This is a genomic window from Streptomyces sp. NPDC093598, assembly GCF_044764825.1.
Taxonomy (GTDB): Bacteria; Actinomycetota; Actinomycetes; order Streptomycetales; family Streptomycetaceae; genus Streptomyces.
The window spans coordinates 1,131,616-1,314,980 of the sequence record NZ_JBIWIV010000001.1; the positions used below are offsets into that span (position 1 = coordinate 1,131,616).

Here is a 183,365-nt window from a genome sequence, read left to right on the forward strand (position 1 = left end):
CCGCTCGTGATCAGTTGTGGCTGCACTGAGGGGGCCGCCCTCAGGTTCACCATGAGTGAGATCGCGTTCGATCACGGTCGAGAAGCCTCCGAATCAGCAAGAACGCGCCCACGGCGATCAGGGCCATCCCCATGATGATCACGGTAGCCCCGACGGCGATCAGAAGCGTCCCAATGAAGATCAGGAGCGTCCCTATGATGAATAGAAAGATCGCGAGGACGGTCACAGTTGTCTCCTGTCCTCCCTCCCGCTCTAACCCCTTCCCCGCTCCCGCGCCAATACTCTGCTGCACGCTACCGACGGCTTGCCACGGCAGGAGGAGCGGGTGCTCGGACGGCGTTACAGCCGACGGCAGTGACGGCAACGACAGCGGACGGCAGCGGCACTCAGCGGCCAGGCACGGCGGCGGCGCAGGACGGTCCGACCGGCATACCAGGCCCTGCCCGCATCTTCTAAGCGCTTGGCCGCAGGTTCGAGTCCTGCCGGGGGCGCAAGTCTCCGCCCTCCCGTTTGGGAGGGTTTTTTGCTGGTCAGGGCACATGTTAGACGGCATGGTGAAACCCCGGACGCCCTCTTGATGATCGAGGGCGGGCTCCGGGGCTGTCCGGCTGTTACCGGTCTCCGAACACCTGAGCTTCCCAAGCTGAGGGTCCAGGCAGACGCAATGCTCGGAGAGTAGGGATACGAATCTCCCGCGGCGCGCGTCCTCTCTATGCGTTGCCTCTGCGCTCGGTATGCCCCTGACTGTTTGGCACAGGTGCAACCGGACGAACCGCGGTGAAGTCTTGGAACTCGTCGCGGGTGGCGGAGAGCAACAGCAGCCACTCGTCGCAGCCCTGCCACGGATAGAGGTCGCCGGCCCCTCCGCGCACCACCTGCGGTCCGTCCCCGGTGCGGGGGCGCGCGTCCACCGGCGCGTCCGTGAAATGCGGGATCCACACGTCAGCGCAGATTTCATTTGCCGACCCCATCGCCGCCAGCCCGAAGGCATTCTCAGCCGCGGCAGTGCGCTCCTCGTCGGCGAAGTCGTCCAGCACCTGGTCCTCGTCCGGTCTCGCGTCCCCGCGGAAGGTCAGAGTGGTCGTGCCCGCCCGGGCCGCATATTCCCACTCCGCCTCGCTGGGCAGCCGGAAGGGCAACGTCTCCAGCAGGTCATCCAAGTCGTCCTCGAACCGGGCCGTGCTCGAGGCCGAGTCGGCAAAGCTGTCCTCGTACTCAGGCAGCCAGTGCCGTACTTGCGCCACCGTAAGGGGATGCCGGGCAATCAGGAATGGCTCGACCCGCACTTCTCGCACCGGCCGGGCCCGGACAGCACCAGCGAAGAACGATTCGAGATCGTCATCGGCGTCGTCGGCCCGCTCGATGGCACGAACGGCCTCCAGTTCTTCGTCGGACAAGCCCATCCGGAACGTCCCACCGGGGATGGCCCGGAAGACCACTCCGGAGGGCGTGTGCCGCCAAGCCGGTCGGCCGGCCACGATCTCTTGAGCCCACATGGTGCCGGACGCTAGCAGCCAGGCACTCCGGATGAAGGACGGGCTCCGATCCCATCGCACGGCCATAGAGCTACGGGCCAGAAGACTTCTCCCACGGCTGACATCAACGACGCCGGACGAGGGCGTACACCAGCACTTCCGTCTGGCCGCCGCAGCAGTCGACGACGGTACCCGGAGCGGACTCGGACCGACAGAAACCAGCAAGTGAGCCACATTGCTCGGCGGCAGAGCTTGGAGCAGTCTTCGACGTCAGCGAGAAGTTGCCCTCGATCGGCAGCTGCTCTGAACCCTGGCGGTCACCCGCGTGGGGCCCATACGGACTCCGATGTGGACTTCCGCCACGTGAGCGCTCTTCGAACCGGCCGCAGCGGCTCGGTGATGCCCACCGGGTGACGGCTCAGGCGCCGGGCGCCCGGTAGTCCACCTCCTGACGGACCGCCTCGTCGATCTCCTCGGCCGTCAGCAACGCAACCGTGTTCGTGCGCACGCCACCGGCCGCCGACGTGACCAGCCCCAGGGCCGCGGCGGAGGTATTGCCTGGCAGATCCGCCGTGAGGTAGAAGTCCTCCTCGCCGAGTGCCCAGTACGCCGATTCGAGCCGGCCACCCATGCTCTGGACCAACCGCTCGACGACCTCACGGCGCGCGGTGCCGCCCTCTTCAAGCAGGCCCTTCAGTCCGTCCACGGTCAACTTGACCTTGAAGAGGTACTTCGGCATGGGTTCCGCCTTTCACGTCTCGCGCGGCTCTCGCGTCTGTCACATATGCCTCGTCATCACCCTCACTCCGCATTCTCCCTACTCCTCCGCGTCCGCGTCGCGAAGTCCGCCGCCATACGGCTTACGTCCCGACCAAGGCGCGGTCAGCCCACCGAGGCACACGGCCACCAGAACAAAATCGTCGGGGGGATGCGTAAGTGACTATGTCCGGCCGTCGCAGCAGTCGACGGCCACAGTCGGAGCGGGCGCGGATCGAACTCCTGAAGCGGTGGTCACCAGGCCCAGCCCCATTGCGAGCGGGCCAAGGGCACGCCAGAAGGCGCAAGCGCGCAGCCGGCACGGCCGTCGCCACCACCAGGTGGCCGACGCCGTCGCGGTTGGCGGCCGTGGTCACCACCGAAGCCACGAGGAAGCCAACCGGCACCGGAGTGGTCGGGTGACCGGGACGGCCTTCCGGCGCCGCCGCCCGAGCGCGATCATGACCCCTGGAACCCAACCGTGGGCGGACCACGGGCCATGAGAGGGGCATGACGTGCGGCTGCGCTGTGCTGTGCTGAACGACTTCCAGAACGTGGCGACCGAGGTCGCCGACTGGTCACCGATCGCGGACGACGTCGAGGTCGTTCCCTTCGACACCCACATCGCCGGCGAGGACGCCCTGGCCACCGCACTCGCCGACTTCGACCTCGTGGTGACCCTGCGGGAGCGCGTGCCCTTTCCCGGGTCGCTGATCGCCCGCCTGCCCCGGCTGAAACTGATCGTCGCCTCCGGCATGCGCAACTCGGTCATCGACTACGCGGCCGCCGAGGAGCACGGCGTCATCGTGTGCGGCACCACCAGTTCCTCCACCCCGCCCGTGGAACTGACCTGGGCTCTGCTGCTCGGGCTCGCCCGCGGCCTCGTCGAGGAGAGCAACGCCCTGCGCTCCGGCGGCCCCTGGCAGTCCACCGTAGGCGCCGACCTGCACGGCCGCCGTCTCGGACTCCTCGGTCTCGGCAAGATCGGCAGCCGTGTGGCCAGGGTCGGCCTCGCCTTCGGCATGCATGTCAGCGCGTGGAGTCAGAACCTCACCTCGGAGCGCACCGACGAGGTCGGCGTCGAACTCGCCATCTCCCTGGAGGAGCTCCTCACCGGCAGCGACTTCGTCTCGGTCCACCTCGCGCTGAGCGACCGCACCCGCGGACTGCTCGGAGCCGCCGAACTCGCCCTCCTCAGGCCGACGACGTACCTGATCAACACCTCGCGCGCGGCCATCGTCGACCAGGACGCCCTGCTCGCCGCCCTGCACGAGGGCCGGATCGCCGGCGCCGGGGTCGACGTCTTCGACATCGAGCCGCTGCCCGCCGACCACCCGATGCGCACCGCCCCCCGCCTCCTCGCCACCCCGCACCTCGGCTACGTCTCGCAGGCCAACTACGCGACGTACTACGGGCAGGCGGTCGAGAACATCCGCGCGTTCCTCGCGGGCGCGCCCGTGCGACGGCTGCCTTGACGATCTGTCATGGGTGTACTGACTCCCGTCCGGCGCCGCGCTCCGGCCCAACGACAGCAGCCCGTGGGACCGGTGAAACACGAGGATGGCCGGGACCCGGTACCGGGTCCCGGCCATCCTCCGCTGCGCAGAGCGACTGACGCGACGGTGCCGACGTGAACAAGAGCCGTTCGGCCGCCTGTGGCAAACGTCAGGACTTCTGGCCAGGGACGACAACGCTGCTGACGCAGGTGACCTGGCTGTTCGAAGCCGGACAGGTCTGCGTCGACTCGTTGACGATCTTGACGTTCCCGTGCTTGTCGCTGGTGACCTGATACTCGCTCACCTGCACACAGCGAACGTGGCCCTTGCCGTCGTCGACGCACCGGCCCGGGCCGGCCTCGGCGAAGGCCTGGACGGTACCGACACCGACCAGAGCAAAGCTACCCAGGACTCCCGCTGCCGCTGCGATCTTTCTTGAACTGAACATCTACCTTTTCCTTTACGGTCGGCCCCCGTTGCTGGACGGCGGAGCCGTTCCGACGCTTGGTTCGGCGAACAAGCCAGTCAGCAGGCCCGGAACTCGGCACCAGGTGCGAGCCCCGGGCCTGCCTGGATCACCTGATCAGTGATCAACGACCGCCGAGGGCGAAGTTCTGCGTGCAAGTCACGGACTTGCGCTCGCTCTGGTCGTTGGTCTGGAGGCCGAGGATGTTGATGGCGAGGTTCAGGTCATCGATGGCGATGAGCCCAGCCGTCTTCGAGTCGTTCGACTCGCACGACTGGCTCTGCTTGTTGTCGAGCTTGAACTTCTCGTCGCCGTCCGCAGCCTGGCCGACGCCGGCGCCCAGGAAACTCACACTGCCGAGCATGGCCGCGACGACTACGGTCCTCTGGTACTTGCGCATTACTTCTCCGATCTGTCGACACAGCCCGTGATGGGCTGGTCACTGACAGTTGCAAACACTAGGCGATGAACGCGGTTCTCGACAGACGAAACGCCCAATCACGCAACTGCTATAAAAAAAGCCCCGTTGCCACCCTTGTGCGCAGACACCGGACAACCGCCCCGGGCGGTCAGCCTCGGCAGATTGCCGCCCCGGTAGCCGCCTGGTGCGACAGACGGCCCTGTGCCGCAGACACGCGACACGCGACACGCGACCGTCACCGTCACCGGGGGCGGCCGAACGTCGACGAGGAGACGGCGACGGCACTACCGCGCCGGCTCATCGCCACATGCAACCGACCTGGACTCTGCGACACCGAAGAGCCAGACGGCACGCCTCGGGGCTCGGACACCAGGTCCGAGCCCCGAGAGATCTGCCTACATCACCGTGTCAACGGTCACTTGCCGCCGAAGGCGAAGGCCTGGGTGCAGGTCTGCGACTTGCGCTCGCTCTGGTCGTTGGACTGCACGCCGAGGACGTTGATCCCGACCAGGACGTCGTCAGCAGCGATGAGGCCACCCGTGGTGGTCTCGTTCTGCGTGCAGGACTGGTCCTGCTCGTTCTCGACCTTGACCTTGTGCCCGTCCGAAGCGTGGCCGACGCCGGCGCCCAGGAAGCTGACGCTGCCGAGCATGGCCACGACGACCGCGGCCTTCTGGTACTTGCGCATTACTTCTCCGATTCTCGAGTCGACGCGGACCGTTATGGCCCGGTCACTTACAGTCGCTACGATAAGCGTCGTTTGCGGCTTTTGTCACGCGAAACGCCCTGCAGCGTGGCTTTCTTGTGAACGTGCACTTCATGGCGTTGCCGTGCATGCGTCGATGGGTCCATGCCGGGCCGCCGCGCCGAACCGGCTGCTGTCCCGCCCGTGCGCCTGGCAGAAGGCCGGGAACGAGCAGAGGACGGCCATCAACACCCATTCGGCGGAGTCCCCGTTCAAGACGGGTGATCCGGAGAAGATTTCTCGTGACCGGTTGGGGATCGTCGCGTTGAACGGGCAGTGCGGCGCTCGTACTGCTGCCGCACTTACCTAGTCAGTAAGGGAGAACGTGATGTCTCGCATCGCGAAGGTTGGCGCTGTCGCTCTCGGCACGAGCGCCGTGGTGCTCAGTGGGGCCGGTCTCGCCTCGGCCGACGCCGGCGCCAAGGGCGCGGCCATCGGCTCGCCCGGCGTCCTGTCCGGCAACGTGGTTCAGGTGCCGGTCCACGTGCCGATCAACGTGTGCGGCAACACCGTCAACTTGGTCGGCCTGCTGAACCCGGCTTTCGGCAACGAGTGCAAGAACGAGGGCCACAAGAAGGACCACAAGGACAACAAGAAGAGCGGCAAGAAGAGCGGTCACCGCCACTGACTTGCACTGTCCTCCCCGAGAGCCCCGGCCCCCTGAGGCCGGGGCTCTCCCCGTGTGCCCGGTGAAAGCCCGTGTCACCTCACGCGTAGCGGTAGATCCGGCCGACGTCCTCCAGTTCCGCCGGCGTCACGTCCCACGGCGGCAGGCTCTGGCGCCGCGCCACGATCCGGCCGTGCTGCCGATCGCCCCGGCGCGGCGGCGTCGCGGGGAGGTAGCCGGCACCGCGGTGCCGGCGTTGCCAGCGGTACCACTGGAGGTCGATGAAGGCGTGGTGCAACCAGAACGCGGGGTCGTTGACGGAGGCGCCGCCGAGCATGTCCCCGCCGACCCAGCCGTGCACCCGGTTGTGGTTGCGCCAGACCGTGTCGCCGCGGCGGGTGCCCCAGCCCTCCAGTTTGTTGCGGAAACCCCGGGTGACCGTCGAGTCCCAGGGCGCCACGTCGTAGACGGGGTCCTTCAGCGCCCACTCCAGCTCGCTCTTCGTGGGCAGGCCGATCGGGTTGCGGGGGCGTCCGAGGTCCCGGGTGAGGAACACCCTGTCGGTCACGTTCACCTTGATGGTCCAGTTGCCTTCCCGGTAGGCGAACGGACCTGTCATCACCTGGTGGTCGGAACGGCGCCCGTCACCCCCGAGGAAATGGGTCGTCCAGGGCGTGGAGGTGGTCTTGCGGTCGCGCGTCCAGTCCCAGTACGGCAGCGTTACCGAGGAGTCCACCCGGCGCAGCGCGCGCTCCAGGTCGAGCAGGAACCGGCGGTGCCAGGGCAGGAACGAGGGCGCCATGTGCGCGGCGCGCAGGCCGTGCTCGCCGTCCGCGGTGAAGTACTCGATGTGCATCCGCACGAACTCGTCGTACTCGCCCCGCCGTTTGACCTCCAGCAGCGCCTTGACGAACCGCCGCTGCTCGGCTCTGGTGAGCGTACCGACGTCCCTACGTACGTACGCCACGCCGGTTCTCCGTGTGCACGTGGGCCGCGCTTCCGGGGGCCGGCTCGCGCAGTCGCCCGCCGGGGCCGAGTGCGTCGACGGCGGCGCGGGCGGCCTCGAGCGGCGAGGGATAGGAGCAGTAGTGGTCGACCATGCTCAGCCAGGTGCCGTCGGCCCGGCGCATCAGGTGCAGAGGGCGGCCGTCCACGGTGACGTGCCAGCGGCCCTGCCCGGACCGGCCGTGCGGCGGGGTCCACACCATGCCGATGCGGCGGCCGCGATAGGTCTCGGCGAAGACGGTGCCGCTCGGGGCGTCCCCGGGCCCGGGGCGCTGCGACCGGAGGGCGGCGGCCACCGGGGCCGCCACGGCGGCGGCGAAGGCGCAGATCCGCAGACCGCGCGTCACCTCCCGCCGGGTGCGGCCCGGTCCGGGCCGCGCCGGGGCCGGCGCCCCGCCCCCCGCCTGTCCTTCGCCGATGCTGACGGCCATGGTCCACTCCTCGTCCGGTTCCGGTGTCGTAGCCGTAACCGCCGGACATCCCGCGCGGTCACCGCCGCGCGGCCAGACAAGTGAACGCCGGTGGCCGTTCCCCGAGGGGAGGGAGCAGAGGTGGACATGTACGGAGGGCCGGTCCTCGGATTTTCCGAGGACCGGCCCTCCGTACGGCGTTGTCTTCGCCCTAGAACCACAGGTTGCCGTGCACCGGCTTGGCGTCGTTGACCGCGGACGCGGCGTTCTTCGCCGTGTGGACCAGCGACTCCTTGCCTTCGGCGGTCACGTCCAGGGGGACCTTGGTGCTCACGCCGCCGGTGAGGTCGGTGGACGCCAGGTCGCGGGTGCTCTCAGGGGCCGGAGCAGGCTGAGGAGCGGGGGCGGGCTGAGCAACCGGGGCGGGCGGAGCAGGCGGCGCAACCGGGGCGCTCTGCACAGCCGGAGCAGGCTGAGCGACCGGAGCCGGCTGAGGAGCCGGAGCGGGCTGGGCAACCGGGGCACTCTGCACAGCCGGAGCGCTCTGGGCGACGGGAGCACTCTGAACCGGAGCCGCCTGAGTAACCGGAGCCGCCTGGGCAACCGGAGCCGCCTGGGCGACCGGGGCCGCCTGGGCGACCGGGGCCGCCTGCGGAGCCGGGGCAGCCTGCACGTCCGGAGCGCTCTGAGCGGCGGGGGCGATGCCCGGAGCGACCATGGCGTCCTGGGCGAACGCCGGCGTGGCGGAACCGGCGGCGATCAGGGATCCGGCAAAGACGGCGGCAGCCTTCAGAGACTTCATCGTGTTCCTTTCTTCGGCAACGCGCGTCGCCGGAGGGGATTCTGTCGCCGTGCCTAACGAGCCCTGGCCTGGGCGGAAACCGGAGATGCCGAAGATTGCCAATACCTCATACGAAATCTATTAAAGGACTGAAGAACAACAGTCGTGGCGCCGCTCGCCTGCGGTCGGCACCACGACTGGAAACAGGCTCAAGGGGTCGGCGGCAGCGCCGGCGTCAGCAGCGGCGCCTCGGGGAACGTGACGGCCGGCTGCGCGGCTTCCGAGGTCGACGACGGGGTGAGCGACTCGCCGGACAACTCGTCGGACGGTGCCGAGGCATCGGGTTCGTCCTGGAGCGACAGGTCGCCTCCGGTCAGCGCGCCGAGGAGGTCGCCCACCCCGTTCAGCAGGCCGTCGACCGCGGGCAGGACGCCGCCGAGACCAGAGGTGATCACCTGGAGGAGGCCGTCGACCGTGCCGAGGACGAGGTCCAGCAGGTCGGTCACGGGGTCGGCGGCGCGCGGCACCGACACCCCGGGCACCGCGGCGGGCAGGGCGGGAGCCGGCAGCCGCACCACCGTCGACATGAGCGAGGTTTCCGCGTCCTTGGCAGCCGCCTCGGTCAGGGCGGCCTTCGCGGCGGCTCCCAGCTTCCTGGCCTCGGCCGGGGGCAGTGTGCCGTTGTCGTCCCGGAGCACGGCCGTCAGCAGGTCGGCGACGGGGGTGAGCTCGCCCCAGTTCAGTTTCTCGATCTGCGCGAGTCGCACATCCGCGCCGGGAAGCCGGGTCTCGGGCGCCACATGGCCGTGCCCGCGGGACGATTCGGCCGCCATGGCGACGGGGCCGGTGATCCCGACCAGAAGGGCGGCGCAGAGCGCGCCGGAAGCGATGCGCCGCACGGGCAGAGCACACATGGGGATTCCTTTCGACGGCGTTGGATCTTGAGCCCACCGTGAAAGCCCCCAGGGCTTCCCGCAACCGCTCATACGCTTTTCGGGATTCCATAATTCCCTCTTTCGCCGCGTCCGGCCTGATCAGACGGTTTGTCAGGGCGCACCGCTCCGATCCCTGACGGAGCAAGGCGGCGGTCCGCGCCGAGCGGAGGCGCGTCCCGAGGGCGAGTCGGCGGGCGAAACCAGCAAATGCTTGCGATTTCACGATTCCGACACACTGTCAGGTTTCACCGAATTTCATCGACTATGTCCGGTTGATGACTAGAGTTGCGAACCGCCCGACGCACTCCTCAGCGCGGACACATCGCACTCGTGGCGCTCTGCCACGGCCACCTGTTCCGAAAGGGCAACAACCGGTCATGCGCCATTCCCTGGGCCCGCTGTTTCGCCGCGCGACCGTGGGCGTCCTCGCCCTTGCCGCCGTGTGGGCAGCCAGCAGTTCCCCCGCGGCCGCACCGGCTGCCGCACCCGCACCGGAGGCCGAGAGCATCGGCTTCGCCGAGCGGTACCGCACGCTCCAGCACGGCGGCATCGTACGCGCGGCCAACGCATCGATCACCTGCCGCACGGCCCAGCGCCCTGCGTGTCCGGACGCCCAGGCAGGCGGCTTCGGTGTGAACGGCGACTTCGACATGTTCTACGTCGACGTCGACCGCGACCCCAACACGTACAACTCCTCCCGCGCGGAGGTCCGCCTCCCCAACGGCTCCCGCGTGACGTACGCGCGCCTCTACTGGGGCGGCAACCTGCGCGTGGGCGAGCAGAAGCCGCCGGAGGACAACGGGCGCGTGCTGATCGCCGAACCCGGCGGCGAGTACAAGCAGGTGCTCGCGGACACGATGGTCGGACACCGCGTCCTGGACGGCATGGACGCCTTCCAGGCCTCGGCCGACGTGACACGGCTGGTGCGGGAGGGCGGAGCGGGCCTGTACACCGTGGCGCAGGTCAACGTCGCCATGGGCAGGTCGACGGCCGGCGCCTGGGGCGGCTGGACGCTCGTGGTGGCCTACGAGAACCCGGCGGAGCCACTGCGGCACCTCGCGGTCTGGGACGGCTTCACCCCGCTGATGTCCGGTACGGGACAGGAGGTCCGCCTGTCCGGCCTGGGCTTCGCCGCGGGCGCGTGGGGACGTGCGGGCCTGGTGACGTACAACGGCGACCGCGGCACCACCGGCGACTCGCTCACCGTGACGACCGGCCAGTCCGAGTCCGCCCTCACCAACGCCGCCAACCCCCGGGACGACGTCCTCAATTCGACCATCAGTGAGCCCGGGGCGGATGCGGCACGTGTGCCCGCCTACGGCAACAACCTCGGCTACGACTCCGACGTGTTCGACCTCGCCGGCGGCCTGCAGCAGGCCGGTGACGAGGCGACCTTCCGGATCCGGTCTCAGCAGGACGCGGCGTGGGCCGGCGTGCTCTTCGTCGCCGTCGACGCACGGCGGTGAGTACGCCGCCGCCCGCCCCGAACGCCTTCGCGAGCGAGGAATCCGCGCACATGCACCTGTCATCCACCGCACCCCACCCCAGAGTCCTGCACCTCACCCAGCCGGTGGACGGCGGCGTCGCGCGCGTCGTCACGGACCTGGTCCAGGCACAGCTGTCGGACGGCCTGGACGTCACCGTGGCCTGCCCCGACAGCGCGCTCACCACGAAACTCCGTGGGCTCGGCGCGCGGGTACGGCACTGGCACGCGACGCGGTCGCCCGGCACCTCGCTCTTCCGGGAGGTACGGCACCTGGCACAGGTGATCGACGAGGTGCGTCCGGATCTGGTGCACGCGCACAGCGCGAAGGCCGGACTCGCCGGACGCCTCGCGGTACGCGGGCGGATCCCGACGGTCTTCCAGCCGCACGCCTGGTCGTTCGAGGCGGTCGGCGGGGGCACCGCGGCCCTGGCGCTCATGTGGGAGCGCTGGGGGGCGCGGTGGGCCTCCCGTGTGCTGTGTGTGAGTGAGGCCGAGCGCGCGACCGGCGTGCACGCCAGGATCACCGGCCGGTGGACCGTCGTCCCCAACGGCATCGACCCGGAACGCTTCCGTCCGGCCGCCGCGGACGCCGTACGGGCCGGGCTCGCCCCGCTCGCCGGCATCCACCCGGCGGCACCGCTCGCCGTGTGCGTGGGGCGGTTGTGCCGGCAGAAGGGCCAGGACGTCCTGCTGCGGGCGTGGGAAACCGTCGAACGGCAGGTGCCCGACGCCCGCCTCGTCCTGGTCGGCGACGGGCCGGACCACGACCGGCTTCGCGAGAGCGCCCCGAAGTCCGTGGTGTTCGCCGGAGCCGTCGCCGACGCCTCCCCTTGGTACCAGGCCGCCGATCTCGTCGTCCTGCCGTCCCGCTGGGAGGGCATGGCCCTGGCACCGCTGGAGGCGATGGCCTGCGGGCGGCCGGTGGTGGTCACGGACGTCGACGGCGCCCGCGAGAGCCTGCCGCCCTCCTCCTCCGCCCGCTGCCTGGTCCCGCCGGAGGACCCGGCGGCCCTGGCCGCGGCCGTCACCGCACTGCTGGCGGACCCGCTGCTGCGCGAGTCGCTCGGCGACCAGGGCCGCCGGCACGTGCTGTCCACCCACGACGTGCGGTACACCGCCGAGGCCGTCTCGGACGTCTATCGCGACCTGCTCGGCCCATGGACCGCCACCACCCCCAGCGCTGAGCCCGGTCGGCCGCTCGACACCGGACGTGGCGCCGAGGCGAACCGGACGACACAGCGCGTCGAGCCCACCGAGTACAGGGAGTCCATCCACTCGTGACCGCCGAACGTACCGTGCCCTCCCCCGGCGTACCGCCACGGGACCACGGATCCTCACCAGTCTCGGTCATGCCGCCGCGCGGCACCGCCACCGGTCTCCGGCCGTCCGCCCCGCGGCACCCGGCCCGGCCGGCCTCACCCCTCCCGCTGCTCGTCGCCGACGGCTCGGCAGCCCTGGCGGGCACCCTCGCGCTGACCGAGGCCCAGCGCCATCCGCTCCTCGTCACGCTGCTGATCGTCGCCTCGCTGCTGCTGCGCCGGCGCGACGGGCGGCCACCGGTACCCGGACTGCTGGAGGAACTGCCCGCCGTGTGCGGTCGCATCGCGGTGGCCTGGCTGGCGCTCGCGGCGCTCCTGGCGGCGTACCGGCCGGAGCACGCGTTGTCCCTCCGTACCGTGCTGACGGGCCTCGCTCTGCACGCGGTGGCCGGCTGCGCGCTGCGCGGAGCCGTGCACGCCCGGCGCCGCGCCGTGCTGCTGCGCCACCCGCACACCGCACTCGTCCTCGGCCCGGTCACGACCGCGCAGCGCGTGGCCGCCGCCGTACTGCGTCACCCGCGGTGCGGTGTGCGGCCGGTGGGGATCGTCGCCGAGCAGCCGGACGGCACCGAGACCCTGCCGGTGCTGACGAGCGCCGAGGAGGTCGAGCGCGCGGTCATCCAGAACGGGGTCCGGGCGGTGCTGGCCGTGCACCCCTCCGTACGCGCCGAACAGGAGCCGCTGCTGCGGGCGCTGGCCGAGTCGGGCTGCGTGGTCTGGGAGGTCGATGCCGACTCCCCGTCGTACGCGACGCGGGAGCGGCTCGCCGGGTTCTCCTGCCGGCGGCTGGACATGTCCACGGCCCGGCGGGACAGCGTGGCCAAACGGGCGCTCGACATCCTTGTGTCGGGGACGCTGTTGCTGCTGGTGAGCCCGCTGCTGCTGACCTTCGCCGCGGTGCTGCGGATCAGCGACGGGCCGGGCGTGGTGTTCCGGCAGGAGCGCATCGGCAGGGGCGGCAAGCCCTTCACGCTGCTGAAGTTCCGTACGCACCGCCCGGTCGACGAGCACGAGTCGGCGACCCGGTGGAGCGTGGCGAACGAGAACGAGATGCGCTGGTTCTGCCGGATGCTGCGGCGCACCTCGCTCGACGAACTGCTCCAGCTGTGGAACGTGCTGCGCGGCGACATGAGCCTGGTCGGACCGCGGCCCGAACGCCCCTACTTCGTCGCCCAGTTCGGCCAGACCTACCCCGGTTACACGGTCCGCCACCGCATGCGGACCGGCATCACCGGCCTCGCCCAGATCCACGGTCTGCGCGGTGACACCTCGATCGAGGACCGCTGCCGGTTCGACAACGCCTACATCGACGACTGGTCCCTGTGGCAGGACGTCTGCATCCTGCTGCGCACCGCCGCCACGGTGGTACGTCCCACGGGGAGCTGACAGAGGTGAGCCTCGCACTGACACCGCTTCCCCACCGCGTCGCCGCGCTGACACCGGTCCTGCTGGTGGTGGCCGTACCCGCCCTGCTGGCGCTGCCGCTGACACGGGACGGCGCGGGGCCCGCCGACGTGCTCTCCGGGCTGGTGGTGGTGTACTGCGTGCTCCGTCTCCTGCTCGAACGGCGGCGCCCGCTGTCGCCCGCCGCTGCCGTGGTGCTGGGCCTGCCGGTCGTGGGGCTCGCGCTCGCCGCCATGGGGGCGTTCTCGTCCCAGGCAGGGCTCACCGGCCTGGGACGCTATCTGCAGACCTTCGTACTCGTTCCGGCGGCCGTGCTGCTGCTGCTCCGCGACCGGACCGGCTTCCGGATGGTGGCCTGGTCCTGCGTGGGGCTCGGTCTGTGTCAGGGGGCCGTCGGGGTCCACCAGTTCCTCACCCGGACCGGTGCCTCCTACCAGGGCGCGAACATCCGGGCGGTGGGCACCTTCGGGCCGCAGGACGTGATGGGCATGGCGACGGCGGTCTCCCTCGGCCTGGTGTGCGCGGTCGGGATCGCGCTGGGCCGGGTGTCCGTACGGCAGCGGGTGGCCGCCGCCGCGTGCGCTTCGGTGCTGCTGCTGCCGCTCGCGCTCTCCTTCAGCCGGGGAGCCTGGATCGCGACCGCCCTGACGTGCACCGTGCAGCTTGTTCTGACCGGATGGCGGCGCGCGCTCAAGGCGGCCGCCGCCGCGGTCGCCGCCGGCGTGATCCTGGTGGGCGGGTTCGGCGTGGGCTCGGCGCTTCTGCAACAGCGGATCGGCAGCATCGCGCAGGTCGCCGACGCCCCCGACCAGTCCGTCGTCGACCGGTACACCCTGTGGGCGTCCGCCACGGAGATCTGGCGGCAGCACCCGCTGACAGGTGTCGGGCTGAAGGGCTTCCCCGAGTACCGGGACGGGCACGCGACGCTTGCGCTGTCGTCGGGCAGCGAGACCGAGGGCGCGGGAGCGGCGTACCAGAGGCAGCCGCTGCTGTCTCCGCACAACATGTACCTGCTGGTGCTGAGCGAGCAGGGCCTGATCGGGCTGCTCGCGCTCGCCGGAAGCTGGCTGGCGCTGCTGGTGTGCGGGGTGCGGCGGCTGGTGCGCGTCCGCGACCGCGGCCCGGGACTCGACTGCGGGCTCGTCGCCTGCGGGCTGCTGGTCTGGCTGCTGACGGACTTCATGTACGGAGACATCGGCGGCCCCTCGACCGTGCTGATCGCCGTGGCCATGGGACTCGGGGCGTGGTGGGCGCTGACCTGCGACGCGCGGGTGGAGGCGCCCCGCTGCGGGGTGCCTCAGCGTGCCGAGGAGGCCCTGGCGCGATGACGGTGGTGCCTTCGCAGTCCCCCGGCTCCGACACGGACGACGCGGCGACCGTGCCCCCGGCGCGTGCCGCCACCAAGGCCGGCGGCGGTGCCGACCAGGCCTCGGCGTCGTCGTCGGTCTCCGGGAGCTTCCTGGCCAGGGCCGCGCTCGTCACGGCGTCGCTGTCCATCGCCGGTTCGCTGCTCGGCCTGGTGCGCGACCAGTCGCTGGCACGGCTGTTCGGCGCCGGGAGCGACACGGACGCCTTCCTGGTGGCGTGGACGGTTCCGGAGTTCGCCGCCACGCTGCTCATCGAGGACGGGCTCGCGATCGCGCTGATCCCGGCGTTCAGCATGGCGCTGGCCCGCCGTGCCCGGGGCGCACCGGGCGACCCGGTCCGCGCCCTGGTCGGCGCCACCCTGCCCCGGCTCTGCCTCGCCCTCGCCGCGGTGGCCGCGCTGATCGCCGGCACGGCCCCCTATCTGGTCCAGGCGCTCGCCCCCGGCCTGCCGGACCCCCGGCTCGCCGTCGACTGCACCCGGATCACGGCGACCTGCGTGCTGGCCTTCGGGCTCGCCGGGTACTGCAGTGCCGCCCTGCGGGCACACCGCTGTTTCCTCGCGCCGGCGGCGATCTACGTCGCCTACAACACCGGCATCATCGCCGCGATGTTCCTCCTCGGCGAGGGCTGGGGCGTGCGCTCCGCCGCGGTCGGGGTCGCGGCGGGCGGCTTTCTGATGGTGGCGGTGCAACTGCCGTCGCTGTGGCGGCGACTGACGTCGCGTACGCCGAGCCTCGCCAGGGCAGGGGCGGTGGTCGAGGAGCGGCCGATGCAGCTCGCCCTGGTCGCCGCGGTCCTCCTGTTCGCCCTGTGCCGACAGTCGCAGGTCCTCGTGGAACGCTTCCTCGCCTCCGGCCTGCCCGCCGGCGCCATCTCGCACCTGAACTACGCGCAGAAGGTCGCCCAGATCCCGATGACGCTGTCGCTGATGGTGTGCACCGTCACCTTTCCGGTGGTGGCGCGGGCCCTCGCGGACGGCGACACCGCGCGGGCCCGCAGCCGCGTGGAGCGGGATCTGACGCTCGCCTCGTGGCTGGTGCTGCTGGGCATGTGCGCGGTGATCGCCTGCGCACCCCAGATGATCGAACTGCTCTTCCAGCGCGGCGCGTTCACCGCGAGCGACACCGCCGCGACAGCGGGCGTCATGCGCGTGTACGCCCTCGGGCTGCTGGGCCAGACCCTGGTGGGCGCCTTCGTGCGGTCCTACTTCTCCGCGGGCCGGGCCAGCTGGTACCCCCTCGGCGCGATGGCGGCGGGCATCGCCGTGACGTCCTCGGTCGGCGCCGTCTGCGTGCACTCCTGGGGCGTGGCGGGCATCGCCGCCGCCAACGCCCTCGGCATCACCGGCACGGCCGCCCTGCTGCTCGCCGGGCTGCGAACGGGCCGGCTGAGCAGCCCGCAGAGCGTCTCGGTCCGTGTCCGCCAGGTCCTGGCAGAGCTGAGCAGGCTGGTGTCCGCCGCGGTCGTCGCCACGGCCGCGGGGGCGTTCGCCGCGAGCCGGCTGCCGTCCCCGGCGGCGGGCCTCGCAGCCGGCCTGTTGACCGTGACCTTCGTCTTCGTCCCGCTCACCTGGGCCCTCGGTGCCCAGAGTTCCGCGTCCGCTCTGCGCTCCCTACGCGCCGTCACACGAAGGCTCACACATGGCCGCTTCCGTTGATTCCCTGGACACCGGCAGACCCTCGGCCCCGCGCAAGGGTCCGGTCCCCTGGGTGGCGATGTACCACTCGGTGGGCGACTGCTCGGACGACCCGTACCGCATCACGGTCACGCCCGAACGGCTCGCCAGGCAGCTGGCCTGGCTGCGCCGGCACGGGTTGCGGGGCGTGTCCGTGACCGAGCTGCTCGCCGCCCGCGCCCGGGGCGAGGGGCGGAACCTGGTCGGGCTGACCTTCGACGACGGGTACGCCGACTTCGTCACCGACGCCCTGCCGCTGCTGCGCCGCTGGGACTGCGGCGCCACCCTCTTCGTGCTGCCCGGACGGCTCGGCGGCGACAACGCCTGGGATCCGCTCGGCCCGCGCAAGCCGCTGCTCACCGCCGACGGCATCCGGCACGCGGCCGCCGAAGGCGTGGAGATCGGCTCGCACGGGCTGACGCACGTCGACCTCACCAAGGCCGACGACCGCACGCTCGAGGCCGAGGTCGCCGAGAGCCGCGCACAGCTCCAGGAGCTGACCGGCGCCCCCGTCGACGGCTTCTGCTACCCGTACGGCACGATCGACGCCCGCGCCGTCGAGGCCGTACGGGCAGCGGGGTACGCCTACGCCTGCGCCATCGACCCCGGCCCGCTGACCGGTCCGCACGCCCTGCCGCGCGTGTACGTCGGCCAGGACGACACGGCGTGGCGCCTGTACCTCAAGTACGGGCTGCACCGGCTGCGCCGGCGCCCGGTGGAGGGCCTGTGAGATGAGGGCTCTGCACGTCATCACCGGCCTCGGCGTCGGCGGGGCCGAGCAGCAGTTGCGTCTGCTGCTGCGTCATCTGCCCGTCGACTGCGACGTCGTGACGCTCACCAACCCCGGTGCGGTCGCCGAGGGCCTGGCGGCCGACGGCGTCCGCGTCACCCATCTCGGCATGGGCGGCAACCGTGACCTGGCCGCGCTGCCGCGCCTGGTCCGGCTGATCCGCGCCGGCGGCTACGACCTGGTGCACACCCACCTCTACCGGGCCTGCGTCTACGGCCGGTTCGCCGCACGCCTGGCCGGGGTCCGGGCGGTCGTCGCCACCGAACACTCCCTGGGCGACTCACAGATGGAGGGCCGCAGGCTGACGGCGGGGGTGCGCGGGCTGTACCTCGCCAGCGAGCGGCTCGGTTCGGCGACGGTCGCCGTCTCCCCGACGGTGGCCGAGCGCCTGAAGCGCTGGGGTGTGCCCGCGCCCCGCATCGAGGTCGTCCCGAACGGCATCGACGTGGACCGCTTCCGCTTCGATCCGCAGCGGCGCGAGCACGCCCGCCGGCACGTGGGCCTGCCGGAGGACGCCTGGGTCGTGGGCGGTGTCGGCCGGCTCACCGCGGGGAAGCGGTTCGACGTCCTCGTCCGTGCGCTCGCCCTGCTTCCGGACGAGTGCCGGCTGCTGCTGGTGGGCGGGGGCCCCGAGGAACACGCCCTGCGTCGCACGGCCCACGAGGCCGGAGTGGCCGGCCGGGTCGTCTTCACCGGCGAACGTCCCTACCTGCCCGACGGCTCGCCCGGCCCGGACCTGCCCTCGCTCACCTCGGCGATGGACCTGCTCGCGTCCCCGTCCACGGAGGAGGCGTTCGGTCTGGCGGCCGTGGAGGCGCTGGCGTCCGGACTGCCCGTGCTCTACGCCTCCTGCCCGGCCATCGAGGATGTGCGGTCACCCGCCGAGGGCGTCCGGCGGGTGCGCGGCGGCCCCGAGGAGTACGCCCGCGCGATCGCCGAGGTCCGCGCGGCCGGCGCCCGGCCGCGCACCGCCTCGGAGGTCGCCCAGCACTACAGCATCACCCACTGCGCGGCCCGCCTCACGGACGTGTACGCGGCAGCGGTCTCCAGTTCGCCGTCCCTCTCACCTCTGGGAGCCACCTCCTCATGACCGACACTCCGACCCGTCAGCGCCGCCTGTCCCTGGCTCGTCTCAGGGGGCTTCCCCTGTGGTCCGTGCTCGCGGCCTGCACCCTCGTCGGGGGTGTGCTCGGCGGTTCGTACGGCTTGCTCACACCCTCCACGTACACGGCGACGAGCTACGTCATCGCCGTACCCACCGGGAAGTCCACGCCGGACGCCGCCCTGGGATTCGCTCAGGCGTACGGCCGGGTCGCCACGCAGCTCGCGGTGCTCGGGGACGCGCAGGTGTATGCGGGTGTTCCGGTGCGCACCCTCCAGCACAGTGTGCGCACGGCGACGTCGCCGGACGCGCCGATGGTCGCCGTCTCGGCCACCTCCTCGCGGCCCGGCCTCGCCGTCGACATGGCCAACGCGGTCACCCGTTCGCTGACCCGCCACGCCGACGACAGCAGTGACAACACCAACGTGCGGCTCGTGCCGTTCTCGCGGGCGGTGGAGCCGAGCGAGCCGACGTCCGCGTCACCGGCGGTGACCGGTCTGGTGGGGGCGAGCGCGGGTGGTCTGCTGGGCGGCCTGGCCCTGCTGGCGCGGCCCAGGAGGACCGGCCAGGACGGCGAGCCGGCCCCGGCCCCCTCGGTGCCCGGCCCGGCCGCCGCCGCCGATGTGCGCGGACAACGGTGACGGCGGCGGGCCCGGCCGAACACGGCACCGGAGAGCAGGGGTTCGCCGGACCGGTGGATCACCACCAGTCGAAGCGGAGGCAGAGTTTCCCGCCGAGCCACTCCTCCACCCAGCTGCCCAGGTCCAGCGGCGTGCAGTCGGCCGGGGGCAGTGTGGTGCCGGGCGGGGTCGGCGTGGGTGTGGGCGTGGGCGTGGGCGTGAGGGGCGGGGTCGCCTGGTCGCCGCGGCCGAACAGGGCGGACCGGTAGAGGTGGGACGACTTGGGGTTGGATCCGCACTGCCACACACCGTGCGGGCAGTAGTCGGTCAGCGTGTTGTAGAGCGGCTTGTATTCCTCCATCCAGGCGAGCATGCTCCGCATGTACTCGGCATTGTCACCGTTGCGGAAGAGCCCCCATTCCGGATAGGAAATGGGTTTGCCGTGAGCCTTCGCGAAATCCACGTGGTGCTGAAGCCCGTAGGGCTCTTTCACCTGTTGCTCGAACGACATCCCGGCCGGCTGGTCGTAGGAATCCATGCCGATGATGTCAACCGTGTCGTCCCCCGGATAGCATTTCGTCCAGGGAATGGCGTCCTGGCCACGGCTCGGCGTGAAATCGAACTGAAACTTCTGGCCCGGCACGGAACGCATGGTGGTGACGATCCTGTTCCAGTACTTCTTCCAGGCCTCCGGGTCCGGCCCGCAGCGATGGGTGTACGTGGTGCCGTTCATCTCCCAGCCGAGCACGATGATCGTGTCCGGCACCTTCAGCTTCACCAACCGCTCGGCGAGGACGCGGAAGTGGTGATCGAACTCCCCGGCCGCGCCCTGCCGCAGCAGCTGCCTGACCTCGCTGTCGGGGACGCCCTCCTCGTTGCGCTCCTGCATGGGGACGTTGAGGACCAGCATCCGGTCGGCCTTCTTGTTGCGCCAGTGCGCCCACACGTCCAGGAAGTCGGGGGCACCCTCGATGTCGCGCCAGCGGTGTCCCGGCAGATAGGTGTGGCCGACGCGGAGCTCCGTGCCCCCCAGCCAGTGGCTGAACAGCGGCATCCGGGCCACGCCACGGGCGTCGGACTTGAGGAAGACACCGAAGGCCGGGATCTCCTCACCCGCAGCCTCGGTGGCGGCCGGGGCCGGCGTCGGCGGTTGGGCGACGGCCGGAGGGGTGAGGGCCGGAGGGGTGAGGGCCGGAGGGGTGAGGGCCGGGGGCGTGGCGACGGGCGCCGCCGGGATCGGCGCCGGGGTCGGTGCCGGAGCCCGCGGTTCGGCGGCTTGTGCCACCCCCGCCCCGGCGACGGTGCCGGACGCCAGGGCGGCCGACGCGGCGACCGCTGCCGCGCCCAGGGCCAGCCGGCGGATCCCGGCCCGCTTGTGCTGTGGGGCCATGCCTGCTCCTTTCTTCGCTCTGGTCCGGACTACTGACGAGGTTTTTGTTATTGACGGGCAGTCATATGAAGTCAGCCATAGAAAAGCCAAGCGCGCCAGTGCCGTTGCGGCTTTCGAGTGCTGGGCTCGCCCGTGCGGGTGAGCCGATCGAAAGGAAAGAGAGAATTCGTGTCGCTGCTTGACATCCGCGTCCCCGCTGTTGTGCTGCGGATCGACCGGAATCCTTTTCACCACGGAACGCTGGGGGCCGTGCGTTCGCTCGGCAGAGCGGGAGTGGAGGTACACGTCGTCGCGGATGGCGCGGGAAGTCCCGTCGGGGCGTCGCGTTACGTACGTCAAATGCATCCCCCGCCGCTCCCCGGAGCGTCGCCGGAGGAAATCCTCGCCGCGCTGCGCCGCGTGGCCGACCGGATCGCGCGGCCCGCCGTCCTGGTCACGATGGACGACGCGAGCGCGATCGCCGTGGCCCGGATGCGGGACGAACTCGCGCCCTCCTACCTCCTGCCGGCGATGCCGGGCACCCTGGCCGAGCGCGTCGCCGACAAGGCGGAACTGGCCGCCGTGTGCGCGGCCGCCGATGTCCCGCACCCGGTGACGCTGGTCCCGGACAGCCCGGCCGAGGTAGCCGACGCCATGCGGCGGCTCGGGCTGCCGGTGGTGGCGAAGTGGAGCCGTCCCTGGCTGCTGCCCGCCGGCAGCGGGCTGCGCAGCACGGTGCTGGTGCGGTCCGTACCGCAGGCCCGGGAACTGTTCCTGCGCACCGGTGAGGCGGGCAGCCGGCTGCTGCTCCAGGCGTACCTGTCACCGGGGCCGGACCGGGACTGGTTCTTCCACGGCTACGCCGACCACGCGGGCCGCGTGCGCGCGGGCGGGCCGGGCCGCAAGCAACTGGCCTGGCCGCGGGGGGCGGGGCTGACCGCGGTGGGCTGCTGGACGCCCAACACCCAGGTGCAGGAGCTGGCCGAGCGGCTCACCGGCGAGCTGGGCTACCGGGGCATCTTCGACCTCGACTTCCGCCGCTGCGGCACGACGGGCCGCTACCACCTGCTCGACTTCAACCCGCGCGCCGGCGCCCAGTTCCGGCTCTTCGCGGACAGCGCGGGCCTGGACGTCGTACGGGCCCTGCACCTGGATCTGACGGGCCGTTCACTGCCGGCCGGGGCCCCGATGGCCGGGCGGGCTTTCGTGGTGGAGAACTACGCGCCCCTGGCGGCGCTGCGTGCGGCGCCGGGCGGGCGCGAACTGGCCTGGTACGCCGCGGACGACCGCTCCCCCGGACGGGTCATGTGGGCCCAGTGGTGCCGGCACGTGTCCCACCGGCTGCGTGAGCGGCTGGGCACGACGGCGGCGCCGACGCCCCGGCTGATCCCCCGGGCAGCCTCGCCCTCCCTGACCGACAACGAGAAAGCGAGCAGTTGATGGTGTACGACCTTCTGGTGGTGGGCGCAGGCCCGTACGGTCTGTCGATCGCGTCCCACGCCGCGGCCGCCGGGCTGAACCTGCGCGTGTTCGGCCGGCCCATGGCGTCCTGGCGGGACAACATGCCCCGCGGCATGTTCCTGAAGTCGGAACCGTGGGCGTCCAACCTCTCCGACCCGGCCGGGCAGTGGCGTCTGGACGTCTACTGCGCCGAGCACGGCCTGACGGCACGTCATGCGAAGCCGATTCCGGTCGAGGCGTTCGCGGAGTACGGCCTGTGGTTCGCGCGGCACGCCGTGCCGGCGGTGGACGAGCGCACGGTGACCCGTGTGGCGGCCGGGCCGGGCGGTTTCACGGCGGTCACCGAGGACGGGGAGGAGGTGCAGGCGCGGACGGTGGCCCTGGCGGTCGGTGTGATGCCGTTCGTCGAGGTACCGCAGGCACTGCGCGGGCTGCACCCCGCGCTGGTGACGCACAGCAGCCACCACAGCGACCTCGACCGCTTCCGCGACAAGGACGTCACGGTGATCGGCGGCGGGCAGGCGGCCCTGGAGACGGCGGCGCTGCTCGCCGAGCAGGGCACGCGCGTCCGTGTGCTGGCGCGGGCGGAGCAGCTGCGGTGGAACGATGTGCCGCCGCCCTGGGAGCGCCCCTGGTACCAGTCGGCCCGCTCCCCCCACAGCGGCCTCGGCCCCGGCTGGCGGAACTGGTTCTACGCGGAGCGCCCGAACCTCTTCCGGCGGCTGCCGGAGCCGACCCGGGCACGCATCGCGACCACGGCGCTGGGGCCGGCGGGCGCGTGGTGGGTGCGGGACCGGGTGGAGGGCGTGGTGGAGCTGCTGCCGGGCCATGAGGTCACCGCGGCCTGTGCGGTGCCGGGCGGGGTACGGCTGGACATGACGAGCCGTACGGGTGCCCTGCGCAGCCTGGAGACCGAACACGTCATCGCCGCCACGGGGTTCCGGGCGCGTTGCGACCGGCTCGGACTGCTCTCCCCCGAGCTCCGCGGAACGCTGGCGGCGCTGCCGGACGGCTCCCCGGAGGTCGGGCGCAGCTTCGAGTCCTCCTACCCCGGCCTGTTCCTCGCGGGGCTGGTGACGGCCTCGGGCTTCGGCCCGGCCATGCGCTTCGTGCAGGGCGCGGCCTTCACGGCGTCGACGCTCGTGAGGGGCGTACGCCGCCGGCTCGGGGCGATGCCGGTGGGCGGCGTCGTTCCCGCTCCGGTGGACAGCAGCCGGAGCGAGTCGGTGTCGCCGGTACACCGCTGACGGGGGACGCACACGGTGACCCAGGGCCGCTGACGGCGACAGCGTCGTCAGCGGCCCGCCCTTGTGCCGGGAACGGCGGTCGAGCGAGTCGGTGTGCCGCGACGGCCGACACCCCCCGGACCTGGGTCGACGGGGGGTGCGGGTGCTGCTGTCCCGGGAGTGCGGGTGCCGGAGAGGTTGCGTCCGGCACCACGGTGCCTCGGGAGCGGCTAGCGGGACATGGTGGTGCGGCTGCGGCGGTACATCATCACTCCGCCCGCGATCAGGACGGCGCTGGCGGCCGATGCCGCCGCCAGGGACTCGCTGCCGGTCTCGGCCAGCTGGGGCAGGGTGCCGTCCTCCTCCTTCTCGACCACTTCGGTGATGGACGAGTCCTCGCTGTCCGGAGACGTGGAACGCGGCTTCTCACTGTCGCGCGGGACGGAACCGTCCTTGGCGGGGGGCGTCCGCTCCTCGTCCGTCGGCGGCTTGTCGTCGTGGCCGTCGCCGTAGCCGCCGTCGTGCGAGCCGTTCTCGCAGTGGTTGTCGAGCGCGTCGTTGAACAGCGCGCCGCCGTCGATGGTGTTGCCGCAAGCGTTCACGGGCACATCGAGCGGCACCTGCACGTTGTTCCCGGAGAGGACACCGGGGGAACCCTTCACGACCGCTGACGCGTCCGCGCCCGCGTCGTGGTCCTTCGACTTGTGCGAGGTGTTGCCGCAGGAGTTGCCGAACGCCGTGTTGAGCGCCGCGAGCACGTTGACGGTGTTGCCGCACACGTTGACCGGCACGTCGACCGGCACCTGCACGCTGTTCCCGGACAGCACACCGGGGGAATCCTTCGCCACTCCCGACGCGTCGGAGTCAGCGAGGGCGGGGCTGCCGTACAGGGACAGAAGCCCCGTGGCGGCGGCCGCCGCGAACGCTCCCTTGCTCAGGGTCTGTCGCATTGCAGTTGTCCTCCTGCTTGAAGAATTGGGGCAGCCGGCCTCGGAGCGGAGAGCCACATCCAGGGCCGGCGGTATGGCGGCATGAACAGGTCGCAGCGCTGAACAGGGATCAGGCGTGTCGAATGCCGGCTCGCATCCCCGGCAGATCAAGGGCAGAAGCGGCGGCCGCCGCAACGGTCATTGCCTCCTTGAGCACTGCGCGTTCCTTTCTCGTGGCGCCGCATGCTCTACTGCCTCAACAACCCGGTGCGGGACAATTGGTTCCGCAGGTTCACCCGGTTGGCCCGCGCCCCGCCTCAATCCCGCCGCTGGTCCGCCTGTTCGATGGCCCGGGCGAGTTCGCGCACCGCCCCGTCCTCCGTGATGTCGGACAACGCGCGTGCCTGCTCGGCGAGTTCGGCGAAGCCGGCCGGGGCTCCCGGAATGCGGTGGTGGTTGTCGTCCCGCGAGCGGAGGGCGTCGGCGAAGTAGGCCGCCACCGCGGTGACCTGGAAACGGCTGGGGGCGGCACGCAGGGAGTCGCGCAGGGCGTCGGTCTCCAGGTCGCCGGTCTCCTCGTGCGGGTCGCGGGTGCCGGGGTCGAGCCAGCGGACGGTTGCGGTGGCGAGATGACCCTCGGCACCGGGCTTCGTGCGGACCGCGTACAGGGCGGTGACGGTGTGGCCGGGGCCGACCTCGCCGCCGTCGACGCGGTCGTCGCGGAAGTCCCCGTCGGCGACGCGGCGGTTGTCGTAGCCGACGAGGCGGAACTCCTCGACCGTCTCGGGGTCGAAGGCGACCTGGGCCTTGGCGTCGCGGGCGGTGAGGTCGACGTTGCGCGGAAGCTGCTCGGAGAAGACCGTGCGGGCCTCCTCGGAGTCGGAGACGTAGACGGTGTGGCCGTCGCCCCGGTCGGCGAGCTTCTCCATGAGGGCGTCCCCGTAGTCACTGCCGACGCCCACTCCGAAGAGGGTGATGCCGTGCTCGCGGCGTTCGCCGGAGATCCGCTCCAGGATCGACTCCGCGTCGGTGTCGCCGGTGTTGGCGAGGGCGTCCGAGACGAGGACGACCCGGTTGGTGGCGCCCTCGCGCAGACCCTCGACAGCCGTCTCGTAGCCGGTCTCGACACCGGCGGCGAGGTTGGTGGAGTCCTGGGTGTCCAGGTCGGAGATGGCGTCCTGGATCTCGTCGCGGTGGCCGTCGAGGCGGGTCATGGGCATGACGGTCTCGGCCTCGTCGCTGAAGGTGACGAGCGCGACCGAGTCGTCGTCGCGCAGCCGGTCCGTCATCACGGCGAGGGACTCCTGGGCGAGGTCCAGGCGGCCCGGTTCGGCCATGGAGCCCGAGACGTCGATGACGAACGTGAGGGCGGCGGGCGGGCGTTCGCCGGTGCGTTCCGCGGTGCGGGTGGCCAGGCCGACGCGGATCAGGGACCAGTCCTCTTCGCCGGTGCGGGCGCCGTCCACGGTGACCGAGAAGCCGTCGCCGTCGGGGCGTTCGTAGTCCTGGCGGAAGCTGTTGACGAACTCCTCGGGGCGGATCGTCGACGGGTCGGGGAGCCGGCCGTCGGCGAGGGCGCGGCGGGCGTAGTCGTAGGAGGCGGTGTCGACGTCGAGGGCGAAGGTGGAGAGGTGGTCGGGGTCCTCCCGGCGATCGTCCCGTTCGTCGGCGTACTGGCTCTGGGCGGGTGCGGGCCGGCCCGCGCTGCGGTCGTGGCGGTCTGCGGCCTTGCTGCTCTCGCCGGTGTCGGCGCTCCCGCCGCACGCGGTGAGCAGCAGGCCGCTCGCCGCCGTGAGCGCGAGCAGCGCCTTCCGTGTCCGGAACCGCTCCATCATCCGTACCCCCTGCATCCGTCGGCGTCGGCTTCTTGCGACTGTGACGGCGCAGGGGGCCCGAACGTGCGGTACGGGGCGTTGCGGAAGCGTCTCGAAGCGGCCACGGGGGACGGCCTTCGAGACCGGTGGGTGATCCTCCGTTGACCTAGGAGACGACGTCCTTGCGGGCGAAACCGCGGAAGGCCAGGGCGAACAGTACGAGGGCGTACGTCACGGAGACCGACGTGCCCTGGATCATGTCCGACCACTCCAGCTGGGGCCGGACGGCGTCGAGCCAGGCGTACTGCCAGTGCGCGGGCAGGAAGTCGCGCCAGTCGCCGAGGGCCGTCACCTCGTCGAGGACGCTGCCGATGATGGTGAGGAACACCGCGCCGCCGACCGCGCCGAGCGGGGCGTCCGTCCGGGTCGACAGCCAGAACGCGAGCGCCGCGGTGACCAGTTGGGACACCATGATGTACCCGACAACGATCAGCAGGCGCTGGGCCGCCGTGCCGGTGGGCAGGGTGCCGCCGGTGGGCAGCTGGAGCGGGCCCCAGCCGTAGGCGGCCGTGCCGACGGCGAGGGCGACGACCGGGAGCAGGACCATCGCGGCCAGGCTCAGGGTGAGTCCGACGGCGAGCTTGGACCACAGCAGCCGGGCCCGGGGCACGGGGGCCGCGAGCAGGTAGCGCAGGGACGACCAGCTCGCCTCCGAGGCGACCGTGTCGCCGCAGAACAGGGCGACGGGGATGACGAGCAGGAAGCCGGCCGCGGAGAAGAGGTTGACCGCGGCGAAGTTCGCCCCGGACGCCGTCGCCGTGTCCATGAGGTTGACGCGGTTGTTGTTGCCGCCCGGGTCGCCGCCGACCTGGAAGGCGATGAGCAGGATGATCGGCAGGGCGAGCAGGACGCCGCCCATGACCATCGTGCGGCGCCGCTTCAGCTGCCGGACCAGCTCGACGCGGAAGGGCAGGGTGCGGCCCGCGCGGTAGCCGTCGGCGACCTCGACGGGCGGCTCGGCGAGCGTGCTCATGCTTCGGCTCCGATCAGGGTGAGGAAGGCGTCCTCCAGGCGGCGGTGGGGGCCGACCGACCGCACCGCCACGTCCAGCCGTACGAGGTCGGCGACCAGGCGCTGCGGGGTGCCGTCGGCGTCGAGCTGGACCAGCAGGCCCTCCTCGGCGCGCACGGCCGAGGCGACGCCGGGCAGGGCGGTGACCTTCTCCACGACGGGACCGTCCACGGGCGTGGCCGTGCCCACCAGGAGGGTGTCGCCCGAGCCGACGATGTCCTCGACCGGGCCCGCCTGAACGAGCCGGCCGTGGTCCATCACCACGAGGTGGGTGCAGGTCTGCTCGACCTCCGCGAGGAGGTGGCTGGAGACGATGACCGTGCGGCCGGCGGCGGCGTAGCGGATCATCACCTCGCGCATCTCGCGGATCTGGGGCGGGTCGAGGCCGTTGGTCGGCTCGTCGAGTATGAGCAGGTCCGGAAGGCCGAGCATGGCCTGGGCGATGGCGAGCCGCTGGCGCATGCCCTGGGAGTAGGTGCGCACCGCGCGGGCGAGGGCGTCGCCCAGTCCGGCGATCTCCAGGGCCTCCTCCAGGTGCGCGTCCTCGGGCGGACGGCCCGTAGCGCGCCAGTACAGCTCCAGGTTCTCGCGGCCGGACAGGTGCGGCAGGAAGCCCGCCCCCTCGACGAAGGCGCCGACCCGGGAGAGGACCGGGGCGCCGGGGCCGATGGCGTGGCCAAAGACCCGGATCTCACCGCCGTCGGGCTTGATCAGGCCCATCAGCATGCGCAGGGTGGTCGTCTTGCCCGCCCCGTTGGGGCCGAGCAGGCCCAGGACCTGGCCCTTCTCCACACGGAAGGACAGGTCCTCGACCGCGTACCGGTCGGACGCCTTCGCGTAGCGCTTGGTCAGGTCCGTGATCTGCAGGGGGACTTCGGCGAGTGCCGGGTCCGGCGGGGCGGGGGCGGCCGTGCGGCGGCGTCCCGTGAGGATCAGGGCCGAAGCGATGCCGGCGCCGGCGAGCGGCAGCCACCAGACCCAGGCGGGCAGGGCGCCCTGGGTGTCGCGCTGTCCGAGCGCGGAGGGGATCCTCAGGCCGCCCTCGAGGGAGACGGTGTACGTCGCCGGGGCCGTCGGGGAGGCGTAGCCGAGGTCTGTCGAGGCGAGGACCAGGCGCAGCCGGTGGCCGTCGTCGACCTCGTGGTCGATCGCCGGGAGCGTGATGGTGACGACCTTGCCGGCCTTGGCGCCCTCGACCCTGATGGGCGTCACCAGCTGGGAGGGCAGCACCGGCTGGGTGCGGCCCGGGCCGACGTCGTAGACCTTCGCGAAGAGCACGGCGTCGTCGCTGGTGGACTTCACGTGGACGGTCGCCGTCGGGGAGCCGGTGATCTGGACGTCGTCCCGGAAGGGCGCCGACTCGAACGCGGCGAACTGGCCGGGGAAGTCGAGGGAGACACCGATGCCGAGCGTGGAGAGCTGGCTGAGACCGCCGGCGCCGCCGAGGCCGGGCAGGGCGGAGACGCCGGGCGGGCTGGCGCCGGGCGGGTTGTCGAAGCTCTGCTCGCGGCCGGCCAGGGCGATGGAGCGCTGCTTGCTCTCCAGGCCGGGGTAGCGGTCCGAGGTCACTCCGGTCAGGCGGGGCTCGCCGTCGCCGGAGCCCATGCCGAGGGTGCGGGTGACGCGGAAGGCGGGGCCGGTGTCGGCGCCCTTGTCGTCCTTCAGGTAGCGGTCGAACCAGGACGTCACGCGGCCCTGGACGCGGCCGGTCTCCATGTCGCCGCCGTCGTGGCCGCCCGCGATCCAGTCGACGTCGACGGGAGCGCCGTTGGCGCGGATCGCCTTCGCGGCCTGGTCGGACTGGCCCAGCGGGAAGAGGGAGTCGGACTGGCCCTGCATCAGCAGCGTCGGCACCTTGATGTCCTTGCCCACCGCGGACGGTGAACGCTCCTCCAGGAGTTTGCGCGCCTGTGCGTCCGGCTTGCCCGACTCGGCGACCCGCTCGTACATCCGGCACAGCGCGGGCTCGAACTTCTCGCAGCCGCCGCCGGAGTTGACGAAGATGCCGGCCCAGAGCTTCTTGAACACGCCGTTCGGGAACAGGGCGTCGGCGAGGTTCCAGTACGTGATCGCCGGGGCGATGGCGTCGACGCGGCTGTCGTGGCCCGCCGTGAGCAGGGCGATCGCGCCGCCGTAGGAGCCGCCGGCCATGCCGACGCGGGGGTCGCCCTTCTTGTCGAGCTCGACCTGGGGCTGCTTCGCCAGCCAGTCGATGAGCTGGGAGACGTCGGCGACCTCGCCCTTCGGGTCGTTCAGCCCGATCTTGCCGTTCGACTTGCCGAAGCCGCGGGCCGACCAGGTCAGGACCGCGTAGCCGTCCCGGGCGAGGTCCTCGGCCTGCTGCCGTACGTCGTTCTTGCTGCCGCCGAAGCCGTGCCCGAGCAGGACGGCGGGGCGTCGGCCGGCGCCGCCGGAGGTGAAGTACGAGGTGTCGATGCGGACGCCGTCGGCGGTGGGAAGGGCCCGGTCTTCGCGGTGGACCGGGGGCGCCTCGTCGTTCGCGACGGCCGTCCACGTTCCCGCTCCCGCGAGGACGACGACGGCGGCCCCGGCGGCGAGGAGCCTCCGGGGCCTCCGAAGCAGCCCGTTCAGTCCGGGCAGTCGAAGATCCATGCGTCAACGGTACGGGGTGAACCTGTCGAACAGTTGTCGACCGGAGGCCGAACCGGAACCCCTCCCAGGGGAGTACGGGGCCCTTCGGCGTACCGCGTCCGCGGTACGCCGGCCAGGGACACCCGGTCACACGGAAGATTCTTTTGCTCTTGGATCGATGGGCAGAGCACCGATCACACCGCACTTTTACATGCGAACAAATACCGAGACAGAATGTGATCACAATCGGAATCTCAAGTTCCGCGAAAATAATTGTGATGTGACGCCGATCACATCGGTAAAGCATTGATCAAGCGGAGTCGGTACTTCGTATACTGTCCGGGCGGACGACGCCGCGGACAGACCAACCCTTCAATCTTCCGCCCGCGAGGCGCTATCGAAGGGCCGTCTGCGCAGTTCGTGTGACCGAACGGCAAGGGGGAAAGCATGCTTCACGCGAAGACACGCACCGTTAGTCCGTACCAGCCCAGTTTCTGATCAGTAGCTCCGCCTGACGCGCGTCCCAGAGGATTTGTTCACCTCATTCCTCTTCTCTGACGGCGTGGTGGGCGTGCTGGCCTGGTGAAATGACCACGGACATAACACTGACATCGACGCCGAGCGAACCGGCGTTGGCGTGCATGCCCGCGGGATGACTACGCAGCCAGGCGAGCAGCGCAACTTTTCACACCAATAGGCGGAGCTCCGACGCCCCACCGTCGGACGAACCCATGAGGTTTGACAGGTGACACTGAACAGTTCCTTGAGAGAGCCCCACCTCAAATTAGGGAACGATCACTTGAGAATATTGCAACTCGTCTCCCAAGGCTGCACCATGACGCAGGTCGCCCGCCGAATGGACATGAGCGACCGCACACTCCGGCGTAAACTCCGGTCGATCTGCGAACGCGTCGACGTGGAAACCCCGATAGAAGCAGTGGTGTGGGCCGTGCGCCGAAGAATCATCTGATCCGGGAACGCGCGGCAGACAGGTCGATGCGGCGGGTGACGGTTAGCGGAGGAAACCGTCACCCGCCGCCCCTCTTCCCGCTCCGCCCTTCTTCCCGCTCCGCCTCACTTCCCGCTCCGCCGCGGTCCCCGCTCCGCCCCTCCTCCCCGCTGCCCCGCGGTCCCGCGACACCGCGCCCGGCGCCGCGGACTGTCACGCCGCCCGATGGCCGAGCCGAACCGGGCCGCCCGGGTCTGCCGACGGTGGCCGATGCCGGTCAATTCGTTGTCCGGCGGCAGCGCCCCGCGATAGAAAGCCCCTGTGGCTGGAGAAAAGATTGAATATCCCCGGGGCCGGTCTTCCGCGTCGGCTGTCGAAAGTCCCGTGGACTCGTCGGTCGAACAACTGCTGAGACGGCTCGGGTTGGGATCGTTGAGCGCCTCGGAGATCTACTCCTATCCCGGCCGGAACGAGAACTGGTCGGGTATCACGGACACCGGCGACTCGGTATTCACGAAAAGACTCAAGGGAAACCCCAAGGAATCCCTGAAACGGTATCGGAGAATTCTGCTCTTCGAGCGCCTCGCACGGGAAGGGGTCCGCCCCTTCCCGCGCCCGGAGTTCCTCGGGGGTGACGAGGAGCAGCGGCTGCTGGTGTTCCGGATGTTGGACGGCATCAGATCCGGCAGCGAACTCGCCGCGGACCAGGAGTTCACCGAGTCCATGTCGGCGGAGGCCGGACGGACACTGGCGGCGCTGCACCAGCTCCCGTACGAGGTCGAGGATTTCCCGGAAGCGGATCCCCATCCGTACCCGCCGGTCGAGGACCTGCGGTCGCTTCCGCTGGAGAGCTACGTCAACGCCACCGGTGCCTTCGTCGAGGCGTGGGGGCTGCTGCAGCGCGACGCCGTGCTGGTCGAGGAGCTGGAGCGGCTCCGAGCGGCCGAGGCGGGGGCCGCTCGCGTGCCCATTCACGGTGACCTGCGGCTGGATCAGTTCCTGATCGGCGACACGGAGTTCTACGTCAACGACTGGGAGGAGTTCCGGCTCGGCGACCCGGCACGCGATGTCGGATCGTACGTCGGCGAGTGGCTGCACCGTGCGGTGCTGCGGATTCCCGCACAGGAGACGGACGACGCGTTCTCAGCCGTGCTCACCCACGAGGAGGTCGTGGCACGGGGCAGCGAGGAGCTGACCCGCGTTCTGCCGTTGATCTCCGCCTTCCACCGGGGTTACCGCGAGGGCGGCGGCCCCGACGACGACGGGCTCGTGGTGCGTGCCACGTCCTACGCCGGATGGCACCTGATCGACCGGCTGATCGCCTCGACCAGGGAGAGCGGCCGGCTGTCGGCCATCGTCCGGGCGGCGGCGGGCATCGGCAGGACCGCACTACTGGATCCGCGGAGCTTCGTCTCCACGGTCGGACTCGGGGAGGCAGCATGAGCACGCGCATCGAGGAGACCGTCACGGCCGCACCCCGGCCGGCGCCGTTCGACGCACAGGAGGGAGCGGTCCCGGAGCTCGCGGCGGGGCTCCGCCGGGCGCTGGAGGACGTACGGATCACGCCGGACGGCAGGACGGCATGGGTGCGTGACGACGAAGTGACCGCCGAGTCCGCGTCGGCGATGCGCTTCCTGCTCGCCCGCACCCTGTACGAAGTGCTGCACACCGGGCGCGGGGTCAAGGACCGCGAGGCGCCCAGGACCCTGCGCGCGCCGCACTTCGAAGCACGGCTGGCACAGGCGACTCCGCACCGCGAGACGGTCGCCGCGGGGATTCTCACCGGGCGGCGGACGGCGGCCGGCCGGCCGGTCGTGCAGATCGACGGCCTGCGCGTGAACGTACCGGACTCGGTCACGCTGCGGGACACCGGGCGTACGGCGGGCGATCCCGCCCGCCCGGTGGTGCGGATGAACCTCCCGTCGGCCCGCCCACTCGTCTCTCCCGGGTTCTTCCTCGTGGACAGCGGCGCGGGCCGCACCACCGGCGGCGGCGCTCTGCTGCGGCTCTATCTGCGGGTGGCCGACGCCGACGCGGCGCCCGAGCTGTGGCATGCCGTGCTGAGCGCCCTGGAGAGCCGCTCCGCGACCTACCGGGCGAAGATCATCTCGAATCCGGCGAGCCTGCCGCGCAACGACGGCATGGTCGTCTACCTGGGCTCGGGTTCCTGGGACGCCGTCGGCACGGTGGTCGACAGCGCCCTGGCCACCGCCCTGCCGGAGGGACCCGCCCCCGCTTTCGCCCATGTGCTCGCGCCGGGTGTGACCGCAGCGTGGGAGCCGAAGGACAGGCGTACGGGCATGCGCGGACTGAGCTTCGGCGAACACCGGGCGCATGTGGTCGCGCGGGCCTTCGTGGATGCGGCGGAACGGCACCGTGAGCGGCCGACGGCCGCCGAGCTGGCCTCCGCGTGCATCGCGGCGAACGTGGATCCCGCCGACCCCGCCCGCAATCTCGACTCGGACGACTGGCCGTGGAAGACGGCCCTCCGGTCCGCGATCTGAGCCGTCCGCCGTGTCGCCGACGGCCGGCCGGATGTCACCGCACACTGCAGGAGGTCCCTCACCATGGCCAGAGAACCACGCCCGGACGGCACGGACGAACTGCGTGTCTTCGCGCAGCTTCTGAAGGACCGTAAGGCGACCGTCGCCGCCGCGGTGGTGCTGAGCCTGCTCTCCGCCGCCGCCACCCTCGTCCTCCCCCTCCAGGTGCGCGACCTGGTGATGGCCCTCGCCGGGGACGAACGTCCCGTCGGCCCGCTGCTGACGATGGCGGGCCTCGCGGTGGGCGCCGGGCTCGCGTCGGCGCTGTCCTCCTACCTGCTCGCCCGCGCCGGTGAGGGCCTGGTCTCCGAGGCACGGCTGCGCATCGCCTCGCACATCCTGACCCTGCCGCTGCGGCGGGTGCGGCGGGAGGGGGCCGGCAACCTGGTGGCCCGGGCCAACTCCGACAGCACACAGCTGCGTTCCGTGGTGGACGTCGGCGTGGCTCAGATTCCGTCCTCGCTGTTCCTGGCCGTCGGCACCCTGATCGCCATGGGCCTGCTGGACGGCGTCCTGCTGCTCGTCGTGCTCGCCACGTTCACGATCGCCGGTGTCGGCATCTTCCTGTGCGTGCGGTCGATCCGCGGCGGTGTGGAACGGCAGCAGAACGCCGTCGGCACCATGTCCCAGCACATGACGGCGGCCGTGCTGTCACTGCCCACGGTCAAGGCGTTCCTCGCCGAACGGCAGGTGGCGTCCACGCTGGGCCACAGCATCGAGGACGCGCGCAGGGCCGCGGTCTCGGTCGCGCGGGTGACCGCCCTGGTCGGACCCACGATGCAGCTCGGCCAACAGCTCTCGATCGTCGCGGTGATGGTCACCAGCGGCGCCCGGCTCGCCTCCGGGGACCTGGGCATCGGCGAGTTCGCCGCCTTCATCGTCTACCTGCTGCAACTCGTCGCGCCGCTGACCCTGCTGGTCTCGGGGGTCGCCAGAATGCAGAGCGGTCTGGCGGCGCGCGCCCGCCTGAACAGCGTGCTCACGATCGCGCCCGAGGATCCCGGGGCCGCCTTCCCCATCGAGCCGTCACCGACCGCGCCCGCGGTGGAGTTCGAGGCGGTCACCTTCCGGGACGGCGGGCGCGCCATCATCCACGAGGCGACCTTCGCGGCCCCCGCGCGTGGGCTCACCGCCATCGTCGGGCCGTCGGGGGCGGGAAAGACGACGCTGCTCGGCCTCACCGAACGCTTCCTCCTGCCGGAGTCCGGCCGAATCTCCGTCTGCGGAGTGCCGGTCGAACACTGGCCCCTGCACCAGTTGCGCGGCGCGATCAGCTACGTCGACCAGAGCTACACCCTCGTGGAAGGCACCGTACGGCAGAACCTCCTGCTCGGGCGGGACGACGAGTCGGGTGCCCTGCCGGACACGGAGCTGTGGCGGGCGCTGGAGGCACTGGCGCTGCGCGACGCCGTGGAAGCGCTGCCGGACGGTCTGGACACCGAGCTGGGACGGGCCGAGGACCTGTCGGGCGGTCAGCGGCAGCGGCTGGCGGCCGCCCGCGTCCTGCTGCGGGAATCGCGTGTCGTCCTGTTCGACGAACCGACCTCCCAACTCGACAGCGAGAACGAGGAACGGCTGCGGACCCTGATGCGCACCCTCGCCGAGGAGCGCGCGGTGCTCGTGATCGCGCACCGCATCTCCACGGTGCAGGACGCCGATCTGATCGTGGTCGTGGACGAGGGACGCACCGTCGACCGGGGCACCCACGAGGAGCTGCTGGCGCGCTGCGCGCTCTACCGGGAGCTGGTGCACGGACAGTCGCTGCGCGGCGGCGGTGCGCGGCAGCCGGCCGGCGGCGAGCCGGTGCGGGCCACCCCGGCGGTCGGGGCGGTGGTCCGGTGACCAGCGCGGCGACCGCGGTCGAACCGGTCGGGGCGCGGCGCCTGCTGGTGATCGGGACGGGTTCGGTCACCGCCGCGCATCTGCCGTTCTGGGCGAGCTGGCTGAAGGTCGCCCACCCCGGGACGGAAGTGCGGTACGTGCTGACGGGGGCCGCCGCCAGGTTCGTCACCCGGGAGTCTCTGGTCGCCATCGGCGGCGGTGAGGTGCTGGCGGACCGGTGGCCCGACGAGCCGGAGCCGAGGGCGCGGCACGTGGACCTCGCGCAGTGGCCCGACACGGTCGTCGTCTTCCCGGCGACGCTGAACTACCTGGCCAGGCTGGCCCTGGGACTGGGCGACTCGCCCTCGCTCCTCGCGCTGCAGTGCACGCGGGCGGCGATCGCGCTGGCACCCGCGCTGCCGCCCGGCGGCACGGAGAGCGCGGCGTACGCCGACCACACCGCCAAGCTCCGCGCACGGCGCAACGTGGTCGTCGTACCGCCCCATCCCGGCCGCAGCACGACCAGCGGAAGGCGCGAAGCGTGGGCGCCCGCGTCCTTTCCCGACGTGCTGTCCGCGGCCGACCGGCTGCGGGCGGCGCTGGAGGCACCGTCCCTCGGCGGCCCCGACGGGTCCGAGCCGGAAACCGTATCCACCCGACACCGCACGGAGACAGCACGATGACCACCGAAACACACCGGCCGGCCGATGCCGAGCCGACATCCGGCCCGAACACCGAACCGGGCGGGAACAGCAGCGCCTACGGCGAGTCGCTCGCCGACGTCTACGACTCGCTCTACCCCGCCGCGGGCCCCGCCATCGACTCGATGGTCGGCTTCCTCCAGGAGCTGCGCCCCGCCCCGGCCTCTCTGCTCGAACTCGGGGTCGGGACCGGCCGGCTGGCCATCCCGCTGGCCGAGAACGGCTACCGGGTCCACGGCGTGGACGCATCCCCCGCGATGCTGGCGAAACTCCACGAGAACGACCCCACCGGCAGTGTCACCACCGCGGTGGGCGACTTCAGCGCGCTGGTCGTCGAGGAGCGTTACGACCTCGTGCTCACCGCCCTCAACACCTTTTTCATGCTGCCCACCCAGGAGCAGCAGATCAGTTGCCTGCGCGGCATTCACGACGCGCTCGCGGACGGCGGGGTCGCGGTCTTCGAGACGTACAACCCGCAGGTGTACCACCGGCTCACCGAGGCGACGACCCGGGTCGGTCATCTGGCGCCGGACGCGCTGCTGCTCGACACGGTCCAGGTGAACCAGTCGCTGCAGTCCGTCCTGGTCGTCCACACGATCATGAGCGCCGGCGGGCTGCGGAAGGTACCCGAGGTCAGCCGGTACGCCTGGCCTGCCGAGTTCGACGTGATGGCCCGGCTCGCGGGTCTGCGCGTGACGGGCCGCTGGGCCGACTGGGACCGCAGCCCGGTCACGGATCGAGCGGAGAAGCACGTCTACGTGGTGGAGCGACAAAGCGTATGACTACCTTGACGAGGTGATGTGTTAACGCAATACTTCATCCAGTTAGTACAGCACTCTGGAGGTACGACATGACTCAGCCGGCGCTGGAGGTCGACGGCCTGCGAAAGAGGTACGGCAGACGTCAGGCAGTCGCGGACATGACCTTCGGTATCCGCGCCGGTGAGCTGTTCGGCTTCGTGGGAAGCAACGGGGCGGGCAAGACCACCACGATGCGGATCGTCCTCGGCGTCCTCACGCCCGACGAGGGAGAGGTCCGCTGGCGCGGCCGTCCGGTCGATTTCGCCGCCCGCAGGCAGTTCGGTTACATGCCCGAGGAGCGCGGCCTGTATCCACGGATGAAGGTCGGCGAACACCTGCGGTACCTGGGCGAGTTGCACGGCCTGCCGTCGACTTCCGCGCGCAGGGCGGCCGACCGGTGGATCGAGCGGCTGGAGCTCTCCCGGTACGCCTCCGAGGAGGTCCAGAACCTCAGCCTCGGCAACCAGCAGCGGGTCCAGCTGGCCGCGGCGCTGGTCCACGGCCCGGAGGCGCTGGTCCTCGACGAGCCGTTCTCGGGCCTGGATCCGGTGGCGGTGGACGTCATGCACGACGTGCTCGTCGAACGGGCCGCCGACGGAGTGCCCGTCATGTTCTCCAGTCACCAGCTGTCGCTCGTCGAGCGCGTCTGCGACCGGGTCGGCATCGTCTCCGGCGGCCGCCTCATCGCCTGCGGCACGATCGAGGAGCTGAGTGAGAACGCCGACCGACGACTGATGGTCGACACCCCGGAGGCGGGCGAGAACTGGGCCGCGGGGCTGCCGGGCGTAACGGTCGTGAGCCGCGAGGGCACCCGTACGCGGCTTCGCCTGGCAAAGGGCGCGGACGACCAGCGGGTCCTGCACGCGGCGCTGGCCACCGGGCCGGTTACCGCCTTCGTGTCCGAACAACCGCCGCTGTCCGACCTGTACCGCGACCTGGTCACCACAACCGGCGCGCACGGGGTGGACGCCGGGCGGATGCCGGGCACGGGCACGACGGCCGGCGTCGCGACGACAGCGAACGACACAAACGGGGACGACGAGACATGAGCACAGTGACACGAGCGCCGGGCGACACGCACGGCCCGGACGTCCCGGACGGGGAAAGCGCCTGCGCCCAGGGCGGGGGCACCGCCGGCCCGCAGCACGGCACCGGCGCGCTGTCGGCCCGCCGAGCGGTCGGCCTGGTCGCCCGGCGCGAGATCAACAGCCGGATGCGCACCAGATCCTTCGTCCTGAGCACCCTGGGGCTGTTGCTCGGCCTCGGCGTCTACGCCCTCGTGATTTTCCTTGCCGAGGACGGTCCGGCCAAGGTCGGCGTCGAGCGGGAGGTCGCGGCGATGCGCCCGGTACTCGCCGCGGTCGCCGAAAGGGCGGACGGCGACTTCGAGTTCGTCACCGTCGACAGCGACCGTACGGACCGGATCCTGCGCGACGGGGACCTCTCCGCCGTGCTCGGCGGCACCGACGGGCAGCTCACGCTCTCCGTGGAACGTGAGGCGGACGAGAAACTGCTCGCCGTGGTGCGCGCCACGGTCGCCGAGGAGCGCACCGCCCGGGAGCTCGAACGCGCCGGCGTGGACCCCGTGGAGTTCAGGGAGCGCGTGGCATCGTCCACCGTGAAGGTCCACGCACTCGAGCCGTCGGACACGAGCGCGGCCGAGCAGTTCGCGCTGATCGTCTCCTCCACCGGGCTGCTGTACTTCTTCTTCATCTTCTACGGGATCACCCTGGCCCAGGGTGTGGTGGAGGAGAAGACCAGCCGCGTGGTGGAGTTGCTCCTCTCCACCATCCGCCCCTGGCAGCTCCTCGCCGGGAAGCTCATCGGTGTCGCGGTGGCCGGCCTGACCCAGCTCGTGGTGCTCGGCGGAGCCGCGGTGGCACTCGCGCAGGGGACCGGCGCCATCACCCTGCCGAATGCGGTGGGCGGGTCGCTGGTGACGCTGGGCGTCTGGTTCCTGCTCGGCTTCTTCCTCTTCGCCGCCATGCTGGCCGCAGCCGCCGCGCGGGTCTCGCGGCAGGAGGACCTGCAAGGGGTGGTGCAACCGGTGATGCTGCTCATCACCATGCCGTTCGTGCTGGGCATTGCCCTGTTGAGCAAGGACGCCCACGACCCGTTGATCGAATGGCTGTCGCTCGTACCGCCGCTCAGCCCGATCCTGATGCCGGCCCGCATGCTGCTGGGCATCGCCCCGGCCTGGCAGATCGCCCTCTCCCTCGTGCTGGCGGCCGCCGCGCTGGCGGGGATGACCCGCGTGGCCGGACGGATGTATGCCAACAGCGTGCTGCGCAGCGGCTCCCGCGTACCGCTCACCGAAGCGCTGCGCATGCGTTAGTCCCCTGTCCCCGACCAAGCCCCTCCTGTCCCCGACCCCTCACTGCGTCCCCGATCCCCCCACTCACAGGAAACAATGAAGGAGCACCTCATGAGCACCGCCGTCTGGATCGCCATCGGAATCGCCATCCTCATCGCCGTCATCGCGGGGATCAAGAAGAGCCGGGGCTGACCCTCCGGGTCGGCTCACACCGCCGAGGGGGCGGTGCTTCCGGGTGACCACTCGGAAGCACCGCCCCCTCGGGCCGTCAGAAGCGGAGTTCGTCGGTGGCGCCCCTGCGCAGTGGCGCCACCGACGTCTCGTCGGCGACGACCACCCCGGTGAAATCGGCGGGCCGGAAGAACCGGCGGGCCGCCTCGCCGACCTGGTCGGGGGCCACGCCGTCCAGCAGCGGCCCCCAGTTGTGCAACCAGTCGGCACCGACCCCGACATGCAGCAGGTTCGCCAGCCCGGACGCCAGTGCGCCCGGTGACGACATCGCCGTCGCGGTGGAACCGGCCGCGTACCGCCTGGCGGCGTCGATCTCCCGGGCCGAGGGCGGATCGGTGGCCATGCGCTCCAGCTCTTCCCTGATCACCGTCAGAGCCGCGACGGTGTGCTCGGCAGCCGTGTCCGCCTCGACCATCAGCGTCGAGGCCCCCGGCACCGACTCCACTCCCGAACCGAGCTGGTAGGCGTACCCCTTGTCCTCGCGCAGGCGCGCGACCAGCCGGGAGGCGAAGGACCCGCCGAAGACCAGCTGGGCGAGGTGCAGGGCCGGGTAGCCCGGGTCCGTCCGGGGCAGGGCGGGGGCGGCCAGCCGGATCACGCTCTGCACGGCCCCGGGCCGGTCCACCTGTTGCAGAGGTCCCCCCGGGAACCAGGGCGGCACCTCGGGTACGTCGCCTTCGGGCCCCGGCTCCCACGCCCCGAACAGCTCGGTGGCCGTGGCGAGGGCTTCCTCCGGCTCCAGGTCTCCGACCAGCACGAGCACCGCGCTCCTGGCACCCAGGTGCCGCGCGTGCAGTCGTGCCAGGTCGTCCCGCGTGCAGGCGGCGGCCTGTTCGGGCGTCGGCTGCCAGCGGGCGGCTCTCTCCTCGCCGTACCTCCGCCGCAGCAGTGCGTGCTGTGCGAGCGCCGCCGGCTGGTGGGTGGCCAGCCGTATGCGGCGTGCCAGCCGTTCGCGTTCGGGAGCGACGGCTTCCTCGGTCAGCCGCGGCCGGCCGACGGCTTCGGCCAGCAGGGCGAGTACGGCGGGCAGGCCGTCGGCCATGGTGTGCCCGGTGACGGTGAGCTTTCGAGCGTCCGCGGCGGCGTCCAGGGTGGCGCCGTGCGCGGCCAGCGCCGCATCGTGGTCGTCGGCGTCCCGGCGGGCGGTGCCGCGCAGCAGGAGCTCGGCCAGCAGCTGGCAGTGGGCCACCTCCCCGGGTGCCGTGGCCGCGTACGGGACGGTGAGCCGGATCTCGACCAGAGGGACGACGGGAGCCGAACACACCACGACGCGCAGGCCGTTGCCGAGGGTGAGGTCGGCATCCGGCAGCGGCAGCCGCCCCTGCGCGACGCTCGCCTCCGGCCGGTTCCCGTACCCGAGGGGCTTCTTGGCCGCACCACCGGTCATGCCGTCATCTCCGGTGCGAGGTCCCGCGGCACGGCCTGGCGTCCGGGCACGAAGTGCACGACCGCCCGATGGGAGGACCTGAGCCGGGCCGCCGCCCGGCTCACCTGTTCGCCGGTCACGCCGTCGCGTACCAGCTCCGGCAGCGCTTGGGTCAGCTCTGCCTCACCGAAGAGCGTCTCGCGCAGGCCGAGCAATTGCGCCCGAGTGCCCGGATCACCGAGCTCGCGCATCGCCCCGGCGGCCCAGCGGGCGGTCGTGGCACGCAGCTGCCCGGCAGCGACCTCGTTCGTCGCCAACGCCTCCAACGTGCCGTCGAGCGCGTCCAGAATGTGCTCAGCGCCTCGCTCCCGCTCGTGCACGGCGAACAGCGTCAGCAGATCCGGCCCCACCGTGTCCAGTGGCAGTCCGAAGAGACCGCAGCCCACCGAGAGGCCCGACGCCTCCGCGGCCGCGGTCGGCCCGCGGCGCAGCAGCGCATGCCTGCCCTGTCCGAGCAGCGCGGCCAGGACGAGGTGCGCGAGGTAGTCGGCGCGCTCGGTGACCGGGTCCGGCATCCGGTAGCCCACCGCCACGGCGGGTGAACCGGCGTGCGGGTCGACGACCGTCAGCCGTCGCTCCTCTCCCGGCAACGGCTCGTGCGGGTCGGGCGACCGCACCGTCGGACGCGCCGGCAGATCCTCGAAGTGCCGGCGTACGAGACGTTCCGCCTCTTGGCGGTCGAAGGCGCCGGTGATGGTCACCACGGCGTTTCCGGGACCGTAGTGGTCGGCGAAGAACCTTTCGCACAAGGCGACGTCGAAGCCGGCGAGGTCGACGGTTTCGCCGTACCCGTCCCTGGCGTTCTCCGCGCGCCGGTGCAAGGCCCGCGGCAGCACCCAGGGATGAGTTCCGTACGGGCGATTGCGGACCATGAGCCGGATCTCCTCGTCAATCACCGCGGTCTGTGTGCGGAGGTTTCGCGCGGAAATACAGGGCGAGCGCATTCGGTCCGCTTCGAGCGCGAGCAGCATTTCCAGTGCGGAGGCGGGGGCGGCGGCATAGTAAACCGTCACGTCCTGGCGGGTCCGGGCGTCGCCGAAACCGCCGGCGCGCTGCACCCGTGGCAGATAGCCCTCGGGCTCGGCACCTCTGCCACCTTGGAACATGAGGTGCTCGAAGAGATGCGCCAGACCCGTACGCCCCTCGGGTTCCGTGCGGAAGCCGACGTCGTAGTGCACAGCGACACCGATCGAGGCCCCCACGGGATTAGGTGCCAGTAACACCCGAAGACCATTGTCCAATATCAAGCGATGCAGCTGATCTCGGCTCATCCCGTCGAGCATAGGACCGAGTCGAGTACCGGCTCAACAGGGGACGTGACCGATAGCGGACAGTGTCCGCATGCGGTCAACTCCGTTGCCATCACGCCGTCGTTCGAGGAATGGTTCTGGCACGGCCGGAGAACGCGGTTGGTGAAATTGCCGATCCGGTCACCATTCGAATCCGAAAACACGGGAGTCAAGATGAACACGCAGTCCCTCATCAGCGGTTACTCCACCTACGCCGCCGCCGACGAGATCGTCCCGGCCGTGGAGGCCCCGGCCGCCACCGTCACGATCACCACCTCGTCGGCCGCGTGCATCTCCGCCGCGTCCGCCGTCTCGGCTGCTTCGGTCGACAACACCTTCGACCACTCCTGCTGAACCGCGTGACCCGCTGAGAAAAAGGGGCGGGTGCCCACCGCCGCAATCGGTGGGCACCCGCCCTGTCGCACGAAAACCTGATTCCCGCTCTGCGCCGGCCGAATCACTCGTCCTCATCCGCGTCGGCGTCCTCGACGCTCGCACCGGACATCCCCAGGATGATGGAGGGTACGGCGGACGCGGCCAGCATGAGCGTCGTCAGCAGCGCGGGCATCCGCTCGATCATGTCGGGCTGGTTCTGGAAGACGACCATGAGCAGCACGACGGCCATGCCGGCGCCGACCGCGCACTGGTAACCGACGAAGGAGACCTGGTCGCGCAAGACCCGCTCGCGTTCGTCCAGTCCCGCCCGCGGCCGTTCGGCCACACCGCGGGTCATCGAGCGCAGCACGCCCCACAGCAGCAGCCAGAGCACGAAGGCCACGAGCCACCACGAGTCGGAGAACGCGTTGCCGTCCGAGATGAACGACAGCACCACCATGGCCGCGCTCAGCACGCAGAGGGAGAGCGCCACAGGACGCATGGGACTGCGAACCAGATCCGTCGTCTCGTTGGCACCTTGCCGACTCACGAGCGTTCCTCCTTGTTGTACAGCTGGGCGGAGAGCGGGGTGAAGGGCTTGCGGTTGAAGATCGCTTCGACCGGAAGCCCGAACACCTCGCTGAGCCGGAACGCCAGGTCGAGGCTCGGGAAGTAGTTACCCCGCTCGATGGCACCGATGGTCTGCGGGTGCACCTCCACCAGCTTGGCCAGCGCGACGCGGCTGAGGCCGCGCTCCGCGCGGAGCACTCTCAGCTGGTTGTAGATCTGCATTCCCTCGCGATGACTCACTGGGCTCATGGAAAAAACGTAGTAGAAACACAACAGTTCGTCAAGGAACAGCAACAGCTCCGGCAGATGTCAGAGCACCAGCGACATAAGGAAGGTGTCCAGCCGTGACCGCCGACAACGTGCTCCCGAGCGTGCTCGTGCCGAACATGCCGGAGACCCCGGATTCCCTGCGGCCCTACGCCGAGCTGGTCCGCGACACCGGCGTGCGCCGCCTGTGGACAGGGCAGTCGCTCAAGGTGGAGGCGCACCAGGCGTTCGCCCACCTCGCCGGCGCCGGAATACGCGTCCCGGTCGGCCTCAGTGTGACCCTGATGCCCCTGCGCCATCCGTACGAGGCCGCCCTCCAGGCCCGCTCGCTCGCCCTGATGACCGGCCTTCCGGTGGTGGCCGGCTACGGCGTCGGCTCGGCGGCGTTCGTCCGCAGCCTCAACGGACGCCCGTTTCCCAGTCCGCGCACGATGGCCGCGGACTACCTGCGCACGGTCCGGGCCCTGCTCGACGGGGAGATCGTCGACCACGCGGGCGACTACCACAAGCTGCGGGGCCGGCTGATCCCCATGGAGCATCCGCACGTGGAGGTCGGCGTGGGCGTGCTGCGCCCCAACATGGCGCGGACCGCCGGCGGTGCCGCCGATGTCGCCATCACCTGGATGACCCCGCCCGGGTACGTCGCCGAGACCCTGATGCCCGCCTTGGAGGAAGGGGCCAAGGACAGGGACAGGGACACCCGCTGCCGCGTCGCGACCGTCGTCCATGTCGCGGTCGAGCGAGACGGCCGGGACCCGCACGTGCTCGCTCACACGGCCGCCTCCGGGCACCTCACCATGGAGCACTACACGGACATGCTGCGCCGGGCCGGCGTACCCGTCGATCCGGCCGACCCGGTGGCCGGTGCCGCCGCCCTGGTGGACAGTGGCACGTACCTGTACGGCTCGGCCGACCACATCGCCGCCGGGCTGGAGAAATACCGGAACGCCGGTGTGGACGAAGTGATCCTCAACTGCGCCGGAGTGCTGTTCACCGAGGGGCAGGCAGCGGCGTTGCGGGACACCCGGGAGATCATCGAGGCGGTCGGGCGGCGGAACAGTGGCTGAGCCGGTCACTCCCGAGCCGGCAGCGCCCGCCGGGCCGCCGGCGGCGGGACAGCCCTCGGAGACGGAACCCGTCACCGTACGCGAGTACGGGACCCGTTACCTGCGCATCACCGTGCGCTACCACGGGGACGCGGGATTCAGCTGGCTGCGCGCCCCCGGACCGGCCCACACCGCTGCGCAGCGCCTTCCTCCGGCGGCGGCGGGCACGGCACTGCGCCGCGTCGACCGGGCCGTCGGTACGGCCGCGGCCGCCGCCCGCAGCACCGCGCAAGCCCCGCGTGGTGCCCGGCTCGCCCTGGGCGAACCGGCCGCCGGCTCCGCCGCGCAGGACGGTGCGACCCCGCCGGTTCCGGGCGTGCTCTACCGCGTGCAGGGCGCCGTCTCGGTGGCACGGCTGCTGTCCTGTGGCGACGACACCGCCTTCCGGCTCTCGGTCGACGCGCTGGCGGATCTGGGCAGGACCCTGCGGCGGCTGCACCAGGAGCCCTGGCACCTCCCGGAACGGCCGCCCCACACCGGCGTGCGACGGCTTGTGGCCTGGCTCCGCGGAGAGGAGAACGCTCCAGGAGCGACCCGGCTGCGCACACTGGCCCGTACCCGGCTCGGTCCCTCACTGTGGGCACGGCTGACGGACTGGTCCGAGGCCGCGGACGAGCCACCCGGAGGTGGCGCGGTCCTGTTGCACGGTGCGCCCAGCACCGGCTGGCTGGTCCCCTCCCCTGCCGGTGGCCCCGCCGCCCTGCTCACCGGCGAGGAGGTCACCGGGGGCGATCCGGCCCTGGATCTCGGCTGGACCCTCGGCGAATTGCACGAACTGCGCGCCGCCGCCGCCCGTGGCCTCGGCTCCGCGGGAAAGGGCCCACGGGTCGACTACCCGGCCGCGGCCCGCGCCCTGCTCTCCGGTTACACCGGCGCCGACGGTACCGCGGCCGTCCCGCCGGGCACCGCACGCGCGGCCACCCTTCGTCTGGCCATCCACATGCGGGACTTCGCGACGTTCGTCGGCTGGCACGAGGACCTGCGCCACTACTGCGACCTGCTGGCGGAAGCGCTCACCGAGGACGGAGCTCCCTGTCTTCGCTGGCCCACGCCACGATCGTCCGCCGAGGGCGGCCTTCTCGGGCCGTCCCCGGCCCATCCGACTCGACAGCCGACTCAACAGCCGACTCAACAGAGGGAACCGGACACATGTCACGCACGATGAAGTCTTTCGCAGGCGCTTCCCTGCTTTCCCTGGCGCTCGTGGCCCACGGCTCGACCGCCCACGCGGCCGCGGGGTGGTCCGTCTCCCACGCGACGGCCGCCGCGTCGGGAACGACCCGGCCCGTGGACTCGGGAGGTGTGTCCGCGCCGGGGCTCGCTGTCGAGGGCGAGCTCAGCAACTCCGGCTCCGGGTGCTACACGCTCTGGATCCAGTGGACGGCGGACCTGACCGTGGGACCACCGATCAAGATGGGCACCCAGTGCGGTCCCGGTTCCGTCCCGGTCCGGTTCCAGAAGCCGGGCGGTCTGGGGACGACCTGGGTCAAGATCTGCCGCGACACGCAGCACACGGACTGCAGCCCCATCCAGTACCTGTGACCAGGCGGGCCGCCTGAGGTCAGACGCCCCACGCGGATCCGCCCGGACTTCGTCCGCGCCCGACAGTCCCCCCTCGGCCGAGCGCAGGCGGACCGGCCCCGCTGTCCCCTCCCCCGTGGCAGCAGGGCCTCGACAGCCCCTCGTCGGCGACCCGAGGAGGGGCTGTCGGCTGTCGTCAGCTGTCGGTGACGACCGTCGTCGTCACCGTCACGGCGACGATCACCGCCAGCGCCTCCTCCGCTGCCCGTACGACCTGGCGCACCGCCGTCGCGGACCACTGGCCGTGCGCGATCGACTCCATGACCGCCCGGACCTCGCGCACGTCGGCGTCCGGGACGGCCATTCGGTGCAGTTTGGCTCCGTGCACCAGGGCCACCAGGGACGCCGTACGCTCGTCCGGCACCGCTCCTCGAAGGACGACCGCGTCGAGCCGCTGCCGTACCGCCGCCTCCGCCGAGCCGTCGGCCTCGGGATAGCGGCGCACGGAGAAGAGGCCGAGCACCTTCTTCTTCTCCTCCCGGACCAGACCCTTCTCGATCAGGCCGCGGTTCGCCCAGGCCAGCGCGTCCGCCTTCAGCCGGGTGATCCAGTCCCTGGTCCTGCCCGGCTTGTCCCTGCCGGCGATGTCGGCGAGTGCCGCGTCGAGGGCGGGGTCGCCCAGCGGCGTGGCGTCGACGACGGTCACCTTGTCGTCGGTCACATCGATCCGGCCGGCCAGCGCCAGCTCCACCAGTAAGGCAGCGGAGATCGCCGGCGCCACCTTCGCCGACTCCTTCGCCGCGCCGGACTCGTCGTCCAGCGAGAGGAGCAGGAGCTGCTCGCCCAGCGTCGTCGGGGTTTCCGTGGGGGGTTGCATCGGTGTGTGCATGCCCACAGTCTCCGTGCTCGACTGCTCACCCGGCGAAGGAGTGGCCGGTAGCGGTCAGTGGTTGCGCGGGAAGCCCAGGTCCACGCCCGCCGGGGCGTCGGCCGGGTCCGGCCAGCGGGTGGTGACGACCTTGCCGCGGGTGTAGAAGTGCGTGCCGTCGTTGCCGTAGATGTGGTGGTCGCCGAAGAGCGAGTCCTTCCAGCCGCCGAAGGAGTGGTAGCCCACGGGGACCGGGATCGGGACGTTCACGCCGACCATGCCGGCCTCGACCTCCAGCTGGAAGCGGCGGGCCGCGCCGCCGTCCCGGGTGAAGATCGCGGTGCCGTTGCCGAACGGCGAGGCGTTGACGATGTCCAGGGCCTCTTCGTAGGTCTCGGTGCGCAGCACGCACAGGACCGGGCCGAAGATCTCGTCCTGGTAGGCCTTCGCGGACGTGGGCACCTTGTCCAGCAGCGAGATGCCGATCCAGTGGCCGTCCTCGAAGCCGTCGACGGTGTGGCCGGTGCCGTCCAGGACCACCTCGCAGCCCTCGGCCGCCGCGCCCTCGACGTAGGAGGCCACCTTGTCGCGGTGCACCTTGGTGATGAGCGGGCCCATCTCGGACGCCGGGTCGTCGCCGGGCCCGATCTTGATCTTCTCGGCGCGCTCGCGGATCTTCTCCACCAGTTCGTCGCCGATCGAGCCGACGGCGACGACCGCGGAGATGGCCATGCAGCGCTCGCCGGCGGAGCCGTAGGCGGCCGAGACGGCGGCGTCGGCGGCCGCGTCGAGGTCGGCGTCGGGCAGGACCAGCATGTGGTTCTTGGCGCCGCCCAGGGCCTGGACGCGCTTGCCGTTGGCGGAGGCGGTGGTGTGGATGTAGCGGGCGATGGGGGTCGAGCCGACGAAGGAGACGGCCTTGACGTCCGGGTGCTCCAGGAGGCGGTCGACGGCCACCTTGTCGCCGTGGACGACGTTGAAGACGCCGTCCGGCAGGCCCGCCTCCGACAGCAGTTCGGCGATCTTGATCGAGGCCGACGGGTCCTTCTCGGACGGCTTCAGCACGAAGGTGTTGCCGCACGCGATGGCGATGGGGAACATCCACATCGGCACCATCGCCGGGAAGTTGAACGGGGTGATGCCCGCGACGACGCCGAGCGGCTGGCGGATCGAGGACACGTCGACGCGGCTGGCGACCTGCGTGGACAGCTCGCCCTTCAGCTGGACGTTGATGCCGCAGGCCAGGTCGACGATCTCCAGGCCGCGCGCGACCTCGCCGAGTGCGTCGCTGTGCACCTTGCCGTGCTCGGCGGTGATCAGCTCGGCGATCGCGTCGCGGTTGGCGTCCAGCAGCGCGCGGAACTTGAACAGGATCGAGGTGCGCTGGGCCAGCGAGGACTGGCCCCAGGTCAGGTAGGCCTCCTTGGCGGCGGCGACCGCCGCGTCCACCTCGTCGACCGAGGCGAACGCGACCTTCGTCGTCACCTCGCCGGTCGCCGGGTTGGTCACCGGCCCGTGCGTGCCCGAGGCGCCTTCGACGGTCTTGCCGCCGATCCAGTGGTTGACGATCTTCGTCATGGCCGGGAACTCCTTCACAGATGGCGGCGTCGGGTGGAGACGTGCCGTTCGTACAGCTCACGTGCCTTGACCGCGGACGGCCGTGTCGCGGTTTCGGCCACGGGTACATCCCACCAGGCCTGGGCGGGAGGCGCGCCCGACACTGTGTCTGCCGTTTGGGTCTCGACGTAGACACATGTGGGAGTGTCGGCCGCCCGGGCCTCGGCGAGGGCCTGCCGCAGGTCCCGGACGGTCTTCGCGCGCAGCACGCGCATGCCGAGGCTGGCCGCGTTGGCGGCGAGGTCCACGGGCAGCGGCGGCCCCGAGTACGAGCCGTCCTCGGACGGGTAGCGGTAGGCGGTGCCGAACCGCTCGCCGCCCACCGACTCCGACAGCCCGCCGATGGACGCGTAGCCGTGGTTCTGGATGATCAGGACCTTGATCGCGATGCCTTCCTGCACGGCCGTCACGAGCTCCGTCGGCATCATCAGGTACGTGCCGTCACCGACCAGCGCCCACACGGGCCGGTCCGGGGCGGCCATCTTCACGCCGATGGCGGCGGGGATCTCGTAGCCCATGCAGGAGTAGCCGTACTCCAGGTGGTACTGGTCGGGCGACCGCGTCCGCCACAGTTTGTGCAGGTCGCCGGGGAGGGAGCCGGCGGCGTTGATCAGGATGTCCGACTCGTCGGCGAGTTCGTCCAGGGCGCCGAGGACCTGGGGCTGGGTGGGGCGGGTGTCCGGTTCGTCGACCTCGTAGCAGGCGTCTACGCGCTGCTCCCAGCGTTCCTTGTCCTCGGTGTACTCGGTGGCGTACGACGGAGCGACCCGGTGGCCGTGCATCCCCAGCCTCCCGGTCAGCTCCTCCAGGCCGGTGCGGGCGTCCGCGATCAACGGCTGCCCGGCGAGCTTGTGGCCGTCGAAGGGCGCGATGTTGAGGTTGAGGAACCGGACGTCCGGGTTCGCGAACAGCGTCCCCGAGGCGGTGGTGAAGTCCGTGTACCTGGTCCCCACGCCGATCACCAGATCCGCCGTGCGGGCGAGTTCGTCCGCCGTCGCCGTGCCGGTGTGGCCGATGCCGCCGACGTCCTGGGGGTGGTCGTGGCGCAGGGAGCCCTTGCCGGCCTGGGTGGAGGCGACCGGGATGCCGGTGGTCTCGGCGAACTCGGCGAGGGCCTCCTCGGCGCGGCTGTGGTGGACGCCGCCGCCCGCGACGACCAGCGGCCGCTTCGCCGCCCGGATCGCCCGCACGGCCTCGGCCAGTTCCGTCGGGTCGGTGCCCGGACGCCGTACGGTCCAGAGCCGCTCGGCGAAGAACTCCTCGGGCCAGTCGTACGCCTCGGCCTGCACGTCCTGGGGCAGGGCGAGGGTGACGGCGCCGGTCTCGACGGGGTCGGTGAGCACGCGCATCGCGCTGAGCGCCGAGGGGATCAGGGCCTCGGGCCGGGTGATCCGGTCGAAGTACCTCGACACCGGGCGCAGGCAGTCGTTGACCGACACATCACCCGCGTACGGCACTTCGAGCTGCTGGAGGACCGGGTCGGCGGGGCGGGCGGCGAAGACGTCGCCGGGCAGGAGCAGCACCGGCAGGTGGTTGATGGTCGCGAGGGCGGCGCCGGTGACGAGATTGGTGGCGCCCGGGCCGATGGAGGTCGTCACCGCCTGGGTGGACAGGCGGCCCGACTGCCGGGCGTAGCCGACCGCCGCGTGCACCATGGCCTGTTCGTTGCGGCCCTGGTGGTACGGCATCGCCGCGGTGTGCTCCAGGAGCGCCTGGCCGATGCCGGCGACGTTGCCGTGGCCGAAGATGCCCCAGGTGGCGCCGATGAGCCGCTGCCGCACGCCGTCGCGTTCGGTGTACTGGGCGGCGAGGAAGCGGACGAGGGCCTGGGCCACCGTCAGCCTGGTCGTCTGCTCGGTCATCGGTACCCCTCTGCGCTCTCTGCGTGGTCCGGGTGGAAGCAGATCCGCCACTCCCGCGTCTCGCCCGGGCCCGCCATCACATTCAGGTAGTACATGTCGTGGCCGGGCTGGGCGATCGACGGGCCGTGCCAGCCGTCGGGGACGAGGACGGCGTCGCCGGAGCGGACCTCGGTGAGCACGTCGGATCCGCCCTCACGCGAGGGGAACACGCGCTGGTAGCCGAACCCGTACGGGCCGTCGATCTCGAAGTAGTAGATCTCCTCCAGCTCGGATTCCTCGCCCGGCCGGTGCTCGTCGTGCTTGTGCGGCGGGTACGAGGACCAGTTGCCGCCGGGTGTGATCACCTCGACCGCGATGAGCTTGTCGCAGTCGAAGGCGTCGGCGGAGGCGAAGTTGCGGACGCTGCGCCGGCAGGTGCCGCTGCCGCGTTCCTCGACGGGGACCTCCGGCGCGGGGCCGTAGCGGGCGGGGAGTTGTCGCTCGCACTTCGCTCCTGCCAAAGCAAAGCGGCCTCCCGCGCCGGAGGCGATCTGGACCCGGGCGTCACGGGGCGCGTACGCGAAGTCGGTGACCGACGCGAACACGCTCTCCCTGCCCGAGAGGGGGAACTCCTCGTCTTCGACGCGCACGGTGCACGCGCCCTTCAGGGGCAGCACGATCCACTCGCTGTCCCCGGTGGTGAAGGTGTGGGTGCCGCCCGGTGACAGCTCCACGATCCGCAGACTGCTGTGCGTCCAGCCGGCCCGCTTGGGGTCGATGTCCAGGACGTAGTTCAGGCCGGCGGTGGTGCCCTTGGGGACGTACAGCTCACTGGTCATGCCACGGCCCTCACAGCAGTCCGACGGCGGTGTCCACGGCGGCGGCCACATCGCCGTCCGCGGGGTACAGCAGCGAACGCCCCACCACCAGCCCGCACACGGTGGGCAGTTGGAGGGCACCGCGCCACTTCTCGTACGCCCCGTCCTGGTCGTCGCCCACCTCGCCGCCCAGCAGCACGGCGGGCAGGGTGGAGGTCGCCATGACCTCGGCCATGTCGTCGGGGTTCTCGGTGACGGGGACCTTCAGCCAGGTGTAGGCGGAACTGCCGCCGAGGCCCGAGGCGATGGCGATCGACTTGGTGACGGCGTCGGCGGAGAGGTCGTTGCGCAGCCGGCCCGTCTCGTCGCGGCTGCTGAGGAACGGCTCGACGAAGACGGGGAGTTTCCGGGCGGCCATGGCGTCGACGGCCCGGGCGGTGGACTCCAGGGTGGTGAGCGAGCCCGGGTCGTCGTAGTCGATGCGCAGAAGGAGCTTGCCCGCGTCGAAGCCCAGGCGCTCGATGTCCTCGGGGCGGTGGCCGGTGAAGCGGTCGTCGAGTTCGAAGCTCGCGCCCTGGAGGCCGCCGCGGTTCATCGAGCCCAGGACGACCTTGCCGTCGAGGGCGCCGAGCAGCAGCAGGTCGTCGAGGATGTCGGCGGTGGCGAGGACGCCGTCCACGCCCGGGCGGGACAGAGCCAGGCAGAGGCGTTCGAGCAGGTCGGCGCGGTTGGCCATGGCCATGCTGCGGTCGCCGACGCCGAGGGCGCCGCGCGCCGGGTGGTCGGCGGCGACGATCATCAGGCGGCCGCTCGTGTTCAGCAGCGGCCTCCGGGGGCGGCGGGCCGCGGCTTCGGCGATCGCCTCCGGGCGGTGGCTGCGCAGACGGACGAGTTCGCAGACGTCGATGGTCACTGGACGGCCCCCGCGGTGACGGCTGCCTCGATCTCGCCCGGGGTGGGCATCGCGGAGGAGCACTCCAGGCGGGAGGCGACGATGGCGCCGGCGGCGTTGGCGTGCCGCATGATCTTCTCCAGGTCCCAGCCGGCCAGCAGGCCGTGGACGAGACAGCCGCCGAAGGCGTCGCCGGCGCCGAGGCCGTTGAGGACGTTCACCGGCAGCGGCGGGACCTCGGCACTCTCGCCGGCGCTGTTCACCGCGAGGACGCCCTTGGGGCCCTGCTTGACGACGGCCAGCTCGACACCGGCGTCCAGCAGGGCGCGGGCGGCGGCGTGGGGTTCGCGCACGCCCGTGGCGACCTCCACCTCGTCGAGGTTGCCTACGGCGACGGTGGTGTGGCGCAGGGCCTCGGTGTAGAAGGGGCGGGCCGCGTCCGCCCCGCGGCGGGAGCCGTTGAGGTCACGCGTCCAGAACATGGGGCGCCAGTCGAGGTCGAAGACCGTCGTGCCGGCCTTGGCGCGGTGGGTGAGGGCCGCGAGGGTCGCCGTACGGCTGGGCTCCTCGCTCAGGCCCGTGCCCGTGACCCAGAAGACGCCGGCGTCGCGGATCGCGTCGAGGTCGAGCTCGTGGGCGTCGATCTCCAGGTCGGGGGCCTTGGGCTGCCGGTAGAAGTACAGCGGGAAGTCGTCCGGCGGGAAGACCTCGCAGAAGGTGACCGGGGTGGGCAGGCCGGGGACCGGGGTGACCCAGCGGTCGTCCACTCCGAAGCCCTTCAGGGCCTCGTGGAGGTAGGTGCCGAAGGGGTCGTCGCCGGTGCGGGTGATCACCGCGGTCCGCCGTCCCAGGCGGGCCGCGGCGACCGCGACGTTGCTCGCCGAGCCGCCGAGGAACTTGCCGAACGACGTGACCTGCGGCAACGGGACGCCCGTCTGGAGCGGATACAGATCCACCCCGATCCGCCCCATGGTGATCAGGTCGTAGGCCATCGGTGTCCCCTCGGTGCTCGGCTCTCCCCGGCTTTGTAGCCCCCTCTCGAAGCCATGTCAATGTTTTGTCCGGACATTCGGACCAGATCATGACAGCGCTTTCCGCATCCGCACGTCCGTGTCCCACAGTTCCGTAGTCTTCAGCCGCGCGGCCCGCCCCGCCTCTCCGGACGGCTGACGGACGGGCGCGGGGGCCGCGTCAAGGCGCCCCGCCGACACTTCGGCGGGCGTCTTTGCCCCGGTTGTGTCACAAACGCCCCTCGCTCGTCACACATGTCGCGTGTACGCCGTTCTTCCGTCACACCCGGCGCACAGGCCCTGCCCTGTGCCGGCGGGCGTCGTTGACCGGGCACAGGCTTGTTGATCGCCAGCGCAGCGCCCGGCTCCCCCGGACGGCCGTCCACGGCCGCAGCCGTGGTGCGCGCGGGGAGGTGCACGTCATGACCGACCGAAGGCTCTGGTCCTACAAGGAGATCGCGGCACACATCCGGGTGCAGCCGGACACCGTCCGGTCCTACCGCAAGCACGGGCTGCTGCCCCCGCCCGACCACGTCGAGAGCGGCAAGCCCTACTGGTACGCCGACACGGTCCGGGCGTGGGTCGCCTCCAGGCCCGGCAACCGCGGCCGAAGAGACGACTGATCCCCCCAGGCCACGCCCTCGTGCCCCACCCGTGCGTGGGGCACCGTCGTCTGCCGGTGCGTCAGCTCCACGGCTCGATGACCGTCGCCCCCGCTCCCGGCGCCGTGCCCATCGCCGCCAGCGCGGACGGGACCTCGTCCAGTGCGATCGTGGACGTCACCAGCAGGTCGGGGCGCAGCACTCCGCTGCGGACCAGCTCCAGCATCGGCGGGTAGCCGTGCGCGGCCATGCCGTGGCTGCCGAGCAGTTCGAGCTCCAGGGCGATCGCGCGGGCCATCGGCACGGGCGTCGTGCCGGCCGGCGAGGGCAGCAGCCCGACCTGGACGTGCCGGCCGCGGCGGCGCAGGCCGTTCACGGAGGCGGCGCAGGTGCCGGGTGAGCCCAGGGCGTCGAGGGAGAGATGGGCGCCACCGCCGGTCAGTTCGCGGACCGCGGCCGCGGTGTCCGGCACGGCCGTCGCGTCGACGCTGTGCGCCGCCCCGAACTTCCGCGCCAGCTCCAGGGCGCCGGGCGACACGTCGACGGCCACGACCCGGGCGCCCGAGGCGGCCGCGATCATCACGGCCGAGAGGCCGACCCCGCCGCAGCCGTGCACCGCCACCCACTCCCCCGCCGCGACCCGGCCCTGCCGCACCACCGCCCGGTACGCCGTGGCGAACCGGCAGCCGAGTGAGGCCGCCGTGGCGAAGGACAACTCCCGGGGCAGTGCCACGAGGTTCACGTCGGCGTGGTCCAGCGCCACGTACTGGGCGAAGGAGCCCCAATGGGTGAAACCGGGCTGGGTCTGGCGCTCGCACACCTGGTGGTCGCCCGCCGCGCAGGACGGGCAGGTGCCGCACGCGCAGATGAACGGCACGGTGACCCGGTCGCCGGGCCGCCACCCGGTCACCCGGGCGCCGACCGCCTCGACGACCCCGGCGAGTTCGTGTCCGGGCACGTGCGGCAGTGCGATGTCCGGGTCGTGGCCCTGCCATCCGTGCCAGTCGCTGCGGCACAGGCCCGTGGCCTCGACCCGCACGACCACCCCGTGCTCCGCGGGCTCCGGGTCCGCGACCTCCCGCACCTCGGCCGCTTCCCCGTACCGCTCGAACACCACGGCCCGCATGGACCCACCCTCTTCCGTTCGTGTCGTGCCCGGTCCTCCCGGGACGCTGGGTACCCTCGCACCCCCGGGCGTTCAGGGCCACGGGGGATGCCGGCGGTGCGCTGAGGGACACGGCCCGTCCGGGCACCCCACCCTGCGGTGGGGCGTCGTGCGGTGATACCCCCTAGGGGTACAGTGGAGTGTGTGGGTCCCCAGCGGACCCCACAGCCCCACATGCCTCGACGAGGAGTAACGACATGACCGCCCAGACCGACACCACGGGCCCCGTCACCACCGTCTTCAAGGTGAGCGGCATGAGCTGCGGACACTGCGAGGGCGCGGTCTCCGGCGAGATCTCCCAGATCTCCGGCGTGAGTTCGGTGACGGCCGTCGCCAAGACCGGCGAGGTCACCGTCGTCTCGGCGGCCCCGCTCGACGACGAATCCGTGCGTGCCGCCGTCGACGAGGCCGGCTTCGAACTGGCCGGCCGGGCCTGAGCAACCCGGGTCCGGCAGCCGGCCACGTCTAGACGCGCCGGTCCTGGCACTCGTACCCGGGTACGGGCCGTACGCAGCCGCCCCGGCCCGTACGGCCCGCTCCGCTTCCCGGGCGCCCCGCATCTCTGGAGTGAGGACATGACCAGCACCACCGCCCAGGCACCGGCGGGCCCCGAACCGGCCCTCGCCGAGGTCGAGCTGCTCATCGGCGGGATGACGTGCGCCTCCTGCGCGGCCCGCGTCGAGAAGAAGCTCAACCGCATGGACGGCGTCACGGCCACGGTGAACTACGCGACGGAGAAGGCCCGGGTCGCCTACCCCGAGGGCACCGAGGTCGCCGATCTGATCGCCACCGTGGTGAAGACCGGGTACACCGCCGAGGAACCCGCGCCCCCGCGGGAGGAGACCTCGGCCGTCGAGGAGGAGGACCCCGAACTGTCGGCCCTCCGCCGGCGCCTCACCGTCTCCGCCGTTCTCGCCCTGCCCGTGATCGTGCTGGCGATGATCCCCGCTCTCCAGTTCGACAACTGGCAGTGGCTCTCGCTCGTGCTCGCCGCCCCGGTCGTGGTCTGGGGCGGGCTGCCCTTCCACCGGGCGGCCTGGACCAACGCCCGGCACGGCGCCGCCACCATGGACACGCTGGTCTCCCTCGGCACCCTGGCCGCGTTCGGCTGGTCACTGTGGGCGCTGTTCCTCGGCGACGCGGGCATGCCGGGCATGCGGCACCCCTTCGAGTTCACGGTCTCGCGCGGGGACGGCGCCTCCTCGATCTACCTGGAGGTCGCCTCGGGGGTCACCGCCTTCATCCTGCTGGGCCGCTACCTGGAGGCACGCTCCAAGCGGCGCGCGGGAGCCGCGCTCAGGGCGCTGATGGACCTGGGCGCCAAGGACGTGGCCGTGCTGCGGGACGGGCGCGAGGTGCGGATCCCGGCGCGGCGCCTGGCCGTCGGCGACCGGTTCGTCGTACGGCCCGGCGAGAAGATCGCCACCGACGGCACGGTCGTCGAGGGCGCCTCCGCGGTGAACGCCTCGATGCTGACCGGCGAGTCGCTGCCGGTGGACGTGACGGCCGGGGACCCGGTCACCGGCGCGACCGTCAACGCGGGCGGCCGGCTGGTCGTCGAGGCCACCCGGGTCGGCGCCGACACCCGGCTCGCACGGATGGCGAAGCTGGTGGAGGACGCGCAGAACGGCAAGGCCGAGGTGCAGCGGCTCGCCGACCGGATCTCCGGGATCTTCGTGCCTGCGGTGCTGCTGATCGCCGTCGCCACGGCCGGGGCCTGGCTCGGGCTGACGGGCGACGGTGTCGCCGCGTTCACCGCGGCCGTCGCGGTCCTGATCATCGCCTGCCCGTGCGCCCTGGGGCTGGCGACGCCGACCGCGCTGCTGGTCGGCACGGGCCGTGGCGCCCAGCTCGGCATTCTCATCAAGGGCCCGGAGGTCCTGGAGTCCACGCGCCGGGTCGACACCGTCGTCCTGGACAAGACCGGCACCGTCACCACCGGCCGGATGAGCCTCCTGGAGGTCCACGTCGCCGAAGGCACCGACGAGAAGGAGGTGCTGCGGCTCGCGGGCGCCGTCGAGCACGCCTCCGAGCACCCCGTCGCCCACGCGATCGCCCGGGGCGCCGAGGAGAGGGCCGGGCAGCTCCCGGACGTCGAAGGGTTCGAGAACGTCCCCGGGCGGGGCGTACGCGGGCGTGTGGAAGGCCGTGACGTCGCCGTGGGGCGGCTCTTCGGCGACGTGCCGCCGGAGCTGGCCCGCGCCCGGGACGAGGCCGAGCAGGCCGGGCATACGGCCGTCGTGGCGGGCTGGGACGGGACGGCGCAGGCCGTTCTGACCGTGGCGGACGCGGTCAAGGAGACCAGCGCCGAGGCCGTGCGCGCGCTGCGCGCGCTGGGACTCACGCCGGTGCTGCTGACCGGGGACAACCGGGCGGTGGCCGAGACGGTGGCGGCAGCCGTGGGGATCGAGCAGGTGGTGGCGGAGGTCCTGCCCGAGGACAAGGTCGACGCGGTACGGCGGCTGCAGGCCGAGGGGCGGGTCGTGGCCATGGTGGGCGACGGCGTCAACGACGCGGCCGCGCTCGCCACCGCCGACCTGGGACTCGCCATGGGCACCGGCACGGACGCCGCGATCGAGGCGGGCGATCTCACGCTGGTCCGCGGCGATCTGCGGGTGGCGGCGGACGCGATCCGGCTGTCCCGCCGGACGCTGGCCACGATCAAGGGCAATCTCGTGTGGGCCTTCGGCTACAACGTGGCCGCGCTGCCGCTGGCCGCCGCGGGCCTGCTGAATCCGATGATCGCGGGGGCGGCGATGGCCTTCTCGTCGGTCTTCGTCGTCACGAACAGTCTGCGACTGCGGACATTTCGGTGAAGTGCCCCGAATTACCCCTACGTTCACCGCGAACGTGATTTGAGCCCCTCTGGAGTCCCGGGCTCGGCTCACATAAGCTCTTCACAAGGCTCGCGCAGCATCCTTACGCTTGGGTCTCGAACGGCATATCCGGGCTCTTGCACATCCAACGGACATGAGCGAGAGACGCAGATCACAGTGATGTGAACGTAACCATCGAAGGGGTTCGAAGGTCTAAGTTGACGATGTCAGGGAGCGTCTTGGGGGGCGCCACCTGGCATCTGGAGATGTCTTGGGGGACCTCTCCAGAGATGCGTTGCCGGGGCACGTACACCGGGAAGCTTTGAGCGGCCCTCCCGGGCGTGCGTTGTCCCGGCAGATCGCACCCCAGCACTACGACGAGTTCTGCTCGTTCTGCTCAAACAGCGATTCAGGCGCTGTCCTCACAGACGCCCGGCCGGATCCCGTGGGGGGAATCCGTACCGGGACTGGGAAGGCGCCCTGGTCGTCGGCCCGTGGGGGGACCGGCGCCGGGGCGCCTTCTTTATTGCGTAAGAAATCGCGTAAGAGATCACGCGAGAGCCCCCGCATCCGGCAACCGGATGCGGGGGCTCGAGCGGTACCGCGCCTCAGGGCTCCTGGGCGGCGGTCTCAGCGCTCCTCGACGGGAACGAAGTCGCGCTCGACCACGCCCGTGTAGATCTGGCGCGGGCGGCCGATGCGGGAGCCCGGCTCCTTGATCATCTCGTGCCACTGGGCGATCCAGCCCGGCAGGCGGCCGAGGGCGAACAGGACCGTGAACATCTCGGTCGGGAAGCCCATGGCCCGGTAGATCAGGCCGGTGTAGAAGTCGACGTTCGGGTAGAGGCTGCGCGAGACGAAGTAGTCGTCGGAGAGCGCGTGCTCCTCCAGCTTCAGCGCGATGTCCAGCAGCTCGTCGGACTTGCCGAGCGCGGAGAGCACGTCGTGCGCGGCGGCCTTGATGATCTTGGCGCGCGGGTCGAAGTTCTTGTAGACCCGGTGGCCGAAGCCCATCAGCCGGACGCCGTCCTCCTTGTTCTTCACCTTGCGGATGAAGGAGTCGACGTCACCGCCGGAGTCGCGGATGCCCTCCAGCATCTCCAGCACCGACTGGTTGGCGCCGCCGTGCAGCGGGCCCCACAGGGCGTTGATGCCGGCGGAGATCGAGGCGAACATGTTCGCCTGCGAGGAGCCCACCAGGCGGACCGTGGAGGTCGAGCAGTTCTGCTCGTGGTCCGCGTGCAGGATCAGCAGCTTGTCGAGCGCGGAGACCACGGTCGGGTCCAGCTCGTACTCCTGCGCCGGGACCGAGAAGGTCATGCGGAGGAAGTTCTCGACGTAGCCGAGGTCGTTGCGCGGGTAGACGAACGGGTGACCGATCGACTTCTTGTACGCGTACGCGGCGATCGTCGGGAGCTTGGCGAGCAGCCGGATGGTGGAGAGGTTGCGCTGGCGCTCGTCGAACGGGTTGTGGCTGTCCTGGTAGAACGTGGACAGCGCCGAGACGACCGAGGACAGCATGGCCATCGGGTGGGCGTCGCGCGGGAAGCCCTTGTAGAAGTTCTTGACGTCCTCGTGCAGCAGGGTGTGCTGCGTGATGTCGTTCTTGAACGACGAGAGCTCGTCGACCGTCGGCAGCTCGCCGTTGATCAGCAGGTAGGCGACCTCCAGGAAGGTGGAGCGCTCGGCCAGCTGCTCGATCGGGTAGCCGCGGTACCGCAGGATGCCCGCTTCGCCGTCCAGGTAGGTGATCGCGGATTTGTACGCGGCGGTGTTGCCGTAACCGCTGTCCAGCGTCACCAGACCGGTCTGGGCGCGGAGCTTTCCGATGTCGAAGCCCTTGTCACCGACGGTGCTGTCGATCACCGGGTAGGTGTACTCGCCGTCGCCGTACCGCAGTACTACAGAGTTGTCGCTCACGTCTTCCCTCACCGACGTTGTGCCTCATCTTCGAGGTTGCCCTGACTGTCTCTACCATCCCCCACTTGGCTCAGGAGAGTGCACTCGGGGTCGACCATCGGGCCTATCGACGGCACTGAGTGCCGTCAACTTGCTCATCCTGCCCCCTGTGTTCCCCTTCCGGAAGTGCCTTGTGACCTTCACGACTCATTTGATCGATCATTTTTCGCTGAACCGAGCCGGAAGTCGAGTGCCGTGCACCGCCGGCCCGCCGAAACCGTGCGCACCGCCTGGCCGATCGCCTTGCGCGATCCGACGAGGACGACCAGCTGCTTGGCCCGGGTGACCGCCGTGTAGAGCAGGTTCCGCTGGAGCATCATCCAGGCTCCCGTGGTGACCGGGATGACGACCGCCGGGTACTCGCTGCCCTGGGAGCGGTGGATCGTCACGGCGTACGCGTGGGCCAGCTCGTCGAGCTCGTCGAACTCGTACGGCACCTCCTCGTCCTCGTCCGTGAGCACCGTCAGGCGCTGGTCGACCGGGTCGAGCGAGGTCACCACACCGACGGTGCCGTTGAAGACGCCGTTCTCGCCCTTCTCGTAATTGTTGCGAATCTGGGTGACCTTGTCGCCGACGCGGAAGACCCGTCCGCCGAATCTCTTCTCGGGCAGGTCGGGGCGGCCCGGGGTGACGGCCTGCTGGAGCAGGCCGTTGAGGGTTCCCGCGCCGGCCGGGCCCCGGTGCATGGGGGCCAGGACCTGCACGTCCCGGCGGGGGTCCAGCCCGAACTTGGCCGGAATGCGGCGGGCCGCCACATCGACGGTGAGCCGGCCGGCGGCCTCCGTGTCGTCCTCGACGAAGAGGAAGAAGTCCTTCATGCCGTCCATGAGCGGGTGTTGGCCGGCGTTGATCCGGTGCGCGTTGCTCACCACACCCGACTGCTGGGCCTGGCGGAAGACCCGGGTGAGACGGACGGCGGGGATCGGGCCGCCGTCGGCCAGGAGGTCCCGGAGGACCTCGCCCGCACCGACGCTGGGCAGCTGGTCCACGTCCCCCACGAAGAGCAGGTGCGCTCCCGGCGGGACCGCCTTGACCAGCTTGTTGGCGAGGAGCAGGTCCAGCATGGACGCCTCGTCGACCACCACCAGGTCGGCGTCCAGCGGGCGCTCCCGGTCGTAGGCCGCGTCACCGCCGGGCTTGAGCTCCAGCAGGCGGTGGACGGTGGAGGCCTCCGCACCGGTGAGCTCGGACAGGCGCTTGGCGGCCCGGCCCGTGGGGGCGGCGAGCACGACCTTCGCCTTCCTGGCGCGGGCCAGCTCCACGATCGAGCGGACCGTGAAGGACTTGCCGCAGCCGGGGCCGCCGGTGAGGACGGCGACCTTCTCGGTCAGCGCCAGCTTGACGGCGGCCTCCTGCTCGGGCGCGAGATCGGTGCCCGTACGCCCCTTCAGCCAGCTCAGCGCCTTGTCCCAGGCCACGGTCCGAAAGCCCGGCATCCGGTCCTCCCCGGTGCGCAGCAGGCGCAGCAGCTGGGCGGAGAGGGAGAGTTCGGCGCGGTGGAAGGGGACGAGGTAGATCGCGGTGACGGGCTCCCCGCCGTCGGGGCCCGGCACCTTCTCCCGTACGACACCGGGGTCCTCGCCGTCCTGAGGGGGTTCGGCCAGTTCGGCCAGGCATTCGATGACCAGTCCCGTGTCGACCTGGAGGAGCTTGACCGCGTCCTTGATCAGCTGCTCCTCCGGGAGGAAGCAGTGCCCCTGGTCGGTGGACTGGGACAGCGCGTACTGCAAGCCCGCCTTGACGCGCTCCGGGCTGTCGTGCGGGATGCCGACGGACTGGGCGATCTTGTCGGCGGTGAGGAAGCCGATGCCCCAGACGTCGGACGCGAGCCGGTACGGCTGGTTCCTCACGACCGAGATCGAGGCGTCGCCGTACTTCTTGTAGATGCGCACGGCGATGGACGTGGAGACCTCGACCGTCTGGAGGAAGAGCATGACCTCCTTGATGGCCTTCTGCTCCTCCCAGGCGTCGGCGATCTTCTTGGTGCGCTTGGGGCCGAGCCCGGGGACCTCGATGAGCCGCTTGGGCTCCTCCTCGATGATCGTGAGGGTGTCCGTCCCGAAGTGCTGCGTGATGCGGTCGGCGAAGACCGGGCCGATGCCCTTGACCAGGCCCGAGCCGAGGTAGCGGCGGATGCCCTGGACGGTGGCCGGCAGGACCGTCGTGTAGTTCTCGACGTGGAACTGCTTGCCGTACTGCGGGTGGGAGCCCCAGCGGCCCTCCATGCGCAGGGACTCGCCGACCTGTGCGCCGAGCAGCGCGCCGACGACCGTGAGCAGGTCGCCGCCGCCTCTGCCGGTGTCGACCCGGGCGACCGTGTAGCCGTTCTCCTCGTTGGCGTACGTGATGCGTTCGAGTACGCCTTCCAGTGTGGCCAGTCGCCGCTCGCCCGCCTGGGCGGCCCCCGCCTGATCGGTCATGATCCGACGGTACCGCCCGGGTACGACAGTGCGGCGGGGCGATCCGCCGACGGACGTGGAATAAAGCGACCGATCAGTATGCGGTCAGGTGCCCACTTTTCACGGTGCATTCACAGGAGAGCTTGAAGCTTTACAGTTCAAGCATCGAAGGGGACCCTTTTGCGAATCTTTGCCGTGAAAGAATTCGGGGGTTCATCAAAAAAGGGGGCGGAGTCGATTCCGAAGCGAGCGTGATGCCGATGCGTCCCCCAGGCCCGAGCACCCCCCGCCGCGTGGAGACCGCGGGCGCGCTTCTCGTCGGCCTGTGCGCTGTCAGCACGTTGACGCTGCTCGTGATGGCCCCGGCGGTTTCGGGGGACCATACGATCGTGGCTCCGGGGCGTTCCGCGCCGAACGGGAACACCCCCGGCCCTCCCCCGCCGAACCGGCCACCCATGCCGGAATTCCACCCGCTCCCGAGCCCGGGACCGGGCTGATTCCGCCCTGCCCTTTTCCCTTTCCGCCGCCCCGAATGACGACGAGGAACGATGTCACCCCAGGCCCAGAGCGTCGCCCTGTGGATCATGTCCCTGGCCATCAACATCGCGGCGGCGTGCGCGGGGATCGTATGGGGCTGGGAGGCCTTCGCGCAGTTCCTGCTGCCGGCGTTCGGGTCGGTGGTCGGGGCGTCGATGGTGAGCTACAGCCTGCGGCGGTGAGGACACCGGCCGGAGCGCCGCCCGTACGTCATATCGAGATATCGGTTCGAGCACGTGCGCGACATCGAGGAGGACGACGGAGGTCTCACCCGCGTGCTCACAGCCTGCCGAAGATCACTCCGCGCCACGTCCAGCCCGCGGTGAGAACGACCTCGGTGAGGGGGTCGCGCAGCTCCGCGCTGTCGAAGCGGTAGGTCTCCGTCGCCTCGAGGCGGCCGCTCTCCCCCCGGCCGATCGTGTAGTGGCGGGAGACGGTCCTGTCGGGCCCGCGCGTGTACTGCCGGGAGACCTGCAACCGCGGCGGGTCGCCGACCCGGGTGACCTCCCGTCCCTCCTCGACGACACGCACCTCGTGGTTCTCCCGGACCAGGCGCATCCGGAACCGGACGGCGCGCGTCAACTGCGACCGGACGAAGAGGTCCTGCCAGGCCGGCTCGGCCGTCCGCCACTCCGCGACCAGGTCGGCGCCCTGCGCGGCACCGTCGCGGACGACGTACGGGACGTCGGGGCGGCCCAGAGCGAGCAGGGCCGTCCGCACCTCCTCGGCCGGACGCGGAGCGACACCGTCGGCGGGGTATCCGGTCCCGGTCAGCTTGTCGAAGAGGCGCATGGTGTCAACCTAGGGCGGGCCGAGGCCGCCCCGGCAGGGGGCCCTCAAGAATCCGGCAAGAATTTCTTACTCCGCCGTGCAACCCTTTCCGCCCTCGCGGGGTCGTACTAGGCGTCAGGACTTCTGGAGGGGGATCCGGGGGGATCGCGGGGGTTCCTGACGGGAGGGGAAAAGCCGAGGGGGCCCGGTCGACGGACCGGGCCCCCTCGAAACCGTTCGGGGCTCTCACAAGCCGTTCCGGGGTGTCAGAAGAAGACCCCGCACCTCAGCAGGACGTTCGCGTACGGCCGTGCCTCGCCCGTGCGGACGACCAGCCGGGCCCCCGCCGACAGCTCTTTGAGCCGCTCGTGCGAGACGAGGTCCAGCCCGGGGAAGTGCCCCTCCAGCAGCGCGGACGCCTCCGGGTTGGCTTCCCGCAGCTCCCGCGCCGCCGTCGCCCCCTCGACCACCAGCTCGGCCAGCAGCCCGTCCAGCACCTCCGCGAACGCCGGCACGCCGGCCCGGAAGGCCAGGTCCACCACCCGGGGGCCGTCGGGTATGGGCATGCCCGCGTCGCACACCAGCACCCCGTCGCCGTGGCCCAGTTCGGCCAGCGCACCGGCGAGGTGACGGTTCAGTATTCCGGCCTTCTTCATGAACCGGCGACCTCCGCCGCCGTCGGGAAGGACGCCTGCGCGCCCTCCTTCGTCACGGTCGCGGCACCCACCCGCGCCGCGTACGCCGCCGCCCGGGCGAGGGACTCGCCCGCCCCCAGCCGGTAGGCCAGCGCGGCGGTGAAGGAGTCGCCCGCTCCCGTCGTGTCCACCGCGTCCACCTTCACCGACGGCACCCGCGAGACGCCCTCCGCCGACGCCACCAGTGCGCCCTGCGCGCCCAGCGTCACCACCACCGACTTCGGCCCCTTGGCGAGGAGGATCCGCGCCCAGTCCTCGGGGGTGTCCCCCACGGCGGAGTCGCCCAGGATCACCTTCGCCTCGTGCTCGTTCACGATCAGCGGGTCGCAGGCCGCCAGCACCTCCTGCGGAAGGGGGCGCGGCGGTGAGGGGTTCAGGACGAAACGGCTCCCCGGCGCGAGGTTCCGTACGACCTCCACCACCGACTCCAGCGGGATCTCCAGCTGAGCCGACACCACCCGGGAGCTCTGGAAGAGGCACCCGGCGGCGCTGACGTCCTCCGGGGTGAGGCGGCCGTTCGCGCCGGGCGAGACGACGATGCTGTTGTCCCCGGACGGGTCGACCGTGATCAGCGCGACCCCGGTGGGCGCGCCGCCCACCAGGACCCCCACCGTGTCGACGCCCGCCGCGCGCTGCGAGTCCAGCAGCAGCCGGCCGTGCGCGTCGTCGCCGACCCGGGCCAGCAGCGCCGTACGGGCACCGAGCCGGGCGGCGGCGACGGCCTGGTTCGCCCCCTTGCCGCCCGGGTGGACGGCCAGGTCGGAGCCGAGCACGGTCTCGCCGGCACCGGGCCGGCGCTCCACTCCGATCACCAGGTCGGCGTTGGCCGACCCCACGACCAGGAGGTCGTAGTCGTACATGAGTCGTCTCCCCACGTGAGTGACATGGCCGGGCGGCCCACCAGCTGTGTGCGGCCGCCCGGCCGTTCCCCGATGTCAGCCGTTGAAGCCGGCCACGTTCTCCTTCGTGACCACCTTCACCGGCACCTTCACCGTCTCCTCGACCTTCTCGCCCTTCAGGGCCCGCAGGGCGTTGTCCACGGCGATCTTCCCGAGCTGGGACGGCTGCTGCGCCACGGACGCGTACAGCGTGCCGCCCTCGACCGCCTTCAGTCCGTCCGGCGTGCCGTCGAAGCCCACGACCGAGACCGACTTGCCGGCCTTGGCGCCCAGCGCCTTGATCGCGCCGAGCGCCATCTCGTCGTTGGCGGCGATGACGCCCTGGACGTCCGGGTGGGCCTGGAGCAGGTTCGACATGACGTCGAGGCCCTTGGTGCGGTCGAAGTCGGCGGGCTGCTGGGCGACGACCTGGATGCCCGGGAAGGCCTTCAGGCCGTTGGCGAAGCCCTGCGCGCGCTCCCGGGCCGCGGACGTTCCGGCCTGGCCCTGGAGGATCACGATCTTGCCCTTTCCGCCCAGCTTGTCGGCGATGGTCTTGGCGGCGAGTTCACCGCCGGCCACGTTGTCGGAGGCGACGAGGGCGTCCACCGACGCCTTGTTGACGCCCCGGTCGACCGCGATGACGGGGATCCTCGCCTGGTCGGCGGCCTTGACGGAGTTGCTCGCGGCGTCCGAGTCCACCGGGTTGACGATGATCGCGCCGAGCCCGGAACTGGTGAAGTTCTGCAGCTGGTTGGCCTGCTGGGAGGCGTCGTTCTGGGCGTCGGTGACGGTCAGGTCCACGCCCCGCTTCTCCGCCTCGGCCTGGGCGCCCGCCCGGATCTGCACGAAGAAGGGGTTGTTGAGGGTGGACAGCGACAGGCCCATCTTCGGGCCGCTCGTGCCGGAGGAGCCGTTGTGCAGGAACGACGTGGCGCCGACGATCGCGACGGTGACCACGGCCGCGAGTCCGTACGTGGCCGCCTGCCTGCCCTTGCCGCCTTGAGACGCACCGGCCACCGGGGTCGCCCCCGCCTTGCGCCGCAGCGTGTCGAACAGCACCGCCAGCGCGATGACGACACCGATGACGACCTGCTGCCAGAACGCCGAGACGTTCAGCAGGTTCAGCCCGTTGCGCAGCACGGCCAGGATCAGCGCGCCGATGAGTGTGCCGGACGCCTTGCCGGTGCCGCCCGCGAGGGAGGCTCCGCCGATGACGACCGCGGCGATCGCGTCCAGCTCGTAGCCGTCGGCGGCCTGGGGCTGCGCGGAGGACAGCCGGGCGGCGAGCACGACACCGGCGACGGCAGCGAAGACGCCCGAGAAGGCGTAGATCGCGAGCTTCTGCTTCTTCACGCGCAGGCCGGACAGCCGTGCGGCCTCCTCGTTGCCGCCGATCGCGTACATGGAGCGGCCGATGTAGGTCCGGCCGAGCACGAAGGCCGCGATCACGCCCATGACGATCATCACGAGCACCGGCACCGGCAGCCAGCCGCCGAGGGTGTCGCCGAGGTGGGAGACGGAGTCGGGGAAGGCGATCGGGGAGCCCTCGGAGATGACGAGGGACAGACCGCGCGCCACGGACAGCATGGCCAGCGTGGCGATGAACGGCGGCAGCTTGCCGTAGGAGATCAGGATGCCGTTGACCAGGCCGCAGACGATGCCCGTCGCTATGGCGAGGAGGACGGCGAGGAAGACCGGGACGCCCGCCGAGGTGGCGCTCCAGGCGAGGACCGTGGCGGACAGCGCGGCGACCGAGCCGACCGACAGGTCGATGCCGGCGGAGACGATCACGAAGGTGACGCCGAAGGCGAGGATGGCGGTCACGGCGGCCTGCACGCCGACGTTGAGGAGGTTGTCCGTGGTCAGGAAGTCGCCGGACAGCACCGACATCGCGATGACGAGGACGATGAGCGCGGTGAGCGCGCCGTTGTCGAGCAGGAGGCGGCGCAGGCCTCCCGAGGCGCCACCCGCGCCCGTCGTGCTCTTGAGCGTGTCAGTGGCCACGGGAGGCCTCCGTTTCGTTCGTGGTCGTTGCCGTGGGGGTGCTGACGGCGAGTGCCATCACGGCGTCCTGGGTCGCCTCGGCGGCGGAGAGTTCACCGGCGATCCGGCCCTGGGCCATGACCAGCACCCGGTCGCTCATGCCGAGCACCTCGGGAAGGTCGCTGGAGATCATCAGGACGGCCGCGCCGGCGGCGGTGAGTTCGTTGACGAGCTGGTAGATCTCGACCTTGGCGCCGACGTCGATGCCGCGCGTCGGCTCGTCGAGGATCAGCACCTTGGTGTCGGCGAGCAGCCACTTGCCGATGACGACCTTCTGCTGGTTGCCGCCGGAGAGGGTGCGCACGTGCTGGCCGAGGCCCGCCATCCGCACGCCGAGCTGCCGGGCGATGCGTTCGGCCGCCTCGCGCTGGCCCTCGAGGTCGACGAGCCCGGCGCGGGTGGCCGACCGCAGGGTCACCAGGCCGAGGTTCTCCTCGACCGACGCGTCCAGCACCAGGCCCTGGCCCTTGCGGTCCTCGGGGACGAGCCCGATGCCCGCGGTCATCGCCGCGTTGACGTCGTACTTGGCGATCGGGACGCCGGACACCTTCACGCTGCCCTTGTCGTACGCGTCGGCCCCGAAGACCGCCCGTACGACCTCGGTACGGCCGGCGCCGACCAGTCCGGCGATGCCGACGACCTCACCGGCGTGCACCTCGAAGCCGACGTCGTGGAAGACGCCGTCGCGGGTGAGTCCCTCGACGGTGAGCAACGCGGCGCCGCGGTCGGCCCGCTCGCGCGGGTACTGCTGCTCGATCGAGCGCCCGACCATGAGCCGTACGAGCTCGTCCTCGGGGGTGGAGGCGGGGACCTGCCCGACGCTCTTCCCGTCGCGGATGACCGTCACCCGGTCCCCGAGGGCGGCGATCTCCTCCAGGTGGTGGGTGATGAAGACGATCCCGACGCCCTCCTCGCGCAGCGTGCGCACGATCGCGAAGAGCTTGTCGACCTCCTCGGAGGTGAGCACGGCGGTCGGCTCGTCCATGATCAGCACGCGGGCGTCCAGGCTGAGCGCCTTGGCGATCTCGACCATCTGCAGCCGTGCGATGCCGAGTTCGCGGACCCGCGCGCGGGGCGACACGGTCACGCCGACCCGCTTCAGCAGGACCTCGGCGTCGGCCTCCATCCGCTTGCGGTCGATCATCCCGAAGCGGCGCGGCTGGCGCCCGAGGAAGATGTTCTCGGCGACCGTGAGGTCGGGTACGAGGTTGAACTCCTGGTAGATGGTGGCGATCCCGAGCCGCTCGGAGTCCTGCGCACCGTGGATGCGCGTCTCCTCACCGCCGACCAGGATCCGCCCGGCGTCGGGGGTGTAGGCGCCGGAGAGCATCTTGATGAGGGTGCTCTTGCCGGCACCGTTCTCACCGAGCAGGACGTGCACCTCGCCCCGGCGCAGATCGAAGTCGACGCCGTCCAGCGCGACCACGCCGGGGAAGGTCTTCCGTATGCCCTCGATGCGCAGCAACTCGTCCGCGTTGCTCACGTCGTGCTCCTTTGCACTGGGGTGGGGTTCTCGCCGCACGAGCGGCGTACGACGAGCCGGGCGGGGAGGGTGACGGACTCGCCGGGCCGCCCCTCGATGCGGTCGACCAGGGCCCGTACGGCGGCCCGGCCCAGCTCGCCCGTGGGCTGGGCGATCGCGGTGATCGGCGGATCGGTGTGCACGAACCACCGGATGTCGTCGAACGCGGCCAGCGCGAGGTCGTCCGGTACGCGCAGGCCACGCGCGCGTACGGCGTCCAGGGCGCCTAGCGCCATCAGGTTGTCGGCGGCGAAGACGACCTCGGGCGGCTCGGCCAGGTCGAGGAAGCCCTCGGTGACCAGCCGGCCGCTCTCGGCCTGGAAGTCGCCCTGCCCTGTGTAGGCGTCGGGCAGCTCCAGCCCGTACGCGCCGAGCGCCTCCCGGAAGGCCTCGACGCGCTCGCGGCCGGTCGTGGTCGCCGCCGGGCCCGCGATGATGGCCAGCCTGCGGTGCCCGAGGCCGTGCAGATGCGCCACGAGGTCCCGTACGGCACTCCGCCCGTCCGCCCGCACCACCGGCACGTCGACGCCCGGGATCCACCGGTCCACGAACACCATGGGCGTCCCGGCCCGCGCGGCGTCCAGCATCAGCGGGGAGCCGCCGTCCGTCGGGGAGACGAGCAGGCCGTCGATGCGGCGGTCCAGCAGGGTGCGTACGTGGTGGTCCTGGAGGTCCGGCCGCTCGTCGGCGTTGCCGATGATGACGCTGTAGCCGAGCGCGCGGGCCTCCTCCTCGACGGAACGGGCCAGCTCGGTGAAGTACGGGTTCAGTACGTCGCTGATGACCAGGCCGAGGGTGTGGGTCTGGTCGGTGCGCAGGGAGCGGGCGACGGCGTTCGGGCGGTAGCCCAGGGTCTCGACGGCGGCCAGCACGCGGGTGCGTGCGTCGGCGCTGACCGACGGGTGGTCGTTCAGGACGCGCGAGACCGTGGCGACGGAGACGCCGGCCTCGGCAGCGACGTCCTTGATGCTGGCCACCGCCGCTCCACCTCCTTGTGGATCAGTCGGGGAGCACCGGGGCGGGTGCTCGTGGAATCGATTACATCGACCGGAGCATGGAATCGATTACACGGCACCGAATCAAGCCCCCGGCGGTACCTCTTGACCGGATCGTGATGTCGCGGGGCGCGGCCCGGCGTTCCAGGCTGGAGGTACGGGGTTTCCGTGAGGGGGCTTCAGGGCCCTGGCGGGCCGGAGCGGAGGAGCCATGACGGCGGCGAACCGGAACGACGTACCCGTCGCCTTCGAAGGCGACGGCGTGGAACTGCGCAGCATGCCCATCGGCGGCGGCCTGTCGGTGGACTGCCTCACCCTCCCCCGGGGCACGGACATGGGCCCGGCCCTCCAGGGCCTGGTGGCGCAGGCCGGGTGAGCCGGGGAAACCGCCGGGCCGTGCCGATGAGTTTCGCCGGCCCGGGCGGTCTGCCCTGACGTCGACCACAGGAGGAGTGCTGTGTCCCAGCTGCTGCGCGTGCAGAACTTCAATGTCTCGAGCGACGGGTTCGGTGCCGGGGAGCACCAGAGTCTCGAGAGGCCCTTCGGCCACGCCGACCCTGGGCAGATGTTCGCCTGGGCCGGTGCCACGGCAAGCTGGCCCAACCGCACCGACCCGGGCGGCAGCCGCGGTCTCGACGACTATCTGACGCGCGACTTCGCCAACAACATCGGCGCCGAGATCATGGGCCGCAACAAGTTCAGCCCCCAGCGCGGGCCGTGGCAGGACCACGAGTGGCAGGGCTGGTGGGGCGACGAACCCCCGTTCCACACGCCGGTGTTCGTCATGACCCACCACGAGCGTCCCTCGTTCACCCTCTCCGACACCACGTTCCACTTCGTCGGCGGTGAACCGGCCGAGGTCCTCGCCCAGGCGCGCAAGGCGGCCGGGGGCAAGGACGTCCGGCTCGGCGGCGGGGCGACGACCATCCGGGAGTTCCTGGACGCCGACCTGGTGGACACGCTGCACGTGGCGGTCTCGCCCGACGTGGTGCTCGGGTCCGGCTCACGGCTGTGGGAGTCCCCCGAAGAGCTGCTCGACCGCTTCCACTGCGATGTCGTACCGAGTCCGAGCGGGGTGATTCACCACCTGTTCTGGCGCAAGTGACGGCGGGTCAGGCGTCCTTGCCCCAGTCCAGACGGTCGGCGAGCCCGGCGGCGGCGAAGGCGACCTTCAGCTCCTCGCGGCCTTCGGTGAAGTGGGCCCAGCTGTCGTAGTGGACGGGGACCACGCGCCGGGCGCCGAGGACCTGCGCGGCCTCGGCGGCCATGGCGCTGTCCAGGACGATGACCTGGTTGTCGAAGAGGACGGGGAAGCGGGGAGCGCCCGCGAAGAGCACGGCGGTGTCGACGGGGGCGAAGCGGCCGGCGATCTCGCGGACCGCTGCGAGGGAGGCGTTGTCGCCGCTGACGTAGACGGTGGGCAGGCCCTCGCCGGTCAGGACGAAACCGACGACCTGGCCGGTGAACGGCTCGACCTGCTCGCGGGGTCCGGGGCCGTGCAGGGCGGGGACGCCCGTCACGGTGATCGTGCCGCCGTCGGGGCGGTCCAGTCGGACGGACTCCCAGTCGGCCAGGCCCCGGACCTTGTCCCCCAGACTCTCGCGCAGGCGCTCGCCGCCGCCGGGCGTGGTCAGGGTCAGGGGTATGCCGGGAAGCAGGGCCCGGCCGGAGGTGTCGAGATTGTCGGGGTGCTCGTCGTGGGAGAGCAGGACCACGTCGATGGGGCCGAGGTCGGCGGGGCTGCCGGCGGAGGGCGCGGTCTTGGTCAGGAGCGGACCCCCGGGCCGGCCGTAGTCGCCGGGAGCGTCGAAGGTCGGGTCGGTCAGGAAGCGCAGGCCGCCGTAGTCGAAGAGGGCGGTCGGGCCGCCGAGGACGCGGACGGGGAAGTCGGTCGGCACGGGAAGGGAGGACATGCGGCACCTCACGGATAGACGCGGTTGAACCGTGAGACGACCGTAGCCGCTTCTCACGGATACAGGCAAGCCGTACCATGAGAAGCATGGAGGAGCCCGTGACCGAACAGCCCGCGCCGCCGCCCGCACAGGGCGAGGAGGAGCACCCCTCCCTGGCCCTCGCCAACACCGCGATCGCACTGCCCGGCGGGCGCACGCTCGATCTCCTGGGCACCCCCGCTCAGACGAACCACTGGCTGACCCAGCGCGGCCTCGCCCCGGTCGACGCCGGCATGCGGGAGATGTGCGCGGCCCAACTGCGGTCACTGCGCGAGCAGATCAGGTCGCTGTTCGCCGCCCGCACCGACGGCGTGCCCGCCCTGCCGGCGGCCGTGAACGCCCTCAACGACGCGATGACCCGGGTCCCCACCGCCCCCCTGCTGCGGTGGGACGACAAGACCGGCCCCTACCGCACCGCTCCCCACCCGACCACCGCGATCGTCGACCTCGCCCTGGCCACGCTCGCCGCCGACGCCGCCGACCTGCTCACCTCCCCCGCCGCCGAGCGCCTCACCGCCTGCGGCTCGCCGCCCTGCAACCGCTACCTGCTCCGCCACGGCCGCCGCCACTGGTGCTCCACCCGCTGCGGCGACCGCGCCCGCGCGGCCCGCGCGTACGCCCGCCGCACCGAGCACCGCTGACCCCCGCCCCGGTCATGGCGGGGGCCTGTGGGCGAGCCGCGCCCCTCTGCTCTCCGCGACCCTTCTGACGTCCCGCAGGGACTCGCTGAGCCGCCGGGCCAAGTAGTGCAGTTCCGCACTGGTCACCCGGCGTTCCGCGAGGAGTTCGGAGGCATGCCCGAGCAGCTGGTCCGCCATGTCGATCTGCACGTCCTCGATCTCGTCGGCGAGCCGCGAGACGTAGCCGGTTCCGTCGCCCACGAGGTAGCACGGCCTGCCGTCGGCACTGGTCCACGGCAACAGCCGCCCGGGCACCGCGTGGTCGCGCGCCCCGCCGGTCATGCGTTCGCCTCCGCCATCAGGTAGGGGCGTACCAGTCGGTTGTCCTCTCCCTGGAGCGGACGCTCGTCGGGACGGCAGCGGACCGCGGGGCGCCCGGACGGGGGTGAGGGCGGTGCCGCCGGTCGCCGCCGCCTCCCCCGGGGAGGAAGGAGGTGGCGGAGGAGTGGTTCGAGGAGCCGGGCGATGAGGTCTGCCATGTCTGCTTGCCTGCCTTCTCACCTGCGGTGACTTCGTTCTGTGGTGAATCACTCACAGGGTGAGGTCGGCACTGGCTACGCTGCCAGGGGGTGGAGCTTGACATCGCGCTTGTCAAGGAGAGGAGTTGGGCACGTGGACGAACGCCGCATGCTTCGAACGCCGCGTCAGAAGTACGGGGAGGAGATGCGGCTGCGGCGGACCGCCGCCCGCCTCACCCAGGAGGAACTGGGCGGCCAGGTGGTGTGCTCACCCACGCTGATCAGCCATTTCGAAGCGGGCAGACGCCTCCCCAAGCCGGATGACGCGCAGCGGATCGACCGGGCGCTGGGGACGGACGGGTTCTTCGCGCGGTGGCTGGACGATCTGGAGAACAAGTACGACCCCCGCTTCGCTGCCGCCGCCGAACTCGAGCGACAGGCGACGCTGATCCAGCAATTCGCGCTCGCATTGGTCCCCGGCCTGCTTCAGACACCCGACTACGCCCGGGCCGTGTTCGCGGCTTACCGCCCCACCACCACAGACCAGGAACTTGACAGGCAAGTTGTCATTCGAACAGAGCGTGCCCGCATCCTTGACGGTCCTTCGGCTCCGGTCATCTGGACGCTTCTCGACGAGGCGGTGCTGCGACGCGCTGTGGGTGGCCCGAAGGTCATGGCGGAACAACTGCACAAGATCGCGGACTTGGCCGGGTCGCGACGGATTCGGCTGCACGTCCTTCCGTACCGCGTCGGGGCGCATCCGCTCATGGAGAGCCTGCTCACCCTGATGAGCTTTGAGGATTCCGCCCCGGTGGCATACGTCGACGCGTTCGAGACCGGACGTCTGATGGACGATCCGGCTCTGGTGAGTGCCTGTCAGACCGCCTACGCTCTGGCTCTGAGCGACGCGTTGTCGCAGCAGGAGTCACTGGCCCTCGTCAAGGCGGCAGCAGAGGATCACGAGCATGATCAGCAGTGAGCACACCGGGTGGTTCAAGTCCAGCTACAGCGGCGGTAGTCAAGCTGAGTGCCTCGAAGTCGCCCCCGGCCACCCCGGCGTCCCGGTGCGGGACAGCAAGGCCGCCCACGGCCCCGCCCTGGTCTTCTCGCGGAGCGGCTGGGCCGCGTTCGTCACCGCCGTCAAGGACGGGCACATCAGGCGCTGGGAAGACAGCGCGAGGCCGAGGGTCGGGTAGCTCTCGCGCCCACGCGTTCGGCCGCCTCGATGCACCGCGCTGCTCATGGTCCTGGCGACCGGGGCCGCCCGCTCCGCCCAGGGCTGACGCGTCACGCCGATTCGTTCAGCAACCTGCTCAGGTGCTCACGAGCGGGCCCCAGCAGGTCGGGCAGCGGGGCCGCCTCCTCGTACCAGCGCTTCTCGTACTCCCAGCAGAGCCAGCCGTCCCAGCCGTGGCGGGAGAGGACCTCGACGCACTCGGCCAGGGGGAGGACGCCCGCGCCGAGGGGCAGGGGGGTCGTGTCGTCGGTGGCGGCGATGTCCTTGACCTGGACGTAGCCGAGGTGGGGGGAGAGTGCCGCGTAGGTCTCGGAGGGCTGTTCGCCGCCGAGCCAGGTGTGCATCACGTCCCAGAGGGCGCCGACCTGGCGGTGGCCGACGAGGCCGAGGATCCGCATCGTGTCGGCGGCGGTGCGGTGCGAGTCGTGGGTTTCGAGGAGGATGCGTACACCCAGGTCATTGGCGTGTTCGGCGGCCGTGCCCAGACGGCGGGCGGCCGTCGCGTCGGCCTCCTCGGGGGTCTGGGCGTCGAGGTCGCCGCCGGGGAAGACCCGGACGTACGGGGCTCCCAGGTCGTGGGCCAGGTCGATCAGGGCGCGGATCTCGGCCAGGACGGGCTCGTCGTCGCCCGGCGCGGCGACGCGTACGTAACCCGCAAGGCCCAGGAGCTCTACGCCCGCTCCCTTGAACTCGGCCGCGATGTCCGCCCGTTCGGTGGGGCCGAGGCCGGTGTGGACCGGTTCCTCGGGATGGGTGCGCAGCTCGACGCCGTGATAGCCGTGGGCGGTCGCGAGCCGCAGGACGTCGGGCAGGGGCAGGCCGGGGACACCGAGGGTGGAGAACGCCAGTTTCATGAGGACGGACCCTACCCGGCACCCCCGCCTGCGACTCCCCTCAATCACCCTGGTGTTGCGTGAAGATCCAGTCGCCAGTCCTGGCCGGTCAGGTCCTGGCCGAAGGAGCGGTGCGGTTTCTCCGCGACCAGGACGAAACCGTGGCGCCGGTAGATGCGGCGGGCGGCGGTGAGGACGTCGTTCGTCCACAGGACGACCTCGCGGTAGCCGGCCTCGCGCGCGAAGTCGACGAGCGCCCCGACCAGGCGGTCGCCGATGCCCAGGCCCCGCGCGTCCGGCTCGACGAGCAGGAGCCGCAGGCGGGCGGCGCCGGGCGCGTCGTCCCGGACACACATCACGGATCCGACGGGCCGCCCGTCCAGCTCGGCGATCCACGTCCGCTCCAGGTGCGGGTCGTGGTCCTCGGCGTAGTCGGCGACGATCCGCGCCACCAGGGCCTCGTAGTCGGCGTTCCAGCCGTACTCGGCGGCGTACAGCGCGGCATTGCGCTGGACGATCCAGCCGAGGTCGCCGGGGGCGGGCTCGCGCAGGACGACGTCCTCGGGGCGCGGGGCGGCGCGGCCGTCGCCCAGGATCGTCCGGACGGTCCGCATCGCCTCCGCCAGCCGGGGCCGGTCCTCCGGCCGCACGGTGTCCAGCATCGCCCCGACCGACTCCCGTGCCCGCTCGTCGAGCAGCGCGGCGGCCTCCCGGCCGGGCGCGGTGAGCGTGACGCTGCGGCGGCGCGGGTCCGTCTCGGACGGGCCGCGCTCGACCAGCCCGTCCTCCTCGAACCTGTTCAGGATGCGGGTCAGGTACCCCGCGTCCAAGTGCAGCCGGGCCCGCAGGTCGGCGGCGTCCGTACGGGGGGCGTGCGCCAGCTCGTAGAGCACGCGGGACTCGGTGAGGGTGTAGGGGGCGTAGAGCCGGCGGCCATAGTCGAGGGCGCCGATGACGTTCGTGTAGAAGCGGTTGAAGGAGCGGATGTCCTGGACGGTCATGACCCGACCCCCGATACTTGACTCAGTCAGAGATACCGACGGTTCGAGCGTAGGCCGCCCAGGACCGCACGAGCTACCCCTCGACCGCCGCCGCCCGGTAGACGCAGACCTGGGCGCCGGTCTTGCCGGTGACCGCGGAGACCAGCTCCATCGGGCGCTTCACCCCGTCGCCGGGGAAGATCGTCTTGCCGCCGCCGAGGATCACCGGCATCACGACGAGCTGGAGCTCGTCGACCAGTCCCTCCGACAGCAGCATCCGCACGAGTGTCGGGCTGCCCATCATGGCGATCTCGCCGCCCTCGGCCTCGTGCAGCTCCCGGATGCGGGCGACAGCCTGGTCGCCGGGGATGAGGGAGGAGTTGTTCCAGGTCAGGTCGGTTTCGCCGAGGGTGCTGGAGACGACGTACTTCTTCAGGGAGTTCATCCGGTCGGCGAAGGGGTCCCCGGCCCGCTCGGGCCAGGCTCCGGCCATCGTCTGGTACGTACGACGCCCAAACAGCAGCGCGTCGGCTCTGGCCAGCCCCGCGTCGAAGGCGCCGCCCAGCACCTCCTCGTCGAAGTACGGGTGCGACCAGCCGCCGTGCGCGAAGCCGCCGTCGGTGTCCTCCTGCGGCCCGCCCGGGGCCTGCACGACGCCGTCCAGGCTGATGAACTCGGTGATGACGATACGCATGGGACTCACTCCGGGTTTCTCGCTCGGGAGAGGGGGTCACTGATGACGCCACTGCAGACCCGTCCGCGCCGCGAAACTCATCGCCGAAGCGTCGGTACGTCACGTCACACTCGTGGCGAACGCCTCCGCACGGCCGGCGCCGGGGGCCATGGCGTCCGGCCATGGTGTCCTCGAAGACGACGCCCGCGTATGACGAACACGCCGATTGGTACAACGAGTTGATGTCCCCGGAGGGCGGCGGGGACTCCATGCGGCGCGTCCACGCCACCCTGGGCGGCCTGCCGGGGCCCGGCGAGGGGGGGGCAGTTGGCCCGATGTCTGCCGCTGCACCGGCGCCCACGTCCCCACCCTCGCCGCCGTGGGCGGGAGTGTGGAGGGGGTTCTGGCATCGCCACCCCAGCCCGTCCGGCGTTTGAGGACGAGGCCGTTCAGGCCGAAGCGGGGGCGTGGGAGCGGCAGCCCCCGCACGGCCCGGGCACCAACCCCGAGCACCCCTCAACCAGCGGCACGGTCACCCCCGGCACCGACCCCCAGCACCCCACAAGCCGCAGCACCGTCACCCCCGGCACCGACCCCGAGCACCCCTCAAGCCGCAGCGCCTCAAGAAGACCGCGGCACCCCGGAGGACCCCCGCACCATCAGTTCCCCCCGCACCGACGCGATCCCCCCGGGCGGCGCCTCCTCCCGGCCCATGGCGATCCGCCCGGCCCGGGCCCCCGCCTCCGCCAGCGGCAACCGCACCGTCGTCAGCGAAGGCACCGCGTCGATACTGAACGGCAGGTCGTCGAACCCCGCCACCGACACGTCCTCCGGGATCCGCAGGCCCGAGTCCCGCAGCGCCGCACACGCCCCCAGCGCGACGGAGTCGTTCGCCGCGACGACCGCCGTCAGCGACGGATCACGCCGCAGCAGCTCCAGCGTCGCCTCGTAGCCGGACCGCCGGTCGTAGCGCCCGTGCACCGTCCACCGGGGGTCGTCCTCGATACCGTGCGCGGCCAGCGCGGCCCGGTGCCCTTCCAGCCGGTGCCGCGTGGTGGTCCGCTCCTCGGGGCCGGCGATGTAGCCGAGCCGCCGGTGCCCGAGCCCGATGAGGTGCTCGGTCAGCTCCTGCCCGCCGCCGCGATTGTCGAAGGTCAGCGCGATCGCCCCGGTGTCCGGCGCCGGCGGCCGCCCGCACAGCACCACCCGCGTCCCCGCCTCGGTCAGCTTCCGCACCTTCGCGTCCATCGCCGCCTGGTGCGCCGCGTCCTCGATCGCCCCGCCGGTCAGCACCACGGCCGCGGCGCGCTGCCGCTGGAGCAGCGTGAGATAGGTCAGCTCCCGCTCGGGGGAGCCGCCCGTGTTGCAGACCACCGCGAGTCTCTCCCCGCCCGCACGGCCGCCCGGCCCGCCGATCTCCGCCTGGATCGCGCTCGCCATGATCCCGAAGAACGGGTCGGCGATGTCGTTCACCAGGATCCCGACCAGGTCGGAGGTGGCGGCGGCCAGGGCGCTCGCGGGCCCGTTGAGCACGTAGTCCAGCTCGTCCACGGCCTTCAGCACCCGCTCGCGGGTGGAGGCCGCCACGGGGTAGTTCCCGTTCAGCACACGCGACACCGTCGCGGGCGAGACCTGCGCGCGGGCCGCCACGTCCGCCAGGGTCACCGTCATCTCGTCGTCCTCCGGTCGCGCATCTCGTCTTCGCCCTCGTACACACCCAGACCACTGGCCATGGTTCCGAGAGGAGCAGCAGGTCGACCGCCTCTGTCCCGACAAACCCATGGCCATGGTTCCGAGCAGACCTTAAGCCCCCGACCCCCGGTTGTTCGCCCCCTCGAACAACTCGTCCTGGTCACGGTCTTGTCCGGACCGCGGTTCAGAGGCTAGCTTCTCCGTATGTAGAAAGCGCTTGCTGTGACGTTCACCAGTCAACGGCCCGTTCACCGGGCCGCCTGTGAAGGGTGGGGCGTACGCGGCGCGACGACCGCGTACGAAGGGAACGACGTGACACGCAAGACGGTGCGAATCGCCATGAACGGCGTGACCGGGCGCATGGGCTACCGCCAGCACCTGGTCCGCTCCATCCTCGCCCTCCGCGAACAGGGCGGCCTCGACCTCGGCGACGGCACCGTGCTGTGGCCCGAGCCGATCCTGGTCGGCCGCCGTGAGCACGCGCTGAAGGCGATGGCCGAGCAGCACGGGCTGGAGCACTGGTCGACGGACGTGGACGCGGTCCTCGCCGACGAGGCGGTGGACATCTACTTCGACGCCCAGGTCACCTCCGCCCGCGAGGAGGCGCTGAAGAAGGCCATCGCGGCCGGCAAGCACATCTACACCGAGAAGCCCACCGCCACCGGCCTCGACGGCGCCCTGGACCTCGCCCGGCTGGCGAACGAGGCCGGCATCAAGCACGGCGTCGTCCAGGACAAGCTCTTCCTCCCCGGCCTGCTGAAGCTGAAGCGCCTCATCGACGGCGGATTCTTCGGCCGGATCCTCTCCGTGCGCGGCGAGTTCGGCTACTGGGTCTTCGAAGGCGACTGGCAGACCGCCCAGCGCCCCTCCTGGAACTACCGCGCCGAGGACGGCGGCGGCATCGTCGTCGACATGTTCCCGCACTGGGAGTACGTGCTGCACGAGCTGTTCGGCCGTGTGAAGTCCGTCCAGGCGCTCACCGCCACGCACATCCCTCAGCGCTGGGACGAGAACGACAAGCCGTACGACGCGACGGCCGACGACGCCGCGTACGGCATCTTCGAGCTGGAGGGCGGCGCGATCGCCCAGATCAACTCCTCCTGGGCCGTCCGCGTCAACCGCGACGAGCTCGTGGAGTTCCAGGTGGACGGCACGGAGGGGTCCGCGGTGGCGGGCCTGCGCAACTGCCGCGTCCAGCACCGCAGCGCCACCCCCAAGCCGGTCTGGAACCCGGACATCCCCGCCACCGAGGTCTTCCGCGACCAATGGCAGGAGGTCCCGGACAACACCGAGTTCGACAACGGCTTCAAGGCCCAGTGGGAGCTGTTCCTGCGGCACGTCTACGCCGACGCCCCCTACCACTGGGACCTGCTGGCCGGTGCCCGCGGTGTGCAGCTCGCCGAGCTGGGCCTGCGGTCCTCGGCCGAGGGCCGCCGTCTCGACGTGCCGGAGATCTCGCTGTGACGATCCGACTGCCCGGCGCCGACGGGGCGTTGCGGACCTACGAGCCGCGCACCGAGCCCCTGGCCGTGACCCCCGGCACCCCCTTCACCTCCCGCACGGTCTTCTCGGCGGCGCACGTCGTCGCCGACCCGTTCGCGGACGTCTCCCCCGACTCGCCCGCCGCGGTCGACTGGGACGCCACCCTCGCCTTCCGCCGCCACCTGTGGTCGCACGGGCTGGGGGTCGCCGAGGCCATGGACACCGCCCAGCGCGGGATGGGCCTGGACTGGACGGGCGCGGCGGAACTGATCCGCCGGTCGGCGGCCGAGGCCAAGGCGGTCGGCGGCCGCATCGCCTGCGGTGTGGGCACCGACCAGATCGCCTCCGGGTCGCTCGCGGAGGTCCGCGCGGCCTACGAGGAGCAGCTCGCCCTCGTCGAGGAGTCCGGCGCGCAGGCCATCCTGATGGCGTCCCGGGCGCTCGCGGCGGCGGCCTCCGGGCCGGAGGACTACCTGGAGGTCTACGGCCACCTGCTGCGCCAGTCGGCCGAGCCGGTGGTCCTGCACTGGCTGGGCCCGATGTTCGACCCGGCACTGGAGGGCTACTGGGGGTCGGGCGACCTGGACGCGGCGACGGACACGTTCCTGGACGTGATCGCCGCCCACCCCGACAAGGTCGACGGCATCAAGGTCTCGCTGCTGGACGCCCGGCGCGAGATCGACATCCGCCGCCGGCTCCCGCGGGGCGTGCGCTGCTACACGGGCGACGACTTCAACTACCCCGAGCTGATCGCGGGCGACGAGCAGGGCTTCAGCCACGCGCTGCTCGGCATCTTCGACCCGCTGGGCCCGCTGGCGGCACAGGCGGTCCGGGTCCTGGACACGGGCGATGTGCAGGGCTTCCGCGAGTTGCTCGACCCCACGGTCGGGCTGTCCCGGCACCTGTTCCAGACCCCGACCCGCTTCTACAAGACGGGCGTGGTCTTCCTGGCCTGGCTCGCGGGCCACCAGTCGCACTTCACGATGGTCGGCGGGCTCCAGTCGGCCCGCTCGCTGCCCCACTTCGCGACGGCGTACGAACTGGCCGACGGGCTCGGGCTGTTCCCCGACCCGAAGCTGGCGGAGGAACGGATGAAGACGCTGCTGAGCGTGTACGGGGTGAACCAGTGAGCGGGGCGCCGGCACGCTTCTCCATCAACCAGATGACGGTGAAGCAGCTGTCCATGCCGGAACTGGTGGACGGCTGCGCCCGGCTGGGCATCCGCAACGTGGGGCTGTGGCGCGAGCCGGTGCAGACGTACGGCCTGGAGGCCACGGCCAAGCTGGTCCGTGACGCCGGGCTGACGGTGACGACGTTGTGCCGGGGCGGCTTCTTCACGGCGATCGACCCGCGGGAGCGGGCGGAGGCCCTGGCCGACAACCGCCGCGCGATCGACGAGGCGGCGGCGCTGGGCACGGACACACTGGTCCTGGTCTCGGGCGGCCTGCCCGCGGGCTCGAAGGACCTGCACGGCGCCCGCGAGCGCATCGCTGACGCCCTGTCGGAACTGGGCCCGTACGCGGAGCGGCACGGCGTCCGCCTGGCCATCGAGCCGCTCCACCCCATGTACGCCTCGGACCGCTGCGTGGTGTCGACCCTGGCCCAGGCGCTGGATCTCGCCGAACGCTTCCCGGCGCACCAGGTGGGCGTCACGGTCGACACGTACCACATCTGGTGGGACGACACGGCCCCCGCGCAGATCGCCCGGGCGGGCGCGGGCGGCCGCATCCACACCTTCCAGCTCGCCGACTGGACGACTCCTCTGCCCGAGGGCGTCCTCACCGGCCGCGGCCAGATCGGCGACGGGTCGATCGACATGCGGGAGTGGCAGGGTCACGTGGAGGCGGCCGGCTACACCGGCGCCATCGAGGTGGAGCTGTTCAACGACGGCCTCTGGGCACGGGACGGCCAGGAGGTCCTGGCGGAGACGGCTGCGAGGTTCGCCGAACACACCCGGTGACCCCGTACCCGACCCACGCTCGCTGCCCTGCTCCCCTACCGGGGGGCGGGGCAGCGGCGCGTCGGGGCCGCCCGTGCCGCCCGGATGCACCCGCCTCCCGGGCGTGACACGCTTTTCTCAAGGACTCGGCCGGTCGTGGTGCTCTCTCTTCCCTCGCTTCCCGACGCGGAGAGCAGCCATGACTGACATCCTCGTGAACCGGCCGAGTCCGGCGACCACTCCAGCCTGCCGTCGCTGTCCTGTCCGAGTCCCCGGCCCTGTCAAGGCCGCTCGGAGAGCCAGGGGTCACTCGGCGACCAGGTGCGGGTCAGCACGGCGCGTCCTGGCAGCGGCAGTCGGGTCCGGTGCCGCCGCGGGGGCGGTGCGTCGTGGTGTCAGGGACGTCAGCCCCACCCCGCCCACCAGCAGCGCCGCCGCGCACCACTGCAGCGGGCTCACCGGCTCGCCCAGGAACAGGAACGAGGACATGCCGAAGACCGGGACCAGGAGGGAGAACGGCGCCACCGTGGAGGCGGGGTGGTGGCGCAGGAGGAAGCCCCAGGCGCCGAAGCCGAAGACCATGGTGATCCAGGCGACGTAGAGGACCGTGCCCGTGCCCTGCCAGTCCAGGGTGCGCAGAGCCGCCAGGTCGCGCGAGGGCCCCTCCGTGAGGAGGGAGAGGGCCAGCAGGGGGAGGACCGGGACCGTGCTGACCCAGACCATGAAGTTCAGCGCGTCGGTCGGGGCCGCCTTGCTGAGGAGGCCGAACTTCGCCACACCGAGGACCAGGCCGACCGCCACGATCCACTTCCAGGCCACCTTCGGGCGGCCCACGAAGAACACCGCCGGGAGCGCCGCCGCCAGGAAGCGCAGGGCGGAGAAGAGCAGGGGCGGGAAGTGGTCGAGGCCGATCTCCATGACCGTGAAGTTGACGCCCCAAACGGCGGCGACCAGGACGGCCAGAGCGAGGTGTGGCGGGCGCATGCGGTGAGCATCGCGCCCGGCGACCATGAAGCACCAGCGACGATTGCTGCATGGTTGGATGAAGCATCGCTCAGCAGAAAGAAGCTCCCCATGCTCGACCTCCAGCGGCTGCGCGCCCTGCACGCGGTCTCCGTGCACGGCACCGTCGGCGCCGCCGCGCTCGCGCTCGGGTACACGCCCTCCGCGGTGTCCCAGCAGATCGCCAAGCTGGAGCGGGAGACCCGGACCGTTCTGCTGGAGCGGGAGGGGCGGGGTGTGCGGCTCACCGACGAGGCGCGTCAACTGGCGTCGGTCGCTCAGGAGTTGCTGGCGATCGTGGAGCGCGCGGAGACCGAGCTGGAGGAGCGGCGGGGGCTGCCGGCGGGGCGGCTGACCGTCGCCGCGTTCGCGTCGGCGGCACGCGGGCTGATGCCGGGCGTTCTGGCCGAGCTGGGCCGCAGGCACCCCGGCCTGGACGCCCGGCTCTCGGAGGTCGACCCGCACCTGTCCGTCGACCTGGTGGCGAAGGGCGCCGTCGACCTCGCCGTCGCGCACGACTGGGACATCGCGCCGCTGCCCGCCCCGCCGGGCCTGGAGCAGGCGGTCATCGGGGACGACCTGTGCGATCTGCTCGTCCCCGAGGGGCATCCGTTCGCCGGGCGGGCCGCCGTGCGGCGGGAGGAGCTGGGCGGCGAGCGGTGGATCTGCCAGCCGCCTGGGCGGGTCTGCCACGACTGGCTGCTGCGGACGCTGCGCACGGCCGGGCACGAGCCGGACATCGTCCACCAGGCCGACGAGAACCCCACCCTCGTGGCCCTGGTCGCGGCCGGGCTCGGTGTCGCGCTCATCCCGCGGCTGGGGCGCGGGCCGCTGCCCGCCGGGGTGGTGGAGGTGCCGCTCGATCCGATGCCGGTGCGGCGGCTGTACGCGCTGTGGCGGACGGGGGCGGCCCGGCGTCCGGCCATCGCGGAAACCGTACGGGTGCTCGGTGAGCAGTGGCCGGGAGTGGCGGCTCATCCGCCCCGTTGAGCCCCTGGTTCACCCCGCGTACCGACTTGCGGGAATCCGGGCCGCGTCGGGAACCCGGGGCGGACCGTCCCCGTCCAACCGCAGGCCGCCGGAGAGTCACCACGGTGCGGTGTCGGCCCTCGCCACTGGCTGCGATCGCTGACCACCCTCTCCGCCGTACCGCGGCCGGCGGCACCGCCGCCATCGGCGCGCCCCCCTCCAACCGCGCCGGTGGCGGCCCCTTCGCGGTTGCTGCGCGTTCCCTTGACTGGCAGAAACTTCCCGGATATTGGTGACTTCTTGGAAGTTTCCTTCAGCGGATCCGAGCGGATCACCTCCCAAAGGAGCGCACGTGCACGACACCGGCACGGGAAACACGGCACAGCCCTCCAGACGTACCGTCCTCGCCGCCACGGCCGGCGTCACCGCCGCCCTCGCGGCCGCCGGGCCCGCGCACGCCGCCGCCCCGGACGACAGCCGGCTGCGCGCCCTCATCTCCCGCATGACGCTTCAGGAGAAGGTCGGGCAGCTCTTCGTGATGCGGGTCTACGGCCACTCCGCCACCGCCCCCGACCAGGCCGACATCGACGCCAACCTCAAGGAGATCGGGGTCCGTACGGCCGCCGAGCTGGTGGCGAAGTACCGGGTCGGCGGCATCATCTACTTCGCCTGGGCGCACAACACCCGCGAGCCGCACCAGATCGCCGATCTGTCCAACGGCATCCAGAAGGCCTCCCTGGAGCTGCCGCGCGGGCTGCCCGTGCTCATCTCCACCGACCAGGAGCACGGGATCGTGGCCCGGGTGGGCAGGCCCGCGACGCTCTTCCCGGGGGCCATGGCCGTCGGCGCGGGCGGGTCACGGTCCGACGCGCGCACGCTGGGGCGCATCGCCGGGCGCGAGTTGCGGGCCATGGGCATCCGGCAGGACTACTCCCCCGTGGCCGACGTGAACGTCAACCCGGCCAACCCGGTCATCGGCGTACGGTCCTTCGGCGCCGACCCGCGGGCCGTGTCCGCGCTGGTGGCCGCCGAGGTCGCCGGGTACCAGGGGTCCGGTGTCGCCGCGACCGCCAAGCACTTCCCCGGGCACGGGGACACCAACGTCGACAGCCACACCGGCTTCCCCACCATCACGCACAGCCGGGAGCTGTGGGAGAAGCTGGACGCACCGCCGTTCCGGGCGGCGATCGCCGCGGGCATCGACTCGATCATGACCGCGCATCTGATGGTCCCGGCCCTCGACGGCTCGGGCGACCCGGCCACCCTCTCCCGCCCGATCCTCACCGGCATCCTGCGCGAACGGCTCGGCTACGACGGGGTCGTGGTCACCGACTCCCTCGGCATGGCGGGCGTGCGGAGCAAGTACGGCGACGCCCGGGTGCCGGTGCTCGCGCTGAAGGCGGGCGTGGACCAGTTGCTCAACCCGCCCGATCTGGACCTCGCCTGGAACGCCGTGCTGACCGCCGTGCGCGAGGGCGAGCTCACCGAGGCCCGGCTCGACGAATCGATCCTGCGGGTGCTGCGGCTGAAGTCCAAGCTGGGGCTGTTCCGCTCCCCGTACGTCAGTCAGTCCGGCGTGGACCGGGCCGTCGGCACCCGGGCGCATCTGGCGGCGGCCGACCGGATCGCCGAGCGCACGACCACACTGCTCGTCAACGAGCGGCGGCTGCTGCCCCTGTCGCGGCGCCGGTACCCCAAGGTGCTGGTGGTCGGGGCGGATCCGGCCTCGCCGTCGGGCACGACGGGGCCGCCCACGGGCGTGCTCGCCGGCGCGCTGACCGAACTGGGCTTCACCGCCACCGCCCTGTCCACCGGCACCGCCCCCTCCGCGGCGGCCATCGCGAAGGCGGTCGCGGCGGCGCGGGACGCGGACGCGGTGGTGGCCGCCACGTACAACGTCACGGCGAACAGCAGCCAGAAGGCGCTGGTGGAGCAGCTCGTGGCGACCGGGAGGCCGGTCGTGGCGGTGGCGATCCGCAACCCGTACGACGTGGCCCAGCTGCCGTCCGTGCCGGCCGTTCTGGCCGCCTACTCCTGGACCGACGTCGAACTGCGGGCCGCCGCACGGGTGATCGCCGGGCGGGTGAAGCCGCGCGGGAAGCTGCCGGTGCCGGTGCAGCGGGCGGATGATCCGGAGCAGGTGCTGTACCCCATCGGGTACGGGCTGTCGTACTAGACGTACGCCACGGACCGGGCGCACCACCCCCAACGTGCGCAAACCGTCCCATGTGCCTGGCGTGCGCCCGCTACGGCGGGTCACGCTGGGCGGGCACACTCGGGGGGTCGGCGATGCGTGAGAGAAGTGGTGTGGGGGTCGTCGGGGGGTTGCTGGTGCTGCTCGGCGCGCTGCTGACCGGGTGCCAGAGCCCGTCCGGAGGCGTGGCGGAGGACGGCCGGCTGGGCGATCCCGCGACCGGGAGGACCGCCACGGTGTCGCCGGTACCGACCCGGCCGTCCGGGTACGGGGCGGTGTTCCTCGCGATCGGCGAGTGCAGTTCGTTCGGTACGACGAGCTTCACCGAGGTGCCGTGCGCCGGTGAGCGGGCGGCGGCCCGGGTCGTGGCGCGGCACGACGGCACGGTGCGGGACGGGCCGCGCTGCCCGGCGACCACCGATTTCGTGCTGCACATCAGCGAGCAGCGGCCCGCGTCCGACGAGGACGGCGACGGGACGGTGCCGCGGGGCTACGCCTGTATGCGCAACCTCCAGCCGCCGCACCCCGGCGACCCGGGCGGCGGGGGCGGGCCCCGCACGATCGTGGGTGACTGCGTCTACAGCTCCGGCGACGGGCAGGTCCGCGAGACCGCCTGCGACGGCGAGGACGAGCGGCGGCCGCAGTACAAGGTGGTCCGGGCGGTCGCCGAGCGGGCCGAGTGCCCCGCCTCGACCGCCCTGTACGTCCGGCTCGGCGGCGACCGGCCCGTGGGGTGCGCCCGGCCGCTGTGAGACGGCCGGGCGCGACAGCGACGTGCCTTACGGGCGCAGCGTCATCTCACGCTGCATGTCCCGCTTGTCGAGCTTGGCGTCGAACTTCGCCAGCGGCTTGGCCGCCTGCGGGTCGGCCTGCACCGAGCTGGGTGCGACACCGGCCCAGTCGAGGATGCGGGCGGTGGCCAGGGCCTTCTGCTCGGGCACGAGGCCCGCGACGTTGGCGCCGTGGTTCATGCCGGGGGCGGTCATGACGTAGGAGTCCTTCGCGCCCTTGCCGACGCGGAAGGGCTCCGCGCCCCACGGGTCGTTCTCGCCGTAGACGAACAGCATCTGCCGGGCGTTGTGGCGGACCCAGGTGTCCACGTCCCGCATCGCCGACGGCTGGAACTTCATGGGGATGTCCCGGGGGACGAAGTTGCGCGGCGGCTGGTAGCCGTAGCGGATGTACTGCTTCTCGATGTGCGGGAAGCGGATGGTCGGCGCGCCGAGCTGGGTGCCGGCCTGGTAGTAGTACGGCGTGTAGGTCGTCAGGCCCTGGTCGGCGTAGGCGGAGAAGCCGGAGATCGTGTCGACGGAGGTCCAGATCTCGTCGTCGGTGGCGTTCTTCGCGTCGGCCGGGATCTGGTCGCAGTCCTTGAGCAGGCTGTACTGCCAGAAGCCCCACACGTAGTCGAGGACGGTCGCCTCGAACGCCTTGTCCAGGCTGCCGATGGTGTCGAAGGTGAGGCCGTTGTCCTGCGCGTAGGCCGCGTACTTCTTCTCCAGCGGCTCGCGACGCACCAGCGCCTCGCGCTGCACGCCGTTCAGCCGGGCGCGGCACTCCTCGGTGCCCACGCGCGCGAAGAAGCGGTCGTAGGCCGAGTCCTCCTTGTTCACCACGTCGTTGGGGGCGACGTAGGCGACCACGCCGTCCATGTCACGCGGGTAGAAGCGCTCGTAGTAGGTGGCGGTCATGCCGCCCTTCGAACCGCCCGTGGAGATCCACTTCTTGCTGTAGATGCCCTTCAGCGCCTTGAAGACGCGGTGCTGGTCACTGGCCGCCTGCCAGATGTCCAGCTTGGACCAGTCGGCCGGGGCGGGCCGGGACGGGGTGAAGAAGCGGTATTCCAGGGAGACCTGGTTGCCGTCCACGATCTGGGTGGGCTCGCTGCGGCGGGGCGTCGTGGAGACGTTGTAGCCGCTGGTGAAGAACACCGTCGGGCGCGAGACGTCCTTGTGCAGCACCGTGATGCGCTGCTGGAACGTGCCCTTCGACGGCTTGTGGTGGTCGACCGGCTGCGTGTAGTTCAGGACGAAGAAGCGGTAGCCGGTGTACGGCTTCTCCTCCACCAGGCTCATGCCCGGTATGGAGAGCAGCCTCTCCTTGATGTCGGTGGTGCCGGCGGCGTCGGCGGCGGTGGCCGCTCCCGCCGTGCCCAGTGTGCCTATGAGCACCGTGAGCGCCAGCAGCCATCTGAGCGCCTTGCGCATGCGCACTCCCCTGTGAGACAGATGTGCGCCGGAAGCTAGCGGACCAACTCACCGGAGCACCAGGGGACATAGGGAAAACCCTGTGCGCGGGGGGGGGCGTGTCGCGGGGTGCCGGGCGTCAGCAGAGAATCCAGCCGGAGCTGAACTTCCCCCTGCCGACCTGGCCCTTGAGCCAGACGCAGCGGCGCCCGGCGTGCACGGTCACCGGGCCCGCGTGGTGGGCGTACTTGCCCGCGTCGACGACCGGCCGGTTGCCGCGGGCCTGCACGCTCACCGACATCGTGCGCTTCGTGCCGGGCTTCTTGGTGAGGGTGACGGCGCAGACGTAGCCGCCGCGTTTGTAGACGAGCACGGTCCCGGTGGAGAACGGCAGGGTGCGGACCTTGCGCCCGGGGCAGAGCGCGGTGGCGGCGGCCTGTGCCTCGCCCGGCGCCGCGACGGCGAGCAGCCCGGAGGCGGTCAGCACGGCCAGCCCGAGCGCGAGCCGCCGGCGTATCGCTCCACTGTCCACTGTCGTCCTCCCGTACCGCATCGTCCGCGACCATCGGCGTACGCCAGTACGGACGCATGACGTATGTCGGACGGTTGCGCGAGCGTCACAAACCCACGTCAGCGGGGTGCCCCGACCGGCTCCTCCGGCTCGGCGGCGCCGATGAACGTGCGCCACAGCTCGGCGTACCGGCCGTCGCGTGCGAGCAGCTCCTCGTGCGTGCCGTCCTCGGCGACCCGGCCGTGGTCCATGACGACGACTCGGTCGGCGCGGGCGGCGGTGGTGAGGCGGTGGGCGACGACCAGGGTCGTGCGGCGGCCCGCGAGGCGGTCGGTGGCCTGGTTGACCTGGGCCTCGGTGGCCAGGTCCAGGGCCGCTGTGGCCTCGTCGAGCAGCAGGACGTCCGGGTCGACCAGCTCGGCGCGGGCCAGCGCGATCAGCTGGCGCTGCCCGGCGGACAGGTTGCGGCCGCGCTCGGCGACCTCGTGGAGGTAGCCGCCCTCCAGGGTGGCGATCATGTCGTGCGCGCCGACCGCACGGGCCGCCGCCTCGACCTCGGCGTCGGTGGCGTCGGGGCGGCCGTAGGCGATGGCGTCGCGGACGGTGCCCTGGAAGAGGTACGCCTCCTGCGGGACGACCCCCAGGCGGTGCCGGTACGAGGTGAGGTCCAGGTCCCGCAGATCGGTGCCGTCGACGGTGACCCGGCCCCCGGTCGGGTCGTAGAAGCGGGCCACGAGCTTGACGAGGGTCGACTTGCCCGCGCCGGTCTCACCGACGAAGGCGACGGTCTGCCCGGCGGGGATGCGCAGGTCGACACCGACGAGGGCCGCTTCGTCGTCCCCGTACGCGAAGTGCACGTCCTCGAAGGCGATGTCGCCGCGCAGGGAGCGGACTTCGAGGGGTTCGTCGGCGGACTTCGTCGACGTCGGCTCCCGGAGCAGTTCCTGGATACGGCCGAGCGAGACCGTGGCCTGCTGGTAGCCGTCGAAGACCTGGGACAGCTGCTGCACGGGCGCGAAGAACAGGTCGATGTAGAGCAGGTACGCCACCAGCGAGCCGATCGCGAGCGTCCCGTCGTCGACCCGGGCGCCGCCCACGATCAGCACGGCCGCCGCGGCCACCGACGACAGGAACTGCACGAACGGGAAGTAGACCGAGATCAGCCACTGGCCCCGGATGCGCGCCCGGCGATAGTCGGCGCTGCGCTCCGCGAACCGCCGCCCGCCGTCCCGCTCGCGCCGGAAGGCCTGCACGATCCGCAGCCCGGACACCGACTCCTGCAGGTCGGCGTTGACCACCGACACGCGTTCACGGGCCAGTTCGTACGCCTTCACGCTCGCCCGGCGGAAGAAGAACGTGGCGACGATCAGCGGCGGCAGCGTCGCGAAGACGACCAGCGCGAGCTCCACGTCGATCACCAGCAGGGCGATCATGATGCCGAAGAAGGTGACGACCGAGACGAAGGCCGTGACCAGGCCCGTCTGGAGGAACGTCGACAGCGCGTCGACGTCGGTCGTCATCCGGGTCATGATCCGGCCGGTCAGCTCCCGCTCGTAGTAGTCGAGTCCGAGGCGCTGCAACTGGGAGAAGATCTTCAGCCGGAGCGAGTACAGGACCCGCTCGCCGGTCCGCCCGGTCCTCCGGATCTCGCCGATCTGGGCCGCCCACTGCACCGCGACCGTCAGCAGCCCCAGCAGGGCCGCCGCCCACACGGCGCCGAGCGCGGCCTGGGTGACGCCCGAGTCGATGCCGTGCCGGATCAGCACCGGCAGAAGCAGGCCCATGCCCGCGTCGGTGGCGACCAGGGCGAGGCTGACCAGCAGCGGCAGCCCGAAGCCGCGCAGCAGCCGGCGCAGGCCGTAGGACTCCTCCGGCTGGACGGCCTTCGACTCGTCGATGTCCGGGACGTCGGTGGCCGGGGGCAGCGCCTCGACCTGGGCGAGGAGCTCGGGTGTGGCGGGGCTCTCGGCGAGGGCGGTGTCCTTGCGCTCGCGGTCGCCGCTCCACAGCCGCGGGGTGACCCCGCGCTCGGCGTCGAACTCGGCGTCCAGCTCGTCGCGTACGGAGGTGTCCTCCCTGGGGCAGGCCGGCTGGGTGTGCCCCGGGGAGACCGCGCCCAGCTCGTCCGGATCGGTGAGCAGGCGCCGGTAGAGGGCGGACCGCTCCTGGAGTTCCTCGTGGGTGCCGAGGTCGGCGAGCCGGCCGCCGTCCAGCACGGCGATGCGGTCGGCGAGGTTCAGGGTGGAGCGGCGGTGGGCGATCAGCAGGGTCGTACGGCCCCGCATGACCCCCTTCAGGGCCTCGTGGATCTCGTGCTCGACCCTCGCGTCCACGGCGGAGGTGGCGTCGTCCAGGACCAGCAGGCGCGGGTCGCTGAGGATGGCGCGGGCGAGGGCGACGCGCTGGCGCTGCCCGCCGGAGAGGGTGAGACCGTGCTCGCCGACGGTGGTGTCGTAGCCCTCGGGCAGTTCCCTGATGAACCGGTCCGCCTGGGCGGCGCGGGCCGCCTTCTCGATCTCCTCCTGGGTCGCGTCCGGGCGGCCGTAGGCGATGTTGTTGCGGACGGTGTCGGAGAAGAGGAACGAGTCCTCGGGGACGAGGCCGATCGCGGCGCGCAGCGACTCGGTGGTCAGCTCGCGCACGTCGTGGCCGCCGACCAGGACGGCCCCGCGCGTGACGTCGTAGAAGCGCGGCAGGAGGAGGGACACGGTGGACTTGCCGGAGCCGGAGGAACCGACGACGGCGAGGGTCTCGCCGGGACGGATCTCGAAGGACAGGCCGTCGAGGACATGGCGGTCGTCGTCGTAGCCGAAGGAGACGTCGTCGAACTCGACCGTCGCGGGGGCGTCGGCGGGCAGGTCCTTGTGGCCGTCCTCGATCGACGGCTCGGTGTCGATCAGCTCCAGGACACGCTCGGTGCCGGCGCGGGCCTGCTGGCCGACGGTGAGCACCACGGCGAGCATGCGGACCGGGCCGACCAGCTGGGCGAGGTAGGTGGAGAACGCGACGAACGTGCCGAGCGTGATGTGCCCGCGCACCGCCAGCCAGCCGCCGAGCGCCAGCATCGCGACCTGACCGAGTGCGGGGACGGCTTGCAGGGCGGGGGTGTAGACCGAGTTCAGGCGGACGGTGCGCAGACGGCCCGCGAACAGCCGGCGGCCGACCTCCCTGAGCTTGCCGGTCTCCTGCTCCTCCTGCCCGAAGCCCTTCACCACGCGTACGCCGCTGACGGCGCCGTCGACCACGCCCGCGACGGCCGCGGCCTGGGCCTGGGCGTACCAGGTGGAGGGGTGCAGCCGGGTGCGGCTGCGCTTGGCGATCCACCAGATGGCGGGCGCCACCGCCAGGGCGACCAGGGTCAGCGGCACGGACAGCCAGGCCATGATCACCAGGGAGATCAGGAAGAGCATGAAGTTCCCGATGGTCATCGGGAGCATGAAGAGCAGGCCCTGGATCAGCTGGAGGTCGCTGGTGGCGCGGCCGACGACCTGGCCGGTGGACAGCTCGTCCTGGCGGCGGCCGTCGAGGCGGGTGATCGTGCCGTACATCTCCGTCCGCAGGTCGTGCTGGACGTCGAGGGCGAGGCGGCCGCCGTAGTAGCGGCGGACGTAGGTCAGGACGTAGACGACCAGCGCGGCGGCGACGAGGAGCCCGGCCCAGGTGGTCATGTCCCTGGTGTGCTCGCTGATGACGTCGTCGATGATCACCTTGGTGATCAGCGGGACGAGGGCCATGACGGCCATACCGGCGAGCGAGGAGCCGAGGGCGAGTACGACGTCCTTCGGGTGGCGCCATGCGTAGGCCCACAGTCGTCGTGCCCATCCCCGTTTCGCTGTCACACCGGTGCCTTCCAGTCGTCCTGAGCTGCCGGAAGGCACCAACGCGATGGCGGGCCGATTTCATCCCGCCGTAACAGTTCTCTTCGTGGACGGGTGCGGCGCCGTCTCGGCTGGTCGCGCAGTTCCCCGCGCCCCTAGAAGAGAGGCGTTGTCCTTACCCGCAAGTAATAGAAGCGGGTCGTCTGTGCCGGGTTCTCGTTGTCGTCGCTGACCAGCAGGACCTTCAGGGCGTTCCTCGTCCGGCCCGTGATGGTCATGCCCTCGATGTTGTCCAGGAGGGGGTTCGGCTGGGGCTGTCCGGCCGTCGCTCCCAGGGGCGGGCAGGTGACGAGGTCCGCGAGCAGGGTCTTCTTCATGGGGCTCGTGGCCGTCGCGTGGCGGGGGTCGGCCAGGTAGAGGCGGACCGTGTTGCCCACGCCGGCCGTGAAGCCGCGTTCCAGGACCAGGAGGCGGCCGTCGGGGGTGGCCTGGATCTCGGGGACGCCGAGGCCGGGGTCCGTGCGGTAGGTGTACCGGTCCGCGAGCCGGAAGTGAGCCCCGCGGCGGGTCCAGGTCTGGAAGCGGACGGTGTCGGCGGGGTCGCCGGAGAGGGCGTACTCCATGGACGCGACCAGGGTGCGGCCACCGGGGAGCAGGGTGAGGCCCTCGAAGGTGCCGTTGGGCCGGCCGCGGCCCGCGGGGCTCACGCGCAGGTCGTCCGGGACGGGGAGGCGGTCGAGGATCTCGCCGGTGCGGGAGTAGCGGCGCACCGACGGCTCGGTCTCGGAGGTGACGAGGTACGTGCCGTCGCCGTCCACGACCAGGCCCTCGGAGTCGAGTGCGGCTCCGGTCTCGTCGGCGAGGGGGACCACGGACCGGGGCTTCAGGGTCCGCGCGTCCAGGCGGAACAGGGACGAGCGGTCCGAGAGGGCGGCCAAGGAGCCGTCCCGGTCGGCGGCCAGCGCGGAGAGGTTGCCGACGAAGGTGTCCTCGTAGGTCGTCTTGTCGAGCGCGTCGGAGAAGCGGTCGAGGGAGACGGACGGGGAGCAGCGGTGCGAGGGCTGCGCCTGGGCGGGGCCGGCGGCGGTCAGGCACGCGGCCGCCGCCAGGCCCGCCGTGAGGAGGGCGAGGTGGGTTCTCAGGGGCATGGGCGTCACCGTAGGACGGGCCGGTGACGCCGGGTAGGACGTGCGGTGAAGGCTCAGCTCGCCGCCAGGTCCTTGTGGATGACCTTGGCCACGGCCTGGATGGTGGTGATGCCGTAGTTCATCGTGCTGTTGCCGTGGGTCAGCACGGTCATCACGTAGTCGTGTCCGCCGCCCTTGAACGCGCCGACGCTGTGCACCCGCCACCCGTTCGTGGAGCGTTGCAGCCAGCCGTTCTTGACGGCCACGGTGACGCCTGAGGGCACTCCGTACGGGGTGCCCCAGCGCTGGGACGAGACGACCTGGCCCATCAGCTTGAGGATGTAGGCGCGCGAGTTGTCGCTCAGCACCGCGTTCTTGGCGGTGAGGAGTTTCAGCAGCTTCTGCTCGTCGGTGACGGTGATCTGCGTCAGGCCCCAGTAGCCGTTCGCGCCGGGCTTGGTCTGGGTCATGCCGGCGGCCGCGAGGAAGTTCTTGATCTTCGTCATGCCGAGCTGCTTCCACAGGGTGGAGGTCGCGGCATTGTCCGACTTGGTGATCATGGCCTTGGCGAGGGTGTTCTCGCGGTCGGTGAGATACCGGTTCGCCTTCTTCGCGTCCCACAGCAGGGTGGCGAGCACGGTGACCTTGACGACGCTGGCCGAGTCGTAGGCGGAGCTCGCGCGCAGGGTGCAGGTCGTGTTGGTGCTGCGGTCGTAGAGGCCGACGGCGACCGTGCCCTTGCGGGTGGCGAGCGCGGCGGTGATGTCCTTCTTCAGCTTGGCGGCGAGCCCGGCATTGGCGGACGTGCAGGTCACGGCCGGCGTGGCAGCGGCGGCGGGCGTGGCGGCGGCGACGAGCGGCACGAGCACGCCCGTACCGACGGCCGCCGCCAGCACTCTCGCGCGTCGGGATATCCCAGAAGTCATGCACCCCTTGACACCCGGACGCGGGCAAATGGTTGTAGCCGTGACGAAGGCTTGTACGAGTCGTTACCGGAAGCCGCCCGGTTCACAGGCGGCGGCCGGCTTCGGCACAGCGGCCTCCAACCGGGGCTCTCCACCATGCTGGGGTGACATCCGCCATCAAAACTTCCGGTGTCTCGAAGCGGTCGAGTCGGTCTGCGGTCTACCGTCTCGACCCGTCCGACGTCAGCTGATCCCCATAACCCCGCACGATCGAACGGCCCCCGACTTCCAGGTCCGGGGCCGTTCCCGCGTCCCCGATCATGGACACCGGTGTCCGGCGAACGGGTGAAGGGAAACGAAACGGTGGGCTACTGCCTGGAGATGAGCACCGGTGACATGAGAACGGTGGTGCGGCTGCTCACCGCCGTGGAGCGGACCGAGCGGCAGGAGCGCACGCTCGCCCGGGTCCGTACGGAGTGCGAGCGGACCGACGCCCGCTTCCGGGAGCAGGGCATCGACCTCGACGTCTCCATCAGCCAGGCCCTGGACGAGCTGGTCGACGGCGCTCCGAGCACCGACCTCTGCCCCGCCTACAGCTACGCCTTCTACCAGGCCGTGGCGGCGCACTTCTCCGACCCCACCGACCTCGGCGCCTGGCGCCGCCCGTCCTGGTTCCCTGCCATGGACGCCGAACTGGCCCGGCACGGCGTACCGTCCGACCTGCTCCCCGGCACGTTCCTGTTCCGCGGCCCGCCGCTGCGGCTGCCCCACCCCGGCGACGCGGTGCCCGCGATCGGCACGCTGCCGGCCCCGCGGGCCGCCGCACTCGCCGATGCCTACGCGTGCGTACTCGACCGTCTCGACCCCGAATTCCGTGGCCCGGCCCGCCGGTTCGCCGACGTCATGCGGCTCGAGGCGGAGGTATGGGAGAGCGCGCGAAAGCTCGGGACGAACCCTGACACGCTGCTCTTCTGGTTCCACTGACCTCTGCCGGAACTCTTGACGCCGCCTTTCCCGCCGGGATACTTGCGGTCGACAGCGCGCCAACTGCCGTGTCGAATCAGCACTTTGGGTGGACGGCGGCGCCACTTGTCCGAGATCCCGAACGCCGTGCGAAATTTCACACGTTTCGTGACGGCCACCCCCACAGGAGGATCCGCACATGAGCCCACGCAGGGCACTCGTAGCCGCCCTGACCGCCGCACTGCTGGCCGGTCCCGGCGTCGCCCGGGCCGCCACTCCCCAGGCCCCGCCCGCACCTGCCCGGGAACGCGCCGCGGCCGCCACCATCACCTGGTCCCTCGTCCGCGCGAGCAACCCCACAGCGGACCAGCGCGCGGCCTACGACCTCATCACCAAGGCCATGAACGCGGCGGTGGCCCGCTACAACAACCTCAGCGACCTGGGCAAGACCCTCAGCGTCCGCTACGAGCCGGGCGTCCCCACCGCCGACGGCAACATCAACGGCACCATCCGCTTCGGCAGCAACCGCAGCTACATGAACGAGCGGACGGCCCTGCACGAGATCTCCCACACCATCGGCGTGGGAACCAGCTCGGGCTGGTCCCGCCTCGGCGGCAGCGGCACGTGGACGGGCGGTCAGGCCACCGCGCTGGTCAGGCAGTACGACGGCTCCGGCGCCAAGATCTCCACCGGCGGCGGTCATTTCTGGCCCTACGGCCTGAACTACGACAACGAGTGGTCTGCCACGGCGGCCGACCGCCACGTCCACATCGTCGCCGCGATGGTCCGCGACGGCCTGTAGGCAGCCTCCCAGGGCCGGCCGGCGCGCTCAGCCCAGGTGCGTCGGTGCGAACATCCGCAGCACGGCCGGGAGCAGGACCACCGAAGGCCCGGGCGTCTCCAGCGCCTTCGCGAGGTCCTGCTCCAGGCTCTCCGGGGTCGTCCGCGCCCCGGGGACGCCGAAGGACTCCGCCAGGGCCACGTAGTCGGGCCGGGTCAGTTCCGTCGCGGTCGCCTCACCGAACGCGTCGTTCATGTACTCGCGCAGGATGCCGTAGCCGCCGTCGTCGACGATCAGCCAGGTGACGTTCAGGTCGTACTGACGGGCCGTCGCCAGCTCGGCGATGGAGTACAGCGCCCCGCCGTCGCCGGAGACGGCGAGGACGGGCCGGGTCGGGTCGGCCGCCGCCGCGCCGAGGGCCGCCGGGAAGGCGTAGCCGAGACCGCCCGCGCCCTGCGCCGAGTGCATGTGGTTGGGGCCCTTGGCGTCGAAGGCCGACCAGGCCCAGTACGCGAGGATCGTCATGTCCCAGAAGGACGGGGAGTCGGCCGGGAGCGCCCTGCGGACGGACGCCAGCACGTCCTGCTCCAGGGTGAGTTCCTGGGCGGCGATGCGGTCGGCGACCTTCGCGAGCACGTCCCGGACCCGGTCCGCCGCCGTCGCGTCCTCGCGGGGCGGCACCGTTTCCAGCAGCGCCTGCAACGCCAGCCGGGCGTCGGCGTGGATGCCCAGCGCCGGGTGGTTGGACTCCAGCTTGCCGAGGTCGGCCTCGATCTGGACGACCCGGCCGCGCGGCTTGAACGTGTGGTAGTTCGAGGAGAGTTCACCAAGGCCCGAGCCGACGACCAGGAGGACGTCGGCGTCCTCCAGGAAGTCGGTGGTGTGCCGGTCCTCGATCCACGACTGGAGCGACAGCGGGTGCTTCCAAGGGAACGCGCCCTTGCCGCCGGGGGTCGTGACGACCGGCGCCCGGAGCCGCTCCGCCAGCTGCTTCAGCTTGCCCGAGGCGTCCGCCCGGACCACTCCCCCGCCCGCGATGATCGCCGGACGGGCGGCCTTCGACAGCAGATCGGCGGCCACGGCGGTCAGTTCGGGACGCGGCGGCAGCTCCTCGGGGAAGGCGTCGCCGCCCGTCACCACCGGGATCGCCGTCTCGGCGAGCAGGACGTCCTGCGGGATCTCCACCCACACCGGGCCGTGCGGGGCCGACAGCGCCGACGTCCAGGCCGCCTCGATCGCGGAGGGGATCTGGGACTGGGTGCGGACGGTGTGGACGGACTTCACCACACCCCGGAACGAGGCGGCCTGGTCGGGCAGTTCGTGCAGATAGCCGTGCCGGCCGCCGCCGAGCCCCGCCGTCGGGACCTGGCTGCTGATCGCCAGCACGGGCGCGGAGGCCGCCGCCGCCTCCTGGAGAGCGGCCAGGGAGGTCAGGGCGCCCGGCCCCGTCGACAGCAGCAGCGGCGCGGCCTCACCGGTGATCCGGCCGTAGGCGTCCGCCGCGAACCCGGCGTTGTTCTCCACCCGCAGGCCGATGTAGCGCAGGTCCGAGCGGCGCAGTGCGTCGAACATGCCGAGGGCGTGCTGGCCGGGCAGGCCGAAGACGGTCGTCGCGCCGAGCCCGGCCAGGGTCTCCACGACCAGGTCTCCGCCGTTGCGGCCGGCGGGAGGATTCAGGGCGGCCTCCGTCTGGGCGGGCGTCGGGCGGAGCACCAGGTCGTGGTCGTGTGTCACTTGGTTTCCGAGTCCTTCCGGGCCGCGGCGATCTGGCGGGACATGATCGTGGTCAGTTCGTACGCCGTGTGGGAGGCGGCCACCGACGTGATCTCCGCGTGATCGTACGCGGGGGCCACCTCGACGACGTCCGCGGAGACCAGGTTGCAGGACGCCAGTCCGCGCAGGATCTCCAGCAGTTCGCGCGAGGTCATGCCGCCGGCCTCGGGCGTGCCGGTGCCGGGGGCGTGGGCCGGGTCGAGGCAGTCGATGTCGATGGAGATGTACAGCGGCCGGTCGCCGATGCGCTGGCGGAGCTGGTCGGCGACCTCGTCGGCGCCGCGCCGGTAGACGTCGGCGGAGGTGACGATGCCGAAGCCCATCTTCTCGTCGTCGGTGAGGTCCTGCTTGCCGTAGAGCGGGCCGCGGGTGCCGACGTGGGACAGGGCGGAGGTGTCGAGGATGCCCTCCTCGACCGCGCGGCGGAACGGGGTGCCGTGCGTGTACTCGGCGCCGAAGTAGGTGTCCCAGGTGTCGAGGTGGGCGTCGAAGTGCAGCAGCGCCACCGGGCCGTGCTTCTTCGCCACCGAGCGCAGCAGGGGCAGCGCGATGGTGTGGTCGCCGCCGAGGGTCATCAGGCGGGCGCCGGTGCCGAGCAGGTCGTCCGCGGCGGCCTCGACGGTCTCGACGGCCTCGTTGATGTTGAACGGGTTCACGGCGATGTCACCGCCGTCCGCGACCTGGGCGAGGGCGAACGGCGAGGCGTCCTGCGCCGGGTTGTACGGGCGCAGCAGCCGGGACGCCTCACGGATCGCGTTGCCGCCGAAGCGGGCGCCCGGCCGGTACGAGACACCCGAGTCGAACGGCACGCCCACGACCGCGACATCGGCCCGGCCGACCTCGTCCAGCCGGGGCAGCCGGGCGAAGGTCGCGGGACCGGCGTACCGCGGAACGCGGGAGGAGTCGACGGGCCCGCGCGGAGTCTCGTTGCTGCTCATGAAGTAATGCCTTCTTTCCTACGCTTCATCGCGTATGTACTGCTTGCTCTACGACTTTACTGGGATGCCGGGACTGGTTCGGACGCGAGTTCGGACGATCGCCCGGCGAGCCGCTCGCGCCAGGCGGCGAGGACGGCGGTGTCGGTGGCGGGGGTGGCCAGGGAGACGGCCAGATAGGCGGCGAGCGAGGCGAGCAGACCGTAGTAGACCGGCTCGTTGGCGAGGATGCCGTACGTCGCCATGAGCACGATGACCGCGAGTCCGCCGACCACGACGGAGGCGAGGGCGCCGTGGACCGTGCCCCGCTTCCAGGCCAGCCCGCCGAGGATCGGCACCAGCAGTCCGCCGACGAGGAGGTTGTAGGCGACGGTCAGCGCCTCCACGACGTTGTCGATCGCGATGGCCGTGGCGATGACCGCGAGGCCCATCAGCAGGATGAAGGCACGGTTGCCCTTCACCTCGTCGTGGTCCTCCGCAGGCACCGCCTTGCCGACGCCCCGCAGCCGGGACCAGATGTCGTTGTTGGCGACGGTGGCGCAGGCGATCAGCGCGCCGGAGGACGTCGACATCACGGCGGCGAGGGCGGCGGCCAGCACCAGCCCGCGCACCCCGACGGGCAGTTCGTGCTTCACGATGGTCGCGAAGGCGTCGTCCGGGCCGGCGAGCTTCGGATACAGCACCTTGGCCGCGGTGCCGATGACGGCACCGGCGAGGGCGTAGGCGAGGCAGTAGGTGCCGGCGACGGTCCCGCCCCACTTGGCGGTCCTGTCGCTGCGCGCGGTGAAGACGCGCTGCCAGATGTCCTGCCCGATGAGCATGCCGAAGGTGTAGATCAGCACATAGGTGAAGATCGTCTCGCCGCCGATGCCCAGCGGGTCGAAGTACTCGGTGGGCAGCTGCGCCTTCATCTCGCTGAACCCGCCGGCCTTGACGACGGCGATGGGCAGCAGCAGGAGCAGCACGCCGATGGTCTTCACCACGAACTGCACCATGTCGGTCAGGGTGATCGACCACATGCCGCCGAGGGTGGAGTACGCGACGACGATCGAGCCGCCGAGGACGATCGCGACCGTGCGGTTCATGTCGAACAGGACGTCGAAGATCGTGGCGTACGCGATGGTCGAGGTGACCGCGAGCATCAGCGTGTACGCCCACATGACGACACCGGAGATGATCCCGGCCCGGCCGCCGCCGTAGCGCAGGTCGAGCATCTCGGAGACGGTGTAGACCTTCAGCCGGGCGATGCGGGCGGAGAAGAAGACGGACAGGGCGAGCAGGCCGAGGCCGATGGTGAAGACCATCCAGGCGCCGGACAGGCCGTACTGGTAGCCCAGTCCCACGCCGCCGATGGTGGAGGCGCCGCCGAGGACGATCGCCGCCATGGTGCCGGAGTACAGGGACGGGCCGAGGCGGCGGCCGGCCACGAGGAACTCGCTCTTGGACCGGGCGCGGCGCATGCCCCACCAGCCCATGGCCAGCATGCCGGCCAGGTACACGACGATGACGGTGTAGTCGACGGCCATGGGGCCTCCTTCGATCGGTGTCGCCGGCGGGTGACGAGGACTGACCTTAGGTGGCCGGAAAGCGACTGCGAAGTGTACGTTTCATCCATTCGACCCGGTGCCGGATGGAGGGAACGCACACCATGCCGGACCCGGCGGTCCCGCCCACCCCACCCGTACCGCTGACCGCGCTGCTGGCCCGCGAGGACCTGGCGCTGCGGCAGATCGCGGGGCCCGCCGCAGAGGGCGTGGTCGTCCACTGGGTGCACACCTCGGAGATGGCGGACCCGTATCCGTATCTGCTGGGCGGCGAACTGCTGCTCACGGCGGGCGTGCACATCCCGGAGGCGGTGGGCCCGGGGACCGCCTACTTCGACGACTACGTCTCCCGGATCGTGGCGGCGGGCGGCGCGGCCCTCGGCTTCGGAGTGGCGCCGGTGCACGACACGGTGCCGGAGGCGCTGGCCGCGGCCTGTGCGTCGCACGGTCTGCCGCTGCTGGAGGTGCCGCCCCGGACCACCTTCTCCGGCGTGGCCCGCGCGGTCTGGCAGCTGATGGCCCAGGCCCGCCTGGCCGAACTCCGCCGCGTCACCGAGGCCCAGCAGAGCCTCGCCGCCGCCGCGTCCCGCCCCGACCCGGTCCCGTCGGTGCTCCGGCAGCTCGCGCAGCGACTGGCCGGCTGGACGGTGCTGTACGGGCCGGAGGGGGCGGAGATCGCCTCGGCGGGCCGGAAGCCGGGAGACGAGGTGCGGGGGGCGCTGACGCGGCTGGGGGAGGTGGTACGACCGGACCGTCCCACGCCGCCCGCGAGCACGGCACCACCGACGGACGCACGGCCGGGCGCGACCGGGACACGGCGGACCGAACCCGGCCCCACGGCACAGCCGGACCGTCCCACGCCCCAGGCGAGCGCGGCACCAGGCGTGGGCTCGGTCCGGGCGTGGTCGGCCGGGCCCGGGGCGGTCCGCTCCCGCGTGGCCCCCCGGACGGACGCCGGTCCCGATCCCGCCGGCCCCGATCACTCGGCCACGGCATCCCCCACCGACTCCGGCCGTCCCGCCCCCTCCTCCGCCACCGACTCCATCGGCGGCGTCCACCTCGCCGCCTACAACCTGGGCGCCGGGCACGGATTCGTGCTCGGGGTCGCGACCCCGCAAGGGACCCCCGGCGACCACACCGTCGCCTCCGTCGCCGCCGTGCTGCTGTCGCTGCTCACCGGAGAGCAGCAGAGCGGTACGGGCGCGGCCCGTTCCTCCGCGCTGGTGCGGCTGCTGCTGGGCGCGCCGCCCGAGGAGGTCGCGTCGCTGCTCGGCGAGGGGCCGTGGATCGTCGTGCACGCCCGGCCGGACGGGGACGGCGCCCCCGACCCCGTCGCGGCCTCCGCGCTGGGTGCCGCGCTCGGGTCCGCCCTGGTCGACTCGGCGGGCGATGTCGTACGGGTGCTGGTGCCGGCCGACCGGGCACCGGCCGAGCTGCCCGCCTGGACCCTGGGCCTGAGCGCCGCCGTCGCTCCGCACGACTGGCCGGTCGCCGACACCCAGGCGGCCCGCGCCCTGGCCCGGGCCCGTGCCACCCGGACCCCGCTGGTCCGGCACAGCGCACGCCCCGCCCTCGCCGACCTGGTCCCAGCCGATGAGGCGGCGGCGCACGCCCGCAGGCTCCTGTCCCCCGTCACGGCCCACCCCGCGCTCACCGAGACCCTGCGCACCTGGCTCTCCCTGCACGGCAGCTGGGACCGCACGGCCGTCGCCCTGTCCGTGCACCGCAACACCGTCCGGCAGCGCATCGCCCGCTGCGCGACCCTGCTGGAGACGGACCTCGACGACCCGGACGTACGGATGGAACTCTGGTTCGCGCTGCGGCGGATCTGAGTAGGTGAGCGGTGTCCCGCTGAGTACGTGACGCACATCCCAGCGTTCGATACGCCAGGGACGCCCGTCGGGGGCTGCCTCACAATGGGTGCCATGCCGATAACCGGGACCCCCAGCCGCGCCGAACTCGTCGAACACCTCGTCAGGACGCGCATCGCGGGCGACGTCGCCACCCCCCGCGAGAACAACCTCTCCCACTACCGCAAGCTGGCGAACAGCGACCGCCACTACTGGCTCGGGCTGGAACTCGGCGACCGCTGGAGCGACGAGCAGGACGTCCTCGCGGTGATGGCGGAGCGGGTCGGCGTGAACGACGACCCCGAGTACCGGTACGGCCAGGACACCATCGACCCGGAGCTGACCGTCGACGGTCTGGAGCGGATGGCCGGGCGGCTGCGCAAGGCGGCGGACGGGCAGCAGCGCGTCCTCTTCGCCACCGGCCACCCCGGCGGCCTCCTCGACGTGCACCGCGCGACCGCCTCCGCACTGCGCGCGGCCGGCTGCGAGATCGTCGTCATCCCGGACGGGCTGACGACCGAGGAGGGCTACGTCATGCAGTTCGCGGACGTGGCGGTCCTGGAGCACGGCGCCACCCTGTGGCACACCCACTCGGGCGAACCGATGAAGGCGATCCTGACGGGCCTGGAGCGCGAAGGCCGCCCGCTGCCCGACCTGGTGGTCGCCGACCACGGCTGGGCGGGCTACGCGGGGCAGCACGGCGTGGACTCCGTCGGCTACGCCGACTGCAACGACCCGGCCCTCTTCATCGCCGAGGCCGAGGGCACCGTACAGGTGACGGTGCCCCTCGACGACCACGTCATCAGCCCCCGCCACTACGACCCGATGACGGCGTACCTGCTGTCGGAGGCGGGCCTCAGCTAGCGTCCCGCCCGCGCGGGACGCGGACCACGCCCTCCTGGATCACGGTGATGGCCAGCCGCCCGTCCTGCGTGTAGATCCGGGCCTGCCCCAGTCCCCGGCCGCCGTACGCGGACGGGGACTCCTGGTCGTACAGCAGCCACTCGTCGGCGCGGAACGGCCGGTGGAACCACATCGCGTGGTCGAGCGAGGCCCCCACGACATCCCCGACGGCCCAGCCGCCGCGCCCGTGCGCGAGCAGCACGGAGTCGAGCAGCGTCATGTCGGAGACGTAGGTGGCCAGGACGACGTGCAGCAGCGGTTCGTCGACCGCGCCGCCCAGTTTGCCGTTGGTCCGGAACCACACCTGCGAGTGCGGCTCGCGCGGCTCACCGAACTTCCCGTAGGGCGGCTCGTCGACGTACCGGAGATCCACGGCGGCGCGGGCCTCGAGGAACTTCTCCACCACGACGGGGTCGAGATGGTCGTACCCGCGCAGCCGCTCCGCACCGGTCGGGAGCGTCACGGGATCGGGCGCGGCGGGCATCGGCTCCTGGTGATCCAGCCCGTCCTCGTACGTCTGGAACGACGCCGAGAGATGGAAGATCGGCTTGCCGTGCTGGACGGCGACCACCCGGCGGGTGGTGAAGGAGCGGCCGTCGCGGATCCGGTCGACGGTGTAGACGATGGGCGCACCGGGGTCGCCGGGGCGCAGGAAATACGCGTGCAGGGAGTGCGCGGGCCGGTCCTCGGGGACCGTGCGCCCGGCGGCGACGAGCGCCTGGGCCGCGACCTGCCCGCCGAAGACCCGGGGGACGACGGCGGACCGGGACCGGCCGCGGAAGATGTCCTCCTCGATCTGCTCGAGATCGAGGAGATCGAGGAGGTCCTGAAGTGCCTGGCTCATGAGGTGGTTGTACCGGCCAGTGATCGCGTGCCGGTGTCGGGGGCCTTACAGGCCCATGTCCTTGGCGATGATCGACTTCATGATCTCGCTGGTGCCGCCGTAGATGCGGTTGACGCGGTTGTCCGCGTACAGGCGGGCGATCGGGTACTCGTTCATGTAGCCGTAGCCGCCGTGCAGCTGGAGGCAGCGGTCGATGACGCGGTGCGCGACCTCCGTGCAGAACAGCTTCGCGGAGGCGGCCTCGGCGGGGGTGAGCTCACCGGCGTCCAGGGCCTCGGTCGCGCGGTCGGCGACGGCCTCGGCGGCGTCCACCTCGGCCTGGCAGGCGGCCAGCTCGAACTTGGTGTTCTGGAAGTGCGCGACGGGCTTGCCGAAGACGGTGCGCTCCTGCACGTACTGCTTGGCGAACCGGACGGCGGCCTTGGCCTGGGCGTAGGCGCCGAAGGCGATGCCCCAGCGCTCGGAGGCCAGGTTGTGGCCGAGGTAGTAGAAGCCCTTGTTCTCCTCGCCGAGGAGGTCCTCGACGGGCACCTTGACGTCGACGAACGCCAGCTCGGCGGTGTCGGAGGTCTTCAGGCCGAGCTTGTCGAGCTTGCGGCCGACCGAGTAGCCCTCGGACTTGGTGTCCACGGCGAAGAGGGAGATGCCGTGGCGGCGGTCCTCGGCGGTGGGGGCGGAGGTGCGGGCGCACACGATCACGCGGTCGGCGTGCACGCCGCCGGTGATGAAGGTCTTGGCGCCGTTGAGGACGTAGTGCGTCCCGTCCTCGCTCAGCTTGGCGGTGCTCTTCATGCCCGCGAGGTCGGAACCGGTGCCCGGCTCCGTCATCGCGATGGCCCACATCTCCTCACCGGAGACGAACTTGGGCAGGAACCGCTTCTTCTGCTCGTCGGTGGCGAGCATCTTGATGTACGGCAGGGCGAGCAGCACGTGCACGCCGGAGCCGCCGAACTGGACACCGGCGCGAGCGGTCTCCTCGTACAGCACGGCCTCGAACTTGTGGCTCTCCAGGCCGGCGCCGCCGAACTCCTCGGGGACGTTGATGCCGAAGATGCCGAGCTCGCCGAGCTTGTAGTAGAACTCGCGCGGCGCCTGGCCGGCGGCGAACCACTCGTCGTACACCGGTACGACCTCGGCCTCGATGAAGGCGCGAAGGGTCTCCCGGAACGCCTCGTGATCCTCGTTGAACACCGTACGGCGCACGCCGCCACCTCCACGACTTCATGTCTAAGCGCTTGCTCAGCCAAAGATACCGGCGAGTATCGAGACGCGTCCAGGGTGGGGGCGGGGCAGGCGGCGTAACGCTCGTCACGCCGGGGCCAGAGGGGTGGCCGGGGGGTGCACCGCCGCCGCGAACGCCCCCCGGGCCATCCGGTGCAGCAACTCCGCCGTAGCCCCCCGCCCCGGCAAAGACCCGGACCTCCCCAGATGCGGCGTCGAGTTCAGCAACCCGAACACCGAGTGCACGGCGGACCGAGCCGCGGGCTCCCCGAGCCCCGGGTACACCTCCCGGACCACCCCCACCCACAGCTCCACGTACTGCCGCTGCAACTGCCGCACCATCTTCCGGTCACTGTCCCGGAGGCGATCCAGCTCCCGGTCGTGCAGGGTGATCAGAGGCCGGTCATCGAGCGCGAAGTCGATATGCCCCTCGATCAGCGAGTCGAGCACCTGCTCCGCCCCACCCCCGTCCGCTTCCGCCAGCCTCCGCTTCGCCCCCGTCAGCAACTGCCCGCTGATCCCCACCAGCAGCTCCGCGAGCATCGCGTCCTTACCCGCGAAGTGCCGGTACAGCCCGGGCCCGCTGATCCCGACCGCGGCACCTATCTCGTCGACTCCGACCCCATGGAAGCCCCGCTCGGCGAACAGCCGCGCGGCCTCCTTGAGGATCTGCTCACGGCGGGTGGGGGCATCGGTTCTGGTGGCCATGAAAACAATTCTAGACAGGGAGGTTAGCGGTCGTTAACCTGAAGGAAATGCGTTAACGCTCATTAACAAGGTGAGGGGACCGCAGGATGCACGAGGCACCGGAGCTCACGAGCGCGGCAGACCCCGCGTCGGAGGCCTTTCGGGCCAACGAGGAGGCGCACCACGCCCTCGTCGAGGAGCTGCGCACCAAGCTCGCCGCGGCCGCACAGGGCGGCGGCGAGAAGGCCCGCGCCCGTCACACGGCGCGCGGCAAGCTGCTCCCCCGCGACCGCGTGGACACCCTCCTCGACCCGGGCTCGCCGTTCCTGGAGCTGGCCCCGCTCGCGGCCGACGGGATGTACGAGGGCCAGGCCCCGGCCGCCGGGGTCATCGCCGGAATCGGCCGGGTCAGCGGCCGCGAGACCGTGGTCATCGCCAACGACGCCACGGTCAAGGGCGGCACGTATTACCCGATGACGGTGAAGAAGCACCTCCGCGCCCAGGAGGTCGCCCTCGACAACCGCCTCCCCTGCGTCTACCTGGTGGACTCCGGCGGCGCCTTCCTCCCCATGCAGGACGAGGTCTTCCCGGACCGCGACCACTTCGGCCGCATCTTCTACAACCAGGCCCGCATGTCCGGCGCCGGCATCCCCCAGATCGCCGCCGTCCTCGGCTCCTGCACGGCCGGCGGCGCGTACGTCCCGGCGATGAGCGACGAGGCGGTGATCGTCCGCAACCAGGGCACGATCTTCCTGGGCGGCCCACCCCTGGTGAAGGCGGCCACGGGCGAGGTGGTCACGGCGGAGGAGCTCGGCGGAGGCGAGGTCCACTCCCGTGTCTCGGGCGTCACCGACCACCTCGCGGAGAACGACGCGCACGCGCTGCGCATCGTCCGCACGATCGTCTCCACCCTCCCCGCGCGCGGGACGCTCCCCTGGGAGGTCGCGGAGGCGACGGAACCCAAGGTCGACCCGCACAGCCTGTACGGCGCGGTCCCGGTGGACTCCCGCACGCCGTACGACGTGCGGGAGATCATCGCCCGGGTCGTCGACGGCTCCCGGTTCGCCGAGTTCAAGTCCGAGTTCGGCCAGACCCTGGTCACGGGCTTCGCCCGGATCCACGGCCACCCGGTGGGCATCGTCGCCAACAACGGCATCCTGTTCTCCGAGTCCGCCCAGAAGGGCGCCCACTTCATCGAGCTGTGCGACCAGCGCGGCATCCCGCTGGTGTTCCTGCAGAACATCTCGGGCTTCATGGTCGGCAAGGACTACGAGGCGGGCGGCATCGCCAAGCACGGCGCCAAGATGGTCACGGCGGTGGCCTGCACGCGTGTACCGAAGCTCACGGTCGTGGTCGGCGGCTCGTACGGCGCGGGCAACTACTCCATGTGCGGCAGGGCGTACTCCCCCCGCTTCCTGTGGATGTGGCCGAACGCCAAGATCTCGGTCATGGGCGGCGAGCAGGCCGCCTCGGTCCTCGCGACGGTCAAGCGGGACCAGCTGGAGGCCCGCGGCGAGTCCTGGCCGGCGGAGGACGAGGACGCCTTCAAGGCCCCGATCCGCGCCCAGTACGAGCGTCAGGGCAGCGCCTACTACGCGTCGGCCCGGCTCTGGGACGACGGTGTGATCGACCCGCTGGACACCCGCCAGGTCCTGGGCCTGGCCCTGACCGCGTGCGCCAACGCGCCCCTGGGTGACCCCCAGTTCGGCGTCTTCCGGATGTGAGGGGACGGACGACGATGTTCGAGACAGTGCTGGTGGCCAACCGGGGCGAGATCGCCGTACGGGTGATCCGTACGCTGCGGTCGATGGGCGTGCGCTCGGTGGCCGTCTTCTCCGACGCGGACGCCGACGCCCGGCATGTCCGCGAGGCGGACACGGCGGTGCGGATCGGCCCGGCCCCGGCGTCGATGAGCTACCTGTCGGTGGAGCGCCTGCTGGAGGCCGCGGCCCGTACGGGCGCGCAGGCCGTCCATCCCGGCTACGGCTTCCTCGCGGAGAACGCCGCTTTCGCGCGCGCGTGCGCCGAGGCCGGTCTGGTCTTCATCGGCCCTCCGGCGGACGCGATCGCGCTGATGGGCGACAAGATCCGCGCCAAGGAGACGGTCCGCGATGCCGGCGTGCCGGTCGTTCCCGGCGGCCGGGACCCGGACCTGGCCGAGGCGGCCCGCGAGCTGGGCGCACCCGTGCTCCTGAAGCCCAGCGCGGGCGGCGGCGGCAAGGGCATGCGCCTGGTGCGGGACCTGACCCGGCTGGAGGACGAGATCGCCTCGGCCCGCCGCGAGGCCCGCGCCTCCTTCGGCGACGACACGCTCCTCGTGGAGCGCTGGATCGACCGCCCCCGCCACATCGAGATCCAGGTCCTGGCCGACGGCCAGGGGAACGTGGTCCACCTGGGCGAGCGCGAGTGCTCCCTCCAGCGCCGCCACCAGAAGATCATCGAGGAGGCGCCGAGCGTGCTCCTCGACGAGGAGACGCGCTCCGCGATGGGCGAGGCAGCGGTCCAGGCGGCCCGCTCCTGCGGCTACCGGGGCGCGGGCACGGTGGAGTTCATCGTCCCCGGCGTCGACCCGTCGTCGTACTACTTCATGGAGATGAACACCCGCCTCCAGGTGGAGCACCCGGTCACGGAGCTGATCACGGGCCTGGACCTGGTCGAGTGGCAGCTGCGGGTCGCGGCGGGCGAGCCGCTCGGCTTCACCCAGCAGGACGTACGGCTGACCGGTCACGCGGTGGAGGCCCGCATCTGCGCCGAGGACCCGGCCCGCGGCTTCCTCCCCTCCGGCGGCACGGTCCTGAGGCTGCGTGAGCCGCAGGGCGACGGCGTCCGCACCGACTCGGGCCTCACCGAGGGCACGGAGGTCGGCAGCCTTTACGACCCGATGCTCTCCAAGGTCATCGCGTACGGCCCCGACCGCGCGACCGCCCTGCGCAAGCTCCGCGCGGCCCTGGCCGAGACGGTCACGCTCGGCGTGCAGACGAACGCCGGCTTCCTGCGCCGCCTGCTCGCCCACCCGGCCGTGGTCTCCGGCGACATGGACACGGGCCTGGTCGAGCGTGAGGTGGAGGGCCTGATCCCCACGGACGTACCGGATGAGGTGTACGAGGCGGCGGCGGCCGTACGCCTGGAAGCCCTGGAGCCGGAGCCGGGCGGCTGGACGGACCCCTTCTCGGTGCCGAGCGGCTGGCGCCTGGGCGGCGCCCGCAAGCCGCCGGCCTTCCACCTCCGGCTGCAGGACCCGCTGGAGTACACCCCGCGCGGCACGGCCACGGTCACCGACGACCGGGTCGCGGTGACCCTGGACGGCGTCCGCCACACCTTCCACCGCGCCGCGGACTGGCTCGGCCGCGACGGCGACGCCTGGCACGTCCGCGACCACGACCCGGTGGCCGCGTCCCTGACCCGGTCGGCGCACGCGGGCGCCGATTCCCTCACCGCGCCCATGCCCGGCACGGTGACGGTGGTGAAGGTCGCCGTCGGCGACGAGGTGAGCGCGGGCCAGAGCCTGCTGGTGGTGGAGGCGATGAAGATGGAGCACGTCATCTCCGCGCCGCACGCCGGCAAGGTCACCGAGCTGGACGTGGCACCCGGCACCACGGTCGCCATGGACCAGGTCCTGGCGGTCATCGCACCCCACGAGGAGGTGGCGGAATGACAGTCCCAGGGCTCCCGATGGCCGTCCCGAGCAGGGATCTGCCCACCCGCGTCCGCATCCACGAGGTCGGCGCCCGCGACGGCCTGCAGAACGAAAAGGGGACGGTCCCCACGGAGGTCAAGGCGGAGTTCATCCGCCGCCTGGCCGACGCGGGCCTGACGACGATCGAGGCGACGAGCTTCGTCCACCCGAAGTGGGTCCCCCAACTGGCGGACGCGGAGCAACTGTTCCCGATGGTCGCCGACCTGCCGGTCGCGCTCCCGGTCCTGGTTCCGAACGACCGCGGCCTGGACCGCGCCCTGGCGCTGGGAGCCGGCCGGGTGGCGGTCTTCGCCAGCGCCACGGAATCCTTCGCCAAGGCCAACCTCAACCGCACGGTGGACGAGGCACTGGCGATGTTCGAGCCGGTGGTGAGCCGCGCGAAGTCCGAGGATGTCCACGTCCGGGGCTACCTCTCCATGTGCTTCGGCGACCCGTGGGAGGGCGCGGTCCCGATCCCCCAGGTGGTGACGGTCTGCCGGGCCCTGCTGGACATGGGCTGCGACGAGCTGAGCCTGGGCGACACGATCGGCGTGGCGACCCCGGGCCATGTGGTCGCGCTCCTCGCGGCGCTGGACGAGGCGGGCGTCCCGCCCACCGCCCTCGGCGTCCACTTCCACGACACCTACGGCCAGGCCCTCGCCAACACCCTCGCGGCGCTCCAGCAGGGCGTCACCACGGTCGACGCGTCGGCGGGCGGCCTGGGCGGCTGCCCGTACGCGAAGTCGGCGACGGGCAACCTGGCCACCGAAGACCTCGTGTGGATGCTGCGGGGCCTCGGCATCGACACCGGAATCGACCTCGGCCGCCTCGTCGCCACGAGCACGTGGATGGCCACCCATCTGGGCCGACCCAGCCCGTCCCGCACCGTCCGAGCCCTGTCCCACGAGGACACCGAGGAGCACTGATCACCATGGACTACCGTCTCTCCCCCGAACTGGAGGAACTCCGCCGCACGGTCGAGGAGTTCGCACACGAGGTGGTGGCGCCGAAGATCGGCGACTTCTACGAGCGGCACGAGTTCCCGTACGAGATCGTCCGGGAGATGGGCCGCATGGGCCTGTTCGGCCTGCCGTTCCCGGAGCAGTACGGCGGCATGGGCGGCGACTACCTGGCCCTCGGCGTCGCTCTGGAGGAGCTGGCACGGGTCGACTCCTCGGTGGCGATCACCCTGGAGGCCGGTGTCTCACTCGGCGCGATGCCGATCCATCTCTACGGCACCGAGGCCCAGAAGCGGGAGTGGCTCCCCCGCCTCTGCGCGGGCGAAGTCCTCGGCGCGTTCGGCCTGACGGAGCCGGACGGCGGCAGCGACGCGGGCGCGACCCGTACGACGGCGCGTCTGGACGAGTCGACGAACGAATGGGTCATCAACGGCACGAAGTGCTTCATCACCAACTCGGGCACGGACATCACGGGCCTGGTGACGGTCACGGCGGTCACGGGCCGCACCCCGGAGGGCAAGCCGCGGATCTCCTCGATCATCGTCCCGTCCGGCACCCCGGGCTTCACGGTCGCGGCCCCGTACTCCAAGGTCGGCTGGAACGCCTCGGACACCCGCGAGCTGTCCTTCACGGACGTCCGGGTCCCGGCGGAGAACCTCCTGGGCGAGGAGGGCCGTGGCTACGCCCAGTTCCTCCGCATCCTCGACGAGGGCCGCATCGCCATCGCGGCCCTGGCGACGGGCCTGGCGCAGGGCTGCGTCGACGAGTCCGTCAAGTACGCCAAGGAACGCCACGCCTTCGGCAAGCCGATCGCCGCGCACCAGGCCATCCAGTTCAAGATCGCGGACATGGAGATGAAGGCCCACACGTCCCGCCTCGCCTGGCGCGACGCGGCGGCCCGCTTGGTGACCGGCGCCCCCTTCAAGAAGGAAGCGGCCCTGGCGAAGCTCCACTCGTCGACGGTGGCGGTGGACAACGCCCGCGAGGCCACCCAGATCCACGGCGGCTACGGCTTCATGAACGAATACCCGGTCGCCCGCATGTGGCGGGACTCCAAGATCCTGGAAATCGGCGAGGGCACGAGCGAGGTCCAACGCATGCTGATCGCGCGCGAGTTGGGGCTGGTGGGCTGAGGCGACGGACCGGGGCCGAGAACCACCGGCCGAACGGGCGCAGTGACTCGGATCACTGCGCCCGTTCGCATCCCCACTCCCACCCCCGGGCACACACCCCAGGGCTCCCGTGGACATGACCTGAGGTTAGGCTAACCTAAGCCTCGTTCCAGCCAAGCGGCTTTCAGCCGTGCCCGCAGTGGCTCCGTACGTACGAAAGCAGACCCAGTCATGTCGAACGCCAGAACCGCCCGTTTCTCCCGCCGCGGCCTGCTCGCCGCCGGTGGTGCTCTCGGGCTCGGCGCCCTCGTGACCGCGTGTGGCAGTGAAGACTCCAAGGACGGCGGCTCGGACGCGAAGGGTGCCGCCAAGTCCGGCCCGTGGTCCTTCAAGGACGACCGCGGCAAGACCGTGAGCCTGGACCAGGTCCCCACGAGGATCGTCGCGTTCACCGGTGTCGCCGCCGCCCTGTACGACTACGGCATCGAGGTCAAGGGCGTCTTCGGCCCGACCAAGACCAAGGACGGCAAGGCCGATGTCCAGGCCGGCGACATGGACGTCAGCAAGCTGACCGTCTTCGGCAACAGGTTCGACCAGTTCAACGTCGAGCAGTACGCGGCCTTCCAGCCCGAGGTACTCATCACCACGACCTTCGACTCCGCCGGCAGCCTCTGGTACGTCCCGGAGGCGTCCAAGGACAAGATCGCCAAGCTCGCCCCGAGCGTGGCCGTCTCGGTCTTCGACCGTCAGATGCCCAAGCCCCTGCAGCGCATGGCCGAGCTCGCCGAGTCGCTCGGCGCCGACCTGAAGGCCGCGAAGGTCGTCGAGGCGAAGAAGCGCTTCGAGGCCGCCTCCGAGCGGCTGCGCAAGGCCGCCAAGTCCCGCCCCGAGATCAAGGTGCTGGCCGGTTCCGCGTCGGACGCCATCTTCTACGTCTCCGGCTCCGACTTCTCCATCGACCTGGAGTACTTCAAGGCCCTCGGCGTGAACCTCGTCGAGCCCCCCGCGAAGGCCAAGGAGGCCAACGGCGGCTGGTTCGAGAACCTCAGCTGGGAGAACGTCGACAAGTACCCGGCGGACATCATCATGATGGACGACCGCGCCTCGACCATCCAGCCGGCCGACATCACCGAGGCGACCTGGAAGAAGCTGCCCGCGGTCAAGGCCGGTCAGGTCATCGCGCGTTCGCCCGAGCCGATCCTGTCGTACGACAAGTGCACGCCTCTGGTGGAGAACCTCGCGAAGGCCATCGAGTCGGCCAAGAAGGTCGCCTGACCCCCTGCCCCGTCCTGACGTCCAGGAGCCGCACGTGATCACCGCCGTAGCCGCCCCGTTCCGTTTCTTCTCCCTTCAGGTCGTGCGGACGAGGCGGCTCGGGCCGTCTCTGGTGCGGGTCACCTTCGGGGGGCCCGATCTGCACGCCTTTCACTCCGACGGGCAGGACCAGTCCTTGTCACTGTTCCTGCCGCACCCGGGGCAGAGCGAGCCGGTCGTGCCGCTCGAACTCGGGGACGGCTGGTGGCAGGGCTGGCGTGAACTCCCGGACGACGTACGGGCCGTGATGCGGTCGTACACCCTGCGCGGCCTGCGCAGGGACCCGGACGAGATCGACATCGACTTCGCCCTGCACGGCATCGAGCCGGGCGCCTGTGTCCAGGCCGGCCCGGCCTCGCGGTGGGCCGCCCGGGCCGCCGCCGGGGACCGGGTCCTGCTGCTCGGCCCGGCCGTCGCCGACAACCGGGCGATCCGCTTCCGTCCCCCGCAGGACACCGACCTCGTGGTCGTCTGGGGCGACGAGACCGCCGTACCGGCCGCCTCCGCCATCGTCGAGGCGCTGCCCGCCGGCACCCGTGCCCGGGTCTGGCTGGAGGTCCCGCACGCCGGCGACATCCAGGACCTGGTGACCGAGGCCGACGTGGAGATCACCTGGCTCGTCAAGGAGGAGCTGAGCACCGAGGGGTCGGCCCTCGATGCCGTCCGCGAGGCCCGGCTGCCGTCCGCCGAGCGGCCGTACGTCTGGATCGCCGGTGAGTCCGGGTGCGTGAAGGAGCTGCGCCGGCACTTCGTGCGCGAGCGCGGGATCGACCGCCGCAGGGTGACGTTCGTCGGCTACTGGCGGCGCGGCGTGAGCGAGGAGCAGCTGCGGGCCGAGGGATAGGGGCGCCCGCAGCCGCAACCCGAAGCCCGCGGCGAAGCCCCGCCGGGCCGGCAGTGACACGAGTGACCACGGTCACGGCAGGGTCCGCTCCCGCCTCGATCAACTTAGGTTAGGCTTACCTAAGTTCTTGGACGCCGGAGATCAGCCCACCCCCGTCCCACACCGGACTGTCCCCACCGGAGGACCCCCACATGCGCTCGCACCTGCTCAACGACACCACCGCGGAGCAGTACCGCCGCTCCGTGACCGACGGAGTCGAGCGGGTGGCCGCCAAACTCGCCGCCACCGACCGGCCGTTCACCGGCATCACCGTCGACGCCCTCTCCCCCCGCATCGACGAGATCGACCTCGACCAGCCGCTGCACGACACCACCGCGGTGCTCGACGAACTGGAGGACGTCTACCTCCGGGACGCGATCTACTTCCACCACCCCCGCTACCTGGCGCACCTCAACTGCCCGGTCGTCATCCCGGCCGTGCTCGGCGAGGCCGTCCTGTCCGCCGTGAACTCCTCGCTGGACACCTGGGACCAGTCGGCCGGCGGCACCCTCATCGAGCGGAAACTGATCGACTGGACGACCGACCGCATCGGCCTCGGCCCCGCCGCCGACGGCGTGTTCACCTCCGGCGGCACGCAGTCCAACCTCCAGGCGCTGCTGCTCGCCCGCGAGGAGGCCAAGACGGACTCCCTCGCCCAACTGCGCATCTTCGCCTCCGAGGTCAGCCACTTCAGCGTGAAGAAGTCCGCGAAGCTCCTTGGGCTCGGCCAGGACGCCGTGGTCTCCATACCCGTCGACCACGACAAGCGCATGCAGACCGTCGCCCTCGCCCGCGAGCTGGAGCGCTGCACGAAGGACGGCCTCGTCCCCATGGCCGTCGTCGCCACCGCCGGCACCACCGACTTCGGCTCCATCGACCCGCTGCCCGAGATCGCCGAGCTGTGCGAGCAGTTCGGCACCTGGATGCACGTCGACGCCGCGTACGGCTGCGGCCTGCTGGCCTCCCTGAAGCACCGGGACCGCATCAGCGGCATCGAGCGCGCCGACTCGGTCACCGTCGACTACCACAAGTCCTTCTTCCAGCCGGTGAGTTCCTCGGCCGTGCTCGTGCGGGACGCGGCCACGCTGCGCCACGCCACCTATCACGCCGAGTACCTCAACCCGCGCCGGATGGTGGAGGAGCGCATCCCCAACCAGGTGGACAAGTCCCTGCAGACCACCCGCCGCTTCGACGCCCTCAAGCTGTGGATGACCCTGCGGACCATGGGCGCCGACGGCATCGGGCAGCTCTTCGACGAGGTGTGCGACCTGGCCCGGGAGGGCTGGAAGCTGATCGCCGCCGACCCGCGCTTCGACGTCGTCGTGGAGCCGAGCCTGTCGACCCTGGTCTTCCGCTACATCCCGGCGGCCGTCACCGACCCCGCCGAGATCGACCGCGCCAACCTGTACGCCCGCAAGGCGCTGTTCGCCTCCGGTGACGCCATCGTCGCGGGCACCAAGGTCGGCGGCCGCCACTACCTGAAGTTCACCCTGCTCAACCCCGAGACGCAGGCGTCCGACATCGCCGCCGTCCTCGATCTGATCGCCGGCCACGCCGAGCAGTACCTGGGAGAGTCCCTTGACCGCGCGTCCTGACAACCGAACCAGCACCCACGACTTCGTGGGGATCGGGCTCGGCCCCTTCAACCTCGGCCTGGCCTGCCTCACCGAACCCATCGACGAGCTCGACGGCGTCTTCCTGGAGTCGAAGCCCGACTTCGAGTGGCACGCGGGCATGTTCCTGGACGGCGCCCACCTCCAGACCCCGTTCATGTCGGACCTGGTCACCCTCGCCGACCCGACGTCCCCGTACTCCTTCCTCAATTACCTGAAGGAGAAGGGCCGGCTGTACTCGTTCTACATCCGCGAGAACTTCTACCCGCTGCGCGTCGAGTACGACGACTACTGCCGCTGGGCCGCGGGCAGACTGAGCAGCATCCGCTTCGGCACGACGGTGGCGGAGGTGACGTACGAGGACGACCTCTACCTCGTGCGGACCACCGCCGGTGACACCTACCGGGCCCGTCACCTGGTTCTCGGCACCGGCACCCCGCCCCACATACCCGAGGCCTGCCAGGGCCTGGGCGGCGACTTCCTGCACAACTCCCGCTATCTGCACCACAAGGCGGAGCTGCAGAAGAAGGACTCGATCACGCTGGTCGGCTCGGGCCAGTCGGCCGCCGAGATCTACTACGACCTCCTCAGCGAGATCGACGTCCACGGCTACCGGCTGAACTGGGTCACCCGCTCCCCGCGCTTCTTCCCGCTGGAGTACACCAAGCTCACGCTGGAGATGACGTCCCCGGAGTACGTCGACTACTTCCGCGAGCTGCCCGAGGCCACCCGCTACCGCCTCACGGCCGAGCAGAAGGGCCTGTTCAAGGGCATCGACGGGGACCTCATCAACGAGATCTTCGACCTGCTCTACCAGAAGAACCTCTCCGGCCCCGTCCCCACCCGGCTGCTCACCAACTCCTCGCTCAACAGCGCGCGCTACGAGAACGGCACGTACACCCTCGGCTTCCGCCAGGAGGAGCAGGGCAAGGACTTCGAGCTGGACTCCCAGGGCCTGGTCCTGGCCACCGGGTACAAGTACGCCGAACCGGAGTTCCTGGCCCCCGTCAAGGACCGCCTGGTCTACGACTCGCAGGGCAACTTCGACGTCGCCCGCAACTACGCGATCGACGTCACCGGCCGGGGGATCTTCCTTCAGAACGCCGGCGTCCACACGCACAGCATCACCAGCCCCGACCTGGGCATGGGCCCGTACCGGAACGCGTACATCATCCGCGAGCTGCTCGGCAGCGAGTACTACCCGGTGGAGAAGACGATCGCGTTCCAGGAGTTCGCCGTATGAGCGCCGCCACGGGCATCGGAACGCTCACCGTCCGGCCGCTCGACCCGCTGAAGGACGCCGGGCTGCTGCACTCCTGGGTCACCCACCCCAAGGCGGCCTACTGGATGATGCAGGACGCGAAACTCCAGGACGTCGAGCGCGAGTACATGCGGATCGCCGCGCACGAGCACCACGACGCCTACCTCGGTCTGCACGAGGGCCGGCCCGCGTTCCTGATGGAGAAGTACGACCCGCGGTACGTCGAGCTGGTCGGGCTGTACGACCCGGAGCCCGGCGATGTCGGCATGCACTTCCTGGTCGCGCCGACCGACCGGCCGATCCACGGCTTCACCAAGGCCGTCATCACCACCGTGATGGACGAGCTGTTCGCCGACCCGCGCACCCGCCGGGTCGTGGTGGAGCCCGACGTCGGCAACAAGGCAGTACACGCGCTCAACGAGGCCGTCGGCTTCGTGGCCGAGCGCGAGATCGACAAGCCGGAGAAGCGCGCGCTGCTGAGCTTCTGCACGCGTGCACAGTTCCTGGCCGCCCGAGGAGCAGCCGTATGACCCTGTCCGACGCCGTAGCGCATCTGTCCCCCCACCGCTGGGCGCGGGCCAACCGCCTCCTGATCCGCAAGGCGCTCGCCGAGTTCGCGCACGAGCGGCTGATCACCCCCGAGGAGGACGGTGAGCAGTACGTCGTCCGCAGCGACGACGGCGCGACGAGCTACCGCTTCTCCGCCGCCCGCCGGGCCCTGGACCACTGGCAGGTCGACGCCGACTCGATCACCCGGCACCGGGACGGCGCCGAACTCCCGCTCGCCGCGCTCGACTTCTTCATCGAACTGCGGAAGTCCCTGGGCCTGGGCGACGCCGTCCTGCCGGTCTACCTGGAGGAGATCTCCTCCACCCTCTCCGGCACCTGCTACAAGCTCACCAAGCCGCGAACCACGGCGGCCGAGCTGGCACGCGGCGACTTCCAGACCATCGAGACGTCGATGACCGAGGGCCACCCCTGCTTCGTCGCCAACAACGGGCGGCTCGGCTTCGGCATCCACGAGTACCTGTCGTACGCGCCGGAGACGGCGAGCCCGGTGCGCCTGGTGTGGCTGGCCGCGCACAGGTCGCGCGCCGCGTTCACCGCCGGTGTCGGCATCGAGTACGAGTCGTTCCTGCGCGAGGAACTGGGCGCGGAGACCGTCGAGCGCTTCCACGGCGTCCTGCGCGACCAGGGCCTGGACCCGGCCGACTACCTGTTCATCCCGGTCCATCCCTGGCAGTGGTGGAACAAGCTCACCGTCACCTTCGCCGCCGAAGTGGCCCGGGGGCACCTGGTGTGCCTGGGCGAGGGCGACGACGAGTACCTGGCCCAGCAGTCCATCCGGACCTTCTTCAACAGGACCAGCCCCGAGAAGCACTACGTCAAGACGGCCCTGTCGGTCATCAACATGGGCTTCATGCGGGGCCTGTCGGCGGCCTACATGGAGGCCACCCCGGCGATCAACGACTGGCTGGCCCAGCTCATCGAGGGCGACCCGGTGCTGAGGTCCACGGGCCTGTCGATCATCCGCGAGCGCGCGGCGGTCGGCTACCGGCACCTGGAGTACGAGCAGGCGACGGACCGCTACTCGCCGTACCGCAAGATGCTCGCCGCGCTGTGGCGGGAGAGCCCGGTGCCCTCCCTCGAGGAGGGCGAGTCCCTGGCCACCATGGCGTCCCTGGTCCACGTCGACGACGAGGGGGCGTCCGTCGCGGGCGCGCTGATCGAGCAGTCGGGCCTCCCCCCGAAGGAGTGGCTGCGCCGCTACCTCCAGGCGTACTTCACGCCCCTGCTCCACAGCTTCTTCGCGTACGACCTGGTCTTCATGCCGCACGGCGAGAACGTCATCCTGGTGCTGAAGGACGGGGTCGTGCAGCGCGCGATCTTCAAGGACATCGCCGAGGAGATCGCGGTCATGGACCCCGACGCGGTGCTGCCGCCGGCGGTCGAGCGGCTCCGCGTGGAGGTCCCGGAGGACAAGAAGCTCCTGTCGATCTTCACGGACGTCTTCGACTGCTTCTTCCGCTTCCTCGCGGCGAACCTCGCCACCGAGGGCATCCTGGAGGAGGACGACTTCTGGCGCACGGTCGCGGAGGTCACCCGCGCCTACCAGGAGTCGAAGCCCGAACTCGCCGACAGGTTCCAGCAGTACGACATGTTCGCCCCCGAGTTCGCCCTCTCCTGCCTCAACCGCCTCCAGCTCCGCAACAACGAACAGATGGTCGACCTGTCGGACCCGTCCGGAGCCCTCCAGCTGGTGGGCACCCTGAAGAACCCGATCGCGCAGTTCTGACACCCGAAGCAGACGGGCACCCCGGAGTACGGTCCTCCGGGGTGCCGGTCTTTTTTCGGGGCGCGGGGAACTGCGCCTTTTCCAGGGGCGCGGGGAACCGCGCGACAAGCCCCCACGCACCCGCAGACACATCACCGCCCGGCGGACCCCCACGGCACCTGCGGCGACCTGTAGTAGCCGATACCCAGGGCATCCCACCGCCCAGCCTGCGCAGCCAACCGCACCTTGTACCGCTCCCAGTCGTGCGAAGCAGCCGGCGACCACCCCAGCTCCGCGACACCGGGCAACCGCGGAAACGCCATGAACTCGATGTGCTCGGAGTTCTCGAGCGTCTCCGACCACATGGGCGCCTCGACGCCCCGCACGGCACCGCCCGGCACCCCCGGCAGATACGCCCCGGGATCCCAGTCGTACGACCGCTGCACCTCGACGTACCCCGCCCAGGAAAGCCCCAGCGGCGTGTCCTTCGTGTACTTCATGTCGAGATACACCCGGTCCGCCGGGGACAGAATCACCCCGGTACCGCTCCGCGCGGCCTTCGCGACGCGCGCCTTCTCCTCGGCACTCGTGCCGTCGAGCCCCCAGTACTGCGCGAGAGCGCCCTTCGCCGGGGCCGCCCCGGTCAGCTGGTGCCAGCCGACGACCGTCTTGCCGTACTTCGCGACGATCGGCTGCACCCGGTCCATGAACTTCACATAGTCCTCATGGCTGGTGGAGTGCGCCTCGTCGCCCCCGATGTGGAGGTACCTGCCCGGCGTGAGCGCGGCCAGCTCCCGGATCACGTCGTCCACGAAGTCGTACGTGATCTCCTTGCCGACGCACAGCGAGCTGAAGCCGACCTCGGTGCCGGTGTAGAGCGGGGGCGCCACCCCGTCGCAGTTCAGGTCGGCGTACGAAGCCAGCGCCGCGTTGGTGTGGCCGGGCATGTCGATCTCGGGGACGACCTCCAGGTAGCGGGAGGCGGCGTACCGCACGATCTCCCTGTAGTCGGCCTTGGTGTAGAAGCCGCCGGGGCCGCCGCCGACCTCCGTCGAACCGCCGTAGGTCGCCAGGCGTGGCCAGGAGTCGATGGCGATGCGCCAGCCCTGGTCGTCGCTGAGGTGCAGATGCAGCTTGTTGATCTTGTAGAGGGCGAGCTGGTCGATGTAGCGCTTGACCTGGTCGACGGTGAAGAAGTGCCGGGAGACGTCGAGCATGGCGCCGCGCCAGCCGTAGCGCGGGGTGTCCGTGATCGTGCCACCCGCGACCAGCCAGGGGCCGGGCTGGACGGAGTCCTCCTCGACGGCCGCGGGCAGGAGCTGGCGCAGGGTCTGCACGCCGTGGAAGAGGCCGGCGGGCTTGGCCGCGGTGATGGTGACGCCGTCCCGGCCGCTGTCGAGCCGGTAGCCCTCGGCGCCGAAGGAGCCCTCGGCGAGGCGCAGTCGAATGCCCCCGGCGCCATGTGCGGTGACGGGGAGGCGATAGCCGGTCGAGGGGCGCAGGATCCTCGCGAGGTACTCGCCTACGCCCCGGGTCTCGCGGGAACCGTCGACGCGGATGTGCGTGCCGCGGGTGATCCGGTACGGGGATCCGCCCGGGGCGACCGAGGCGGGGGCGGGGATCACCCGGTCGAGCGGGGCGGGCGATGCCGCCGGCGCGGGAGCGGCCCCTGTCACCGAAGCGGCCATCGCGACCAGCAGCAGGGAACCGAGAAGGCGAAACGTTCTGTGGGGCTGTCTCACACGGCCATCTCTCACAAGCGTGTCCCTTCACGAGCCGTTGAGCTCCAAGAGGTCTGGACCACTCTCTCGTGAGACGGGTGGAACAATCCACCCCATGGCGGAAATCATCCAGAGGGACGGTACGTGGGCCTTCGACGGCGACGCACTGCGGCTGACTCCCGGACGAGACAAGAACGTCAGCGTGTTACGCAAGGAGCTGGGTGAACTGGTCGTCCCGCTGGGGGCGTTGGCCGGTGTCTCCTTCGAGCAGGGCAAGAAGGCGGGGCGGCTCAGGCTGCGGCTGCGCGACGGCGCCGACCCGCTGCTGCACGCCACGGGCGGCCGGCTCACCGAGCCCCACGACCCGTACCAGCTGATCGTGGAGTCCGACCGCTACGGCGTCGCCGAGTACTTCGTGGACGAGGTCCGCAGTGCCCTGCTCCTCGACCAGGTGCCCGCCGGGCCGGTCGACGCGTATCTGCTGCCGGGCCCCTCCGTTCCCCTGTCGGTCTCCGCCGGGGACGGCACCGCCGGCTTCGACGGCGAGCGCATACGCCTGGAGTGGAACTGGAAGACGGAGGACGCCAAGGCCGCCGCCGGCACCCGTACGCTCGCGCTCGCCGACATCACGGGCGTGGAGTGGCATCCGGCGGCCGGGCTGGAGAACGGCCACCTGCGCTTCACCGTGCGGCACGCGCCCACCAAGGCCCCGCCCAAGTACGACCCCAACGCCGTGGAGCTGTGGGGCTTCAAGAAGGACCCGCTGATGGCGCTGGTCGCGGCGGCGGTCCAGGCCAGGCTTCCGCACCCGGCCCGGGCCGCCGACGCCCACCCGGTGGACGCGCGACCGGAGCTGCCTTCTCCTCCGGTCGCGTCCACCGAGGACGACCACGACGCCCTGCTGCGCCGCCTGCGCGAGCTCGGTGAACTGCACCGCACGGGCGTGCTGACGGACGAGGAGTTCGCCCTGGCCAAGCAGGCGATCCTCAAGCGGATGTAACACCCCTGGACGCCCGGGAGGCTACTTCGCCCGGCGCGCCACCGTGAAGTGGTCGACCTGGTCCCCGCTCTCGGCGATGCCGCGCACCTTCAGCGTGGCCAGGCGGCCCTTCGGCGCGGGGGTGACGTCCACGCGCAGGAAGGAGTAGTCGAGGTAGCGCACCCGGGACCAGGCCACGGTCTCGTTCTGCTTGCCTCCCTTGACGTTGACGAACGAGGCCACGGAGTCCACGTCGTGCTCGTTGCCCTCGTACGACAGCGGGGCGCTGAACGCGTAGAGGCTGCGGCCCGCAGCACCGGCCGTCACGTACACCACGCCGTCGGTCTCGGGGTAGGCCGTGCCGCCGATCGGGAGCTTCTTGGTGACCTTGTCGCCCTTGATCACGTCGGTGCGCTCGTACTGGTGGTTGTGGCCGTTGATGACCAGGTCCACCGTGTACTTCTCGAACAGCGGCACCCACTCCTGCCGCACCCCGCCCTCGGAGGCGTGGGAGGTGGAGGTGCAGTAGGCGCAGTGGTGGAAGAACACCACGATGAAGTCGATGTCGTGCGCGGCCCGGTACTTCTTGAGCTGCGCCTCCAGCCACTTGGTCTGGGTGCCGCCGGAGATGCCGAGGTTGGCCGGGATCTCGAAGGAGATGTCGTTGGCGTCGAGCGAGATCACGGCCGTGTTGCCGTAGACGAAGGAGTAGACGCCCGGCAGGTTCTTCTTGTCGGGGCCGTTGTCCGGCAGGGTCCAGCGGGCCTCCTCGCCGCCGTAGCCGTTGGGCGAGTACCAGGCCTCCATGTCGTGGTTGCCGTAGGCGGGCATCCACGGCACGGACTTCGCGACGGACTCGGTCTGGGCGAGGAACTGGTCCCACACGCGCGAGTCGAAGCCGGTGTCGTCGGTCCTGCCCTGGCCGGTCGGGTCGCCGTACGCGATGTCGCCGGCGTGCAGGTGGAAGGCCGGGTTCTGGCCGAGCAGCAGGCTGTTGTTGGCGAGCGCGTGATAGCTGACGCCCTCGTCGCCGAAGGCGGTGAAGGTGAACGGCTCCTTGTGCGAGGGGGCGGTGGTGAAGGTGCCGAGGGTGCCCAGCAGGTGCGGTGCGGCCGGGTCGAAGCCCTGGTGGCCGACGCCGTAGTAGTACGTCCGGCCCGGGCGCAGGTGGGTCAGCTTGGCGTGGACGTAGTACTGGGTGTGGTTGCCGCTCGCGCCGACACCGGCGGGCGTGAAGAGGGTGCGGACCTCGGCATCGATCCTTCGTGAGAGGTCCCACGGGTGGGCGCCGATCCGGATGAACGGCTTCCTGACGGCGACCGGGACCTGCCAGGAGACGGTCATCTCCGTGCGCGGGTCGGTGCCGTAGGCGAGGTGGCGGCCGAAGGGGGCCACGTGAGCGCCGTCGACGGTCCCGGTGGCGGGGGCGGTGCGGGCGGTCGGAACGGCCGCCTGGGCGGTGGCGCCGGGCACGAACGCGCCACCCGCGACGGCGCCGAGCGTGACGGCGCCGCCTCTGATCATCGTGCGCCGGGAGAACCTGGCGCGCAGGTACTCGTGCTGCTCGGCCATGCTCATGCGCTCGGCGAGCCGCTCGGGTACGCCCATACGAGGAGTGTCCATGGCGTCCAAAAATCGACGCCTCGGGCAACGGGATGCAGGACGTCCGGTGGACGCCTCACGAACAAGCCCTCATGACACGTTCAACGTTCCCCCAAAGGATCCCAACAGGACCGTGCCCGAAAACGGGCAGATTTCTTGCGAAAGCGCCGCCAGTACCCCAGGATCTAGCGAGTGCACGACGAACTCGTTGATCATCTGACGCGGTCCACCGCCCTCAGCCGGGGCGAGGCGCTGCGCGTGATCCAGGACGTGCTCGCCTACTTCGACGAGACGACCGAGGAGTACGTCCGTCGCCGCCACCGTGAGCTCCAGGCCCAGGGCCTGGTCAACGCGGCGATCTTCGAACGGATCGAGGCGGACCTCAAATACCGCGCGGTGGCCCCGCCGGAGCTCTCGCTCCGGCAGCTGCGGCGCATCGTCTACGGCTAGGAATACGTATACATGTGCGGAATCGTCGGTTACATCGGGAAGCGTGACGTCGCACCCCTGCTCCTGGAGGGGCTCCAGCGCCTGGAGTACCGCGGCTACGACTCCGCGGGCATCGTCGTCACCACCCCTTCGAGCGGCCGCCTGAAGATGGTCAAGGCCAAGGGCCGCGTGCGCGACCTGGAGGCCAAGGTCCCGGCCCGCTTCAAGGGCACGACCGGCATCGCCCACACCCGCTGGGCCACCCACGGCGCCCCGTCCGACGTGAACGCGCACCCGCACCTGGACGCCGAGGGCAAGGTCGCCGTCGTCCACAACGGCATCATCGACAACGCCTCCGACCTGCGCCGCAAGCTGGAGGCGGACGGCGTCGAGTTTCTCTCCGAGACCGACACCGAGGTCCTCACCCACCTCATCGCCCGCTCGCAGGCCACCAAGCTGGAGGACAAGGTCCGCGAGACCCTCCGGCTCATCGAGGGCACGTACGGCATCGCCGTCATGCACGCCGACTTCCCCGACCGCATCGTGGTCGCCCGCAACGGCTCCCCGGTCGTCCTCGGCATCGGCGAGAAGGAGATGTTCGTCGCCTCCGACATAGCCGCCCTGGTCGCCCACACGCGCCAGATCGTCACCCTGGACGACGGCGAGATGGCCACCCTGAAGGCCGACGACTTCCGCACCTACACGACGGAGGGCACCCGCACCACGGCGGAGCCCACCACCGTCGAGTGGGAGGCCGCCTCCTACGACATGGGCGGACACGACACCTACATGCACAAGGAGATCCACGAGCAGGCCGACGCCGTGGACCGCGTGCTGCGCGGCCGCATCGACGACCGCTTCTCCACCGTGCACCTGGGCGGCCTCAACCTGGACGCCCGCGAGGCCCGGCGGATCCGCCGCGTGAAGATCCTCGGCTGCGGCACCTCGTACCACGCGGGCATGATCGGCGCCCAGATGATCGAGGAGCTGGCCCGCATCCCCGCCGACGCCGAGCCCGCCTCGGAGTTCCGCTACCGCAACGCGGTCGTCGACCCCGACACCCTCTACGTCGCGGTCTCCCAGTCCGGCGAGACCTACGACGTGCTGGCCGCCGTGCAGGAGCTGAAGCGCAAGGGCGCCCGCGTCCTGGGCGTGGTGAACGTGGTCGGCTCGGCGATCGCCCGTGAGGCGGACGGCGGCATCTACGTGCACGCCGGACCCGAGGTCTGCGTGGTCTCCACCAAGTGCTTCACCAACACCACCGTCGCCTTCGCCCTCCTCGCCCTCCACCTGGGCCGCACCCGCGACCTGTCGGTCCGTGACGGCAAGCGCATCATCGAGGGCCTGCGCAGGCTGCCCGCCCAGATCGCCGAGATCATGGAGCACGAGGAGGACGTAAGGAAGCTGGCCCTGCAGTTCGCCGAGGCCCGCTCGATGCTCTTCATCGGCCGTGTGCGCGGCTACCCCGTGGCCCGCGAGGCCTCCCTGAAGCTCAAGGAGGTCTCCTACATCCACGCCGAGGCCTACCCCGCCTCGGAGCTCAAGCACGGCCCGCTGGCCCTGATCGAGCCGGCCCTCCCGACGGTCGCGATCGTCCCCGACGACGACCTGCTGGAGAAGAACCGCGCCGCCATGGAGGAGATCAAGGCCCGCAGCGGCAGGATCCTCGCGGTGGCCCACCAGCCCCAGGAGAAGGCCGACGAGACGATCGTCGTCCCCAAGAACGAGGACGAACTCGACCCGATCCTGATGGGCATCCCGCTCCAACTCCTGGCGTATCACACCGCTTTGGCGCTCGGCCGGGACATCGACAAGCCGAGGAACCTGGCCAAGTCGGTGACGGTGGAATAGGTGACCCTCTTCTAGGGGCGCGGGGAACTGCGCGAGCAACCACAACGCACCCCGCACGGGCCGGACAAGAGGACGGACCCCCACGTGCTGCCACCATGCACGGGGGGTCCGTTTTCACACGCCGGGGCCGCCCAATACCCCGGCGTCGGCTGCCATTTCAGCCGGTGGCCGTCACACCTCGGCCGGCAGCACGCCGCGGAAGCGCCGTGGGCCAGTGCGCCAACGCGGCGGTCGCCGCGTACCAAGCCACCGCACCCGCGGCGACGGCGAACCAGCCCCCCGCCTGCGCCAGCCCGTCGTTCTCCGCGAACGCGGCGATCGCGAGCAGCACCAGCGACACGAAGAACAGCCCGTACACACCCTGACCGAGTTGATCCCCGCCCGCGAGCGTGAGAGACAGCGCCACAAGGGCGAACAACAGCAGGAACAGCCCTGCCCCGTTGCCGGAGGCACCCTCGGACCCGGCCCAGGTGAACCACAGCGCCCCGAGCACCGAGAACGCCGTACCACCGGCGGCGTCACCGTCGCGCAGGGCCACCAGCCCCGCGACGAAGAGCGCGATGCCGCCCACGTACTGGGCGATCGACATGGCGTCAGCGGCGGACACGCCGTCGATCACAGCGGTATGCCCCAGCCCGAAGGCCAACAGCGTGATCCCCAGGGCGAGTCGACCGGCCACGGTCGTGATTCCGCTTCCCGCGGAGACGTCTTTGTCCACGGCGGGCTCCCTTCGTGCATGTGCAGTTGTGCGGTGTCCCGTATATGCCCTTCACAAGGGCACAAACACCTCTACGCGCGAGTAGATTTGCGCGGCACACAAGGGAGTTGCGATGCGTGAACGTCAGGGAATGACGATGACGGGCCGCTGGGCCCGCTTGGCGAGCCGCCCGGCGACCGATCCGAAGATGCGCCCCACGATGCCGTGGGTGGACCCGACGACGATCGCGTCGGCCTCGTACTCCCGGCCGACCTCTTCGAGTTCGTGGCAGATGTCACCGCCGCGCTCGACCAGGATCCAGGGCACCTCGGCGAGGTAGTCCGCACAGGCCAGCTCGAGACCGAGCACCTCGGTGCGGTGGTCCGGCACGTCCACGAACACGGGCGGCTCGCAGCCGGCCCACACCGTGGTCGGCAGCCGGTTGGCGACGTGCACGATGATCAGGCCCGACCCGGAGCGATGGGCCATGCCGATCGCGTAGGCCAGGGCACGCTCACTGGACGTGGAGCCGTCGAAGCCGACGACGACCCCGTGCTTGAAGGCGGGGTCGCAGGAATGGCGTGACTCTTCCGCCGCCAGGGGCTCGGCCGCCGTGGGATCGGCGACGGGCCGCTTGCGGTCCGCGGGTTCGAAGAATTCGTGACCGGCCATGGCTGTCTCGGCGTCGTGATCCTTATACGGGAGGGACAACAGTGTGCGGCGGAGCTGTGTCCGGGAATGGTCTTCCCAACCCCATACCCCCAAGGGTACGGCGGCACGCCTCCTTAGCCCAGATCCCGCTCACGGTGCGTGCGGGTTCCAGGGAGCATGCACGAGGCACCGCCCGTAACGCAATGGTTGCTGCGCTGTACAGGCGGTTTGCACGGGATTCACTTACCCGTGGGGCGATCGGGGCAGCCAGTGACCGACGCCCCCGCCACGCGTTGATCCCCGTGAGTCACGCCACAGGGAGCACGCATGTCCGCACCACGCCCCGCCGCCGAGGCGGACCGCGCGACCCCGCCGCCGCGGGACACCGCGGCGGATGTGGTTCGCTGGGCCGCCTTCAGCTGCCTGCTCGTCCCGGTGGTGCTGCTCGGCTACGGCGCCTCTCTGGCCGGTGCCGCCGGCACGGCTCTCGGGCTCGCGGCCGTCACGGGCGCCTGCCGGGTGCTGCTGCGCCAGTCCGAGCGCGGCGCCGCCCGGCTCGCGGCCGAGGACCGGGCACCCCACCGGGGCCGGCACCACCGCACCGGAACGGGGTCACACCGTGGCGGACGGCACACCGGAGGAGATACACCGGTCGGCTGACCGGTTTCCGTGCACGCGCACGCTGCTTTTCAGCCAACTTCTCGTTCCTGTGCATCACCCGGTCCCACCACCCCCCAACCCCGGTTCGACCTGCACGGAAAGGACCTCGGGGGGTCTGCGCACCCTACGTGGATTGGCCACCGCGACAAGGCGCACTTCCCTGCACGCCCCACGAGTGCAACGCTTCGTGATCGAATGCTTCACGCCAAGTTGCCAAGTCGACAATGCACCGAGTGCCGAACCGGGCACTTCGGCGCGACGGGACACAGTAGATTCGATCTTGACTGTCTACGGCGGGGGACTCGTGCAGGACCGAGGGGAAACGTGCAGGAGCGACACAACCGAGGAGCCGCGACCACCGAGGGGGGCTTAGCAGTATGAGCCACGACTCCACTGCCGCGCCGGAAGCCGCGGCCCGGAAGCTTTCCGGGCGACGCCGCAAGGAGATCGTCGCGGTGCTGCTGTTCAGCGGCGGCCCCATCTTCGAGAGTTCCATACCGCTGTCGGTGTTCGGGGTTGACCGCCAGGACGCCGGCGTACCGCGCTACCGACTGCTGGTGTGCGGGGGCGAGGACGGTCCGCTACGGACCACCGGGGGACTCGAACTCACCGCACCACATGGCCTGGAAGCGATCTCGCGCGCGGGCACGGTCGTCGTACCGGCCTGGCGTTCGATCACTTCTCCGCCACCGGAGGAGGCGCTCGACGCGCTGCGCCGCGCCCACGAGGAGGGCGCCCGCATCGTCGGGCTGTGCACCGGCGCCTTCGTCCTCGCGGCGGCGGGCCTGCTGGACGGCCGCCCCGCGACGACACACTGGATGTACGCACCGACGCTGGCCAAGCGCTATCCGTCGGTGCATGTGGACCCGCGTGAGCTGTTCGTCGACGACGGCGACGTGCTGACATCGGCGGGCACCGCAGCGGGCATCGACCTGTGCCTGCACATCGTGCGCACGGACCACGGCAACGAGGCGGCCGGGGCCCTGGCCAGGCGGCTCGTCGTGCCGCCGCGCCGCAGCGGCGGGCAGGAGCGCTACCTCGACAGGTCTTTACCGGAGGAGATCGGCGCCGACCCGCTCGCCGAGGTCGTCGCCTGGGCGCTGGAGCACCTCCACGAACAGTTCGACGTGGAGACCCTGGCGGCACGCGCGTACATGAGCCGGCGTACGTTCGACCGCCGCTTCCGCTCGCTGACCGGGAGCGCTCCGTTGCAGTGGCTGATCACGCAGCGGGTGCTCCAGGCGCAGCGCCTGCTGGAGACGTCGGACTACTCGGTGGACGAGGTGGCGGGGCGCTGCGGCTTCCGGTCACCGGTCGCCCTGCGCGGGCACTTCCGCCGCCAGCTGGGCTCGTCCCCGGCCGCGTACCGGGCGGCGTACCGCGCCCGGCGCCCGCAGGGTGAGCGGCCCCAGGACACCGAGAGCGCACCGGCCGGTCCCGGGTCCGGCATGCCGGGCCACGCGGGGCATCATCCCGGCCAGCCCGGTCAGGCACCGGCCGCGCTGCACCCGGAGCACCCGGTCCCGCTGCAGTCCCGCCGTACGGCGGCGGCGAGCGCGGTCGGCCAGTCCCCGGCCCTGTCGGCGAGCCTGCCCGGGCAGCGCAGCGCGCCGTGATCCGGTAGCGGGGCCCGCGAGGAGCACGCCTCCTCGCGGGCCCCGCGGCTTTCCCGGCACGGGCGGCTCAGCCGGTGGCGGCGGGCCGTAAGGTTAGACACATGAACGATCGCATGGTGTGGATCGACTGCGAGATGACCGGCCTCTCGCTGTCGGACGACGCGCTCATCGAGGTGGCCGCCCTCGTGACCGACTCCGAGCTGAACGTGCTCGGTGAGGGCGTGGACATCGTCATCCGGCCGCCGGAGCAGGCGCTGGAGACGATGCCGGATGTGGTGCGTCAGATGCACACCGCCTCCGGGCTGCTCACCGAGCTGGCCGGGGGCACGACGCTCAAGGACGCCGAGGAACAGGTCCTGACGTACGTGAGGGAGTTCGTCAAGGAGCCGGGCAAGGCCCCGCTGTGCGGGAACTCCGTCGGCACGGACCGCGGCTTCCTGCTGCGTGACATGCCGACGCTGGAGAACTACCTCCACTACCGGATCGTCGACGTGTCGTCGATCAAGGAGCTGGCCCGTCGCTGGTACCCGCGGGCGTACTTCAACAGCCCGCAGAAGAGCGGCAACCACCGTGCGCTCGCCGACATCCGCGAGTCGATCGCGGAGCTGCGGTACTACCGCGAGGCCGTGTTCGTCCCGCAGCCCGGGCCCGACTCCGACACCGCGAGGACGATCGCCGCGAAGCACGTCCTGCCTGCTCAGTAGGCGGGACGGGGGCCCGTCGGGGGGCGCCGCGAAAGTCGGGCGCGAGCACCCCTTCGGACCCTGTACACTTTTTCTCGGCCGGTCGGGGACAACACTGATCTCCTAGCCGGTCATGGTGGGTGTAGCTCAGCTGGTAGAGCACCTGGTTGTGGTCCAGGATGCCGCGGGTTCGAGTCCCGTCACTCACCCTGAGTATTCAGCCGGTGGCCTCGGAAGAGGCCACCGGCTGAAGCGTTTCCAGCGCGCCGATCGAGATGACGTTCGCGGGCCGGGGCTACCGTCGGCGGCATGGACGGTGGACGCCGGGGATGGCGCGCGTGTGTGCTCAGCGGAGCGGTCTTCGCCGTCTGCATGGCCGGCACCACACTGCCGACTCCCCTCTATCCCCTCTACCAGGGCAAGTTCGGCTTCTCCGAGCTGACGGTCACCGTGGTGTACGCCGTGTACGCCTTCGCCGTCATCGGTGTGCTGCTGCTGGTCGGCAACGCCTCGGACGCCGTGGGCAGGCGCCCGGTGCTGCTGTGCGGGCTGGGCTTCGCGGCGGTGAGCGCCGTCTGTTTCCTGTGCGCCACCGGACTCGGCTGGCTGTACGCCGGGCGGTTGCTGTCGGGGCTGTCCGCCGGGCTGTTCACCGGGGCCGCCACGGCGTACGTGATGGAGCTGGCGCCGCAGGGCGGTGCCTCACGTGCCACGTTCGTGGCGACGGCCGCCAACATGGGCGGACTGGGCTGCGGTCCGCTGCTCTCCGGGCTTCTCGCGGAGTACGCCCCCTGGCCGCTGTACCTGCCGTTCGTCACCCACCTCGCCCTGGTGGCCGCCTCGGCCGCCGTCCTGCTGCGGCTCGCGGAGACGGTACGGGAGCGGCAGCCGCTGCGCACCGTGCGCCCGCAGCGGCCCGCACTGCCCCCGCAGGTGCGTGCGGTGTTCGGCCCCGCCGCCACCGCCTCCTTCGTCGGGTTCGCCCTGTTCGGGGTGTTCACCTCGGTCAGCCCGGCCTTCCTCGCCGAGTCCCTGGACGTGGACGACCACGCCGTGAGCGGGCTGATCGTCGCACTGGCCTTCTTCTCCTCGACGGCCGGGCAGCTGGCGGTCGGCCGGGTCGGCGTACGACGCTCCCTCCCACTGGGCTGCGCCGGGCTCCTCGCCGGGCTCGCGCTGCTCGCCGGCGCGTTGTTCTGGGACCAGATGCCCCTGCTGGTCGCCAGCGCCCTCGTCGGCGGAATCGGCCAGGGCCTGGCGTTCCGCGGTGCCCTGTCCGACGTGGCCGAGGCCTCTCCCGAGCGCCGGCGCGCGGCAGTGATCTCGACCCTGTTCGTGGTGGCCTACGCGGGCATCTCCCTGCCGGTCATCGGCGTCGGCCTCCTGACCGGCCCGATCGGCCTCGAGGGCGCGGGGCTGGTGTTCATCGCGTGCATGGCGATGCTGGTCGTGACGGCGGCGGTGTACCTGCTACGACGACTGGCAGCGGCTCGGGCGTGAACGAGGGCTCCTCACCCGCGACCCGCACGGCTGGCTCAGCGAGGCGGAGCTTCATACGGCGCTCCGGACGTGGCGGTTCGTGCCCGACGGTGTGGAAGCCCTACGGCGCCACCCCGGCCTCAGCCCACCGACCGCCGCCACGCCGTGGCCAACTCCCCCACCCCCGTGCACCGTTCACCCGGCTCGGCCAAGGTCGCCGGCCGGACCCCGTACGACACACAGCCCGAGTCCTGGGCGCGGAAGGCGCGGTGACCTCCAGGAGCGGATGGTGCGTCACGACGACGACCGGGACACCAACTCCGTGGCCAGGACCATCTGCCGGCGCTCCAGGCCCCGGGACGCGAGCGGGCGGCGGTCGGCGACCTCCGTGAGCAGGAGGTCCGTCATCCGGCGGCCCATCTCCTCGATCGGCTGGCGGACACTGGTCAGCGGCGGCTCCATGTGGCGGGCGATGGCGGAGTCGTCGTAGCCGACGAGCGCCACGTCGTCCGGGATGCGGCGGCCCGCGTCGCGCAGCGCCCGGCGGGCGCCGGCCGCGGTGACGTCGGAGGCGGCGAAGACCGCGTCCACGTCGGGGTGGCGCTCCAGCAGGGCCGCCATGGCCCGGTGGCCGCCCTCCTCCGTGAAGTCACCCGATTCGATCATTCCCTCGTCCACCGCGTGGCCCGCGTCGCTCAGGGCGTCGCGGTAGCCGTCGACACGGCGCTGGGCGCCGTAGACGTCGAGGCGGCCGGTGATGTGGGCGATGCGGCTCCGGCCCCGGGACAGCAGATGCTCGACGGCCTGGCGGGCGCCGCCGTAGTTGTCCGAGTCGACCGACGGCAGGGTTTCGGCCGACGAGCGCGGGCCGCTGATCACCGCCGGAATCTCCAGCTGCGCCAGCAGGTCGGGCAGCGGATCGTCCGCGTGCACCGAGACCAGCAGGACGCCGTCGACCCGGTGCGCCGCCAGGTACTGCGCGAGGCGGCGGCGTTCGGGGTCGCTGCCCGCGAAGATCAGCAGCAGCTGCATCTCCGTGTCGGACAGCCTGGCCCCGACGCCCTTCAGCATGTCCGAGAAGTAGGGCTCCGCGAAGAACCGGGTCTCCGGCTCGGGGACGACCAGCGCGATCGCGTCCGTACGGTTGGCGGCGAGGGCCCGGGCCGCGGTGTTGGGCACGTAGCCGAGCTCCGCGACCGCCGCCTCGACGGCCGCGCGGGTCGCGTCGCTGACCCGGGGCGAGCCGTTGATCACCCGCGAGACGGTGCCGCGGCCGACACCGGCGCGCGCCGCCACCTCTTCGAGGGTGGGCCGGCCCCCGCTCCGGCTCCGCGCTCCGTGGCCTGCCATGGGCTCCGCCTTCCGTCGTGTGTCACGCTGGCTGGAATCTAACAGCCCCGTCAGAGCCGGTGCCCGCCTCCGGGAGCCCGGGCTTGTGGGACCTCCGCTTCGGCCCGGACGCATCCTCCGTGAGCGGCCCGGAGGCTGGAACGAGTCAGTTCCGCATGCGCGCGCCCGCTCGCACGAGTCCAGTTAACAGCCCGATAACTGAACGCATTTCGCGGCGCTCGGTCCCTTGACACCCTCGCCCCGACCGGCAACCCTTCAACACATCACTGGTGGGAGCGCTCCCACGGTACCTGACACATACACATCCCGCACGTTCCCCGCCCGAGCCGCAGCGAGTAAAAAGGGCCCAACCATGCAGTTGGCCCGGGGGGTCGGCACGTCAGGGCAACAGGAGGACCTCAGATGCGAGCACGTAGGGCGGTAGTGCTGGCGGCGGTGGCGTCGCTGGGCGCCGGACTGCTGGCCGGGTGTGCCGACGACGGCGGCAACGGCTCGGGATCGTCGGGCGGCGGTGACGGCAAGACCGTCATCAAGCTGGGCCTCTTCGGCACCTTCGGCTTCAAGGAGGCCGGTCTCTACGCCGAGTACGAGAAGCTCCACCCGAACATCAAGATCCAGGAGAACGTCACCGAGCGGAACGAGAACTACTACCCCGCGCTGGTCAACCACCTCACGACCAACAGCGGTCTGATGGACATCCAGGGCGTCGAGGTCGGCAACATCGCCGAGGTGGTCGCGACCCAGGCGGGCAAGCTCGAGGACCTCTCGAAGGCCCCCGGCGTGAAGAAGGACGACTACCTCGACTGGAAGTGGCAGCAGGCCACCACCAAGGACGGCCAGACGATCGGTCTGGGCACCGACGTCGGCCCGATGGCGATCTGCTATCGCAAGGACCTCTTCGAGAAGGCCGGTCTGCCCACCGACCGCGAGGAGCTGGCCAAGCGCTGGTCGGGCGACTGGCAGAAGCTGATCGACCTCGGCCAGGAGTACAAGAAGAAGGCGCCCAAGGGCACCACGTTCATGGACTCCCCCGGCGGCCTGATGAGCGCCATCATCTCCAGCGAGAAGGTCCGCTACTACGACGAGTCCGGCAAGGTCATCTACAAGGACAACCCGGTCGTCAAGGACTCCTTCATGATGACCGCCAAGGCGGCCGAGGACGGTCTGGTGGGTGCGCAGACCCAATTCCAGCCGGCCTGGGACACCACCATCGCCAACGGCAAGTTCGCGGCGATGTCCTGCCCGCCGTGGATGCTCGGCTACATAGAGAGCAAGTCCAAGCCCGAGGCCCAGGGCAAGTGGGACGTGGCGCCCGCGCCCAAGTCCGGCAACTGGGGCGGTTCCTTCCTCAGCGTGCCGAAGAGCGGCAAGCACGTGAAGGAGGCCACCGAGCTGGCCGCCTGGCTGACCGCTCCGGAGCAGCAGGCGAAGCTGTTCGAGAAGCGCGGCAGCTTCCCCAGCACGCCGTCGGCGTACGACACCCCGGCCGTGCAGAACGCGAAGAACAAGATGACCGGTGACGCCCCGATCGGCAAGATCTTCGCCGAGGCGGCCAAGACCAGCCCGGTCCAGGTCATCGGCCCGAAGGACCAGATCATCGGGTCGGCCCTGAACGACAACGGTCTCGTGCTGGTCACCAAGGGCAAGTCGCCCGAGGAGGCCTGGAACACGGCCGTGAAGACCATCGACAACAACCTGGACAAGTGACCCGTATGGCCACCCGCCCCGACACCGCCGCGCTCCCCTCCAAGGAGGGGGGCGCGGCCCCGGCCGGTCCGGATTCGGGCAAGGCGTCCGCTCCGGCGGATGAGCGCCGCCGGGCCCGGCTGTCCCGCCGCTGGCAGCGGGACGTGCGCTGGAGCCCGTACGCCTTCGTCTCGCCCTTCTTCCTGCTGTTCGTCGCGTTCGGCCTGTTCCCGCTGATCTACACGGGCTGGGCCTCGCTGCACCAGGTGGAACTCACGGCGCCCACCGACATGAACTGGGTGGGGCTGCGCAACTACACGCGGATCTTCGACGACGACTTCTTCTGGAACGCGGCGAAGAACACCCTGACCATCGGCATCATCTCCACCATTCCGCAGCTGCTGATGGCCATGGGCATCGCCCACATCCTGAACTACAAGCTGCGCGGCTCGACCTTCTACCGGGTCGTCATGCTCGCCCCGTACGCGACCTCGATCGCCGCCGCCTCGCTGGTGTTCGTGCTGCTCTTCGGCCGCGACTACGGCATGATCAACTGGGTTCTGAACATGGTCGGCATCGACCACATCGACTGGCAGAACGACAGGTGGCCGTCCCAGATCGCCGTCTCGACGATCATCATCTGGCGCTGGACCGGCTACAACGCGCTGATCTACCTGGCGGCGATGCAGGCCATCCCGAACGACCTGTACGAGTCGGCGGCGCTGGACGGGGCCAATCGCTGGCAGCAGTTCTTCCACGTGACGCTGCCGTCGCTGCGGCCGACGATCCTGTTCACGGTCGTCGTGTCGACCATCGGTGCCAGCCAGGTCTTCGGTGAGCCGCTGCTGTTCGACGCGAACAAGGGCGCCTCGGGCGGTGCGGAGCACCAGTTCCAGACGCTCGGCCTGTACCTGTACGAGCAGGGCTGGGTGAACCAGCACCTCGGCCGGGCCTCGGCGATCGCGTGGACGATGTTCCTCATCCTGATCGTCGTCGGCATCGTCAACTACGTCATCTCGCGCCGGCTGCGCGCCAGTAGCTAAGGAGTGTGGCCGTGACGACGACTGTGACGCCCCCCGAGACGAAGACCCCCGCCCAGGAGCAGAAGCGCTCGCGCCTGCCCAAGTCCGCCCGGGCGGGCGGGACCCTGCACGCCGGCCCGGTCGCCTACGCGATCCTGGCCCTGTTCACCATCGTCTCGCTGTTCCCGCTGGTGTGGACGGCGATCGCCGCCTCCCGTGACAACCAGCGGCTGGCCGAGACGCCGCCGCCGTTCTGGTTCGGCGCCAACCTGTTCAACAACCTGGAGATCGCCTGGCGGGACGCCAACCTGGGTGAGGCGTTCCTCAACACCACGATCGTGGCGGGTGTTTCGGCGGCGACCATCGTGTTCCTGTCGACGATCGCCGGGTTCGCCTTCGCCAAGCTGCGGTTCAAGGGCCGCAACGCGATGATGCTGATCGTGATCGGCACGATGATGGTGCCGCCGCAGCTGAGCGTGATCCCGCTGTACATGATGGTCGCCGAGCTGGACTGGACCGACCAGTTGCAGGCGGTGATCTTCCCGTCGCTGGTGAGCGCGTTCGGTGTGTTCTTCATGCGGCAGTACCTGATCCAGGCGCTGCCCGACGAGATCATAGAAGCGGCCCGGGTGGACGGCGCGAGCAGCTGGCGCGTGGTGTGGCACGTGGTGTTCCCCACCGCCCGGCCCGCGATGGCCGTGCTCGGCATGCTGATGTTCGTGCAGGCCTGGAACGACTTCCTGTGGCCGTTCCTGGTGCTCACCCAGACCGGCAACCCGACCGTGCAGGTCGCGATCGCGGGCCTGGGCCGCGGATACACGCCCGACCAGTCCCTGATCATGGCGGGAGCGCTGCTGGGCACGCTGCCGCTGCTGCTGGTCTTCGCGATCTTCGGCAAGCAGATCGTGGGCGGCATCATGCAGGGCGCCGTCAAGGGCTGATGCTTCGCGGGGGCCGGGTCAGCGCCGCTCCGGCCCCTGTTCTTCCTCCCCCTCCCCCTTCACTCTCCGGTCTCCACGACCCCCTTTGGGAGCGCTTCCATGCCTGACTCCGAGAACCCGGCCACTGCGGTGACCTTCCCTCCTGCCTTCCTCTGGGGCGCGGCGACGTCCGCGTACCAGATCGAGGGCGCGGTGCGGGAGGACGGCCGTACGCCGTCGATCTGGGACACCTTCAGCCATACGCCCGGCAAGACGGCCGGCGGCGAGCACGGTGACATCGCTGTCGACCACTACCACCGCTACCGCGACGACGTGGCGTTGATGGCGGAGCTGGGCCTGGGGGCCTATCGCTTCTCCGTCTCGTGGTCGCGGGTGCAGCCGACCGGCCGGGGCCCGGCCGTGCAGAAGGGCCTGGACTTCTACCGCCGGCTGGTGGACGAGCTGCTGGCCAGGGGCATCAAGCCGGCCGTCACCCTCTACCACTGGGACCTGCCGCAGGAGCTGGAGGACGCGGGCGGCTGGCCGGAGCGGGACACGGCGCACCGGTTCGCCGAGTACGCGCAGATCGTCGGTGAGGCGCTCGGCGACCGCGTCGAGCACTGGATGACGCTCAACGAGCCCTGGTGCGCCGCGTTCCTGGGGTACGCCTCGGGTGTGCACGCCCCGGGCCGTACCGATCCGCTCGCCTCGCTGCGTGCCGCGCACCACCTGAACCTGGCGCACGGGCTGGGCGCTTCGGCGCTGCGGTCGGTGATGCCGGCCCGCAACCAGGTGGCGATCGCCCTCAACTCGGCGGTGGTACGACCGCTTTCGCAGGACCCGGCCGACCTGGCCGCGGCCCGCAAGATCGACGACCTGGCCAACGGCGTCTTCCACGGTCCGATCCTGCACGGCGCCTACCCGGAGTCGCTGTACGTGGCGACGGCCGGTGTCACGGACTGGGACTACGTCCTGGACGGCGATCTGGCGCTCATCAACCAGCCGCTGGACGCGCTGGGCCTCAACTACTACACGCCGTCGCTGGTGTCGGCGGCGGACCCGGCCGCCAAGGGGCCCCGGGCGGACGGGCACGGGGCGAGCGTGCATTCGCCGTGGCCGGGCGTGAACGACGTCGCCTTCCACCAGACGCCCGGCGACCGTACGGAGATGGGCTGGACGATCGACCCGACCGGTCTGCACGAGCTGATCATGCGTTACACCCGGGAGGCGCCGGGTCTGCCGCTCTACATCACGGAGAACGGCGCGGCCTACGACGACAAGATCGACTCGGACGGCCGGGTGCACGACCCGGAGCGTGTCGCCTATCTGCACGGCCACCTGTCGGCGGTGCGACGGGCGATCGCCGACGGCGCGGACGTCCGCGGCTACTACCTGTGGTCCCTGCTGGACAACTTCGAGTGGTCGTACGGCTACGGCAAGCGTTTCGGCGCGGTCTACGTGGACTACGCGACGCTGGAACGCACGCCGAAGACGAGCGCCCGGTGGTACGGCCGGGCGGCGCGCACGGGGTCACTGCCCGAGGTGGAGGCGGTCTGACCGACGGGGCACGGGGGGCGGGGCGCGGCACGATTAGGGGAGTGCCGCGCCCCGCTCCGTCTCAGCGGGGGGTGCTCGACAGGAGCCGGCGGGTCGTCTCCACGCCCCACTGGTCCAGGGACAGCAGCCGGTCGCTGGAGGCCATCAGGCCCCCGGTGGACTCCACATGCGCGGCCCACTGCTCACGCGTCTCGACCGCCGGGCGGGCCATCAGGCAGTCCGGGTCGTTGATCCAGAGACGGTTGTGCTGCCACTGGCGGGCCGCTCCCGTGAACTCGGCCGGGTCCTGGCCGGGTTGGCTGTGGTCGCCGGCCTCGGGGCGGCGGTGGGGGGCCGTGTCGGGGCTGACGCGCATCGCGTCGAACAGACCGAGGGAGGGGAGGACCGGCGCGCCGCAGCCCAGGAGGTACGCGTCCGCCCCGATGGCCGCGCGGATCAGGCCGATGCCGGTGCGGTAGGCCGTCAGGGCGTCGACGTCGGCGTGGCGTACGCCGTCCAGGGCGCCCGCGTAGAGGAAGTCGGTCTTGAAGTAGTCGTAGCCCTCCGCGCGCAGGGTCGTGAAGACCTCGGTCAGGTAAGCCGCCGCGTCCGGGTGGGTGGTGTCCAGGACGCGCAGGTCGTGGCCCCAGTTGCGCCCGGCGTGCGCGAAGCCGCCGGCGGTGTCGCGGACCAGCCAGTCGGGGTGCCCGGCGGCCAGGTCGCTCGCCGGGTCGACGAGGAACGGGGCCGTCCAGATGCCGGCGCGGCGCCCGCGGGAGTGGATCTTCTCGGCGATTGCGGCGCGGGAGCGGAAGCGGCCGGAGAGGATGAGCCAGTCACCGAGGGCCCGCTGGTAGCCGTCGTCGATCTGGACGACGTCGACGGGCAGGTCGAGGGTGTCCATCGCACGGAGGTTCTCGTGGATGTCGTCCTCGGTGACGGCCGTGAAGTACTCGTACCAGGAACACCAGACGGTCGGTGCCGGGCGAGGGGCGTCGAGACCGAGGCCGACGGCCCAGTCACCCAGGACCGACTGGATGTCCGGGCCGGTCCACTCCTTCACCGGGCCGTCGGCGCTGATCTCGGCGACCCGCCCGTCCCCGATGGCCAGCCGGATCGACGGCACCTCACGCGTCGGTTCGGCCGCCGCCCAGAGCCGGACCGGTGAGCCGTCGCCGGGGTCGAGCGGGAGCAGGCCCTCGCCCTGGAAGGCGGCGGCGGGGACGGTGACCCCAGGGCGGTAACAGACCGTGGCCCAGTTGGCGTTGGTCGGCCGGTGGGGCGTCGCGTCCAGGGCGTAGGCGCCGCTGGGGCTCCAGGACTGCCACCCCTCCTCGTGGACACGCGCCCTGCGCGGGTCGACCGGCACGGAGGCGACGGGGGTGAAGGGGTGGTGCACGGAGGTTCTCTTTCGGGGAGCGGGCGTCAGCCCTTGTTGGCGCCGAGGGTGAGGCCGCTGACGAACTGGCGCTGGAGGGCGAAGTAGACGATCAGGGTGGGGATGGCGGTGAGCAGGGCGCCGGCGGCGACCAGGTTGGGGTCGGTGAAGTACTGGCCGGAGAGGTTGTTCAGCGCCGAGGTGATCGGCATGTTCTCGCCGGTGGAGATCAGCACGATGGCCCAGAAGAAGTCGTTGTAGATCCAGATGGACAGCAGGGTGGCCAGGGCGGCCATCGCCGGCTTGCACAGCGGCAGCACGATCTGCCAGTACAGCCGCCACACGGAGGCGCCGTCGACGAGGGCGGCCTCGGTCAGCTCGTGGGGCAGCGAGCGCATGTAGTTGCTGAGCACAAAGGCGCAGAAGCCGGACTGGAACGCCACGTGGATGAGCACCAGGCCGAGGGCGGAGTCGTAGAGCTTGCCGCTCATGGTGATGCCGGGCAGGTCGATCAGCAGGTACAGCCGGTACAGCGGGGTGATGATGACCTGCTGCGGGAGCAGGTTGCCGGCGGTGAACACCAGCAGCAGGAACAGGTTGAGGCGGAAGTCGAAGCGGCTGACGTAGAAGGCGACCATCGACGACAGCAGCAGCGTCAGCAGCACCGCCGGGACCGCGATCAGCAGGGTGTTGCCGAAGTAATGCAACATGTCCGACTGCTGGAAGGCGTTGGTGAAGTTGTCGAGGGTGAGCTTGTCCGGCCAGGAGACGTAGCCCTTGGTGCTGGTCTCCGCGTACGGGCGCATCGCTGCGAGCAGCGCCCACAGCAGGGGCGCGAGCCAGGCCAGCGCCGTGACGACGAGGAAGGTGTGCAGCAGGATCCGGGCGGGGCGGATCGGGGTGCGCTGCTTGCGCGGGGCGCCAGAGTTCAAAGGGGCGGCGTGAAGCGCCACGTTCAGGGTGGTGGTGGGCGACGGGTGGGAGCTCATGCGCGCCGCTCCTTCCGGAAGGTGGCGATCAGGTAGGGGATGATCACCGCGAGGGAGATCACCAGCAGGACGACGGCGATCGCGGAGCCGTATCCGATGCGGCTGGACTCGCCGATGATGTTGTTGGTGACCAGGATGGAGAGCAGTTCGGTGCCCTGGGCGCCCTTGTTGAAGACGAAGACCAGGTCGAAGGCGCGCAGCGCCTCGATGATCGTGACGACCAGGACGACGGTGTTGGTCGGGCGCAGGGTGGGGAAGATGACGTTCTTGAACGTCTGCCACTCGCTGGCGCCGTCCAGGGCGGAGGCCTCGCGCAGGGCGGGGTCGACGCTTTTCAGGCCGGCCAGGTAGAGGATCATCATGTAGCCGGCGTGCCGCCAGGAGGCGGCGATGAGCACGGCCCACAGATTGAGGTCCGGGTCGCCGATCCAGTCGATGTAGTGGCCGGGCTTGTTGGCGCCGATGATGCTGTTGATCAGGCCCGTGTCGGGGTTGTAGATCAACTGCCAGACGAACCCGATGACCGCCAGCGACATCACGACCGGCAGGAAGAACGCGGTCTGGTAGACGCGGCTGAAGCGGATCTTCTTGTCCAGCTGCACGGCGAGGAACAGGCCGAACGGGGTGGGCAGCAGGATGAGCACCACGAACCAGATCACGTTGTGCTCGACGGCGGGCCAGAACTGCGGGTTGCTGGTGAACAGTTCCCTGAAGTTCTGCAGCCCGACCCACTTGATGGAGTCGAAGCCGATGCCGTCCCAGGTGGTGAAGGCCAGCGCGATCGAGGCGAGGGCCGTCAGCCACACCAGGGCGACGTGCAGGATCGTGGGCACCCCGGCCATCAGGCCGAGTGTGATGCGGTCGCGGCGGGTGAGCAGACGCCGGTGTCCTTGGGGCGTCTTGGCGGACGGGGACGTGGGGCCGGGCCCCGGAGCCGGCGGGGTGGCCGGCTCCGGAGCCTTCGCGGGGGTGGCAGTCATGTCGGATCCGAGTCGTCGAGTCTCCGTTCGGTCAGGAGGAGGCGAAGATCGTCTTCTTCTGGCGTTCGATCGACGAGAGGATGCTGTCGATGTTCTTCGGGTTGCGGACGAAGTTCTGCAGCGCCGGCTGCATCACCGTCGACGTGAAGTCCGGCCGGGAGTCGCGGTCCATGAACTGCGTCAGGCTCTTGGCGCCGGAGATCATCTCGTAGGACTTCTTCTGGAGCGCGGTGTACGAGGATGTGTCGGCCTTGGTGGAGGCGGCCACCACGCTGGAGTCGGCCTTGAGGTAGATCTGCTCGGCCTCGGGCGTGCCCAGGTACTCCAGGAGCTTGACGGCGCCGTCGTGGTTCTTCGGGGCCTTGGAGAGCATGAAGCCGTCGGTGGGCGCCTCGACGGTGTCCTGCCCGAACTGCGGGTCGATCTCCGGGAAGGCGAAGAAGTCCAGGTCGTCCAGGTCGGCCTTGTTGGTGAACTGCTGGCCCACGAAGGTGCCCAGGAGGTACATGCCGGCCTTCTTGGCCACCAGCGTCTGGGCGGCGTCCTGCCAGGTGCGGCCGACCGCGCCCTCCTGGTGGTAGGGCAGGATCTCCGTCCAGTGGTCGAAGACCTTGCGCACCTTGGGGTCGGTCCAGGAGGCCTTGCCGGCCATCAGCTCGACGTGGAAGTCGTAGCCGTTGGTGCGGAAGTTGATCTGGTCGAAGGTGCCCATCGCGGGCCAGGCGTCCTTGTCGCCGAAGGCGATCGGGACCAGCCCGTCCTTCTGCATGCGCTTGCACAGGGCGACGAAGTCGTCCCAGGTGGTGGGGACCTTGTACCCGTGCTGGGCGAAGACGCTCTTGCGGTAGAACACCGCCCACGGGTACGTGTACAGCGGCACGAAGTAGTACTTGCCGTCCGCGCCCTTGCTGAGCTTCTGCATCGCCTCGGGGAAGTTGCCGCCGATCTTCTGCCACACGTCGTCGATCGGCGTGGCCAGCTTCTTCGCCGCGAAGAACTGCATGCGGTAGCCGGCGAACCAGGTGAACACGTCGTCGGGCGTGCCCTGCAGGTAGGAGTTGATCTGCTCCTGGAACGTGTTGTGGTCCTTGGTGTTCACGTCGACCTTGATGCCGGACTTCTTCGTGAAGGCGGCGTAGATCTCGGCGAACGCCTTCTTCGGCACGGCGTCGGACGAGTTGGAGCCGAGACTGACCGTCTTCGGGTCGGCGGACGAGCCGCTGCCGCCGCAGGCGCTCAGCAGGGGTATCCCGGCGCCGAGCAGGGCCGCGCCGCCCACGCCGCGCAGCAGGGTGCGGCGGCTGGGGGCGGGGAGGGAGAATCCGGAGGGAGAGAGGTCGTGCATGAACGGCTCCTGAAGGCAGGGTTCGGCCACGAGGGTGCGGCGTGAAATCCAGTCGCAATCGACCAGAAATCAACTTGACCGAACACGGTGGCGCAATGACAGCCGCATGTCAGGTCATGCGTCAAGAGCCGTCCCGTTCATTTGTCGAAACGTGACCGTCCCGTGAAGACGGCGGATCCGGGAGCGCTCAGAGGGACCGGGAGCGGCTGTACACGGCAGCGAACCTGCCGCGGCGGCGACGCCGCAGCTGCCGGTGCCCTCTGCTCGCGGGGGCGCGGCCGTCCAGCTGGATCCAGATCCGCACCTCGGTCCCGCCGAGCACCGAGGAGCCGATCCGTACATCCCCGCCGGTGGACTCCGCGAGCCGGCGCACGATGTCCAGGCCGAGCCCGGTCGAGCCGTCATTCCCGGAGCCGCGGCCCCGCGCCATCGCCGACTCGGGGTCGGGTATGCCGGGGCCGGCGTCGGAGACGAGGACGATCACCGCGTCCTCGCCGTTGTGCAGGTCGACCGCGAAGGCGGTGCCCTCCGCGGTGTGCCGGAAGACGTTGCCGAGCAGCGCGTCGAGCGCGGCGGCCAGGTCGGCGCGGGCCACGGGTATGCGCACCGGCCGGTCGGCCCCGGCCATCCGCCACTTGCGGCCCTCGTCCTCCGCGAGCGCGGACCAGAACGCCATCCGCTCCCGGACCACCTCGGCCGCGTCACATCCGGCGCCCGGACCGGCCGCGACCGTCTGCGGCTTGGCCTCCCGGGCCGTACGGATGATGGTGTCGACCTCGCGCTCCAGCTGCTCGACCGCGGTCCGGGTCTGGTCGGCGGCGGGTCCCTCGCCGAGCGAGGCGGTGTTGAGCCGCAGCACGGTCAGGGGCGTCCGCAGCCGGTGGGACAGGTCGGCCGCCAGCTCCCGCTCGTTGGCGAGGAGCTGGACGACCTGGTCGGCCATCGAGTTGAACGCGACCGCCGCGAGCCGCAGTTCGGTCGGGCCCTCCTCGGGCACGCGTGCGCCCAGCCGGCCCTCCCCCAGGTCGTGCGCCCCTTCGGCCAGATGTTGCGCGGGCCGGACCATGCGCACTCCCAGCCGGTCGGCGACCGCGACCGAGCCGAGGATCAAGGCCACCCCGACCGCGGCGAGCACCGCCCAGGCCGTGCCCACGCCGTTGGTGACCTCGGACTCCGGCACGTACACCTCGACGACCGCGATCTTGCCGGTGCTGAGCGCGACCGGCTGGAGCAGCGTGGAGCCGCCGGTGACGCCGGTGGTGGAGGCGCGGCCCAGCTTCCGCACGGCCGCGATGTCCTCGGCGGCTGCGCGCCGCCGCCCCAGCGCGAGGGCCTCCTGGCCGTCGCCCGCCGGGAGGTGCACGGCCATCCCGGCGTCGGAGCCGGCGGAGGCGACGACCCGCTCGAGCTGGTCGCGGTCGGTGGTGATGGACAGGGCGGGGGCGACGGCCGCGGCCTCCCGCTCGGCGCCCGAGAAGGCGCGGTCGCGGGCCATCTCGCGGATGACGAGCCCGAGCGGCACCGCGAAGGCGACCACGACCATGGTGGTCACCGCCAGCGACACCTTGACCAGGGCCCACCTCATCGCGGCGCCTCCGCCCCCGGTGGTTCGAGCTTCACACCGACGCCCCGCAGGGTGTGCAGATAGCGCGGGTTCGCCGCCGTCTCGCCCAGCTTCCTGCGCAGCCAGGACAGATGGACGTCGATGGTCTGGTCGTCGCCGTAGGACTGCTGCCAGACCTCGGCGAGCAGCTCCTTGCGGCGGACGACGACACCGGGGCGGCGGGCCAGGAAGGCGAGCAGGTCGAACTCGCGGCGGGTGAGGTCCAGTCGCGCGCCGTCCAGCTCGGCCTGGCGGCGCAGCGGGTCGACGGTGAGGCCGCCGACCCGGATCACCGGGGACGGCTCCCCTTCCCCGGTACCGGTGCGGGCGCGGCGCAGCACGGCCGCCATACGGGCAGACAGGTGTTCGACCGAGAAGGGCTTGGTCAGGTAGTCGTCCGCCCCGGCGTTGAGCAGCCGGACGATCTCCGTCTCGTCGTCCCGGGCCGTGGCGACGATCACCGGCACGTCCGTGATCCCGCGCAGCATCTTCAGGGCCTCGGACCCGTCGAGATCGGGCAGTCCGAGGTCCAGGATCACCACGTCGAAGCGGACATGGGCGACCTCGCGCAGCGCCTCCAGCGCCGTCCCGACACTGCGCACGGTGTGTGCGGCGTCGGTCAGGTGCCGGATCAGCGCCGAGCGTACGAACTGGTCGTCCTCGACCACGAGCACACTTGCCATGCGCCGCACCGTACGCCATCTCGAACAGCCGGGTGGGGGCCTGTGGACAACTCCCCGCTCGGGGGCAACATGGGTCCGCACGGCCCGGATTGCGGGCAACATGGGTCCGCGCAACCCGGATTGCGGGCAACGCGTGGGACCCGTGAGGCAGTATGGCCCGCGATGCGCAGAGGACTCGTACACGTACTGGCCTGGCTGCTCGCCACGGGCGCGGCGGTCACGCTGTCGTGGTGGGGTGTCCACACGGTGATGGCGGGAACGGCCTACGACCCCCCGCGCGCCCTGCCCATCAAGGCCGCCGACGTGTCGACGCAGGAGCCGACGGCTCTGGCCACGCCGCCGGAACGGACGCCTCCGCCGAAGCGGCGGAAGCCGAGCACGCCTCCGGCGTCCACGTCCGGGAAACCGAGCCCCGCCTCCACGGCCTCGCCCTCACCCTCACCCTCGCCCAGCGCCGCCTCCGCCGCCTCCGGCCGGGTCGAGAGCTATGACACCGACGGCGGCCGGGCGGTCTTCGACCTGGGGAGGACCTCCGCCTCCCTGGTCTCGGCGACGCCCGGGTCGGGCTGGTCGATGCAGGTGTGGAAGACGGAGTCGTGGATCCGCGTGGAGTTCGCCTCGGGCGCGGACCGGGTGTCGGTGTTCTGCACCTGGCACGACGGTCCGCCCCGGGTGGAGATCGGGACCTACTGAGTGCCGTACGCGGTCATCTGAACACCGACGCGGGCGGTGCGGGCGACGCCACCGCCGCGAGGTCCGTGACGGGCGCGGCCCCGCCGGTGAAGTCGGTGAGCGCCCTGCCGTGCTCGACGCGGGCGGGGTGCGGGTCGGAGGCGGCGAGGCGGGTCAGTTCGGCGACGGGCAGCGGGTGGTCGGAGGCGACCAGGACGGCGTTGCCGAAGCGCTTGCCGCGCAGCACCGCCGGATCCGCGACCAGCGCGAGCTGCTCGAAGCGGGCGGCGGCGGTGGCGATCTGGCCGCGCAGGTGGGCGAGCGGTGGTCCGTCGGCGAGGTTGGCGGCGTAGACACCGCCGGGCTTGAGGGCCCTGCGCACGTCGTCGAGGAACTCGGTCGAGGTCAGGTGGGCCGGTGTCCGGGTCCCGCTGAACACGTCGGTGATGACGAGGTCGGCCCAGCCGTCCGGCACCTTGGCGAGGCCGTCGCGGGCGTCGGCGGACCGCACCCGGATGCGCGCGTTCGGGTCCAACGGCAGCGCGCGCCGGACCAGTTGGACGAGGGCACCGTCCCGTTCGACGACCTGCTGGGTGGAGCGGGGCCGGGTGGCTGCGACGTAGCGGGCGAGGGTGAGCGCGCCGCCGCCGAGGTGTACGGCGTGCAGGGGCCGGCCGGGCGGGGCGGTGAGGTCTATCACGTGCCCGAGGCGGCGCTGGTACTCGAAGGACAGGTAGGACGGGTCGTCCAGGTCGACGTGCGACTGCGGGGCTCCGTCGATCACCAGGGTCCAGGCCCGGGCCCGCTCACGGTCGGGGATCAGCTCGGCGAGCCCGCCGTCGACGCTCTCGGCGACCGCCTCCGCTCCGGCCTGTCTGCGCCGGCCGCCGCCCTTGGACTTTCCCATGGGCTCATTATCAGGGCGGGCCGCTGAGCGGGGCGTACACTCCGGCGGCCCGGCATCGGGTGCCTCAGCGGCGGCTGTCCGCTGCCTTGATCATGCGGGCGGCCTCACCCAGGGCCTGGCGCAGCACCGCGGGGTCCGTCGCGAGGTCCGCCTCGCCGGGCGGCAGCAGCCAGTCCGAGCCCTCCACGGGAGGCTCGGGCGCCAGGGTCGGTCCGCGTCCGTCGACCTGCGTGCAGGTGCTCCCCGGCAGGTCCCACGCGGCGGCCGTCCCCGGCGGCACCAGGAAGCCGAGGGTGCCACCGCCGTCGTCGTGCAGCACGGGTCCTACCGCGTCCCCGGGTCCGCGCCGCAGGATGTCGACCGCCTCCAGCCCTTGTCGTGCCGGCACCGTCACCACATCGCAGCCGACGGCCGGTGCGCCCGGCGGTCTGCTCGGCTGCGTACGAGGATCGTTGATCCGGCTGGTCTCCATCCCGGCCTCCACCACGAGAACCCCTGCTTGGACGAGCGGTCGGGAGTCGGGGGCCTCCCGGTCCGCAGGATTCAACGCGGTGGAGCGTCAACGGCTACGGCGGAAGTCAGCCGCAAAGGATGGCACTTCATGGCAGATCAGGGATGAGATATCCGGTTTGTAGCCAAACCCAGCGTGGTGGCTTCATCACAGCAGGTACGTTCTTGCCCGCCGGACACGGGGCAGACCATGTGGACAACTCGCTACAGGTCACCTCGAATCCGGCATGGTTCGACGGTTCGCACGAGAGGACCCGGCCATGGCGTCGTCAACGCTGACCTCGTCTCGACCCGACCGGCCACCACGGCCGAACGCCGCCTTCCGGCGACTGCGCGGACAGCGCTCGCCGGCCGAGTTCGCCGCGGCGATCCGCCGGGCCGGGCTCGAGATCGGCGAGCAGGTCAGCTGTGACGCGCGGTACATCGGCCGCGTTGAGGCGGGCGAGATCCGCTGCCCCAACTACGCGTACGAACGGGTGTTCCTGCACATGTTCACAGGCCGCACGCTCACCGACCTTGGGTTCGCGCCCCGCTCATCGGTACGCGGACGCCGGGCGCGCGACACCGGGGACGCGCCCCTGGCGCGCACCACGAGCTCGGCGAGCGCCACGCGTGAGACCAGCGGGGCGGGCGAGCCGTATGAAACGCAGAACCCGTACGACCCGCACCACCCGCACGACACCTACGAGGAGAGCGACGTGCTACGTCGCGCGTTCATGACCGGCGGAGGCGCCACAGTGGCCGCCGCCTCACTGGGGCCTGTCGGCCTCGCCCTCGACGCCGCGGCGGCACAGCGCCCCGTGCGGCGCGCCGGGGCGAGTGACGCGGGTGCCCTGGAAGAAGCCGTCCGCCGGATCCGGCTGCTCGACGACCGGCACGGGGCCGACGGTCTCTACCGTCGCGCCGCCGCCCCGCTGCGTGCCGCCTACGCCCTGCTGGACGCCGGGGCGACCCGGCAGACGACGGCGGAACGGCTCTACTCGGGCGCCGGTGAACTGGCCATCTCCGTGGGCTGGCTGGCCCACGACTCGGGGCGCTTCGACGACGCCCGCTCCCACTACGCGGAGGCACTGGCGACCGCCCGGATAACCGGCGACCCGGGCCTGGAGGCGCACGCCTTCTGCAACACGGCGTTCCTGGCGCGCGACGCGGGCCGGCCGCGCGAGGCGGTCCGGGCCGCCCAGGCCGCGCAGCGCGTCGCCCGGCCGGTGGGATCGGCCCGGCTGATGTCGCTGCTCGCCCTGCGCGAGGCGGGCGGCTGGGCGGGACTCGCCGACCGGGTGGGCTGCGAGCAGGCACTCGCCCGGGCGCAGGCCTTCTTCGAACGGGGTCCCTCGGACGCCGACCCCGAGTGGATGAGCTTCTACGGGGAGGCCGAACTGGAGGGTCTGGAGGCGCAGTGCTGGTCCACGCTCGGCGACTGGCCCCGGGCGGCCCGGCACGCGCGGCGGGCGGCCGAGCTGCAGGACCCGCACTTCACGCGGAACATCGCCCTGTACACGGCGGAGCTGGCGGACGACCTCGCACGCGGGGGCCGGCCGGACGAGGCGGCGGTGGCGGGGATGCGGGTGCTGGATCTGCTGGCGGAGGTCCAGTCGTCCCGCGTCCAGACGATGCTGGCGGCCACGGCCCGGGTCCTGCTGCCGCACCGCAGGGCCTCCGGGGTGTCGGCGTTCCTGGAGAGGCACGCCTCGTCCCCGCGGATGACCTAGACGAGGTGCCCCAGGTCGTTCCAGCTCTCGATGGCCGGCTCTCCATAGGCCCAGCCCAGCACCGACAGTGACGTCGGGTTCAGCCGTATCCGGGCCGCGAAGTCGATCGGCAGGCCCAGCCACCGCGCCCCGATGGAGCGCAGGATGTGCCCGTGGGCGAAGACCAGGACGTCGCGGTCCTTCGAGCGGGCCCAGGAGACCACCTCGTCGGCCCGGGCCGTGACCTCGGCGAGCGTCTCTCCGTCCGGGACGCCGTCGCGCCAGATCAGCCAGCCGGGTCGGACGGCCTGGATGTCCGCGGGGGTCATGCCCTCGTACGCCCCGTAGTCCCACTCCAGCAACGCGTCCCAGGTACGAGCGCGGTCGCCGAAGCCGGCCAGCTCGCAGGTCTCCCGCGCGCGTGCCAACGGGCTTGTGCGCACCTCGACGCCGGCCAGACCCTCGTACGGCGCCCGGTGCAGGCGCTCGCCGAGCAGCTTGGCGCCACGCCGGCCCTCCTCCAGGAGCGGCACGTCGGTCCTGCCCGTGTGCTTGCCGGACAGGGACCACGCGGTCTGTCCGTGGCGGGCCAGCAGGATGCGCGCGGCCATGGGGCACCTTTCCGGAAGAACAACGCAAGGGGAACTCCTCCATCATCGCGCACGCCCGCCGCGGGCAACCCGGGGGGCGATCTCTGCGTCTTTGAGGGCCGGAGGCGCCCCCCGGGGTGGGCGCACACACCGTAAAGTGGCACGGCCGACCGGGCTACGCGTGATGACGAAGGGGGAGGACGATCGGATGCCGCACACCGATACACCGGGCACCGAGGCGGCCCCCGCGCCCAGGCCACGCTGGTGGACCGAGCTGCCGCTGATCCTGCTGGTGTACGGGTGCTACTCGGCCGGCCGGCTCCTCGCCCGCGGTGACGTCTCCGGCGCCGTCGACAACGGTCTGTCGATCCTGCGCTTCGAGAAGGCGCTGTATCTCAACTTCGAGCACCCGCTCAACCGCCTCTTCACGCGCGAGGCGTGGATAGGCATACCCGCCGACTTCTGGTACGCGTCGCTGCACTACCTGGTCACACCGGCCGTTCTGGTGTGGCTCTTCCGTTCCCGCGCCGTGCGCTACCGCGCCGCGCGCACCTGGCTGATGACGTCCACCCTCATCGGTCTGATCGGCTTCACGCTGCTGCCGACCTGCCCGCCCCGGCTCCTCGACGCGAGCCACGGCTTCGTGGACACGATGGCGCAGTACAGCTCGTACGGCTGGTGGGGCGGCGCGGCGAGCGCGCCGCGCGGCATGGGGGACATGACCAACCAGTACGCGGCCATGCCGAGTCTGCACGTGGGCTGGGCCCTGTGGTGCGGTGTGATGCTGTGGCGCTTCGGCGGTACGCGCCTGGCGAAGGCGGCCGGTGTCGCCTACCCCCTGATCACGACGATCGTGGTCATGGGCACCGCCAACCACTACTTCCTCGACGCGGCCGCGGGCGCGGCCGTCATGGGCGTCGGGCTGCTGCTGGCGCCCTTCGTGATGCGTACCGCGGACCGGGTCAAGGCACGGTTCGTGCCGTCCGCCGCACCGGTCGCGGCGGACTCTTCCGCCGCAGGTTCCTCGATTGTCAGTGCCGGATGCCAGACTTCCGCGGGTGAGCGAATTCCACGGCAGCGCGAGTCGGTCGGAGCGGGAGCCGAGCCGGGTGCCTCCCCCAAGGACGCGGGGGACGGCGCTCCGGCACCGGCTCGCTGAGCTGCGCGGCCCGGACGTACCCGCGAAGGCACTGGACGCGCGCGCTCTGGCGGCGCTGGCCGCCAACCCCGGTTGTGCGCGGCGCGCGATCCTCGACGGCGCCGGGGTGAACAAGGCGGCGCTGGCGAGCGCGCTGGGCTCGCCGTCGGCTTTCGGGCAGTCGCAGTTCGCGCTCACCAGAGGCAACGCCTTCGAGGCGAAGGTCAAGGCCGACGGCGGCGCCGAGCTGCTGCGGCTGGTGCACGAGAAGCTCGACCGGTCCGCCGAGCCGCCCGCACAGGCGCGCGTGCCCGACCTGACGGCGATCGGCCCTCAGGGGCGCACGGCCCGTACGGAGCTGGAGCTGCGGGAGGCCGCCGCGCACCCGGGCGCGTGGACATTGCTCGACCATCCGATGCTGGCGCTGGACGTCGCCGGCTCCCCCGCGTTCCTGGAGCCGGACGCGGTGGTGGTGCACCCGGACGGCAGCTGGACGGTGGTGGAGATCAAGTCCTTCCCGCTGCTGGACGGTTCGGCGGACCCGGCGAAGGTCGGGGCGGCGGCCCGGCAGGCGGCGGTGTACGTGCTGGCGCTGGAGGAGGTCGCGGCCCGTCTGGACCCGGCCCCGCGCGTGCGGCACCGGGTCCTGCTGGTCTGCCCCCGGGACTTCTCCAATCTGCCGGCCGCGTCCGCCGTCGACGTCCGCAAGCAGCGGGCGGTGACGGCCCGCCAGCTGGCCCGGCTGACCCGAATCGAGGACATCGCCGACGCGCTCCCCGCGGGCACGTGCTTCTCGCCCGAGCTGCCCGCCGAGGACCTGGCGGCGGCCGTGGAGTCGGTCCCGGCGACGTACGCGCCCGAGTGTCTGTCCGCGTGCGAGCTGGCCTTCCACTGCCGGTCCCGGTCCCGCCAGGAGGGCGCGGTGACCACGCTCGGGCGTCCGGTGCGGGCGGAGCTGGGCGGTCTGACGACCGTGGAGGACGTCCTCGCCGCGGCGCGCGGCGAGGCGGGCGATCCCGACGACCCGGCCGTGGCGGCCCTGCGCCGGGCGGCCGCCCTGCGCGCCGAGGCGCTGGAGGCGGCGTGTCGCTGATCTCCACCCTGGCCCGCCTCGAAGCCGTCAGCGCGGGCCGTGCCCAGCCCGCCGCCACCGTCCGGCACCGGCATCTCGGCGACCGCCCGCTGGTGTTCGTGCCGCTGACCACCGCCGGCGAGGCCGGTGCCCCGCTCGGCGCGCTGGTCGGCACCGACCGGGACGCGCCGCGTCTGCTGGCCGTCCCGCAGCCCCGTGACCGCGACCTCAGGTTCGCGTTCCTGGCCGAACTGGCCGACATCGTGCTGCCGTACGTCGACGCGTACGCCGAGACCGTGGAGGCCGCCGAGCGCACCGAGACCGACCCGGAGACCGGCAAGCGCGTCAAGGTCGAGGTCGACCTGTGCGCGGACGCGCCGCAACTGATCGTGCCGAGCCGGGCGGGCATCGACCTGGTGCGGTTGCTGGGGCGCTCGATGCGGTTCCGGCGTACGGCCGAGCAGGATCCGGAGGCCCCCTTCCCGGCGCCGCCGCGGGTGCCGCTGCTCGGGCGGTGGCTGACGCACTTCGGGGAGCGGGCCCGGGTGCCCGGTTCCTCGCTGCTGCTGGCGATGACCGACGTGCTGGGCCGGCACTGGGTGACCGGGCAGTCCTCCCTGGAGGACCAGCACCTGGGGGCGCTGCTCGCCTGGATCGACCCGCCGGAGGGCACCACCGGGGCCGAGGCCGCGCTGCGTGCCGAGCTGGAGCGGGACGCGCAGGGCCAGCTGACGTGCCCGCCGGCCGGTCCGGCCACCGACCCGGCGTTCGACAACAAGCTGCTCGCCCCGGCCATCGAACGCTACGACCGTGCCCGCACCGCTCTGGCCGCCGCCGAGGACGGACTGGAGGCCGACGACCGGCTCGGGGCGCTGACCGCCGCCGAGCGGGAGATCCGCGACCTGGTCCTCAGCCGCACCCGGCCCACCTGGGACGCGGTCTGGCGGGGTCTCGACCTGCTGCGGGAGCTGCCCGAGGGGGCGCGGGTCGAGGAGCGGTGGACCCGCGACCGCTGGTCGTTCACCGGCCACCGCGACCGCGTCCTGGCCGGCGAGCCCCCGCAGCCGCGCCGCGACGACGCGGTCACCGCGGCGAACAAGCTCGCCACGCGCGAGCGCGAACAGGCCCGGCTGGAGGCGCAGGAGGCCCTCGACGACCCGCTGGTGATGGCGGGTCGGCGGCTGTCCGGGGAGGCGTTCGCGGGTGAGGTCACCGACGTCGTGATGGCCTACAGCGACGGCAAGCGGCCCAGCCCCCGCCCCCTGGTCACGGTGCGCACGGACGACCGTCCGCATCTCGGGGAGCGGACGAAGGTGTACCGGTCGCTGGGCGGGAAGCCGCAGTCGGCGGAGTTCGTCGCGGACGAGGAGGACGGCGCGTGCGTCGTGCTGCGGATCCTCGACAAGATGGGGCGCGGCAAGGAGCCCGAGCCCGGGTCGGTGCCGGACAAGGGCGACCGGGTCTGCTTCACGCTCTTCGAGCACGAGCAGCGGGGCGGCGCGAAGCTGCCCGACCCGGAGGAGACGCCGTGGACGCACGGCGGGCCGCCCGGTGAGGCGGCGCTCGAGGCCGCCGACCCGGTGACCGAGGAGGATGTGCTGTGACCACGATCTCCGACCCCTCGGCCGCCGCGGCGCAGGCCACCGACGCGATCCTGCACGACACGCTGCACGGCACCGCGCGCGGTGTCGTCGTGGACTCCCCGCCGGGGGCGGGCAAGTCCACGCTGGTGGTCCGCGCGGCCCTGGAACTGGCCGAGGCGGGCCACCCGTTGATGGTGGTCGCGCAGACCAACGCCCAGGTCGACGACCTGGTCCTGCGGCTCGCCGGGAAGAATCCCGAGCTGCCGGTGGGCCGGCTGCACAGCAGCGACTCCGACCCGTACGACAAGGCGCTCGACCAGCTGGAGAACGTACGCAAGTCGGCCAAGGCGGCCGACCTCGCCGGACTGGCCGTGGTGATCTCGACGGCGGCGAAGTGGGCGCACGTCAAGGTCGACGAGCCGTGGCGGCACGCCATCGTCGACGAGGCGTACCAGATGCGGTCCGACTCGCTGCTCGCGGTGGCCGGGCTGTTCGAGCGGGCGCTGTTCGTGGGCGACCCGGGGCAGCTCGATCCGTTCGCGATCGTGGGCAGCGAGCAGTGGGCGGGTCTGGCGTACGACCCGTCGGCCTCGGCGGTGACGACCCTGCTCGCGCACAACCCGGACCTGCCCCAGCACCGGCTGCCGGTCTCCTGGCGGCTCCCGGCCTCCGCGGCGCCCCTGGTCTCGGACGCGTTCTACCCGTACACGCCGTTCCGCAGCGGCACCGGCCCCGGCGACCGGACCCTGGCCTTCGGCGTGCCGTCGGACGGCTCGGGCCCCGACCGGGTGATCGACGAGGCGGCGGCGTCGGGCTGGGGCCTGCTGGAACTGCCCGCCCGGCACACTCCGCGCACGGACCCGGAGGCGGTCCGGGCGGTGGCCACGGTCGTACGGCGGCTGCTGGACCGGGCGGGTGCGGCGACCTCGGAGCTCCCCCGAGCTCTCGGCTCCGCTCGAGCAGAGGGGACCCCCACCCCGGTCCCTTCCCCCCTCACCGCCGACCGGATCGCCGTCGGCACGGCCCACCGGGATCAGGCGGCCGCGGTCCGGGCGGCCCTGGCCGGCCTCGGCGTCACCGACGTGATCGTGGACACGGCGAACCGGTTGCAGGGCCGCGAGTACGACGTCACGGTGGTCCTCCACCCCCTCTCCGGCCGTCCCGACGCCACGGCCTTCCACCTGGAAACCGGCCGCCTCTGCGTCCTGGCCTCCCGCCACCGGCACGCCTGCATCGTGGTCTGCCGAGCGGGGGTGACCGACCTGCTCGACGACTATCCGTCGACGGAGCCGGTGCAGCTGGGAACGGTGGTGAAGTTCCCGGACGGCTGGGAGGCCAATCACGCGGTGCTCGCGCATCTGGCGGAGCACCGGGTGGCGTGGCGACCGTGATCTGGCCGGAACTCGGCGTGTCCCGGACGCCCTGACGAACACCGGGTGGTGTGGCAGCCGTACCCACCACCGCGATGCCCACTTGCGCGCCCGCGAGACAATGGACGGTGGCCCACTCCACCGGGAGGGTCAGCGCGACGTACGAGGAGGAGAAGACATGGCGGAGCCCACGCCGCGTCGGAACGAACCGCGGCTACGCCCCGCGCCCCTGCTCTTCGAGCCCGCGGAGGCGGCCTCCGACCCTGAGCACTTCTTCGACCTCGAGTCGATCGACGACCCCAGGGCCCTGCTGGCCCGGGCGACGGAGCTGACGCTGGCGTTCCGGGCCGCGGCGGACCGGGCGGTGGAGTTCCAGGCGATGGCGGCGGCGCAGCTGGCCGATCCGCGGAGGTTCGACCGGCTGACGACGGCGGACATCGCCGAGCGGGCCGAGTGGACCGAGGACTACGCCAAGAAGATGGTCGAGTTCGGGCGGGACCTGATGCGGGGCGGCGCCGAGGGCCGCGGGCCCGGCGACACCGCCTGACACGGCCCCGCACCGGCCCTTGCCGATCATCTGGCATATGCCAGGCGGGCAAGATACTCCCTCCTACCCCCTCCTGTCCCGATTTCCCGCAACCCTCGGAAACCGGGCGCTCACGGCGGGTAGACCTGCATGCCATGAGCAGCGCATGGAACGCCTCCGATGTCACCCTGGACGGGGCCGCCTGGCTCGCCTCGGCAGGAACGTATCCGCGAAGCACGCTCGCCCTCTGGGAGGAGCGGCCGGACGCGCCCGTCGTGCTGCCCTGCGGGTCGGTCTTCGACATGGTCAGCGCGCCCGCGATGTTCGGCCGCCGGATGCTCGACCGGCTGTGGGACGACGGCCCCGGCTCGGGGCCGGTCGCGGAGTTCCGGGGCCGGATGCTGCTGTTCGCCGCCCCGGGGACGGCTCAGCGACTCCCCGCGCTGCTGGAGTGGGAGGAGTGGGGCGCACGGGACTGCCGGGAGACCCGCCGTACGGACGCGGTGCCGCCGCTGCTGTGCCACGGCACCGGCGACGCGGTGACCGTCCCGGCACCGTCGACGAGCGCCTCGCCCACCGGGCCGGGGTCCGGCCGGGCCGCCGCCCCTCCGCGCTCCGCCTCCCGCTGGCTGGTCGCCCCGGACACCCGTCAGCCCTGGCTTCCCGGCCCCGAGGTACTGCTCTGGGCGGCCGTCCGGGCGGCCCGCTCCGCCGTGCGGATTTCGATTTTTCCTCCCGCCGACCAGGGTGCTAAGGTCTACGACGTCAGCAGGCGCCGCTAGCTCAGTTGGTTAGAGCAGCTGACTCTTAATCAGCGGGTCCGGGGTTCGAGTCCCTGGCGGCGCACCGACCGGAAGGCCCCTCGCGCGAGCGGGGGGCCTTCCGCATGCCCCGTAGAGGCCCGTCAGCGCCCCACCGCGATCTTCACGGTCCAGGCCCCCGCAGCCGTACGCCCCTCCACTTTCACTCGCACCTCCTCCCCCGGCACGGTGAAGCTCTCCCCGATGCCGATCGGCGCGTCCGCGAGGGGCGGGTAGACGGAGTCCTCCCAGCACGCCTCGGTGTGCGGGTGGGCGTCGATCACCTCGATGGGCCCGCCCCCGGACTGCTCCCCGCCCCGCACCCGGTACACGAGCACCCCCTGCCGGCACGCGGCCACGTCGTTGCCCACCGGCCCCCGCGCCTCGAAGGCGAGCACACTGTCGGGCCCCGTCCGCACCACCGCGAGCTTGGTGCCCCGCCCGAGACCGAAGGCCTGTGAGCCCCCGGTCCCGGTCGACGGCCCTCCGGGCCCCGCCGCCAGCGGCTCCAGGGTCAGCCGGGCGGGCCCGGCGTCCTGCACGCACCGCACCTGCCGCGGGTTCAGCCAGCCCAGCTTCCACTTGTGCCAGGCGAAGAGGTCGGGCGCGAGTCCGAACTGGCTGCCCATCAGGTCCCAGTCGCCGACGTGGGTGTCCCAGTCGCCCTTGCCGTCCACGGGCCGGTGGTACAGGTCGGGCAGGTCGAACACGTGCCCGGTCTCGTGGGCGAGGACCAGCCGGTCCGGCGGGTGCTGTTCGAACACCGTGACGACCCGGCGCAGGTCGGTGCCGTCGGCCCGCAGCGGGCTCGTCAGGTTCACCACCTTGGTCGCGTCGGAGTCCACGCCGGGCGCGTCCGGGTCGGCGACGAAGTACACGACGTCGTAGCGCGAGAAGTCCACCTGCGGGTCGGCCACGGAGAGGGCGTCGCGCAGGTACGCGGCCCGATGCTCGGGGCTCCAGTCGCGCTGTATGTCGTACGCGGTGGACGGCCTCGGCATCCGGATCCAGTGCCGGAGCGGGTGCGGGCGCAGGGTGAAGCGACCATAGGAAGCGCGTTCGAAGAAGCGGGTGGTGGCCGGGAAGTGGTCGGCGGTCAGCTCCTGCGGGGTGGTCAGCGGGTGGGAGTCCGGGAAGGACAGGAAGACCATGACCGCGTCCAGTGCCCGGGCCGGGCGCGGATAGGCGTCGTTCCACGTGTCCAGGCCCTCCGAGTGGTGGGCGTCGGTTCGCGTCAGGGCGCAGGGCGCGGCCGAGTCGGGCCCCGCGGCCGAGTGGCCGGTGCCGAGGGAGGTGGCCGCGAGCGCCGACATGGTGGTGAACACGGCCGCGGTGCTGCGCAGTCGGGCGCGCGGAAACGGACGCGGCACGGGTACCTCCGGGTGCGGTTCGCGGGACACCGCACCCAGCCTGTGGTGATTTGTCGTACCGCGCCCTGTTTGCCTGCACCGGTCGGGTGAAAGGGCCGAAAAATCGCGGAAGCCGACACCCCCGAAGCACTCACAGAACGTCACAACTGGTCGGGGGCCTGAAGAAGCCGTCCAGGTGCGCGCAGAAACGATCTGGCAGAAGGGCCGGTTGGCCGGGAAGACTGGACACCGGCTGGAAGGCCCTGGGGCCAGCCTCTATGATCGGCACACTTTCCTGACCTTTCCTGCACGGACAGAGATCGAATACATGCGGGAGCGAGCGGTGAGCGGAACCTCCGAAGGGCCGGCGCCCGCGGCAGACCTGGACCGGCCGGTCGTCACAGAGAGTGAGATCGACACGTCTCCCCGTACCGAGCCCCCGTCCCGGCCGCCCTACCGCTCCGTCTTCACGGCCGCCCCGCTCGCCATGGCCGTCGTCGACCGCGAGGGCACGGTCGTCAGCGCCAACGACGCGCTCGCCGCGCTGCTCGGCGGCAGCCGGGACGAGCTCACCGGGTCCGTCGCCGCCGACCTGGTCGACCTGACCTCCGACGCCCGCACCTGGCACGCCTACCGCGAGGTGCTGCGCGGCAGGCAGTCGCGGCTGCGCTGCGCGCGCCGGCTCAAGCACCCCGACGGGCACTCGCTGTGGGTGCAGGTGACGGTGGCCCCGCTGCCCGACGAGGACAGCGGTGTGCTGCTGTCCGTCGCCGACATCAGTGCCCGCCGGGAACTCCAGGCGCGGCTGCGGCACTTGCAGATGCACGACCCGGTGACCCGGCTGCCCAACCGCACGCTGTTCTTCGAGCGGCTGTCGGCGGCGCTGGAGGCGGAGTCGTACGAGCAGAGCGGCACGGGCCGGATCGGGCTGTGTTACCTGGACCTGGACGGCTTCAAGGCCATCAACGACACCCTCGGCCACCGTGTCGGCGACCGGCTGCTGGCCGCCGTCGCCGAGCGTCTGACGCGCTGCGCGGACGAGGCCGGCCATTCACGCACGAGCATCCCGCTGGTGGCCCGGCTCGGCGGTGACGAGTTCGCGCTGCTCGTCGAGGACTCCACGGGCACCGAACAGCTGGCCGAGCTGGCCGAGTCGGCGCTGCGGGCGATCCAGGACCCGTTCGACATCTCCGGCCAGCGGCTGTCGGTCTCGGCGTCGATCGGTGTCGTGGAGCGGCACGCGGCCGGCACCACCCCCACCGCGCTGATGCAGGCGGCGGACACGACGCTCTACTGGGCGAAGGCCGACGGCAAAGCCCGCTGGACCCTGTTCGACCCGGAGCGCAACGCCCACCGCATGACCCGCCAGGCCCTCGCCTCCACGCTCCGGCCGGCCATCGACCGGGGCGAGTTCCAGCTGGAGTACCAGCCGCTGGTCGGCATGGAGGACGACCGGCTGCACGGGGTCGAGGCGCTCGTCCGCTGGAATCATCCTCAGTTCGGCGTACTGACGCCGAATCGGTTCATCGGACTTGCGGAAGAGGACGGTTCGATCGTCCCGCTGGGCCGCTGGGTGCTGCGCACGGCCTGCCGGCAGGCTCGCCGGTGGCAGCTGGACCATCCGGACGACCCGCCGATCTTCGTCAGCGTGAACGTGGCGGTGCGGCAGGTCTGGGACTCGGACCTGGTGGCGGACGTGGCGGAGACCCTGGCCGAGACGGGACTCGCGCCGCACCTGCTCCAGCTGGAGCTCACGGAGTCGGCGGTGATGGGCTCGGCCGGCAGGCCGCTCCAGACCCTGAAGGCCCTCAGCGACATGGGGGTCCGCATCGCCATCGACGACTTCGGCACCGGCTACTCGAACCTCGCGTACCTGAGCCGGCTGCCGGTGTCGGTGCTGAAGCTGGACGGATCGTTCGTGCGCGGCTTCCAGTACGACGACCGGGAGGCGGCCGCCCGCGCCAACCCGGCCGACGAGGTCGTCGTCGAGGCGATGATCCAGCTCGCGCACCGGCTCGGGCTGACCGTCACGGCCGAGTGCGTGGAGACCTCGGCACAGGCGACCCGGCTGCGCAGCATCGGCTGCGACACCGGACAGGGCTGGCTCTACTCCCGTCCGGTGCCGCCGGATCGCATCTCCGAACTGCTGGGCACGCAGGACGTTCAGGCGGAGGCGGGCGTCGGCAACCCGTAGGCGCCGGCGATGAGTTCGTAGGAGCGGACGCGGACGTCTCCGCCGTGCGCGTTGGCCGTGATCATCAACTCGTCGGCGCCGGTGCGCTTGTGCAGGTCGTCCAGGCCGGAGCGGACCTCGTCGGGGGTGCCGTGGATGACGTTGGCGTTCCAGGAGTCGACGAAGTCGCGCTCCATGGGGCTGAATTCGTGGGCCTCCGCCTCTTCCGGGCTGGGCACGAGGCCGGGGCGGCCGGTGCGCAGCCGGACCATGCTGAGGGCGGCGGCCAGCACCTGTCGGCGCGCCTCCTTCTCCTCGTCGGCGGCGAGCGCGGAGACGCCGATGAGGGCGTACGGCTCGTCGAGCACGGCGGACGGCTGGAAGGACTCGCGGTACAGGTCCAGGGCCGGGACGGTGTTCTGTGCCGAGAAGTGGTGCGCGAAGGCGAAGGGCAGCCCCAGGGTGCCGGCCAGGCGGGCGCTGAAGCCGGAGGAGCCGAGCAGCCAGACCGGCGGGCGGTGCGGGGACTGGACGCCGCCGGGGGACGTGGCCTGGACCGGGCCGGGGACCGCGTGGATGCGGCGGTACGGGTGCCCGTCGGGGAAGTCGTCGTCGAGGAAGCGGGTCAGCTCGGCGAGCTGCTGCGGGAAGTCGTCGGCGCCCTCGCCCAGCCGTTCCGTGCGGCGCAGGGCGGCGGCCGTGGCGCCGTCCGTGCCCGGGGCGCGGCCGAGGCCGAGGTCGACCCGGCCCGGGGCCATGGCCTCCAGTGTCCCGAACTGCTCGGCGATCACGAGCGGGGCGTGGTTGGGCAGCATCACACCGCCCGAGCCGAGCCGGATGCGGTCGGTGTGCGCGGCGAGGTGGGCCAGGATCACGGCCGGGGACGAGGAGGCCACGCCCGGCATGGAGTGGTGCTCGGCGACCCAGTAGCGGTGGAAACCGCGGTTCTCCGCGAGACGGGCCAGGTCGACGCTGGTGCGCAGGGCGTCGGAGGCGGTGCGGCCGGCCCCTACGGTGACCAGGTCCAGTACGGAGAGGGGGACGGGGGCGCTGCCCTGTGCTGCGCCGCGTATCTCGTCTGCCGCCACGGTGGGGTGCCTCCTGCTGTGGGCCGTGTGCTGTCGTTCCGGCTCTAACAGGGGACAGTCTCCGGTTATTCCCGGCCACTGCGCCCGGGGCCGTCAGGCGGCCTGCTCCCAGTCGCTCCGGGCGCTGCCCTGCGGGGGTGGCCGGTCGGCCTTCTCGCGGGCCCGCAGGACGGCCCATGCGAGGGCGCTCGCGCAGGTGAGCCACCAGGGCAGGAGCCACACGACACCCCACCAGCCGGCCTGGGGATCGAGGAAGGCGTCCACGGCGGCGGAGGCCATGGCCGCGGCCAGGCTCCAGCACAGCAGGCGCCCGGACAGCTGGACAGCGCTTGCAGAGGATCTGAACGGGCCCGGTTCGGCCATCGGGGAGTCCTTCACGGCACGACTGGCAGCGGACGTGGCCAGTGTGCACGGGATGGACGACGGAAGGGGAACGCGCTTTCGGTCAACCCAAGGGCCGTGTGATGCGGCGGAGTTGAGCATTCCTCAGCTTCGGGTGGAGTGTTGGAGCGGCTATGTCCCGTTCCGCCCCGAAGAAGGGGTGGGACCGATTCCGGCCCGTATGAAGGGTGCGTTCGAGGGCAGGGCACCTTTCTTCGACCGCCCCCGGGAACTCGGACTCCATGACGACTGGTGCGTACCGGGTGGCGCGAGCGGCCGGCTGCCTCAAGGCGGCGTTCGCGGTGGCCGTCGCCATGAATCTGGCCGAGGCCGTCTGGGACCCGGGTGGAGTCGTCTGGAGGGCGGCCCGGACGGCAGCGAGTGTGCTCTTCACGGTCGCCCTCGTCGCCTACGTCGTGCTGCGTGTGCGCCGGTGGCGTCGCACACGCAGCGAAAATCCATGAGCAGGCACAGGACCGGCCTGCGCCACCGCCTGCGTGGCGCGGTCGCGGCGGGTTGCTTCGGGGCCGTGGTCGCCGGGCCGCGGGAGCTGCTCGACTCCGGTGCCGGCTGGGACTGCCTCCTCGCCTTATCAGTCGGTGCCGTCACCGGTGGAGCCGTCGGCTTCGCGTTCCCCTCGGTCCTTCGCCGTGGCCGCCGGGAACCGCCCACCGTCCCGCCGCCGCCACATCCCCCACCCCCGCCACCGGAACGGAGGGCGTGAACCGTGTGGTGACTCGGGCCGATGCCTCCTCGCCCCCTGCGGCAGCTGCCGCAGGGGGCGAGGATCAGGCCTTCCGTCTCACGCCTGGACGAGCGGCTCCCTCGTGAACAGCGCCCCCAGCTCCGGCGCGTTCACCCGCCGGTCCGCCAGACGCAGGGCCTCCCAGACGGTGACCTGGTTGGCGGTGAGGACGGGCTTGCCGAGTTCCTTCTCCAGGGCCGGGATGTGGGCCGCCGTGTGGAGGGCCGTGTCGGGGAGGAGGAGGGCTTCGGCCTCGGGGTGGTCGGAGTTCCGGGCCAGGGCGAGGAGTTCCTTCTCACCCCACGTGCCGACCTCGGCGGCCGTGATGATGCCGGAGCTGCTGACCGACACGACCTCCACGTCGGCCGAGCGGAGGAACTCGGCGAAGAGCCCCGCCACATCCTCCGGATACGTCGCTCCGATGGCGACGCGCCGCACCCCCAGCTCCCGCACCGCGTGCGCGAACGCGAAGGACGTGGACGAGGCGGGCATGCCGGCCGTCTGGGCCAGGGCGCGGACCTGCTCCTGCGCGCCGTCCCAGCCGTAGACGAAGCTGCCGCTCGTGCAGGCCCACACCACGGCGTCCGCACCGGCGTGCCGCAGTTCCTGCACGCCTGCCGCCAGCCGGCCGGCGGAGCCCATCTCCAGCAGCGCGTCCACCCGGTGCGCGTCCTCACCGATGTCGGTGTGCACCAGGTCCACCCGGATGTCGCTGCCCAGCAACTGCTCGATGCGCGGATAGTCGTCCTCGGCGGAGTGGCCCGGGTAGAGAAATCCCAGTGCTGTCATGTCCAGCCTTCCTGCTGCTGCTCTTCTTCCGGCAGTACGGGACCGGGGTCCGCCCCCGGCGATACGGGACCGGAACGCGCCGCCGGATTGATCAGCGCTTGGTACGGCCCCACCGCACGGGTACCCAGTCGGCGCAGCGCCGCCCACATCGTCACTTGGTTGGCCGAGATCACGGGGATGCGCAGCTCGGCCTCCAGCTGGGGGATCACGTCGTACGTGGGCAGGTTGGTGCAGCTGATGAACAGCGCGTCGGCGTCGTCGCGGACGGCCTGCCGTGCCATGTCCACCACTTCCCGGTAGGGGACCTTCCAGATGTGCCGGGTCAGCCCCATGAAGGCGCAGCCGGAGATCGTGACGCCGGCCTGGGCGACGTAGGCTTCCAGCGACTGCGTGACCGAGACGGTGTACGGCGTCACCAGCGCCACGCGCCGGACGTCCAGCTCGACCAGGGCCTCCAGCAGCGCGCCGGAGGTGGTGATGGCCGGTACGGCTCCGGCCCGGCTCATCGCCTCGCACATCGCCCGCTCGCCCATCATGCCGCCGACGAAGCTGCCGGAGGTGCAGGCGTAGGCCACGACCTCGGGGGCGATCGCGTTGAGGGTGCGGACCGCCTCGCTCAGCGTCTCGTGCTCGCTGACCAGGCGGGCCAGATCGAGACTCACCTCGACCGGCACGAACGGTGTGCGGGTCATATGGAGGGAGACCTCGTCCGGCACCCAGCGCCACAGCTCGCGATCGAGGGCGAAGTCGAAGGGGGCGACGACGCCGACCCCGCGCTGCGGGCTGGGCCCGCCGAGAAATGAGACGTCCATGGCAGGCACCGGCCTCACGCTGGGCAACTAGTGTGCAACGGATCGTGGGAACGCCCGTGTTGACGACGGTAGGTTCGGGTGCGAGCGTGGTCAATCCGCCCGGATCACTCCTTGGTCAACACCGGGTTAACTCGTCGTCACCGACCGGCGCCCCGAAGCCGGCCGGCCTCGCCGTACGGCTGGAGAAACGGCTGCTCATGCCCATCCCCACCCTCCTCGTCCTGGACGCCGAACCCCTCCCCCGCCTCGGCCGCCTCACCGGTCGCGCCCGTGTCGAGCACACCGACGCGGCGCATCTGGCCGAGCGCCTCCCGCGTGCGGATGTACTCCTGGTGTGGGACTTCACCTCGCGTGCCGTGCGGGACGCCTGGCCGGGCGAGGGTCCGCGGCCACGCTGGGTGCACACGGCGAGCGCCGGTGTGGACCATCTGATGTGTCCGGAACTCGCCGCTTCGGACACAGTGGTGACGAACGCCCGCGGCATCTTCGACCAGCCGATCGCCGAGTACGTCGCCGCGCTCGTGCTGGCGATGGCCAAGGATCTGCCGCGGACGCTGGAGCTCCAGCGGGAGCGCACCTGGCGGCACCGCGAGTCGCACAAGATCGCCGGAAGCCGGGCCGTCGTGGTCGGCTCCGGGCCGATCGGCCGGGCGATCGCGCGCACACTGGGGGCGCTGGGCATCACGACCGCGCTCGTGGGCCGTGCCGCGCGCTCCGGCGTGCACGGCCCGGAGGATCTGGACCGGCTGCTGGCCCGCGCCGACTGGGTGATCGCGGCGGCGCCGCTCACGGACGAGACACACGGGATGTTCGACGCCCGCCGCTTCGGCCTGATGCAACCGTCCGCCCGGTTCGTGAACATCGGCCGCGGGCAGTTGGTCGTCGAGGACGCGCTCGCCGAGGCCCTGGCCAAGCGCTGGATCGCGGGCGCCGCCCTGGACGTCTTCGAGTCCGAACCCCTGCCCGCGCAGAGCCCGTTGTGGCAGGCCCCGGACCTGATCGTGTCCCCGCACATGAGCGGCGACACCGTCGGCTGGCGCGACGAGCTCGGCGTGCAGTTCGTGGAGCTGTACGAACGGTGGGCGGCCGGTGAGCCGCTGACGAACGTGGTCGACAAGCAGCGTGGGTACGTACCGGGTCACTGACGTTCCTGGGAGGGTGGATGACCATGCTCACCGAGCTGACCGCCGTACGGCTCCTCGACGGGTACCGCAAGGGCGAGTGGAGTCCCGTGGAGGCGACCCGGGCGGCGCTGGAGCGGGCCGAGGCGATCCAGCCGGAGGTGAACGCCTTCGTCCGGCTGACCGCCGAGGACGCGCTGGAGCGGGCCCGGGAGTCGGAGGAGCGATGGCGGCGCGGTGAGCCAGGGGGGCTGCTCGACGGGGTGCCGGTCACCGTGAAGGACATCCTGCTGCTGCGCGGGGCGCCGACCCTGCGCGGGTCGCGGGCCGTGGATCCGGCGGGGCGGTGGGACGAGGACGCGCCTTCGGTGGCCCGGCTGCGGGAGCACGGGGCGGTGTTCCTCGGTAAGACGACGACCCCCGAGTACGGCTGGAAGGGCGTGACGGATTCGCCGCTGAGCGGTGTGACGCGCAACCCGCACGACCCGTCGCGTACCGCGGGCGGGTCGAGCGGCGGCAGCGCGGCGGCCGTGGCGCTCGGCGCGGGGCCGCTGTCGCTGGGCACGGACGGCGGGGGCAGTGTGCGCATCCCGGCGTCGTTCTGCGGGATCTTCGCGCTGAAGCCGACGTACGGGCGGGTGCCGCTCTACCCGGCGAGCGCGTTCGGCACGCTGGCGCACGTGGGGCCGATGACCCGGGACGCGGCGGACGCGGCCCTGCTGATGGACGTCATCGGCCACCCGGACTCGCGTGACTGGTCGGCACTCGCTCCACCGCCCGGCGCGTACACGGACGGTCTGGCGGGCGGAGTGCGCGGGCTGCGGGTGGCGTACTCGCCGTCGCTGGGCGGGCAGGTGGCGGTGCAGCCGGCCGTCGCGAGGGCGGTGCGGCGGGCGGTGGAGCGGCTGGCGGAGCTCGGCGCGTACGTCACCGAGACCGACCCGGACCTCACCGACCCGGTGGAGGCCTTCCACACCCTGTGGTTCAGCGGGGCGGCCCGGGTGACGCAGCATCTGGGCCCGCACCAGCGGGAGTTGCTGGATCCGGGCCTGCGGGAGATCTGCGCGCGGGGCGCCCGCTACTCGGCCCTGGACTATCTGGCCGCGGTGGACGTCCGGATGGACCTGGGCCGCCGGATGGGCCGCTTCCACGACACGTACGACCTGCTCGTCACGCCGACCCTGCCGCTCACGGCGTTCGAGGCGGGCGTCGAGGTGCCGAAGGGTTCCGGCCACCGGCGGTGGACGGGCTGGACCCCGTTCACCTACCCGTTCAACATGACGCAGCAGCCCGCGGCGAGCGTGCCGGTCGGCGTCGACGGGGACGGCCTGCCGATCGGGCTCCAGCTCGTGGCCGCCCGGCACCGGGACGATCTGGTGCTGCGGGCGGCCCACGCGCTGTACGAGGCGGGGGTGGCCGCCGCCGGCCGGCCTACGCCCTCCGGAAGCTGAGCGTCTCCCCCGCCGCTCCCGACCTCCACAGGTCGTTGCACGCCTCGGCCATGTTCTCCAGGCCGTCGACGACCTGGCCCCAGACGATGCCGGGGACCCAGCCGACATCGCCGTTCAGCAGCAGGTTGTTGCGCTCGTAGAACAGGGCCAGGTCGACGAGCGTGGTCCCGGCGCGGACCTCACGGTCGTAGCCGTAGGCCTTGGTCCCCAACTCGGCCCCGGCGAAGGTGAAGTAGCACAGATCGCCGGGAATCGGGGTGATGGTCGGGTTCTCCAGGGGTGGTTCGGTTTCGGCGAAGGGCGGGAAAAGGGCGTAGATCTCATTGCGTGCGTACTTCGCGTGGTAGACGTCGCCGGCCAGCGGAAGGGAATCCCAGACGGCCGCGCAGGTGATCGGCGCGCGGTCGTCCAGCAGCCTGGCGGTGCAGGTCACGTCGCGCTTGACCAGCGAGACTTCGATGTAGCGATCAGCCATGCCCTCCATGGGAGTGCCCACCGCCGCCCGGGTCAAGGGCGCAGGGGGAGAGTGCGGGGCTTGAAAAGACCGGCATAACTCGGATGCGGTCGGGTAGCCGCGCGCCCATGGCTCCACCACTGAGAAGCCCACACAGAAGCACACTGCGAAGTCCCGAACGCATATCCGGGTCGGTTTCCGGGCCCACACGCCGGTCGCTGCTCGCGGGGGTGGCGGCGCTCGGCGCGCTGGGCGCCGCCGGATGCAGCCGGGTCGCCACCGCCTCGGACGTCAGGGGCGGTGACCTGCTCGGTCGGCTGCGGGCGGCGGGCGTCGTCCGCCTCGGCATCGCCGGCGAGATCCCGTTCGGCTTCATCGACAAGAACGGCGAGCTGACCGGTGAGGCGCCGGAACTGGCCAAGGTGATCTTCAAGCGGCTCGGCGTCGACCGGGTGCAGCCCGTGCCGACCGAGTTCGGCTCTCTGATCCCGGGCCTGAACTCCCAGCAGTTCGACGTCGTGGCCGCCGGGATGTACGTCAACCCCGAGCGCTGCGAGCAGGTCATCTTCGCCGACCCCGACTACCAGATGCTCGACTCGTTCATCGTGCGCAAGGGCAACCCGAAGGGGCTGCACAGCTACAAGGACGTCGTCGAGAAGAAGGCGAAGTTCGCCACCGGGACCGGCTACGCCGAGATCCAGTACGCCGTCGAGGCGGGGTACCAGGAGAGCGAGATCCTGATCGTCCCGGACCAGGTCGCGGGTCTGAACGCGGTCGAGGCGGGGCGCGTGGACGTGTTCGCCGGTACGGCGCTGACCACCCGTGAGGTGGTGAAGAAGTCGTCGAAGGCGGAGGCGACCAAGCCGTTCGCGCCGCTCGTGGACGGCAAGCCGCACGTCGACGGGGGCGCCTTCGCGTTCCGGCCGACCGAGACCAACCTGCGCGACGCCTTCAACGTGGAGCTGCGCAAGCTCAAGAAGAGCGGTGAGCTCTTCCGCATCCTCCAGCCGTTCGGATTCACGAAGGCCGAGATGACGGATCTGACCGCGAAGGAGCTGTGCGGCGGATGACCTCGGGACTCTGGGAACTCGTGCTCAAGGGCGTCTGGGTCACGATCCAGCTGCTCGTCTGCAGCGCCCTGCTGGGCGCGGCGGTGTCCTTCGTCGTCGGCGTCGCGCGCACCCACCGGCTGTGGATCGTCCGCTTCCTCGCGGGCGTCTACACCGAGGTGTTCCGCGGCACGTCGGCGCTGGTGATGATCTTCTGGGTGTACTTCGTGCTGCCCATCGCCTTCGGCTGGCAGCTGGTGCCGCTGTGGGCGGGCACCCTCGCGCTCGGCCTGACCTACGGGGCGTACGGCTCCGAGATCGTGCGCGGCGCGCTGAACGCGGTCGACCCGGCGCAGAAGGAGGGCGGGATCGCGCTCAGCTTCACGCCCTGGCAGCGGCTGCGGCTGATCCTGCTGCCGCAGGCGGTGCCGGAGATGATCCCGCCCTTCTCCAACCTGCTGGTCGAACTGCTCAAGGGCACCGCCCTGGTGTCGATCATGGGCATGGGTGACCTGGCGTTCAGCGGCAACCTGGTGCGCCTCGCGCTCCAGGAGAGCGCGGAGATCTACACGATCGTGCTGCTGATCTACTTCGTGATCGCCTTCGTACTGACCCGCGGCATGCGCGGTCTCGAGCGCAAGCTCAAGGTCGGCACGGGCAAGCCGGTCGGGAGCACGCCCGACCAGGAGCTGGACCGTCCGCAGACGACCGGTGTGGGAGGTGCTGTCGCATGAAGTGGGACTGGAGCGCTGTCAGCGGCTTCATGCCGCACCTCTGGGACGGTCTGCTGGTCACCCTGCAGATCCTGGCCCTCGGCTCGCTGATCTCGTTCGCGCTGGGCCTGGTGTGGGCGCTGCTGATGCGGGCGCCCTCGCGCTGGGTGACCTGGCCGGTCGGGGTGGTCACGGAGTTCGTCCGCAACACCCCGCTGCTGGTGCAGCTGTTCTTCCTCTTCTACGTGCTGCCCGAGTGGGGCCTGACCTTCTCGGCGCTGGCCACCGGCGTCTTCGCGATCGGGCTGCACTACTCGACGTACACGATGCAGGTCTACCGGGCCGGTATCGAGGCCGTGCCGGTCGGCCAGTGGGAGGCGGCGACGGCACTGAATCTGCCGCTGCGCCGGACGTGGACCGCGGTGATCCTGCCGCAGGCGGTGCGGCGGGTCGTCCCGGCCCTCGGCAACTACGTCATCTCCATGCTCAAGGACACGCCGATGGTCATGGCGATCACCGTGCTGGAGATGCTCGGCCAGGCGCGCCTGTACTCGCAGGAGCACTTCCAGTTCACCGAGCCGCTGACGGTGATCGGCGTGGCCTTCATCGTCATTTCCTACCTGGCCTCCCTTGCCCTGCGAGCCCTGGAGCGACGCCTTGCCCACTGACACTCTCCCCAACCCCGGTACCGATCCCGAGAAGACCCCCGCCAGGAGCACCGGCGAACTGATCCGGCTGGAGCAGGTCACCAAGCGGTTCGGGGACAACACCGTCCTGGACCACCTCGACTTCTCGGTCGACGCCGGCAAGCACGTCACCCTGATCGGGCCGTCCGGATCCGGCAAGACGACGATCCTGCGGCTGCTGATGACGCTGCTCAAGCCCGACGAGGGCACGATCACCGTCGACGGGCAGCAGCTGTTCCCGGCCTCCGACAAGCAGGTCCGCGAGGTCCGCAAGAAGATCGGGATGGTGTTCCAGCAGTTCAACCTGTTCCCGAACATGACGGTGCTGCGGAACATCACCGAGGCGCCGGTCACCGTCCTCGGCATGCCGAAGGACGAGGCGGTGGAACGCGCCAAGGGCCTGCTGGACATGGTGGGCCTGGCCGACAAGTGCGACGCGCACCCGGCCCAGCTCTCCGGCGGCCAGCAGCAGCGGGTGGCGATCGCCCGGGCCCTGGCGATGCGCCCGCAGGTGCTGCTCCTGGACGAGGTGACCTCCGCGCTCGACCCCGAGCTGGTCGCCGGCGTCCTCGACGTCCTCAGGGACATCGCCCGCTCCACCGACATCACGATGCTCTGCGTGACCCACGAGATGAACTTCGCCCGCGATATCTCCGACCAGGTGCTGATGTTCGACTCGGGCCGGATCATCGAGTCGGGCACGCCGGAAAAGATCTTCAGTGACCCGGAGCTGGACCGCACACGGGAGTTCCTCAGCGCAGTGCTGTGACTACGCCCCGTGAGCAGGCGGAACGGCCGCCTCCCTGATCGAAGCGGGACTGGGGCGTGCTTCTGGCATATGCCAGAGTGTCATTGCCCCAGTCCGGGGCCCCGGGAATCTTGTCAACCCCCGCTCCGCGCAAGCCCATTGCCGTTTAACCTGGAAGAGGTTCACTGACCGGATTACGGCCCTACAGCAAGCGCAGGGGGAGACCACCGTGGCGCTGAAGCACGAGCCGACCACTCCGTACCACTCGGCCCAGGAAGCCCTGCGCGTCCTGGAGGCGGTGGCGCACGCTTCCAGCGGTGTCACCGACGCCGAGATCGCCCGCGACACCGGCATCATGCCGGAGCGGCTGACCGCGCTCCTGCGCATGCTGCGCCGCGAGGGTTACGTCGAGCAGATCGCCGACGGCGCGTACGTCACGGGCGAGACCCTGACCCGCCTCGGCTCCGCCCACCACCGCGAGCAGGCCCTGCGCGACAAGCTCCAGCGCACCCTCGACCGGCTGCGCGACTCGGTCGGCGCCGCCGTCTACATGAGCCGGTACGTCGACGGCGAGATCAGCGTCACCCAGTACGCCGACAGTCCGGCCGCGCCCAAGGTCAACGAGTGGGTCGACTTCCGCTCGTCGGCCCATGCCACCGCCATCGGCAAGAGCCTGCTCACCCAGCTCGACCACGCCGGCCGCCGCGACCACCTCGCCCGGCACAGGATGGCCCGCCTCACCTCGCGCACCATCACCAGCGACCGGCTCCTGCTCTCCCGCCTGGAGGCCCAGCCGCCCACCGTGCCCGTCCTCGACCTCCAGGAGTACGCGATCGGCACGGTCTGCGCGGCCGTCCCGATCACGGCCGGTTCCTCCGTCGGCTGCCTGGCCCTGTCCCTCCCGATCGAGCACGCCCACCGTCTGCGCCAGGCCGCCGACGCCCTCAACCGCCACGCGGCCCGGGTGCTGCTCTCCTTGGCGATCTAGGGCCTGCCGGGTGGTCCGGAGCACCCCTCGGGATTGGGTAGTATTTTCTCCGTCGCCCGCCGCGGAACACGGTTTCAGCAGCGAGGCGAGAGTCATGCGCCGCTAGCTCAGTTGGTTAGAGCAGCTGACTCTTAATCAGCGGGTCCGGGGTTCGAGTCCCTGGCGGCGCACGGATGAGGGGCCTCTCGTGGGAGCGAGGGGCCCCTCGGCGTGTTCGCGATCTCGACGGATCCTGACCCGGTCAGATGCGGAGCGTCACGGCGCCACGGACGTCTGGCTGTCGACGCTGAAGACGAAGTCGCCGTACGAGCCGAAGGTCTGGCTGTACGCGGCGACGAAGCCGGCGCAGAACACGACGACCACGCCGAGGAACGCCAGGATGCCGATGGCGCTCACCGCCTGCTTCGCCCGGCTCGGCGCCTGGGCCGTGGCCACGACCTGGCGGCCGTCGGCGTAGTAGACCGTGACGTAGTCGCCCTCGAGGGTCGTGGCGGGGCCGCCGTCCTCCTCGAAGCGGATGACCCGGCCGTCGTGTGCGATGAACTCGTAGACGTGGTGGAGGGTGGTGCGGACCGATGTGTCGCCGTGGCCGCCGCTGACCGTGGTGAAGGTCCGCAGGCAGCGGCCCTCGGCCGTCAGGCCGCTGTTCCAGGCGCCCCGGATCTGGAGCCAGCGCCGCACCACGCGGTGGGCCATGAAGAGGGCCCGGGCCATGATCAGTCCGGGCACGACGTAGAAGATCACGTCCATCGCGCATCCCCCGAGGTCGATGCGCCGGTCCCGAGCGGCCGGCGTGGGAGGAACCTACCCACGCCGGCCGCACCGGTGACTCAAGAGAACCTCAGAGGTTCAGAAGGTCACGTCCGAGCAGGCGTAGAACGCGTTCGCCGTGTCGGCGATCGTCCACACGGCCACGATGACGTGACGGCCGCTCAGCCCGGACGGCAGCCTGCCGCTGTGGGAGAGCGTGGACGGCGGGCGCTGCCCGTTGTAGGGCACCGTGAAGAACGGTGTGAGGTTGAGGTCGGACCGGGCCAGGTTGTGGTTCTGGTTCCAGCCCGGCTTGGTGATGTAGTACTTGAAGTCGGTCGTGGCGTGCATCGCGGTGAACTGCCAGCGGAACGTGTAGTTCTGGCCGCCCGTCACCTTGGTGGCGGGCCAGGCGCCGCCGGACGGCGTCCGCGGTGCGCTGAGCTGGCTGAAGTGACCGAGACCGGCGTTGCATATCTGCCCGTCGGCCGGGCCGGAGGCCGGGAAGCCCTTCGGCCCCTCGACGCTCTGCGGCTCCCATTGGATCGAGCCGCAGTTGGTCACGGTGCCGTTCTGGCAGAGCTTCTGCCGGCTGATGGGGAGGTCGGTGTAGCCGTGGCCGCTGGCGCCGCCGGAGGAGAGCACGAGGGCTCCGGTCGTGGCCAGTCCCACCGCGGCTGCGGACAACTTGGTCCTTGTGCGCATGCTGCCGCTCCTGGAGAACGTGGGGGAGGTTCAGTGAGCCGTGCATGTAGGTCTAGACCAAGTGTGAGATTATGGGCGCGAGTTGAACATGTCCATACCAATCACGGGCCTGTTTCTCCCCGGCCCGCACAGAACGCCACCGTCAGGTCCTTCACCAGGACCTTCCGCTCGTAGTCGTCGAGTTCGACCAGCCCCCGCATGGTCAGCCGGGTCACCGTGTCCTCCACCGAGTCCACGACCGAGGTGAGCACGCTCGCCCGGTGCTGGGCGTCCAGCGCGGCGATCCGGCGGCGGTGCATCGCGGCGGCGACCTCTGGGGCGTACTCCACTCGGACCGGCTGCACGGAGAACACCTCCAGGCCCACCGGGGCCGCGTCCGCCGCCACCAGCCGGGTCAGCGCCTCGGCCGCCGCCTCCCCGGCCCCCTTCGGCCCACCCGGCATCTCCACCGGCACGCGGGCCAGCCCCGCCTCGACGCACTCGCGCAGATACGTCTCGTGGTCCTCGACGCCCAGCGTGGCCCGGGCGGTGTCCCGTACCCGCCACACCACCAGGACGACCACCCGCAGCGCCGCCCCGCCCCCGTCGGCCGCGGGCACGGGCTCGCTGCGCCAGTGCCGCAGCCGTACGTCCACCCGGCGGCGCAGCAGCAACGGGTTGACCCACAGCAGGCCGGAGCGCCGGACGGTCCCCCGGTAGCGGCCGAAGAGATCCAGCACCCAGGCGCGCCCGGTGCGACCCCGGGCCAGTCCGCCGAGCCCGAACAGCCCGAGCGCCCCGGCCCCCGCGTACGCCGCCCACTGCGCGGGACCGAGCCCGGCCCCGGCGTACGCGGGCAGCCGCAGTGCCTCCAGTGCGAGCGACGGCAGCACCCCGGCCCACCAGGAGGTGGCCACGCACCCGGCCGCACCACAGGCCCCGGCCAGTACGCCCGCCGCGCCGGGCAGCACCCGCGCGGGCCGCTCCACCAGGTCGGGGTCGACCTGCGGCACCGGGCGTTTCGGGACGACCGCCGGGCGCCGCAGGCGCGGCTGCTCCCCCGTGCCGTGCCGGCGTCCGACGACCGCCGGTCTCAACGGCACGGGCGCCGGGTCGGGGTCGTCTCGGAACAGCAGGTGGACGGGGATCTCGGTGGTGGACTCGTTCTGGATGAGCCGGGCGGGACGTACCGGGCCGTCGGCCGGTCCGTCGGGTCCGGACGGGTGGGAAGTGGTCGTACTCACGCGTGCCTCCAGCCTCCGCGCCAGATGCGTCACAACGGTGGTTCCCGGGGGAAGGGACCGCCGGAGGGGCCCGACCGGGATGCGGGGCCCGCCCGAAGGGGGCCGAAGAGTCCTACGAGAAGAGACGCCGCCAGGTCTCCGGCCCCGGGTAGCCGTCCGCCGCGCCGCCCCGCCAGCCCTGGGTGCGCTGGAAGGCCTCGACGGCGCGCCGGTCCGCTTCGCCCCAGCGCGGCCCCGGCCCGACCGCGTAGAACCTGCCGAACCCCTTGCGGACGAGCTGTCTGCCCAGCTGGGTGACGTAGGTGTTGTTCGCGCCGGGGCGGAACAGCGCCCGCCCCGGGTAGCCGGGGACGCCGTGGGAGGCGGGCGGCGGACCGACCGCCCCGTCCTGCACGTCCTCGCCCCCGCCCGTGACCAGCAGCTCCCAGGTGCGCGCGTCGGGCAGCCCCTCGGCGTCCGCGCCCCTCCAGCCCTGGGCCAGCTGGAACGCCCGGGTCGCCCGCCGGTCGGCGTCGGTCCAGCGGGGCCCCGGACCGGAGGCGTAGAAGCCGCCGGCCCCGCGCGCGACGAGCATGCGGCCCAGCAGCGCGACGTACTCGTTGTTCGCGCCGGGGCCGAAATACGCCGCTCCCGGGTACGGCGTCGAGGCCGGGGCGCCCGGCTCACCGCCGTCCTGTCGGGGGGTGGACTCCTCCAGGGTGACGCCCTTGTAGCGGTAGGGCACGTACCGGTCGGAGTCGTTCCAGTAGGCGTACGGGGTGGACTGCCGGCGGGTGTGCGGTCGGGTCTGCTCGTAAGCGGTGTAGTGGGTGTGCGCGTCGTCCGTCCAGCCGCCGAAAATGGTGACGTGCGAGCCTTTCTCGGGGTCGGACTGATTGTGGAACAGCAGAATGTCACCCGGCTGGAGTTCCTCCTTGGAAATCTTCTCCCCGTACTGGGCGAGGCTGCCCGTCCATTCGTTTCCGGGCAATCTCCAGGCCATCGAGACATAGCCGGAGCAGTCCTGCCGGTAACCGTCGGACCAGAAGGCGCTCATGCTGTACGGCACCTTCGCGGCGACCCAGGTCCTGGCCCGGTTGATGATCTCCGTGCGGGTGATGGCGGTGGACTCGGGGGCGGCGGAGGGCTTTGTCGGACGGCCGCCGGGGCCGTGCAGCGGGGCCGTGCCGCCCTGAGGGGTATCGGGCTCGTCACCTGCGGGAACACCTGGGCGATGGGGTGCGGACGGGGCGGCTGCGGCCGGTAGGGCATGGCCCGCGCCGAGTGCGGCGGAGGCCACGGCGGCCAGGGCGAGAGCACGGTGGGCGGCCGGGTGGGCGCTGGTCCGGCCGGACCAGGAATGCGGCAGGACGCGGCGCCAGTGGACACAGCCGGGGCAGTCGCAGTCGCTCGCGGGGTCGATTTCCTCGAATACCGGCGACTCCATGCGATTCCCCTCACACTTCCGACGGAAAATGCGGCGCCCGGGCACCAGAGGGCGCGCGTCGTCAGTTTCGCAACTGTCTTCCGCACGCGCATGTTGACGGTCCGAATGATGTACGCCGCACCCTCACGGGGGTCGCCCCGGACGGGAGCCTGTGGTCCGGAGCACCTTCGGACGTCCTGTAGAGTTACGACGTCAGCAGGCGCCGCTAGCTCAGTTGGTTAGAGCAGCTGACTCTTAATCAGCGGGTCCGGGGTTCGAGTCCCTGGCGGCGCACCGACCGGAAGGCCCCTCGCGCGAGCGGGGGGCCTTCCGCATGTCTTCGTACGCCCTCGTGCCTTCGTATCCCCTTGTGTCTTCGCATGTCCTTGCATGTCCGCGTGATGTCTTTGTCTGTCCTTTTCGAGGTCCCGTTCGGGCTTGGCCGGATACCCTCTCGCCATGGCAGCGCGAGACCTACAGGAGCGGATCAAGAAGCTCATCATCGACCGCCGGCTGGCCTCCGGGGCCCCGCTGCCGACCGAGCCCGAGCTGATGGAGTACCTCGGTGCGAGCCGGAACTCGGTGCGGGAGGCGCTGAAGGCGCTCCAGGCGATGGGCATCGTGGAGATCAGGCACGGCTTCGGCACCTATGTCGGACCGATGTCCCTGGCCCCGATGATCGAGGGCCTCGCCTTCCGCACGGTCGCCGGGCACTACCGGGGCGAGGACTCCCTGCTCCAGCTGCTGGAGCTGAGGGAGGCCGTGGAGACGGGGCTCGTGTCCCGGCTCGCCGGCCGGATGCCGGAAGCGGACCTCGTTGAACTGGACGCGCTCGTGGACCGTATGGAAGAGCAGGCCGCGCAGGGAGCCGGCCTCGCCGAGACCGACCGGGCCTTTCACGCCACCCTCTACCGGGGGCTGGACAACGTGCTGCTGTGCGAGGTCCTGGAGGCGTTCTGGGACGCCTTCCACCGGGTCCGCACGGACCTCGGGGGCGAACCGCAGGACCCGAGGGTCACCTGCCGACAGCACCGGGAGATCCTCGACGCGGTGCGGTCCGGCGACTCGATGCGGGCGGAGGAGGCCATAAGAGAGCACTTCGGCAACATCCGCGCCCGCCTGTCCACAACGGCTCCACAGGGTCCCCACACCCGCCACAATGAACGCGTATGACCGGTAAACACCGCGTTTCGCATCTTGCGATCATGATGAACGCCGTAGAACCCTGGTTTTCTGGTTTTACAAGATGCTGCGGGTTCGCGGCAGTTGGGGGGCATTAGGGCCGGTTGCGGGCCGAGCGGGGGTAGGGGCCCCCGGTTCGTGAACCGATGCCGAGGGGGGCATCATGCAACCGGAAGGTCGCGTTGCCGTGTCTATAGGGTGTGGATGACGTGGTGACAGCGATCCACCACTGATACGTCTGTGAAGGTCGAGGGGGACCTGGCGCAGACGGTAGGAAGCTACGAAACACGCGGCTGTCCGCGTGTGGGGGGATGACTCATGACGTCGAGGCCCACGGGTGCCCGGCAGGACCACGACCCGTCCCAGACCACCCAGCTCAGGGTGCCGTCGCACCGGATGAGCACCACGGGGACGTTCCGGCGGATCAAGAAGACCTTGCCGAGGTACGACTACGAGCACTACAGCCGGCTCGCGGGTCCCCTCACCCAGCCGGATCCGAGCAAGCCGTACAAGGTGCAGTACCGCTCGCTGATCTCGCAGGAGCCGCACCGCATCCGGGTCGCCCTGATGCTGGCCGCGGCCCCGGTGCTGTCCCTGGTGCTGCTGTTCTGGCTGCTCCAGCCCGAGCACTGGACCGAGCGCGACTACCCGGCCTTCGACTGGCTGCCCGCGCTCGACATGGTGATGCTCGTCTCGATCGGCCTGATCGAGTTCTTCCGCTGCATGAACGTGCTGTCGAACGCGCACGCCACGCTGGTGGCCCGCGACCCGATCCCGGTGGTGCCCGAGACCGGAACCAGAGTGGCCTTCCTCACCTCCTTCGTGCCCGGCAAGGAGCCGCTGGAGATGGTGACGAAGACCCTGGAGGCGGCGGTCAAGATCCGCCACCGGGGCCTGATGCACGTGTGGCTGCTCGACGAGGGCGACGACCCCGACGTGAAGGCGGTGTGCGAGCGCCTCGGTGTGCACCACTTCTCCCGCAAGGGCGTCGCGAAGTGGAACCAGGCCAAGGGCCCGCACCGCGCCAAGACCAAGCACGGCAACTACAACGCCTGGCTCGAGGCGCACGGCGACAACTACGACTTCTTCGCCTCGGTCGACACCGACCACATCCCGCTGCCCAACTACCTGGAGCGGATGCTCGGCTTCTTCCGCGACCCGGACGTCGGCTTCGTCATCGGCCCGCAGGTCTACGGCAACTACGACAACCCCATCACCAAGGCCGCCGAGTCGCAGCAGTTCCTCTTCCACGCGCTGATCCAGCGCGCGGGCAACCGCTACGGCTCCCCGATGTTCGTCGGCACCTCCAACGCCGTGCGCATCAAGGCGCTGAAGCAGATCGGCGGTCTGTACGACTCGATCACCGAGGACATGGCGACCGGCTTCGAGATGCACCGCCACAAGAACCCGGCGACGGGGAAGAAGTGGCGCTCGGTGTACACGCCGGACGTGCTCGCGGTCGGTGAGGGCCCCAGCGCCTGGACGGACTTCTTCACCCAGCAGATGCGCTGGTCGCGAGGGACGTACGAGACGATCATCGGTCAGTACTGGAAGGGCTGGTACTCGCTGCCGCCGAGCAAGCTCTTCAACTACACGATGATGATCATCTTCTACCCGATGTCGGCCCTCAACTGGATCCTGGCGGCGCTGAGCTGCTGCCTGTTCCTGGGCCTGGGCGCCTCGGGTGTGAACATCGACCCGGCGGTCTGGCTGATGCTCTACGGCAACGCCTCCGCGCTGCAGATCGGTCTGTACGTCTGGAACCGCCGGCACAACGTCTCGCCGCACGAGCCGGAGGGCTCCGGCGGTGTGGCCGGCATGGTGATGTCCGCGCTGTCGGCGCCGCTGTACGCGAAGGCGCTGATCGACTCCGTGCTGCGGCGCAAGAGCAAGTTCGTGGTCACGCCCAAGGGCGACTCGGCGAGCCCGGACCGCTGGTTCGGCACGTTCCGCTACCACTGGTACTTCGTCGCGATCTTCGGTGGGTCGATCGCGGCCGGCTTCGTCTTCGGCCACTCCCACCCGGCGATGATCATCTGGGCGACGTTCGCGCTGCTGATCACCGCCTCGCCGGTGTTCGCCTGGCGCTGGCAGCTGCGGCAGGACGCGAAGAAGCCCGCCGCCCATGCCGCGGGACAGCCGCAGGACCCTGCGGGGCCGCCGCACCGGACGCCGCCGCTGCCGATCCCGCAGCAGCCGTCGGGCCACACCCCGCAGCAGAAGCCCACGTGGGCCGCCACCCCGGGCGCACACGGGGAGGTCGGGGGATCCGACCAGACCATGCAGATCGCCCTTGGTGGACTTGGGGGACGTAAGGAATGAACGACCGTGCAGGCCGCCGCCGGGCCCGTCGACTCGCTATCGGCACGGCGGTGGTACTCGCGCTGGCCGGGATGAACGGGCCGTGGCTCTACCGCTTCAGCACCGAGAAATACCACCAGTACAAAATCAACAAGCCGGAGTACAAGGCCGCCAACGGCAAGTGGGAGATCATCGACTTCCCCGAGGAGTACCGGCAGAACACCATCCACGCGGCGCTGCTGCGCACCGGCAAGGTGCTGCTCGTCGCGGGGTCGGGCAACGACCAGGACAACTTCGACGCGAAGAAGTTCGACACCCGGATATGGGACCCGGTCAAGGGCACCATCAAGAAGGTCCCCACGCCCGCCGACCTGTTCTGCACCGGCCACACCCAGCTCGCCAACGGCAATCTGCTGATCGCGGGCGGCACCAAGCGCTACGAGAAGCTCAAGGGTGACGTCACCAAGGCCGGCGGCCTGATGATCGTCCACAACGAGAACCCGGACGAGCCGATCACCCTGCCCGCGGGCACCAGGTTCACCGGCAAGAAGAACGGCAAGACCTTCGTCTCCAAGGACCCGGTGCTCGTGCCGCGCGCCAAGAAGGTCTTCGACAAGGCGACCGGCAGGTTCCTGCGCAACGACCCCGGCCTCGGCCGGATCTACGTCGAGGCGCAGCAGCGGGGCAAGAAGTTCGAGACGGGCACGCAGGACAACTACCGCGTGCACGGCCTGAAGGGTGCCGACGCCAAGAACACCTACGGCATCGCGCAGAAGCTCGCCCTCGACAAGAAGGACTTCCAGGGCATTCGGGACGCCTTCGAGTTCGACCCGGTCGCCGAGAAGTACATCAAGGTCGACCCGATGAAGGAGGCCCGCTGGTACCCGACGCTCACCACCCTGAGCGACGGGAAGATCCTCAGCGTCTCCGGCCTCGACGACATCGGCCAGCTGGTCCCGGGCAAGAACGAGGTGTTCGACCCGAAGACCAAGAAGTGGACCTACACCGACAAGGTCCGGCAGTTCCCGACCTACCCGGCGCTGTTCCTCATGCAGAACGGCAAGATCTTCTACTCGGGTTCCAACGCGGGCTACGGGCCGGACAACGTGGGCCGTGAGCCGGGCGTGTGGGACGTGGACACCAACAAGTTCTCGAAGATACCGGGCCTGAGCGACCCCACGCTGATGGAGACGTCCGGCACGGTGCTGCTGCCGCCGGCGCAGGACGAGAAGTACATGGTGGTCGGCGGCGGTGGCGTCGGCGAGTCCGAGAAGTCCAGCGAGAAGACCCGGATCGTCGACCTGAAGAAGGCGAACCCGAGCTTCGTGGACGGCCCGTCCCTGGACAAGGGCACGCGCTACCCGAACGCCTCGGTCCTGCCCGACGACAGCGTGCTGATCTCCGGCGGCTCGGAGGACTACCGCGGCCGCGGCGACTCCAACATCTTCGAGGCGCGGCTCTACGACACGGAGAAGAACGAGCTCGAGCGGGTCGCCGACCCGCTCGTGGGCCGCAACTACCACTCCGGGTCGATCCTGCTGCCCGACGGCCGCGTGATGTTCTTCGGCTCCGACTCGCTCTACGCCGACAAGGCCAACACCAAGCCGGGCGAGTTCGAGCAGCGCATCGAGATCTACACGCCGCCCTACCTGTACGGCGACGGCGGCCGGCCCTCGCTGTCGGGCGGACCGCAGACCATCGAGCGCGGCGGCACGGGGACGTTCACCTCGTCGGACGCCTCCCAGGTCAAGAAGGTCCGGCTGATCCGCCCGAGCGCCGCCACGCACGTCACGGACGTCGACCAGCGGTCGATCGCCCTGGACTTCAAGGCGTCGGGGGACAAGCTCACGGTGACCATGCCGGAGAACCGGAACCTGGTCCAGGCGGGCTGGTACATGATGTTCGTGACGGACGCCGAGGGCACGCCGAGCAAGGCGCAGTGGGTCAAGGTGCCCTGAGAACCGACCGACAAGGGGCGCTCTCCCGCTGGGAGGGCGCCCCTTTCGTACGGCCGGTCCGTCAGCCGGTGGCCTTCGCCAGCTTCAGCGCGTAGTCCGCCCACCACTGGCCCGCCTTGGGCCCGCCCTTGCACTCACCGTCCGACTCGCCCGGCCGCTTCACCCACAGGTACGCGTCCACCAGCGGGTCGGCCGTCTTCGTCGTCGGGGTCTCGCCCAGGGAGCGGCCGGGCGGGTTGCACCAGCGCTCGTCGGGGTCGCCGGCGGTGTAAGGGCCCTTGCCGTTGCGGCTGGTGTCGATGACGAAGTGCTTGCCTCCGACCTTGGCGGAGAGCTGCTTGCCGTAGGCGATGGAGTCCTCGGTGGAGTAAAAGTTGGAGACGTTGACCGAGAAGCCGTCGGCCTCCGCGATGCCCGCGCGGTTCAGGGGCTCGAAGATCTGGTCGGGGTTCTGCCAGCCGGCGTTGCCCGCGTCGAGGTAGACCTTCGTGTTCTTCAGGGATTTCAGCTGGGTGACGGCGCCCTTGAGGAGGTCGTAGCGCTCCTCGTGGAACTGCTCGGGGGTGCAGCCGTCGACGAGGTGGAGCAGCGCGTCCGGTTCCAGGATGACCGTGGCGGGCCGGTCGCCGATGCCCGCGGCGACGCCGTCGAGCCACTCCCGGTAGGCGTCGCCGTCGGCGGCGCCGCCCTGCGAGTACTGGCCGCAGTCGCGGTGCGGGATGTTGTAGAGGACGAGCAGGGCCGTACGGCCGGCCTTGTCGGCGGCCTCGGTGAAGCCCCGGGTCTGCTCCTGCGGATCGTCCGGGCCGACCCACTCGGCGACCGGCTGCTCGGCGATCTTGCGGATCTGCTCGGCGTCCTGCTTCTTGCCGGACTTCTCCAGGGCGACGACCTGCTGGGCCGCCGTCCCGTCCGGATTGACCCAGAAGGGGGCCTTTTCCTTGGGCTGTTGGGTGATCCCCGCGTCGGCGCCTTCGTCCGATCCGTCTCCCCCGCCGGAGGAGGAACACCCCGTGATCAGCAGTGCCGCCCCCAGCACCACTGCGGACATTCGCCTCCCGGCGAACGCCCCGACCCCCCTGCTGCCGTACATCCACTCCCCCTTGGGTGCACCGTTCCAAGTCTCAATCCTGACATACGTCCCGCGGCACCCACGAGGCGAACCCGACCTGTGCGGATGACGCAGTCGCCCGGGCGGCCGCGTTCGCGTCGGGCCTTCAGAGGCCGGTTCCCGTCAGATACGCCGAGACGACCACGTTCGCCGTGTAGCTGCGGGTCGTAGGGTCGAAGCTGCCGCCGCAGGTGACCAGCCGCAGCTCGGCCCGCCCCGACTCGCGGGGCCCGTAGGCCTGGTGGGCGTCGAAGCGGTCGCGGGTGAGGACCTGGACGGACTCGACGGTGAACTCGGCGACCTTGGCGTCGGCCCGGATCACCCGGATCGTCTGGCCCGGCCGCATGGCACTGACCTTGTAGAAGACGGCGGGCCGGGTGTCGGTGTCGACATGCCCGACCATCAGCGCGGTGCCGGGCGCCCCGGGCGCGACCCCGCCGGCGTACCAGCCGACCACGCCCGGCTGGTCGTACGGCGGCGGATCGAGGGCCCCGTGTTCGTCGAGGCCACGTGCCACCACGGGGGCCTGCACGCCCAGCCCGGGGATGTCGACCCGCTGGGGCAGCGCGTCGCCCAGCGGACGGTGCGCGGGGGGCAGCTTGATGTCCGGGGGCCGTCCGGCCGCCGCCATGTCGCCCGTGGTGGGGGCGGATATGCCGTGCCGCGTCTCGGTGACCTCACGGCCCCACAGCCACAGCCCGAGCAGCAGCACGACCCAGGCCACACCGGTCAGCAGCCGGCCGGTGCCCGAGAAGCGTCCCTGTCCCTGATCCTGGTCCTGTTGCGGCATGGTCAGTCCGTTCCACGGCCCCGGCGGACACCGCGCAGCGCGACGACCATCGCGGCAACCCCGGCGAGCGCCAGTCCGGTCACCCCCTGCGCCGTACCGGGACCGGCCCCGCGGTCCTCGGCGGCGACGAGCGCGGCGGCACCGCCACCGCCCGCCCGGACGGGGGCGACGGGCGAGGCCGGTGCGCTGGGCGGGTGAGAGAGGGGCGGCTGCCCGTCGACGCCGGGCGCGGACGGCTGCCCGCCCTTGCCGGGCGCGGGCGGCTGCCCACCGACCCCGGGCACAGCCCCGGGCCGGCGCCCCTCGCCGTCCTGGACGGTGAGCGTGCCGGTCCGTCGCATGTCGCCGCAGGTGACCCGCACGGCGTACGAACCCGCCTCGAGCGTGGAACGGACGCGGCTCTCGCCGGCGAGTTCGTGTGCGCCGGTGACGGTCAGCCGCGCGTCCGCGACGAACGCCGCCGAGGCGGCCACGGCCGTTCGCTGCGCGCAGCCGGTCACGCGGAGCGTGACGTCACTGCCGGGAACGGGGGCCGCCGGGGTCACCGAGACGTTCCCCGCGTCGGCCGCGTACGCCGCCGGGGCGAGGGCGACGGCAGCCAGGACGCTCGTACAGACAGTGATTCTCAGGGAACCCATCGTGAACCTCCAGATGCCTGGAGCCTCCCCCGCGCGGTGGGCCGCCGCATCCTCAGGGACGCGGCGGCTGCTCCGTACGGGTGACGGCGGGTTTGAGCGCCCGTGTGCCGCCGCCCGGGGCTCAGACCCGGTCGACGAGGTCCGCGATCGAGTCCACGACCCGGGAGGGCCGGTACGGGAAGTCCTCGACCTGTTCGGGCCGGGTCAGGCCGGTGAGCACCAGGAACGTCTGCATCCCGGCCTCCATGCCGGCCAGCACGTCGGTGTCCATCCGGTCGCCGATCATCGCGCTGGTCTCGGAGTGCGCCCCGATGGCGTTCAGCCCGGTCCGCATCATCAGCGGGTTGGGCTTGCCCGCGAAGTAGGGCTTCTTGCCGGTCGCCTGGGTGATCAGCGCGGCCACCGCGCCGGTCGCGGGCAGCGGGCCCTCGGTGGAGGGGCCCGTCTCGTCGGGGTTGGTGCAGATGAACCGGGCGCCGCCGAGGATGAGCCGCACCGCCTTCGTCATGGCCTCGAAGGAGTACGTGCGGGTCTCGCCGAGGACGACGTAGTCCGGCTCGTGGTCGGTCAGGATGTAGCCGATGTCGTGCAGCGCGGTGGTCAGCCCGGCCTCGCCGATGGCGTACGCCGAGCCGCCCGGCCGCTGGTCGTCCAGGAACTGGGCGGTGGCCAGGGCCGAGGTCCAGATGCTCTCGATCGGCACTTCCAGGCCCATGCGGCGCAGCCGGGCGTGCAGGTCGCGCGGGGTGTACATCGAGTTGTTGGTGAGGACCAGGAAGGGCTTCCCGGACTCGCGCAGCTTCTTCAGGAAGGCGTCGGCGCCGGGGATCGGTACGCCCTCGTGGATGAGCACACCGTCCATGTCGGTGAGCCACGACTCGATGGGCTTGCGGTCTGCCATGTGCGGGATCTCCTGCCGTACGCGGTCCAGCGTGCGACCCAGCCTAAACAGTGGCGGGATCTTGCGGAATGGGCCGCGTGCGGCGTCCCGACTGGCGGGACGGCCTGCTCAGCGGCGACGGCGTGCGACGAACAGCGCACCACCCCCGGCGAGCAGCAGGGCCGCGGCGGCCGCGGCCACCTGCGTGCCGGTTCCCGTCCCGGCCAGTTCCTCCGCGAAGGGGAACCGGTCCTCTCGGGGCGGGACGGAGGCGTCGGAGTCGGGGCGGGACTCGGTACCGGTGTCGCTGTCGTTCTCGGTGCCGGTGTCGGTGCCGGTCCCCGCCTCACCCACGTCGATTCCGAACCGGTAGTCGTTCGACTGCCCGACCCAGTCTCCGTCGTCGTCGCGCCGCTGCACTACCGCGGCGTTGGCCGTGACGTCGTTGGGCACGGCGTCCGAGGTGAGCGTGAGCCGCACCTTCACGGTGACCGTCCTGCCCGGTCCCACGGTGAACCCGGCGAAGCGGTCCTCCTCGTCGGCGAACGCCCCGACGAGTTCGTCCTCGCCGGTCTTCTCGAACCGCACGGGGTGGGCCCGCGCCCCTTCGAAGAACTCGAGGCGCGGCTGGGACGGCTCCAGGGCCCGTTTGTCGTCGACGAGCACGACGACGGGGTGGATCCCGGCGCAGGTCCGGTCGGTCGTGTTGGTCAGGTCGACGTACCAGGTCCCGAACCCGCCCCCGGCCGTGTAGGAGTCCGGCCCGCCGTGGATGCGGGTGGTGAGCGGGAAGGTGTGGTCGTCGGGCGCGGCACAGGCGGGCGCCGGGGCGTCCGCGTGCGCCGGGTGAGCACCGGGAAGCAGGACGGCAGCCGCCGCTGCCGCCGCCAGGCAGAGGTGAGCGGGCGTGCAGAGTCGCATGATGATGTGACATTCCGTGCGGCGGCGGCCGGGAGACGATGCCGAAGGAAACCACCCCCGAACGGCGGCGCACATCCGCCCGGTCGGCGGACACACCCCCTAAAGGGTGTTGCATAAGGTCGGGCTCGGGCAGGCCGGAGTAGTGCTTGACCTGCTGTTTCACCCAGTCAGGGTGAGGTTGTGCATGGTGGCGACTGCTTGGACAGCATGGTGAAGGCCGTCGCCTTTCTGCCGGCAGTCTCGGAGGATCTTCCAGTTCTTCATGCGGGCGAAGGTGTGCTCGACGCGGGCACGGACCCGGCGGTGTTCGGCGTTGTCCTCCTCCTGACCGCGCAG

The 183,365-nt window shown here is 71.2% G+C and carries 165 protein-coding genes and 4 tRNA genes; 87 read left to right on the forward strand and 82 right to left on the reverse strand.

What is annotated here, in order from left to right:
- Window positions 1–46: 46 nt before the first annotated feature.
- From ACIRDU_RS05230 to ACIRDU_RS05240, 3 genes are all read right to left on the reverse strand, one after another.
- Window positions 47–226, reverse strand: coding sequence for a hypothetical protein (locus tag ACIRDU_RS05230; protein WP_403574621.1), 180 nt, complete (start codon window positions 224–226; stop codon window positions 47–49).
- A 484-nt stretch (window positions 227–710) separates the two neighbouring features.
- Window positions 711–1,403: a formylglycine-generating enzyme family protein gene (locus ACIRDU_RS05235; protein WP_403574623.1), complete on the reverse strand. Its 693-nt coding sequence runs from the start codon at window positions 1,401–1,403 to the stop codon at window positions 711–713.
- A 490-nt stretch (window positions 1,404–1,893) separates the two neighbouring features.
- Window positions 1,894–2,214 carry a GYD domain-containing protein gene (locus tag ACIRDU_RS05240; protein ID WP_184558278.1) on the reverse strand — a complete coding sequence of 107 codons (321 nt, stop codon included), beginning with the start codon at window positions 2,212–2,214 and terminating at the stop codon, window positions 1,894–1,896.
- A gap of 532 nt (window positions 2,215–2,746) precedes the next feature.
- Here ACIRDU_RS05240 and ACIRDU_RS05245 point away from each other — a divergent pair.
- Window positions 2,747–3,706 (forward strand): D-2-hydroxyacid dehydrogenase family protein, encoded by a 960-nt coding sequence (locus ACIRDU_RS05245; RefSeq protein WP_403574626.1) that lies wholly within the window; start codon window positions 2,747–2,749, stop codon window positions 3,704–3,706.
- Between the two features lie 190 nt (window positions 3,707–3,896).
- Here ACIRDU_RS05245 and ACIRDU_RS05250 read toward each other — a convergent pair whose 3' ends face one another.
- The 3 genes from ACIRDU_RS05250 to ACIRDU_RS05260 all read right to left on the reverse strand — a co-directional run bounded on the left by ACIRDU_RS05250 (window position 3,897) and on the right by ACIRDU_RS05260 (window position 5,302).
- Window positions 3,897–4,175: a hypothetical protein gene (locus ACIRDU_RS05250; RefSeq protein ID WP_403574628.1), complete on the reverse strand. Its 279-nt coding sequence runs from the start codon at window positions 4,173–4,175 to the stop codon at window positions 3,897–3,899.
- A gap of 142 nt (window positions 4,176–4,317) precedes the next feature.
- Window positions 4,318–4,593 carry a hypothetical protein gene (locus ACIRDU_RS05255; RefSeq protein WP_403574631.1) on the reverse strand — a complete coding sequence of 92 codons (276 nt, stop codon included), beginning with the start codon at window positions 4,591–4,593 and terminating at the stop codon, window positions 4,318–4,320.
- A gap of 436 nt (window positions 4,594–5,029) precedes the next feature.
- A complete protein-coding gene (locus ACIRDU_RS05260) occupies window positions 5,030–5,302 on the reverse strand; it encodes a hypothetical protein (protein ID WP_403574634.1) in 273 nt (90 codons plus the stop codon).
- 385 nt (window positions 5,303–5,687) lie between these two features.
- Here ACIRDU_RS05260 and ACIRDU_RS05265 point away from each other — a divergent pair, with 385 nt between their 5' ends.
- Window positions 5,688–5,987 (forward strand): chaplin, encoded by a 300-nt coding sequence (locus ACIRDU_RS05265; RefSeq protein ID WP_403574636.1) that lies wholly within the window; start codon window positions 5,688–5,690, stop codon window positions 5,985–5,987.
- Window positions 5,988–6,066: 79 nt separating this feature from the next.
- On the opposite strand, the gene ACIRDU_RS05270 is transcribed toward ACIRDU_RS05265, so the two are convergent.
- From ACIRDU_RS05270 to ACIRDU_RS05285, 4 genes are all read right to left on the reverse strand, one after another.
- A complete protein-coding gene (locus tag ACIRDU_RS05270; RefSeq protein WP_403574639.1) occupies window positions 6,067–6,933 on the reverse strand; it encodes a tyrosinase family protein in 867 nt (288 codons plus the stop codon).
- The gene (locus ACIRDU_RS05275; protein WP_403574642.1) at window positions 6,917–7,402 is read right to left on the reverse strand and encodes a tyrosinase family oxidase copper chaperone; all 486 of its coding nucleotides are present in this window, start codon (window positions 7,400–7,402) and stop codon (window positions 6,917–6,919) included. Before ACIRDU_RS05275 ends, ACIRDU_RS05270 begins: the two co-directional genes overlap by 17 nt.
- A gap of 190 nt (window positions 7,403–7,592) precedes the next feature.
- Complete coding sequence (locus tag ACIRDU_RS05280; protein WP_267886808.1) at window positions 7,593–7,715, reverse strand: hypothetical protein; 123 nt, start codon at window positions 7,713–7,715, stop codon at window positions 7,593–7,595.
- A gap of 656 nt (window positions 7,716–8,371) precedes the next feature.
- Window positions 8,372–9,076, reverse strand: a complete 705-nt coding sequence (locus ACIRDU_RS05285; RefSeq protein ID WP_403574644.1) for a hypothetical protein — start codon at window positions 9,074–9,076, stop codon at window positions 8,372–8,374.
- Between the two features lie 398 nt (window positions 9,077–9,474).
- Here ACIRDU_RS05285 and ACIRDU_RS05290 point away from each other — a divergent pair, with 398 nt between their 5' ends.
- From ACIRDU_RS05290 to ACIRDU_RS05325, 8 genes are read left to right on the forward strand one after another with little or no spacing between them, the layout of a single operon-like run.
- A complete protein-coding gene (locus tag ACIRDU_RS05290; RefSeq protein WP_403574647.1) occupies window positions 9,475–10,563 on the forward strand; it encodes a DUF3344 domain-containing protein in 1,089 nt (362 codons plus the stop codon).
- A gap of 50 nt (window positions 10,564–10,613) precedes the next feature.
- The gene (locus ACIRDU_RS05295) at window positions 10,614–11,864 is read left to right on the forward strand and encodes a glycosyltransferase (protein ID WP_403574650.1); all 1,251 of its coding nucleotides are present in this window, start codon (window positions 10,614–10,616) and stop codon (window positions 11,862–11,864) included.
- A complete protein-coding gene (locus tag ACIRDU_RS05300) occupies window positions 11,861–13,288 on the forward strand; it encodes an exopolysaccharide biosynthesis polyprenyl glycosylphosphotransferase (RefSeq protein WP_403574653.1) in 1,428 nt (475 codons plus the stop codon). Before ACIRDU_RS05295 ends, ACIRDU_RS05300 begins: the two co-directional genes overlap by 4 nt.
- A gap of 5 nt (window positions 13,289–13,293) precedes the next feature.
- Complete coding sequence (locus ACIRDU_RS05305) at window positions 13,294–14,634, forward strand: O-antigen ligase family protein (protein WP_403574656.1); 1,341 nt, start codon at window positions 13,294–13,296, stop codon at window positions 14,632–14,634.
- Entirely contained in the window at window positions 14,631–16,331 is a 1,701-nt protein-coding gene (locus tag ACIRDU_RS05310; RefSeq protein ID WP_403574659.1) for a lipid II flippase MurJ, read from the forward strand. Before ACIRDU_RS05305 ends, ACIRDU_RS05310 begins: the two co-directional genes overlap by 4 nt.
- Window positions 16,315–17,079, forward strand: coding sequence for a polysaccharide deacetylase family protein (locus ACIRDU_RS05315; RefSeq protein ID WP_403574661.1), 765 nt, complete (start codon window positions 16,315–16,317; stop codon window positions 17,077–17,079). Before ACIRDU_RS05310 ends, ACIRDU_RS05315 begins: the two co-directional genes overlap by 17 nt.
- Before the next feature lies 1 nt (window position 17,080).
- A complete protein-coding gene (locus tag ACIRDU_RS05320) occupies window positions 17,081–18,229 on the forward strand; it encodes a glycosyltransferase (protein WP_403574665.1) in 1,149 nt (382 codons plus the stop codon).
- A complete protein-coding gene (locus tag ACIRDU_RS05325; RefSeq protein ID WP_403574668.1) occupies window positions 18,226–18,882 on the forward strand; it encodes a lipopolysaccharide biosynthesis protein in 657 nt (218 codons plus the stop codon). Before ACIRDU_RS05320 ends, ACIRDU_RS05325 begins: the two co-directional genes overlap by 4 nt.
- Before the next feature lie 58 nt (window positions 18,883–18,940).
- On the opposite strand, the gene ACIRDU_RS05330 is transcribed toward ACIRDU_RS05325, so the two are convergent.
- Window positions 18,941–20,251 (reverse strand): glycoside hydrolase family 26 protein, encoded by a 1,311-nt coding sequence (locus ACIRDU_RS05330; protein WP_403574671.1) that lies wholly within the window; start codon window positions 20,249–20,251, stop codon window positions 18,941–18,943.
- 168 nt (window positions 20,252–20,419) lie between these two features.
- Here ACIRDU_RS05330 and ACIRDU_RS05335 point away from each other — a divergent pair, with 168 nt between their 5' ends.
- Both ACIRDU_RS05335 and ACIRDU_RS05340 read left to right on the forward strand, forming a co-directional pair.
- Window positions 20,420–21,670, forward strand: a complete 1,251-nt coding sequence (locus tag ACIRDU_RS05335) for an ATP-grasp domain-containing protein (protein WP_403574674.1) — start codon at window positions 20,420–20,422, stop codon at window positions 21,668–21,670.
- Entirely contained in the window at window positions 21,670–22,938 is a 1,269-nt protein-coding gene (locus ACIRDU_RS05340) for an NAD(P)-binding domain-containing protein (RefSeq protein WP_403574676.1), read from the forward strand. The genes ACIRDU_RS05335 and ACIRDU_RS05340 overlap by 1 nt, the downstream gene beginning before the upstream one ends.
- A 209-nt stretch (window positions 22,939–23,147) precedes the next feature.
- Here the strand turns inward: ACIRDU_RS05340 and ACIRDU_RS05345 are convergent, their stop codons facing one another.
- The 4 genes from ACIRDU_RS05345 to ACIRDU_RS05360 form a co-directional block, all read right to left on the reverse strand.
- Entirely contained in the window at window positions 23,148–23,867 is a 720-nt protein-coding gene (locus ACIRDU_RS05345; protein WP_403574679.1) for a chaplin, read from the reverse strand.
- Window positions 23,868–24,163: 296 nt separating this feature from the next.
- Window positions 24,164–25,681 (reverse strand): von Willebrand factor type A domain-containing protein, encoded by a 1,518-nt coding sequence (locus tag ACIRDU_RS05350; RefSeq protein WP_403574682.1) that lies wholly within the window; start codon window positions 25,679–25,681, stop codon window positions 24,164–24,166.
- A 145-nt stretch (window positions 25,682–25,826) separates the two neighbouring features.
- Entirely contained in the window at window positions 25,827–26,693 is an 867-nt protein-coding gene (locus ACIRDU_RS05355; protein ID WP_403574685.1) for an ABC transporter permease, read from the reverse strand.
- Window positions 26,690–29,344 carry a CocE/NonD family hydrolase gene (locus tag ACIRDU_RS05360; protein WP_403574688.1) on the reverse strand — a complete coding sequence of 885 codons (2,655 nt, stop codon included), beginning with the start codon at window positions 29,342–29,344 and terminating at the stop codon, window positions 26,690–26,692. The genes ACIRDU_RS05355 and ACIRDU_RS05360 overlap by 4 nt, the downstream gene beginning before the upstream one ends.
- A gap of 1,312 nt (window positions 29,345–30,656) precedes the next feature.
- Between ACIRDU_RS05360 and lxmK the strand changes: the two genes are divergently transcribed.
- The 7 genes from lxmK to ACIRDU_RS05395 all read left to right on the forward strand — a co-directional run bounded on the left by lxmK (window position 30,657) and on the right by ACIRDU_RS05395 (window position 38,472).
- Window positions 30,657–31,715, forward strand: a complete 1,059-nt coding sequence (gene lxmK, locus ACIRDU_RS05365) for a class V lanthionine synthetase subunit LxmK (RefSeq protein WP_403574691.1) — start codon at window positions 30,657–30,659, stop codon at window positions 31,713–31,715.
- Window positions 31,712–32,776 (forward strand): T3SS effector HopA1 family protein, encoded by a 1,065-nt coding sequence (locus tag ACIRDU_RS05370; protein WP_403574694.1) that lies wholly within the window; start codon window positions 31,712–31,714, stop codon window positions 32,774–32,776. The genes lxmK and ACIRDU_RS05370 overlap by 4 nt, the downstream gene beginning before the upstream one ends.
- Window positions 32,777–32,839: 63 nt before the next feature.
- On the forward strand, window positions 32,840–34,657 hold the full coding sequence (locus ACIRDU_RS05375; protein ID WP_403574697.1) for an ABC transporter ATP-binding protein: 1,818 nt from the start codon (window positions 32,840–32,842) through the stop codon (window positions 34,655–34,657).
- On the forward strand, window positions 34,654–35,319 hold the full coding sequence (locus tag ACIRDU_RS05380) for a flavoprotein (RefSeq protein WP_403574701.1): 666 nt from the start codon (window positions 34,654–34,656) through the stop codon (window positions 35,317–35,319). The genes ACIRDU_RS05375 and ACIRDU_RS05380 overlap by 4 nt, the downstream gene beginning before the upstream one ends.
- Complete coding sequence (locus ACIRDU_RS05385) at window positions 35,316–36,119, forward strand: class I SAM-dependent methyltransferase (RefSeq protein WP_403574705.1); 804 nt, start codon at window positions 35,316–35,318, stop codon at window positions 36,117–36,119. Before ACIRDU_RS05380 ends, ACIRDU_RS05385 begins: the two co-directional genes overlap by 4 nt.
- Before the next feature lie 68 nt (window positions 36,120–36,187).
- Entirely contained in the window at window positions 36,188–37,186 is a 999-nt protein-coding gene (locus ACIRDU_RS05390; protein ID WP_403574708.1) for an ABC transporter ATP-binding protein, read from the forward strand.
- Window positions 37,183–38,472 (forward strand): ABC transporter permease, encoded by a 1,290-nt coding sequence (locus tag ACIRDU_RS05395; protein ID WP_403574711.1) that lies wholly within the window; start codon window positions 37,183–37,185, stop codon window positions 38,470–38,472. Before ACIRDU_RS05390 ends, ACIRDU_RS05395 begins: the two co-directional genes overlap by 4 nt.
- Window positions 38,473–38,719: 247 nt before the next feature.
- Here ACIRDU_RS05395 and ACIRDU_RS05400 read toward each other — a convergent pair whose 3' ends face one another.
- Together ACIRDU_RS05400 and ACIRDU_RS05405 are read right to left on the reverse strand one after the other, a co-directional pair.
- Entirely contained in the window at window positions 38,720–40,069 is a 1,350-nt protein-coding gene (locus ACIRDU_RS05400) for a M16 family metallopeptidase (RefSeq protein ID WP_403574714.1), read from the reverse strand.
- Complete coding sequence (locus ACIRDU_RS05405; protein WP_403574717.1) at window positions 40,066–41,391, reverse strand: M16 family metallopeptidase; 1,326 nt, start codon at window positions 41,389–41,391, stop codon at window positions 40,066–40,068. The genes ACIRDU_RS05400 and ACIRDU_RS05405 overlap by 4 nt, the downstream gene beginning before the upstream one ends.
- Before the next feature lie 180 nt (window positions 41,392–41,571).
- On the opposite strand from ACIRDU_RS05405, the gene ACIRDU_RS05410 reads away from it, so the two are divergent.
- A complete protein-coding gene (locus ACIRDU_RS05410; protein WP_351407020.1) occupies window positions 41,572–41,751 on the forward strand; it encodes a hypothetical protein in 180 nt (59 codons plus the stop codon).
- Between the two features lie 103 nt (window positions 41,752–41,854).
- Here ACIRDU_RS05410 and ACIRDU_RS05415 read toward each other — a convergent pair whose 3' ends face one another.
- The gene (locus tag ACIRDU_RS05415) at window positions 41,855–42,322 is read right to left on the reverse strand and encodes a hypothetical protein (protein ID WP_403574719.1); all 468 of its coding nucleotides are present in this window, start codon (window positions 42,320–42,322) and stop codon (window positions 41,855–41,857) included.
- Complete coding sequence (locus tag ACIRDU_RS05420; protein WP_403574722.1) at window positions 42,319–42,591, reverse strand: helix-turn-helix transcriptional regulator; 273 nt, start codon at window positions 42,589–42,591, stop codon at window positions 42,319–42,321. The genes ACIRDU_RS05415 and ACIRDU_RS05420 overlap by 4 nt, the downstream gene beginning before the upstream one ends.
- 95 nt (window positions 42,592–42,686) lie before the next feature.
- Between ACIRDU_RS05420 and ACIRDU_RS05425 the strand changes: the two genes are divergently transcribed.
- From ACIRDU_RS05425 to ACIRDU_RS05435, 3 genes are read left to right on the forward strand one after another with little or no spacing between them, the layout of a single operon-like run.
- The gene (locus tag ACIRDU_RS05425; RefSeq protein ID WP_403574724.1) at window positions 42,687–43,676 is read left to right on the forward strand and encodes an LLM class flavin-dependent oxidoreductase; all 990 of its coding nucleotides are present in this window, start codon (window positions 42,687–42,689) and stop codon (window positions 43,674–43,676) included.
- Window positions 43,669–44,880, forward strand: coding sequence for a hypothetical protein (locus ACIRDU_RS05430; protein WP_403574727.1), 1,212 nt, complete (start codon window positions 43,669–43,671; stop codon window positions 44,878–44,880). Before ACIRDU_RS05425 ends, ACIRDU_RS05430 begins: the two co-directional genes overlap by 8 nt.
- Entirely contained in the window at window positions 44,877–45,257 is a 381-nt protein-coding gene (locus tag ACIRDU_RS05435) for a hypothetical protein (RefSeq protein WP_403574730.1), read from the forward strand. The genes ACIRDU_RS05430 and ACIRDU_RS05435 overlap by 4 nt, the downstream gene beginning before the upstream one ends.
- A 175-nt stretch (window positions 45,258–45,432) precedes the next feature.
- Here ACIRDU_RS05435 and ACIRDU_RS05440 read toward each other — a convergent pair whose 3' ends face one another.
- From ACIRDU_RS05440 to iolC, 6 genes are read right to left on the reverse strand one after another with little or no spacing between them, the layout of a single operon-like run.
- Window positions 45,433–46,125 (reverse strand): GPP34 family phosphoprotein, encoded by a 693-nt coding sequence (locus ACIRDU_RS05440; RefSeq protein ID WP_403574733.1) that lies wholly within the window; start codon window positions 46,123–46,125, stop codon window positions 45,433–45,435.
- Between the two features lie 54 nt (window positions 46,126–46,179).
- Entirely contained in the window at window positions 46,180–47,682 is a 1,503-nt protein-coding gene (mmsA, locus tag ACIRDU_RS05445; protein WP_403574736.1) for a CoA-acylating methylmalonate-semialdehyde dehydrogenase, read from the reverse strand.
- Between the two features lie 14 nt (window positions 47,683–47,696).
- Window positions 47,697–49,583 (reverse strand): 3D-(3,5/4)-trihydroxycyclohexane-1,2-dione acylhydrolase (decyclizing), encoded by a 1,887-nt coding sequence (gene iolD, locus ACIRDU_RS05450; RefSeq protein WP_403574739.1) that lies wholly within the window; start codon window positions 49,581–49,583, stop codon window positions 47,697–47,699.
- Window positions 49,580–50,401, reverse strand: a complete 822-nt coding sequence (iolB, locus tag ACIRDU_RS05455) for a 5-deoxy-glucuronate isomerase (protein ID WP_403574742.1) — start codon at window positions 50,399–50,401, stop codon at window positions 49,580–49,582. Before iolB ends, iolD begins: the two co-directional genes overlap by 4 nt.
- 10 nt (window positions 50,402–50,411) lie before the next feature.
- Window positions 50,412–51,293: a deoxyribose-phosphate aldolase gene (locus ACIRDU_RS05460; RefSeq protein WP_403574744.1), complete on the reverse strand. Its 882-nt coding sequence runs from the start codon at window positions 51,291–51,293 to the stop codon at window positions 50,412–50,414.
- Window positions 51,290–52,264 (reverse strand): 5-dehydro-2-deoxygluconokinase, encoded by a 975-nt coding sequence (gene iolC, locus ACIRDU_RS05465; protein WP_403574747.1) that lies wholly within the window; start codon window positions 52,262–52,264, stop codon window positions 51,290–51,292. Before iolC ends, ACIRDU_RS05460 begins: the two co-directional genes overlap by 4 nt.
- Before the next feature lie 440 nt (window positions 52,265–52,704).
- On the opposite strand from iolC, the gene ACIRDU_RS05470 reads away from it, so the two are divergent.
- Window positions 52,705–52,905, forward strand: coding sequence for an AlpA family transcriptional regulator (locus tag ACIRDU_RS05470; protein WP_019065707.1), 201 nt, complete (start codon window positions 52,705–52,707; stop codon window positions 52,903–52,905).
- 61 nt (window positions 52,906–52,966) lie between these two features.
- On the opposite strand, the gene ACIRDU_RS05475 is transcribed toward ACIRDU_RS05470, so the two are convergent.
- Entirely contained in the window at window positions 52,967–54,010 is a 1,044-nt protein-coding gene (locus tag ACIRDU_RS05475) for a zinc-dependent alcohol dehydrogenase family protein (RefSeq protein WP_403574749.1), read from the reverse strand.
- A gap of 236 nt (window positions 54,011–54,246) precedes the next feature.
- Between ACIRDU_RS05475 and ACIRDU_RS05480 the strand changes: the two genes are divergently transcribed.
- Both ACIRDU_RS05480 and ACIRDU_RS05485 read left to right on the forward strand, forming a co-directional pair.
- A complete protein-coding gene (locus ACIRDU_RS05480) occupies window positions 54,247–54,486 on the forward strand; it encodes a heavy-metal-associated domain-containing protein (protein WP_403574751.1) in 240 nt (79 codons plus the stop codon).
- Between the two features lie 138 nt (window positions 54,487–54,624).
- Window positions 54,625–56,865 (forward strand): heavy metal translocating P-type ATPase, encoded by a 2,241-nt coding sequence (locus ACIRDU_RS05485; protein ID WP_403574754.1) that lies wholly within the window; start codon window positions 54,625–54,627, stop codon window positions 56,863–56,865.
- Between the two features lie 630 nt (window positions 56,866–57,495).
- Here ACIRDU_RS05485 and ACIRDU_RS05490 read toward each other — a convergent pair.
- Together ACIRDU_RS05490 and ACIRDU_RS05495 are read right to left on the reverse strand one after the other, a co-directional pair.
- Window positions 57,496–58,785: a citrate synthase gene (locus tag ACIRDU_RS05490; RefSeq protein ID WP_020273567.1), complete on the reverse strand. Its 1,290-nt coding sequence runs from the start codon at window positions 58,783–58,785 to the stop codon at window positions 57,496–57,498.
- 179 nt (window positions 58,786–58,964) lie between these two features.
- Window positions 58,965–61,244, reverse strand: coding sequence for an ATP-dependent RecD-like DNA helicase (locus ACIRDU_RS05495; protein ID WP_403574757.1), 2,280 nt, complete (start codon window positions 61,242–61,244; stop codon window positions 58,965–58,967).
- A 527-nt stretch (window positions 61,245–61,771) separates the two neighbouring features.
- Between ACIRDU_RS05495 and ACIRDU_RS05500 the strand changes: the two genes are divergently transcribed.
- Window positions 61,772–61,942 carry a hypothetical protein gene (locus ACIRDU_RS05500; protein WP_391293869.1) on the forward strand — a complete coding sequence of 57 codons (171 nt, stop codon included), beginning with the start codon at window positions 61,772–61,774 and terminating at the stop codon, window positions 61,940–61,942.
- A gap of 97 nt (window positions 61,943–62,039) precedes the next feature.
- Here ACIRDU_RS05500 and ACIRDU_RS05505 read toward each other — a convergent pair whose 3' ends face one another.
- The 6 genes from ACIRDU_RS05505 to ACIRDU_RS05530 all read right to left on the reverse strand — a co-directional run bounded on the left by ACIRDU_RS05505 (window position 62,040) and on the right by ACIRDU_RS05530 (window position 68,649).
- Complete coding sequence (locus ACIRDU_RS05505) at window positions 62,040–62,552, reverse strand: hypothetical protein (RefSeq protein ID WP_403574760.1); 513 nt, start codon at window positions 62,550–62,552, stop codon at window positions 62,040–62,042.
- 245 nt (window positions 62,553–62,797) lie between these two features.
- Entirely contained in the window at window positions 62,798–63,187 is a 390-nt protein-coding gene (rbsD, locus tag ACIRDU_RS05510) for a D-ribose pyranase (RefSeq protein ID WP_403574763.1), read from the reverse strand.
- On the reverse strand, window positions 63,184–64,086 hold the full coding sequence (locus ACIRDU_RS05515) for a ribokinase (protein WP_403574766.1): 903 nt from the start codon (window positions 64,084–64,086) through the stop codon (window positions 63,184–63,186). Before ACIRDU_RS05515 ends, rbsD begins: the two co-directional genes overlap by 4 nt.
- A gap of 75 nt (window positions 64,087–64,161) precedes the next feature.
- Window positions 64,162–66,111 carry a substrate-binding domain-containing protein gene (locus ACIRDU_RS05520; RefSeq protein ID WP_403574769.1) on the reverse strand — a complete coding sequence of 650 codons (1,950 nt, stop codon included), beginning with the start codon at window positions 66,109–66,111 and terminating at the stop codon, window positions 64,162–64,164.
- Window positions 66,101–67,633 (reverse strand): sugar ABC transporter ATP-binding protein, encoded by a 1,533-nt coding sequence (locus tag ACIRDU_RS05525; RefSeq protein WP_403574772.1) that lies wholly within the window; start codon window positions 67,631–67,633, stop codon window positions 66,101–66,103. Before ACIRDU_RS05525 ends, ACIRDU_RS05520 begins: the two co-directional genes overlap by 11 nt.
- A complete protein-coding gene (locus ACIRDU_RS05530) occupies window positions 67,630–68,649 on the reverse strand; it encodes a LacI family DNA-binding transcriptional regulator (protein WP_403574775.1) in 1,020 nt (339 codons plus the stop codon). The genes ACIRDU_RS05525 and ACIRDU_RS05530 overlap by 4 nt, the downstream gene beginning before the upstream one ends.
- 229 nt (window positions 68,650–68,878) lie before the next feature.
- Between ACIRDU_RS05530 and ACIRDU_RS05535 the strand changes: the two genes are divergently transcribed.
- Together ACIRDU_RS05535 and ACIRDU_RS05540 are read left to right on the forward strand one after the other, a co-directional pair.
- Window positions 68,879–69,043 carry a hypothetical protein gene (locus ACIRDU_RS05535; RefSeq protein ID WP_403574778.1) on the forward strand — a complete coding sequence of 55 codons (165 nt, stop codon included), beginning with the start codon at window positions 68,879–68,881 and terminating at the stop codon, window positions 69,041–69,043.
- An 81-nt stretch (window positions 69,044–69,124) separates the two neighbouring features.
- Entirely contained in the window at window positions 69,125–69,772 is a 648-nt protein-coding gene (locus tag ACIRDU_RS05540) for a dihydrofolate reductase family protein (protein WP_403574781.1), read from the forward strand.
- A 7-nt stretch (window positions 69,773–69,779) separates the two neighbouring features.
- Here ACIRDU_RS05540 and ACIRDU_RS05545 read toward each other — a convergent pair whose 3' ends face one another.
- Entirely contained in the window at window positions 69,780–70,580 is an 801-nt protein-coding gene (locus ACIRDU_RS05545; RefSeq protein ID WP_403574784.1) for an MBL fold metallo-hydrolase, read from the reverse strand.
- 86 nt (window positions 70,581–70,666) lie between these two features.
- Between ACIRDU_RS05545 and ACIRDU_RS05550 the strand changes: the two genes are divergently transcribed.
- Window positions 70,667–71,260 (forward strand): CGNR zinc finger domain-containing protein, encoded by a 594-nt coding sequence (locus ACIRDU_RS05550; RefSeq protein ID WP_403574787.1) that lies wholly within the window; start codon window positions 70,667–70,669, stop codon window positions 71,258–71,260.
- 12 nt (window positions 71,261–71,272) lie between these two features.
- Here the strand turns inward: ACIRDU_RS05550 and ACIRDU_RS05555 are convergent, their stop codons facing one another.
- The gene (locus ACIRDU_RS05555; RefSeq protein WP_403574790.1) at window positions 71,273–71,581 is read right to left on the reverse strand and encodes a hypothetical protein; all 309 of its coding nucleotides are present in this window, start codon (window positions 71,579–71,581) and stop codon (window positions 71,273–71,275) included.
- A gap of 345 nt (window positions 71,582–71,926) precedes the next feature.
- Here ACIRDU_RS05555 and ACIRDU_RS05560 point away from each other — a divergent pair, with 345 nt between their 5' ends.
- Together ACIRDU_RS05560 and ACIRDU_RS05565 are read left to right on the forward strand one after the other, a co-directional pair.
- The gene (locus tag ACIRDU_RS05560) at window positions 71,927–72,736 is read left to right on the forward strand and encodes a Scr1 family TA system antitoxin-like transcriptional regulator (protein ID WP_403575170.1); all 810 of its coding nucleotides are present in this window, start codon (window positions 71,927–71,929) and stop codon (window positions 72,734–72,736) included.
- Complete coding sequence (locus tag ACIRDU_RS05565; protein ID WP_403574793.1) at window positions 72,723–72,953, forward strand: DUF397 domain-containing protein; 231 nt, start codon at window positions 72,723–72,725, stop codon at window positions 72,951–72,953. Before ACIRDU_RS05560 ends, ACIRDU_RS05565 begins: the two co-directional genes overlap by 14 nt.
- 91 nt (window positions 72,954–73,044) lie before the next feature.
- Here ACIRDU_RS05565 and ACIRDU_RS05570 read toward each other — a convergent pair whose 3' ends face one another.
- The 4 genes from ACIRDU_RS05570 to ACIRDU_RS05585 form a co-directional block, all read right to left on the reverse strand.
- On the reverse strand, window positions 73,045–73,848 hold the full coding sequence (locus ACIRDU_RS05570) for a sugar phosphate isomerase/epimerase family protein (RefSeq protein WP_403574794.1): 804 nt from the start codon (window positions 73,846–73,848) through the stop codon (window positions 73,045–73,047).
- 44 nt (window positions 73,849–73,892) lie between these two features.
- Complete coding sequence (locus tag ACIRDU_RS05575; RefSeq protein WP_403574796.1) at window positions 73,893–74,828, reverse strand: GNAT family N-acetyltransferase; 936 nt, start codon at window positions 74,826–74,828, stop codon at window positions 73,893–73,895.
- Between the two features lie 73 nt (window positions 74,829–74,901).
- The gene (locus tag ACIRDU_RS05580) at window positions 74,902–75,501 is read right to left on the reverse strand and encodes a dihydrofolate reductase family protein (protein WP_403574799.1); all 600 of its coding nucleotides are present in this window, start codon (window positions 75,499–75,501) and stop codon (window positions 74,902–74,904) included.
- A 600-nt stretch (window positions 75,502–76,101) separates the two neighbouring features.
- On the reverse strand, window positions 76,102–77,151 hold the full coding sequence (locus ACIRDU_RS05585) for a LacI family DNA-binding transcriptional regulator (RefSeq protein ID WP_403574802.1): 1,050 nt from the start codon (window positions 77,149–77,151) through the stop codon (window positions 76,102–76,104).
- A gap of 333 nt (window positions 77,152–77,484) precedes the next feature.
- Here ACIRDU_RS05585 and ACIRDU_RS05590 point away from each other — a divergent pair, with 333 nt between their 5' ends.
- The 3 genes from ACIRDU_RS05590 to ACIRDU_RS05600 are packed head-to-tail and all read left to right on the forward strand — an operon-like array spanning window position 77,485 to window position 80,614.
- Window positions 77,485–78,636 (forward strand): Gfo/Idh/MocA family protein, encoded by a 1,152-nt coding sequence (locus ACIRDU_RS05590; protein ID WP_403574805.1) that lies wholly within the window; start codon window positions 77,485–77,487, stop codon window positions 78,634–78,636.
- Window positions 78,633–79,784, forward strand: coding sequence for a dihydrodipicolinate synthase family protein (locus tag ACIRDU_RS05595; protein ID WP_403574808.1), 1,152 nt, complete (start codon window positions 78,633–78,635; stop codon window positions 79,782–79,784). The genes ACIRDU_RS05590 and ACIRDU_RS05595 overlap by 4 nt, the downstream gene beginning before the upstream one ends.
- A gap of 32 nt (window positions 79,785–79,816) precedes the next feature.
- Window positions 79,817–80,614, forward strand: a complete 798-nt coding sequence (locus ACIRDU_RS05600; protein ID WP_403575172.1) for a sugar phosphate isomerase/epimerase family protein — start codon at window positions 79,817–79,819, stop codon at window positions 80,612–80,614.
- Window positions 80,615–80,899: 285 nt separating this feature from the next.
- On the opposite strand, the gene ACIRDU_RS05605 is transcribed toward ACIRDU_RS05600, so the two are convergent.
- A complete protein-coding gene (locus ACIRDU_RS05605; RefSeq protein ID WP_403574811.1) occupies window positions 80,900–81,577 on the reverse strand; it encodes an EamA family transporter in 678 nt (225 codons plus the stop codon).
- Window positions 81,578–81,667: 90 nt separating this feature from the next.
- Between ACIRDU_RS05605 and ACIRDU_RS05610 the strand changes: the two genes are divergently transcribed.
- The 3 genes from ACIRDU_RS05610 to ACIRDU_RS05620 all read left to right on the forward strand — a co-directional run bounded on the left by ACIRDU_RS05610 (window position 81,668) and on the right by ACIRDU_RS05620 (window position 85,510).
- On the forward strand, window positions 81,668–82,585 hold the full coding sequence (locus ACIRDU_RS05610) for a LysR family transcriptional regulator (protein ID WP_403574813.1): 918 nt from the start codon (window positions 81,668–81,670) through the stop codon (window positions 82,583–82,585).
- Between the two features lie 331 nt (window positions 82,586–82,916).
- Entirely contained in the window at window positions 82,917–84,740 is a 1,824-nt protein-coding gene (locus ACIRDU_RS05615) for a glycoside hydrolase family 3 protein (protein ID WP_403574815.1), read from the forward strand.
- A gap of 113 nt (window positions 84,741–84,853) precedes the next feature.
- On the forward strand, window positions 84,854–85,510 hold the full coding sequence (locus ACIRDU_RS05620; RefSeq protein WP_403574818.1) for a hypothetical protein: 657 nt from the start codon (window positions 84,854–84,856) through the stop codon (window positions 85,508–85,510).
- 27 nt (window positions 85,511–85,537) lie between these two features.
- On the opposite strand, the gene ACIRDU_RS05625 is transcribed toward ACIRDU_RS05620, so the two are convergent.
- The 5 genes from ACIRDU_RS05625 to ACIRDU_RS05645 all read right to left on the reverse strand — a co-directional run bounded on the left by ACIRDU_RS05625 (window position 85,538) and on the right by ACIRDU_RS05645 (window position 93,326).
- Window positions 85,538–86,965 (reverse strand): S28 family serine protease, encoded by a 1,428-nt coding sequence (locus ACIRDU_RS05625; protein ID WP_403574821.1) that lies wholly within the window; start codon window positions 86,963–86,965, stop codon window positions 85,538–85,540.
- 118 nt (window positions 86,966–87,083) lie between these two features.
- A complete protein-coding gene (locus ACIRDU_RS05630; protein ID WP_403574823.1) occupies window positions 87,084–87,476 on the reverse strand; it encodes a hypothetical protein in 393 nt (130 codons plus the stop codon).
- A gap of 98 nt (window positions 87,477–87,574) precedes the next feature.
- The gene (locus tag ACIRDU_RS05635) at window positions 87,575–91,294 is read right to left on the reverse strand and encodes an ABC transporter ATP-binding protein (protein ID WP_403574826.1); all 3,720 of its coding nucleotides are present in this window, start codon (window positions 91,292–91,294) and stop codon (window positions 87,575–87,577) included.
- A 134-nt stretch (window positions 91,295–91,428) separates the two neighbouring features.
- Window positions 91,429–92,421 (reverse strand): esterase-like activity of phytase family protein, encoded by a 993-nt coding sequence (locus ACIRDU_RS05640; RefSeq protein WP_403574829.1) that lies wholly within the window; start codon window positions 92,419–92,421, stop codon window positions 91,429–91,431.
- Between the two features lie 53 nt (window positions 92,422–92,474).
- The gene (locus ACIRDU_RS05645; RefSeq protein ID WP_403574832.1) at window positions 92,475–93,326 is read right to left on the reverse strand and encodes a serine hydrolase; all 852 of its coding nucleotides are present in this window, start codon (window positions 93,324–93,326) and stop codon (window positions 92,475–92,477) included.
- A gap of 360 nt (window positions 93,327–93,686) precedes the next feature.
- On the opposite strand from ACIRDU_RS05645, the gene ACIRDU_RS05650 reads away from it, so the two are divergent.
- Window positions 93,687–94,289, forward strand: a complete 603-nt coding sequence (locus tag ACIRDU_RS05650; RefSeq protein WP_403574835.1) for a hypothetical protein — start codon at window positions 93,687–93,689, stop codon at window positions 94,287–94,289.
- Window positions 94,290–94,467: 178 nt separating this feature from the next.
- Window positions 94,468–95,070: a hypothetical protein gene (locus ACIRDU_RS05655; RefSeq protein WP_403574838.1), complete on the forward strand. Its 603-nt coding sequence runs from the start codon at window positions 94,468–94,470 to the stop codon at window positions 95,068–95,070.
- Window positions 95,071–95,097: 27 nt separating this feature from the next.
- Here ACIRDU_RS05655 and ACIRDU_RS05660 read toward each other — a convergent pair whose 3' ends face one another.
- The 3 genes from ACIRDU_RS05660 to ACIRDU_RS05670 are packed head-to-tail and all read right to left on the reverse strand — an operon-like array spanning window position 95,098 to window position 99,283.
- Window positions 95,098–96,783, reverse strand: coding sequence for a thiamine pyrophosphate-binding protein (locus ACIRDU_RS05660; protein WP_403574841.1), 1,686 nt, complete (start codon window positions 96,781–96,783; stop codon window positions 95,098–95,100).
- Window positions 96,780–97,760, reverse strand: a complete 981-nt coding sequence (speB, locus tag ACIRDU_RS05665) for an agmatinase (RefSeq protein WP_362038228.1) — start codon at window positions 97,758–97,760, stop codon at window positions 96,780–96,782. The genes ACIRDU_RS05660 and speB overlap by 4 nt, the downstream gene beginning before the upstream one ends.
- Before the next feature lie 56 nt (window positions 97,761–97,816).
- A complete protein-coding gene (locus tag ACIRDU_RS05670; RefSeq protein WP_403574844.1) occupies window positions 97,817–99,283 on the reverse strand; it encodes a sodium:solute symporter in 1,467 nt (488 codons plus the stop codon).
- A 122-nt stretch (window positions 99,284–99,405) separates the two neighbouring features.
- On the opposite strand from ACIRDU_RS05670, the gene ACIRDU_RS05675 reads away from it, so the two are divergent.
- Together ACIRDU_RS05675 and ACIRDU_RS05680 are read left to right on the forward strand one after the other, a co-directional pair.
- Window positions 99,406–101,133, forward strand: a complete 1,728-nt coding sequence (locus ACIRDU_RS05675; protein ID WP_403574847.1) for a PucR family transcriptional regulator ligand-binding domain-containing protein — start codon at window positions 99,406–99,408, stop codon at window positions 101,131–101,133.
- A gap of 93 nt (window positions 101,134–101,226) precedes the next feature.
- Window positions 101,227–102,015 (forward strand): phosphatase, encoded by a 789-nt coding sequence (locus ACIRDU_RS05680; RefSeq protein ID WP_403574849.1) that lies wholly within the window; start codon window positions 101,227–101,229, stop codon window positions 102,013–102,015.
- Here the strand turns inward: ACIRDU_RS05680 and ACIRDU_RS05685 are convergent.
- From ACIRDU_RS05685 to ACIRDU_RS05695, 3 genes are all read right to left on the reverse strand, one after another.
- Window positions 102,008–102,898 carry an acyl-CoA thioesterase gene (locus ACIRDU_RS05685; RefSeq protein WP_403574852.1) on the reverse strand — a complete coding sequence of 297 codons (891 nt, stop codon included), beginning with the start codon at window positions 102,896–102,898 and terminating at the stop codon, window positions 102,008–102,010. The genes ACIRDU_RS05680 and ACIRDU_RS05685 overlap by 8 nt on opposite strands.
- 45 nt (window positions 102,899–102,943) lie before the next feature.
- The gene (locus tag ACIRDU_RS05690) at window positions 102,944–104,101 is read right to left on the reverse strand and encodes an acyl-CoA dehydrogenase family protein (RefSeq protein WP_403574855.1); all 1,158 of its coding nucleotides are present in this window, start codon (window positions 104,099–104,101) and stop codon (window positions 102,944–102,946) included.
- 105 nt (window positions 104,102–104,206) lie between these two features.
- On the reverse strand, window positions 104,207–104,827 hold the full coding sequence (locus tag ACIRDU_RS05695) for a TetR/AcrR family transcriptional regulator (protein ID WP_403574858.1): 621 nt from the start codon (window positions 104,825–104,827) through the stop codon (window positions 104,207–104,209).
- 86 nt (window positions 104,828–104,913) lie between these two features.
- On the opposite strand from ACIRDU_RS05695, the gene ACIRDU_RS05700 reads away from it, so the two are divergent.
- The 10 genes from ACIRDU_RS05700 (at window position 104,914) to ACIRDU_RS05745 (ending at window position 117,920) form a co-directional block, all read left to right on the forward strand.
- Window positions 104,914–106,530 carry a carboxyl transferase domain-containing protein gene (locus ACIRDU_RS05700; protein WP_403574861.1) on the forward strand — a complete coding sequence of 539 codons (1,617 nt, stop codon included), beginning with the start codon at window positions 104,914–104,916 and terminating at the stop codon, window positions 106,528–106,530.
- Window positions 106,531–106,544: 14 nt separating this feature from the next.
- Complete coding sequence (locus ACIRDU_RS05705; RefSeq protein WP_403574864.1) at window positions 106,545–108,461, forward strand: acetyl/propionyl/methylcrotonyl-CoA carboxylase subunit alpha; 1,917 nt, start codon at window positions 106,545–106,547, stop codon at window positions 108,459–108,461.
- Entirely contained in the window at window positions 108,458–109,408 is a 951-nt protein-coding gene (locus tag ACIRDU_RS05710; protein WP_403574867.1) for a hydroxymethylglutaryl-CoA lyase, read from the forward strand. Before ACIRDU_RS05705 ends, ACIRDU_RS05710 begins: the two co-directional genes overlap by 4 nt.
- A 5-nt stretch (window positions 109,409–109,413) precedes the next feature.
- The gene (locus ACIRDU_RS05715; RefSeq protein ID WP_403574870.1) at window positions 109,414–110,574 is read left to right on the forward strand and encodes an acyl-CoA dehydrogenase family protein; all 1,161 of its coding nucleotides are present in this window, start codon (window positions 109,414–109,416) and stop codon (window positions 110,572–110,574) included.
- Window positions 110,575–110,784: 210 nt separating this feature from the next.
- Window positions 110,785–111,828 carry an ABC transporter substrate-binding protein gene (locus tag ACIRDU_RS05720; RefSeq protein ID WP_403574873.1) on the forward strand — a complete coding sequence of 348 codons (1,044 nt, stop codon included), beginning with the start codon at window positions 110,785–110,787 and terminating at the stop codon, window positions 111,826–111,828.
- Between the two features lie 34 nt (window positions 111,829–111,862).
- A complete protein-coding gene (locus ACIRDU_RS05725; protein ID WP_403574876.1) occupies window positions 111,863–112,711 on the forward strand; it encodes a siderophore-interacting protein in 849 nt (282 codons plus the stop codon).
- A gap of 191 nt (window positions 112,712–112,902) precedes the next feature.
- Entirely contained in the window at window positions 112,903–114,345 is a 1,443-nt protein-coding gene (desA, locus tag ACIRDU_RS05730) for a lysine decarboxylase DesA (RefSeq protein ID WP_403574879.1), read from the forward strand.
- Window positions 114,329–115,606, forward strand: a complete 1,278-nt coding sequence (locus tag ACIRDU_RS05735; protein ID WP_403574882.1) for a lysine N(6)-hydroxylase/L-ornithine N(5)-oxygenase family protein — start codon at window positions 114,329–114,331, stop codon at window positions 115,604–115,606. The genes desA and ACIRDU_RS05735 overlap by 17 nt, the downstream gene beginning before the upstream one ends.
- Entirely contained in the window at window positions 115,603–116,154 is a 552-nt protein-coding gene (locus ACIRDU_RS05740) for a GNAT family N-acetyltransferase (protein WP_403574885.1), read from the forward strand. The genes ACIRDU_RS05735 and ACIRDU_RS05740 overlap by 4 nt, the downstream gene beginning before the upstream one ends.
- A complete protein-coding gene (locus ACIRDU_RS05745) occupies window positions 116,151–117,920 on the forward strand; it encodes an IucA/IucC family protein (RefSeq protein WP_403574888.1) in 1,770 nt (589 codons plus the stop codon). The genes ACIRDU_RS05740 and ACIRDU_RS05745 overlap by 4 nt, the downstream gene beginning before the upstream one ends.
- A gap of 131 nt (window positions 117,921–118,051) precedes the next feature.
- Here the strand turns inward: ACIRDU_RS05745 and ACIRDU_RS05750 are convergent, their stop codons facing one another.
- Window positions 118,052–119,641: a beta-N-acetylhexosaminidase gene (locus ACIRDU_RS05750; protein WP_403574891.1), complete on the reverse strand. Its 1,590-nt coding sequence runs from the start codon at window positions 119,639–119,641 to the stop codon at window positions 118,052–118,054.
- A 94-nt stretch (window positions 119,642–119,735) separates the two neighbouring features.
- On the opposite strand from ACIRDU_RS05750, the gene ACIRDU_RS05755 reads away from it, so the two are divergent.
- Window positions 119,736–120,620: a DUF4429 domain-containing protein gene (locus ACIRDU_RS05755; RefSeq protein WP_403574894.1), complete on the forward strand. Its 885-nt coding sequence runs from the start codon at window positions 119,736–119,738 to the stop codon at window positions 120,618–120,620.
- A 21-nt stretch (window positions 120,621–120,641) separates the two neighbouring features.
- On the opposite strand, the gene ACIRDU_RS05760 is transcribed toward ACIRDU_RS05755, so the two are convergent.
- Complete coding sequence (locus ACIRDU_RS05760) at window positions 120,642–122,207, reverse strand: fibronectin type III domain-containing protein (RefSeq protein ID WP_403574897.1); 1,566 nt, start codon at window positions 122,205–122,207, stop codon at window positions 120,642–120,644.
- 186 nt (window positions 122,208–122,393) lie between these two features.
- On the opposite strand from ACIRDU_RS05760, the gene ACIRDU_RS05765 reads away from it, so the two are divergent.
- Together ACIRDU_RS05765 and glmS are read left to right on the forward strand one after the other, a co-directional pair.
- Window positions 122,394–122,651, forward strand: coding sequence for a hypothetical protein (locus ACIRDU_RS05765; protein ID WP_031130491.1), 258 nt, complete (start codon window positions 122,394–122,396; stop codon window positions 122,649–122,651).
- Between the two features lie 12 nt (window positions 122,652–122,663).
- Window positions 122,664–124,481 (forward strand): glutamine--fructose-6-phosphate transaminase (isomerizing), encoded by a 1,818-nt coding sequence (gene glmS / locus ACIRDU_RS05770; RefSeq protein ID WP_403574901.1) that lies wholly within the window; start codon window positions 122,664–122,666, stop codon window positions 124,479–124,481.
- A 157-nt stretch (window positions 124,482–124,638) separates the two neighbouring features.
- Here the strand turns inward: glmS and ACIRDU_RS05775 are convergent, their stop codons facing one another.
- The gene (locus tag ACIRDU_RS05775; protein ID WP_403574904.1) at window positions 124,639–125,199 is read right to left on the reverse strand and encodes a GPR1/FUN34/YaaH family transporter; all 561 of its coding nucleotides are present in this window, start codon (window positions 125,197–125,199) and stop codon (window positions 124,639–124,641) included.
- Window positions 125,200–125,322: 123 nt separating this feature from the next.
- Window positions 125,323–125,850 (reverse strand): universal stress protein, encoded by a 528-nt coding sequence (locus tag ACIRDU_RS05780; protein ID WP_402360878.1) that lies wholly within the window; start codon window positions 125,848–125,850, stop codon window positions 125,323–125,325.
- Window positions 125,851–126,156: 306 nt separating this feature from the next.
- On the opposite strand from ACIRDU_RS05780, the gene ACIRDU_RS05785 reads away from it, so the two are divergent.
- From ACIRDU_RS05785 to ACIRDU_RS05805, 5 genes are all read left to right on the forward strand, one after another.
- Window positions 126,157–126,489 (forward strand): hypothetical protein, encoded by a 333-nt coding sequence (locus tag ACIRDU_RS05785; RefSeq protein WP_403574907.1) that lies wholly within the window; start codon window positions 126,157–126,159, stop codon window positions 126,487–126,489.
- A gap of 377 nt (window positions 126,490–126,866) precedes the next feature.
- Window positions 126,867–128,105: a helix-turn-helix domain-containing protein gene (locus ACIRDU_RS05790; protein WP_403574910.1), complete on the forward strand. Its 1,239-nt coding sequence runs from the start codon at window positions 126,867–126,869 to the stop codon at window positions 128,103–128,105.
- Between the two features lie 101 nt (window positions 128,106–128,206).
- Entirely contained in the window at window positions 128,207–128,809 is a 603-nt protein-coding gene (gene orn / locus ACIRDU_RS05795) for an oligoribonuclease (RefSeq protein ID WP_403574913.1), read from the forward strand.
- A gap of 115 nt (window positions 128,810–128,924) precedes the next feature.
- Window positions 128,925–128,997 (forward strand) — tRNA-His (locus tag ACIRDU_RS05800).
- A 100-nt stretch (window positions 128,998–129,097) separates the two neighbouring features.
- On the forward strand, window positions 129,098–130,288 hold the full coding sequence (locus ACIRDU_RS05805) for an MFS transporter (RefSeq protein ID WP_403574916.1): 1,191 nt from the start codon (window positions 129,098–129,100) through the stop codon (window positions 130,286–130,288).
- A 273-nt stretch (window positions 130,289–130,561) separates the two neighbouring features.
- On the opposite strand, the gene ACIRDU_RS05810 is transcribed toward ACIRDU_RS05805, so the two are convergent.
- Window positions 130,562–131,617 (reverse strand): LacI family DNA-binding transcriptional regulator, encoded by a 1,056-nt coding sequence (locus ACIRDU_RS05810; RefSeq protein ID WP_403574919.1) that lies wholly within the window; start codon window positions 131,615–131,617, stop codon window positions 130,562–130,564.
- 402 nt (window positions 131,618–132,019) lie between these two features.
- Here ACIRDU_RS05810 and ACIRDU_RS05815 point away from each other — a divergent pair, with 402 nt between their 5' ends.
- The 4 genes from ACIRDU_RS05815 to ACIRDU_RS05830 all read left to right on the forward strand — a co-directional run bounded on the left by ACIRDU_RS05815 (window position 132,020) and on the right by ACIRDU_RS05830 (window position 136,802).
- Window positions 132,020–133,324, forward strand: coding sequence for an extracellular solute-binding protein (locus tag ACIRDU_RS05815; RefSeq protein WP_403574922.1), 1,305 nt, complete (start codon window positions 132,020–132,022; stop codon window positions 133,322–133,324).
- A gap of 5 nt (window positions 133,325–133,329) precedes the next feature.
- Window positions 133,330–134,346 (forward strand): carbohydrate ABC transporter permease, encoded by a 1,017-nt coding sequence (locus tag ACIRDU_RS05820; protein ID WP_403575175.1) that lies wholly within the window; start codon window positions 133,330–133,332, stop codon window positions 134,344–134,346.
- Window positions 134,347–134,357: 11 nt separating this feature from the next.
- Complete coding sequence (locus tag ACIRDU_RS05825; RefSeq protein WP_403574925.1) at window positions 134,358–135,266, forward strand: carbohydrate ABC transporter permease; 909 nt, start codon at window positions 134,358–134,360, stop codon at window positions 135,264–135,266.
- Between the two features lie 99 nt (window positions 135,267–135,365).
- The gene (locus tag ACIRDU_RS05830) at window positions 135,366–136,802 is read left to right on the forward strand and encodes a GH1 family beta-glucosidase (RefSeq protein WP_403574928.1); all 1,437 of its coding nucleotides are present in this window, start codon (window positions 135,366–135,368) and stop codon (window positions 136,800–136,802) included.
- 61 nt (window positions 136,803–136,863) lie between these two features.
- Here the strand turns inward: ACIRDU_RS05830 and ACIRDU_RS05835 are convergent, their stop codons facing one another.
- The 6 genes from ACIRDU_RS05835 to ACIRDU_RS05860 all read right to left on the reverse strand — a co-directional run bounded on the left by ACIRDU_RS05835 (window position 136,864) and on the right by ACIRDU_RS05860 (window position 143,759).
- Window positions 136,864–138,180 (reverse strand): glycoside hydrolase family 36 protein, encoded by a 1,317-nt coding sequence (locus tag ACIRDU_RS05835; RefSeq protein ID WP_403574931.1) that lies wholly within the window; start codon window positions 138,178–138,180, stop codon window positions 136,864–136,866.
- Between the two features lie 26 nt (window positions 138,181–138,206).
- Complete coding sequence (locus tag ACIRDU_RS05840; protein WP_403574934.1) at window positions 138,207–139,148, reverse strand: carbohydrate ABC transporter permease; 942 nt, start codon at window positions 139,146–139,148, stop codon at window positions 138,207–138,209.
- The gene (locus ACIRDU_RS05845; protein ID WP_403574937.1) at window positions 139,145–140,128 is read right to left on the reverse strand and encodes a carbohydrate ABC transporter permease; all 984 of its coding nucleotides are present in this window, start codon (window positions 140,126–140,128) and stop codon (window positions 139,145–139,147) included. The genes ACIRDU_RS05840 and ACIRDU_RS05845 overlap by 4 nt, the downstream gene beginning before the upstream one ends.
- A gap of 31 nt (window positions 140,129–140,159) precedes the next feature.
- Entirely contained in the window at window positions 140,160–141,473 is a 1,314-nt protein-coding gene (locus ACIRDU_RS05850; RefSeq protein ID WP_403574940.1) for an ABC transporter substrate-binding protein, read from the reverse strand.
- Between the two features lie 187 nt (window positions 141,474–141,660).
- The gene (locus tag ACIRDU_RS05855; protein WP_403574943.1) at window positions 141,661–143,058 is read right to left on the reverse strand and encodes a sensor histidine kinase; all 1,398 of its coding nucleotides are present in this window, start codon (window positions 143,056–143,058) and stop codon (window positions 141,661–141,663) included.
- Window positions 143,055–143,759, reverse strand: coding sequence for a response regulator transcription factor (locus ACIRDU_RS05860; RefSeq protein ID WP_403574947.1), 705 nt, complete (start codon window positions 143,757–143,759; stop codon window positions 143,055–143,057). Before ACIRDU_RS05860 ends, ACIRDU_RS05855 begins: the two co-directional genes overlap by 4 nt.
- Window positions 143,760–143,921: 162 nt before the next feature.
- On the opposite strand from ACIRDU_RS05860, the gene ACIRDU_RS05865 reads away from it, so the two are divergent.
- Window positions 143,922–144,452, forward strand: a complete 531-nt coding sequence (locus ACIRDU_RS05865) for a hypothetical protein (protein WP_403574950.1) — start codon at window positions 143,922–143,924, stop codon at window positions 144,450–144,452.
- A gap of 13 nt (window positions 144,453–144,465) precedes the next feature.
- Here ACIRDU_RS05865 and ACIRDU_RS05870 read toward each other — a convergent pair whose 3' ends face one another.
- Both ACIRDU_RS05870 and ACIRDU_RS05875 read right to left on the reverse strand, forming a co-directional pair.
- A complete protein-coding gene (locus ACIRDU_RS05870) occupies window positions 144,466–145,338 on the reverse strand; it encodes a spermidine synthase (protein ID WP_403574953.1) in 873 nt (290 codons plus the stop codon).
- A 64-nt stretch (window positions 145,339–145,402) separates the two neighbouring features.
- Window positions 145,403–145,810 (reverse strand): hypothetical protein, encoded by a 408-nt coding sequence (locus ACIRDU_RS05875; protein WP_403574956.1) that lies wholly within the window; start codon window positions 145,808–145,810, stop codon window positions 145,403–145,405.
- A gap of 298 nt (window positions 145,811–146,108) precedes the next feature.
- Here ACIRDU_RS05875 and ACIRDU_RS05880 point away from each other — a divergent pair, with 298 nt between their 5' ends.
- Window positions 146,109–147,560 carry a hypothetical protein gene (locus tag ACIRDU_RS05880; protein ID WP_403574959.1) on the forward strand — a complete coding sequence of 484 codons (1,452 nt, stop codon included), beginning with the start codon at window positions 146,109–146,111 and terminating at the stop codon, window positions 147,558–147,560.
- Here the strand turns inward: ACIRDU_RS05880 and ACIRDU_RS05885 are convergent.
- Entirely contained in the window at window positions 147,557–148,150 is a 594-nt protein-coding gene (locus tag ACIRDU_RS05885) for a histidine phosphatase family protein (protein ID WP_403574962.1), read from the reverse strand. The genes ACIRDU_RS05880 and ACIRDU_RS05885 overlap by 4 nt on opposite strands.
- Window positions 148,151–148,337: 187 nt before the next feature.
- Here ACIRDU_RS05885 and ACIRDU_RS05890 point away from each other — a divergent pair, with 187 nt between their 5' ends.
- The 7 genes from ACIRDU_RS05890 (at window position 148,338) to ACIRDU_RS05920 (ending at window position 154,664) form a co-directional block, all read left to right on the forward strand.
- Window positions 148,338–149,288, forward strand: a complete 951-nt coding sequence (locus tag ACIRDU_RS05890; RefSeq protein WP_403574965.1) for a phosphatase PAP2 family protein — start codon at window positions 148,338–148,340, stop codon at window positions 149,286–149,288.
- On the forward strand, window positions 149,239–150,360 hold the full coding sequence (locus tag ACIRDU_RS05895) for a hypothetical protein (protein ID WP_403574968.1): 1,122 nt from the start codon (window positions 149,239–149,241) through the stop codon (window positions 150,358–150,360). The genes ACIRDU_RS05890 and ACIRDU_RS05895 overlap by 50 nt, the downstream gene beginning before the upstream one ends.
- A complete protein-coding gene (locus ACIRDU_RS05900) occupies window positions 150,351–151,943 on the forward strand; it encodes a hypothetical protein (protein WP_403574971.1) in 1,593 nt (530 codons plus the stop codon). The genes ACIRDU_RS05895 and ACIRDU_RS05900 overlap by 10 nt, the downstream gene beginning before the upstream one ends.
- Window positions 151,940–153,313, forward strand: a complete 1,374-nt coding sequence (locus ACIRDU_RS05905) for an AAA family ATPase (RefSeq protein WP_403574974.1) — start codon at window positions 151,940–151,942, stop codon at window positions 153,311–153,313. Before ACIRDU_RS05900 ends, ACIRDU_RS05905 begins: the two co-directional genes overlap by 4 nt.
- 157 nt (window positions 153,314–153,470) lie before the next feature.
- The gene (locus ACIRDU_RS05910; RefSeq protein WP_403574977.1) at window positions 153,471–153,839 is read left to right on the forward strand and encodes a hypothetical protein; all 369 of its coding nucleotides are present in this window, start codon (window positions 153,471–153,473) and stop codon (window positions 153,837–153,839) included.
- A gap of 134 nt (window positions 153,840–153,973) precedes the next feature.
- Window positions 153,974–154,600 carry a bifunctional DNA primase/polymerase gene (locus ACIRDU_RS05915; protein WP_403574980.1) on the forward strand — a complete coding sequence of 209 codons (627 nt, stop codon included), beginning with the start codon at window positions 153,974–153,976 and terminating at the stop codon, window positions 154,598–154,600.
- Window positions 154,591–154,664 (forward strand) — tRNA-Lys (locus ACIRDU_RS05920). The genes ACIRDU_RS05915 and ACIRDU_RS05920 overlap by 10 nt, the downstream gene beginning before the upstream one ends.
- Window positions 154,665–154,722: 58 nt before the next feature.
- Here the strand turns inward: ACIRDU_RS05920 and ACIRDU_RS05925 are convergent.
- Window positions 154,723–155,988: a M6 family metalloprotease domain-containing protein gene (locus ACIRDU_RS05925; RefSeq protein WP_403574983.1), complete on the reverse strand. Its 1,266-nt coding sequence runs from the start codon at window positions 155,986–155,988 to the stop codon at window positions 154,723–154,725.
- Between the two features lie 307 nt (window positions 155,989–156,295).
- On the opposite strand from ACIRDU_RS05925, the gene ACIRDU_RS05930 reads away from it, so the two are divergent.
- Entirely contained in the window at window positions 156,296–158,161 is a 1,866-nt protein-coding gene (locus ACIRDU_RS05930) for a putative bifunctional diguanylate cyclase/phosphodiesterase (protein ID WP_403574986.1), read from the forward strand.
- Here the strand turns inward: ACIRDU_RS05930 and ACIRDU_RS05935 are convergent.
- Window positions 158,131–159,228, reverse strand: coding sequence for an LLM class flavin-dependent oxidoreductase (locus ACIRDU_RS05935; protein WP_403574989.1), 1,098 nt, complete (start codon window positions 159,226–159,228; stop codon window positions 158,131–158,133). The two genes, ACIRDU_RS05930 and ACIRDU_RS05935, sit on opposite strands and share 31 nt — an antisense overlap.
- A gap of 93 nt (window positions 159,229–159,321) precedes the next feature.
- The gene (locus ACIRDU_RS05940) at window positions 159,322–159,591 is read right to left on the reverse strand and encodes a hypothetical protein (RefSeq protein WP_403574992.1); all 270 of its coding nucleotides are present in this window, start codon (window positions 159,589–159,591) and stop codon (window positions 159,322–159,324) included.
- Window positions 159,592–159,851: 260 nt separating this feature from the next.
- Here ACIRDU_RS05940 and ACIRDU_RS05945 point away from each other — a divergent pair, with 260 nt between their 5' ends.
- Window positions 159,852–160,073: a hypothetical protein gene (locus tag ACIRDU_RS05945; RefSeq protein WP_403574995.1), complete on the forward strand. Its 222-nt coding sequence runs from the start codon at window positions 159,852–159,854 to the stop codon at window positions 160,071–160,073.
- Window positions 160,074–160,411: 338 nt separating this feature from the next.
- Here the strand turns inward: ACIRDU_RS05945 and ACIRDU_RS05950 are convergent, their stop codons facing one another.
- On the reverse strand, window positions 160,412–161,143 hold the full coding sequence (locus tag ACIRDU_RS05950) for an aspartate/glutamate racemase family protein (RefSeq protein WP_403574998.1): 732 nt from the start codon (window positions 161,141–161,143) through the stop codon (window positions 160,412–160,414).
- Window positions 161,140–161,955 (reverse strand): aspartate/glutamate racemase family protein, encoded by an 816-nt coding sequence (locus ACIRDU_RS05955; protein WP_403575000.1) that lies wholly within the window; start codon window positions 161,953–161,955, stop codon window positions 161,140–161,142. Before ACIRDU_RS05955 ends, ACIRDU_RS05950 begins: the two co-directional genes overlap by 4 nt.
- Window positions 161,956–162,152: 197 nt before the next feature.
- Here ACIRDU_RS05955 and ACIRDU_RS05960 point away from each other — a divergent pair, with 197 nt between their 5' ends.
- Together ACIRDU_RS05960 and ACIRDU_RS05965 are read left to right on the forward strand one after the other, a co-directional pair.
- The gene (locus ACIRDU_RS05960; protein ID WP_403575003.1) at window positions 162,153–163,100 is read left to right on the forward strand and encodes a D-2-hydroxyacid dehydrogenase; all 948 of its coding nucleotides are present in this window, start codon (window positions 162,153–162,155) and stop codon (window positions 163,098–163,100) included.
- 17 nt (window positions 163,101–163,117) lie between these two features.
- The gene (locus tag ACIRDU_RS05965) at window positions 163,118–164,527 is read left to right on the forward strand and encodes an amidase (protein WP_403575005.1); all 1,410 of its coding nucleotides are present in this window, start codon (window positions 163,118–163,120) and stop codon (window positions 164,525–164,527) included.
- On the opposite strand, the gene ACIRDU_RS05970 is transcribed toward ACIRDU_RS05965, so the two are convergent.
- Window positions 164,508–165,002, reverse strand: a complete 495-nt coding sequence (locus tag ACIRDU_RS05970) for a DUF3830 family protein (protein ID WP_403575008.1) — start codon at window positions 165,000–165,002, stop codon at window positions 164,508–164,510. The two genes, ACIRDU_RS05965 and ACIRDU_RS05970, sit on opposite strands and share 20 nt — an antisense overlap.
- A gap of 107 nt (window positions 165,003–165,109) precedes the next feature.
- On the opposite strand from ACIRDU_RS05970, the gene ehuB reads away from it, so the two are divergent.
- The 6 genes from ehuB (at window position 165,110) to ACIRDU_RS06000 (ending at window position 169,335) form a co-directional block, all read left to right on the forward strand.
- On the forward strand, window positions 165,110–166,051 hold the full coding sequence (gene ehuB, locus ACIRDU_RS05975; RefSeq protein ID WP_403575011.1) for an ectoine/hydroxyectoine ABC transporter substrate-binding protein EhuB: 942 nt from the start codon (window positions 165,110–165,112) through the stop codon (window positions 166,049–166,051).
- Window positions 166,048–166,764: an ectoine/hydroxyectoine ABC transporter permease subunit EhuC gene (ehuC, locus tag ACIRDU_RS05980; RefSeq protein ID WP_403575014.1), complete on the forward strand. Its 717-nt coding sequence runs from the start codon at window positions 166,048–166,050 to the stop codon at window positions 166,762–166,764. The genes ehuB and ehuC overlap by 4 nt, the downstream gene beginning before the upstream one ends.
- On the forward strand, window positions 166,761–167,411 hold the full coding sequence (gene ehuD, locus ACIRDU_RS05985; RefSeq protein ID WP_403575016.1) for an ectoine/hydroxyectoine ABC transporter permease subunit EhuD: 651 nt from the start codon (window positions 166,761–166,763) through the stop codon (window positions 167,409–167,411). The genes ehuC and ehuD overlap by 4 nt, the downstream gene beginning before the upstream one ends.
- Window positions 167,401–168,198: an ectoine/hydroxyectoine ABC transporter ATP-binding protein EhuA gene (gene ehuA / locus ACIRDU_RS05990; RefSeq protein WP_403575019.1), complete on the forward strand. Its 798-nt coding sequence runs from the start codon at window positions 167,401–167,403 to the stop codon at window positions 168,196–168,198. Before ehuD ends, ehuA begins: the two co-directional genes overlap by 11 nt.
- 208 nt (window positions 168,199–168,406) lie before the next feature.
- Window positions 168,407–169,165, forward strand: a complete 759-nt coding sequence (locus tag ACIRDU_RS05995) for an IclR family transcriptional regulator (RefSeq protein ID WP_403575022.1) — start codon at window positions 168,407–168,409, stop codon at window positions 169,163–169,165.
- Between the two features lie 96 nt (window positions 169,166–169,261).
- Window positions 169,262–169,335: transfer RNA gene (locus ACIRDU_RS06000), tRNA-Lys, on the forward strand.
- 85 nt (window positions 169,336–169,420) lie between these two features.
- On the opposite strand, the gene ACIRDU_RS06005 is transcribed toward ACIRDU_RS06000, so the two are convergent.
- The 4 genes from ACIRDU_RS06005 to ACIRDU_RS06020 form a co-directional block, all read right to left on the reverse strand.
- Entirely contained in the window at window positions 169,421–169,915 is a 495-nt protein-coding gene (locus ACIRDU_RS06005; RefSeq protein WP_403575025.1) for a hypothetical protein, read from the reverse strand.
- 99 nt (window positions 169,916–170,014) lie between these two features.
- Window positions 170,015–170,620: a lytic polysaccharide monooxygenase gene (locus tag ACIRDU_RS06010; protein ID WP_403575027.1), complete on the reverse strand. Its 606-nt coding sequence runs from the start codon at window positions 170,618–170,620 to the stop codon at window positions 170,015–170,017.
- Window positions 170,621–170,721: 101 nt separating this feature from the next.
- Window positions 170,722–171,843 (reverse strand): SPFH domain-containing protein, encoded by a 1,122-nt coding sequence (locus ACIRDU_RS06015; RefSeq protein WP_403575030.1) that lies wholly within the window; start codon window positions 171,841–171,843, stop codon window positions 170,722–170,724.
- Window positions 171,844–171,955: 112 nt separating this feature from the next.
- On the reverse strand, window positions 171,956–173,269 hold the full coding sequence (locus tag ACIRDU_RS06020; RefSeq protein ID WP_403575033.1) for a peptidoglycan-binding protein: 1,314 nt from the start codon (window positions 173,267–173,269) through the stop codon (window positions 171,956–171,958).
- A 199-nt stretch (window positions 173,270–173,468) separates the two neighbouring features.
- Between ACIRDU_RS06020 and ACIRDU_RS06025 the strand changes: the two genes are divergently transcribed.
- The 4 genes from ACIRDU_RS06025 (at window position 173,469) to ACIRDU_RS06040 (ending at window position 178,689) form a co-directional block, all read left to right on the forward strand.
- Window positions 173,469–173,542 (forward strand) — tRNA-Lys (locus tag ACIRDU_RS06025).
- A gap of 165 nt (window positions 173,543–173,707) precedes the next feature.
- Window positions 173,708–174,421 carry a FadR/GntR family transcriptional regulator gene (locus tag ACIRDU_RS06030; protein WP_403575036.1) on the forward strand — a complete coding sequence of 238 codons (714 nt, stop codon included), beginning with the start codon at window positions 173,708–173,710 and terminating at the stop codon, window positions 174,419–174,421.
- A gap of 327 nt (window positions 174,422–174,748) precedes the next feature.
- A complete protein-coding gene (locus tag ACIRDU_RS06035; RefSeq protein WP_403575039.1) occupies window positions 174,749–176,752 on the forward strand; it encodes a glycosyltransferase family 2 protein in 2,004 nt (667 codons plus the stop codon).
- A complete protein-coding gene (locus ACIRDU_RS06040) occupies window positions 176,749–178,689 on the forward strand; it encodes a galactose oxidase-like domain-containing protein (RefSeq protein WP_403575042.1) in 1,941 nt (646 codons plus the stop codon). The genes ACIRDU_RS06035 and ACIRDU_RS06040 overlap by 4 nt, the downstream gene beginning before the upstream one ends.
- 61 nt (window positions 178,690–178,750) lie before the next feature.
- Here the strand turns inward: ACIRDU_RS06040 and ACIRDU_RS06045 are convergent, their stop codons facing one another.
- From ACIRDU_RS06045 to ACIRDU_RS06070, 6 genes are all read right to left on the reverse strand, one after another.
- On the reverse strand, window positions 178,751–179,782 hold the full coding sequence (locus ACIRDU_RS06045) for a glycoside hydrolase family 6 protein (protein WP_403575044.1): 1,032 nt from the start codon (window positions 179,780–179,782) through the stop codon (window positions 178,751–178,753).
- 124 nt (window positions 179,783–179,906) lie between these two features.
- The gene (locus tag ACIRDU_RS06050) at window positions 179,907–180,590 is read right to left on the reverse strand and encodes a class F sortase (protein ID WP_403575047.1); all 684 of its coding nucleotides are present in this window, start codon (window positions 180,588–180,590) and stop codon (window positions 179,907–179,909) included.
- A 2-nt stretch (window positions 180,591–180,592) separates the two neighbouring features.
- Complete coding sequence (locus ACIRDU_RS06055) at window positions 180,593–181,228, reverse strand: hypothetical protein (RefSeq protein WP_403575049.1); 636 nt, start codon at window positions 181,226–181,228, stop codon at window positions 180,593–180,595.
- A 121-nt stretch (window positions 181,229–181,349) separates the two neighbouring features.
- Window positions 181,350–182,129, reverse strand: coding sequence for an HAD-IIA family hydrolase (locus ACIRDU_RS06060; protein WP_403575052.1), 780 nt, complete (start codon window positions 182,127–182,129; stop codon window positions 181,350–181,352).
- A gap of 108 nt (window positions 182,130–182,237) precedes the next feature.
- On the reverse strand, window positions 182,238–183,029 hold the full coding sequence (locus ACIRDU_RS06065; protein WP_403575054.1) for an LPXTG cell wall anchor domain-containing protein: 792 nt from the start codon (window positions 183,027–183,029) through the stop codon (window positions 182,238–182,240).
- A gap of 159 nt (window positions 183,030–183,188) precedes the next feature.
- On the reverse strand, window positions 183,189–183,365 hold a 177-nt coding region (locus tag ACIRDU_RS06070; protein WP_403575177.1), incomplete at its 5' end, for a transposase.

What these genes read in the sequence shown, in the direction of transcription:
- ACIRDU_RS05235 (WP_403574623.1), bottom strand. Translation starts at nt 1,403, where the DNA reads ATGGGCTTGTCCGACGAAGAACTGGAGGCCGTTCGTGCCATCGAGCGG.
- ACIRDU_RS05240 (WP_184558278.1), bottom strand. Translation starts at nt 2,214, where the DNA reads ATGCCGAAGTACCTCTTCAAGGTCAAGTTGACCGTGGACGGACTGAAG.
- ACIRDU_RS05250 (WP_403574628.1), bottom strand. Translation starts at nt 4,175, where the DNA reads ATGTTCAGTTCAAGAAAGATCGCAGCGGCAGCGGGAGTCCTGGGTAGC.
- ACIRDU_RS05255 (WP_403574631.1), bottom strand. Translation starts at nt 4,593, where the DNA reads ATGCGCAAGTACCAGAGGACCGTAGTCGTCGCGGCCATGCTCGGCAGT.
- ACIRDU_RS05260 (WP_403574634.1), bottom strand. Translation starts at nt 5,302, where the DNA reads ATGCGCAAGTACCAGAAGGCCGCGGTCGTCGTGGCCATGCTCGGCAGC.
- ACIRDU_RS05265 (WP_403574636.1), top strand. Translation starts at nt 5,688, where the DNA reads ATGTCTCGCATCGCGAAGGTTGGCGCTGTCGCTCTCGGCACGAGCGCC.
- ACIRDU_RS05275 (WP_403574642.1), bottom strand. Translation starts at nt 7,402, where the DNA reads ATGGCCGTCAGCATCGGCGAAGGACAGGCGGGGGGCGGGGCGCCGGCC.
- ACIRDU_RS05285 (WP_403574644.1), bottom strand. Translation starts at nt 9,076, where the DNA reads ATGTGTGCTCTGCCCGTGCGGCGCATCGCTTCCGGCGCGCTCTGCGCC.
- ACIRDU_RS05290 (WP_403574647.1), top strand. Translation starts at nt 9,475, where the DNA reads ATGCGCCATTCCCTGGGCCCGCTGTTTCGCCGCGCGACCGTGGGCGTC.
- ACIRDU_RS05295 (WP_403574650.1), top strand. Translation starts at nt 10,614, where the DNA reads ATGCACCTGTCATCCACCGCACCCCACCCCAGAGTCCTGCACCTCACC.
- ACIRDU_RS05310 (WP_403574659.1), top strand. Translation starts at nt 14,631, where the DNA reads ATGACGGTGGTGCCTTCGCAGTCCCCCGGCTCCGACACGGACGACGCG.
- ACIRDU_RS05315 (WP_403574661.1), top strand. Translation starts at nt 16,315, where the DNA reads ATGGCCGCTTCCGTTGATTCCCTGGACACCGGCAGACCCTCGGCCCCG.
- ACIRDU_RS05320 (WP_403574665.1), top strand. Translation starts at nt 17,081, where the DNA reads ATGAGGGCTCTGCACGTCATCACCGGCCTCGGCGTCGGCGGGGCCGAG.
- ACIRDU_RS05325 (WP_403574668.1), top strand. Translation starts at nt 18,226, where the DNA reads ATGACCGACACTCCGACCCGTCAGCGCCGCCTGTCCCTGGCTCGTCTC.
- ACIRDU_RS05330 (WP_403574671.1), bottom strand. Translation starts at nt 20,251, where the DNA reads ATGGCCCCACAGCACAAGCGGGCCGGGATCCGCCGGCTGGCCCTGGGC.
- ACIRDU_RS05340 (WP_403574676.1), top strand. Translation starts at nt 21,670, where the DNA reads ATGGTGTACGACCTTCTGGTGGTGGGCGCAGGCCCGTACGGTCTGTCG.
- ACIRDU_RS05345 (WP_403574679.1), bottom strand. Translation starts at nt 23,867, where the DNA reads ATGCGACAGACCCTGAGCAAGGGAGCGTTCGCGGCGGCCGCCGCCACG.
- ACIRDU_RS05350 (WP_403574682.1), bottom strand. Translation starts at nt 25,681, where the DNA reads ATGATGGAGCGGTTCCGGACACGGAAGGCGCTGCTCGCGCTCACGGCG.
- ACIRDU_RS05355 (WP_403574685.1), bottom strand. Translation starts at nt 26,693, where the DNA reads ATGAGCACGCTCGCCGAGCCGCCCGTCGAGGTCGCCGACGGCTACCGC.
- ACIRDU_RS05360 (WP_403574688.1), bottom strand. Translation starts at nt 29,344, where the DNA reads ATGGATCTTCGACTGCCCGGACTGAACGGGCTGCTTCGGAGGCCCCGG.
- ACIRDU_RS05370 (WP_403574694.1), top strand. Translation starts at nt 31,712, where the DNA reads ATGAGCACGCGCATCGAGGAGACCGTCACGGCCGCACCCCGGCCGGCG.
- ACIRDU_RS05375 (WP_403574697.1), top strand. Translation starts at nt 32,840, where the DNA reads ATGGCCAGAGAACCACGCCCGGACGGCACGGACGAACTGCGTGTCTTC.
- ACIRDU_RS05385 (WP_403574705.1), top strand. Translation starts at nt 35,316, where the DNA reads ATGACCACCGAAACACACCGGCCGGCCGATGCCGAGCCGACATCCGGC.
- ACIRDU_RS05390 (WP_403574708.1), top strand. Translation starts at nt 36,188, where the DNA reads ATGACTCAGCCGGCGCTGGAGGTCGACGGCCTGCGAAAGAGGTACGGC.
- ACIRDU_RS05395 (WP_403574711.1), top strand. Translation starts at nt 37,183, where the DNA reads ATGAGCACAGTGACACGAGCGCCGGGCGACACGCACGGCCCGGACGTC.
- ACIRDU_RS05400 (WP_403574714.1), bottom strand. Translation starts at nt 40,069, where the DNA reads ATGACCGGTGGTGCGGCCAAGAAGCCCCTCGGGTACGGGAACCGGCCG.
- ACIRDU_RS05405 (WP_403574717.1), bottom strand. Translation starts at nt 41,391, where the DNA reads ATGCTCGACGGGATGAGCCGAGATCAGCTGCATCGCTTGATATTGGAC.
- ACIRDU_RS05410 (WP_351407020.1), top strand. Translation starts at nt 41,572, where the DNA reads ATGAACACGCAGTCCCTCATCAGCGGTTACTCCACCTACGCCGCCGCC.
- ACIRDU_RS05420 (WP_403574722.1), bottom strand. Translation starts at nt 42,591, where the DNA reads ATGAGCCCAGTGAGTCATCGCGAGGGAATGCAGATCTACAACCAGCTG.
- ACIRDU_RS05435 (WP_403574730.1), top strand. Translation starts at nt 44,877, where the DNA reads ATGAAGTCTTTCGCAGGCGCTTCCCTGCTTTCCCTGGCGCTCGTGGCC.
- ACIRDU_RS05440 (WP_403574733.1), bottom strand. Translation starts at nt 46,125, where the DNA reads ATGCACACACCGATGCAACCCCCCACGGAAACCCCGACGACGCTGGGC.
- mmsA (WP_403574736.1), bottom strand. Translation starts at nt 47,682, where the DNA reads ATGACGAAGATCGTCAACCACTGGATCGGCGGCAAGACCGTCGAAGGC.
- iolD (WP_403574739.1), bottom strand. Translation starts at nt 49,583, where the DNA reads ATGACCGAGCAGACGACCAGGCTGACGGTGGCCCAGGCCCTCGTCCGC.
- iolB (WP_403574742.1), bottom strand. Translation starts at nt 50,401, where the DNA reads ATGACCAGTGAGCTGTACGTCCCCAAGGGCACCACCGCCGGCCTGAAC.
- iolC (WP_403574747.1), bottom strand. Translation starts at nt 52,264, where the DNA reads ATGGCCTACGACCTGATCACCATGGGGCGGATCGGGGTGGATCTGTAT.
- ACIRDU_RS05470 (WP_019065707.1), top strand. Translation starts at nt 52,705, where the DNA reads ATGACCGACCGAAGGCTCTGGTCCTACAAGGAGATCGCGGCACACATC.
- ACIRDU_RS05475 (WP_403574749.1), bottom strand. Translation starts at nt 54,010, where the DNA reads ATGCGGGCCGTGGTGTTCGAGCGGTACGGGGAAGCGGCCGAGGTGCGG.
- ACIRDU_RS05480 (WP_403574751.1), top strand. Translation starts at nt 54,247, where the DNA reads ATGACCGCCCAGACCGACACCACGGGCCCCGTCACCACCGTCTTCAAG.
- ACIRDU_RS05485 (WP_403574754.1), top strand. Translation starts at nt 54,625, where the DNA reads ATGACCAGCACCACCGCCCAGGCACCGGCGGGCCCCGAACCGGCCCTC.
- ACIRDU_RS05495 (WP_403574757.1), bottom strand. Translation starts at nt 61,244, where the DNA reads ATGACCGATCAGGCGGGGGCCGCCCAGGCGGGCGAGCGGCGACTGGCC.
- ACIRDU_RS05500 (WP_391293869.1), top strand. Translation starts at nt 61,772, where the DNA reads ATGTCACCCCAGGCCCAGAGCGTCGCCCTGTGGATCATGTCCCTGGCC.
- ACIRDU_RS05505 (WP_403574760.1), bottom strand. Translation starts at nt 62,552, where the DNA reads ATGCGCCTCTTCGACAAGCTGACCGGGACCGGATACCCCGCCGACGGT.
- rbsD (WP_403574763.1), bottom strand. Translation starts at nt 63,187, where the DNA reads ATGAAGAAGGCCGGAATACTGAACCGTCACCTCGCCGGTGCGCTGGCC.
- ACIRDU_RS05515 (WP_403574766.1), bottom strand. Translation starts at nt 64,086, where the DNA reads ATGTACGACTACGACCTCCTGGTCGTGGGGTCGGCCAACGCCGACCTG.
- ACIRDU_RS05535 (WP_403574778.1), top strand. Translation starts at nt 68,879, where the DNA reads ATGACGGCGGCGAACCGGAACGACGTACCCGTCGCCTTCGAAGGCGAC.
- ACIRDU_RS05545 (WP_403574784.1), bottom strand. Translation starts at nt 70,580, where the DNA reads ATGTCCTCCCTTCCCGTGCCGACCGACTTCCCCGTCCGCGTCCTCGGC.
- ACIRDU_RS05550 (WP_403574787.1), top strand. Translation starts at nt 70,667, where the DNA reads ATGGAGGAGCCCGTGACCGAACAGCCCGCGCCGCCGCCCGCACAGGGC.
- ACIRDU_RS05555 (WP_403574790.1), bottom strand. Translation starts at nt 71,581, where the DNA reads ATGACCGGCGGGGCGCGCGACCACGCGGTGCCCGGGCGGCTGTTGCCG.
- ACIRDU_RS05560 (WP_403575170.1), top strand. Translation starts at nt 71,927, where the DNA reads ATGCTTCGAACGCCGCGTCAGAAGTACGGGGAGGAGATGCGGCTGCGG.
- ACIRDU_RS05565 (WP_403574793.1), top strand. Translation starts at nt 72,723, where the DNA reads ATGATCAGCAGTGAGCACACCGGGTGGTTCAAGTCCAGCTACAGCGGC.
- ACIRDU_RS05570 (WP_403574794.1), bottom strand. Translation starts at nt 73,848, where the DNA reads ATGAAACTGGCGTTCTCCACCCTCGGTGTCCCCGGCCTGCCCCTGCCC.
- ACIRDU_RS05575 (WP_403574796.1), bottom strand. Translation starts at nt 74,828, where the DNA reads ATGACCGTCCAGGACATCCGCTCCTTCAACCGCTTCTACACGAACGTC.
- ACIRDU_RS05580 (WP_403574799.1), bottom strand. Translation starts at nt 75,501, where the DNA reads ATGCGTATCGTCATCACCGAGTTCATCAGCCTGGACGGCGTCGTGCAG.
- ACIRDU_RS05585 (WP_403574802.1), bottom strand. Translation starts at nt 77,151, where the DNA reads ATGACGGTGACCCTGGCGGACGTGGCGGCCCGCGCGCAGGTCTCGCCC.
- ACIRDU_RS05600 (WP_403575172.1), top strand. Translation starts at nt 79,817, where the DNA reads ATGACGGTGAAGCAGCTGTCCATGCCGGAACTGGTGGACGGCTGCGCC.
- ACIRDU_RS05605 (WP_403574811.1), bottom strand. Translation starts at nt 81,577, where the DNA reads ATGCGCCCGCCACACCTCGCTCTGGCCGTCCTGGTCGCCGCCGTTTGG.
- ACIRDU_RS05610 (WP_403574813.1), top strand. Translation starts at nt 81,668, where the DNA reads ATGCTCGACCTCCAGCGGCTGCGCGCCCTGCACGCGGTCTCCGTGCAC.
- ACIRDU_RS05620 (WP_403574818.1), top strand. Translation starts at nt 84,854, where the DNA reads ATGCGTGAGAGAAGTGGTGTGGGGGTCGTCGGGGGGTTGCTGGTGCTG.
- ACIRDU_RS05625 (WP_403574821.1), bottom strand. Translation starts at nt 86,965, where the DNA reads ATGCGCAAGGCGCTCAGATGGCTGCTGGCGCTCACGGTGCTCATAGGC.
- ACIRDU_RS05640 (WP_403574829.1), bottom strand. Translation starts at nt 92,421, where the DNA reads ATGCCCCTGAGAACCCACCTCGCCCTCCTCACGGCGGGCCTGGCGGCG.
- ACIRDU_RS05645 (WP_403574832.1), bottom strand. Translation starts at nt 93,326, where the DNA reads ATGACTTCTGGGATATCCCGACGCGCGAGAGTGCTGGCGGCGGCCGTC.
- ACIRDU_RS05650 (WP_403574835.1), top strand. Translation starts at nt 93,687, where the DNA reads ATGAGCACCGGTGACATGAGAACGGTGGTGCGGCTGCTCACCGCCGTG.
- ACIRDU_RS05655 (WP_403574838.1), top strand. Translation starts at nt 94,468, where the DNA reads ATGAGCCCACGCAGGGCACTCGTAGCCGCCCTGACCGCCGCACTGCTG.
- speB (WP_362038228.1), bottom strand. Translation starts at nt 97,760, where the DNA reads ATGAGCAGCAACGAGACTCCGCGCGGGCCCGTCGACTCCTCCCGCGTT.
- ACIRDU_RS05670 (WP_403574844.1), bottom strand. Translation starts at nt 99,283, where the DNA reads ATGGCCGTCGACTACACCGTCATCGTCGTGTACCTGGCCGGCATGCTG.
- ACIRDU_RS05675 (WP_403574847.1), top strand. Translation starts at nt 99,406, where the DNA reads ATGCCGGACCCGGCGGTCCCGCCCACCCCACCCGTACCGCTGACCGCG.
- ACIRDU_RS05680 (WP_403574849.1), top strand. Translation starts at nt 101,227, where the DNA reads ATGCCGATAACCGGGACCCCCAGCCGCGCCGAACTCGTCGAACACCTC.
- ACIRDU_RS05685 (WP_403574852.1), bottom strand. Translation starts at nt 102,898, where the DNA reads ATGAGCCAGGCACTTCAGGACCTCCTCGATCTCCTCGATCTCGAGCAG.
- ACIRDU_RS05695 (WP_403574858.1), bottom strand. Translation starts at nt 104,827, where the DNA reads ATGGCCACCAGAACCGATGCCCCCACCCGCCGTGAGCAGATCCTCAAG.
- ACIRDU_RS05700 (WP_403574861.1), top strand. Translation starts at nt 104,914, where the DNA reads ATGCACGAGGCACCGGAGCTCACGAGCGCGGCAGACCCCGCGTCGGAG.
- ACIRDU_RS05705 (WP_403574864.1), top strand. Translation starts at nt 106,545, where the DNA reads ATGTTCGAGACAGTGCTGGTGGCCAACCGGGGCGAGATCGCCGTACGG.
- ACIRDU_RS05710 (WP_403574867.1), top strand. Translation starts at nt 108,458, where the DNA reads ATGACAGTCCCAGGGCTCCCGATGGCCGTCCCGAGCAGGGATCTGCCC.
- ACIRDU_RS05715 (WP_403574870.1), top strand. Translation starts at nt 109,414, where the DNA reads ATGGACTACCGTCTCTCCCCCGAACTGGAGGAACTCCGCCGCACGGTC.
- ACIRDU_RS05720 (WP_403574873.1), top strand. Translation starts at nt 110,785, where the DNA reads ATGTCGAACGCCAGAACCGCCCGTTTCTCCCGCCGCGGCCTGCTCGCC.
- desA (WP_403574879.1), top strand. Translation starts at nt 112,903, where the DNA reads ATGCGCTCGCACCTGCTCAACGACACCACCGCGGAGCAGTACCGCCGC.
- ACIRDU_RS05740 (WP_403574885.1), top strand. Translation starts at nt 115,603, where the DNA reads ATGAGCGCCGCCACGGGCATCGGAACGCTCACCGTCCGGCCGCTCGAC.
- ACIRDU_RS05745 (WP_403574888.1), top strand. Translation starts at nt 116,151, where the DNA reads ATGACCCTGTCCGACGCCGTAGCGCATCTGTCCCCCCACCGCTGGGCG.
- ACIRDU_RS05755 (WP_403574894.1), top strand. Translation starts at nt 119,736, where the DNA reads ATGGCGGAAATCATCCAGAGGGACGGTACGTGGGCCTTCGACGGCGAC.
- ACIRDU_RS05760 (WP_403574897.1), bottom strand. Translation starts at nt 122,207, where the DNA reads ATGGGCGTACCCGAGCGGCTCGCCGAGCGCATGAGCATGGCCGAGCAG.
- glmS (WP_403574901.1), top strand. Translation starts at nt 122,664, where the DNA reads ATGTGCGGAATCGTCGGTTACATCGGGAAGCGTGACGTCGCACCCCTG.
- ACIRDU_RS05780 (WP_402360878.1), bottom strand. Translation starts at nt 125,850, where the DNA reads ATGGCCGGTCACGAATTCTTCGAACCCGCGGACCGCAAGCGGCCCGTC.
- ACIRDU_RS05785 (WP_403574907.1), top strand. Translation starts at nt 126,157, where the DNA reads ATGTCCGCACCACGCCCCGCCGCCGAGGCGGACCGCGCGACCCCGCCG.
- ACIRDU_RS05790 (WP_403574910.1), top strand. Translation starts at nt 126,867, where the DNA reads ATGAGCCACGACTCCACTGCCGCGCCGGAAGCCGCGGCCCGGAAGCTT.
- orn (WP_403574913.1), top strand. Translation starts at nt 128,207, where the DNA reads ATGAACGATCGCATGGTGTGGATCGACTGCGAGATGACCGGCCTCTCG.
- ACIRDU_RS05805 (WP_403574916.1), top strand. Translation starts at nt 129,098, where the DNA reads ATGGACGGTGGACGCCGGGGATGGCGCGCGTGTGTGCTCAGCGGAGCG.
- ACIRDU_RS05810 (WP_403574919.1), bottom strand. Translation starts at nt 131,617, where the DNA reads ATGGCAGGCCACGGAGCGCGGAGCCGGAGCGGGGGCCGGCCCACCCTC.
- ACIRDU_RS05815 (WP_403574922.1), top strand. Translation starts at nt 132,020, where the DNA reads ATGCGAGCACGTAGGGCGGTAGTGCTGGCGGCGGTGGCGTCGCTGGGC.
- ACIRDU_RS05820 (WP_403575175.1), top strand. Translation starts at nt 133,330, where the DNA reads ATGGCCACCCGCCCCGACACCGCCGCGCTCCCCTCCAAGGAGGGGGGC.
- ACIRDU_RS05830 (WP_403574928.1), top strand. Translation starts at nt 135,366, where the DNA reads ATGCCTGACTCCGAGAACCCGGCCACTGCGGTGACCTTCCCTCCTGCC.
- ACIRDU_RS05840 (WP_403574934.1), bottom strand. Translation starts at nt 139,148, where the DNA reads ATGAGCTCCCACCCGTCGCCCACCACCACCCTGAACGTGGCGCTTCAC.
- ACIRDU_RS05845 (WP_403574937.1), bottom strand. Translation starts at nt 140,128, where the DNA reads ATGACTGCCACCCCCGCGAAGGCTCCGGAGCCGGCCACCCCGCCGGCT.
- ACIRDU_RS05850 (WP_403574940.1), bottom strand. Translation starts at nt 141,473, where the DNA reads ATGCACGACCTCTCTCCCTCCGGATTCTCCCTCCCCGCCCCCAGCCGC.
- ACIRDU_RS05855 (WP_403574943.1), bottom strand. Translation starts at nt 143,058, where the DNA reads ATGAGGTGGGCCCTGGTCAAGGTGTCGCTGGCGGTGACCACCATGGTC.
- ACIRDU_RS05860 (WP_403574947.1), bottom strand. Translation starts at nt 143,759, where the DNA reads ATGGCAAGTGTGCTCGTGGTCGAGGACGACCAGTTCGTACGCTCGGCG.
- ACIRDU_RS05865 (WP_403574950.1), top strand. Translation starts at nt 143,922, where the DNA reads ATGCGCAGAGGACTCGTACACGTACTGGCCTGGCTGCTCGCCACGGGC.
- ACIRDU_RS05870 (WP_403574953.1), bottom strand. Translation starts at nt 145,338, where the DNA reads ATGGGAAAGTCCAAGGGCGGCGGCCGGCGCAGACAGGCCGGAGCGGAG.
- ACIRDU_RS05875 (WP_403574956.1), bottom strand. Translation starts at nt 145,810, where the DNA reads ATGGAGACCAGCCGGATCAACGATCCTCGTACGCAGCCGAGCAGACCG.
- ACIRDU_RS05880 (WP_403574959.1), top strand. Translation starts at nt 146,109, where the DNA reads ATGGCGTCGTCAACGCTGACCTCGTCTCGACCCGACCGGCCACCACGG.
- ACIRDU_RS05885 (WP_403574962.1), bottom strand. Translation starts at nt 148,150, where the DNA reads ATGGCCGCGCGCATCCTGCTGGCCCGCCACGGACAGACCGCGTGGTCC.
- ACIRDU_RS05890 (WP_403574965.1), top strand. Translation starts at nt 148,338, where the DNA reads ATGCCGCACACCGATACACCGGGCACCGAGGCGGCCCCCGCGCCCAGG.
- ACIRDU_RS05910 (WP_403574977.1), top strand. Translation starts at nt 153,471, where the DNA reads ATGGCGGAGCCCACGCCGCGTCGGAACGAACCGCGGCTACGCCCCGCG.
- ACIRDU_RS05915 (WP_403574980.1), top strand. Translation starts at nt 153,974, where the DNA reads ATGAGCAGCGCATGGAACGCCTCCGATGTCACCCTGGACGGGGCCGCC.
- ACIRDU_RS05930 (WP_403574986.1), top strand. Translation starts at nt 156,296, where the DNA reads ATGCGGGAGCGAGCGGTGAGCGGAACCTCCGAAGGGCCGGCGCCCGCG.
- ACIRDU_RS05940 (WP_403574992.1), bottom strand. Translation starts at nt 159,591, where the DNA reads ATGGCCGAACCGGGCCCGTTCAGATCCTCTGCAAGCGCTGTCCAGCTG.
- ACIRDU_RS05945 (WP_403574995.1), top strand. Translation starts at nt 159,852, where the DNA reads ATGACGACTGGTGCGTACCGGGTGGCGCGAGCGGCCGGCTGCCTCAAG.
- ACIRDU_RS05950 (WP_403574998.1), bottom strand. Translation starts at nt 161,143, where the DNA reads ATGACAGCACTGGGATTTCTCTACCCGGGCCACTCCGCCGAGGACGAC.
- ACIRDU_RS05955 (WP_403575000.1), bottom strand. Translation starts at nt 161,955, where the DNA reads ATGGACGTCTCATTTCTCGGCGGGCCCAGCCCGCAGCGCGGGGTCGGC.
- ACIRDU_RS05960 (WP_403575003.1), top strand. Translation starts at nt 162,153, where the DNA reads ATGCCCATCCCCACCCTCCTCGTCCTGGACGCCGAACCCCTCCCCCGC.
- ACIRDU_RS05965 (WP_403575005.1), top strand. Translation starts at nt 163,118, where the DNA reads ATGACCATGCTCACCGAGCTGACCGCCGTACGGCTCCTCGACGGGTAC.
- ACIRDU_RS05970 (WP_403575008.1), bottom strand. Translation starts at nt 165,002, where the DNA reads ATGGCTGATCGCTACATCGAAGTCTCGCTGGTCAAGCGCGACGTGACC.
- ehuB (WP_403575011.1), top strand. Translation starts at nt 165,110, where the DNA reads ATGGCTCCACCACTGAGAAGCCCACACAGAAGCACACTGCGAAGTCCC.
- ehuC (WP_403575014.1), top strand. Translation starts at nt 166,048, where the DNA reads ATGACCTCGGGACTCTGGGAACTCGTGCTCAAGGGCGTCTGGGTCACG.
- ehuD (WP_403575016.1), top strand. Translation starts at nt 166,761, where the DNA reads ATGAAGTGGGACTGGAGCGCTGTCAGCGGCTTCATGCCGCACCTCTGG.
- ACIRDU_RS06005 (WP_403575025.1), bottom strand. Translation starts at nt 169,915, where the DNA reads ATGGACGTGATCTTCTACGTCGTGCCCGGACTGATCATGGCCCGGGCC.
- ACIRDU_RS06010 (WP_403575027.1), bottom strand. Translation starts at nt 170,620, where the DNA reads ATGCGCACAAGGACCAAGTTGTCCGCAGCCGCGGTGGGACTGGCCACG.
- ACIRDU_RS06020 (WP_403575033.1), bottom strand. Translation starts at nt 173,269, where the DNA reads ATGGAGTCGCCGGTATTCGAGGAAATCGACCCCGCGAGCGACTGCGAC.
- ACIRDU_RS06030 (WP_403575036.1), top strand. Translation starts at nt 173,708, where the DNA reads ATGGCAGCGCGAGACCTACAGGAGCGGATCAAGAAGCTCATCATCGAC.
- ACIRDU_RS06035 (WP_403575039.1), top strand. Translation starts at nt 174,749, where the DNA reads ATGACGTCGAGGCCCACGGGTGCCCGGCAGGACCACGACCCGTCCCAG.
- ACIRDU_RS06040 (WP_403575042.1), top strand. Translation starts at nt 176,749, where the DNA reads ATGAACGACCGTGCAGGCCGCCGCCGGGCCCGTCGACTCGCTATCGGC.
- ACIRDU_RS06045 (WP_403575044.1), bottom strand. Translation starts at nt 179,782, where the DNA reads ATGTACGGCAGCAGGGGGGTCGGGGCGTTCGCCGGGAGGCGAATGTCC.
- ACIRDU_RS06050 (WP_403575047.1), bottom strand. Translation starts at nt 180,590, where the DNA reads ATGCCGCAACAGGACCAGGATCAGGGACAGGGACGCTTCTCGGGCACC.
- ACIRDU_RS06055 (WP_403575049.1), bottom strand. Translation starts at nt 181,228, where the DNA reads ATGGGTTCCCTGAGAATCACTGTCTGTACGAGCGTCCTGGCTGCCGTC.
- ACIRDU_RS06060 (WP_403575052.1), bottom strand. Translation starts at nt 182,129, where the DNA reads ATGGCAGACCGCAAGCCCATCGAGTCGTGGCTCACCGACATGGACGGT.
- ACIRDU_RS06065 (WP_403575054.1), bottom strand. Translation starts at nt 183,029, where the DNA reads ATGCGACTCTGCACGCCCGCTCACCTCTGCCTGGCGGCGGCAGCGGCG.